Source organism: Clostridioides sp. LIBA-6622 (assembly GCF_056716095.1).
The window spans coordinates 2,382,024-2,612,709 of sequence record NZ_CP196998.1 but is presented as its reverse complement, the minus strand read 5'-3'; the positions used below and the strand labels follow the sequence as shown (position 1 = coordinate 2,612,709).

Genomic DNA, 230,686 nt, shown 5'->3' with positions numbered 1-230,686 from the left:
ACTCAAGTAAATGGAAGTTTTGCTGAGTATGTGTTGTCAAGAGAGGAAAGTATACATGTACTTCCTGAAAATGTATCTTTATTATCAGCTGCTCTTACAGAGCCACTAGCTTGTTGTGTTCATGCAGCTCTTGAAAAGACTACTATAGAAAGTAATGATACAGTTTTAATAATAGGACCAGGACCAATTGGTTTATTATTAGCTCAAGTTGTTAAATCTCAAGGTGCTACAGTTATAATGTCTGGAGTTACAAAGGATAAAGAAAGATTAGAAATAGCTAAGAATCTTGGTGTAGATAGAACAGTAAATGTAATGGAAGAAAATTTAGCAGATGTAGTAAATGAAATGACTGATGGAAACGGAGTAAGTAAAGCCTTTGATTGTTCTGGATTTATGCCAGCAGTTAATGAAGCTTTAAGATTACTTAGAAAAAAAGGTACTTTTGTTCAAGTTGGAATATTTGCTAAGAAACTAAATGAAATGGACCAAGATGCAATAGTTCAAAGAGAATTACAATATATAGGAAGTAGGTCACAAAAGCCTAGTTCTTGGATTATAGCATTAGATTTAATGAATAGTGGAAAAGTAAATACAGAAGCTTTAGTTACAAGAACTGTTAATTTAGACGAATTTAAAGAGGGTATTACAGCTTTAATGAACGGAGAAGAAATAAAAGTAGCAGTAAAATCTTAAAAAAACATTTGTATTATTTTAAAAAAAATTGTAAAATCTACTGTAGGATAAAAAATGTAAGGTCTTAAAAAATAACAGGAGGAAGAAAGTATGAGCACTCTTAGAGATCATTCTAATAACATTAGAAAAAACATAATAAAAATGGTTGCAGAAGCTAAAAGCGGACATCCAGGTGGTTCATTATCAATAGCTGACATATTGACAGTATTGTATTTTGAGAAAATGAATGTATGTGTAGAAAACCCAAAAATGGATGATAGAGATAGATTTGTTCTATCAAAAGGTCATGCAGCACCAGCTTTATATGCCACATTAGCAGAAAAAGGATTTTTCCCAAAAGAAGAACTAATAACGTTAAGAAAATTTGGTTCTAAGTTACAAGGTCACCCAGACATGAAAAAAGTAGCAGGAATAGATATGTCTACTGGTTCTCTTGGTCAAGGTCTATCTGTAGCAAATGGTATGGCACTTGCAGGAAAATTAGATAACAAAGACTATACAGTGTATACTATATTAGGTGATGGAGAAATCCAAGAAGGTCAAATATGGGAAGCTGCAATGACAGCATCACATTACAAATTAGATAATTTAATTGCATTTGTTGACTTAAATGGATTACAAATAGATGGTTCTAATGAAGAAGTAATGAATGTAAATCCAGTAGATGACAAATTCAAATCTTTTGGATGGAATGTAATGGTAATAAATGGACATTCTTTTGAAGAAATAGGAAATGCAATTGATGAAGCTAAAAAAGTTACAGGAAAACCAACTGTAATAATAGCTAAGACAGTAAAAGGTAAAGGTGTTTCATTTATGGAAAACAATGCTGCATGGCATGGAACAGCTCCAAATGCAGAACAAACAGAACAAGCATTGAAAGATTTAGAAGGAGGTCTATAGAAATGGGAATAGCAACTAGAGAAGCTTACGGACAAGTGTTAAAAGAACTTGCAGAAAATAAAGATATAGTAGTATTAGATGCAGACTTAGGAAAAGCTACAAAAAGTATAACATTTAAAGAAGTTGCCCCAGATAGATTTTTTGATATGGGGATAGCAGAAGGTGACATGATTGGTACAGCAGCAGGTCTTGCTACTTGTGGAAAAATACCTTTTGCAAGTACTTTTGCAATATTTGCAGCAGGAAGAGGCTATGAGCAAATAAGAAACTCTGTAGCATATCCAAATTTAAATGTTAAAATAGCAGCTACTCATGCAGGTGTAACAGTAGGTGAAGATGGTGGTAGCCATCAAGCTATAGAAGATATATCTCTAATGAGAGGTATACCAAATATGGTTGTATTAAATCCAGCAGATGGTTTAGAAGCAAGACAGGCTATACTTGCATCTATTGATTATAATGGACCTGTGTATATAAGATTAGGTAGAGCTGCAACTCCTGATATAAATGGTGAAAACTATAAATTTGAAATAGGAAAAGGAACTGTTTTAAGAGAAGGTTCTGATATAACAGTAATAGCTACAGGAATAATGGTAGCAAAAGCTTTAGAAGCAGCAGAAGAACTTGCTAAAGAAGGTGTAAATGTAGAAGTTATTAATATGTCTACAATAAAACCATTAGATGAAGCTTTAATAAAAGAAACTGCTAAGAAAACTGGAAAAATAATTACAGCAGAAGAACACAGCATAATAGGTGGTTTAGGTTCAGCTGTATGTGAAGCTTTAGCAGAAACTAAAGATGTAGTAATTAGAAGAATTGGTGTTAAAGACGTATTTGGTCAATCAGGTACACCAGCTGATTTATTAAAACATTATGGATTAACTACAGAAGATATAGTAAAAAATATAAAAGAATTATTATAGATATAAATATGTCTAATAATAAATTGATTTTAATATAAATCAACTAAAGCTGTCTTAAAAATAGAAAGAAATTTCTACAATGGGACAGCTTTATTTTTACGATAATTAAAAAATATTATAAATATAAGTAAAAGAATTACGAAAGAGGTGTTGTTTAATGAAAATATCTATTGGATGCGACCATGGTGGTTATGAATTAAAAGAATTTATAAAAGAAAACTTATTAAATAAAGGTATAGAAGTTGAAGATGTAGGTACAAATTCAAAGGAAAGTGTAGATTTTCCAATATATGCAAAGAAAGTAAGTCAAAATGTTCAAAGTAAAAAATCAGATTTAGGTATACTTTGTTGTGGAACAGGAATTGGTATGTCTATCGCAGCCAATAAGTTTAAGGGAATTAGAGCTGCTGTTGTTTCAGATTGCTTTTCAGCTCAAGCTACTAGAGAACATAACAATACAAATGTACTTTGCCTAGGTGAAAGAGTTATTGGAAAAGGATTGGCAATGAGAATTGTTGAAGAATGGTTAAATTCAAGTTATAATGGAGAAAGACATGCAAGAAGATTGCAAATGATTGATGACATAGAAAAAGAAAACTTATAAGTAGCTAGAATTTATAATGAGGAGGAAAGTTATGTCTATTATTTGTGCTTCAATAATGTGTGCAGACCAAATGAAGTTAAAAAAGGAATTAGAAGCTCTTGAAGAAGCAGATGTGAAATTACTTCATTGTGATGTTATGGATGGAATATTCGTTAAAAACTTAGCTATGGGGCCAGAACTATTAAAATCAATAAGTGAAAATACAACAATACCATTAGATATTCATTTAGCTACAGAAACTCCAGACAAGTATATTGATATGATGTCTTATATAAAGCCAAAATATATTTCTTTTCATGTAGAATCAAGTACAGATGTAAAAGCAGATATACAAAAGTTAAGAGATTATGGTATAGGACCAGTGTTAGCAATAAGCCCTCAAACAAGAGTGGATAAAATAGAAGAATATATAGATTTAGTTGAGGGTATCTTAGTAATGACAGTAAATCCAGGATTTGCGGGTCAAAAATTTAATCTTTCTGTATTAGATAAGTTGGATAAACTTACAGATATACTAAAAGATTATGATAATCCTCCTTTTATAGAGGTTGATGGAAATATAAATAAGGATACTATCAAGCTTATGAATGGTAAAAAAGTAGATATATATGTTGTTGGTACTTCAGCTTTATTTAATGACAAACCTCCAACTTCATATAAAGATAAGATAAAAGAGCTAAAAGAAAGTATAAAGTAACTATGTGATAAAATTATAAGATGTTTCTGTTTAACAATTAAGAGTTAATATACAAACAAGAACTTTTATAATATCTAATAAAAATTTTAGTTAAGTAAGGAGAATTTTTTATGAGTGACCTATATAAACTACAAAATGGTACTGATATTAGAGGAATAGCATATGAAAATGATTCTAAGGATGTTAATCTGACTGTAGAGGAAGTAAGAAAAATAGCTAAAGCATTTCATATTTGGCTAAAAGAAAAGACTAAGAAGGATAAAGTAACTGTTGCTATAGGAACTGATTCTAGGATAACTGGAAGCCAATTTAGAAGTACTGTTATTGAAACTTTAACTAATGACAATTGTAATGTAATTGATTGTGATATTGCTACAACTCCAGCAATGTTTATGACAACTATTATGGAAGGATATAATTCTGATGGGTCGATTATGATTACAGCTAGTCACTTACCATATTACTATAATGGTTTAAAGTTTTTTACAGAAAATGGAGGGCTAGAAAAAACTGATATAAAAGAAATGTTGGATATAGCTATTAGTAGTGTTAGTGTAGACTGTAAAGAATCAGATAAAAAAGGTGAAGTTAGAGTAAAAAATTTAATAGAAGACTATTCTAATTTATTAATAGATAAAATTAGAAAAGGTGTAAATTCAAGTAAAAATTATGAAAAGCCTTTTTCTGGACTTAAGATATTAGTTGATGCAGGAAATGGAGCTGGAGGATTCTTTGCTGAAAAAGTTTTACACATACTGGGAGCAGATACAACAGGCAGTCAGTTTTTGAACCCAGATGGTATGTTCCCAAATCATATACCTAATCCTGAAAATAAAGAAGCTATGGAAAGCATATGTAAAGCTGTAGTTGATAATAAGAGTGATTTAGGAATAATATTTGATACAGACGTAGATAGAGCTGCTATTGTAGGTAAAAATGGAAAACCAATAAATAAAAATGCTCTTATAGCTGTTATATCATCAATAATATTAGAAGAACATCCAAAAACAGCTATAGTAACTGATTCTATTACTTCTGAAGGTCTTGCTAAGTTCATAAATGAATTAGGGGGAAGACATCATAGATTTAAAAGAGGATATAAAAATGTAATAAATGAAGCTATAAGATTAAATAGTGAAGGAGAAGAATGCCATTTAGCTATAGAGACGTCTGGACATGCAGCATTAAAAGAAAATTATTTCTTAGATGATGGCGCATACTTAATAGCTAAAATTTTAATAAAAGTAGCAAAACTGTCTTTAGAAGGAAAAACTATAGAAGAATTAATAGAAAATCTTGAAGAAGCAAAAGAAGAAAAGGAAGTTAGAATAGGTATTAATAAAGAAGATTTTAGACCATATGCAGAAGATATATTAAAAGATTTAGATTCTCATGTTAGAAGTATTGATGGATGGTCTGTAGCACCAAATAATTTCGAGGGTATAAGAGTTAATTGTAATGAATCAAATGGTGAGGGCTGGTTTTTACTTAGAATATCACTACATGAACCATTATTGGCTTTGAATATTGAATCGAATAAAATTGATGGGGCAGAACAAATTTATTCTAAGCTAAAAACTTTTTTAGGAAAATACGATTTAAAAGGTCTTTAAGATTAATAAAAAGCATATATTTATATTAAAGAATGGATGTAAATTTATACCTAAGATTACAAATATTACAAAATTGTAATCTTAGGTAACAGAGATGTAACTGATTATGGAAACTCTATGTGATATTATAAATACAGAGAGATGAAATACATGATGAATTATAGAGAAATATAATTTAAAATGTATTAATATCAAACCAAAAAGGTATAATCAAAAAATATGTAAATATAAACCCCAACATTTAGAAAGAGACCTCCAAGGAGGTTTTTTTCTTTTTTAAAACAAAAATACAATGTCATGATATAATAACCTTAGTTGAATGATAAGGGGATAATAATACTATGGGTAAAAGTGAATATATTAATCGAGTTGAAGAATTTATAAATTCATATTTTGTAGAGAGAAATGTAAAAAAATGCATGTCTTTTTTTCATAAAAACATCTGTTGGGTTGGTACTGGAAAGTTTGAAATAGGTAATAGTATAGAAGAAGTAGAACATTTATTAGAGGCATATGTAAAACAGTCTCCAGAAGGTTTTAGCATAGAAAAATTATGGTTGGATATTAGAGAATATTCAAAAAATTTATACATGGTATTTGGTGAATATCTGGTTGGCAAAAAAACTAGGCAAGGCTATAACTTTCAAGTAGAAATAAGAGTGACCTATTTATGTGTTGAATGTGAAGGTGAGATACTAATAATTAGTGTTCATACTTCTGTTGCAAATGATTTACAGAAGGTAGGTGAATACTTTCCAATAAGTTTGATGGAAGCAGAAAATAATAGATTAGAAGCAATTGTTCATGAAAAAACTAAGGAAATAGAAGAACAGAAAGTTATGTTAATAGAGGCAAATAAAAAACTTCAGCAATTAGCCATCACTGACGAGTTGACAGGTTTATTAAACCAGAGAGCAATTATAGGAAATATAAGAAAAGCTATTAAAGAAAATTTAAAAAAATATGCAATAATGATAATTGATATAGATAATTTTAAAAGTGTAAATGATAATTATGGACATTTAGTAGGTAATGAAGTTATAAGAAGGATAGGTCACATGGTTCAATCATTTGAATCTCATTATTTATTTTCTGGAAGGTATGGTGGAGATGAGTTTATTATCTTAACAGAAAACATAGAGAAAGCATTGTATATAGAATCTAAAGTCCATAGCAATTTATTTGAATATAACTTCGAAAATATTGGAAATAAAATAACTGTAAGTATTGGCATCTCTGAATGGGAAAATTTTACCTCCTTTGAAATGTTCTTAAGTGAAGCAGATAAGAAATTATATAAAGCTAAAAAACTAGGAAGAAATAGGACTATATATTAAAAAGATATATATTGGAAGTGTTATTATATAAGGTTGTAATTGACAAGATAACGTGCAATTACAACCTCATACACTTTTATATTAATTAATTTTTTTGAAAGTAAGTGCCACCTTAAACAAATCAGCATCTATAATTATTTGCATGTTTGCATTTTCTAATTCGATTATATTTTGAGCTATTGATAAACCAAGACCAGAACCATCTGTTTTTCTAGCTACATCACCTCTTCTAAATCTTTCTAGTAGTTCTTCTGGTTTTAGATTTAGTTTATCATTTGAAATGTTTTTAAATGTTAATACTATATTTTCTTCTTCTGTGAGCATATCTATATAGACTCTAGTGCTTGGCATTGAATATTTTAATATATTGTTAATTAGATTTTCAAAGACTCTCCAAGTCTTTTTACCATCTATCATAGCAAATACAGACTGTTCTGGTGTTTCTATTATAAAATCTAAATCACTCTTTTGAATTTTATCTTCAAACTCTACTGTACTTTGAATTAAAAGTTCTTTTATATCAGTTTTTGTTATATTAAATTCTACATCACCACTGCTGAGTTTAGAAGCTTCAAATATATCTTCTATCAATAACTTTAATCTTTGTGCTTTTTTATCCAAAATATTTATATAATCGTTTATAGTTTCTTTATCAAATTCATTATTTTTTAACATATCTACATAGCTTAATATAGATGTAAGTGGAGTTTTTAAGTCATGAGATACATTTGTAATTAGCTCTGTTTTCATCCTTTCACTTTTTATATTAGCATCTACAGCAGCTTCAAGTCCATCTGTTATATTATTTATACTTTTGGCTAAGGTAGATATTTCATCATTTCCTATTACTTCTAGCTTGTATTTTAAATTTCCATTCTCAATGTTTTTTACATTATTTGATATATTATTTATGTAATTAAACTTAACAGATAAAAAGTTGTATATATAAAAATGAAAAACTGTGTTTATAAGTGTAAATAAAATTACTATAGCTATTGCATTAGCATAATATATATCCATAAAGAATATTAAAACCAGATACTGTATAATAGCTTGTATAACTATAGATATTAAAAATACTATAGCTAATTTTTTATTTATAGTTTTTCTATTATACATATTAAGTAAGTTTGAAAAGAATACATATGTTATAGACATATCTTTTAGATTATAGCTATTATATTTAATACTTTCATATATTATGTAGACTATAGATATAATAATAAAATCATAGATTATTAAATTAGTATTGTAGAACATTTTAGTATTTAAAAATGTATGTAACCTTAATGCTAGTAGTATCAAAATCAATATAAGTGTAAGTTCTATTTTTATTTTAGAAAAAAGAATTATGATATTTTCTAGGAATTTGATTTTAGTTTGTTTGTTTTTTTTATAGAATATAAAACATAGTATAGTCAATAAAAAACTCGATAATATAACACCTATACAGACAAACTCTAATTCTATTTTTGACAAATGTAAAGGAGTACCAAAAAAATAAAAATAAGGTATAGCAAGTTCTCTATAATAATAATCAGCATTACGAATAAAGTTATTATTTAAATCATAAACTGCTTCAAATAATATAGAAACTAATAGAAATAGTAATAATAATAAAATAAATTTTGCTTTAGAATCATTAATAATTAAGTTTTTCAATTTTGTAACCAATACCCCACACCACCTTTAAATATTTTGGTTCTTTCGGATTAATTTCAATTTTTTCTCGAATTCTTCTAATATGAACAGCAACTGTTCTTTCACAACTGTAAGCATCTTCGTTCCAGACATTTTCATAAATCTCACGAGAAGAAAAAATTTTACCTTTTCTTGATAGAAGGAGTGTAAGTATTTTATATTCAATAGGTGTCATCTTAACTTCCTCGCCATCTAAAGAAACTATTTTTGTGTCTGTATTTAACTCTAAACCACCACTTTTTAGAATATAATTAGTATTCTTTGAATTGTTTAAATTACTAAAATCTCCTAAATTTATGTATCTTCTAAGTTGAGATTTTACTCGAGCAGAAAGTTCTAGTGGATTAAATGGCTTAGTTATATAGTCATCAGCACCCATATTAAGACCTATGATTTTGTCCATATCTTCTGATTTTGCAGACAAAAGGATTATAGGTATATTCTTCTTCTCCCTTATTTTAAGTGTAGTTTTAAGACCATCTAAATTTGGCATCATTACATCCATTATTATTAATTTAATATCATTTTCAATTAATATATCTAATGCTTCCAATCCATCGTATGCTTTTAAAACATTAAAGTTATCAGGTCTAAGATAGAATTCTATAGCATCAACTATTTCCTTATCATCATCCACGACCAATATGTTTTGAGTCAATTTATTAATCCCCCTTGAAATTTTATTTTAACCAATTTTTATTTTATACTAAAAATAGGTATTAGAAAACAGTGAGTATATTCATTATGAAATAAAACTAGTATTTTTATATTGTTAATGAACATAGTAAATATTGAACTATAGATATCTATATTAATAGGAACTTAAAAATTTATGAAAATGTCTAGTATAATTTATCACGCTCCTTACCTTGTTTTAGATTCATTAGCTTCTTGGATATAAAGATATATTAACAAATATAAATAACAAATGAGTTTCATAATTATTAAAAATTTATAACAAATAATTATTTTGATTTAGTTTACTACAAAAATATATAAAATATTTAATAATAAAACTTATAGATTTTAAGGAGAATAGTTTATATCATTTAAGACGACATAACTTTAGAGTACTTATATGGTTGAACATTTTATATACTACACTATGATATGAAGAGAAAAGTATTGGGTAGATGAATAGTAGTGCACAAAATTAGTTTGAAAGCACTCTAAGGATGTTTGGGGTAGTAAATATAAATATATGATGGTAAAATAAAAACATAACAGAAACCATATAATAAATCACATGTTAATGTATAAAAGGGGAAAGGATTGAATAGCATGAAAATAGAACAATCATTACAGAAAAATTATAAATTTAATAAAGATGATTTAAGGAAATCTATTTTACCAAATGTAGATGCATCATCAGTTTTTTCTGAGAGAAAAGATAGAATCAATCCTGATGAATGCATTGCTTATCAAATAGCTTTACCAATTGCGACTATAAGAATTGATGCAAATGATCATCAATCTATTATATGGTATAATGATAAATTTTTGGAAATGCTTGATTATACTAAAGAGCAATACATAAAAGAAGAAAATGTTTACTACAATTGTATAGATTTTGATGATTTTAGCCGTGTAAGTCGATTAGCACAGAATTTCGATGAAACAGGAGATAGCGTAGCATTGGAAGTTAAAGTATATACCAGAACGAAAGAAGAAAAAATTTGGGCAGTTACGCTATACTATGTAGATGAAAAAGAAAGTATGGATGGAATTTCATCCATCTATTGTTTTGGTATGGATATGACAATAGAGAAAAAGAAAAACAATTCATTTGTTCACATGGTAGAAAGAGATCCGCTAACAAATGCTTTGAATCGTGTTGAAACTGAGAAACAGATTCAAGATTATATCCAGGAAAGACCTAATGGGCAGGGTTGTTTGTTTATGATTGATACAGATGATTTTAAAACTATCAATGACACGAAGGGACATATTGTAGGTGATATGGTTCTTTGCGAAATGGCTAAAGGAATGAAACAGATTATGCGTTCAAATGACATTGTAGGAAGGATTGGTGGAGATGAATTTATCATATTTATGAAAGATTCCGATTCTGATGGCGCTAGAAAAAAAGCTCGTGATCTTATTGAAATGTTTCAACAGTTGTTTGCAAATGAAAAAAACAATTTTACCATAAGCTGTAGCATTGGTATTTCACTTTATCCAGAAAATGGTCCTAATTTCAAAGAATTATATTCTAATGCAGATAAAGCACTTTATCAAGTGAAAAAACAAGGAAAAAACAACTACATGCTCTATGATGAAATATCTTTAGAACAAAAAATCAGCAGTTACACTTCAATTCGAACAAAAATCGAAACAGAGAAAGCAGATGGAAATATATCTATTGTAGGTTATGTTTTCACTACACTGTATGAATCTAATAATTTTGATCAGTCAATTAAAGAAGTTTTGAGTCTTATTGGGAAACAGTTTGAAGTAAGCAGAGCTTATATTTTTGAAAATGCTGAAGATAACCTTACAACATCTAACACATATGAGTGGTGTAATGAAGGAATTACTCCAGAGATAGATGGACTTCAGAATTTGGACTTCGAGGAGTATGGTAATTACGAACAATTGTTTGGAGATGATTCTATTTTTTACTGTAGAGATATTAATATATTGCCTTATGATCAAAAAAAAATATTATCTGAACAGGGAATATGTTCCACTTTACAATGTGCAATATTAGAAGATTCTGTGTTTACTGGATTTATTGGTTTTGATGAATGTACAGGATTGCGTATATGGACACAGAAAGAAATTGATCTGCTTATCATGATGTCACAGCTGATATCACTGTTTTTACAAAAGAAGAAATTAAAAGGAATCAAGAACAAGGCAAACAATTATCAAAAAATCCTTTATAACCTTGAGGAATGTATCTTTGTAATAGAAAAAGGAAATGATGCACTTTTGTATGGCAATTCCAAATTTAAATATTATTTCCCAAATTTCAAATTAGGTCAGAGATGTCATATCGCAGTTAGAAATAGTATACCTATTTTATGGGATGAGAAAGAGGCAAACCTTTATAGTATGAAGATATAAAGTGAATTTAAAATAAAACAAAAAATTGATAGATTGTAATTGACAAATTTCCGTTTGTCTATAAATTAATATTCAGTACTTAAGTGATTAATCTCTATGATTGATGTTTTTTGTTAAATATAAAGGACACCAATGAGGTGTCCAAAATTTTTTGTTATATTAAGATTCGTATATTAGTGACAAATTGTATGCTTTTTTATTCACGAATTTCTAATAGATATAATATTTAAACGATAATCAAAGTTTCTATTTTAGATTTAAGTTAAACTAAATATTATAAATTAGGGGTATGAAGTATAGCAGGAACGCTTTTATCACTAAGTAATTTATTAAACGATTTATGGTCGGATTTATAGCCAATACCTTCTCTACATTCTAACTCATCAACAAGCTTATATTGTTCACAAGCCTTTTTTACTTTTTCATAATCTTCAGAGGAATGAGCTTTATAAATTATCTTATTATTGAAAGTTATTTTATCAGCAAACTTAGGTTTTACAAAATATTTAACATCTTTTATCTGACCAGCGTTATACAAATTTTGAATAACAGAACCATTTTTTAAATGTTGCAAATGGTCATCTAACTTATAAGTATGTGCTATATGAGTTACACTTTTAAAATTTTCTTCAAAAGCAAGAGCAATTTTCTCCATATAATTGAAGTCAGTATTGCCATTTGCATTTTTTTCTGGTAATAATATTATATTTTCTCTTCTTACCCCAAGATTATTAAGTGAAGCTAAAAACTCTCTGTTTCTGTATTCTGATTTTTGTGTGTCTGTAAGGTTTTCATATTTCTTATATTTATTAAAAACAGATATACCACATCCAGTAGATACTAAAACTACAAATACATGATTTTTCCCTCTTTCTTTTATAGCATTTACAATAGCACTGCCAGCCCACAACACTTCATCATCTTGATGTTGAACATAGAAAACAACATAATCTTTAAATTTTCTATTACTATAATTTACATAACTATTAAAACCTGTTAAAACCAAACATAAAACTAAAATGATAGATAAAATGCCATACTTATTTATAGTAAATTTCTTATTCTTGAGTGTCATTTAATCATCTCCTGAAAAGCTGTCTTAATTATATTATCAAACAAAATCCTAAAAATTATTTCTTAAATCTTAAAAAATATAGAGTGGATTAATGGAATAAAATTTTTTGTTAGTTTAAAATCAAAAAAATATTTATATGTAAAACTAGTAAAAATAATAGGAAATTGATAGGAAATTTATGTATAAATATAAGAAGTGCACATTGATGCTTGTGCACTTCTTATATTTATATTTGATTATTTACTACAAAAACAGAGTCTTTTTAGACCTAAAATACTTGATGCACCAGCTATCGTAGTTCCGTAATAGTAAACTGGTTTCTTCAATGACATAAAATTTATAATTGAGCTATTACATAATGTACTTCCTGTACAAATAATTATCTCAGCCCAAGATATTACATCTTCATAATCTCTTATACCATCTTCAATTTTGACGTTGTATTTAATAGTGTCTATAAATTCAGGGTTTAAATCTAATACTCTAGTTTCAAAAAAATCTTTAATATTATCAATTATAGCTGGTTGATATCCTATAATTGCCACTTTGGGATTGTCAAATTTACTTTTTATAAATTTAGGAAAGTTCTGTGCACATATTTCTGGCTCATTGTTTTTACAATGAATGGTTCTATCTGTCATACCTAAATACCTCATAACTGCATTTAATGATGCTATAAAAAGGCTTCTATCGTGAGAACTATCATGTAAATCTAATGAGAGTATTTCTTTCAAAGAACCTTCAAATATAGCTGGAGTAGAAGTAAATGCTTGTCCCTTAGCTCCTTTAAAATCGGCTTCAAGCATTATTTCCTTACCTATTATAATTGGAAAATCTTTACGTCTAGTATTTCCAATTGCTTCTTTAGCAGATAGAGATTTAGATACAATACTTATCATATCCATATCTAAATTATATTTATCAACTTGTTCCAATAAGTAATCTTTTAAGGTATCAAATATATTCATAGAAAAAAGATTCTCCTTTCTGTCTTACTTGTTCATTTAATTCAAAAATGTGATTTATTTTTCCATCGTTCATTATTCCTATCTTATGTGCAAAAAACATTGCTTCAGAAATATCATGAGTAACATGAATTACTATTGGTTTGTACTTTAGGTAAACATCCTTTAGTATTTTGCTTATGTGTTTTTTTGTAATATAATCTAATGAACTCATAGGTTCATCTAGCAGTAATATGTTAGGTTCAGCTATTAATGCGCGAGCAAATGCAACTCTCTGCTTTTCTCCTCCACTTAAATTTTTAGGATACCTTCTTTTTATATTTTCTATCTGCATTAATTTGGATAAGTGATTAATCCTAGATATTTGTTCATCCTTAGGTATTTTTCTCAATTTAAGTGGAAACATTATATTATCTTCAACATTCATATTTGGAAATAGCTCGAAATTTTGATATACAAATCCTATATTTCTGCTTTCTGGAGGTAAATCTGATATTAAATTTTCTTTGTATGTTATATCTCCTTTAGCAGATGTGTATCTTCCTGCTAATGTTTCTAGGAATAGAGTTTTACCTGAACCACTAGAACCTAGTAAAACAAAGTACTCATGGTTATTAATTTTCAAACTATTTTTTTGTAACTTAAAATTAGGCAAATCAAGCGATAAATTTTTAATTTCTAGCATATTAGTTTTTATCAACCTCTCTGTTAAAAAATATTTCAAAAAACATCAAACATGCAAGTGATATAAATATCAAAATTACAGCTATTCCTACCGCAATATCTATATCACCAGTAGACATGTTTAAATATATCGAAGTAGGTATAATTTCAGTTTTCATACGTGTAGAGCCTGCTATCATAGCTACTGCACCGAATTCACCAAGTGCTCTTGACCAAGTCATTACAGTTGCAGATATTATTCCAATTTTTAGATTTGGAAGAATTATAAACTTAAATGCTTCCCAACGGTTACATCCAAGAGTACGTGCAACAAATACCATTTTTTCATTACCTTCATTTAATGATGTGTGGAGTATTTTAATAGTAAGTGGTAGATTTACAAATACCTGAGCCAAAACTATTCCTTGCCTTGTGAATACAAAATCAAGTTTAAGAATTTTATAAATGGAATCTCCAATACCCATTCTACCAAATAAAAGTAAAAGAGCAATTCCTGACACTAGATGAGGAAGAGACATAGGAAGATTTATTATCTGTATAATTAGTTTTTTAAATGGTAATTCAGTAATATGTAAAAAGTAAGCTGTAGGGACAGCTAATAAAATGCATAATATGGTAGAGATTAAAGATGTCTTGATGCTAAGAGCTATTGCAAACTGTACTTCCACTGAATTTAAGCATATAGGAACATAACTTAGACCCTTAATGATTAACATAAAAAGTGGAGATACAATAAATAAAAAGACTATAGCAAAGAATCCAGTAAGTAGTATAGTAAAGATTTTATTTCTCAAATTCAATCACTACTTAACTGGCTCAAAACCATATTTTTTAAATATTTGCTTAGCTTCATCAGATGCTACATAACTTATAAATTTATTGGCTAAATCTTTTTTGTCACTATAGTTTACAGTTCCTGCTGATATAATTTGGTCTATGTTTTTATCTGGAGCAATTTCTATAACTTCAACATCATTATTACCAAAAACAGAGTCTTTTGTGGCTATTGTAGCATCTGCTTTACTTGATGTTAACTGTACAATCATTTCATTTACAGTTGCAGCTGTAGAAATTACATTATCATTTATAGATTGTAAATTATTTTTTTCAAGTATTTTTTGAGTGGTTTTACCAATAGCATTAGATTCTTTATCTCCAAAAATAAGTTTAATTCCATCTTTATTTAAGTCTTCTAGCTTTTGAATATTAGCTGGATTTCCTTTAGGTACAACTATTGCAGGTGTATGATGTGCCACTGTTTTATGTTCACTTACAAGTTCTTTTTCAAATGCTTTTGAATAAATTGGCTCAGAACCAACAATAAATGCATCACCTTTATGACTTGTCTCAATTTGAGCTATTAGTTGCGCAGAACCTGCATAACTATATTCAATTTTGACATTATTTTCTTTCTCAAATTTCTGTGCTATTTCATCCATTGGTTTTTTTAAACCTGCTCCTGAATATACAAAAAGAGTTTCTTTTTCTTTTGAGTCGTTAGTTGTTGTCACTTTAGTATTAGCTTCGTTATTAACTTTCTTTTCCTTAGAATTACATGCAGTAATACTTAACGAAATAATCATAGCTAAAGCTAATACTGAAAATTTTTTTAACATAATATATTCCCCCTTAGTAAATTAATGTAAATTCTTTTTCAGTATATCATACTAAGAAAACGATGTCTAAGTTTTTGTTGTGTTTTGTTATGTTTTATAATATTTAGTTATGTTTTGTTAGATTAAAAAGGTTTACTTTATTAATTATTGTTTTTAATTTCTAGTGTTAACTTAGGTCATATGAATTTAAGTAATTAGTAAAATACTAAGTAAGAGCTATTATGTAGAATAATTATAGTATATCTAATAAACTTAAATAATGAATTTATTTTTACATAATAAAAATATTATATTGATGGGATTAGAGTTTTAGTAATATATATTAATTGATATAAAGTTTATATTTATTTCTTATAAAAAATTATGGGGAATATTTACATATTATAATATAATAAGTCACTTTTCTAGTGTATAATATATGATATGAAATAGGTGTTATAGAGTGGCAGTTACAGGAAAATGTAAGTATAGAAGTATATTTTAATTGATAATGTATTATAGGAGGAGGCCAAAATTTGAATACCATTATTTATGCCTATTTGATACCATTTATAGGATTGATTTTTTTGATATTTCTTATTAAAATGAATCATTTATTTAATAAGGAGCAGAGTAGATTGTTTATAATATCAATAGTGATTAACTTAATACTTATTATAGCTACATCTGCTGATTACATAATATCAAAACAGATAAATTCACCACTATGGATGGTTCGTAGAATTACATCTTTTTTAAATTTTGCAATAAGTCCATTGATCCCTATTTTACTTATAAAGATATTTAAGCAAAAAAAGGATGCAATTATATTTTATTTGCCATTTTTTATAAATTTTATTATTTGTTTTTTTAGTATTTTTATTAAAATTATATTTTTTATAGATGTAAATAATTATTATGAAAGAGGGTGTCTATTTTTCATGCCTTCTTTTACAGTATTATTATATATTTTAATATTTATAATCAATCCAGTTACTTCTCATGTGCAGGAAAAGAGAATGGAACGTATTATTGTTACATCTATTGCTATTACAATAATTGTAGGATTACTTTTAGAAATCTTTTATTACTATCATTTTCTAAGTTATGGATTCTCAGCATTGGGACTTATTATTTATTATGTACTACAAAATATTAATTTTTTCTCAAAAGATTCTTTGACAGGAGCATATAATCGCCAAATGTATAGTTACATGTTAGATAGAATTAATAATTCCTTAAATTGTGTTATTGCTCTTTTAGATATTAATAATTTTAAATATATCAATGATAATTATGGGCATGATGAAGGAGATAAAGTATTAATTCTATTTGTTGATATTATTAATAAGAATGTTAAAGACATAGCATCTCTTTATCGTACAGGTGGAGATGAATTCGTGTTGATATCAACTAAAGTAACTGAAGAAGTACTCTTAAATACTCTTAATAAATCTAGGATAGAGTTAGAAAAATATGACCTTAGTTTTGCCTGTGGAGTAAGTGAATATCATAAAGAAGATAATCTTGAAGAAATATTACATATGGTTGATAAAAAAATGTATTTGAATAAAAATCAAATTAAAAATCAGGTAAAAGAATAATACTAATTAAGAGATTTTTTAAAATCCTAAGAATAATTAAGTAAAAGGTATTTTTATTTATCTTTGATATTATCATAAAAATACCTCCTTAATGAGTCATAATAAATTCCAAAAGTTACATTGTCAAGAGGTAAGTGGATTGTATTTGAAAAGTATCTCATTAAATAAGAAGAATTTATTTTCACATAACTTAAGAAACCGCCTTAAGTCAAATTAAGGCGATTTTAATAAATAAATGAGTACTCTAAATTATTTTGTATTTGTTATATTTTATTAAAAAATAAAATTCCAAATGATAAGAATATATATCAATTAATTTTCAGTAAAATTTTCTTAAAAGTAGATAAAACTAAAAAGGGTTTTCTAGAAAATAAAATCTATCTAATTATGTTTACTAATAGCATAACTTGGTGTAAATAAATTTCTACTATTTTTATCCGCTCTATAGTATAAAATCATCTAACTGTGTATCTATAAAATTGTAATAATCATATGCACTACCAATATAGGTAGATAATATATGAGTGTATCTATCTATATTATTTGTAACTATACTATCATATCCCCCTAAAAAATTTTCATAAAAACAAAAAGAAAATACCTTTTTGGCAGCTGGCTAACATAACTTATAAAAACTTTATAAGCCTTAGTCCCTATAGCTTTGCGTCACTAAATTTCTCTAGTTTTGCCGATTTAGTTTTACTCTACAACTATATAATACAACAGAATGAAGTATTATTCAATAGATTTATTTGAAAATTGAAAAATTTATAAAAATGAAAAATATTATTTTATTAAGAAAGATTAGCAAATAATTAATCTCAATTTAGTATAAATATTAAAAAATACCTAAATTGATAGAATAAGTATTTATAACTATATTGAATTGTTATTATATAGAAGATATTCAAAGGAAAATTTTATGAGGTAAAATGAAAAGAAAGTACTAATTTAATAAGTTTCATATCAGAACAATTATTTTTATTAGTAGTTGTGCATAAAGTTTTAGATTTTATATAGAAAAGGTATAAACAGTTGGATAGTAATTATATTATAGTAGTAGTATTGATTTGCATATGTTTTAAATATAGGGATTATAATTAAATAAAAAAAAGACCCTTAAAAGAGTCTTTCCCGAAAAATCTATATATTATAATATAGTTATATTTTCTGCTTGAGGACCTCTAGCGCCTTTAACTATATCAAAGCTTACTTTTTGACCTTCTTCTAATGATTTAAATCCTGAAGTTTGTATAGCTGAGAAATGAGCAAATACATCATCTCCGTTTTCTACTGATATAAATCCAAATCCTTTTTCGTTGTTAAACCATTTCACTATTCCATTATTCATTAAAAATACTCCTATTAACCTATATCAAGATATACTTGATTTAATTGTGTATCAACACAAATACTATTATATCATAAATTAATAAAGATGTCTACTTAATTATAAATTTACAGTTAATATTTTTTATGTTAAAGGTTTCCAACATTTATTTTTTAGATGTAACTATTTCACCATTTGTATTATGGTATCTAAACGTACAGATAAGTGCAATAACTATTACAACTATAGCTGTAATAATACCAGCTTCACCAACAAGATATGGGCGCATTTCACCACCTATGGATTTATCTAAAAGTAATTGTACTACAAAGTTATGTACGAAATGGAACCAAATACCAGGCCATGCACTTTTTGATTTTATACTTAAATAGAACATTGGATAAGATATCAAGATGCATAACAGTGCTAAAACTGGAAGCTGATACCAAAGTGGTATGTTAGACATATATGGTGCTAGAAATACTGGGGAATGCCACAAAAACCAAATTGTACCGCAAAGAAAAGCACCTTTGTTAAACCCAAAAAGTTCATTAAGTTTTGGTGCTAAGTAACCACGCCAGCCTATTTCTTCACCCATTGCAGTGACAAAATATATTGCCAAATATATCAATAACATCTTTGGAGCTTTTATGAGATTTAGAGCCATATTATCTATGATTACTTCCTTGCCGAATATCAATAAGTAGATACTATATGATATTCCCCAATACACTAATGGGATAAATATGGCACCCAATACATATTTTAAGCTACATATTCTAAAGTTAAGTGCATTCTCGCCACGGTGGTATATCATACTTACAATAATGGCAGCAACACCAGGACACCACATCAAAACGTAAGAAAACTGTAAAATTCCACGACTAATAATTAGATAGTAGAAAATTGAACTTAATGCAAAACAAGTAATAAGAAATAACAAAATTGATTTTTTTATTTTTTTCATGAGAAGACCTCCTATAATTGTGTGTAAGAGGATTATATCATTCAATTTGATTATAATCAAATATATTTGATAAATATCGAATATAAATTTTTGAAATTATTTTATTGTTTTTTATTTTATTACTATTTATCTGATGATAAATTCTTTCAGATTTTTATAGATGTTGATAAAATGCTTTAGTGGAAGCTTTGCTAGTAGGAGTGCTTGTAGGTAAGAACGAGCAACTGGTGATATTAGTTAGAGATGGAATAAGTAATATCCAAAAATGTTTAATAAATAAAAGGAAAGTTATAAATGCAACCAAAATTTGTGAAAATGCAAATGAAAAAGCCTTTAGTGAAGTGAAAAATTTAGTAAAACAGATAAAAAAGAAGGTGACTACTAGAATTAGTTACTACCTTCTTTTTTAATGAATTTAAAGTTTATAGAATAATATATCTTTTTCTAATTAAATAATAAGAGAATATTGTTATAATAGACACTAATGTAATTTAATTAGTAGTTTATTAAATGTAGAAAAAACTGAAAAGGGTTTTCTAGAAAATAAAATCTATCTAATTGTACCTGCTTACCAATACTATAACTTGATGTAAATAGAATTCTACTACATTTTCTCCATACTATAATATAAAAACATCTAGATATGTATCTATAAAATTACAGTAATCATATGAACTGTCAATATAAGTAGTTAATATATGTGTACACATATATATTTTTTACATAAATATTTTACATCCACATAAAAAACTTTCATAAAAAACAAAAAGAAAATATATTTTTGGCAATTGGCTGACTGATATAATTTACAAGGATTTTATAAGCCCTAGACCCTATAGTTTTGCATCACTAAATTTCTCTACTTTTGCTGATTTAGTCTTATTCTACAATTAAATAATACAACAGAGTTAGTTATTATTGAATATACTTGTTTGAAAATTGAATTAATTTATATATATGAATGTTATCTTATATTAAAAAAATAGATTGAATATGTAAAGTATAAGGCTAGAATGTGTGAAGAATAAAGAATAAGGATAAAAAGTTTGTAAAAGTAGTTAGACAAGGAATAGTAATTTCTTTAAGTAGCCATTTTTAGGGAAAGGGAAACTTTTTTTGGAATATAATACTTTTATAATAAAAAAATAACGCTTTTATAAATATCAAGACATAGAATATAAAAAATTTATAATAATATATTTACCAAAATTATACAACATATCTTATATTATAACTATATAAATCATATAAATCAATACTTAGACAGGTTGATAGAGTAGTTTTAAAAAACAATAGATTTATAATACAAAACCTATCTTAAGCTCCCTTTCCCTAAAATAGGAGATTTTTATTATTATTTAATAATGATTTTTAATATTAAAGCTAATATTCAAGTATTATTTAAAAATATTTAAGCTTTAAATCTTGATTTATAATAATATTATAAAAAGTAAATTGATATATACTGTAATAATTAAAACTTTAGACTTTAATGAAAATGCTTTTTAGTGGAGTGATCTAAATATAAAACTATTAAAGATGTAATTATGATAGTAAAAATATAGTTTTAGATTATATAACTTTATATATTTATCTTTTTTACAATAAATTAAAAATCAAATGAAATACAAAATAAATTACATAAAAGTCTAAAAATATTGATTTTAGACTATGCACTTTTAAATAATTTTATCAAAGATATAGAAAATAACTTATTAGACACACAATCATATTGTGTGAATTTTAAAATTTACAGATTGAATAAAAAATGTATAAAAGAAATAAATAAAACAGATTTATAGTTATTAAACTTTTTTAACAGTAAGAAATACTATTGGAAAATATACTAAAGATATTTACCTAGTTATTTATATAAAAAATAATGATATTTAGGAGTGATTATAATGCAAACTAATGTATTGATAATTGATGGAGATAAGAATGATTGCCAGAAATTGAAACAGTTTTTAGAAGAAAAAGGTATGAATGTCTATTTAGCATACACTTGTAAAGATGCTATTGGAAAAATATTTAGTAATAAATTTGATTTAATATTTTTAGAAATAGTTTTAATTGATGGTGATGGATGGGATTTTTGTAAAAAAATTAGAAATATAACTACCTGCCCAATTATTCATATAACACACATAAATGAAGAGCAAAGTATTTTAAATGCTTTAAATTCTGGTGGAGATGACTATTTAATAAAGCCTTTAAATTTAGAAATATTATATGCGAAAATTAAAGCTATTTTAAGAAGATTGAATTTATATACAAATAATAAGGAAAATAACATAAAATTAGAAGAATATAATAGAACTAGTGGAGTGATAAAACTAGGAAATAAAATGATAAAATTAACTCCAACAGAAAATAGGTTATTAAATTACTTTATAGATAATGCTGAAAAGACTCTAACTATTAAAGAGATATATGAACATGTATGGAGGAATGAATATTTAGAGGACAATTATAGTGTTGTAGTTGCGGTAAATGGGTTAAGAAAGAAAATAGAGAAAGATTATAAAAATCCTCAGAAGATTATAACAATAAGAGAAGTTGGATATTATTTTAATAAGATATAAAATTTAATAAACAGGATGATAAGAGTGTATAAGATTTTAGTATATAATAAGAGGTTCTACCCAAACATAGATTTTATAACAGAAAGATTTGGTGCTTTATATAAAATAATTATGAATAATATGGAAAATATGTTTAATATGATTATGATTAAGGTATAAAATTTAATAAATAGAATGATAAGGGGTGGATAAGATGTTAATACATGATAAGCGTTTTTATCCAAATAATATTTATCCAGCGATAGACTTTCTTAAGATAAAAAAACAATTAAAATCAATATATAAGAATGATTTATCAGATTGTGGAAGTATATGCATAATAGAAAGAAAAGAATATTCTATAAGTATAAATAGTATAGGTGAGATAAATATATATTATGATTTAGAATATGAAAATAAGATACAGAGTATAGTTGATGAGATTGAACAGTTATTCAAGTCTCAAGTTGAAAATTTTAGTATATCGAAATTTAGAAATTGATGAAGAGAAGGTAGAAACTGGAATTAGTTGCTACCTTCTTTTATTATGATTGTTCAATTATATGTTTTCTGCAAGAATAGTTTATACTTTGGAATACTATCAAGAACATTACTCAATGTATCTTAAAATTGATTTAAAGAGATTTTTTAACAATCTAAATCATAGCAATTGTATATTGATAAAATTACAATAATCATATGAACTAACCGTATAAGCAGTCAACATATGTGTGTATCCATACATTTTATTTTTTAAAATATATATTATTATAAGCCTAAAAAGTTTTCATAAAAACAAAAAGAAAAACATCCTTTTGACAAATGGTTAATATAACTTATAAAATAATTTACAAGCCTTAGTCCCTATGGCTTTGTATCACTAAATTTCTATAGTTTTGCCAATTTAGCTTTATTCTATAGTCCTAATAATACAATAGAATCAGCTATTATTCAAGATACTTATTTGAAAATTCGATAAATTTATAAATATGAATATTATTTTATTATTAAAAAATAAACTAAAGACATAGAATAGATGGTAAAATTTACCTGTAGTTTTTGTGTTAAAAAGCTCCTATTATTAGTTTAAGTTAGACTGAATGAGGGAGCGACACAAGATGGAAGAAGAAATGTCAATAGAAAAATTATTAAGAGCAGAACTAATAATAATGGAGTATTTATGGAAAAAAGATTCTATAATGTCTAAAAAAGAAATTGTAAAAGATATAAAGCAGATATATGGATGGCATAAAAGTACAATAAAAATACTACTAAAAGGATTAGTTTACAAAGATTATTTGGATAGATATATTATAAAGTTTCAATCTCATTATAAAATAATAATAGATAAGGAAGATTATTACGCTTTTAAGAAAAGAGTACTAAAATCTAGTAAAAGTAGAAAAATAATGAATTCTCTTACTACAGTACATAAATCTATAACTAAAGAAAGGTTAGACTCAATAGAAGAGTCCTACAAGAATTTAAAAGAATGATATGGTAAAAATCGGATGGATATATTTGGGAATCTGATAAAGTACTAACTCCTAGAGATTTAGTTAATGTAATGGAAGGAAACTATGGATAGAATGAATTAACTACATTTCGAGTTTTAAAAAGATTAAACCAAAGAAAATTTTTAAACACAAAGAAAATAGGAAAACTTACACATTATAATATATTAAAGAGAAAAAATGGCAGCTAAATATACAATAAATAAAAGGAAGGTGTGAAACTACAACTTTTTTTACCTTCATTTTGTTTATTATTCTGAACATGTAAAAAAAATGAAATAAATTTGTTCTTTATTTATATAAATTTTAATAGTATATGTATAGTACATAATAGATAGGATATATAAAAATAGAATTTAAATAAGTAGCTATTATTGCAGTGAAATAAATGCTTCTAAGTCTATTTGAGAGAAAGCATGGTGGAAGAAAATTACTAAAATATGATTCTTCCACCTAGAAAATAAAAATTGCTCAATAAGAATTAATATACATTAATTCAGCTGAATCCAATCAAAATACTTAAATGAAAGTAATCTGAAAACAACATAATTCAAATCAATTAATTCAAATAAACCTTAATTTATCTTAAATCTTAAGAAATATTTAAGATTTAGGATAATATTTTCTTAAGATTTATATTCTATTATATATTTATAAGGTAAAGTTACAAAAATGTAAGCCAGTTTAATATAACAATTTAGTCATTGTTGAGAAAGGGAGTGAAAGATATTGTATAATAGAGATAAGTATTATTATACAATAGAGGAAGTGAAAACATGTACAACATATTAGTAGTAGATGATGATAAAGAAATCGTTGATTCAATAGAAATATATCTTAAATCAGAAGGATTTAAAATATATAAAGCATATGATGGAATGAAAGCTTTGGAAATAATAACAGAGAATGACATTCATCTAATATTAATGGATATAATGATGCCTAAATTGGATGGAATCAAAACAACTGTAAAAATACGAGAAGAAAGAAACATACCAATAATTTTAATTTCAGCAAAAAGTGAAGATACAGACAAAATAATGGGATTAAATATTGGAGCTGATGATTATATAACAAAGCCATTTAACTTATTAGAACTTATAGCTAGAGTTAAATCAAATTTAAGACGATATGTAACTTTAGGTAATTATGAAGATTCGAGTCAAGAAGTTTTAAAAAGTGGTACTTTGGAGCTAAATACACTAACAAAAGAAGTGAAAATTGATGGTGAAAATATAAAAATGACTCCAATTGAGTACAAAATCATTAAACTTCTTTTAGAAAATAAAGGACGAGTTTTCTCAATAGATGAGATATATGAAAAAGTATGGAATGAAGAAAGTTTTAATTCAGAAAATACAGTCGCAGTACATATTAGGCGAATAAGAGAAAAGATTGAAATAAATCCAAAAGAACCAAGATTTTTAAAGGTGGTGTGGGGAGTTGGTTATAAGATTGAAAAATTTTAGTGGAAAACTTATAAAAGAAAAAAGTTTAATATTTAATTGCATTTTGATTTTAGTCATTTTTACATTTACACAAATGTTAGGAATTCTTATATGTTTTAATTTTTTCTCCAATAGTTTAGTTTATTCTATGGGAATTATGCTCATTTTAAATTTTATACTATATAAAATACTGACAATGTAGATGAGGTGGACAAATTGGAAAAATATAGAGCATTAAAGTTAATCTCATTAATCATAATATCTATCTCATTTCCATTAACTATATTGTTAGCAACAATAGGACTTGCTGAACCTAAATACAATATACAAAAGACTTCTACAAAGAATGAGATTTTTAATATATCTGATGATTTTTATGACAGTAATATGTTTGATGATGAGACAATGTCGAATTTATTATACAATTTTAAGCTATCTATGGGTATGGGGTTAAGTAGTGAAGAAAAAACAAATTATAAATACCTTCAGAAATACCTTCAATCAGAAAGTAAGAGTATAGATTCAAGTAGTAGTCTTTCTGATTACAATAAAATCATGAACAAGATAGAATCTTCTATTCAATATTTAAATTCTCTAAAAAATATAAAAATATACATTGTAAATATAAAGACAAGAGAATCTTATACAAATACAGAATATAGTTATTTAGATGAATTTAAGCAAAATGTTAAAGGTTATTGTGATGTAGAAATAGTAAATAATGGAGAGAAAAATTCATATACTAAAAAAATAAATGGAGAAAAAGTTGAACTAAATAATGTTAGTATGGAACTAAATGGAGCAGAGGACCTTTTTGAGGTATATGTATCTTTTCCAAAAGAACCAACTATGGATGACGGAATAGTATATACTAACTTTCAAATTTTTAAACAAGCTACGGAAAAAGTAAGATTATTTTTTGTAGCTAGTTTAAGTTTAGCAATTATATGCTTATTATCTATAATCTTATATAGTAGAATAAAATGTGAGGCGTTAAAAAGAAATAACATATTTTTATTGATATACAGTAAGATACCTATGGAATTTAATGTAATATTGGTATCTATTTCAATAGTAGTTTTGATTATGTATATTTTTAATGTATCTTATGATATTTATGTCATGATGCTAGCTTTTGTATCCTTATTGATAGTATCAAATAATATATTTTTTATACATGTTCAATTGAGTTACTTAGAAAATAAAATATGTATATTTAAGTCAAGTATTATAGTAAGAGTGATTTTATGGTTAATAAAGACTGTAAAGGAGGTCATTAACGCTATAAAAAAAGTATCTTTAGCAAGAAAAATTATTATGATAGTGGTAGTATCTTTAGTTTTAATCATGGTAATTAGTATCCAAAGTATGAGCTTTGGATTACTGGTTTCTATATGGATTTTTTTAGGATTTGCAATATATATAACTAAAAGACTTTCATATCTTAGTTATGTAATAGAAGGAACCGAAAAGATAAAACAGGGAGAATTAGATTATAAGATAAAAATTACAGGAAATGATAACTTTACATCTTTAGCTGAAAATATAAATAATATTGGAGAAGGTCTTGATAAAGCAATAGAAGAACAAGTCAAAAGTGAAAGAATGAAGTCTGACCTTATAACAAATGTATCTCATGATTTGAAAACTCCACTTACTTCTATAATAAATTATGTAGATTTGATTAAAAAAGAAGAATCTATACAACCAGAATATATAAATGACTATATAAATGTACTTGAATCAAAGTCAAAAAGATTAAAATTATTAATAGAAGATTTATTTGAAGCTAGTAAAGTGAGTAGTGGCAATATAGAATTACAGATTAGTAAAATTGATTTAGTGCAACTCTTAAGACAAAGTATAGGTGAACTTGAAGAGAAGTTATCTAAAAGTAATTTAGATATAAAATTAAATGTCCCAAATGATAAGGTATATATATGGGCAGATGGAAGAAGAATGTATAGAGTATTTGAAAATCTTTTGTCTAATATAGCTAAATATTCTTTAGAGGGAACTAGAGTCTATATTGATGTATATGATTGTGATAAAAATCTAAAAGTAACTATGAAAAATATATCTTCTTATGAATTAAACTTTGACCCAAGTGAAATTATGGAAAGATTTAAAAGAGCAGACGAATCAAGAAATACTGAAGGTAGTGGATTAGGGCTTGCTATTGCAAGAGATTTAATAAACTTACAAGGCGGAAAATTCTATATAGAAATAGATGGAGATTTATTTAAAGCAAATTTAGAGTTTCAAAAATATGAGGAAGAAGTATCAAGTGTAGATTCATATAATATTTAAATATACACATACTTTTATTAAGAATAAGACGTTTTATCATAATAAATTAAAATTTTGATAGTAACGGTTGAAATGTAAAAACAGAGTGGTTTTAAACTACTCTGTTTTTTATTTAAAATGGAGATAATAATAAATTAAAATTATACACATAGTTTATAGAATAACTTATGAATTATTATCTAAAGATTATAGGATAGTTCCAAATAAATATATAGATATAACACCTGTAACAATAGAAATACCAATAGATTTAAACCTATAAGCTACAAGAAGTACAACTAGAAAAGACATAATTTTAGGATTAGTTATAGATAAATATAAATTATCATCATTAAAGAATACATCTTTAGCAGTTAAAGAAGTAAGTATTGCTACAGGTATAAATTTCATAATCTTTTTCAAGGGTTCAGGCATTTCTTTTTTTGAGAAAATCAACATAGGAAGAACTCTTGGAAGATATGTGACAATATACATTCCAATTATAATACAAAATATGTAATAATTATTATTCATAAGACTCCTCCTTTTTATGGTAAGACTCCTCTATGAAGAAACCAATTAAAGATGCTAAAATTGAAGTAACTATTATCACTAAATTATTTTTAAACAATGTATATAAGATAACTGAAATAATAATTGATGATATAAATACCACAATATAAATTTTATTTTTTATCTGAGAAACTATTAATGCTATAAACATAGATGTCAATATAAAACCAGAAATAGAACTATCTATAGATATACTTTCTCCTAAAAATGCGCCAATAAAGTTAGCTAAAACTGATGAAATTAAACAGAAAAAATTTAGATAAAGTGCGTTTTTGTCAGACCAATTTCCAGTAGTAAATTTTTCATAATTAACTGCAAAAGTTTCATCTGTTATAGTATGACAAAATGGTAATATAAATTTTGGACTTTTATTTTTCACACACATATTTAAATTAGAGCTCATTAGAAAATGTCTTAAATTAACAATGAATGTAGTCAAAACAATAGATGTTATACTTGCACCAGTAGAAATCATTGAAGCTGCGATAAATTGAGAGCTCCCTCCAAACACAAGTGTTACCATTAGTGCTATTTGAAAAGGTGAAAGACCAGATTTTTGTAATAGTATTCCTCCTACTATACCTATAGGTATATAACCTAGAAATATTGGGATTGAAGCAACAAAACTTTCTCTTAGTTCTTGAGATTTTCCCATAATAAATCACTCCTTTTGTTTTAATGTATTAAATATTAGTAAAATAGATTAGTGGTATAATTGCAATCATACTTAAAAATAAATTTGGATTAATATGTAAATTACAATATAAAATCGAGATAGTTTTAAAACACTATCAAAGTCTATATATTGATAATAATCTATATTAATCTCTATAAATTAATTATTATCTGGTGTAATTTTATTGTAACAACAAAAAAAAATACACACAATTAAAAAATTGTGTGCAATACAATTATCTTTTCTTATCCAATAATCTTTTTAATACAGTAAGACCTGCTTTAAGTTCTTCTGTACTTTCTGTGGCACATACAGCTATTCTTATTGCAGAAATAGGTTTTTCCTTTCCAACAGCAAAACGCTCAGATGCATAAACCTGTACACCTTCTTTAAGTGCTTGCATTTCAAATTTTTCTGCCATTATACCATCAGGTAGAATCAACCATCTAAAGATACATTCATCACTTCCTAAAAGATTATACTCAGATAAATATTGATTAATAATCTTGTTTCTTCTCCTTGCAGATTTGCGACGAGCATTGATTAATTTATCAGCTTCTCCTGAAGTAATCATACGATAAGCAATTTCTGTTAAAAAATAAGATTGAGATAAATTAATATTATATAAAGCACTTGATAACGCCTCTCTATACTGTTTAGGTGTAGAGATATAAGCAAGACGTAGACTAGGAGCAATAATTTTTGATAAACTTGTAATATAAATTGTCTGATTTGGTATATAAGAAGCAACTGGATTTAAATGTGCCTCATTAAGTAAACTATGAATAGCATCTTCAATAACAATTAGATTGTATTTAGAGGCAATATTTGCAATCATCTTTCGACCATTTTGTGACATTATATGTGTAGTTGGATTTTGATAATCTGGTATTATGTATAGACCTTTAATATTCTCGTTTTTACAAGCATATAGTAAACCTTCTTCACTAATTTCCATATTTTCTTGTTTAATTGGAACTAGTTGTATTCCAAGCATTTTAGCTGCTGTCTTTATTCCAGGATAAGTTAAAGGGTCCACACCTATTTTATCTCCGTGTTGAAATAGACCAGCTAAAATGGCTACAATTGCATTTTGTCCACCACTTGCAGGAAGTAAGCTATCTGCTATAGTTTCAAGTCCAGCTCTATGAATTAATTTAACAATAGCTTCTTTTTGCCATTTAGCACCATCTCTTTGACCATACTGAAATATGGTTTTAAAATCGATTTCTTTAATTATATGTTTAAACAAGGTATTCATTTCTTCTAATGTGAAGTCTGGATTCATTGTACCCATTTCAATAAATGTAATTTTATTATTACTCGACATTAAGAATAAATTTGAACGAGTATCATAAGATACAAAGGTTCCACTTCCAGTAACTCCACTTACTAATCCTTTTTTTTCACAAATTTTAAAAGCTCTAGAGATAGTACTGACATTAACATCTAAAAAATCTGCTAATTCACGCTGGGGTGGTAATTTAGTACCTGGCAACAAAAATCCATTATTGATGTCTTGTTCTAACTGTTCTGCAAGAGCTTTATATAGTATTTTTCCTTTTGAAGGGCGATTTGGTTTCCAGTTCATAGGATAATTTTCAAAAGAATTAATTGGCATAAATTTTCACCTCTCATTATTAGTTTTATTATTAAGTTTTAGATTAGGCTAGTAAAATGTAAATCATTTATAAAATATTGTATTATAAAAAACTAGTAAGTGTTTTGTATTTTCTAAATCAATATGTAATAAGTATTTATACTATTATATAAAAATAAAATTTTAAAACAGAAAGTTTTAAAAGCATACTTTATAATAATTTTTATTGTCAAGTAGATATGTATTATTATATCTGATTAAACCAGTTTTTCAATTATAAATTTATAAATATTATTATATTATAATTCAAATAAAGGATTAAATTATTTAAAGTTACAAATAGTAAATACATTTAGCAAATTATTAAATATACAAAATGTGAATTATTATTAAATAAGTAATTCAAGGCAAAGAAGATATTTTTATCCAAAGTCAGCAATTTCAGCTATATTACAAAAAAATGAAAATATTTCTATATCAGAAATCGCAAGAGAATTGATGGCAGAAGGTTTTAATATATTGGAAAAGAGTAATACTGTTTTCATACCAATGATTTCACGCAGAATAGGTCTTAATGAGGTAGGAGATTTTTTAAGTAAAATGAGCAAGAGAGAGCCTAATTTTAATAAAATCCTAGTAGAAATAAAAACATTAAATAAATATAGAATTCCAAAGTCATATAAATTTGACTTGGAATTCTATGTTTTTTATTTATGCATTGTTTTTTAACTGATTTTCTGGAGAATTTATATATTCAAAGTATTTCTTAGTTTCAGATACTATTATAGGAGATAGTGCAAGTAAAGCTATTAGGTTAGGTATTGCCATAAGTCCATTTACAATATCAGCAATTATCCAAACAACTTCTAATTTTAAGAATGCACCTAACAGTACCATAGCAACAAATACAGTTCTATATCCATTCATACCTTTTACACCAAATAGGAATTCAAAACATCTTTCGCCATAATAACTCCAACCTAAAATTGTAGTAAATGCAAATAATGTCAGACTAACTGTAAGTAATATTGGTCCAAATGTAGGAATTGCTCCATTAAAAGCTGCTTGTGTCATAACAGCTCCATTAAGGTCTGAGCACCATACTCCTGAAATAACAAGAGAGAATCCAGTAAGTGTACAGATTATAATAGTATCTATAAAAGTACCTGTCATAGATATAAGACCTTGCTCTGCTGGCCATTCAGTTTTAGCTGCAGCTGCAGCTATTGGAGCACTACCTAGACCAGATTCATTTGAAAATACACCACGAGCGATACCATTTCTAATAGCTAGTGAAATAGTTGCTCCAAGGAAACCACCAGTTGCAGCAGTAGTTGTAAAAGCACTTTTAATTATTAGCATAAAAGTTTCTGGTATCTTGTTCCAGAAAGATATTAAAATAATTCCACAGATTGCAATATATATAACAGCCATAAAAGGTACTATTTTAGTAGCTACATTAGATATACTTTTAAGACCTCCAAATACAACTAAGGCTACAAATAATGCTAATACAACACCTGTAATTCTAGGGTCTACACCAAAACTGCTATTTATTGCATCTGTTATTGAATTTACTTGGGTAAAAGTACCTATTCCTAAAAGTGCAACTAATATACCACTTATAGCGAAAAATATTGCAAGAGGTCTCCATTTTTCACCCATACCATTTACTATGTAATACATAGGTCCACCAGACACTTGACCATTTTTGTCTTTAGTTCTGTATTTTATTGCAAGAACACCTTCTGAATACTTAGTAGCCATTCCAAAGAACGCTGCTATCCACATCCAAAAAAGAGCACCAGGTCCACCCGCTTTAATAGCTGTAGCAACACCTACAATATTACCAGTACCAACTGTGGCAGCTAGTGCAGTACATAAAGCTGCAAAACTTGAAACATCACCACTACCTTTGTTTTCAGCAGAGAATATTAATTTAATAGCTCTTGGAAGTTTAGTTATTTGTATAACTCCAAGCTTAACAGTAAGTAATATACCAGTACCAACAAGTAGTACTAGTAAGGGTGGTCCCCAAATAAAAGCATCAACTTTGTTTAAAATATCAATTAGATTCATAAAAACACTCCCTCATTTTTTTTTGCTTTACATAATCAATAGAATTTTTAATGAAGTAATTGACAGGAAATAAGTATAATTTATTAATAATTTCTAGTGTAATAAAAAAAGCTAAATCTAAAAAAGATTCAGCTCTGGATATACACTAATTAGCAACCAAAATAAAAGTATTAACAATACTGAATTTGGTAGATAATCCCTGTCCTTTTGCCTGAGAGATTGAGCATAAAAGCCTTGCCCCTTCGGCGCCCATAATGGGTCTCTCCAGAGTTCCGTAAATTTTACAGTCCTACTTTTAAAAAGTACCTGAGAGTGTTACTCCTTCGGTGTGCTATACAGCAACTCTTCTATAAAATCTTAACCGGATATTGATTTGTCATAGCTTATTGTATTAATAATATTAATATAAGTTTTTATGTTTTGTCAACTAAAAAATTAAAAAACAGTAGAAAAATATAAAAATGTAAGCCTAATAACGAATTATAAACTTAAAAATATAAGCAATATACGTAAAAATAGATACCATAATTAAGTATACAAATTAAGTATAAAATAAGTTTTAGATAAAAAAATAAGAAAATCTTAAATAATTAATTAGAGATGATTAAATTATGGTAATATTATAGTTACGATATTAAGAGAAGTTCTATTTATTTAGATTTTAAGTGTAATATGAAATTGGACATAAAGAAAGGAAGTATTTTTAAATGGGAAAAATATTAGTACTAGCAGAAAAGCCTTCTGTTGGAAGAGATATAGCAAAAGTTTTGGGAGCAAAAAATGAAAAAAATGGGTATATAGAAGGGTCAAAGTATGTAGTTACTTGGGCATTAGGTCACTTAGTCACGCTTGCAGACCCTGAAAGTTATGGAGAAAGATATAAATCATGGAACTTAGAAGACTTGCCAATTCTTCCTAAGTATTTAAAGACTGTTGTAATAAAAAAGAGTGGAAAGCAGTTTAATACAGTCAAAGCTCAAATGAATAGGAATGATATAGAAGAGATAGTTATAGCAACAGATGCAGGTCGTGAAGGAGAACTTGTAGCAAGATGGATAATAGAAAAATCACAAGTAAAAAAGCCTTTAAAACGTCTTTGGATTTCTTCAAGCACAGATAAAGCAATAAAAGAGGGATTTGCAAAATTAAAAAGTGGAAAAGAATATGAAAATTTATATTATTCAGCAATAGCACGAGCAGAAGCTGATTGGATTATTGGAATAAATGCAACTAGAGCCTTGACAACAAAGTATAATGCACAACTTTCTTGTGGAAGAGTTCAAACACCTACTCTTGCCATGTTACTTAAGAGAGAGGAAGAAATAAGGAATTTTAAACCTAAAGAGTACTATGGATTGGAGCTAATTGCCACAAAGGGAAGTTCAGATATAAAATTTATTTGGAATGATAAGAATAATAACTCTTCAACATTCAGTAAAGAAAAGATAGAATCCATATTAAAAAAGGTAAAAAATTTAGATATAAAAATATCAGAAGTAAGCAAATCATATAAGAAAAAATATTCTCCTGCATTATATGATTTAACAGAATTGCAAAGAGATGCAAATAAAATGTTTGGATTTTCAGCAAAAGAGACCTTATCTATAATGCAAAAACTATATGAGCATCATAAAGTGCTTACTTATCCTAGAACTGATTCTAGATATTTAACATCGGATATTGTTGGAACATTGAAAGACAGGATAAAAGCTGTAAATGTTAGTGATTATTCAAAGATTTGTAACAAATTGTTAAAAAGTAATATTACAGCTAATAAATCTTTTGTTGATAATTCGAAGGTAACAGACCATCATGCAATAATACCAACAGAGCAGAAGGTATTTATGAGTGATTTTAGTGATAAAGAGCGAAAAATATACAATCTTGTAGTAAAAAGATTTTTAGCAGTATTGTCTCCTCCTTTTGAATATGAACAGACAACTATAAATGCTAGTGTAGAAGGAGAAATATTTAAAGCGAAGGGGAATAAAGTAATAAATTTAGGTTGGAAAGAAAGCTATAAAGATATTGACGATGAAGATGAGTATGAAAGTATACCAAATGTTTTAGAAAAGGACATCCTTAAAGTAAAGGCACTAAAGGTAACTTCAGGTAAAACAAATCCACCTCCATATTTAAATGAGGGTACATTATTAACAGCTATGGAAAAAAGTGGTCTTGGGACAGTTGCTACAAGAGCAGATATAATAGAAAAATTGTTCAATTCATTTTTAATGGAAAAGAAAAATAAAGATATCTATATAACATCAAAAGGGAGACAATTATTGGATTTAGTTCCAGTAGATTTGAAGACACCAGAACTTACAGCTTCATGGGAAAAAAAATTATTGGATATTTCAAAAGGAAAACTTAATAAAAATACATTTATAAATGATATGAAAAATTATTCAAAAGACATTGTATCAGAAGTAAAAAATAGTGATAGTAAATTCAAACATGATAATTTAACTAAAAATAGATGTCCAGAGTGTGGAAAATTCATGCTAGAGGTAAATGGTAAGAAGGGTAAAATGTTGATTTGCGAAGATAGAGAGTGTAATACTAGAAAAACTATATCGCAAGTAACCAATTCGAGATGTCCTAATTGCCATAAAAAATTAGAACTTCGTGGAGAAGGTGAAGGAAGAATCTTTACTTGTAGCTGTGGATATAGAGAAAAATTGTCATCTTTCAACAAAAGAAAACAAGAAGAAAAAAAGAAGGCATCAAAAAAAGATGTTAATCAATATTTAAAAAGTCAAAACAAAAATCAAGAAACATTTAATAATCCATTTGCAGAAGCACTAGCTAAATTGAAAAATAAATAATTTTTATGTTATTATTATACACAATTAGAAGTTTAACTGTATATTAGTTATATGTACTGATATAATATAGTGTATAATTTAGGCATGAAAGTAGGGCTGTTAAATGGATTTGAGTAGTATATTTGAATATTATTGTAAAAAATGTGAGAATACATGGAATAATTCAAGTGTTGAATTATCTGAGAATATAGAAAGATATAGTAAAGATTCACAGAAAAAGAGTGAAAAAGAATTAGATAAATGGATAGATACATTATCAACTCACTTAAAAAAATATCCAAGTGATTTTGTATTGAAAAAAATGTGGGTAAAAAAGGGTGAGATTTTCTTACAAAACACATTAGAAAAAGACAATATCTTTAAGTTAGAAAAAATGGATATTGAAGATAGAAAAAAGTTTTTAGGTATAACAAAACAGTTTATTAGAGATGCAAGAAAATTTGATAATGATTTGCCTATAGGTGATATTATGCAAGCTATGAGGAATGTATGGATTTCAAATGCGTTACAATTATCATTTGGAAAAGAGGTATATTATTCAAAAGCAAACTTTGCATATAGCATGTTATATCCATATACAGACAACTATTTAGACAATACAAGTATAAATGAAGCTGATAAGGTTTTATTTAATCGGTGGTTAGAAAAAAGGCTCTTGGGAGAACAAATTAAACCTAGTAATTATCATGAAAGTAAAGTATCTCAAATGATAGATTATATTGAAAGTGTTTATTCTAGAGCAAAATTTAAAGAAGTTTATGATTCACTATTATTGATATTTGAAAGTCAAGTAAAGAGCTTAAGGCAACAAGATAGAAAGGGTAATTTGTGTAAAGGAGAATTATTGTCTATTTCTATTGAAAAAGGTGGTTCATCTGTTTTAGTAGATGGATACTTAATAAGTGGCTTGATGACAAATGAAGAAATAGAGTTTTGCATTGGTTATGGATTTTTATTGCAAGTATCTGATGATTTGCAGGATATAAAAGAAGATTTAAAATCCAATCATAAAACTGTTATGACGGAAACTATAAAAAATGGAACTTTAGATGAAATTACAAATAAATTAATAAATTTTACTATTGAATTAATAGATGGTTTTAAAATTAACAATAAAAATGAATCTGTAATGGCTATGATAAAAAATGATTGCTTAATGTTAATTTTATTTTCTGTAGTGTATAATTCTGAATTTTTTTCTAAGGAATATATAAAAAAAATAGAGAACTTTATTCCATATACAATATCTTACTCTTTAGAGATTAAAGAAAAAATGAAGGAAAAATTTAAAGATGTAGATGTTTTAAATAATAAAGACGAATATGAAGAAATGATAGATATTATCTGTAAAGAGTAGAAAAAATAGTGAGATATATTATATATCTCACTATTTTAAGTTTAAAGAAAATGTAAAAGTTAATCTATTTAAATGCAGTGATAATACCATTATCATGTAGATTTTTTATGATTGTAGCTGCGATAGGGAATCCAAATAATCCAGCTATTCCAAATAGCTGAGCTCCAACAAACATACACATTAAAGTTATTAAAGGATATAGACCAATTTGGTGTCCCACTACTTTTGGTTCTAGTATTTGTCTAACTACAGTTATAATAATATATAGTATTAGAAGACCTATTGCTAAGTTGATATTGCCATTAATTAATGAAATAATCATCCAAGGTGTCAAAATACTTCCTGTACCTAAAACTGGTAAAATATCAACAAGTGCTATGATGACAGATATAGCAAAAGCATTTTCAACTCTTAGGATATTGAGTCCAATAAGTAGTTCTATAAATGTCACTGATAATAGTATTGCATATGCTTTTAGTAGTTTTAAAAGAGCGTTAATACTACTATTTTTTATGTTTATTATCATTAACTGACTTTTTTCTGGAAACTGTTTTAATATAAAGTCTACTATTTTTTGATAATCAAAAGTAAAGAAAAAAGAAGCAATCAAAGTGATAATAAGTTTTAGCATAAATGCAGGTGTTTTACTTGCAATACTTGCTATAGTATTAAGTGCATTTGTCGAAACAGAGGCTACTAAAGACATCATCGATTGACTTATATTATCCCAACCAAGTATCAATGCTAGGTTAACATTAGGTGTACTAGCATCTATTTTAGAAAATAAAGTATTTAGTGTTGGTTGTATATTTGATTTATATATTTCAGGAAGCCTAAAAAATATGTCACTTATACTTGTAAATATTTTTGCACCAAAGCTAATTAATAAAAATATGCATAATCCATAAAAGGCTAAAAGTACTACTACAGAAATAAATGTACGATTTAAATTCGTATTATTTGTAATAAGTCTTATAATAGGTCTTAAGATGGATGCAATGATAAAACTAATTACAAAAGGCATCAACAATGGTAATAAGAATTTTAACGCAATATATACAATACTTCCTATTAAGACAACATATGTAAATTTAATTATAAAATTCTTTTGCTTTTGAATGTCCATAATATAAAACCTCCAATGTATTTGATATTATTCTAAATATGGTCTTTTTTACATAAAATATACTACTGTATATTGATTATAAACTATAAAGCTTCTACAAAGTAAATAAATTATGTAAAATTTAGGTTAATTTTGTATAAAGATATACTTTTATATTTTACAATTGCTAACCAAATACTAAAAAATATTTTAAATAAACAATATGAAATTGTGATAAAATTAATTTATGAAATATTAAATAGAGATACAATAGATAGCTTTTAAGAGGTGGTAAGATGAAAAATTTTAGAGATTTAGGTGGTAATAAAACTGAAGATGGTAGAAGTGTAAAGTATGGGTTATTTTATAGGTCTGCAAAACTATCAAACCTAAGTAAAAATGATATAAAAATTTTAAAAGAATTAAATATTAAATATATATTTGATTATAGAAGTGACGAAGAAGCTCGTAAGTATCCATCAACAATAATATCAAATATAAAAAATATAAGAATTCCAGCTATGAGAGAGTTAGAAGAATCGCAAGGAAGCTTTGGTTCTATTGAAGATATGATTGATGGTTTGTTTGAAAAAGATGGAGCGTTTAATATGTTAAATAATAGTTACTATAATTTACCTGTAAATAATCCATCTTATAGAAAATTAGTAGAACTTATAAAGGAGTATTCTAATTTACCAATATTAAATCATTGTACAGCGGGTAAGGATAGAACTGGTGTAGGGAGTGCTATAATTCTTATGATTTTAGGTGTATCAAGAGAGAATATAATGAAAGATTATTTAAAAAGTAATGAATTTGCAGATAAAGAAATAGAAAGGTTTATAGAATATAAGCCTAAATTTAAAGGAATTCCAAAAGAAAAATTAAATTATATATTTGGCGTAAATGAAGAATATATTAAAACTGCTTTTAGAAGAATTGATGAAGAATACAGTAGTGTGGAAAAATATTTATATGGAGAATTTAATTTAGATAAGGAAGAAATAAAAAAATTGAGAAATCAATATTTAGAGTAAAAGGTGATTTTATGAGTTTAAATATAACAGCAAGACAGATAAGTATAATAAAAATTCTGTTAAATTCGGAAGATACAATTAGTGGTCTTGCCTTAAGTCAAGAAATAGGGTGCTCTTCAAAAACTATACAAAATGAAATAAAGGATATTAATAAACAACTTAAAAACAGTAAAATTCTATCAATACGAGGTGTTGGTTATAAGTTAGAAGGAAACTTTAATGAAGTGAATTTAAATAGTAATCTATACGATGATGTAGATAGAGTAGAGTATATAATCAGAAAAGTATTAACCTTGAGTAATGAAGAAAAAAATACCATAAGGATTGAAGATTTAGCAGATTCTATGTATGTGAGTGTTTCAACAGTAAAAAATGACTTAAAAGAAGTAAAAAGAATATTAGAAAGGTATTCCATTTCGATTAAGTCAAAGCATAAGCAAGGTATCTGTATTTCTGAAAGTGAAGATAGAATAGTAAATTGTATAATTGATTTGAGTAATAAGAGAGATAATCAATTGACTCTAAATGATTTTTTAAATGATTATATAAAAGAAAAAAAGTTAATAATAAAAAAAATATTATTAGATGTATTAAATGAAAATAGATTGATATTAACTGACATAGAATTTAAAAACGTGTTGAATAATATACTAGTTATGTTAAGTAGACATAACTGTAATGAAAAAGAGTTTATAGAAGATTTTGTAGAAAATTATAGTAATAAGAGAAGTTCAATTCTAGAAAATGAACAAAACAAAGAAATTATAATAAACTCAATAAAAACTTTTTGTAAAAATTTAAAATTAGCTACATCAATAGACATCAGTCATGATGAGATATTTGAAGAATTTTTATATAAGCATATTAGTAGTCTGTGTAAAAAAATAAAGCTAGGTATAAACCAATCACCTATAATAGCTCAAGATATCAAAATAAAATATCCATTTGCTTTTGAGCTAGCTAATATAGCTAAAAAAACAATAGAAAAAGATTTAAATATAGAAATCAATGAGGATGAGGTTGCAAACATAGCTCTACATATAGGAGGAGCTGTTGAAAGGGCATCTTATAATAACAAAGATAAGGTTTTCAAGACGATAATAGTTTGCACTTCAGGGATAGGGACATCAATGTTAATAAAGGCTAAATTGGAAAATATATTTAAAGAAAAACTAGAAATATTAAAAGTTATTCCTTCATATTTAGTTGAATATATAAAAGTCATAGATGTTGATTTTGTAATATCTACTGTTCCTATTGAAATAGCAGATATACCAGTAATAAATATATCTCCTATTTTAAGTGAAAAAGAAATTAAATTAATTGAAAAATATATAGAAACAGGAAATATATATTTAGATTTGGATATAAAAAATCTTCTTGATAATGAGTTGTTTTTTACTGATTTAGATTTTAAAAGAAAAGAAGATGTTATAGATTTTATGGCAAGTAAACTTGTACAAAAAGGTTACATAGACGAGGATATGAAAAATTCTTACTTTGAGAGGGAAAAAATAGCTACAACTGAAATAGGAAATAAGGTAACCATACCACATGGAGCAATTGGAAAAGTTTTTGAAAACAAAATAGCAATTGGTATATTGAAGACTCCTATTGCTTGGGAAATATCAGATGTTCGTTTAATAATAATGTTAGCACTTGATAAGGATAAAATATTAGATTATGAAGTTATATTTTCAAATATATATAAAAGAGTAGATTCTATAGCAAAAGTTATAAGCATATGTGAAAATAGCAATTTTGAAAAGTTTGTAAACTTGTTTAAATAAAGAGTATTGTATATACACTTGTAAGTTTGGATAATATAAAACTAAATAAAATAAAAACGATAAATTTCTCTTTTAATTAAGAGAAATTTTTTGACTTTCAGAGATATTAATATGAAGTTAAGATATAAACATAAAGTAAATAAATAAAAAGAGGTGGCAAAATGATTTATACAGTAACATTAAATCCATCAATAGATTATATAGTTAAGTTAGATAAATTAAAGACTGGAAATACAAATCGTGTAAATGAAGAATACGTTTATCCAGGAGGAAAAGGTATAAATGTATCTCGTATACTAAAAGAACTTGGAAATGATAATATATCTTTAGGTTTTATAAGTGGTTTTACTGGAGAATATATAATAAGAATATTAGAAGAAAAAAACTTGAAGACAGATTTTATAAAATTAAAACGTGGTTTTACAAGAATAAATGTAAAAATAAAAGAATTAGAAGAAACCGAGATTAATGGACAAGGACCAAATATAGATGATGAATATATTGACTTGTTATATAGAAAACTTGATAAATTAAATCAAGATGACATTTTAATATTGGCAGGAAGTATACCTTCTACTTTAGACGAAAAACTATATGAAAATATAATGTCTAGATTAGAAGAAAAAAATATAAAAGTTGTAGTAGATGCAACTAAAAATCTTCTTCTTAATGTTTTAAAATACAACCCTTTTCTAATTAAGCCTAATAGTGACGAATTAGAAGAACTGTTTAATGTTAAATTAAACTCAAATGAAGATATAGTAAAATATGCTAAGAAATTAAAGCAAATGGGGGCTAAAAATGTTTTAGTCTCAATGGGGAAAGATGGAGCAATGCTAGTTACAGAAGAAGATGAGGTACTTATAAGTAATGTACCTAAAGGAAAAGTTAAAAATTCTGTAGGAGCAGGAGACTCAATGGTAGCAGGATTTATATCTGGATATTTGAATACTGGTAAATATGATTATGCTCTTAAATTAGGGGCAGCATCAGGTAGTGCAACTGCTTTTTCATATGACTTAGCTAAAAAAGAATACATTAATGAATTGGTAAATGAAATATCTGTAAATAAATTTAAAAATATATAGAAAGGAAATTAGGAATTATGAAAATTATAGATTTATTAGATGAAAAATCAATTAAGTTAAATTTAAAGTCAAAAAATAAGTCAGAAGCGATAGAAGAATTAGTTGACTTAGTTGCAAATAGTGGCAACTTGAATGACAAAGAAAATTATAAAAAAGCTATTATAACTCGTGAAGAAATGAGTACAACAGGAATTGGAGAAGGGGTAGCTATCCCTCATGCTAAGAATACATCAGTTACTAAGGCTTGTATAGCAGCAGCAATATCAAAAGAAGGTATAGATTATGAATCATTTGATGGAAGTTTGTCAAATCTATTTTTTATGATAGCTGCACCAGATGGAGCTAATAATACTCACCTGGAAGTGCTATCAAGATTATCTACAATACTTATGGATGAAGATTTTAGAAATAAACTTATAAATTCAACTTCTGAGAAAGAATTTAAGGAAATAATAGATAAAAAAGAAAGAGAAAAATTTAGTGAAGAATATAAAGATGAAGTAATTGGGAAAGAAAATATAGTAAATGTTAAGAATAAAGATATTAATAAGTATCCTCAAGTTTTAGCAGTAACAGCATGTCCAACTGGAATAGCGCATACATTTATGGCAGCTGAAAGTTTAAATAAAATGGCTGAAAGTAAAGGTATATCAATAAAAGTAGAAACTAATGGTTCAGCAGGTGTTAAAAATAGACTCACAAAAGAAGAGATAGAAAATGCAACATGTATAATAGTGGCAGCAGATAAAAATGTTGAGATGGCTAGATTTAATGGTAAAAAAGTCATAAAGACTAAGGTGGCTGATGGTATACACAAAGCAGAGGAACTTATAGATAAAGCTGTAAATGGAGATGCTCCAGTTTATCATGGAGGAGAGATAAATCACAACGAACCAAATGAAGAAAGTGAAAGTGGATTTAGAAAAGTGTATAAACATTTAATGAATGGTGTATCTAATATGTTACCATTTGTTATTGGTGGAGGAATACTTATAGCCATAGCATTTTTACTTGATGATTATTCTATTGACCCTTCACATTTTGGTTCAAATACTCCAACAGCAGCATTTTTTAAGGGAATAGGAGACAAAGCTTTTGGATTTATGTTACCTGTACTTGCAGGATATATAGCATATTCTATATCTGATAGACCAGCATTTGTTGTAGGTTTTGTAGGAGGAGCTCTTGCAGGTGATGGTGGTTCCGGTTTTTTAGGTGCATTACTTGCAGGATTTATAGCAGGCTATTTAGTAGAAGGACTTAAGAAAATATTTAGTGTATTGCCAACTTCATTAGAAGGAATAAAACCAGTATTATTATATCCTTTATTTGGAACGCTTTTGATGGGGATTATAATGACGTTTTTAGTAATACCTCCAGTTACAGCAATTAATAATGCAATGGTTGGCTTTTTAAATGGTTTAGGTGGAACTTCAAAAATAGTTTTAGGGTTAGTATTAGGTGGAATGATGGCCGTAGATATGGGTGGACCTGTAAATAAAGCAGCATATGTATTTGGGGTCGCATCACTTGAATCAGGTCAATTTGAAATAATGGCAGCAGTAATGGCTGGTGGTATGGTTCCTCCACTTGCTATAGCTCTTGCAACTACATTCTTTAAAAATAGATTTACAAAAGAAGAAAGAGATTCTGGTAAAGTTAACTATGTAATGGGATTATCCTTTGTAACTGAAGGAGCTATACCTTTCGCAGCTGGAGACCCACTTCATGTTATACCAGCTTGTGTTGGAGGTTCAGCAGTGGCGGGGGCACTTAGTATGTTGTTCAATGCAGCTCTTCGTGCACCTCATGGAGGAGTATTTGTTATACCAGTAGTTACTCATCCACTTGGATATATATTAGCTATAGCTATAGGTGCTGTGGTTGGAATGATGCTTTTAGCACTACTTAAAAAACCATTAAATCAAGAAGCATAGTAAATAAAGATTATTTAATAATTAAAAATCTTTTGTTCTATAAAAATTAATATATTACTGAATTATCCTAAAGTATGAAATATAAAAAAGTGAACTTTGATATACAAAGTTCATTTTTTGTGTAAATGTATTTTAAGAGTCTTATAATTTTTAATATGTAAATTAGATTTTTTAACTAAACTGTTAACTATCAATAGAAAATAAATATAAATTTAACAAAATAGTATTAATTTCAAAAATAAATTATAAAAAAAGTATAGAAAAAAAGAATGTTGATGTCGAATTACATAGACAGAAGCAATAAAAAACCTTTTCAAATTATGATATTATGTTTTAGTACACAAAAATATAGGAAGAGGGAGTGTTATTTTTGAAATTAAAGAGTAAAAAAGTATTCTCATTATTATTGACATTAGTTTTAGGAACAATAATGTTAGTTGGCTGTTCAAGTAAAGAAGATGAAGCTACAACGCAAAATGCTTCTAAAAAAGACAAAGGGACTTTAAACGTAGGAGTATCTGTAGAATATGCACCATGGTGTTATAAAGAAAATGATGAAAATAAAGGTTTTGAAATTGATGTATGGAAAGAAATATCAAAAAGAACAGGTTATAAAATAGAGTTTAAAACAGCCAAATTTAGTGGACTTATGGGGATGTTAGATGCTGGTAAAGTTGATACAGTAGCACACCAAATGTCAACTACTCCTGAAAGAGTAGAAAAATATGATTTTTCGGATACTTATGCATATAGTAAATATAAATTTATAGTACCAGAGAATAGTACTATAAGTAAGATAGAAGACATAAAAGGTAAAAAGGTAGGTTGTGTTCTAGGTGGTAATGGAGAAAAAACTATAAGAGATTTAAATGAAAAACATAACTTAGGTCTTGATATAGTTACATATGATGGCGTACCTATGGAAAAAGATGTAGAAAATGGAAGAATTGATGTTGCATGGCTTTCAGAAGTTAAAGCTAAAACAACTATAGAACAAGGAGAGCTTAAATTAAAAGTTGCAGATATAGATACTGGTGTATATGAAGTAAACCAATATCCGTTTAGAAAAGAGGAGAAAAGTAAAGCTATAATAGAGGATGTCAATAAAGCTATAAAAGCAATGCATGAAGATGGAACATTTACAAAATTATCTGAAGCGTGGTTTGGCTTAGATACAACTAAGGAAAATTAATTGGAGGTTAAGGATGCAAGTATTTGATTTTGGATTTGCAGCAGGTATATTTCCATTAATATTAAAATATTTGACAGTAACATTTAAAATGTCTCTGTTATCTTTGGTATTGGGAATGATTGTAGCTTTACTTATAGCATTAATTGTAGATGCTAAAGTTCCGATTTTAAAAACAGTATCAAGAATATACATCTCATTTTTTAGAGGTACTCCTCTTGCTGCTCAACTTTTTTTCATATACTTTGGTCTAATACAATTAGTACCAGAACTTAAAACATTAGAAGCTTTTTCAGCAGCAGTAATAGTAATTGGTTTAAATTCTTCTGCTTATTTTGCAGAAAGTTTAAGAGGCGCTATAACATCTGTAGATAAAGGTCAAATAGAAGCAAGCTTAGCATTTGGAATGTCATATGTACAAACAATGAAAAGGATTGTCTTACCACAAGCTATAAGGGTTGCGATTCCTCCTTTTACAAATACTTTTGCAGATATTATAAAAGGAACTTCTCTTGCGTTTACTATTGGAGTTACAGAAATTATGGCAGTTGCCCAATCAGAAGCAGCAGCAAGTTATAAATATTTAGAGGCTTTTACTTGTGTAATAGTAGTATATTGGATTGTAAATCTTATATTAGGTTTTGTTCAGACTAAGCTAGAAGAAAGACTTAGTGAGGTATATTAAATTTATAGAGATATTTATAAAATTGTGTAGATATGTTTTGTTATTAAATATTACTGGAAAAGTTGATTTCCAGTAATATTTTTTTGTAACTAGAAAATGTTAATCAAAGATGCTTTAGTTTTTATTTTGTAAAACCTTTAGATTCTATACACTAAATTCTGATATGAGTTCTTAATTGTACTGACTCAATTATATAGTTACTTCTATTTATATTATAAGTCGTACAACAGATAACTCATTACAAAGACATATTTATTTTTTATACTATTTATAATAAATAAACTTGATGATGGGAAAACTATTATTATTTAATATGTAAAGGAGTATTTTAAATGAATGAGTCGTATTGGTTTTTAAATTCAAATCCAAAAGAATATAAAAAATTAGGCGAAAATATAAAAGTAGAGTGTCTTATAGTAGGTGGAGGTATAACTGGATTAACAACTGCATATTTATTAGCAAAAGAGGGTAAAAAAGTAGCGCTTGTTGAAGCTGATAAAATAGGATATGGAACTTCAGGAAGAAATACTGGTAAGGTAACTTGTCAGCATGACATATTTTATTCTAAGATAGAGAAAAAATATGGATTAGATAAAGCAAAATCATATTATAATGCAAATAATGAAGCTTTAAATTTAATTGAACAAATAATAAAAGAGAATAATATCAAATGTGATTTTAAAAAAGAACCATCTTTTGTATTTACAGAAAAAGAAGATACTATAAAGGATATAAAGGAGGAATATCGTACATGTAAAAAAATAGGAATAGATTGTGAATATCATGAAACTATAGCAGATATTCCATTAGATATAAAGGGAGCTATTAGTTTTAATAATCAAGGTCAATTTAACCCAAAGAAGTATATTGATGGATTAGCAGAAATAGCAGTAAATTTAGGTCTAGAAATATATGAAGATACACCAGTAGTCGATTTAGAAAAAGGTAAAATATGTAGTGTTAAGACAAGAGAAGATAATATAATAGAAGCTGAAAATGTTATAATTTCATCTCATAGTCCATGGTATGATGGATTGAATTTTTATTTTGCAAAAGAATATGCAGAACGTGCTTACTTAATGACAGCAGTTTTAGAAAATAAATTACTGGAGGGTATGTTTATAAGTATAGATGACCCATCCATAACTTTTAGACAATATAATGATGGAAATGAGAATTTACTAATCTTTGGAGGAGGAGACCATAAAGTTGGTCAAGGAGGAACTGAAAAAGAAATATTTAATGACTTAGAACATTATGGAAAAAAGGTATTTAAGGTAAAAGATTTTAAATGTAGATGGTCAGCTCAAGATAATATGAGTTTTGATAATGTTCCTTATATAGGTTACATTAATAAAAGAGAAAACAATATTTATGTAGCTACAGGTTTCTCTAAATGGGGAATTACTAATGGTACTGTTGCGGGAATAATAATAAAGGATTTGATAGTAAATAATAATTCTGATTATAAAGATACTTTTAATCCATCGAGATTAGGTAGTTATTTCTCAAAAGATTTTATAAAAGAAAATGTAAATGTAGCAATGAATTATGTAAGTGGAAAATTAAAAATTGGCAGTGGAGATATGCCTAAAAGTAATGGAGAAGGAAAGATTGTTAATATTGATGGGAAAAGATATGGTGTGTATAAAGATGATATGGGAGAATTTTATATTGTAGATACTACATGTACTCATTTAGGTTGTGAACTTAATTTTAATAGTGAAGAAAAAACATGGGATTGTCCATGTCATGGTTCTAGATTTGATTACAAGGGAAATATACTTGAAGGACCGGCTCTTAAGCCACTAAAGCTTTATGGTCATGGTGATAATGATGTTAATCCTAAGCTATTATAGAATTGTTTTAGAAAGGTAAAGTGTGTATGAATAAACTTTTAAAACCGATAACTATACTATTATATATAGTTTATATTTTTTCTTCTATATTTTTTGCAATTAACAAAGAGTTTGGAAATATAGGGTTAGTAGCAATAAGTTTAGTTGGTACTCTTATACTGACTTTTATAAATAAGCAAAATGAAAGATTGTTAAGCAAAGAACTATATATAGTTCTTGCTTTATTTATAATGTTTTCAGCATTGTTAGGCACTTGTTTTAATTTTTATGATATAAATTATTATGATGATTTTTTACATTTATGGTCAGGTGTAATATCTTCTATTGTGGCATTTTCTATAATCAAATATTTCCATACACAAAGAGATATAAGCAAAATGAGTAAAGTATATTTAATCATATTTGTATTTATGTTTAGTATGGGAGTAGCTAGTTTGTGGGAGATAGGTGAATTTCTAATGGATACTTTTATTGGTACTAATACACAAGCTGGTGGACTAGAAGATACTATGATTGATATGGTAGATGCTTTAATAGGTACAATTATAACTATTCCTTTTATAATAAAAAAATCAAATGCATAGTTTTAGTATTAATTACAATGGATTTAATTTTATTCATATTAGATTTTAAGAAATTATATGATAAATTAAATCCATTTTTTATGATATGTATTTGTATAAGAGATTGTATAATTTCTTATATTATGAAAATTAATTTGAAATATTTAAAAGAGTATATAATTATAAAGACAATATTTTGCGTTAAATACATATATTCTACAAAAAGCATAATATAAATTTTGTTTTTTTGTTACAAAATGCAGAACTGTATAGGTATATATATAGATGATAAATATTCTTTGACATTTAGCAGAAATTAAGCTCTTTTACTATTGTAATTTAAAAATTATATTTAATAATGTAAATTTTAATAAATTAAATGGTGTAGTAGGTAGAATATTTTTTATATAATATTAATTTTGATGATACGAAAATTAATCATTGTATACATGCATATAAATAAATATAAAAAGTTATATATAATAGGGGGAGAAGATGTTAAAAAAAATCAATTTAGAGAGCTGTTTTAAGCATGCTATAGAAAAAGGATACAACTATTTAGGTGTAGTTGTAAAAGTAGATGAAAATCATAGGGAATTAATAGTAAATACAAACAATAACTTTCAAAGTAAGCTTAAGTATTATAAGTTAGCTTATGATGAAAATTTGAATCATAATGTAGCTAATGATATGAGCATAACTGATTTTACATATGGAAATACTTTAGCAGATATTGAAAGTAAATTAAAAAAAAATTTTATATAAAATAAAAAATATATTTTTTATTTTAACAAAGTATATTTTATATAAGGTATATTACATAGTGAATAGAAAATATGTCACCTCAAAAAATCCACGCAATATCAACAAGTCTAATAATCTCAAATAAGCTTGTTAGCATTTAAATAATGCTAACAAGCTTAAGTATGCTAATCTAAGATATTTAAACAAGGAAGGTTTAAAGAATATGAGTAAAAGTATAAATGAAGAAGATGTATTGAGCTATAGACCTAATTTAAAAGTAGGTAGATTTGATGATTTTGAATATAAATCAACAAAGTGTACAAGTAAATCTATTACAGTTGAGAATTATAAAACCAACATTTTAAAATCATTTGAGAAGTATCATCCCTCAAATGTAGTATCAAAATTAAATGAACTTATATCATTATCAAAATCGTATTTAAGTTTGATAGAGAATGATGCGTACCAAGGTAAAATTATGAAAAAGTATTGTTTTTCCATTACAGAAAATGAGCAAGACACCCTAAGAGCTGAAAACTTTAATAATTTATATGGTGACTCTAAGTTTGAAAGTTACTTAGAAATTTTAAATATAAAAAATGAACTATTGAATATAAGAAAAGTTTTTGTAGAGGGAATTTATACAACCAAAAAGAATGATTATTCATTTGATGATGTGGATTATTCATTTATTGACAAACTGAATCAATATGAATATGAAAAAAGTAATCATAACATAAATTATTTTTCGCTATTTTATGATATTCAAAGTGTATTTACTTTATTAGAATACTGTAATGATATAGAAAAAATAGTTGAAAAGCTATATTTGATTGAAAATAACAAAAAAAGAGAACCAATAAATTCAGAAACTTATATTATTCTAAGTAAAAAGTTTAATCTTATAAATAAAACTATGAAGAATGATTTATTTAATGATAAAAGTATTTATGGAAATATAGAGACTTGTTTACACAATATGTTTTTAGCTAAACATGATGTAAATACATTTATAAATGGTTTTATGAGTTTAGATGTTTTGAAAGATGATTACAGTTTAGTTAATGAAATAAAGGAAGATAATTTAAATGATATAGAAATTAGAATTGATGAACTGATAAATGCTTGTATGTTATCTGTAATTTATAAAAGAGATGTTTACAATTCCTTATGGAATAAATCAAAAATAAGAGAATTTTTTACTAAATAACTTACAATAGAGAAAGATAGTTGGTATATTCAGAAAATGAAAAGTATTAATAAGGAAGGTGAATATATGGCTGTTAAACAAAAAAATATTAAAAAGAAAGATAAAGAAGAGCTTTATTCAAAAGCAGTAAGAATAAAATGTTGTTATTGTATTAAAAAAGAAGGTTGTTTATATCAAGCAAGAAAGGAGTCTAGTGAAAGTTCAGGTTATATAACTTATTGTACATTAACTCCAAACATTCCTAAAAAACAACGTAAAAAAATAAAACGTTAGCCAAAGGAGAAAATATATGAAGAACTATTTAAAAAAGAGATTAAGAAACAGGGGGTTTTGGGTTTCTCTATCAGCGATGTTAGTACTTACAATACAATCTTTTGGATATGTTGATATACTACCCAAAAATTATTCTGATACAGTAAATTGCTTTTTAGCTTTGCTCACAGCACTTGGAATATTGAATGATAATTCTACAGAAAATAAGTGGTATTTAGATGATAAGCAATAAAGTTTCTTAAATAGCTAACATATTTATATTCTAAAAAACTTTTCAAAAATATTTATAATAAAAACAAAGGAGATAGTATTATGATTTTTAATGATTTGAAGATACCAAGAGGTAGTTCTTTTGACCCAATGCAAGGAGTTAGATCTATAGACAATATAGATGGAGATGTTACAGAACTTGTCATAGTAGAAGGGGAAGTCAATGTAAATGTAATTGGTCAATATACTTTGAAGTACTCAGCCCCAGATAAATCTGGAAATATAACAACAATAAATAGAACAATAACAGTTGTAGATACAGGTTCACCTATAATAAGTGGAGCTGATAATAAGACTATAAATTTATTGGAAGAATTAGATTTAAGGGCTGGAGTTACAGCGATGGATGATATTGATGGAGATTTAACTGATTCTATAACTATAGAGGGAACAGTAGATAATACTATACCTGGAGACAATAGTATTGTTTATACTGTGGAAGATAAATCTAAAAATAAAAGTATAGTAAATAGGATAATAACAGTTGTTGATAATATAGCTCCTATATTATCTGGTGTTGAAGATTGTATTGTAGAGTATGGTTCAACATTTGATTCAAAGGATGGAGTTACTGCTAATGATAATATAGATGGAGATTTAACTTCTAAGATAGTAATAGAAGGAGAGGTTAATACTTCTATTTTAGGAGAACAAGTATTAACATACAAAGTTTCAGATGTATCAAACAATGAAGCAAGTGTTGTAAGAAAAGTTACTGTTGTTGATACTGTTAAGCCAGTGTTTACAGGTATAGATGATTTAATATTAAACCTAAATGATAAATTTGATGCTTTAGAAGGTGTAACAGCTGTAGATGAAGTTGATGGAGATTTAACAGATTTAATAACTGTTGAAGGTGGAGATTTAGTTGATACATCTGTTGTAAAAGAATATCAAGTTACTTATAAAGTATCTGATAAATCATCAAATGAAACTGTGGCAGTTAGGCTGGTATCAGTAATAGATAATATACCTCCAGTATTAACTGGTGTTGAGGATAAAACTATAGAAGTGGAACCAGTACCTAAAGAAGAAGTTTAATAAATAGTATAATAGAGGTGAAATTATGAGTAACTTTAATGTCGCTTATAGTGCTGGTGGGAACTTAGATAAAATAAAAAAGGTTGAAAATATAGAAGAAATAAAGAACATAGAAAGTATAGAAAAAATAGATAGCCTATCTAAAATAGAAAAAATAGATACTCTTAAAAATATTGAAAACTTAGAGCAAGTTAAAAGCGTGGAAAAACTTGAATCTGTTTCTAATATAGATAATCTCAATGAAGTTAATGTAGTAAATGAAATAAAGGAGATAGGAAGTATAAGAGGATTTGCATCAAAAACACAACCATATAATTATATGAGACTAATAGAAGTTCCAGCACTTAGAGGAGTATTTGAAGAAGAGATAGTTTTGTTTCCATCTGAGGTTGAGATTCTTGCTATATCTGTTACATGTAGTGGATATGGAGAAAATGACCACTATAATTTATATTTTAATGGGCAATTGTGGTTTAAAGATTGGTATTTAGGGGAAGTAAAAGAAGGTCTTTTCTTAGGCTCATCTACATATGTATATCTAGCACCTTCAGATTCAAGAGTAGTTTTAAAATTTCATAATGATAGTGGAACTTCTAAGAAATTATGGTTTGGTATAAGAATGTTAAAAGACCCAGAACCAATTTAGATATGGAAAGGAAAATTAAATATGTTAAGTAATGAAATAAAAGACTTTGTCTTCCATGAGTTTAAAACAGATGCAGATAGTTTTGTAAAAGATTTAGCAAATGTTTTAGCTTTAGGAAATTATACTAAAGAAGTAAAAGATGTATCTGGAAATTTAATGAGAAAGTCATTGCCTTCAAAGGAGGATTGTTGGAATATAGTATATCCAAATCCAAATTTTAAACTTATAAAAGATAGAGAAGTCTCTTCTTTTGATGAAATAAATTCAAGAGAATATGAGATAATAACTAAAGCTCAGATTTCTAAAATAACTGATTCTGTTGTTGTAAGAGCTGTTACAAGACCAGCTGATAGAATCACTCAACAAACAACAAAAGTTGGTTCTGAGGAAATTTCAAAATATGGACTTCTAGATGAAGCTATAGAAGAAAATACTGTTATGTATCTAGAAGTGTACTTTCCAAAATATTTATGTGATACAGAATTGGATGACCCTACTCAACAACGAGATGGAAAAACTGTACCAAAGGTTGTAAATCTAAAAACTGGTGTAAAAGATGCACAAGCTAGAAACTATCATAACTGTTATATGAGAATTTTTGATAATCCAAATAAGGATTATTCTGGGCCAGCAGAAAATGTTATAGATATGGTAACTGGAGATATAGCTGAATTTAATTCTGCTTCATCTGAATGGTGTAAATTATCTTGGTTCACAGATTTTGATGAAAAGTTTAAATCTGAGCTTGGTATAACTGGATCAGATGCTCTCTTAAGAATTCCTATTACATCTTCATTAAATAATAAGACTAAAATAAGAGTACTTGCTAATGTACATCCGAATAGAGTACTTATAAATGTTACAGGAAATCCAAATGTAGATTATGAGGATAATAGATATTTAGTTGGTCAAGCATATATAGGTTCTATTGACAGTTTTGATTTTGCTAAAAAAGACATAGCTGGAAATTTTGGTATATTTGCAACTTCTTCATCTGTGCCTTCTATACCAAAGTTTAATATTAAATATAGTGAGCCTTTTAATGGAGTTAATACACTTGGAACTGATAGTGGAAAAACATCAGGAAAGACTGTTATATCAAATGCAGGAGCTAAATCAGCATGGGTAAATATAGGTACATTCCCTTGGTTGAACAATTCACTATTTAGTACTAGACCTGCAGATACTGTAATAAAATATACATATAATAGAAGGGATATACCGAGAGATTTTGGAGCAAATATTGCAGGTGGAAAAACGACTATATATGAACCTAGTTTACAAGTTACAATAGGTGCATCTGTAAATAGTGAATTTGTATCTGAGTTTGGATTAATGAATCCAAATGTAAAATATAATAACGGATATGGAACATATTATATCACAGCTAATGCAAGAACATCCATATCAAGAGAAAAAGTTACTTTTCCGTCGGAGCTGCCAATAACTATAGATAAACCAATAGTAAAGGACATGACAGTTGAAGTTCAGGTAACTTATAATGAACAAGACTTATACAACTATATAAGAAAATATGTAGCACAAAATGATGGAAAAAGTTTTTTAAATGACTTAAGCTACTATATCTATGGTTCACAAGATGGAATGGTTGAAAAACCAATTTATTTTTATCTAGGTTTTGATGAGGTAGAAGAAAGAACTACTCAAGAAGGCGGTTCAAATAGAGATAAGTATGGAAATCTCGTGGATATAAAATACCATCAGACTTATGGTGTACATACAGCAAATGGAACGACAGATTTTGCAATGTATAAAACAGATTCTGCTGACTATTTCCAAAGTCACTATTTTATGTTCTCATCAACAGAGCAATTCATGAAAAAGCACATGTATGGTAAATCAGTTTATACAAACGAATACTTTGCAGATAGAATAAAAATTGTTCATAGTGCAGAAGGTGTTCGTGGAGCTTTATCAGGTATGATAGTGATAGATGCTGAATCACTTTTCCCATTTGATGAATTAATAGTAAACAAATCTTTTGAGAAATACGAAGACAAACCAGAAGAAACATATATATACCTTCCATTAACTACTCCTTATACTCCTTTTGCAAATTCCCCAAATGAAAGATATGGTGTTGGAATATTAAAAGAACTTAAATATAATGAAAGCAATGATGATTCTAAGTGTGAAGCTGCATTAAGAGAAATACAAGATATGTATAAAGATATTTATTCTTGTACAAACAATACAGAATCAGTTTATTTTTCTGATAAAACAAATAATGGATTAGAAATAATATGGGATTCTTCTGATACGAATATATTAAGTTTTTCTAAAGGAGCAGATGTTGAAGAACCTACAATAGAATTAAAAATATCTCCTGAAAACCCGACTTTAACAGTTGGAGCAAAAAAATCTCTTTCCTTACTTGAAGGAGAAGAAATAATCGCGAATGATAAAGTAATTTGGATTTCATCAAGTGAAAGTATAGTTACTGTTTCTCAAAATGGAGAATTGACAGGGGTAAAAATAGGTGGAGCTGTTATAACTGCTAGATATAAAAGCAGAAAAGTCCAAACCGAAGTAAATGTAAATGCTACAGATGAGTTGAATGAATCAGATTTACCAGAAGAACCTGTTATATAAAATATGATTAGAAATGGAAAGGATGAATATTAATGTTAGGTATAATTAATAGACCAGATTTCTATGAAGGGGATAAGGAAATATACTTATCTGCCAATGTAAAGTCTGGAGAAGTCTCTAAAACTAAAAAATTTAAGGTGCTTGTAAAAGCATCAAAGCGAACTGATTTACAAAGTGTCCTAGAGGATATAGGAAACATATCTATACCAAGTATAGTTACAGAAAATCTAACATTTATACAAAAAGGTAGTTGTGGTTCGACTATAGCATGGTCATCTTCTAGTCCAAATATAATAGGGCAATCAGGAAGAGTAACAAGACCTGTCTTTGGGGAAGCAGATGCAAAAGTTACTATAAATGTTATTGTATCAAAGGGAAGTGTAAGTAGAAGTAAAGAATTTAAGGTTACAGTACCAGCATGGACTCAAGAAGGTGAAGTTGAATCTGCAGCTAATGCAATAACTTGGGAACTTATTAGAAATAAAAATTCTGATATAAATAAGGTTACAACTGATTTAATACTTCCAACTACAATAGGAAATGAAATAGCAATAACATGGACTACAAGTAATTCTACTTGTCTAAGTGATAAAGGGGTAGTCACTAGACCTGCATATAAAGATGGTGATAGTATTGTATCTGTTACAGCAACTCTTACTAAGGGTGAACTTACATCTATGAAGACTATAACTAATATTAGAATACTTAAACAAGACCCTACTAATCAAGAAAAAGTCGATGATTTTGTAAAAACTTTTGACTTTGCTTCATATATTGCACCAAATAAATCATTAACAGAACTTAGCAATAATTTTACATTACCTGCTAAAGTTGAAAATATGTCATTAGCTTTTTCAGCACTTGATAATGAAAGTGAAGATTTAACATCAGCAAATATAAAATTAGAACTTGATAGTCAGGCTCTTTCTTATAAAGCTACAATAGTAAGACCTAGTTCTAGTCTTGGTGATTTTAGTTTTAATCTAAAAATCGAAGCAAAAATCACTGTCTCATTAGAAGGAGAAACATCAGAAGAAATTAAGGCTTCTAAGATATATTCAGCTAAGATATTAGCTATGATTGAAGAATAGATGATTGCAACTTTTAAGTTTAGCACTGGCGTTTTCGTCAGTGCTAATTTTAAATATAATCTTTCTGGAGATGAAAACTCTATAAATATATTTTATAAGTTAGAATGTGAACGTACAGAAAGTAATATAGAAAATACTTTGTTGAGGTTAAAGAATGACAGAAGGTCAGTGAATATTAGTAAAAAACAGAAATTTTTTATAAAAAGTAAGAAGTCTTTACAACCAATATCAGTTAAAAATATCTATCTAAATAAAATATCTAAAAAGCTATATGATAGAAATAGTGATGAATGTATAAATTGTTACAAAAATTTTAAGGAATTTAGAAATTTTAATGATGTATTGAAGTATTTAAGTAGAGAAGATCAGTATTTAGATAAATCAATTATAGAGCATATATTATTTGTAGAATATAAAGATATTAGAAATAAAATTCAAATAAATAATGATTATAATACATTTCAGACTAATCAAAATACGTTGTCTTTCCAAAATAATATAACAGAAGTAAGTAATATTGATAAATATCTAAAAAATTATGATTATGAAGATATGATAGACATACCAAGTAAACAAATTTTTGGAGACAATATAGATATAAATATAAGTAAAACAGAAAATGATACATACATATTTAATTTTGAAAAAAATATTAGAGATTGGGATAAAAAAATAAATATAAATGATTATATAAATCTTGAGAGTTCAATAAACAACAAAATATTTATAGAAAAACTAAAGTTGGTTGAAGGCTATATTAAAAACTTATTCATAGATTCACAAAAACTTATAAAAGATGGAGACTTGAGAAAGATTCTTGTTGAAGAAAATAAAACATCTACATCAAATTCTTCATCTGATGTATATATTAATTTGCCTTATTTTATTGATATACCAAACATATCAGAGATTTTAATAAATGACAATATAAAGCTGAAAAATAATTTTAACAAACAAATACTTATAGAAGATAAAAAGTATTTATCAAAGGGATATTCAAGTAAGATACAAACATTTTTAGAATCTAAATACACATTATATAAAGGTGAAGATTATATAGAGTTATATAACTTACTAGACAATATTGAAAAAAACATATATGGTAGTCTTCATGTTATAGATAATATTAAAAATTTTACACATGCAGGTTCAAATATTCAAATATATGAGATACTTGATAGTTATGATTTTGTAAAAGGTAAACCTACATTTAACTTATATAATATAGATGTAACTACAAGAAAGGCTGACAATCAAAAAATTTATATTTCTAGTATAGATTTATTTTCCAAATACTATAATCCAAAGTTTGATTTTAAAAATGATGAATATAACTTATTAATATCAAAATCTAATAATAAGGAAACATCAATAAAGGAATATGAGTTATTTGGAAAATATCAAGAAGGTAATTTGTATTATACTGACCTAATTGTATATCCAGATTACCTTTCAAAATCTTCATTATATGTATTTGAAAACTATATATATAAGATGTTAGTAAGTAGCAAATACAATCTTCTAATAAATAAAGAATTTGAAAAAGGAACAATACAAAAAAATGACTTTAAAACATTTTATGATTCTAATCTGATAAATTTTTATAAAGAAAGTAGTTTATTAAGTATTTCAAGCCATATAGATGAGTTATATAAATGCAATGCCAATCTTTATAATATGTATCAAATTCAATTTGGAATAATAAAAAAAATCAAAGGTGTATTATCTAACAAATCACCAATTGAATTAAAACTTTCAAAGTCACCTACATATAAAAATGATGATGGATGCTTTGGAGTTGGGACAGAATATTTTCCTGAGTTTGTGGTTATTGATGGAAGTCAAGATGAACTAATTCTTCCCAAAAACGGTTTTGATTATAATATATATAAAGATAAGATATTTGGTGACAACTTTATAATAGCAGATAAGGACAAGTATGTAAAAAAATATACACAAGCAGGAAATCAAGTAATTGAATTGCCTATAGAAAATCCAGTAGATTATTTTGCGAGTATAGCAATAGATGTTATAAATATAGATGTTTCTGTTATGAAATATGTTCTTGATACACTATACAATCAATGGAGGCATAATATTTATAGATATGCTGGTATAGAGCCTGAAAAAGCTATAAAAGATTTAATAGATTCAACTATGAAATATATAGGTGAAAAATATTATTGGGATAGATGTAAAATACCACATCTTGAAAGAACATTGAAACTTTTCTTATGGTATGCAGAAATGAGTATATTATGTAATTCAGAGTATGAAGTTGTATATATAAGAGAAGACTGTGAGATTGATTACTCTAAAAGAACACTGGGAAATTTAGAAAAAAACATATTATATATTGATAACTTAGAATTGACCAACGATTTTGTTTTATCAAGTAAACAAAAAGGTATAAACTCTGGATTAAAATTTAAAGTTAATCAAGAATTTGATTTACAATTAAAATTTAAAGCTTATATGGAAAATAGTGGCGTGCTAGAAATACATATAGGAGAAGAAATTTATACATTCTTAGGAGATGAAAAGCCATCTTATAATATAGATTTGACAATTCCAAAAGAAGTTAAAGAAGTAGAAATTTTGTTTTTTTATGATAATGATGAATCTTTCATAGATATAGCAGTTTTCAAAATAAAAGATATGTTCAATAAAGCTGTTAATATAAAGTATCTTGGAAAGCTTGGAAAAACGAATAAAACTGTTGAATATTTGATAGATATGTTAACTATTGCAGGTGAATCTATAGAGGATACACAAGTTAAATTGGGAATTCAAAACTCAGTACAAGTTGCATATGCACTTGATACATTTAAAGATTACATGTTTAAACATCATGATAATAAAGAAAAAGGTAGACGAAGAGTAATCAGGAAATAACAAGTATAAATTACTAAGTAATTATCAAAAATGTTAGAAGGGAAGAGATATTATGGTAAATTATCAAATTCAATACAAAGAGAAAGTAAATCAAAATGTATTATCTGGACCACCAAATGAAGCAAATGAATTTTGGAGAGTAGTATGTGACATGCCAACTTTACAATCAGCAATAGCAACTACTAAATCACTAGTGAAAAAATATGGGTATGAAAATTTTCAGATATGTAAAGTAACTAGTATAAGGGTTGAAGTTCATGCAGAGTAAAAAAAATTTGAATAAAATATCTACAGGACATATATTTAGTGAGGAATTTAATGGTGCAATGAATCCTCTATGGGATATATCTCCAAGTGATAATAATAGAATCACCTTTACAGGTGATTCTATTAAAATACTTGAAAATGCTGACAAAACAGAATTATTGATACCATGTCCAAAAGAGTCTGGATATGTATTTCAAACACATATAAGATATGAACCAAAAGAATCTAATAATGGTGGTTGTATAGTAAAGTCTATTACAGAAAATTACATAGAATGCGAACTATCAGCAGAAATGGAATTAATATATTATTCATATTTAAAAGTAATATATTCTGAGAACTTTGTATTAAATCTTAGAGCATCAAAAGATGGATTAAATTGGGAAGATTTTGGAAGTACAAAATTACTTGATTCTAATTCTATAGGATATTATCTAAATGACAATAAAAATTCATTAGAAATATTTAATTGTGAAATGTATAAGAGTAATTTTATAACACTTATAGGAATTGATAAAACACAAAATATTAAAATATATGATGAAAATAATGAAGAAATAGTTACAAAGATAGATATGAAATATACTAAAGATTCTGTTGTAGTTGATTTATCATCAAAACTTTTTCCAATAAACAATGTAAGGATAGAAGTCGAAAGTGAAGGTAGATTATTTGACAGTGTGACTATAGACAAGTTGTATGGTGGAGATGTGTATTCATTTGAACCAGAAATTAAATTTATTGTGGATGAAGCTAATATAAATAATGGTGATTTTGATTTAGGATTAGTACAAGGTAAAGATAGAGTTTATGAGTTAAAAGTAGCAAATGAAGGAAATCTTACTAAAACTGGAATTTTAAAAATAGTAGGAGTTTCTAGTTATGATAAAGGCAATAGCATGGCTTATTTGATGCCATATGGGGATTCAAGTGGAAATTCTGATTTATTTAAAGAATTAGAGGTTAGTTTGTTGCCTGGAACTACAACTAAGTTTTTGATTAAAATAATAAAGGACTCTAGTTGCATAACAATTGATGATAAATATAGTTTTAATATTATATTCATGTAAGGTGGTAGGTGAGATGGGTGTAAAAATAAAAAGATATGGAAAAACAGAATATTTAAATGACCATAATCAATTAAAAAATACGGATATAGAAGATCAACATCCAATAAAAGCTATTACTGGATTGAATAAAAAACTAGATGATATAGACAACAATATAAATATTAATGTAAATAATATAAGAAGTAACAGAGAAGATATAGATATTATTAATAGAATGATAGAAAATGGAGAGATTGGTGGAGGTTCTGGTGGTGTAGCTGATATAACTCCCCTTATTGAAAGAGTAAAAGTGTTAGAACAAAATGTAGTTATACTAAATGGTAATAATTTGGAACTAAAAGAGTTCGTGGCTAATATATTATGTGAAGTAAATCGTTTAGAGGGTGAGCTTGTGAAAACAAAGCTTATTGTAGATGAGTATCATAAAAATACTAATTTAAATAAAAATAGTTTTACTGACACTTTGATAAATGATGACTATATACAAAATCTAATTGATTGTAAGATTGATATAAATAATGATAATGTGACATAAAGTGAGGTGATAACATGCAAGGAATAGATAAACACACTTTAGTATACTTAAAAGCAGAAGATTTCATTGACAGCAGTTTTAATAATATAGAGATAACTTCTGGCGGTGCTCAAATTATAGATGATGGTTGTTTTGGAAAATGTTTTAATTTTACAAATGTAAATCAACGATTAAGAGTTCCAGATGGTTCATATAAATTAAATGATGAATGGACTATAGATTTTAGATTATATATGAATTCACTAAGCACTCCTACAACTTTTGATATTTTAGGTAAAGGATACTATCAAGGTGGAGTTAATAATGGATTTGTTATTAGAATAGAAGATAATGGATTAATTCGTATTATGTTAACCACTGGTTCAACAGTAAGAAACCAATTATTCACTTCAACTAAAGTTATAAAGGCTAATATATGGCAACATGTATGTTTTATGTACAAAAATTATAATTTAAGCATTTATATTGATGGGAAATTCGCATGTTCTTTTGTTGATTACAATGTAGATATAAATGGTACAGGTAGAGATTTAATCTTAGGTGGAGGATGGGAAAATGATTCTACTAGAACCTCAAATCATAGAATAGATGAATTTAGAATTTCTAATATAGCAAGATGGACAGACGATTTTGAAGTGCCAACAGAATCGTACTATTATTCTCCTAATATTGAGATAGTGGAACAAACAGAACATCATATAAGTTTTAATGTATTATCAAATACAACTACTGTAAATAAAGTTAAAGTCTATATAAATAATGAAGTAGAAAAAGAGTATATTGATACCTTTGAAAACTTAATATTTGATATTATATATGATGATAAATATATAATTGGAGAAAATGAAATAAAATTTGTTATTGAATACAATGAAGCTAAGAATGTAGAAGAAAAGATATATCATTATAGACAAAGAATTGATGAGAATACAGTGTTCTTTCTAAATGGAACAGATATAATAGATAGCAGTTATAATCCCAAAGTTATAAACAATAATGGAGTAACAATGTCTGATGGTGGTAAATTTGATAAATTCTATAATATGAAATCTGGATATCTACAAATACAAAATTTTAATCCTCACTTTAGAAATTTTTCAATAGAATTTTATTTGAAGTTTAATGATAATAGTACACAAGATATATTATTTGATACTAGAGTTTCTTCTTATAACAAAGGATATTTAATTTATACAGAATCTAAAAAATTAACATTCTATCTTAGTGATTATTCATATTCTTCTATAGATTATTCAAACTTCGATAAAAGTGTTTACCATCATTTCGCTTTTGAAATTAAAGACTACAAATATATAAAGATTTATCATAATGGTATACTTAAAAAAACAGATACTTTATCTGAAATACCACAAGAACATGCAAGCAACAACATATATATGTCAAAAAGATGTGATGGAGGTAATTATCGTTTTACTAATGAATTAAGCATGTTTAGAATTTCTAATGTAAATATATACAATGAAAATTTTACACCAACAAATATTCTATATTGTTACGAACCTATATTGAAGGCAAACCAAGCATCTGAAAATCAATTAATATTATCAATAAATGATAAATCGAATGTAATGAATAAGCTTGAAATTTTCATAAATGGGATATTAAAAGAAACTATAGTAGATGATTTTAATAATATCAATTTTAATTTATTATTAGATGCTTACAGTGAAGGATTTAATAAATTTGAATTGCTAATGACATTCAACAATATTAAGCGTATTATAAAAAGGTTTAAAATTTATAAAAATAAAGAAAAATTAATACTTACAAGTAAATCTTTTGAAATTAAAAAAGTTCTATTTGATAAATCATATACTCATTTTAAACCTTTCTTTTTGGGTCGTGGAAGTGTTAATGTTTTATACTCAACAGATGATAATGGATTTACTTACTGCGATATTAACACTTTTACACAAATAAATTCAAATAATATAAAATTAATGTTTTTGATGGATTCAGATACTATAATTGATGCCTATAAAATTTATGTGAAAGATTGTATTGATATAAGTATCATTAACTTTGATGAAGTTTTACCTCCACCAAACAATATAGACAAATTCCCAATAGCTGGTGGTGGAGGACTTAGTGAAGAATTATTTGATGCAATAAAAAGTAATTTTGATATTTTAAACAATAAAATAATAGAAGAACAAAAATATATAAAAGATATAAACGATAGAATTATCTCAGTAGAAGATAAAGTATATGATATTGAATTTGATGTAGATGAATATCATAAGAATTCTGGTTTAAAATATAATAGACTAACTGATACTTTTGTTGATTATAGATATATAAAACAATTAATAGATTGTGAATTAGATATTACTAATGACAGTGTTACATAGAAAGAAGGTGAATAAATGGCTACAGTTGGAGATATACTTCCTCAACCAGAAATGGGTTGGAGAAGATATGATGATAATTATGTAAATATATTATACTCTAATCTATATCACAGATTTGATTTAAGTTCATGTTATGGTGGAGCATGTACATGTATTTCAAATGTATCACATGATAAAACTAATATCAATTTTAAATTTATTGGTACAAAAATAAGATTAATATGTGTTACCTGTGTTGATAGGTCTAATATTGTTGATATTAGTATTGATGGAGTCATTGAGCAGTTCAGCACTAGAGAAAATGTAAATAATATTTCTAAAATAGTATATGAAAAATTAAACTTGTATAATAAAGTACATAATGTTGAAATTTCAGTAAATAAAAATAGCGTAGTTCACTTTTTCTTAGATTGCATAGATATAGATGAAAATGGATATATGATGGATTTAATTGAAACTAAATTAAATAAAAAATCTACATTAGAATCTATGGAAATAGGAGATATAATTCCTTGTAAATATATAGCCCCTATTTCTGGGAAAGTAGGATATTTTTCAGAACTTGGAATTTGTAATTGTGATGGAATAGATGTAGACACTTCATCAGATACACCAGATGGAAAGTTTTATTTTATAAAAGTTGATGATAATAAATTTATTGCTGATAGAAATGTTCAATCATCTATTTCATGGAATGAATTAAATAAAAGTAAATTAACTTGTAAAATGTTTTCTCCAAATTCTTTAGTATTTGATGGTAAATCATCATATGTAAGTGTACCTATAGAAAAAATCAGAACCACTAAAGAGATAACAATAAAAATAAGAGTATATTTAGAAGACTGGACAGTTGGGGCAGAACATAGATTTTTTAGCTGTACACAAGTTGGCGGTTATGCTTGTTGTTATGTACCAGAAGATAGATATTTTAGATTTGAAATTTCTACAAATTCTACAAGTTCATATTTTATTACTGGATTTAATGTTGACACCTCTACTAATGGATGGAAAACTTTTTATATATCGTATAATGGAGAATCATTTAAAATATATGATGGATTAACTTTAAAATCAAATGAAAAACAAAAGGCTTCTGTTATATATGGAAATACAAGCCACCTTGTATTAGGAGGAGAACCTGGATTTGGATTTGACGTATCCGGAGATACTAGATTAACTGGAAAAATATCAGAGTTTGCAATATGGGATAAAGCAATAGACCCAGCAACTATAGAATATAATCTGACTGGTAATGAAGAAAATCTAATTTGTCTACTAAAATCTACTAATGCAATTGGAGATAGGCTTTATGATTTATCGCCAACTAAAAATACTGCAACTATTAGTAATTGTGTAAAAGAATATGATTATATTAATGATTATTATTATACTATTCCAAATGGAGGTATAGCCTATAATGATGATACAATTGTATCTTTTCCAAAGAAAGTTTTAACATCAAATGAAAGTGATGACTACATTTTAGAACAAAGTTCAACATACAGTGCAGGATATCTTGCGTATTTGGCTTTCAACAAAACAAATATAGATTCTAATGACTGTTGGCATAGTAATTCTGAAGCTAATCCATATATAAAAATATCATCAAAAAAAGAAAAAATACTAACTTGTGGGTTTATGTTAACCAACAGAAATTGTCCTGGCTCCATCCAACCTCCATCCTCTTGTACTGTATATGGAAGTAATGATAATACAATTTTCGAAAAGATATATGAAACATCAAATTTGCCTTCAGGAAATAAAGCAACTTCTTGTCATTATTTTAATTCGCAAGTAGAATATTTACATTATAAGTTTAATTTTCAACGTGTGGATTCATATGTAGCTATAGGTGAATTAGAATTATTTAAAGAAGATGAATATAAAAATACATCTCCAAGTTTAATTAATAAAAATAAAGGTGGCTGGCCAACAGAAAACGATTGGGATAAATACATAAGAAATAGTGATTTAAAAGGAAATATAACATCAGGAGATAATGATATATGGAATTATAACGATATAGCTTCCTTATGTAAAGAGAAAGTTGTTACAGGATTAAAAGATATTAACAATGAAAATATAGAACCAACAAGTGGAAATATATTAATACCAATTCGTGGGAAAACTGAAGATGTTGACGATTTGTCAGCAAAAAGATTTAATATATATTTATCTTCATCTGTTGCTAAAAATACAGGGTTTAGACCTATGTTAATTACAGAGGCAGGTGGAAAAAATGGCTAATATAGGAAGTGGTTTGCCACAACCAGAGCAAGGATGGAAACGATATGATAATGCAGATAGCAGAATAAAATATATAAATAAATGGACTATATATAATAATAATACATCTGCTTATAACAATACATCTTGCATATCCAATTATAAGCATAATGAGAATGGTGCATTAGAATTTAGATTTACTGGTACAAAACTACGATTAATGGATGCTGCTTCTGATGCTTCTCATACTAATAAATGTACTATAGAAATAGATGGAGAGAAATTTATAGCTAGCCAATGTACACCAAGTCTTGTACATCCTAATTACATTTATCAAATGTTATTTTTTGAAAAACTTGATTTAATTGATAGTATTCATACAGTTAAATTATATATAGAACCAGGAACTTCACCACCTACGAGTGCTCCTTATGGAGATCACTACTTAAGTCTAGATTCAATTGATATTGATACAAGAGGACAATTACTACATTATAAACTAGAACCAAATAAAATAATTAATGATATTCAAGTTGGAGAATATATATCTTGTGATTATACTTATGATAATGGATTTTCAAATTTTGGTGATGGAAAAACATTAAACTTTATCTGTGTTAAAAATAATTTTAATCAACATATCTTAATTTCCGATACAGTAATTCCAAACTTAAGCTTTGATGAAATAAACAATAAAGGTTTTATTTATGGAAAAGAATTGGATAATAACCCATATAAAGGTTACTCATGTATTATAAAATCAATTACAGACAGTCCATATAATGACAGTTACTTACATTCAGAATATAATAAATATATTTTAAATTCTACTTTAAATGACTTAATTATTTCTGGAAATAAAGATATATGGCATCACAATTTAGTATCTATAACTGACACTTTTTCTGATTCAGATAATACTAAAGTGATAATTAGAGGTGGTACAAGTTCAAATTTATATAATGTGGTAAATACATCTACTAAAAACGACACAATCGGGTTTAGACCAGTTTTAATTATAAATAATATATATTTATATCCAGAATTTAATATTGATTATACTTTTGGAGAATGTGATGGGATTATAAGCTTAACAAATATATTATTAGACAAAACAATAGAAGTATCAAAAATAAAAGTTAAAATAACAGATAAAAATAACATAGAGATATTATATACAGATTTATTAAGTGTAAATGAAGATAATTTAAATTTAGATATAAGTAATATTGAATTGTCAAATGGAGTAAATCTCCTAGAAATCATTATAGAAGATGAAAATGGCTATATTTCAAATTCTAAGTTTATAAAAGTATTTAAACATAATAAAGGTATTATTCAATATTCTAAAATAATCTTGACTGAAAATATATCATTTGATAGAGAGTATAAAAATATGAAAGTTAAATTAAAATCTACTGGTGCAATTATTGGAATTTACACTATAGATAATATTAATTACAATGTTTTTGACATAAATTCTATTTTTAACATAAATTCAAATAACGTTAATCTACTATTATTAATGGATAAAGATACTGTTTTAAATGCATATAAATTAATTTGTGATGATATTGAACCAATTAATTTTGATAATATTGAATTAAATCCACTTCCTCCATATAGCGAAGGAGGCTCAGAGTCTGTAAACAAAGAAGAGATAGTAAAAATAGTAAATGAAATTGTAAATCCGAAAATTGATTTAATAAATAAAAATCTAAATATATCTGATTTAAAAATTCAATTAAAATATGATAAAGAATTAAATCTTTCAGCTAATTATACATCTAACTATTATATAGACACTAAACTCGATACATTAGAAAGAGAAGGTGAATAACATGACCAGTACTGGAAATATACCTGTTCAAACAAAAACTGGTTGGAAAAGATATGACGATAATCATATAAATATATTGTATTCTAAAAATTACAAGAGAACATCATTAAGCACATGTTATGGTGGTTCATGTTCATATGTTATTGATGCACCTCATGATGAAACTAATATTAATTTTACATTTATTGGAACAAAGATAAGATTGTTTTGTGTTAAGTTTAGTGATAGGTCTGATGTAGTTGATATCGATATTGATGGTGTAATTGAACAATTCAGTACAAAAGACAATAGTGGCAATATTTCTACAGTGGTATATGAAAAGTTAGGATTAGAAAATAAAATACATAATGTTAAAATTTCTGTAAATAAAAAAAGTCAATATGTTCACTTCTTATTTGATTGTGTAGATATAGACGAAGATGGGTATATCTTATCCCCAATAGAGGGTAGATTAACACAACTAACTTCAATAGAAGATATGGAGATAGGAGATATAATATCTTGTAGATATACAGCTTCTACTGCTGGAAAAATAGGAGATTTTTCAGAATTGGGAAATTGTAACTGTGAGGAAATTACAAGGGATGTATCAAATTCAACTCCAGATGGAAAATTCTTTTTTGTTAAAGTAGATGATAATAAATTAATAGCAGATAGAAATATACAAAATAATATATCTTGGAATGAGATTAATGGTAATTTAGACATATTTTATAAAGAAAAAATATTTCCTCTAAATGTTTGTGAAAGTGATGAAACAGATGAATATGTTTTAAAAGCCAGTAGTGTGTACAATGAGAGATATGCATACAAAGCTTTTGGAAGTAAACTAGGATGGCATAGTAAAGGTTTTGGCTACCCACACACTTTGCAAGTTACTTTCAAAACTCAACCTCAAAGAATAAATTTTTATAAATTTCATTTTGGAAATAGTGAACAATACCCACAATCTGCAACAGAATGGACTATAGAAGCTAGTAACGATGAATTAAATTGGGTTATTTTACATACAGTTAAAGAAAATCCTGCTCCAAAACATGACCAAATAAAAAACTATATGTTTAAAAATGAAAATTTTTATAAACATTATCGAATAAAAATAACAAATTCAAATTCAGTTGATAAAAGTGTAGCCATAAAATGTTTAGATTTCTTTTATAAAGAATTTTCTATGTGTTTACCAGATGGAGGAGTAGCATATAATAACGATATAACAGTATCTTTCCCTAAAAAAGCTTTAAATTCAATTGAAACTGATGAATACATATTAAGTGCAAGTAGCGTTCTTGGTGACTCTGGTGACAGGCTTCTTTTATATAAAGCATTTAATAAATCAAACATAAATGACAATGATTGTTGGCATAGTGCTAATGAATCAAATCCATATATGAAAATATCATCAAAAAAAGAAAAGATAATTTCAAATGGATTTATGGTCACTAATAGAAATAGTGATTCATTCCCTCAAGCTCCTAGTTCGTGCGTTGTATATGGTAGTAATGACAACGAAAATTTCGAAAAAATATATGAATCATCAAGCTTTCCTCAAAATGCTAGAGCGGTATCTTATCATTATTTTAATTCACAAGTAGAGTATTTATATTATAAGTTTAAATTTAGAGGTTCAACAGGCTATGTAGCTATAGGTGAATTAGAAATGCTTAAAGAGTATGAGTACAAAGATTCTTCTTCAAGTTTAGTTAACAAAAATCAAGGAGGTTGGCCAATTATTAATGATTGGGATACATATATATGGAAAAGTAATTTGGATGGAAATATAGAGGCTGGTGACAATAATATATGGAATTATAAATATCTTGCATCTTTAGCAGATAACATTGCGATTTTATCAGTTGTAGGCACGAATGGACTAAGACCTTCTGGAACTGGGATTGTGGCTAGAGGGTATAAAGATGAATATATAGATGATTATAGCGCTAAAAGATTCGACATAGTTCCACATAGCCACACCTCTTCTATTTTAGGATTTAGACCTATGTTAGTAATAGGTGGTGATATATAATGACTATTACAGGGGAACAATTACTTCAACCAGAAACAGGTTGGAAAAGATATGATGAATCAAAAATACGATCTATAAATAAAAACTGTAGTTCAGAGTCTAATAGTACTTATTATGGAGGCTCAAGCACTTTACTTAAAAGTACTGATAGCAGTTATAAATTCAAATTTTATGGAAATAAGTTAAGACTTATATCAGATAAAAATTCAAATAGACCAAAAGACAATACCAAGATAACTATTGATGGAATTGAATATATAGCTAATTCATATAACAGTCAACCTATTTCACAGGTACTTGCAATTAGTTTAGAAAATCTAGAAAATTCTATACATGAAGTTGTAATATCACCTGTTAAAGAAGGATTTGTGGTTGTTGATTGTATAGATATAAATGAAGATGGATATATTGCTGATTTACCTTTAGAAAAAAATAGAATTATTAATGTAATAAAAGTTGGAGAATACATTTCATGTAATTACACTTACAATAATGGTTTCACAGATTTTTATAGTGGGACAGACATGAATTTTATTTGTGTAAATCATACAGATAGAGAATCAATATTGATATCTGATAAAGTTTTTCATAACTTATCATTTGATGAACTAAATCAAAAAGGATTTATTTATGGGAATGAATTGGATAATCAATCTTATCCTCACAATGTATTAATAGTGCGTTCATTAACTGGTGGTTCTAACAATAATGGTTTATCTGAATATGATAAGTATATTGTAAATTCAGATTTAGATGGACTAATAACTCCAGGAGATAAAACTATTTGGAACTGGGACATTTGTAGTATTACAAGTTCTATATCGGCAGCTGATAATTCTAAAATAATAACTAGAGGGTATTCTAGTCTAACAAACTATTCAACAAACAATACTTTTAATAATAAAGGACCAACATTTGGGTTTAGACCAGTATTAATTATTAAACATTCATATATATTTCCAATATTTGATATAAATTATTTTGGAGATATTAATAATTGTTTTAATGTAACTAATATAATTTTAGATGTCTCAATAAAAAAACCTAAAGCAATTATAGAAATAGTAAATCTAAATAATTCTCACACTTTAGTTTCTACTGATTTAATAGATATTGTAAATGGTTCCTTAAGTGTAGACTATGTGTTTAATAAAAATGATTTTGTGTTAAATGAGAAAAACGAACTAAAGATTACTTTAATTGATGAAAATAATTTTAGTTCATTTATAAAAATAAATACATTTCCTACTGAAGATAAACTTTTTATATTTAATTATTCAATAACTTCCACTGTAATTGAAAATAAATATAAAAAAGATAGAATGATTATTTGTGCAAGTATAAAAGACAATTACAATATTTTATATTTAAATAATGATAAATACATATCAGTAAATCTTGAAGAATTTATCAATGTAAGCCAAAGTATCAAGTTGAAATTCTTATTAGATAAAAGCTCTAGTTTAATGTCTTATGGAGTAGCATTTATATAAGAAGCAATTAACATTATAATAAATGAAATTTTAAATAAGAAAATAATTATTATGGGGAGTAAATAAAATTTAATCTAAAACTTACAAAATAGATATAAGTAATAGTATATTAAATAATGTCAAGATACATAGTGTATTTAACTAATCTTAAAGAATTATAACAAATAAAGATGCTTAAAAGGAATTTAATAAACATGAACACATCAAAAAAACTATTTAATGAACATGAGTTTTATGGTAAAAATATTTATCTATTAGGAACTTCAGAATTTGGCCCAGTAAACACTCCAATAAAAATAAACTCAATTTCTCATATGAATTCAACCTTTGGTAGAAAAGGCTCTTTAGTTAAAGCATATAAAATTATAAAAGAATCTAAATTAGATTGTAAAGTTTATCTATGCAAAGTTACAGGAGTGCATGCAGAAGTTTATTTAGATGCAAAATATGCCAATGGTGAAATAATAAAAAACTGTATACATATTAAATCAAAGTATGCGAATGAAATATATAATAATATAGAAATAATAGTAAATCAGGATGATCTGCAGGTAATCTATCCCAAAAATTTAGGGGATTATGTATTAAAATATCCATATAAAAATTATCCTACACTATATGACTTATCAGAAGCTATAAATAAAGATTCTCAAAAACTAAAAGGGATGATAATTTGTAGTATTTATTGCGATTCTTATATAGAAACAAAGGAGTCTATAAGTGAAGTAAATCAAAGTATATACAAGCTTAGTGGAGGATATAGTGGATTAGATTGCAATAAAAACACAATGTACAATAATTTAGATAACACATACACTATTTTGGAAGGGCTTGATATAGATATTATTATGCCTTTAGGAGTATACTATGATGATACATTTACAGATGATATAGAAAAAATAGATAAACATTATGACCTAACTAGAGAATATCTAACTCTGAAAGATGGAGAAAGATACTTAAATTTTTATGAACACTTACTTAATTTCTGTACAATCCAAATGAAAGCAGGTATTATAACTCATGGTGTAATTGGACTTAATCCAACTAATGAGATTTGGATAGATGAGAAAGAATATATTGGTAGATTAGAATATTTTAAAAAGTTAAATAAAGTATCAAAATTTGATAAAAATTACGAACAATTGATAAGTGTAGTAGCTGGTGATATGTATACTACATATGGTACTAATGTTGTAAATGCAAGTATTGTATATGCTCCTCTTATAGCCAGTTTAAATATAATAGAAAATACTACAAATAAAGAAATTCCAGAATCATTTTCATTATTTAATACATTCGATATTTCAACAATAGAAAAAATGACTGAACTTGGATATGTATCATTTAGATTTAGTCAGCTACTTAGAAGAGTAGTCGTATCAAATGGAATTACAATGAGTGAGCATACAGAATATAAGTATTTATGCAATGTAAGAATGATTCAATTGACTATGTGTTATATAAAAAAATTGCTATATTCGCACATAGGTGAAAATATAGATGCTTTGCTATCATCTGGATATTTAAAAGAAAATTTAATACAATTGTTAGATGAATTAATAGATAAAGAAATTATAAGTGAATATATAATAAATGAATTGTCTAAACATAAGTCAGAAGAATTATTTTTAGATTTAAGTTTAAAAACAGTGTATATGTTAGAGTATGTTAAAACCTATAGTGGATTGAGTATAAGTAGGTGAAAAAATGGATATAGAATTTATGCAAAATAATAAAAATATACTTACAACTGAAGAACATATTGATAATTTTGAAAAAATGGAAGAAATATTAGGAGAGATTTTAAAAGTAGAATTAGAGGATAATTGGGGAGCAATTTCCTTTGAGACAATAAAAAAAGATGAAACAAATAAAGTTATACTTCCACAAATAAATTATATTGTAAAATTAAGAGAAACATCTAAAGGAAAAAGTCATAAACCAATGTTGACTGATGTAATAGATGAATTAAATGAAAATAAAGAAAAAACAGGTAAGGTCATTAGAGTATATAGACAAAGTTTTGATTGTATACTAGAATTTAGATTTCTAGCTAAAACACAAAGAGAATGTAGAAAACTTATGGAATATTTCGAAGATATAATAGTGTCTTATACAGGATTTCTAAAGAAAAAAGGTCTTGGGGAGATTTTCTTTTTAAAAGAGGTATCTACTGAAGATAACATAGGTTTTGATAAAAATATTTCAGTCAAAATATCTGAATATTTTATACGATTAGAGAAAGTAAAGACTTTAAATGTTAATAAACTAAAAAGTATAGAAATGAAATTTTCTATACAGGATAGAATTTAACCAAGAATAATGTAAATTTTGCTTGGTATAAAATCTGTAAAATCTACAAGATTTAAAGGAGGAAAACCTTTATGGCAAACTTAGGAAATTTGTATCCTAATCTTCCAGGAATGTTAGTTGAATTTAAAGATGGTGGTTCTGCACTTAGATTTAGCTCAGATGAATACAATACTGATAGTATGTTGTTACTTGGTACAGCAGTTGATGGACCAGTAATGGAGCCAGTAGCTATAGATGACTCTTCTATAGAATTACTATTTGGCTCAGATGTTAATTTAAATGGAATTCCCAATGGTTCAACATTAGTTCACTCATATAAGCAAGCTAGAGATGCTGGATGTAAAGATATAAGAGTGATGAGAATATCTGGTACATGTGCAACATCAAATATAAGTGCACCATCGCAAGTTGTTGAAAGAAATAAAAAAATAGATGAGGATTTATCTATTATTCAAGGCTGTGAAAAAACTGATATAAAACTAAGTGGGAAAGGAATTATTCCAAACTCAATTAGAGTATATGCAAAAGGAACTGAACTATTATCTGGATTCACATATAATGAATTTATAAAAAGTATATCAATAGAAAAAAATGCTTGTGATGCAGGGGTGCCTGTTTCAGTATCTTATAGTTATAGATATTGGGTTGAGCAGAAACCAGAATATTTGACTTTAAATAAAGATAAAAAGATTTTTCTATCTAATATACCAAATGGAGCTGTTATAGTAGCTACTTATGATGGTAAAGCTATAGAGGATGACATTGAAATGAATGATAATGTTATAACAATGCCATTTTTAAGTGAAGGAGAAAAAGTGGCTGTTGGTTATAGGTTAGAAGTTGTTGGAGAAGATATAGAAACTCAACTAGATGGAAATATTTTTATGACTTCTACAACAACTCAAAAACTACTTTTAAGTAATACTCCAATAGATGGAACACTTGTATTATATGTTGGTGGAAGTAAAGTATTAGATTTGAACTCTTTTTCAATAGATAAGAAATCAAAAACTATAACTCTTAAAAAAGAATGTTTTGAAATGGGGCAAGTAGTATCAGTAAGTTATTATATGCCATTTAAAGAGAATATAGAAAGAAAAATAAGATTAAAATCTAGATTTGCTGGAGATATATATAATTTAGGTCAAGTGAAAATAGAAGATTTGAGAGATACTTTTGGTAATTATATAGGAAAATATGTAAAAATAATTAAGCCAGAATCTAAAATGAGTATTGGTGAAGAACCATTGATATTATCAACTCTTGACTACATAACCTTTGGAGAGTTAGTAGATGCAATAAATAATTTACAAACAACATATTTTGCAGAAACAGAAACACCAGAAGTACTAACAAAAGATTTGATAAAATCAGCTACATATTTTATAGGTGGTTCTAATGGTTTAAGCATGAATAAGGAAGAGATATTTAAGGCATTATCAGGAGAAAGAGATAGAAACGGATATATAGTAAAACAAGGTGCTTATCAATTGCTTGAAAATTACAATGTAGATTGGATAGTACCTTTGGACGTTTATGCTGATGATAAACTATTTGACAGACATCAAAATTTTGCATATGAACTTGCTTTATTTTGTGCAGTCTTATCTTATAGAAATAAATCTACATATGGCGTGATATCAATGAATCTATTAAAAGACACTTCTTTGTCAGGTGTTCAATTACACTCTAAATATTTAACACAATATAATAATGAGTTTTTAATGAAAGATGATAAAGGCTCTATAATTACTGATGGACAGGGAAATTGTATAGACCTTGGAAAGTTTATATCAGTGGTTGCAGGGCCTACACCTATAGTTGAACATAAGGTAAGTTCACTTATAGAAGGAAATGCGGCAGTGCTTTATGCTGCTTTAAATACGAATATCTTACCATATTCATCTCCAACAAATAAGATATTAAGTGGTGTAAAATCATTAAAGTACTCTTTTTCAAATGCACAATTAAATGATATAACAGGGAATAAATTTGTTTCATTCAATTCTAAAAAATTAAATAGCAGAACTTGTTTAAATAAGGTTTTTGTAGTGGATGCTCCAACATCCGCAAAGAAAGATAGTGTATACTCAAAATTATCTACATTAAAGGTTATGAGAGCAGTAACTGATAATATAAGAGAAGTAGCAGACCCTTTTATAGGAGAATCAAATACAATAGAGCAGAGAAATGCATTAAGTGCAACAATTGCAAAGAGATTAGATACATTACTATTACAAGGAGCTATACTAGATTATAGTTTTAACCTAATAGCAACACAACAAGATTTAATATTAGGACAGGCTAAGCTAGAAGTTGGTATAGTAGCACCACAAGAACTTAGAAAAATAACCACTATAGTAGGTTTAAAAAAATAAAATGGAAGAAAATATCCATTTAGATTTAATGGTTAGGAGATATCACTATGGCAAGCACGAATATAAACACACTAACAGCATTTTCTGGAGCTGATTTAATTGTAAGCTTTGCAAATCAAGTTATTGGAGAATTACAAAAAATATCATGGAGTATAGAACGTGAAAAAAAGCCAGTATATACATTAGGGAGTCCAGATGCACGAAGTTTTTCAAGTGGAAAAAGAGAGATTAAAGGGTCATTAGTATTTGCTATGTTTGACCAAGATTCTCTAATTAAATCTATGAAAAGCATTTTAAAATCATCAGAATCTACAGTATTTACAACTTCAGGAACTTTAGCTATAACTGAAGAGGAAAATTTTATAAATGCAGTAGAAATGTTGAAGTGGAATGTTACAGCACAAGATGCTATGAATATGAATAGTAAGTCTAAGTATAATGAAAATAATTCTAGAGTAAGTGATGAAAACTTTAAAGTACCTAATGGATTTAGTCCGATAAGAGATAATAGAATAGTTTATTTAGATTCTTTGCCACCATTTGATATAACAATGACATTTGGAAATGAACAAGGTCAATGTGCATTTCAAAAAATATATGATGTTGATATAGTAGATGAATCTAGTGAGGTATCTATTGATACAATCGTCTTAGAGAAAAAGCTAAATTATAGAGCTAGAAAAATATCACCACTTATACAAGGTGTGTACTCAAAAGATGAAAAATAAAAATAAATCATAAAATTAAAAAACTCATGTAGTTAAATCTTTGTAAGTATATTTTGTGTATTTAAAAACTACATGGGTTTTTTCTAAATATAAATAAAAAGAGAGGTAAATAAAATGGATTTAGATAATACTTTTTACAAAGCATTCTCAAGTACAGATTCTCTCGCATTTATTTTATTTCCAGAATCTAAGCCAATTCTTTTAGGTAGCTTGACAAGTATATCCTACTCAATTCAAAGAAATAAAAAGCCAGTAGCATCGATAGGAAGTACACATGTATCTGGATATACTCGAGGACCTAAGATGATTTCTGGGAAAATGGATTTTACTTTAATAAATCAGAATCTAATAAGTGATTTGACAAATAAAGTTTCAATTTTATCTAATAAAAAAAAGATTAGTTCAGATGAATTGCCCTTATTTGATGTGATGATAGTGTCTTTAAATGAATACAAATATGCCACACAAATGATGATATATGGCATAGATATTACCAATGATAGTCAAATTATTTCTATTGAAGATGTTTTTATAAAAAATACAATTCACTTTGTAGCAATAGATTTGAATGATTTTGCAGATTTATCAACTCATAAAACAGTATCAAATAATATAAGTAATTCAAATATATACTCAAATTCAGTATTCTATTATGATTTTACGATTGAAGGATATGAATATTCAAAAAAAAGCAATTTGAAAGGCATTAAATATGACAAATTTAAACTTTGATGATGTAAATAAAAAAAGGAGAGATTATAGTACATATAAAGAAGAGTTTTATGGTAGTTCGGATGTATTGATTTATATAAATGGAAAACATAATAAACAAATATCTGCAATAAAATTTTATGTCAAAGAACAAAGTAAACCTATTTATGGATATACATCTAATACATTTGATAATATAGCTATTGGAAATAGGATAGTATTAGGTTATATAAAAATCCCTGTCAGCAATGCTTTAAAAAATTTCTCTAATTCTTTAGAACAAAATAATACTTGTGATGAGTCTATTTCAAATAAAAAAGAAAAAATATCTATACCAGATTGGATATATGGATATGATTTAAGAAATCTAAATGATAAATGTATATATGGAGAATATGACAATGTCTTATATAAAAATCAATGTAATGTATATGACAATGATGTCTCATTTCTTTATGATAAATCTCTGTTCTATGTTAATTTTGGTAGCAAATATGATATTAGAGTACATTCTGTTCAAACAGCTTTAGTATATATGGGATATATGTATGAGGAACGAAGCTTTAGTGAATTAAAATATGGTTATTATTGTGTGTGTACATATGATATGATTAAGATTTTTCAAAAAGAACATAAGATAATACCAACTGGAAGATTGTGTAAGAAGACCTGGAGTTTGATATTTAGAAAATTATATTCCAATTATAATATAATTATTTTGAAGAATAGTGAAAAAGAAATCTGTATTAAAGATAAACAAGAAGAGAATCAATATAAATCGCCTTGTAATCTAAAAGCTATAAATTCTTTTATTTATGATGAATTAGAATGTGATTATAATTTGATAGATAGTTTAACAGAGGATTACTATTATGGAGAGAATAAGAAAAAATTTGACTTAGGAGATTCAGACTATCAACTTTCTTTTAATCCTAATAATATAAGTACACTTAGGAAGAGTAACTTTTCTATAAGTCTTATATATGGAGACAAAAAAGAAAAATATCGAAAAATTATTGGAGTATCACCTATATCAGTAAGTCAAGAAATAGACACAACAGGAAATCCTGTGTACGATATTTATGAATTTATAGCAAAAGATGTAATTGAAATTAACAATTAAATAGTGTTTGGAGGGGCTTAAATGAATTATGATGAAAAAGACATAGAATTATTGGCAAAACAGGCTAAGTTAGATTTAGAATCCCAATATGGAAACAATATAGATGAAATTGATTTATATGCAGATGTTTTTAATGATGAAAGTAAAAATGAAAAACTGAAAGATTTAGGATTAGAAGATATTCCATTATTTGAAGATGGTCCAGGAACAATTCAATTACAAAAATGGAAAAAGAAATGGTCTGATTATGATATATATATGATTGATATTTTAAAAAAGAAGTTTATATTTAGAACTATTAATAGATTTGAATATAAGCAATTATTGTCTCTTCAAAATATTGATACTTTAGAGCGTGAAGAAATTATATGTCAAACTGTTACGTTATGGCCAGAAAACTATGATTGGAAAGATAATTCTAAAGCAGGATTACCAACTTCATATTCTGAAGTGATTATGGAGAAATCAGGTTTTACAAAAGACTTTGTAATAGAGGTAATATAGAATGCTTTCAATACAAGATATTATAAATATAAAAGAAAAAATGGGTTATAAAAAATTAATTCATATCAAATTTGGTATACATGAATATATATTTAAATTGATTAATCTAAATATATATATGAAGGCTAGTATTATTTCTAATACATACGAAGAGTTTAATGATTTTATATGTCAATCTGCATTAATATATCCTGAAGAATTCATTTTCTCAAAAAGTTCAATAGCAGGATTAACAGATGAAATTTCTAAAAGAATAGTTTATGAATCACACATTTTAAATGAAAATTCATTGGTAAATTGTTTTGAGGAAAGTAGAGAAAAACTTAATGTTTTTTTAGAACAAAGTAAATTATTTGTAAAAGCAGCATTTCCAGATATTTCTCTTAAAGAGATATGTGATTGGGATTATGAGAAGCTCATGGATATGACAGCTAAGTCTGAATATATTCTCAAATTAAGAGGTGTAGATGTAAATCTTGAATATGACAAAGATTATTTAAATAATAAATCTAATAAAGAATATATGAATAGTCAGAATAAGATAAAAAGTTTAAATAAGCAAAACATCAAAATTAATGATATAAAACCTAAAGACTATCATCTAAATTCTAATAAATTTATAAATACAAAATGGGATACTCCAGATAAACTAAAAGTATTAGAGAATAAAAGTATACAAAAACTAAATATGGAAACTAAATATATAAGCTCAGATGTTTTGAACATAGAAAATAAAAATGATAAAAACAAAAACTTTAAAAAAAACGAAGATGATTTTACAAATAGTAATTATAGAATAAATTCTAAAATAAATGATTTTTACACTGACGAAAGTTTGAAAGACTATAACAATAACATATCAAAGATTCATTTAGAAATAAGAGATATTTTAAACAGAGCAGGCTATAAAAATATTGATATAAATTATATTTTAGGTGGAAAAGATTCAAATATAGATTTAAATTTTTATGAAAATAGACTTGAAAAATTTAAAATAAAGATGTTAAAAATGATTGGAGATATTATAGATGAATAGTATAAGTAATATTGAAGAAAAATTTTATGAAGAATATGAAAACTTTTTATTAGGGAGACGAATGAAAGCTAAGGTCGTTTTTAATAATATTAAATCTAAATTAAATGATGAATATTGTAATTTAGAAAGTAAAGACAAGATAATAGAAGATGATATTTTGATAGAGAATGATGAGGCATTAAATATGAAAATATCTGCTCAATCACCTTTAGGTATTAATATAGATTATGGTGAAAAGATTATAAAAAATTTATTTAGAAATATAAAAAATTTAAATATAAGAACTACAATACAAGATGATAGGAAAGATATAACAAATGATGAAATTGAAAAAATAATATCTAAAATTATTTTATGAGTTTATAAAAGTACTTATGAGCTAAAGAGGGTGAATTTATGGATAATGAGTCTAATAAAAGTTCAAGTCAATCATATTATGGAGCCATTGCTCAGGAAATAACAGATAGAGATAGTCAAGAAATAGTCAATATGCTATATAAAGAATCAACACTTAGACAACAAAGTGGTAAACCATTAAGTTATTACGAATATATTCAGTATGAGCATAGACTCAAATATAAAAACAATATTGATAATATTTTTAGAATAGGAGATTGCTGTTTTGAAATACCTCCAGAATATATAGGTATAACTTCTACCAATGATAGTGAAAGTCTTAATGAGGATATGTTTGTAAATATAGAGCAATCTAAAAAACATAATATAAGAAGAGAAATATTTGTAAACTTAATGACAAATGGTATAAATCAAGTTAATGGATATAAGGTGGAATCACCATTTGATTTCAAATATTATGTAGACGGATTAAGAAATTTAATTTGTCAATTTAAATATACTCCATTTGTTCCAATTGAGTGTAAAGTTGTAAATGATGCAAATAGTATAAACAATGTAGCCTTAAAAAGTATGTCAGTTGAAACGGTAGAAGGTTTTTCTGAGAGTCTAAGAATTAAAATAATTATGGAAGAATTTAATGCAAATCCTTATTTTAATAAAGATGATGTTTTATTAGATAATTATATAGATTGGGATTTGTATAGATTTTATACTCAAAGGAATCTTGAAAATTCTAATTTATCAATCATTAACAGGACAGAGTCAGTAAACTTCACTGGTAAATTTGCATTTAAAAGATTTCATTTACAAAATATCGATTCCAATAAAATAAAGAGCAAAACCACTATAATAAATGAAATCTATTTTGATGAAATATTGAGTGATAAAGAAAATGTGTATCTTACATATATCAATTTTAATTTAAATAATATATTTTCTAACATAAAACTAAATAATGGTGAAATTCCAACAAAACAATACATAGGATTTAATGAAATTGACTTTGTCTTTTTATTTAAAACTAATGACAAGAGTATAATAAAAAAATTCAACAAATTAAATAATAAAGATAGAAATCTTGAAAATATAGATATTATAAAAGTGGAAAATGAACTTGTTAATCTAACTGGAACAGAATATATGACTATAAAAGATGTTCAAGTGGATACTGTGTTAGGGTTTTCTGGACTATATGATATAACTATTAAATGTAGAAGTTATGATATAGATAAAATCCAAAAGATGAAACCAATAGGGTTTAGGCCATTTGATGAAGTTAAAGAAGCAGAGGGATATGAGTATAATGAAATTCCTGAAGGTAGACTAGGTACAGAAGATGATTTTATAGACTATACATCTAGAGGTATAGATAAGAAAACTATGCAAGATATCTGTGCTAACAAGAAAATTATGCGTTTAGAAATGTATCCAACTCTCAATTTACCAAAGTATGATGAAATAGACAATGCTATACAAAGGGTAAGAGATTTTAGATTTAAAAATGGAGTTAAACAAACATATCTTATAAAATATCCTAGAACAAGTATTGCTATGAATAATATAGAGGAAAATGAAAAATATAATGGTTTTGTTGAACCAGATTTTTATATTATATACTCTGATAGACCTGAATGTAATAAAGTTAATACACAACTAGAAAATATTAAATCAGATATAGTTGTAGAACCAAAATATAAATATGGATACGAAACTCAAAATATAAATAAATCAGATAATGAATTTGGAGAAGAGACAGCTTCTGATGAAAATTTAATATTTAAGAATGAAAACTTTAATAAAATACATGGCAACGAAATTGGACAATTTAATATTGAACAAGTAAAACCCAAACAAGACTTTAAAGAACTTCCTAAAAATAACCCAAATACAGTTGTAGAAAATATGTTAGTGGATGAATTTTTATATTCACAAAAAGGTACTCTTACTAGAGCATTTCCAAACTTTATACTTATGTTATGTGATGAAGATAGAGATTCTTCAGATGGACAAAAAAGTTGGACAAACTACTATATATATAAGTCTGTCAAGGAGATAGAAATATCACAAGATGTTGATTCTCCTATATCAAATGCAAAAGTAATCATTTCTAAGAATTTTAATAATAAGAAAAATTTAGATGATAATGATTATATAAAAAATGACACTTTAAATATATTTAATGAAAATCAACTTGTACCATTTAAATTTTTAGAGGGATATAAAAAAGAGTCAAAATATGAAACTAATTTAAAGCTATTAGAAAAAAGAAATAAATTAGATAGCCGAAAAGTTTTAAAAGAGGGTACTAGAGTACATATTCGTATGGGATATGGTTCAAACCCTTCAAAATATCCAATTGTATTTAATGGTACTATAGTTGAAATAAATATTTTAAAAGATAATATATCAATAGAAGCAAAATCAGATGGGATAGAGCTTACAGATAAATATCTTGATGAAAAAATGAATTTTCTAGATGATAATATAGATTTTAAAAAAGATGCAAGTAATATAATATTAGACTTAATAAGTAAGAGAAATTTAAAAACAGAACTCCAAAATGTTGAATGTAAAGAAGAAAGTCTTAAGAGTAAATATGGTGTAGAGCATTTTGGCGTGTATGATTTTAATTATATAGAAACTTACAAAGCAATTCAAAATGACATATCTAAAAATATATATTTAAGTAATTATAAAGGAGTATACTTTAATGATATTCAGAGTGTTGATTATATAAGTGAATCAATTTATGAGTTTTTACCAATAGGTAAAAAGATATGGGATATATGTAAAATGAGTGAAAAATCTATGCCTGAATTTGTAGTGTATCCAAAACCATTTTTATTTGAACATAGATTATTTTTTGGTTTACCTATTTGGATGTATAAATTTAATATAAACGATATAAAAAATGATATATATGAGTACTCTAAGGCTTTTTCACAAATGCATATAGTTGATTTTTATGACTCTATTATAGAAAATAATATGATTATAGATAATAATAATTTAATAACAAATGTAAGAGGAATTTATAATGTATTAGGAAATTTAGAATCTACACCTTTTATAATAAGTGATTGCAATATAAAATGGTCAAGTCAAAGGTTTAAGGTATTGGATAATTCAAGAATACAAAACTTTAATATGTTTTCTAGATTAGATGATGAAAGTTTAAAATATAGAGAATTATATGCAAATAATAAACATATGTCCATAAGAAATTGCATATCAGAAATTCAAAATTCATGGAAAGAAGCTTATAATGGAGATTTGATTATTACAGGAAAACCGCAAGTAAATGTACATGATTTAATAGCAATTAATGATTTGTTTGAAGGGATAGTGGGTGTATGTTTAGCAAGGAAAGTAACACACTCTCTAAATATGAAAACTGGATTTACAACATCAATTACACCTGGTTTACTGACTACAAATTCATTAAAATATAGTGGTATGAGTAATATACTAAAATCCTGTAATAAAATATTGTTTTCTGTATCAAACATATTAAATAATGAAAGATTAGTAAATTTAAACAATACAGTTGATAATTTTAAAAAAACAAGATTAGATAATTATTATAATATAAACAGTATGCTTACTGCACAATATGAAATGTTTAATTATAAAAACACTATAATTACATATCCATTATATAAAATCTAATTCATATAAGAAGTTTAATCTAAAGTAGGGGTGATTATGTGAAGCTCAAAGATAAATTAATAGATAACATTATAGATCCATATTCAAACACAATATTTACAACTTCTATAGGAAAAGTTATAGATTTTAATGTACACAAAAATACAGCAGATATATATGTGGAGAATGTAAAAGGTAATAGTACAGTTTTTTCAAATGTACCTGTACAAAATATAGGAGAAGGAGTTCATTTATCACCATTGGAAAAAGGTGACAAAGTCTATATACAATTTAATAATGGTTCTGTGTTTCAGCCTAAGATAACAGGACTAGCGAATGAATTACACAAATATCTATCAAGAAAAAGGCAAGCTCACATTAGAAAAGGATGTTTGTTATCAAATATAAAGCAAGACTCAAGAGAAATAACTAAAAAGGTGAGTGAGACTTGGCTAGATTATGATAATAAAAATAAATTAAAATATAAAGATTTTATGGATAAAAATCCTATTGATAGTGTTTTAGAAAAAAAAGAAAAAAAAGGGATTTTCTCAGGAAGAGAAGTTGGTATATATCATCCTAAGAAATCTTCTATTGTAAAATTGAGAGATGATAGCAGTATAGATATATTTACATCAAATAATGTTGGATTAAGGATAAACGCTGAAAATAAAACTATAGAAGTTTTTGGCGATTTTTCTACTAAATCAGAAAACTGGTCAGTAATCTCAAATAATATAAATATATGTGCCAAAGATAAAATTTTTTTATCTGGGAATGAAATAGTTATTGATACAAAAAAGATAGAGATAAATGGAGTAGATAAAAATGTTTGATTTCTGCATAACAGATAGTGGAGAACTTATATATGATAATGATTCCAATAATTTGCTATATTTAAATTCAGATAATTTGCTTAGACAAAAATGTATTTGCAGAATAAAATCTGTAACAAAAGATTGGTTTAATGTGGACTATATAGGTTCAGATATAGAAAAATTTTTAGGAAAATTAAATAATAAAGATACACTAGATTTAATTATAACATCTATTGAAAATGCATTATTTTGTGATAGGTTAGTTGGAAAAAATAGTTTGTTTTTTATACCTAAAATATGCAGAGATAAGATAGAATTATTAATTTTCATAAAAGAAAGAAATAACAATCCTATTGTTATTAACATGGAGGTTGATATAGTTAGTGGGGTGAAAATCAAGTATGATATTAATACATAATAAAAATTTTGAATCTCTGGTTAAAGAAACAGAAGCTGAGTTAAATAAAATTGGATTTGACACAAGTCCTGGTTCTATAGCTAAACTTTTTTCTGACATAATAAATAAAAATATATCAGAATTTTATGATGTACTTACAATGAGTCATCTTCAAGCTTTTGTAACGACAGCTACAGGCAAATTTCTAAACGCTATAGGTTTATTAGTGGGATGCGAAAGATTATTTGAAGAATCAGATGAAGATTATCGAAAAAGAATTACTCATCAAACATTAACTTTGGCTAAGGCAAATGAAACTTCAATAAGATTAGCTATTTTAAGCATAGAAGGTGTAAAAGATGTAATATTAAAAAGATACTCTCATGGTCCAGGTAGTATGACTATTGTGCCAATAGCTGAAAATATAGATGATGAAGATTTGCTTTCAAGTGTAAAAGAAGCATTATTAAATATAACATCATTTGGAGAAAAGGTTGTAGTAAAGTTACCTAATTTTAAATATTTAAAGCTAAATATAGATTTAGTTTTTTCTTCGTACATAGATGAAATAGAGAAACAGTCTATAAGAGTATCTGTAAGAGAAAAAATTATAAGCTATATAAATTCAATAAACATAGGAGAATCACTATTTATAAATGAGCTGACTCAAAGAATAATGCAAGTTAGTGATTCTATACTAACTTATTCTTGTAACAGTATTAAGATAAACAATAAAAATTGTTTGTTAATTAATCATGATTGCAGATGGGATGAGAAATTTATTGTTTCTCCAGACGAGGATTCTGTAGTAATTATATAGGGGACATAATGACTGAAAATGTATATTTGGAATTAATAAAGAGTTTTGTAGCAATTATAACTGCAATTATAACTGTAGTTGGAGCTTACTTAGGCAGAAAAAAATATAAGATAAAGAATAAAGAACAGTATAGAGCCACAAATAATCAGTTAATGCTGTATTCGCATCCAATATTTAAAAAAATAGAACTAAATAAAAATATTATAAAAATACATTTTACACTTGAAAATAAGGGAAAAGAGGCTGTTTTTAGAGAAATATTAATTAATCATATGAATATATTTAAAATTCATGCTTTAAAGCTATGTAAAAAGGTGGATTCTGGAAAGATAGTAGATACAGATGAATTATATACAGAGAGTGTTTATACATTAAATAATATTATTGCTGATTTGAAAAGTTTTTATAAAGATAATACTTGTTATTCACAAGAAGAAGTAAATGTACTTGATATAGTAATGGATAAGTATAATCATTGGAATTTAGATAGGCAGCATGAAATAGTTGATAGGATTCAAGAAATTTGTGTATCTGCTTTTTATCCAGATATATACAATAAGTCTATAACAGTATTTGATACACTTCTATTTGTAATGAATGATATTATGTTTGATGCAAATAAAACATTAAATAAATTAAATGGAGATTTAGTAGGGCTTAAGTTTAGAGGAGTGATTATCTAAATGAAAGAAAGTGATTTTGCAAGATATACAGAAAAAATAAGGTCAATGCTTCCCTTTTGGTTTGAAATGAAGAAAAAACCTAACGAATCTATTGGGATTGAATTTTTAAATATTTTTGGCATGGAGTTAGAAGAAATAGAAGAAATATTGTTTTATGCTTCAAAGCAAATCTATATTGAGTCAGCAGATGAAGATTTTGTTGATTTGGTATATAAAGTTTTATTACCAAGTAACTTTAATATAAATAATATTTCTATGGTGTATACAAGTCAACTTATACTTGAAAGAAGTTGGGATTTGTATACTTTTTTTGGAATAAAGAAAAATGAAAAAAATTTAGAAAATAATATAAGTCAGCCAGATTATTATTTTATTGATGAAAAGAAAAAAGTAATTTATGTTAGAGAATCATATGATAAAGAAGAAGATTTGCCTTTTGGAAAAATAAAAATAAAGTATAATAATAAAGAATTTTTATTTGAGTTAAATTCATATCATGTATGGAACTTTTTTGATGAGTTTGGTTCTTTAGTGGGTTGTTCTAGGCTTAATGGAGAAAAGAATCATGACTATAAGCTTAGAATTCTTGATGTTTTTAAAAATCCGGCTAATTCTACAAAACGAGGTCTTGCCAATGGAATTTCAAGAGAACTTGGAATTAGAGAAGTAAAAGAATGGAAAGACATGAGTAAAGATTTTATTATATCTGAAAAGATGATTTTGGTAAATACTATATCAATAGATAATAATTTAATAGATTTAGATGATGTTTACATTACTTCTAGAGGGGAAATTTTTTTAAAGGGAAATCCTGATAAAAAAAATCAATCATCAATTGTTTCTTTTATAAAGAGTCTTGAAATGTATGAATTAGTAGATACAAATAATAAAAAATTAAGTATAGAATTATATAATTCAGATGCAACCCCAACTAAGCTATTAATTGATTATGTAACAAAAATAAAAGAAGATACTTCGATTTTTTGGAATGATTTTAAATATGATGAAGATATATGGGTAAGAGAAGATGAAGATTATGATAATACTTTTTCGTTTTTACCAACATTTCTTGATTCAAGTATAAAAGGTTTTTCAAAATATGGATATTATAAAAAGTAGACTGGAGGTGAAAAGATGGAAGAAGAAAAAAGTGTAATTATGAAAGAAAATGAAATACCAAATCATACTAAATTTGAATTGCCAAAAAGAGTGGAAATGGTTCCACATATAAATACTAATATAGCAAGTAGAATGAAAGCTTTTCAATCTGGAATAGGAGATTATAATGATTGTAAGTTATATAAATCAGAAGATACTACATATAAAAAGACATTTAAACTGTTAAATAAAATATATGGAATAAGAGCAAGTAACAAAGTGAAATACAACACTATAAAATTTTATTATAGATATAAAATGGAAGCAAAAACTAATTATATAACTTATGATTCTAAAGTAAGTGTTAAAGTAAGTGCAAGAGAAGTATCTTCAATTAGGGAAAAAATTGAAGGAGAGCCATTTGGACCAACTTACACATCTGAATTAACTTTAAATTATATATTTGATGAGTATACTCAAGTAGCAGATATTTATTTATATAGTTTGATACCAGAATTAAAAAATAAGGATTATTCAAAGAGATATAAATTTGATATAGAAGTCTATGATATAAAAGGACCTGTAAGAATATATTCATATACACATGGATATAGAGACTTTTTAGAAGATAATGAAACTGATAATAAGGTTGAATTTAGTGAATATGGTTATTTTGACCATAAGGTGTGTATAAAAGCTATAGAAGTTACAAGGGAAAAAGAATATATTGAGATATTTCCACCATTAGAATATGATTCGCTTGTTGGAGCTATAAATGGAGACCTTCAGGTATCAGAAAATGGCAAAAAAGATATGGTAGATACAGCTCCAGCTTTTGGAGCTTCTATTGATGTTTATGATAGAAAATATTATTGTGTTATAGAAAAATTTAGTCCAAAAGAAGCATACGTTTTATATGAATTTGAAAATCAAGTAGACGAAGAGAATTATACTCTAATTAATGGGGATAAAATAAAATTTTATTCAGATTCTATAATTGCAGATTCAACTGAATATAAAGAGTTTTTAGGTCAAGTTGATAGAGGGGAATTCATAATTGATGATAATAGAAAACACACTTATATCTATGGTCTTACAGAATTTAATTTAAATTTAACTGAGTATAAGAGGTTTGAGCTTGTAGTGGAAGCTAGTATAAGTGATGTGATGATTTTAGATTATCCCAAAGTGCTTACTATAAGATATGGGCATATTGATGATATTATAATTGTGTCCTTAAGAACATTGCAAAATGCTTTAGCACGTTGGTGTCCAAGTATACATAATGGATACTACTATTATAATCAAGAGGAGTATTATTTATATAACAAATGTAATATGAATGGTCAAGAAAAAGTATTACAGGATGTTTTTAATAAATTTAGAGTATTAATAAAAGTTACATTGAATGTATCAGAGCCAGAAGGAAAATTTGAAAGATATAATATTAGAAAAACTAATAAAAAAGACTTATTACTTGACAGTTCAAAATTTTTCTATAAAGATAATATGTTGTGGCCAAAACCAATAAAATGTTATAACGATTATTATTATGATTTTCTTGATGAATATATTTATGAGACAACACCCTTTGTATTTAGCAAAAAACCTACATCCATTCAGGAAATATCATGGATACAAAAATCTAGTCTATTCAGTACTGTAAATGTATATTATGTAGGTCATAACGATATTTATGGAGAATGGATGCAACCAGTTAAATTGATTTATGGAAAACCCATTCCTCAAAATTTAATACTATGTAAAGTATTTAAATTAAGATTTGTACTCAAACCGTCTAAAATACCTAAACTACAACATCGAGAATTAATTTATGAATGTGAATCCGATTGGAGAAATTTTATTGACTCTTTCTTGAGTTTCAATTTTTATTATAGAGAAGAAGTATTGATGCCATTATCAGATAATTCTATTTCAGTATCTATAACTAACATAATTGATTTAGGAGATACAGCAGAAGAATCAGCGGATTTAAGATATGTAATACCAGCAATGAAGTTTGATGGAAAAGTAGAGTTTTATATACAGGATGATAATGTATTGACTAATCTAGAAGGAAAACTAAATTCAGGTAAATGGATTCAAGTGGAAAATAATACCAAGATTGAAGTTAAGAGATTTGTAAGATTTAAAATTGTTTTAAAAGAGAGAGCAAAGTTATACAGTTTAAACCTAAAAGTTGGGAGATATGAGTATACAGGAATGAATTTAGAGACTTTTATACCTGCAATAGGAAATATACAAGTTAAAGCCACTTACAATCCTACAGAATACTCATCTAAATATGAAAATATAACATCATATAATCTACCATATGATACCCAACCATATACAATTATAAAAAATATTGAAGAATATGCAGATGCAGTTGCAAAAGCAAATGATTTTAAAGTAGAAAATATTCAAAGTATAAAATTCGCCAAAGTAGATGTATATTCTGAAGAATATAATATTTTATATGATGGTGAAGGTAAAATAACTAAAAAACCATTAAATGCACAATCATTATATTTATCTCAAAATGATTTTATCTCAGAATTAGATCAAGATGGAATAATATTTAAGGTTCCATATACTAAAACTATAAGAATGTCTCCTATACCACAACAATATTCGCCTATTATTATATATGAAATTGGAATAGAGGAACCCTATACGCAAGTATTTTTTATAAGTAAAACAGGGAAATATTCACTTGAAAATGAAGAAAAATTTGAATCTCTAGGATTTAAAACTTTATACTTACAAAACATAGGTATAGATGAGACAAGTGTAGAGATTACAATAAATGATATATCAATGAAAAACTATAATATTGAAAATAATGTTATAGTTTTTGAAAAAGAAGTCCCTAAGGGAAGTATAATAAATGTTAGGTACAAAATTAAGAACTCTTTTATAGCTTTATATGACTATGAAAAAGATGAAGTTGAAATAAAATTACATAAATTTGAAGAAAAATACCCAAATAAGGTGAAGGTCTATTTTGAAACTCATAAAACCTCTTCACTAAAAGAATTAAAGCATATATCATTAAATCCAATCTACAATACCCTATATAATGGATATATATACATATCAGACTATACCTTAGAACCTTACTTTTTAAAGATATACTCAGAAAACAACTTTATATTTGCAAATGGAAAAGATGATATAAATATCTTAATATCAGTAACAGATAAATATAATAATCCAATTGAAGGTGCTTCTGTAAACATAGAGTCTGCTCTTGGGACAATAGAAAAATTAAATGATAGAACTGATATCAATGGAATAATTGCATGTATTTATACAAGTTGGACAGGCAATTGCATAGATGTTATAAAAGCAATTGCCAATGAAAATGCCAAAGATGAAATCAATATAGTAAATAGAAAAATATAGATAAGTCACAAAAGGGGAATGTTTTATGGATATTAATAAACTGAAAACATTAAATTATAAGATTACCAATGGGTCTAACCTTCAAGGAGCTATTCTGATAAAAGAGAGTCAAATAAATTTTTTAGGAGATGCATATAAAAAGGGGTCTATTGAAGAAGAGACTTTTTTAAAATTAGCTGGGGACGTTACTTTTAGTATTTCAAATAATATAATTTATTTTAACTATTATGCAAATGATTTATACATAGGGGAAGACGCTTTTGATTTTATTGTAAAATTAGAAAATGGTATGACATATATTCAAACAATAGATATTTTAATTGAGCCTAAAATAGTACCTATAAATACAAAAGAAAGATTTATAGAAATATATTTTGATGATGAAAAAGATGATAGAGTAAATGTAAATATATCAAGCAATGTTGACCAATCTATAGAATTGCCAACTACAGTAGTTTATAGTTCAACAGATAAAGAATTTAATATTGATAAGTGTGTTGAAACTAATGATGCTATAAATAATTTTACTGAAATACCATATCCTTTATATGATTGTAAAGTTGAGATGGTGACTAAAGTTAAGAATGATACAGTAAATAATGGAGCAAGTATAAAAGTAATTGATAATGCAAATATATCATTTGTAAAGAATAAGAAGTTTTTAGGGGATGAATATGGAAAAATTATATTTAAAAACTTTGTAAATAAAGAATATAATATCGATTCACCTACAAGAGAAATTATTTATATAGTTTGGCATGCAAGAACAATTGCAATTGAATATAATCCCAAAGATGATATTATAGTAAATCAAAGACCTGATGTAAGTACACCTGATTTCAAATTACCTATTATAGATTATCCACAAGAACCAAAATATGAACCTATTTCGGAAAAAGAAGAATATATATATGGAGATTTATTCTCCAATACAAAAGTGCATAAGGAATTTGATAATAAAGGCAATAAATCCATTAAACTTGGAAGAAATGTTCCAAATGGAGCAGTAAATTTAGCCTATTATTATAATACAACAGCATCACTAGATGATACGGTTTCTGTAATAGAAACCAATACAAATAATGTTACATTGCATTTTGTTGAGGATTGGATTCACAAAAGAAATTTAGATACAAAAAATGACGAGTATTTTCCAGAAACTATTGAATTCGATGGTGAAAAAGGCACAGAATTAGAAGGATATTGGGGAATTTTATATAGAGATTTTGTTATGTGGGATGAATCTACTATCACTGATTTAAAGCCAGAGCATAAAGTTCAACATGAGGAACTTAAAGGGTTATTGGCAAAAAGAGTGCCTATAGATAAGATATACAATGATGGTGACAAATATGGTGTTTTAAATTTGACAAATTCTATATTCGAAGCTGTAAATTTTGTGGAAACTGATAATGAATTGATTGATTATAATCCTAAAACTTATAATGCATATACACGATATGAAGGTTTAGTTAGGAAACTAAAAGTATTATATAATGGGTCAGCTAAGTATAGTGGTGTTGTAAATAAAAAAGATGAGATATCAAATCTATATCCAGAGCAGGCAAGAGAAATAATAATGTACCCAGATGAAAGTGGTCTTTTACATAGAATTAATGGAGAATATTTAGTAGACGATGATTTATTTTATATAACAAATAAATTTAAGGACAATGTTCCTTTGTATTACAAGTATAAGTTAAAGTACAGAATTTATGATAGTGTTGGATTAGATATAAACGGTATGTATAATTCAGAAAATATAAGCCTTGTTTCAGGAAATAATTATCCAATAGATGAAAATAAATTTAAGTATAAGGCTTTTATAGAAAAAACTAAATATGAAAATATATATGATGTGTATATATATACATCATTTATTCCAACTATAGAAAATCCCATATATGTTATGTATGATGGATTGACAGAAGAAGCCTATAGAAAAGATAGTGCAAATCCTTTAGAAATTAAGGCAGGTATACTCGAAAAAATAAGCCCAGTTCAATGTTGTGATTTAGAGTCGTATAAAGTAAATAGACTTCAAGGTATAACAAATAAGTCTTCTATAGAAGTGTTTGAGTATGAAATACTAGAGGATAAAAGGGTCAAAATACAAATTGAATATATTATAATGGCTGACGATTTAGAAATAGCACCTATTACAAAGGAAATAATAAATAAAAAATATGTATTATATTCAGAACTTGATAGTTTTAAGAATGAAGATATGATTATATCTGAAAAGGATGCAAATGGATATATGACAGCAAGAGATATATTCATGAAGTATTCATCTGATGAAGATAGAGACAAAATAAATGAAAATTCAACCTTTAGAGTTAAATACAATATTCAAAATTTAAATACCATGTATTCAAAGGATAAAACTTTGATATATACAGCATCAGATGGAAATGGATTTATATATGGGAGAACATATGAAGATACTGGATTTCCAGAACAAGATTCAAGTATCATTGGTAATAATAAAAATACTAGAACCTTAGATAAAGATTCTATATATAAGTCAGCTAATGGAAAAGTTTATAGGGGGTATTCAGTGATATGTAGAAATATAAATCAAATTATTGTAGGAACACCTCTAGAAAAAGAACCTTTAAAAGGATGGTTCCCAACCATTAAATATGCTTATTTCAGTAAAAAGTATGAAAGAATTGATAAAACAATAGAACTTATATATTCTATACCAGAATACGACTTACAAATATTTGGAAAATATGGGAAGCCATACATTGATATATCTGAAGAAAAGGGAAGTTTTGTTGGAAATAATACTATTAAAGTAAAGAATACTCCAATGTATATAAAAGTAGATGATAGCTGGAAACCAACTAATTTAAGAGTTTATAAGATATTGAGTGATAAAAATAAAAAAGAACTTGAAATAAAAGGATTTAATTTTAAGTATGGATTTATAGAAATTAATGATTCAATAAGTGACAATGATAAAATACTAGTAGATTATAGCTATGAAGAAAAAAGTCTTCATTATAGAGGATATTATAAAAATCAAGATAAAAATAGTAAAATTATAGATTTAAATTTAAATCCAAATATGTATAGTTTTTATACAGACACTTCAAATGAGATAAATGAAATGAGAAACTCATATGATTTATTTAATCGAACAATCCATTTCTTTTTAAAGCCAATGAGAATAATAGATAGAGGAACAGGTGATATTCTAAAAGACAACTATTTTTGTGTATATCATAAATTTGATAATCAAGAAGCTTTAGAACCATTCGATTTACATATAGGTAGAATTTTTGTAAGACATCATACTTCACTAAAGTCTACAAATCTAATAGATACTAGATTAAGAGGTGGAGGTATTATCAAAGAAATGGAAGATAGACTTCGTCGAGATTTAGAGCCTGAAAGCGATTATTATTTAGATATTGGTACACTTGATGGTAAACCATATCAAGAAAACTCTGTAATTATAATAAGAATAGATAGTAAGTTACTTCATAAAAATGGAGGAAGATTTTCTGAAGTAGATATTAAAAATGTTGTTCAAAAATGGGCTGCATATGGTAGTTATCCTATTATTGAATTTGTAGATGTAATAGGAGATGAGTATTTGCCTCAAACTAGCATAGAAGTCCGTAAAAATATAGATAATCAAAAACATATCAGACCAAGTATATGGATAGAAAATGTGAACTATAATGTATAACATATTTTAAGATTCATAAAAAATATATTTAAATGAAACTCGTTAAAAAACAAATAAATTAGAATATCAGTAAATATAACTTTAAAAATATACTACTAGATTAAATGAGGTGATTTTATTGGGTGTTTTACCTTCAGCAACACTACTTACAAATGAATTGAAGTTGCATGATTTCAAAGGTGTTAAGTTATCAGTTACATTTGGAGATGCTGACTTAAATGATGGATATTCGTATGCAAAAATGAATTTTAGAGCAAATGATATTAAATTTGATTGGTGGATAGATAAACCAAGATTAAATATTATAACAAGTGAATTAACTTTAAATGATAAAAAAGTCTGGAGCGAGTTAAATCAAGGACCTAATAGTGGATTAAATGCAGATTGTCTAGATGGATATCATGCTATTGATTTTAAAGATAGATTAGGATACAACCATTTTAAACATGCTGTAATGGTGTCTAATAAAAGATATATCAAAATAGCTACATTTACTCCGAGAAGAGTTGGAAATGCTCCTGATTTTTCTACAGATGGTAAACTTCCATATCAAGGTATATTTGCAAATAGCATGGTAGCTAAAATGAAAAATGAAGATTATATTGATGAATTTGTTAAATCTACATCTGATTACATAGACTACACAAAGCCTAATATAGGGAAGTTTGACCATACTGATATGATGACAGAAGGAATTTACAACTCACTATTTAGAGGTTCCATAACTCTTCTTAAAGGAAATAATCCAACTACTATGGATATTCATATTGGTTTGTTTGAAGACCCTACAAACAAAAATAAGGATGGATGGACTTGTACAAATAAGTTTTTTTATGTGTCATTACATGATGAAAAATTACCATTTATAAACGAAGATTTATCTTCTAAAGAAACTTTAATAAAAGAAGATAGAATAACAACACACAAAAATAATGATGTAAAGAATCATTTAAATAACAATATAGAAGATAAAGAAAAAGCAACTATAGAAAAGTTAAATATAGAGGAAAGTGTTTCAACGTATTCAAGTATGACACCACCAAGTGAAAATCATGCACATGAAAGACCTCTTGATTTAAGTGGTTATAAGACTCCTCCAGATCCTAGTAAAAATGACTATAAAGCGGAAAAATTTCCACCATATAAACATGAAGGAGATAGTTATCAAAAAGATATAGATGTATTAAGACTGTATCATGTGAAGTCAGACTCTACAACAGTTGATGGTGTAGAAATAATTACTCATAAGTTTGAATTATATTTAGCTATAGATGAAAAAACAGAAGTACATATACAACCATATATGTCTAATTCTTGTATAGTTCATCAATATCAAAGTCCACTTACAATATCTGGACTTCCTGAGACAAATCATTTTATAAAACCAAAATCGATTTATGATAATAGATATTCTCATATTAGACATAGACATTATGATTATGAGTCTAGATTAGATAAGATTGATAATGAGGTAGAAGAAATTTGGGATACTTTTGATTATTATGTTGTAATAGCTCAAGGAAATGATAATGCTAAAAAAATTCTTATGACAGATGATAATGGAAATGTTTTTTGTTCAAATGATAATATGGAAAGGCATACGGATTATAGAAGAAATGGCTCAAGAGTTTTAGTTAGTGATACAAATAAGTGTATTAGTGAAAGTTCAGTTACAACTAGAGAACTTGCTCAACTTAAAGAGGTAAGAGCCAATGTTCAAGAACAGTTAGATGAACTAAGGGATGATATTGATGATGTTGAGAGAAGAGTAACTTATATAGAGAATGAAATCGATTCTATTAAACGTAGATATGTAAAGAAAAGTGGAGATACCATGACTGGTAATCTTATTATGGAAGATTCTTATATAGTTATATCTGATGAATATGAAAGAAGAAAAGTGGCATTACGTGGGGATACAGGAAATGGAAGTAATATAGAAGGAGATGAAAATATAGAACATTTTTGTCTGTATGATAAGAACAAAAATAGAAAAATATTTTCATACAGACCAGAAGATGGAGGAGGAGGGTGTATTTGGTTTTATAACAATGGAATTAGATTTGGTGATGGCGATGGAAAACCAGGACCAAAGCTAAATATTTGCTATTTTCCACCTACAACTAGTGAACCATTTAAACCACCTAAAATAGGAGATATATGGATTAAAAATGAGCCTCAAAAAAACGCAGATGCACTTAATAAAAAATATCCTTTAGGAGTTTATACATGTACTAAAAGTGATGGGATATTAGAAGAACGACCTAATAATGCAGATGAAAATTATAAACGCAAATATATAACTGAATGGACTTTACTTCCAAAGTATTTATAGTGCTTAGTCATATATTTATTTAAAATAATATCTTATTCATAATTTTTGAAGTTATGAATGAGGTATTTTCTTTATTTATATGAAAATTACTAATATAATGAAAAATATTGAACAAATTCAGATATAAGTAAGGTATATTAAGAATGAAAGTGATTTTACAAAAATAAAATGGAAAAGAGGTGAGCTTATTTGGAACATCCCAAGATAAATATATGTAAATCTACAGAAGGAAATTTAGTACACTATATTTACAGATTTAAAAATATTTTATCAGAAACAGAAATAGAAGAATACCTAAATAATCAAGACCCAATTATAGAAATATTAGAAGAAAATGCTGATATAGAATCGACTAACATCAAAGATTTTTTACTTAGTAGAAATGATTTTCCAAAAGGATATAATGGATATACTGAATTTACGTTACCATTTGAAATAGTAATTCCGTTTAAAAAATTAATTGTAAATTTAAAAAATGATTTATCCTCAGTACCTCAAGAAAAAATAGAAATACAATTAAGTTCATACCAAACTATATCAAGAATTTTATTTAAGAAAAAAACTGATTATAATGAATATGAGACATATAGAACTATAACAGAACAATATGAAATTGACGATATAATAAAGATTAGAAATAATAATGGATTTCTAATAAAAAAATCCAATGTTGAATACAATAAAGTTACCTTAGATTTTTCTATAGATATAGTTACATATATAGATATACATGCACATGGAGTATTTGACCCAGTAGTATCTACAATAGAAGGTAAAAACTACACCTTATTTTACCAGAAAAAAGAAGAACAAAAGAATAAATATGAGTACAGAGTAATAAGTAAACTTCAAGATGGATTTATTTCAGAACTATCAAACGTAGGAGTTTGTGAATTACATGAAAGTCCAGATGAAATAATTCAAGTATTAGAAGTAAAAGAGGATGACACTAAAATAACCAAATGGCAAGAGATAAAGAGAGAAAAAGTATCAAAAGATATAAATATCAATAATGATGACTTATATAGTAAAGTAATAAATACTATAACTAGTCAAGAGATACATTCAGATGATTCCACTTTAATAACTGATGGAATAAGATATGTGAAATTACCAAATATATGGCATAAAGATAAAAGAGAATTATTTTATAGAAAATCTAGAACTTTTAGGATGAAAAACATATACAAAAACATATCAACAGACTATTGTAAACCAATAATATTTCAAGGTAAATTTGAAATGTTAATTGATAAAATGCTCATTTACAGAAAAGATGTAACAACTTTAAGTGTAGATGAGCAGAAAAAACCAGTTGATATGAAAGATAAAAATGCCACAATATTTAAAAACTACATAAGACAAGGCGGTAAATACTATAATGACTATATAAATAATATAGAAGATAATGATACAATTGAGATGGTTGTATTAAATTCTAGATATCCACTTCTATCAATAAAGGATTACTGCTTTTATTCAAATAAGTATAACTACACCATATATTTATATGATGAGAAAGGAAATATATCAGACCCAGTAGTGGCTGTATTATAGGTGTACATATGTATGACAATATCAATAATCTTGCAAAAATATATACAGAAAATACAATAACTTTTTCAAGGATAAAAAGTTTAAAATGTTTAAGTTATAAATTATATGTAAAGGAAAAAATAGGAGAGAAGTGGAAAAATTATTTATTGGCAGAAATACCAAATCCAAAGGTTGAAGTTCCATTAAATGAAAGTAAAGTGCTAGAGTATAATTCAAATCAAAAGTGGTATGTGTCCAAGGAGATAAGTGGAGTAGGAAGTAAATATATACGAGTTAGTGTAAATAATATAGAATTAGATAGAAATAGTTATACATTTAATTCTAAGTTTAAAATTTTATATATTCATATAGAACTTTCTCCTACAGACTTTGTTGAAATACAATATCAAGTTGATAAGATAAAATACGTGCATAAAACTTTAAATAAGTGTGAGTATAGTGTAATACCTGTTTTTAATAAACAATATTTGACAGGGCAACACTCTATATTATAGGTGAACTATGAGTGAAAATTTTGCTAAGATTTCAAGAAAAAATATAATAGATAAACTATATACCGATAAAGATATAGTTAAAAATTCATCTAAAAATGACATATCTTACTATTCAGATAATTTATTTTTTGATAGAATTTTATTTAATTTCGATAATAATAGATATGCAAATTCCTTATTTATAAATGAATTTAAAAATAAGGAATTTTCTGATGTCCTAAATAGTGCAAATATAAAATTTAATTTTGATAAAACTTGTATATCTTTAAGTGAAGATAGTAGTTTTGGAGAATATAATTCAGTTGATATTTATACTCATGAACATAAAAGTTCATCATTAAATAATTTTTTTCTGCTTGTGGATCAGTATATACCAAATGGGTCAGAAGTTATATATTATCTAATAACTGATAAAAAAGAAGTATTTCAGATAAGAGCAAATAATACTGTACCATATACTATACAAAAAGAGGAAGATATACCTAAAACTATAAAAATAAGAGCTAAGATATGGTCAAATTTGGCAGGAGAATCACCTGAAATTAATGCAATAGCCCTTCTCTATAATGATGATTTTACAGAAGCACAAATGGGTTTAATTAATCCTGACTTAGGAAGACTTCCAAATACTGAATATCCAGATTTAAATGATGTAACAACTATATTAAGAGACCCCAAAAGTGATGACAAGCTAATAAAAGTAAGTAATGCTACTGAAGATGTATTACTTAATTATAGTGAAGAAGGAACTTTAGATACTATAAATATTTATGAGACTGTATCAGGAGATAAAAAAGAAGATATTTATCTTATATATGATGATTATGAAAATAGTGATAAAGAAGTCGAAAAAGTCTTGATGCAAGTTATAAGTAAGAAAAAATAGTGATACATATAAACAATATGGTGAGTTGGTGAGATATGAGAATACAACAGAAAAAAGATAACATTTATGTAAAAGGGTTAGATAAAGTTGATGCATATCTAATAAATATAATTCAAAGATATTTTGAATATGATGGTAAAAAAGTTCTAGGTTCTAAAGAGCAAATTATAGATGAGGTCATTCAAAGAGTTAAAGAAGAATTAATATTACCTCAAATTCAAGATTTATTGGAAGCATTTTTACTAAAAAGAGGAATATCATTTGAGGAAAATAAAGTGATAATAACTAATAAAGATTTAATAGTTATAAATGGACAAATAAAAGAAGATAAAAATACTGAATGAACATAAAACCACAAAATATGTAGAGGAGGAAACTTTGTGCAAGATTTTGAAGAAGACAGATATATCATTTCAAAAGAAAGTTTGGAAGGATATATTATGGAAAGTGGTGTTATCATAGGGAAAAAGTTAACTAGAGAACTAGAATTAATGGATGAAAATATGTATGAAGTTCATAAATTATCTTTGTGGATTAAGTTGATAAAGGAAGGTATTAGACCACTTAAATGGAAAAAATCAGAATGGGATGGTACCAGAATAGAATTTGAAATAATGAAAACTAAAGAAGATGTACAAACGGCTATAAATGAATTAATTGATATACTTGATAAATGTTGCGAAAAGTATAAATTAAAGGCTGGAATATAATATGATAGATACTAAATTGAATATAAATAAAATAAAAGATGAGATTATAGAAGAAATTGTAAGTCAAATAGCATCAAATTGTTCAACAGATGAAGAAAGAGAAATTTTAGAAAATGAATTCAAGACAAAAATTAAAAACAATATGCTAATATCAAGTCTAAATGAGCATGAAATAAATATTAAATCTCAATCAATTAACAAGACTATGAATGAATTATACATAGATTTACTAACCAGTTTTGGCATAGTTAATTCAATGAGTGAGTTACTATCAAAGTATGATAGTATCAGTACATCATACATAAATAGTATAACAACTAAGATAAATCAAATAAAAGATAAATTAGAGAGTTGTAGGTATTCTACTTCATTCAAACATATGTCTAAATTTATAATAGAGAGGTTTAGAAATTCAAATAATTTTGATAAAAGTAGAGAAATTCAAAAAGATAGAGACGGGCAATGGATACTAGAAAAGTGTTATGTTAGCTTTGATGAAAAGGAAAATACACTGACATTGCCATTTTTAAAACGAGATAACATGTTGAGGTATGATAATAAAGTATCTACAGCATGTTTAAATTATGGATTTCAGCTGGGTGAAGGGTTCATACAATCTTGTAATAATGAAACATCTCTTGAAAATGCTATAGATGGAAATCCAACCTCATTTTGGAGTGACACAATACTGTCAGATGCTCCATTAAATGTTTCGTTTGAAAATAGTAAACCACAAGCTATATATGTAAGAGATAATTATTTTTATGGGATAGACTCTGGTGCAGTTTGTGATCTTGAACTTAATTTTGAATCTATCAATAAAATAAATGAGATAAATCTTACACCATTTACAAAATATCCTATTGATATAGTAGCTATAAGATACAAAGTGACAGATGATGAAGATGAAGCATTAATGGAACTAGTAACACCAGATAATAAAGATAAAACATTAAAAAGTGTTTTTACAAGAGATAAAATTACATTTAGGTTCCCAGATGTAATATGTAAGAGAATATACATATTATTTACACAGAAACATTATATAAGAGAGACATATATATATAATCCAACTGAAATAAATAAAAGTTTACTTTGGTTTAATAATAAAAATGATAGAAAGGAAGAAGTGAGTAAAGCTGTATTTAAACCAGTATATTATGACAGGGAAATGACTAATTCTTTATGGCAAAAAATGAATGATGGAATATTGTCATCTTTTTATGATGAGTTACTGCCTGAAATAGTCGGAAATGACAAGTTAAATCATAAGATATTAAAGTATGAATACAACTATGGTTTATATGATATAGGATGTTATAATAATCATTTTGACAGGACAGGTGTTTATATAAGTAAATCTATAAATTTAAATTCTAATATAAAAAGTGTACATATAATAACTGACGAATTACATCCTAGAAATTCATTTGGAAAAACTGTTACTGATATAGAATATTATATTACTACCTCTGATAATCCAGAAACTAAAGACTGGATTCCTATATTACCAATGAATAAGGATGTTATAGAATCTGAACTTTTATTTATAACAGGGAGTACTAGAGCTTATTTTAGATTTGAGGCAGAAACTATTTATAAAGTAATGAAAGATGGAGAAGAGATACCTTTAAACAGTGAAGAATTCTATATACATAAAAATCAAAAAACTGGATTTTTTTACTGCATTCAGATATTTAACTATGATTATAATGCAGTATATAGTATAAGCTATAAGCCTGTTTTTGGCAGCGATTCTGTAGATTTATCATCAAAATTAGAAACAACTATAGAATCTTTTAAGGGAAAAAATAAATCGAATTTTGAACTTAAATATAGGCCATTCACAGAATCTGATACTGATTATTGTGATGTGAAAATTGTAGATACATTAACTAGTAATATTAGCTGTGAAATAGAAACCATAAATGTAACAGATATATCAGATAATGGTAGTAGTTATAAGAACTTTAATAATTTAGATGACAAATTTCAATTTTATGTATTTGAGAATTTAATCTATTTTAATAAAGAGATAGAAAGTAAGTATATGATAGATATATCATATAAGCATTTAGTATCAAAAATAAAACTAAAAGCATTATTTAGAAGAAATACAGTTAAAGATGGATGGTTAACACCTGTTTTAAAAGAAATAAAATATATGATAGATACATTTTAAAGGTGATAATATGAATAATTATAAATATAGAAAGCCGAGTATATTGTTTGAAGAAAGAATTAAAATTTTAATAGAGGATTTAAATAGAGATTTTGATTCTGGGAAAATCAAAACGAAAACAGAGTATTTTTATGAATTTAAAAATATGATTATCGATTTTTACAATAAACTTGGAAAACCATTATTTGAATTCCATGAGGCAATAGATATACCATCATTTTCAAGTTATAGTGATATGTTAAAAAAAGCCAAATATGATATGAATATTTTAATATGTAGTTATAGGGAAATTGGAGATAACTTACAAGTATATTTTAAAGATGTTGAAGAAGAGGCTGACCTATTAATTGACAAATTAAATCGTATAGTAATAGATACAAATGAACTAGAAAAAAAAGTAGACTCCTTGAAAACTGTCAGTAATATGATTTATTCGGATGATTTTACGAAAATTATTAACAGAAATAGCTTAAACAATGTTTCTTGCAGTGTATTAAATGGGGCACTAACATTAGCAACCATATCGAGTAAATGTGCAAATGATAATATAACTATACAAATTTCAGATGTATCAAATGGCTTTCCTGGAAATACACATGAAATATATCCATCTTATAATAAAATAAAATATATTGGAGAAGATGATCCCCATATATATTTATCGGATATGTTAGATGGAAATGCTGATACTTGGTTTGAGTTTGAAATGTATAATTTAGAAGATGATGTAAAAATAAAAACTGCAATGGTTGGATTTAAGTATAAAGAAGGCATAAGTTGGATAAATGATGATAAGATTTTAAAATTACATTTTAAGATTATTTTAGATATTCCTGTTAATATAAATTGGTTTAAAATTTCTGGAATATCAAAACAAAATGTCAATCTACACAATCCTATAATAAAAAGAATAATTGTAAGAGATGAATATGAGAATGTTCAAATATTACAACTAAATCAATATTTAGATGAAGAAAATGTAATAACCTTTAAATCAAGTATAGTTAAAGAAATTTTAGTTGAATTAGAACAAGAAGACAGTAATTTTACTAAAGTATGTAGAGAGTATTTTTTAAATATAGACCCAACTAAAATTCCATATTTTTTTTATGATAATAATAAAGATTATATACAATTTGATAAACCTCAAAAAAGTATAGAGATTATAGGTCTTAAGTATAACCATGATAATAAAAATATAATTTATCCATCTACAAAATCAATAAATAATTTTTCAACAAGAGAGTATGTGAAATCTCAATTATTTTATAAAAACATAAGTGAAGATAATTATAAATTTCAGTATGAAGGAGTAAGTGCAAAGAGATATGTCATAGGTATAAAAAATATTGAACTTAAGTATAAGGTTTATGATAAGCAAGGAGTATATCTATCAAAGAAATTTTTATCAACTGAAAATATAAGGTCAATTACTTTGGATTCTAAAGATTACATACCTAGGAGCTTTATGGAATATTTAGATAAAAACAAAAAAATTGATGATTATATCAAATACTATATAAGTTTTGATGATGGTTCAGTGTGGACTAGAATAAGACCAAGGAATAGGGTTGAATATGGTTCTTGTACAATAGTTATAAATAGCAATATATCAACTATAAATAGAAATAAAAATATTACATATGTTGACATGCTTAATGATGTGAGCGAATTTAGGTTAAAAATAGAGTTAGATAGACCAAATGAAATAATTGATGAGTCGCCTATAGTATATAATTATAGGATAGATGTAGGTCCGGAGGAAATTATATGATGAACATTCAAGAGTATCAATTAAAAATTAAAGAAGAAGAAATAATAAAAAAACTTTTGAATAATGGTGAGTTAGTAACTTTTTACGAAGTGAATAAGTTTATAAGTGAGTTTTTTGAAAAAAAAATAATTGGATTACCATATTTTAAGCCATTTATATTATTCCCATATCAAAATTCAGATAAAAAGCAATTTAATACTATGTTTAAAAATATAGAATATGATTTGAACTCGATTTATGAAGTACATAACCATCAAGTAGAATCTTCTATAGAGACTATAAACAAATATAACCTAGAAATGATAAATATATATAATGAAGCCAATAAGGTTATTGCTTATTCAGAAATAGCAAATGAATTTTCTAGCAAAAAAAAATCATATTATCCTTATGTTATAACTTTTAATACACTTGAAGATACGAATACTATTAACTTAGTAAAAAATAATATACCTAAGTCAACTTGTGAAATAGATTACAATACTTCTACACTTAGAAACGAACTTCATTCAACCCCGAATGACAAAATAGATTTGAGTAAATCAAATTTGAAAGTATTGCTAAATGGACAAGCGATAGGTTCAAATACAAATATAAATTTGATACTAAATGAGGCTCTTAATAAAAATATATCATTAGACATAACACCAATAAAAAATGAAACTCAAATAATCACAATAGACTTGGAGTTAGATGATGTTAAAACCGCATCTAGAATTGAACTTAGTGGCTATTCACTACAGGATACCACTATAACATTATTAATTTCTTCTGATAACAAAAACTTTAAAGAAAAGCTTAAATATAAAGGAGAGAAAAATAATATATGGAGGTTTAACAAAGAAGATATCTTAGCAATTAAATTTATAATAGAAAAATGTGAAATTGGTCAAGAAGGGTTAGATAACTTAGGTTCATTATTTGTATTAAATAATATTTCAATTTATAATGATAAATACTCTAAAACTAGTGTGTACACAAGTAATAGAATTAATATTGATGAACCTATATCAAAAATAACTTTAAATCCTCAAAATAAAGTGCCACCAATGACAAATATATCATATTTCTTAGGTATAGAAGACAAGGATAATAGTGTAGAGTGGAAGAGTATAAAACCAAATATTGCTTTAGACTTAAACCTCTTATATAAAGAAGAAAAATTACTTAATTACTATACATCTGATTTATTTGGAAGACGTGATTTTGATATACAATTAAAAAACTTTTTATTTTATGTACAACAACTTCCAGAGTATGTAAATTTAAATTCTATTGAAATGAGAACAGGACATTCTCAATGGCTTATTGAGAGGTTAGATGTAAGCGATAAATATAATCAAGAATATCCAAGTTCATTGAGGGTATCTATAAATGACTATGCAAAGCATAGAGTCACTGGAATAGCCCCGATGGATGCAAATACAATGGAGATAATGTGTAAAAATACATGGAATTATATAGTGATGAGTCAGTATATTAATTGTCTTGAAGAAACTATAATAGAAAATAAATACTTTAGTTTTAAGAAAGACAAAGAAGTGTTTGATGTAGTTGTACTTGTGAATGGAAGACAAGTGTTTAAAAAAGATAATAAATATGCATTTAAGTTGAAAAAAGGAGAAAATAAACTTCAGATAATGTTTTTACTTGGTGAATTAGATTTATCAAAATCAGTAAAAACCATTAAGCATAATTTTAATTTAATGCCTCATAGTGATTCTATATTTGCGGGTTCAAAGATGGAAAGAATAACATATAATTCTTTAGTGAAAAATATAAGTAATCATTCTCTTAAGTATTATGCAATAAAATCTATGGATAATATGGATAGTGTAGTTATAAAATTTGACCCCAATTATACACTTAGTCCAGATGACCCTGTTAATATTGAATTAAAAGAAAAAAAGACTCCACAATATCAAAGACCAGATATAAAAATTAATACAGCTGAGTACTTTAGAATATTTGTAAAATATAAACATATGTTATCAACAACAATTGAAAAGTTAAAATCTAGGGATGATAATAGTTTAATAAGGTGTAGAGTAATGGCAAAATTATCTACATCAGATATATCTGTCACTCCTGTAATCAATAATATAAAGGTGGTGGCTGAATAATGTCTATAACATTATATACGAAGTCTTCTGATAGAGAAAATAAAGTTAGTTTAAAATGGGAGAATACATCAAGTTCACCACATTTGTACAGAGTATTTAGAAAAAAAATAGGAGATGATTTTGGTAATTCTGTTGATGAAGTATTTCAACCTATTTCTGTATGTGAACTAGAAAGATTAGAAAGTGACATAAAGGTATTAAATATACATCCAAATATAGGAGAAGAGATTAGTTTTAAATGTTATAGAGGTATTACATGGACTATTAAAAAGTCTGCTTCTTTAAAAAAATGGATGGAAGAGCCTTGTAAGGAAGATGCAAGAGGATATGGTCTAGCTAAGATAAATGTAACTCCTATATCAAATAGAGAATTTTGCGAAAACCCAAATAGTTTTTTAAAAGATAGTAGGGGGATGTATATTTATGATGTAATAGTTATCGGATTTTCTAGTGGAGAAGATGACATTGATGAAAATAAATTAAACAAAATAGGACTAGATGCTATATTTGAATTTATGAAAACAAATAGAAGTGTTATTGCGAGTCATGATTTAATTTCATCTATATTTAGAGAAGATGAAAGTTTGAATAAATTAAGAGAGCTTTTTAATATAAAAGTTGGAAAATGGAAGAATGATAGTATATTTTTTGATGAAGACCACGGATTCACAAGTTCTGTATGGGGGAATGAAGCAGTTATAAATAAATCAGATTCTGTTACATTATATCCCTGGAATATGGGGAATAATGAAGAAAAAATAAAAATATCATATACTCATACTACGTCGAATTTTGCTTATGGAGATGTATGGTTTAATATAATACCACAAAAAACAGAGGGAAATTCAAATTGGTCTACTTTACAAGAAAAAGCATCTTCATATTATCTTACAACGTGGAATAATACTGCTATGATTCAAATCGGACACAATATAAATGATATTGAAGATATAGAGGAATATGAAAAAAGAATATTGGCAAATACTATTTTTAGAATGAAACAACTGACTGAAAATATGTCTGTTGAAGATAAGCCTGGAGATACATCTACTCCAATCAAACCAAGTATAACAAATCAGTATACTACTGAAGATAGAAAAGTCATTTTTGAGTATACTTCTACAGATACAGGAAGTATATATCAATATTATGTAGAAGGAGTAGATTTAAGTTCAAAGGTAGTAACAGAATCAAATGTAGCCACAACAATAGTTACTACAGGCATTAAAGAGTACAATTGGTGTTTACATCCTGTAGAAAGTGATATCAATCCAATCATCTTAGATAATTCACCTATTATATATAATAAGACTAAAAGAGAAACAATTATGACACAACCTCTTCAAAAAGGATATTATATGTTTAGAGTTTACACAATTGATTATTCAGGTAATAAATCTAATGTAGAAAGTAAGATTTTTCATGTAGATGGTAAAGCAGATGACGCTTCAAATAGAGTATTGGATGAGGTTCCAAATGCTGTAAGGTTTAATAATAGGTATAGAGGAGCACAAGAAAGTTATAAGATAAGTTCAATGTATCATCAAGCAAAACATAATATAAGAAAATTAAGTGATAAGATAGATAGATTAGAGGCAATGAAAGAAGAAGCATTCATAGATTCAAATTATAGCTATGGAAGTTTTATAGACATAATTTGTAATATACAAGAAGAAATAGACACATTTTATGATGTAAGGGGGGATTAGATGAATAAAGTAGTTATTAATAATTTACCAGTATCAAATAGAAAAGATTTTGGATATAAAGCTATAAATACAAGTTCAATGCATAATGATAACCAGAATAACATGCTAAATGATATACTAGATTTATTTAATAAAACTAATGAGATAGAACGTATGTTGAATAATAATATAAGTTTAATAAAACTCGAAAATGCTCAACTTGAAGCGGTTAACTCAAATTTAATACAAAAGTATAATCAGTTATTAAATAAGTATATTGATGTAGAAAAATATAATAAATTCAGAAGAAAAATAATATTACCTCAAGATTGTAAGTCTGATGAGAGTACATTTGGAGCGATAATAAACAATATAACATCAGATATAACTATAAGACCTTCAAAAAAGATTTCAAAATTAGCCGTTTTCGATGATGTATCAAATTCCATTTTTATTCCCAAAAGTCTTTCAGTTAAAACAAAAATTACTAGTTTTGGTGTTATATCAGAACAGGACAATGATGTATATGCTCCTTTTTCTAAAGATAACAATCTATATTGGATAAAGAGAGTTGTTACAGGGAATTCTGTTGATTTCTTGGACACAGAGTATGAGATTACTCTTCCAGAAGATATTATGACTACACTAGAAATGAATGAAATATACATACATCCGTTTTTATGTAGTGTAAAAAATATATATACAAGATTTGGAGATTCTAGTTATTGGGAAGAAGTGGAAGGAATTGAATATCATTCAGCAATAACGCAAAATAATTTAACAAATGAATTTTCAAATTCAGTTAGAGCATTTAGAATAAACTTTCCTAACAAAAAGGTTAATCAAATAAAAATAGTTTTAAGAAGTTATAGTTATGAGGAATGTGAAACAAATTTAAGAACTTTTATTTATGGTATAAAGTCATTAGGAGCATATATAAATTATTATAATAATTATGAATCATCTACTTTTAGCTTTAAATGTAACATTGATGAAAAGAGAGATGTGATGATTACAGGGATAACACCACACTTTAATAATAGTAATGATGGTGGAAAGTATTCTAAAGATTTTATATTTGATATATATTATGAAGATAAAGGTGAATATTATCATAAAATAGTAGATGATTTTCCATTTAAACCTCCTAGTCAAAAACTAATGTTTAAATGTAGGATAGGAGAAACTTATAGTGAAATAAACATAAAGAGTATTGACATAAATTATACTTATTATGGAGGGGATTCAAAGCATTTTTAAGTGTGAATGACTGTATTTAATATTTTGCATATGATATAATTAGTAGTACAAATTTGGAGGTGGTACTTTTGATTGTGTTTATGTAAGATTTATAATAAAGTGTTTTAAAATTTTGTCTTTATAGAAGACTTTTTTTTTGTTTATGAATTGTCGATTGTGACAAGTGACCTATATACTCTTATACTTAGATTTATTATTAAAACAGTAGGCAGAGTGATATTGAAAATTAGGAGGTGAAAACTATGCATTTATTATATAAAAATAAAAGTGACATAAAAACAGTAACTAAAATAGTTAATCTTATTTTTAAAATCATTGATGAGTTAAAGTTATTTATTAATAATATATTGATATGTAATATAAATAAAGAAGATTTAAGATATTATTTCTTGCAGTTTGATTTACAAAATAAAAACTTGTTATTTAATGTAAAACTTTACAATTCAATTACAAAGACAGTTGTTATAAAAAGTTATGTATTAACAGATTTAATAAGAGACTGTGAAAGTAAAAAAATAGAATTGAAATTAAACCATGATATTAAAAATATGATATTAAAATCAAAAGAGAATGTACATAAAGATATTACAGAAGTTTATATATGATTTTATTAAACTTATGGAGGAGAAACATGAATTTTACTATTGATAAAAATATAGAAAATTGTATCACAAAAGGAAGTGGAGTTCCAAAACCACCAAGAAAGGGAGAGCTAATGATATGTCAAATATGTAACAAGCCAATAATGCCAGAACAATTTTCTATAGATGAATATAAAAAAAAGAGAGAATTTAAGTGGCATATACATCCAGAATGCTTTGAATACATAGATAAATTGGCAGACAAATCAGTTCCTGGTTTACTCAATGAAAGAAAATGTTTATTTGATTAAATATTTTTTAATATAAATGTATAGTTTTATAATCTTAATAGATAAGAAGTAATAATATAATGCTAAGAAGGTATATAATATGAAAAAAAAAATAAATTATAAAAATAATTTGCAAAAATATGGAATGAATGAGTATCAAAAAATACATGAATTGGTATATGAATTACAAGCTGGTTCAAAAGATGCAGCACAGGAATTAATTAATTCGTTTAGAACAATGCTAAATAAATATATTTCTTTAATAATATATGGACAATATTCTATAGAAGATTACTCAATAAGAAGTTTTATTAAATTATTTGTAGAAGAAGAACATGAACGATTGAAAATAAATTCGTATTTTGTTAATGGTCATGGTCAAATGATTGCAGATAAGACAGTTGCAAAAATAGTTGGGATATTTTCAAATAATGATAAAGAAGACATACAGCAAGAGATATGTGCTATTTTTTTATCGATGTGCCATAAATATAAAGATACAAAACCGTCTTTTCACAATTATGTAAAGCGAAATTTTCATTATTATGTTTTTAGAAATTTAGAAAAATTATCTAAAGACCCTGTAGCAAGAGGTCTATATTATCAGAAAAAGATATTCAAGATATATGATTCTGACCAACAGTTACCAATAGAAGAAACTATTTGTGATAAAAATGCACAAAAAGAAATAGATGAAGTGCTCGATTATGTCGAGCTTTTTTATAATCTACAATTGTCAATTGCGATAATTGAAAAAGACATGACTATAAATATATATGATGAAGAATTTTTAAATAATAATTGGATTAATGGAATTACATGTTCTAATATATTTAAAGATCTTACAACATTTGAAAGACGAATACTAGTGATGTGGTATATGAAGGATAATACTGATTCAGAAATAGCAGAGATGTTTGGGCTTTGCAGAGGGACAATAAATAAAAAAAGAGCTTGTGCAAAATCTAAATTGAAAAAGGCTGTTAGGTTAATTAATTACTTAAGTGAATGAGAATTATTACTTATATGAAATTTAGACCACTCTAACTTAAAGAGTGGTCTTCTTTTGGATTATTCTAATTCATTTGCAATAGTATTATAAAAGTTTGCCGACTCTATTAGCATCTGTTTAAACTCAGCAGACCTTTCATTGTAGTAGATTCTTCCTTTTTCAGTTATCTTATAGAGTTTTTTACGTTCTTTTTTTGTTGCAACTTCAATAAGACCTTTTGTGAGCATTTTTTCTATTATTGGATACATGGTTCCATTACTAGGTTTCCAAGATAAATTAAAACTACCTATGTAATCTGTAACTTCCTTCCCATAAACACAATCGTCTTTTTTTATCATTAAATTTAACGTGTATAGCTCTAAAAATATACCACTAGAAAATTTATTGTCATTTTCTTTTGTATTTACTGCTTTCATACCCATTGTTGAATATTTCATATATTTTCTCCTTTTAAATATTATTTTTATAAATTCTGATAGAGTATTAATAGACAATTTACATGATAAATAATTTACATTATGTATTTGAATAATATAATTGAATCTACACTATGAATTTTAATTTATATATTTTATATAACTTTTATATGTGCTTGATTATTATTATATAACATCAAACAGTCGCAAACAACAATTAATAAGTTATAAAATGCTTGGCTTTATGCTATAAGTAAAATTTAAAATGAAGGAATGGTGAATAAATATGTGTAATAAAGATATACAAGAAGAAACTATTTTAGAACAAATAAAAAAAATAAATGAAGAAGACAACAAGATAGTTACTAATATAGTAGATAATATTATAAATAAGATTTATGATGAAATCAATAATAATGAAAGCTTTAGTCTAAAACATGGTTTTTTAACTGTAGGAAGGTTACTAGTTATTTTAGCACAATCATTATGCGATAATGAAGAGCATTTTTCAAAAGAGTGTGATTTAGCAAAAGATATGGTTTTGGATAAGATTATGGAAGCTATTATGCCAAAAGGTGATTATGAAAAAATCATAGATGAGGATTTTGATATAGAGAATTTATCAATAAGAAGAATAATGCTTGCGCTTGGAATAGCTGTAGATTATATTATATGGAAAACTGACTTAGCAAAAAATTATCAAGAAAATAGTAATAAGTAGCTATATACTAAATAAGAGTTTTGACAAAGTAATATTTTATATGGCAATATAAAGGTATAGAAAGTATTAGGAGGAACCTTGAGTGTTAAAAAAGTTGTTTGGTATTATGAAAAAAAGACAAAAATTTGATGAAGCAAAAGAAGAAGGTGAAATAGTATTAAAAAATGAAGAAGAATTATATAAAGAAGAGTTAATCGAAAAAGAACAAGTATTAATTGATAAAAAAGAAGTTGAAGTTTTAGAACAAGAAATATTTTCATCTGATGAAGATGATAAAATTTTAGGCAAGGAAGATATAGTATGTAGTTCTAAAAGTGAAGTATCATATATAAAAGAAACAAATGTTAATAATGATAATAAAATATTGGATAAAGTGGAAACAGTAATTATTGATAAATATATAAATGATGAATACATAAGTGATGAAGACAAGGAAAAGTTAATTGAAAATAAAAAAGATGATTCAAAAAAAGTTGAAGAACTTGAGCAAGGAGAAAGTTGTGTTTTATTAAAATATGATATTGAAGAAAAACAAATAAGTGAAACAAGTGAATCTTTGACAGAAGAAGATTTAGATTATATAAAAGAAATAAAAATAAAAAGGGGAAAAAGTATAAAAGCAATAAACTTGTATACTAGAGAAGAAAATATTTTCGATACACATATACAATGTAGCAAAGACCTTAAAGTCCCCCTAGGATATATAAGAGAAAACTTGAAATATGGATATATGGATTATTTTGGCGATGCCATAAAATATCTAAGTAAAGTATTAAATATAGAAGAGTATTGTAAAAATGAATGGAGCTATTTGGAAAATAGTAAATCTCCATCTGAGATATTTAATATTCTAAATGATAAGATATTTAGTACAAGACTTTCTGATAAAAAAAGGAATGAAATTTTAACCAATGACAAAATTGAGGCATTAAAAATGAATTATAAATTTGAATGTATCGATGAGGAGTATGATGAATATTTTAAAAAATATAAGTCTATAATCAAAAGAGGTGGAAAGAAAAAGATTGAATTAGTAAATAAAAAAGGTGAAGTACTAGAGATATTTAAGTCTTTAGAAGAATGTTCTATTTATTTGCAAAAAGAAAAAAATGAAGTTATACAGATGTTAAAGTATGGAGATACAAAAGTAGGAAGAAATTTTATAAGATATAGTTTGAGGAATATTTAATTTCATTTTAAATTCATGAGAGTTTCATTTCTGATTCACACATTTACTATTATTTTAATGTAAAATAATAAAAGTGAAGTATTGTACAAACAAAATTAAGGAGGATATTAATGTCTGAAGAAAAAAATCCAAAAGAAAATACATTAGATGAAATTAAAAAGTCACATAATGTAAGTTCTAAAAAAGATGATGTGTCAGGTGAAAAGAATACTGATAACAAAGTCAAAAAAAGAGAAATAAAACTAAGTAACAAAACACTTAAAGCAGTTGTAGCAATTGTTGCAGTAGGAGTTATATGTTTAGGTGGAGGTTATGTCTTTGGCAAAGAAGCTGGGAGAAAGTTGCCAGCCACTTCAAAGCACTATAATAGCAATGAAGTAGTGGCTACTATTGGGGATAAAAAAATAACAGGTGAGATGTTAAGAAAAAGAATGGAGCCATTATTTTTCTTAAATGCAAAAACTACTATGAGTGATGATGAAATACGTTCATATGAATCAAATATGATTGAAACTATGATTACATCTGATATATTATCTACTGAAGCAGCAAAAGAAAAAGTAAGTATAACTAATGATGAACTAGATGCTCAATATAACAATTTAATGACTAATATAGAATCTGCAATGGGCATGACTAAAGAAGAATTTTTAAAACAGTTTGGTTTGACTGAAAAGTATATAAAAGAGGATATGAAAAAAGAACTAGTAGCATCAAAATACTTAAGTGAAAAAGCAAAAGTGACTGATAAAGAAGCTGAGAATTATTATGATAAAAACAAGAGCAATTATTTACAAGTTAGAGCTTCACATATTTTAATAAAAACTGTTGATAATAAAGGTAAAAAAGTGAGTGATAGTAAAAAAGCTGAACTTAAAAAAGAAGCTGAAGAAATACTTAAAAAGGCGCAAGCTGGAGAAGACTTCGCTACTCTAGCTAAAAAGTATTCTGAAGATAGTAGTGCAGAGTCAGGTGGAGATTTAGGATTCTTTGGAAAAGGTCAGATGGTGGAGTCTTTTGAAAAAGCTGCATTTGCATTGAAAAAAGATGAAATATCTAGTAAACTTGTAGAAAGTGATTATGGATATCATATAATTAAGAAAACAGATGAAAAATATCAACCATTTGAAGAAATAAAATCAGATTTAGTAAGTAGTTTAACATCAGAAAAACAAAATTTACTTATAAACAATTTAAAAGAAAAATATAAAGTTGAAATTACAGATAAATATCAAATGAAAGCTAAACAATAAATTAAGTCAATTTACTAAAAAAAGAAAATTTTGATATATAGATAAAAGCTATTTTTGTTCTCATATAGAGAATTTAAAATAGCTTTTGTTATTTTAAAATAAAAACAATTTATATATATGAATTGACAAAACAATAACTTGCAGAAAAATATTAATAAAAAATATTTTAGAGTTGAATTATTTAAATGAAAATAAATAAAAATCAAAAATATAAATATTAAATGAATTAAATATTAAAGATATTATTTAAATATATATATATTACTGTTTTTGATTGAAAATGCTGGAAAAATAATATTTTTCATAATTTTAAAAATAATAATAAAAAAATGAAAATACTGATGATAATCTATTGAGTAAACATAGAAAAGATGATATTATAAGTATGTACTAAAATGATTAAAGTAATCTTAGTACTAAATTTAACTATAAAAACAATGAGGGGGCGTTTTTTTATGTCAAATACAGAAAGCGTATCTAAAAAAGGTGGTCATCCGAAGAGTTTTTGGCTTATTTGCATGACAATTTTATGGGAGAGATTTAGTTATTATGGTTTAACAGCTTTATTGGTATTATTTTTTACAGCAAGTATTGCTCAAGGTGGTTTAGGCCTTTCTACACAAGAAGCAACATCTATGTTTGGACTGTTTACAGGTCTTATATATCTTACACCATTAGTCGGTGGCTGGTTAGCAGATAAAGTTTTAGGTCAACAAAAATGTATTTCTATAGGTGCACTTTTAATAGCAATAGGAGATTTTGTACTATTTGCTTCATCAACATCTATTGCAATGGTTTGGGTAGGCCTATCAATAATCATTTTAGGAAATGGTTTTTTCAAATCAAGTTGTTCAAATATAGTTGGGGATATATATCCTAAGACTGATGTATCGAGAAAGGATGCAGCATACAGTTTATTCTATATGGCAGTAAATGTAGGAGCATTTATAGCTCCAATAATATGTGGGCTGCTTTCTGATAATGTCTTTGCAGTAAGAGGAGCAAGTGGAGATATAGTATCTTATGGATATAAGATGGCATTTTTAATTTGTGGTATAGGTATGATGTTAGGTATGATTATATTTACACTTCTTGCACCAAAATTACTAAATGAAATTGGAAAACATCCTGTTACTAAAGGAAATAAAGGCGAAAAAATTGAGTATGGACCACTTACTAAGTTGGAGAAAAATAGGATAATAGCAATGGTTGTTTTGTTTTTATTTGTGGTCTTATTCTGGACAGCATACTATCAAACACAAAGTTCATTTATGATTTATGTAAGGGACAATGTAAATAGAACTCTATTTGGATTTGAAATGCCAGTAGCATGGCTTACATCATTAAATGCTATATTATGTGTAGCTTTGTGCCCAGTATTAGCTACTTTATGGGTTAAATTATCTAATACCAAAAGAGGTGATTTTTCTATTCCAGTTAAAATGGGATTAGGAATGATAATAATGGGTATTGGTTTTATAGTGATGGTATTTGCTACATTAGCTAATGGTCCAAATGGAATGGTAAAGGCTAGCATGTTGTTTATAGTGGTGACTTATATATTTACAACAGTAGGTGAACTATTTTTGTCTCCTATAGGACTTGCGATGTTTAATAAATTAGCTCCAGCTAAATATGCTACATTATCTATGGGAGCATGGTATCTAACAAGTTTCTTTGCGAGTTTATTATCAGGAAAGATTGCTGGTTTTACAGCTACACTTGGTTTTCTACAGATATTTGGAGGAATAGCCTCAGTATTAATAATCTTTGGTTTAATATTGTTAGGAATAAGAAATATATTAACAAAATTGATGGCTATGGATTTACTAACAAAAGAAGAATAATTCATACAGAATTAGTGAAAATAAAGGAAATTACATTTAAATATAAAATAAAAATGTAATTTCCTCTTTAATTATGAAAAAAAGCTTTACACAGATACATAATATAATTAAAATTATAATTGTGATAATTAGAGTGTATAAGATTTATATAAATTATAAGAAAAATATTTATGTAATAAACTTTACATACTTATATATTTAGTTATTCAAACTATTATTTTGAGGAGGTCTTGTTGTGAATATAAAAGACAGATTAAGTGAATTAAGAAGACTTATGGAAGAAAAAAATATAGATGCCTATATGATTCCATCTTCTGATAATCATCAAAGCGAATATGTAGGAGATTACTTTAAATCAAGAGAATTTATATCAGGATTTAATGGTTCAGCTGGTACAGTTATTGTTACTAAAGATGAAGCCGGATTATGGACAGATGGAAGATATTTCATACAGGCAGAGTCTCAATTAGAAGGAAGTACAATAAAATTATTTAAAATGGGACAAGAAGGTTGCCCAACTACAGATGAATATTTATATACAAATATTCCTGAGGGTGGAACTTTAGGGTTTGATGGTAGAGTTATAAGTGCTAGAGAAGGAGCTACATTAGCTGAAAAATTATCTAAAAAAGGAATAAAGGTAGAATACCAATATGATTTAATAGACAGTGTATGGAAAGATAGACCTGCTTTATCAGACAGTAAAGCATTCTTATTGGATGTTAAATATTGTGGAGAAAGTTTTAGCTCAAAACTAAGTAGGTTAAGAGAAAAAATGAGTGAAAAAGGGACTTCTACTCATGTAATAACTACTCTTGATGATATAGCATGGCTATTTAATATAAGAGGTGGAGATGTTAAATACAATCCAGTTGTACTTTCTTATGCATTAATAACTTTAAAAGAAGTTTACCTATTTGTTGATGAAAGCAAATTAAATGAAGAAATATTAACTGAACTAGCCAAAGAGAATGTTCAAATAAAGCCATATAATGATGTATATGAATTTGTAAAATCTATAGACAAAGCTGAAAAAGTTTTAGTAGATGGAACTAAACTTAATTATGCGATTTACAATAATATACCTTGTGAAGTTGAGAAGGTTGATGAGTTTAATCCAGTAATGTTCTTTAAAGCACAAAAAAATGAGACAGAATTAGAAAATATAAGAAACTCACACATTAAAGATGGTGTAGCTTTCACTAAATTTATGTACTGGTTAAAGCAAAATGTAGGTAAAATGGATATAACTGAAATAAGTGCTACTGAAAAATTAGAAAACTTAAGAAGAGAACAAGAAGGTTTCTTTGAGCCAAGTTTTAATACAATTGCTGCATATAAAGAGCATGCAGCTATGATGCATTATAGTGCTACTCCAGAATCAAATTATAAATTAGAAGCTGAAGGATTATTCTTAGTAGATTCAGGTGGACAATATTATGATGGAACTACTGATATAACTAGAACTACAGTATTAGGACCTATAAGTGATGAATTAAAACTACACTTTACTTCTGTAGCAAGAGGTATGATAAATCTTTCTAAAGTTAAGTTTTTACATGGTTGTAGAGGATATAACTTAGATATATTATCTAGAAGTTGTATGTGGAATATGGGAATAGATTATCAATGTGGAACTGGACATGGTATAGGATTTGTGTTAAATGTTCATGAAGCACCAAATGGATTTAGATGGAGAGTAGTACCTGAAAGATTTGATAGTGCAGTTCTTGAAGAAGGAATGGTAACTACTAATGAACCAGGTATATATATAGAAGGATCTCATGGTATAAGAACAGAGAATGAAATAGTAGTTAGAAAAGCTGAAAAGAATTTCTATGGTCAATTTATGGAATTTGAAGTTGTTACATTAGCTCCTATTGATTTAGATGGTATAGTTCCAGAATTAATGAATCAAGATGAAAAAGATTATTTAAACTGGTATCATAAGTTAGTTTATGATAAAATATCTTCTTTCTTAACTGATGAAGAAAGAGAATGGTTAAAAGTGTACACTAGAGCGATATAGTTTATAATTAAATATAATAAAAAATCGAGGTATTATGTATCTCGATTTTTTATTATATTTTTTATTCAATTTAGAAAAAGTTTTTAATTTGATAATTCTACTAATTTTTTGTTCATTATAAATAATATAATTCCAAACAGTAATAAAAATGATGGTATTACTATGAATACTTGTAGCATACCAAGTTGGTCTATAATAGCTTGTGTATAGCCAGATAATTTATTTGCTGCAAATTTACCTAAAAACCAAACTCCCATTAGAAATGAAATATATTTTTCAGGTGAAAGTTTATTTACCATACCATATCCAACTGGAGAAAAGCAAATTTCTCCTATACTTTGGAATGTTAAAAATCCAACTACCCAAAATACACTTGCTTTATGAATAGAATTAGGGTCTGTTCCTGTTTGCATAACTGCTACTATCATGAATAAAAATGCTATAGCTAATAGTATAAATCCTAGACTCATCTTCCTAGGTACACTTAAATCACCTTTTTTAGTTTGAGATAGTTTTACCCATACTAGAGCAGATATAGGCCCAAGAATGACACAAAGAAGACCATTGTATGAGTCTATCCATGAAGTTGGAATTTGAAAATTTCCAACAGCAAGGTTTATGTGCTCTTTTGTATATAAAGCAATAGACATAGAGGCTTGATTGTATGCTATCCAAAAAAATACTGTAAAGAAAGCTAAGACTAATATTACTGCTATTCTTTTTTTCTCAATCAAAGTTAATGGTTTTGAAGCTAACATCTTCTTATATTCAAGTGATTTTTTTATAGATTCTCTTCCATTATTGAATTCATTATTTAAAGATTTATAAAATTTTTTATTACCAACTATAAAGAATAATAAACCTATTAAAACAGTAATTGATGAAAATAAGAACACATATCTATAGCCATACATACTTATAGAAGCACCAGTTTTCATAGCAAACCATTCATTAGCAACTAAACCACATACTAAAGGTCCAAATAATGTTCCTAAATTAGTGGCCATATATGTAATAGAGAAAGCACCATCTTTTCTTGGATCATCATTAGTATATAGATTCCCAACTAAAGTGTGTAGGTTTCCTTTATAAAAGCCTATTCCTAATCCAGATAAGAATATCATGCTGTTTATATCCATTTTACTATCCGCTAAATATCCTAAAAAATAACCAATTGAGACCATTATCATTCCAAGTATAATACAGTTCTTGGGTCCTAAAAATCTATCGCTGACCCATCCACCAATAACTGGAGAAAAATAAGTCCATGCCAAAAAAGATGCAAGCATTGATGCTGATTCTGCTGGTGTTAATCCTAGACCACCTTTGGATACTTGTTCAGCTAAAAATAATAATAATACCAACTTCATACCATAGTATGCAAGTCCCACAAAGGTAAATATTGAACAACAGAAATATAAATCCTTAGGTTGTTTAAGTTTTTCTTGAGTTTTTGAAACTGACATATGTACAGAACCTCCAGATAAAAAATTTAACAAAAATTTCCCATACTATATGAGTATATGTTTTTTTGTTAGAGACGTCAACTTATGAGACAATTTAATTAAATTGCAATATATGTAAAAATAGTATCATTTTTGTATATTCAGTAATATTTTTTTATGAGAATATATGTTATTATTATATTAAAATACAACATATTATGGAAAGGATATGCCAATTTAGTAGTTAGATTGATTGTTTGGCAGGTGGGATGAGCTATGATAAGAAAGAAATCTGAATTACAAGTAGAAGTAAAAGAAAATTTGAATGGTGGTATTGGAAAAGTTAGGCTTGAAAATATAATACAAAATGAAGAGCTTAAAGGAAAAGGAAGACTATTTAAAAGAATAGCTTTACCAGCAGGAAGTTCAATTGGTGTGCATGACCATACAACGGATTTTGAAGTATACTATATATTAAAAGGAAAAGGGAAAGTATTTGATAATGGGGAGTTTATAGAAGTTAATGAGGGTGATGTAGTGTATACAGCTGATGGCGCAAAACATTCTATAGAAAATATAGGAGAAGAAGAACTTGAATTTGTAGCACTAGTTTTATATATGTAAATTATGGAGGAGAAGTCATGACAAGCAAGATAGAAGAAATTAAAGACAAGATAAATAGATTTTGCAACTCCAATTTGAATCAAGAATATAAAGATATAAGTTTTAAAATTTTGCAAAACCTTTTAGATAATAGCAAAGATACAATTCATTCTTCTAGAGCTGACATATGGTCTTCAGCTATACTAAATATAGTTTTGGAGCAAAATCTTTTATATAATAAGAAGCATCCATTACATATAACAAAAAAAGAATTTTCAAAACAAATAGGTGTTTCTTTAAACACTATAAATAATAAATCAGCTTTGATAAAGGAAGTTTGTAGTATTGACTTTTTAAATCAAGATACTATAGCTATTTCTAATGTAGAATTTTGGGTGAAAGAGACGAATTCTAAATCCAAGTCTATAGATTTAGATTTAGAAAAGAAGAAAATATTGTATAAAAGATATATTAAGCTATCACAAGATGCTAATAGTAATATTGAATCAATTAGATATATGGAAGAAGCTGTAAATATAGGGAAAAGCATGATTACTAAAGAAGATAAAGAGCTTGGATTTTGGAAAGGCCTATCTACTAGAGCCTATATGATAGCACTTGAATCTATTGCTAGGAAGCTAGAAAGTATTGATAACTTAAATGAGTCAAAAAAAGTACTAGAGTATTTAATATCAATTAATCCTAATGATGAGCAAGGAATAAGATATAAGCTGTTAAATATATTGATTAGATTAAATGATAGAACTTCAATAAATAAATTATTTGAACTTTATAAAGAAGAAAAGTCTGCTACATGGATGTACAGTAAAGCTCTTTATTACTTTAAAAATAAAAGTATGTTTTTAGCAAATGACTCTATTAAGGTTGCTAAAAGTAAAAATAAATATATCGGATTATATTTGTTAGATTGGCGAAATGCTTTTGGTAGAGAATTTGTTACAGAAGAAGAAAAGGCTGAAGCTGTATATTACTATGATGAAAATATAGTTCTTTGGAATGATGTTAAAGGTTCAATAGATTGGTTATTAAAAAAGATGTTGGAATTTTCATAAAAAAAACTACTCCTTACTTTTATAAAAGTAAAAGGAGTAGTTTTTAATTTATACATCTAGTTTTAAATCTCCTGGTTTTATTAATCCTTTTTTTCTCATAAATTCTGAAATTAATAGAGTTACAATAGCAGGAAGTATAAAGTTAAGTAAAAGTATACCAACCCACATAGTTATACCTCCTTTTCCAACACTTTGCATAGCAGTTACTGTTCCAAATTGGCCAACCAATCCACAAGTACCCATACCAGAACCAATAGGAATATTCTCCATTTTAAATATTGTTGTAGATAATGGTCCAAGTAATATTGAAGCAACAGTAGGTGGTATCCAAATTTTCCAATTTTTTATTATGTTGGGAACTTGAAGCATGGATGTACCAAGCCCTTGTGCAACCAGACCACCTACACCGTTTTCTCTAAAGCTCATAACAGCGAAACCTATCATTTGGCAACAACAACCAACAGTTGCTGCTCCACCAGCAAGACCACCTAAACTAAGCATCATACAAATAGCTGCACTACTTATAGGTAATGTAAGAGCTATACCAACAAGTGCAGAGACTAGAGCTCCCATTATTATAGGTTGCATAGTTGTAGCTTGCATTATTATGTTTCCAAATGAAGTCATAAATGCAGAAACAGCAGGACCAATAAGTTGAGCTACAAGTACTCCAATTAATATTGTTACAGCAGGTGTAACCAATATATCTACTTTTGTTTCTTTTGAAACTAATTTTCCAATCTCTACAGCAAAAAGTGTAGCAACAAATGCTCCAACAGGACCGCCTAATTCGTTACCACAAGCGCCAACAAGTGCACAAGAAAACAGTACAAGTGGAGGTGCTTGAAGCCCATATGCAATAGCCACTGCTATGGCTGGACCCGTAACCTGTTTAGCAAGAGGGCTTATAACTTCAGTAAAAAGAGAAATATTGAAGTTGTCTCCTAATGTGTTAAAAATTGTTCCAATTAAAAGGGAAGAAAAAAGACCGAGTGCCATGTAACTTAACGCATCAATAAGATACCTTTGAACAGAAATTTCAATGTTTTTTCTTTTAGCAAATGATTTGAAATCTTTTTTTTTGTAATTGATTTCCAATTTAAAGTCCTCCTCATATAATACAAGTATAAATTTCTTTTGAATTAATTATATAACTTTTTAGCTGACAAGACAAATGTTATTTCACTAAAATTAGACTATTGTAATAGTAAGAAATTAACACTAATTTTAGTTTTAAATTTTAAATTTATGGTTTATAATTAGTATAGGGATATTCTGAAATATAATAATTTTCCAGTTTATCCCAATATTTAACTTAGGTAGATTGCTTACAAAACAAATGATTATATATTAGGCTAAAGGAAGTGGATAGATGAGATTTGTAGAAAATAAGAAATACAGAAAAATTGCCATAATTATATCTATTCCTATATTGCTTGTTGCGCAGTACTACCTTTTTAAATTTGGAATACTTAGACCAATGGTAAAGGGAGTAGAAATCGAAATTGTAGATGGGGAATATGTTAAAGATTTAGATAAGTATGTAGTAAAATTAAATGAAACAGTTACTTTGTCTACTGGCGAATATATCAAGGTTCCTTCATATGCTAAAGACCCAAATATTTGGTTTAATGTGTTGGATAATTCAGGGACTTTAAAAATAGATGGAAATAAGATGACAGCATTAAAGGTTGGGTATTCTTCTGTGGGTATTATGAAAAATTCAAGAGTGTTAAAAAAGGCTACTATAAAAGTAGTAGACCCAGAAGTAGAGTCACTAGATATGGAGATTAATGGGGATTTAAAACATGTTGGTGATAGTGCTACTATAGAAAGTACAATAGAGGTTGATTATGATAAATTTAAAAAATCATATAAGCCTATTTATAAGAGTAGTAATGAAGATGTCTTAGAAATTAAAGGAAATACAGTAAGTGCAGTTGGAGTTGGAAAAGCTACAATATATGCTAAGTGTGGAAATAAAGAGGTAGAGAGAACATTTAGAATTCAAGCCAGAGTTGCTGAAATAAATATGAATGATGTAAAAATAGAAGTTGACCAAAATGAAAAATTAAAACCAGATATAATAACTTCTCCACTTGGTTTAGAGCCACCAAAAATATATTATGAGTTAGCAGATTCAAAATTACCTGTAGAAAGAGCGATAAGTCTAAGTGGTGATGGTAATATTGTAGGACTTAGAGAAGGTAAGGAAAGAGTAAGGATAACTTGTGGAGATAAATCTAAAATAATAACTGTAACAGTAGTTAAAGAAACTATAACGAATGACTATATACAAAATTTAGTGGGTTCACATAAAATAGTAAATAATAAAGTTATTATTAAGCTTGAGTGGGATTATATGAAAGATGTCTTTGATTATGATATATATCTTAAAGATAAATTATCAGGAGAATCATTTAAGAAAATCAAATCTATAACTATAAATGAAAGTGATTTAGGAAAATCACAAAAAGTATATGCTACAATAGAAGTGGATATAAAAGACAATCAAAATTTAGATTTTGATATTTATGTTGTAGGTAAGAAAGATTCGGATACAACTAAGCCAAGTAATGTAATAAATATTACTAATGGAAATGGAAATTCAAATAATGATAATAATATTCAAGATATGAAAGTAGAAAACATATCAGCTAATGTTGATAGAGAGAATAATGTTATTAGAGTGAACTGGAGTAGTGTATCTCATAAGGGTTGTACCTATAGTATATATGTAAAAAATAATACTAATGGAGAGGGAGACTTTACACTGTATCAAAGTGATATACAAGGTAATGAGCATACTATAAATATACCAGAAGGAGATTTAAATATGGATATTTATGTTGTTGCAAATTACGATGGAAAAAGTTCTCAAAATAGTGATGTTATAAATGTAAGATAGATTTGTATACAAATTAAGAGTATAAAGTTTGTGATTTATTGAAAAATTACATTAAAAAAAGAGGATGGTATGATGATAATCATACTATCCTTTTTTTATATATAGGAATTTCAAGTTTTTAGTGTAAGAAATATTTTTTATTAATTGATATAATCTTAAATTGACTTTAATGCAGCTTCTATTGCATGTATTAGTGTTGTATCAAATAGTGGAATAGAAGTATCATTTTGTTTGATTAGAAGACCTATTTCTGTACATCCTAATATAATGCCATCTACACCTTGCTTACCAAATTTATCTATAATAGATAAGAAAGCTTTCTTTGAAGACTCAGATACAATTCCTACACAAAGTTCATTAAATATTGTGTTGTTTACTATTATACGGTCTTCTTCATTTGGAACCAAGACTTCAATTCCATTATTAATAATTATGTCTTTATAAAAATCTTGTTCCATTGTATATTTAGTACCCAATAAAGCTACTTTTTTTATTTCTTTTTCCTTCAATACTTCAGCGGTTACATTTGCTATATTTATTAATGGGATATGTATCTTTTCTTGTATTTTATCTGCTACTTTGTGCATAGTATTAGTACATATAACAATAAAATCTGCACCTGCATTTTGCAATTTAATTGCAGCATCAGATAGAATTTTGGCACTTTTTTCCCAATTTCCACTAGACTGGCATTCTTCAATTTCTTGAAAATCTACACTGTAAAGTATACACTTAGAAGAATGTAGTCCACCTAATCTTTCTTTTATTACTGTATTAATAACTTGGTAATATGTAATGGTACTTTCCCAACTCATTCCACCAATTAAGCCTATAGTCTTCATATTTATACCTCTCTTATTATGTTTATTTTGAAATAGCTATTTACAAATACAAGTATAGCATCTAAAATATAAGCATACAATAATAAAATTGTATGGAGGACAATTATACTAAAAGGAGCAATTATATGCCGATAAATTCATTTGAAAACTATCCTATGACATGGAAGCCAAAATTAAATAATCGAAAACCACCAATATATAAAACTTTGGCAATGTTATTAGAAGAAGATATTAAAACAGGAAATTTAAATCCTGGAGATAAGTTACCTCCACAACGAGAGTTAGCAGATTTTCTTGATTTAAATTTGAGTACAATAACACGAGCATTTAAACTTTGTGAAGAAAAGGGACTGATATGTGCAAAAGTGGGAAAAGGAACTTTTATTTCTTCGGATGTAAATGTAAGTAATACATTATTATATCAGACACAATCAAAAGATATAATTGAACTAGGTACAGTACATCCTCCTTATGAGCAAAATACATATATTATCGATTTTATTAAAAATGTATTAAAACAGCCAGAGATGGATAGGTTTTTGCAATACATGTCTCCATCTGGTACATATATGCAAAAAAAATCAATTGCAAAATGGCTAGAAAGAAATAATGTATACACTAGTGAAGAAAACATACTACTATCTACAGGTGGTCAGAATGCTATATGTGCAACTTTATTAGGACTATTTAAAGCTGGTGATAGAATTGCTACAGATTCTTTGAGTTTTTCTGGAATTAAATCGATAGCTAAAATGATAGGAATTCATTTGATTCCAATTCCTCAGGAAAATAATGAAATGTCAATAGAATCTCTTGAAAGTTATTGTAAAAATGAAAATATAAAAGGCATATATCTTATACCAGACTATCATAATCCGACAACGCATTCTATGTCTAATCTGTCTCGTAAAAAAATAGCAGAGATAGTAAAAAAGTATAATATAATAATTATTGAAGATGCAATAAATAGTATTCTTAGACCTAATATACAAACTCCCATATTTTCTTTAGCTAGTGATAATACCGTATATATTTTTAGTACATCTAAATTTTTATGTGCTGGTCTTAGAGTAGCATTTGTAGTTGCTCCAAAAGGCTATATGGAAAATCTAGAAAATGCACTATATAATATGAACCTAATGGTTTCTCCATTTACAGCGGAAATAGTACACCGTCTACTTTATTCTCCTATTATAGATAAAATTATAGAAGAGAAAAAAGAAGAGATTGTAAAAAGAAATGAAGTTGCTGATAAAATTTTATCAGATTATAACTTAATTGGTGATAAAAATTGTAGTTTTCGTTGGTTACTTCTTCCTGATGAATTAGATGGAAAATCATTTGAAATATGTGCAAAAAATCTGGGAGTTCAAGTATATTGTGCTGAACGTTTTTCTGTTGGTAATTCTACAGTGCCAAAAGCAATTCGTATTTGCGTAACAGCTCCAAAAGATATAGAAGAATTGGAAAAAGGCCTGAATATAATAAAATCACTTCTTAAGAGTCAGAGCTATTTTACTATGAATTTAATTAAATAAACAAAAAAGCGGAGAAATTTATTATAATAAACCTCCGCTTTTATTATTTAATGAAATACTTTACTTTCTATTAAAATTTTAACTTCAATAATCTTGAAAATATAATCGTTTTATGGTAAAATAATTCTTAAAAATAGAAAAAAATAATCATTTGTTAAAAAAAATGCATAATATATTGTAATTTATTGACGAAAGTGGAAAAATATTCATAAATGCACAAAATAACAGAAAAAATGCAAAAATAAGTTCAATTTCATTTGTTATAAAATCTATATGGCAAAGTTAAATCTGCCTATCAGAATGATATAAACACATCAGAAAGGAGGATGCTATCAAATAATATGAGTAGTTAACTTTGATAGCGAAGAATTATGAATGAACAAACTAGAATATCCTTAGAGAGAGCTGCTGAACTAAAATCAAAAATTGATGATTATATTCAGGCTAGAAAAACGATTAACAGAGGGCTTGAAAAAGAAGAAGAGATAAATAAACGAAAACAGAAAATATTAAATTTATTAAATGGAACAGAAGAGGATTGGAACAACTACAAATGGCAATTATCAAATAGAATAACAGATGTAGATACTTTATCAAAGGTTATAACTTTAACTAAAAAAGAAAAAGAATATATAAGAGAAGTTGGTACACAGTTTAGATGGGCTATATCCCCGTATTATTTGAGTCTGATAGATCCAGAAGATATCTGCGACCCAATAAAATTACTGTCTATACCAACACATATAGAATTGGAAGATGAACAAGAAGATTTAGACCCAATGGGAGAAGAGTACACAAATCCAGCAGGATGTATAACAAGAAGATATCCAGATAGACTAATAATAAATGTAACAAACGAGTGTGCTATGTATTGTAGACACTGTCAAAGAAGAAGAAATATTGGTCAACAAGATTCTCATAAGTCAAAAGCTATTATACAAGAATCTATAGACTATATTAGAGAAAATGAAGAAATAAGAGATGTGTTGGTGACTGGAGGAGATGCTCTCACATTAAAAGATGATTATTTAGAATGGATTCTTAGTCAACTTAAAGAAATACCACATGTTGATTATGTTAGATTAGGAACTAGAACTCTTGTTACAATGCCACAAAGAATTACAGATGAATTTTGTAATATGCTAAAAAAATATCATCCTATATATATAAATACACATTTTAATCATCCAATGGAAATAACAAAAGAGTCTAAAGAAGCTTGTGAAAAACTAGCAAATGCAGGAGTTCCATTAGGAAATCAAGCAGTGTTATTGAATGGTATAAATAATGATAAATTTGTAATGAGATGTTTAAATCAAGAATTGTTGAAAATAAGAGTAAAGCCATATTATATATTCCAAAGCAAACATGTAAAGGGAACAAAACATTTTAACACATCAGTAGATGATGGTCTTGAAATAATGGAATATCTGAGAGGATACACATCAGGAATGGCTATACCAACATATATAGTTAATGCTCCAAAAGGAGGAGGAAAAACTCCTTTACTGCCACAATACCTTGTATCAAAAGGAACGGATTATGTTATGCTTAGAACATGGGAAGGTAAAGTTGTAAAAATGGAAGATGAACCTGCTGTAGATATAAAGAAACTTATAAAAGAGCAAGCTCAGGATTAATAAATATTTGAATTGCAAAAAAAAGAAACAACTTTAAAATAAAAATAAAATGGATGCTAAATTTATACTAATTTGCATCCATTTTTTATTAGTTATTTATTATTTTGTTGTTGATTAACTAATTCAAGGTATCCACTTGGGTGGAAGTAATATATCTCAGAAGTATTTTCATTTACAAAGTAACCAATGTCACCATCTGCATCTGGTAAAAATACATAACCATTAAGATTTTTAGCTTTTAATGCTTCGAAATCACTAGCATTTCCTTGATATATGTAATCAACTTCATTGTTGTATTTTACTAAAAGTTCTTTAGCTTGTTCTTGAGTCAACTTAGTATTTTGGCTTACAGGAACATTCTTTTGAGAATCAGCATAAGAAGATTCATTCACTGGTGCAGTTAATAACAAACAAGATAAAACTAATAAAGATATAAGTGCTTTTTTCATACTAAAACCCTCTTTCATGTTTAATTATATAAGATTCATTACTTAATAATATTGTATGTTTCCTATAATTAAATATTACCATTAAAGAGAATAATATTACAGTTACACAGCTGTAACCTTTGATTACAAAATCGTAATTAAATTGTATTTTTATTCCATTTGTATTTTATCATGTCTACGATTTACAAATTCACAGAAATATATCTTTATAACACCCATTACAGGGGCTGATAGAATCATACCAGGTATACCAAAGAATCCTCCTCCAACAGTAACTGCTAGTATTGTGAAAAATGGACTAAGACCTAGTTGTCCACCCACGATTTTTGGTTCTATAAATGTAACTTCAACTTGTTGAATTATTATTAAATAAATTAAGGAAGTTAATGCAGTTGTTGGATTAGAAAATAAATTAATTATTACAACTGGTGCCATACCTATTACTGGACCGAAATATGGAACCATATTCATAACACCCATAAGTGTACCAAATAACAGTGCATATTCAGATTTTAAAAAGTAAAGACCAATTCCAGAAAGTACTCCAACTATGAAAGAATCTAGAATCTTGCCTGTAAAGTATTTACCAATATTCAAGTTCAAGCTCTGGCATAGTTCTATTATAAAATCTCCATACTTTTTACCCAAAGAAATATAAACTATCTTCTTTGTAAATAATAAGAATTTTTCTTTTTCTAATAATATATAGAAACAAATTATAAAACCTAAAAGAAATTGTACTATAAATTTTCCGACAGAGAATGTAGTACTAAATATTCCTCCAAGTGAGCCAATAAGTAAGTTACTAAACTTAGGCATTACGCTCATAATTTTGTCGCCATATTCTTTTAATGTATTAGGGTCTACTGATTGTAAACTTTTGCCTAAATCAAATAGGAACTGTTCTGTTTTATTTATATATGTAGGAACCTGAGATACCAAATCTGCTAAACTATTTACTATGGATGGAACTGTAAATAATATAAAGGCAATTAGTATAACTATGAGTACACCATAAGTAAGAAATAATGAATATATTCTCTTAAAATTTAGTTTACTTTCCAAAAACTTTACTAATGGATTGAATATATATGCTAACACAAATGCTATTATAAATGGTGTTAGTAGTGACATTAATAGACTTACCATTCCAAAGAAGTATTTATAGTTATCAATAACTTTAATTAAGATATATGAAACAACTACTGTAAGTACAATGTTTAAATAAATTTTTTTATCTTGCAAAACAACACAACCTTTCTTATATTTGTTAAATTTAAATATATCTAAATTTAAGCTCAAGTTAATATTTATAGCTTATTATACAATAAAAAGCAGTATTAATATAGTATGATTAATATGAAATTATAAATACATTAAAATTCTATATTTATGATTAAAAATGACTAAAATTAATTAAGTTATATTTAAATATAACTTAATTCTAAAAAAAATGATATTTTGATTAAAGTAAGTTTATTAAATTAGAATTTTGTGTAAGACGTTATCTTTTCATGTTTTTTTAAATATATATTTCATTTAATTATGACAAATAAAGATAAAATTTAAATATTTTAGAGGTAATTTTACTTGGATATAGAATTTTAGAATAATACTATACAAATGTACTGTGTTATTATTTTTTAACAAAAAATAGTAATATAGTCTATGTACATTTAGAAAATTATTGTTTAAAAGGAGTAGAACTTATGATAAAAAAAGAAATAGGCAATTTTAAAGGTACTAGTGATTATGTGGTATCACCAGAATTAATGGCATCAGTTAATGTTGCTATTGCTCTTGAAAAACCACTTTTGATTAAAGGAGAGCCTGGAACAGGTAAGACCATGCTTGCACAAGCGATTTCAAATGAACTAAAAAAAGATTTAGTAATTTGGAATATAAAGTCAACTACAAAAGCTCAAGATGGTCTTTATGTATATGATACTGTTCAAAGACTCTATGACAGTCAGTTTGGGGGAGAAGGAGTAGATGATATTAGTAAGTACATAAAATATGGAAAATTAGGAGAGGTATTTAGTTCAAATCAACAAGTAATTCTTTTAATAGACGAAATAGATAAAGCAGACTTAGAATTTCCAAATGACCTACTTTGGGAATTAGATAAAATGGAGTTTTACATAAATGAAACAAAAGAAACCGTAAAAGCTAAACAAAGACCTATAGTTATTATAACTTCAAATGCAGAAAAAGAACTTCCAGATGCATTTTTGAGAAGATGTATATTCCACTATATAGAATTTCCTGATAAAGAGATGATGGAAGAAATAGTAAAAGTACATTTCGATAAGGTAGAAGAACATCTATTAGAACAAGTAATGACCACTTTTTATTGGATTAGAAGTCTAAAAGAGATACAAAAGAAGCCTAGTACATCAGAATTAATAGACTGGATACAAGCATTAACTTTGAGTGGAATTCCTATTGAAAAAATAGAGAAAGAAGTTCCTTTTGCAGGAATACTACTTAAAAATAATGAGGATATTGAATCTATGCAAAGACGTTTATAGTTAATAGGAGCTGGATAATTATGTTTATTAAATTTTTTTATTTATTGAGGGCAAGAGGATTAGATATATCTTTAAATGAGTGGATGACTTTAATCGAAGCATTAGATAAAGGTCTTTGTTATTCAAACTTTTCAAATTTCTACTATCTTTGTAGGATGATTTTAATAAAAAGTGAAAGTGATTTTGATAAGTTTGATGCAGTGTTTTTAGAGTATTTTAAAGGAATAGAGCACCAAGAAGAAATTCCAGAAGAAATTATGAATTGGCTTAATAAAACAGATATAAATTTAGAAGAATTTGAAAGACTAGAACAAAATCCAAATATAAATCTTGACGAACTAAGAGCTAAGTTAGAAGAACGTATAAAAGAACAAGATTCTCCACATAATGGAGGTAATTATTGGATAGGAACAGGAGGTACTTCTGAATTAGGTCATTCAGGAAAGGGACAAACTGGTATACGTATAGGGGGGAATTCAACCTATGGTAGAGCTGTTTTGGAAGTTGCAGGAGAAAGAAAGTATAGAGACTTTAGAGATGATGAAGTTTTAAATATGCGTCAGTTTCAAGTTGCATTAAAAAGGCTTCGTCAATTTTCTACTAGAATAGATGCTCCAAAAACAGAACTTGACTTGGATAAGACTATTGAAGAGACTTGTAATAACGCAGGATATTTAAAGTTGTTTTTTGAGAAGCCAAGAAAAAATACAGTGAAGCTTTTATTACTTATGGATTCAGGTGGATCGATGAGAGGATATAGTACTTTATGTAATACACTGTTTCAGTCTGTAAGTAAATCAAATCATTTTAAAGATGTAAAAGTATATTATTTTCATAACTGTCTTTATGATAGATTATTTACAACACCTGAATGTTGGTTAAGCAAGTCTATTGAGACTGAATGGATATTAAAAAATATAGATAAAAACTATAAAGTTATAATTGTAGGAGATGCTTCCATGTCACCTACTGAGTTACTTAATATTGGTGGTAATTACCGTGGACCATACAATTACACTCCTGGAATAGAGTGGCTAAAAATATTTAAAAGAAAGTATAGTAAAATTGTATGGTTAAATCCAGAATTGAGAGATGGATGGGATTCAATTAGTTATTGGTATCAGACTCAAAGATTAATACAAAGTGAATTTAACATGTTTCCATTAACTGTAAAGGGTTTGGAGAAAGCATTAAAAAATTTAATGGTGTCAAGGTAAAACAAATAATGATGGTACAATTTACTAAAAATTGTACCATCATTATTTATTTTCAATTAATTACTAAAAAAGTTAAGGTTTTATAAAGAGTATATGACATTGAGAAGAGTTGTTTGTATAATTGAGACTCAAAAATTATATACTCTAATACATTTTAGACCTACAGAAAACATATACATTAATAATAATTTTAGAAATCGAGGTGATTATAATAAATTATGAATTAATTGTAAAATACAATGGAGATATATTGAGATTAGAACAAGAATTAGGGGTCTCAGTAGAAATACTTAATTCATCATATGCAATAATAACATCAAGTAATGAAGAAGATGTAAATACACTTTTAACTTATCCAGAAATTGAGTTTATAGAAAAACCTTTCATATTACAAACTCAAGACGTTCAAAGTTTTTCAAGTACAGGAATAACAGGATTTAAGAATAGAACTGGTTTAACTGGTAAAGGAACTATAATTGGTATAATCGATTCGGGAATAGATTATACTCTACCTGTATTTAGAGATAGTGATGGAAGGTCTAAAATATTATATTATTGGGACCAGTCTATTCAAGGTAATCCCCCAGAAGGTTTTAGAGAGGGGACATTATATACTAATGAAGATATAAATAATGCAATAGCTGGAAATATGTATATACCTATTTCAACAACTAGCTTACATGGGACACATGTTGGAGGGATATGTGCAACTATTGCAAGCGATGCTAGGATAATAGTAGTGAGAGTAGGAAATATACAAACAGATGTTTTTTCAAGAAGTACAGAGTTCATGAGGGCGATTAAATTTATTTTAGATAGAGCATTAGAATTAAGAATGCCAGTTACATTAAATATAAGTTATGGAAGTAATGAAGGGTCACATAGAGGAACTTCCTTATTCGAACAATATATAGATGATATGTGTTTATTTTGGAAAAATAATATAGTTGTAGCAGCTGGAAATAATGCAGATAAAGGTGGTCACAAAAGGATTAGACTCCAAAATAATACTACAGAAGAAGTTGAGTTTATAGTTGGAGAAGGGGAACGTATATTAAATATAAATATATGGCCAGATTTTGTTGATGATTTTAGTGTACATTTGGTGAGCCCATCAAATACCCAAACACAATCAATTTCTTTAACTTCAGGTGAAATAAGAAATACTTTGGGAGAAACTAGGGTAACTGGTTATTTTTATCCTATAGCTCCATATTCTCTTACAAGGAGAGTTACTCTACAATTAAGTTCAAATACACAAATAAATCCAGGTCTATGGAGAATTGTATTTGAGCCGATAGACATTGTAACTGGGAATGTAAATATATATTTACCTACTTCTGAAGGATTAAATAGAAATACGAGATTTCTAATTCCTACTCAAGAGCTTACTGTAACAGTTCCTGGGACAGCAAGTAGAGTTATAACAGTAGGTAGTTTCAATTCAAGAACAGATATAGTATCCATATTTTCTGGAGAAGGAGATACACAATCGGGAGTATTTAAGCCAGATTTATTGGCTCCAGGAGAAGATATAATATCTTTTTTACCTGGAGGTACAAGTGGGGCATTAAGTGGAACTAGTATGGCTACTCCTCATGTTACAGGTGTCTGTTCATTATTTATGGAATGGGGAATTGTAAATGGAAATGATTTATTTTTATATTCTCAAAAACTAAGAGCATTACTTTTAAGAGGAGCAAGAAGGCTAACTAATCAATCTTATCCAAACAATTCATCAGGATTTGGATTCTTAAATTTAGCAGATATAGATTTATATACTTTATCGAATATAAATCAAGATTTGGAGACTGATGGTATTGTATATAGAAGTGTTAACAAATCGTTTAAAGATGAAGAGAACAATTATAAACTTATAGAGGGTTATAATAATATAAAAAAGGATATTAGCTTAGAGAGTTTTTGTAATGAGGATATGAATAGACAAACTGGAGTTTTGGCAGGAATAAATATAATTCATACTCCTGAATTTGAAAGTGAATTAAATGCTTTAGGTATGGATTCTGAGTTTATTAAATTAAGTGACTCATTAGGTATATTACCCATAGATACTTCTGATTATAATAGTATACAAAGGGTATTGGAGCTTCCATCAATTATAAGGTCAGAATCAACTATAAAGATGTCACTACTTGGGACTATCAATCAAGGGACTTTTGGTGGTATAGTTGCAACAGAAGAGATAGGTGTAAATTTCTTTAAAAACAATCCTAATATTACAATAACAGGAAGAGGCACACTAATAGCAATTGCAGATACAGGAATAGACTATCTACACAAAGATTTCATTTATCCAGATGGAACTTCAAAGATAGTATATCTATGGGACCAAACAAAAGAAGGAAGTCCACCTGAAGGTTTTTATATTGGAACAGAATATACACGAGAAGATATAAATCGAGCTATTGCAGATAATGACCCTAGTTTATCTCAGGATGAGGTCGGTCAAGGAACTATGCTCAGTGGCATATGTGCAGGGTTGGGAAATGTGAATAATGAATATGCAGGGATAGCAGAAGATGCTGAATTGATAATAATAAAACTTGGAAAGATAGATGGTTTTTATAATAGTGCAATGTTATTTGCTGCATCTCAGTATGCGTATAAAAAGGCTTTTGAACTCGGAAGACCATTAGTTATAAATGTATCTTTGGGTAGTAGTAGTTTAGCTGGTTTAACTAATAGAAGTAATAGTGAAAAAGCTTTCTTTACTAGAGGTCTATGCATAACAGCGGGGGCAGGAAATGAGGGCAATACACAAACACATACCTCTGGAAGGATACTACATGCAGGTGGCTCTGTTGAGATTGAGCTGGAGCTAAGTGAAGAGGAAGAAGAATTGTCACTAGAACTTTGGTTAAATAAACCAGATAAGGCAGATGTAATAATAGTATCACCTTCAGGTGAAGAAAGTAAAAGTGTTGGGGTATCTAGTTACAATAGAGTTACTGGTCTATTTGATTTAGAAGGAACTGATTATTCTATAACATATGTATATCCGACTACTTTTTCAGGGCAACAGTTTACTAATATTACTTTGAAAAATGCTAAAAGAGGAGTATGGAAAATCAGATTAGTTGGAGTTTATATTCTAAATGGTATATACAACTTGTATTTGCCAAATAGAGTTCTTTTAAAAAGTGGAACTAGATTTAGACAAGTTGACCCTTTTTATACTATAAATTATCCTGCTATTCAAGATGATTTAATAACTGTAGGAGCATATAACACTATCAATAATAGTTTATGGCAAAGTTCATCGAGAGGACCAACTATTGAAAATAGATTGAAGCCAGATTTAGTGGCACCAGGAGTTAGTATAATAGCAGCTTATCCTGGCAATACATATGCAACTATAACTGGCACAGCAGCAGCAAGCGCACATGTTGCAGGGGCTGCTTCAATGTATTTTCAATATACTTTTGCTGATGGTAGATATCCAAACCAAGCATATGTTCAAAAAGTAAAAACATTTATGCAAGCTGGAGCTAGAAAAAATTTAAATACAGTATATCCAAACACAAGTGCTGGATATGGTTCTTTAGATGTTAGAGGTATGTTTGATGTGTTAAGGTAGGAGGGAGTTATGGAAAAATCTTATTGTATAATTTATCAAGGTGATATAGAGACTGCACTCCAAGAAAATGGTATAAACAGGTATATGGTTTTAAATAGCCAGCTTGCAGTAATATATGTCCCTATGGATTTTAATGAAACTATTTTAAATAATATTTTGCAAGTAGCGTGGTGGGAAGAGTCTGCTCCTATGAGTAGTTTGATTGATATAACTAACAATGTAAACAATGGAGAAACTGTTACTACAGCTGCTGAAACTGAATATATATATGAAAATCCATACAATGATATAACAGGAAGAGGAATTTTATTGGCAGTTATAGATTCAGGCATAGATTACTTGCATCCTGATTTTATAAATGCTGATGGAAGTAGTAAAGTTTTAAAATTATGGGACCAAGAAGCAAATACAAATCCACCTCCAGAAGGTTTTATTTTTGGAAGTGAATTTACAAGAAGTGAGTTAAATATAGCCATAAGTAGAAATGATGGGAGTTTAAGTCAAGATAATATAGGTACTGGAACTTTGGCTTCTGGTATATTGGTTGGAAATGGAAGAGTAAATTCACAGTATAGAGGTATTACTACAGAATCAGACTTAATAGTAGTTAAATTAAAATCATATACTGATACTTATTACGCTGGAAGGATAAATTACAGTGTTTCAGACTTTCTAGCAGCTATAACATATGTTACTAATATAGCAAGGACAGAAAATAGACCTATAATAATAAATTTAACTATTGGAGTTAAATCAGGTGCTGTAGCGACTACTTCGATATTAGATACTTTTAATCTATTGAGTAGTGCTGGTGTGGTAGTAGTTAGTGGTGCAGGTAATCAAGGGAATACAGATATTCATTATTCTGGTAGATTTAGCAGTGTAGGTGAAGTACAAGATGTAATAATACAAGATGGGGATGACTATGCACTTGATATAACACTAAATACAAATGGACCAGATAAAATAGGAGCACAGATAATATCTCCTTCAGGTGAAGTTAGTCATGATATAAGGTATTCTCCAGATTTTTATGTATATAGAGGAAAATTTAACTTAGAAAATACTACTTATGCAATGAGATTTATTTATCCATATATAACTTCTGGAAAAGAAAATCTGGAGATAAAATTGACAGATATAAAACCTGGAGTATGGACTTTAAGATTGACTTCAGAACTTATAATAGGAGGGGAATATGATATATATTTACCAAATAAAAACTTGATAGCCCCAGATACAAGATTTTTAGACCCTGATTCAATTGCTACAATAACCATGTATGCTGCTAGTGATGATGTAATAACAGTTGGTACATTCAATAATAAAACTGATAGTATGTGGATTGGTTCTTCAAAAGGTCCAATTAGAGGAAGAGGAATTAAACCAGATATAGTAGCTCCAGGTGTAGATATAATATCTACATACAAAAACGGAACATATAATACTGGAACTGGAACAGGCATTAGTAGTTCTATAGTTACTGGTGTATTAGCTTTATTAATGGAATATCTAGAAAAACAAGATAATATACCAAGGTTAGCATTATTTACACAAGTTTTAAAAACGTATTTAATATTGGGAGCTACAAAACTTGATATATATACATATCCCAATGTATCACAAGGGTATGGAATTTTAGATTTGAAAAATACAATTCAACAGATAGCAAATACTTTGTAAATGAAAAACTATTAAAAAAATTATTGATTTAAAAGTCATTATAATTTCGACTTATGAATTTAATTTGAAAAATTGCTAAAACTATTACTAAATAAATAATAGAGGTGATAGTTTTGGAAAATAAAAAAGCAAGAGCATTAAAAGGCAAAGATAATAAAAGACTTAGAAGTCCACTTTTAGTTGGAAATGAGTCAACAGCAGCATGGGCTGATGTTGAAAAATTAAAACCTCATAGTAAAGTTTCAATACCTTCACTTAATAGTGTTGAAGAAGCAAAAGATTGGGTTGACAATGGAAGTAAGTTATAAAAATTGTAAGATTCAATAATGAAAATGAGTATTTATTGTAATTTTGTAGAGTAGTCTTGGTTTGAGAACCTGTATCTAGTTTGATGAACAAGGTATTACTCTACTTTTTTTATAAATAACAATCAGTATCAATTATATAAATTTATTGACTAAAAATTTATAAATTGGTATAATTTTGTTAATTAGCGGAAATAATAAAAGATAAATACTGTGAAGAGAAGAGTAAATATAAAATGTAGTTTTAGCGAGTTGAGGATGGTGAGAGCTCAATACGAGGTTTATATTGAAGAACATCTTGGAGTTTCTAATCGAAAGCTTATTTAGCAAGTAGATTTAGACGGAAGGCACCGTTACAGGCTTTAAGCATTGCTTAACTAAGAGGTCATTTATGACAATTAGGGTGGTACCGCGAAAGTAATAGTCTTTCGTCCCTTTATATAGGGATGAAGGGCTTTTTTTATTGAAATTATATTTATAAGAAACATTAATAACAATTATATTAGGAGGATTTAAAATGCAAAAAGAATTTATAACAGTAAAAGAATTGTACAGAGACAAAGAGCAGTACATAGGGAAAACTGTAAAAGTAGCTGGATGGATAAGAACATCTAGAGTATCTAAAAACTTTGGATTTATAGAGTTAAATGATGGAAGCTTCTTCAAGAACATGCAAATAGTATTTGATGAGAAAGTAGAAAATTTTAAAGAAATAGGGAAATTAGCAATAAGTTCATCTATACTTGTAGAAGGTGAATTGGTGTCGACAGAAGGGGCTAAACAACCTGTAGAAATACATGCAAAAAGTATAGTTGTAGAAGGTGAATCAGATAGTTCATATCCACTACAAAAGAAAAGACATACTCTTGAATATTTAAGAACAATAGCACATTTAAGACCAAGAAGTAATACTTTTTCAGCTGTATTTAGAGTAAGATCAATAGCTGCATATGCAATACACAAGTTTTTCCAAGAAAGAAACTTTGTATATGCACATTCTCCAATCATAACAGGTAGTGACTGTGAGGGTGCAGGAGAAATGTTTAGAATAACAACTATGGATTTAAATGATATTCCAAAAACAGAAGATGGAAAAATAGACTATACTCAAGATTTCTTTGGAAAAGAATCAAATTTAACAGTTAGTGGACAATTAAATGCTGAAATAATGGCACTTTCTTTTAGAAATGTTTATACTTTTGGACCTACATTTAGAGCGGAAAACTCTTACACAGGAAGACATGCTTCAGAATTTTGGATGATAGAGCCTGAAATAGTTTTTGCAGACCTTGAAGATAACATGGAACTTGCAGAAGATATGATAAAATATGTTATAAGTTATGTTTTAGAGAATGCTCCTGAAGAAATGGAATTCTTCAATAGCTTTATAGATAAAGGATTATTAGAAAGATTAAATAAGATAGTAAACTCTGAATTTGTTAGAATAACATATACTAAAGCAGTAGAGTTATTGATTGAGTCAGGTCATGAATTTGAGTATCCAGTTGAATGGGGATGTGACCTTCAAACTGAGCATGAAAGATATATAACAGAGCAAATATACAATTGTCCAGTATTTGTAACTGATTATCCAAAAGATATAAAAGCTTTCTACATGAGAATGAATGAAGATGGTAAAACTGTTAGAGCAATGGATTTATTAGTTCCTGGTGTTGGAGAAATAGTGGGAGGCTCTCAGAGAGAAGAAAGAGAAGATGTGTTATTAGATAGAATTCATGAAATGGGATTAAGAGAAGAAGATTACTGGTGGTATTTAGAGCTTAGAAAATTTGGTACTGCTACTCACTCTGGATTTGGTCTTGGATTTGAGAGAATAATTATGTATATGACAGGCATGTCTAATATAAGAGACGTTATACCTTTCCCAAGAACTCCTAAAAATGCTGAATTCTAATAATTATAAATTCTAATACAATCATATAATTTTAGGAATAAAAATATTAAATAACTTGTATATTATCTAGCTTGGATATATACAAGTTATTTTTATTGTATTTGTAAATATATGATTTAATTAATTTTATTTTGTAATACAATATAACTATAAAATATCAAAGTTGGGAGGGAATATAATGTGTGAATTTTGTTTTATTGAATTTAATGTGGATAAGATTGAAGTATTTAATAGGATTAAGAATTTATTTTCATATATAGCAAGTATAAAAAATGATTGTATACAAGTTAATGATTTGGAATACTATATTTTAGAAAGAGTAGAAGATTTTTATTATAGAGAAGAGTTGGATTATTTTTGGTGGCCAACAGAAGAAGAAAATAAACAATTTTGGGAGAAATATAAACTATTGGATGAAGAAAAACGAAAAGAATATCTGAAGTCTGTTCCATGGGATTTTGAAACTGTATTTTCTGAAATTGGGATAGGTGATTATACAATAGAAGGTTGCAAAATGATTGGAGAAAAAACTTCAAGACTTTATTTTAATCCCATGGGATATCCTTATGGAGGAAATGAAGTGATTCAAGAAGCATTAAAAGCTTTTGGAGTAGTTATAGTTAATATGCTAGGATAACGTTTGTTGTGATATACTATAAATGATAAAGTGATTTTGGATAATTATAGAAAAAATATAAATGAAATTTATAGACTAGCTTTACATTACAAATATATAAGGGTATAGTATGAAAATATGTAAAATGTTAAATTTAAAAAATATTTATTTCGTTATCTATTATACAATAAGCTTTATTATTATCATGAGGGGGAGTAAGAATGTCTAATAAATGGTTATTTATGGCTTTAAGTTTGGTACTTATATGCACAGGTTGTACAAAAAATAATTCTAAAAATAGTCAGGATAAAGGAGATAATTCTCTTATACTATTAAAAAGAGATGAGGATAATTCTGATGGTATGACAGATGTATATATAAAGACACAAAGTAAGGATGAAGAAAAAATAGCATCAGATATACCTATAGATACAAAGAGGGATTATATAAGTGGAGAGCAATCAATATTAATTCAGGATAAAGAGAACAACTTGTATAAATATAATTTAAAAAAAGAAAAGGAAAAATTAGCATCAGACTTACTTTCTGGTGAACTTAATTCGTATGAATTTATTCCTTCTTCAAAGACTATGGCATATATATCATCAGAAAATTCTTTGTATGTAAAGTATGATGGGAAAGACAAAGAAAAAATAGCCAATGATGTTGTATTATATAAGATATCTCAAGATGGAAAGTATATATATTATGTTAATACAGATGAAGAATTGTATCTATATAAAGAAAATGAAGATAAAGAAAATGAAGATAAAGAAAAGATATCAACTGATATAAAAAGTTTTGATATTATAAATAATAAAGGTGATGTAATATTCATAAATAATGATGATAATTTATATTTAAAAAGCTTAGATAAAAATGATAAAGTTAAGATTAGTTCAGATGTATCAAATTTATGGGGAGTAAAATCTGATGATGAAGAGATTATGTATATAAGTGAGTATAATTATAAAGACTTAAAAGGAGAGCTATATTTATATAAAAATGGAACAAGTGAAAAAATAGCATCGGATGTTAGGTCTTATAGATATAGAAATAATAAATTTTACTTTATAAATAGTGATGATGAATTATATGAAAAAGAAGTAGGAAAAGATGAATCCAAGAAAATAAAATCAGATATTGATTATATAAGTCTAATTAATGATGGCATTGTATTTATAAATTCTGATGGCGACATATATATCAAGAAAAATAATAAAGAAGAAGAAAAAATAGGAAATGATATGAAAGAAAATTCTAATTTATCTATTATTAATGACGATAAATTACTTTATATTAAATCAAGTGGTGAGTTATTTTTAGATAAAGAGAAGATAGCAAGTGATGTGATTGATTATTCATTTAATTCAGAGAACATAGTGTATTCTACCAAAAACAAGGAAGTACATTTTTATAACATGAAGACTAAGAAAGACAAAGTTGAAATGAGTAATATACAAAAATACTCAGAGATTTATTTAGAAAACGAATTGATTTATTCTAAAAATCTAGAGCCAAAAGATTTAAGTGGTTTTTGGAAAGCTGATGAGTATAATATATTTGAGTTTGAAGAGCCTAACAAAATAAAACTTTATAGTAAAAACCAAGAAGAAGGTAATTATACAATTAAATATGAAGTAGAGAGTTCAGATAGTAATAGTATGGTGTTAAAAAGTAAGGATAGCTCATCAAATAAAAAACTGTCTATAACTAGATATAATAATAATGAAATTTCATTAGAAGCAGACGAAGTAAGTGGAACACTTAACAAAATTTCAAAAGAAGAAGCAGACAAATTTATCAAAAGCATAAATAATAAAGCAAGTGATGAGAGTGATAAAGAGAAAAATAATACAAAGAATAGTAAAAGTAATTCAAATTCAGGTTCTAACTCAAAAAGTAAAGAAGTAAGTTATGATGACGATTATATTATATATGATAGTGACTCAAGAGTTTTGACTAGAGAAGAACTAGAGGGTTATAGTAAAGGAGAGTTAGCTTATATAAGAAATGAAATATTTGCAAGATATGGGTATGTGTTTAAAGAAGAGCCATATAAGAGTTATTTTAATAATAAATCATGGTATCAACCAGATTATGATATAGGAGCTGATACAGATGTGTTAAACTCTATAGAAAAGCAAAATGTTTCATTGATTAAAGAAATGGAGAATTAGCTAATAATAGATTTAAAAATATAATTTAGATTTAATGGGATAACTTATAAAAATTTAAAATTCAAGAAATAATAAACCTATAAATAAGACTTAAGTTTAAAAGTCTAATTTATAGGTTTATTTAATAGTATTTAATTGTTGTAAATATAAAAAATATTTTTCCTGAAAAATTTAAATGTGAATGATTAATATTTATATATATTTTTTTAATAAAATGCTACACAATTACGTCCTTCTTCTTTTGCAGTATATAGAGCCTTATCACAGTAACTTATAAATTCTTTCAATGTCATTTTTTCTTCAATTTTTTTTGTATAAACTCCAATACTAACAGTTACACATTTTGAAGGAACATCATCACGTTCGAAATTGCAGTTTTCTATCATTTTTCGTAAACATTCTGATTTAAGCTTAGCATCTTCTCCATCACAGTTAAAAATACATATAAAAAATTCCTCCCCACCATATCGTATGGCATGTGCATTTTCCGAACTTGTAAAATCTAAAATTACTTTAGCAATATTTTGTAAGCAATAATCCCCTTTTTGATGTCCATAGGTATCATTAAATTGTTTGAAGTAATCAATGTCTAGCATCATTCCAGTTATGGGTACTTGATTTGCATAGCTGATTAATTTTTTTTGTAGAATATCTTCAAGATATCTATGATTATTCATTTTAGTTAGCTCATCTATCATAACTTTATGATTAAGCAAATTATTTATATGATATATTTCTTCATATTGTTGACGAATTAGAAGTTTGTCATAATAAGTAAATACACGACTTCTATATAGCATTGTAGAGACAAAAATAGCAAGTGATGTTATAAAAAATGTATTAACAATATTACTAAATTCATTACCTGGTATAGTTTGGATTCCAGGTAAGAAAAAGTTAAGGAATAAAAAGCATCCACCAAAAACTATTATTGATTCTCCAAATTTTAATACTGAAAAAGCTGCAGCTGCTAACATAATGTAACTAAACACACTTAAATCATTTCCACCTAATTGGTCAAGCAGAGTAATTACACATCCCCATAGGCAGAAAAAAGTCACATAAATTACCCATAAGTTTATATAAAAAGTGCAACAATCCTTTTTTTTATTCCAAAGATAAGAAAACACAAACATAAAGATTGAAGATACAGAAAACAGCGTTATGTACATATAAAAATACCATTGACGTCTTGGAGTGGCAAAAGGGCCACCTTCTCTAGCTGATATTGATATCATCATAATTATTTGAGATACTATTATTATTATACAAATGATTTTTCCCGTATTATAAAGATAATTGCAAAGTTCTTTTTCAACGTTTTCTTTATGTTCTTTGTCTAGAGGAAATCCAAAAAATTTTTTTAATTTTTCTAAGTTCATATAAGCCTCCATTAAAAATAAAACATAAAAATAAGTATTCCTTTTCTTTTCTTAGATACTTGGAATACTTTATTAATAACTTAATTATATCAAAATATATTATGTGTAACAATCTAAAATTGTGTTAGATTGTATTTGTTAATTAATATTAAATGAATTTTTCGATTAGTATTTTATTATAATTAAGTTTTATAGGAAGTTTATTTTGTGATGTTAGAAATTGGTGTGGTGTTGAAGAGTTATAATGAAACACTAATATACAGTTAATAGATTAAATAAAACTTAAGGTATAATTAAGTTTTATATGATATAGTTATATTTGATAATTTACAACAGTAAAACTTGGAGGGAAAAAATGGATGAAAAAAAAATAAATAATATGAATTATTCACATAATAACTATTCCAAAACGACAGGCGAACCAACTAGAAAAATAAAAAATAACAACTTCACACTCAAAAATAAAGAAGAAAAAGTTTGTCCTAGTTGTAGCAAAGAAAATAATTCTAAAGATAATTACTGTAAATTTTGTGGAAATGAGCTTTATGAAATAGCATCATTAAAACCATTTGAAACAAAACTAGACTTAAAATCTAAAATAAAAGAGCTTTCATATCATGCAAATACAAGGGGAATATTTTTAACAACCTTTACAACTGTATTTATATTATTTATTATTGCATTGATATTTAAAGCTGTAATAACTATTCAATTTAATGACATTAGTTATTTGATAAATCCAGCACATATAATTCTAGCTCTTAACTTAGGTCAGATTAGTGTAGCTATGTCTACTATGATGGGCTCTGGATTTATAAATGCTAATATAGGTTTATTAATATTACTTATAATCCCTATTTTAGGATTAATAATATCAAATTTAATTTTTATGAGAAAAAGATGTAAAGATTCGAAAACTACATTAGCAAATTCCTTAGGGGTTGGAATTGTTTATGGATTAATTTTAGCTATTTTATCTGTTTTTACTAATGTAAAGACTGGTTCACATAGTATGTTAGAATATGGCTATGCGCTAGAGTATAGTTATCAGTTTTTTAGTGTTCTTTTAAATGGATTTGTATTAGGATTTATATGTACATATATAACTAATTACAAAAAGAGTTATGAAAAAGAAAATATGTATATGTCTCTTTTTTCAAATTCTATAAAGATATTTATATTAGGATATGTTTTAGTATTAGCAATACTATTTGTACTAACTATATCTGATAGTAGCTACTTAAATGAATTAGATATGAGCAGTTACTCAAATGGAACAAATTTATTTGCGATACTGCCACAAATAGCTAGTTATATGTGGGCCTTTGCAAATGGAATTTCAGTGACTATAATAAATTCAACAGTATCAATATTTAGTTTGGGTTCATCATCTCTATTTGGAGATACTAAATTGATGTTTTATGCAATGGGGGCTTTGTCTGCATTAATACTATTATTAAATGGCTACAAATTGAGATTTAAGTATAACACAGATAATATCAAGCCTGTAATAGTGTTTAGTGTGTATTATGCATTTTTAATGGGCATGTTGGCTTTATTTAGCACATTTATACTTGATAGTAATATTAATTTCTTTAATACAACTAGTTATGGAGCAACCTTAATAATGCAATTTAAAGTATTCCAAACTATTATAATTTCATTTATATATAGTTTTGTGGTATCTTTAGTAGGGTATAAGCTAAACTCAGCTGATTAAATATGATTGGAGGAATTTTCTATGGAAGAAAATACTAAGAATACAGTAGATGATAAATTTTCTAAAGTTAAGAAAAAGTTTGGTAATGGAAAATTTAAAGTTGAATTATATAAAGAGAAATCAAAACTAAATAGAGAGATTGAGGATATTCAAGAAAAGAAAGCAAAAATATTTTTGGAAATGGGAATATTAACATATCAAAAAATTAGAGAAGATTCTATTGATGATGAGAGTTTTGATAAGTTTTGTGATGAGTTACTAGAACTCGATAAGATAATCTATGAAAAAAATATGGAAATTAACGAAATGGAAATTGCAGAAAGTAATATAACTTGTGAATGTGGTTATGTTGGAAGTGTAAATGATAAATATTGTGCGGAATGTGGTAAAAAATTTGAGTTAGAAAATGAAGCTGATGATTTTATAGTTTGTGGTTACTGTGAAAGTGAAATAGATTCAGAGTCTGAATTTTGTCCATGCTGTGGTAGAAAAATTATAATGGATTTGGAATAATATTGGGAAACCTATGTATAGTGTACATGGGTTTTTTTATTGAAATAATTTAAAAGGAATATCTATGAGAGTATTCATAAAAAAATGAAAATAAATACCAAAAATATGGAATAAAGTTTCATTTAACTATAATAAATAAGCTAATATATAGAAAAAAGTAGTAAAAATATAGAAACAAGAAAAAAATATGAAAAAATATTGCAAAGAAAAAGTTTTCATGTTATTATTAATACATAAATCAAGAAAATAAATTTCAGAAATGAGGTAATTGAAAAAATGCTAGATAAGGTAAAGGGTAAATTAATAGTATCATGCCAAGCTTTAGAAAATGAACCTCTTCATAGCCCTTTTATAATGGGTAGAATGGCTAAGGCTGCTATGGAAGGTGGAGCTGTTGGAATTAGGGCTCAAGGGGTTGATGATATTATTGAAATAAAAAAAGTTACTGGACTTCCTGTTATAGGTATTATAAAGAGAAATTATGAAGATTCAGATATATATATAACACCAACTAAAAAGGAAGTTGATGAGCTTCTAACAACAGGATGTGAGATGATAGCTTTAGATGCTACTAATAGAGTTAGGCCAAATAATGAAGATTTAAAAGAAATTATAAAGTATATAAAAGAAAATGGAGTTTTAGTAATGGCAGATATTTCAAACTATGATGAAGCTATCACAGCTCAAGAGTATGGTGTGGATTGTGTTTCAACTACATTATCTGGGTATACTCCATATACAAAAGTTTTAGAAGGGCCAGACTTTGTATTAATGGAAAGACTAGTTAAAGATTTAGAAATTCCTGTTATAGCAGAAGGAAAAGTAAATACACCTCAAGATTTAAAAAAGGTTTTTGAGCTAGGAGTTCATTCATCAGTAGTAGGTTCAGCAATAACAAGACCACAATTAATAACAGAAAAGTTTGTTAAAGCAATAGAAATTAATTAAAAATTAATTTATAAATTAAAAAATTATTATATTTAACTATATTTAAAAATTAAAATTGGAGGTAAAGATATGAGAACAACAGATATGAAGGGAATTTATTCAGCATTATTAGTTTCATTTGATAAGGAAGGTAACATAAATGAAAAAGGGTTAAGACAAATAATTAGACATAACATAGATGTTTGTAAAATAGATGGACTTTATGTAGGGGGAAGTACAGGAGAAAATTTCATGCTTTCAACTGATGAGAAGAAAAAGATATTTGAAATAGCTAAAGATGAAGTGAAAGAAGAAATAAAATTAATAGCTCAAGTTGGTTCAGTTAATTTAAAAGAAGCTGTAGAACTTGCTAAATTTACAACTGATTTAGGATATGATGCTATAAGTGCTGTTACCCCTTTTTATTATAAGTTTGATTTTGAAGAAATAAAACACTATTACAATACAATAATAAATTCTGTAGATAATAGACTAATAATATATTCTATACCATTTTTAACTGGTGTTGATATGAGTTTAGACCAATTTGGAGAATTATTTGAAAACGAAAAAATAATAGGTGTTAAATTTACAGCAGCAGATTTCTACTTATTAGAAAGAATGAGAAAAACTTTCCCAAATAAATTAATATTTGCAGGGTTCGATGAAATGATGTTGCCAGCTACAGTTTTAGGAGTAGATGGAGCAATTGGTTCTACATTTAATGTAAACGGTATCAGAGCTAGACAAATATTTGAATTAACTAAAAACGAAAAAATATCAGAAGCACTTGAAGTACAACATGTGACTAATGATTTAATAACAGATATATTAGGAAATGGTCTATATCAAACAATTAAATTACTACTTGAAGAGCAAGGTGTCGAAGCTGGGTATTGTAGACAACCTATGAAAGAAGCAACTGATGAAATGAAATCAAGAGCAAAAGAAATATACAGAAAGTATTTTTAATAAAATACTTTTAGTATGGGAGGATTAGTAAAATGGTAGGATTTACTTGGATAGATTTTGCAATATTGGTAGTTTACTTATTAGCAGTTTTATTTGCAGGATTGTTATTTTCAAAGAAGGAAATGAAGGGAAAAGAGTTCTTTAAAGGTGATGGAACTATTCCATGGTGGGTTACATCAGTATCAATATTTGCCACGTTATTAAGTCCAATATCGTTTTTATCATTAGCCGGAAATTCTTATGGTGGAACTTGGATTTTATGGTTTGCACAATTAGGTATGTTTATAGCAATACCTTTAACAATAAAATTTTTCTTACCCTTGTACAGTAGGTTAGAAATAGATACAGCATATGAGTACTTAGAAATGAGATACGAAAGTAAAGGTCTTAGAGTAATTGGTGCTTTAATGTTTATAATATATCAAATAGGACGTATGTCTATCATAATGTATCTTCCATCAGTGGTTCTAGCTGGTCTTACAGGAATACCTGTAAATGTATTGATAGTAGTTATGGGTGTAATAGCAATAATTTATTCATACACAGGTGGATTAAAAGCTGTTTTATGGACCGATTTTATACAAGGAATGGTACTAATAGTAGGTGTTACAGGTACATTGTTCTATTTAATAGCAAGTATAAATGGTGGTTTTGGAACAGTTATGGATACACTTACAAATGGACATAAATTCTTAGCAACTAATGAAGTTATGTTTGATAAAAATATACTATCTACAAGTGCTTTTATAATATTTGTTGGAGCTGGTCTTAATACTTTTTCATCATATGTATCAAGTCAAGATATAGTTCAAAGGTTTACTACAACAACTGATATAAAACAGCTTAACAAAATGACATATGGAAATGGTGTTTTATCAATGGGACTTGCAACTGTGTTTTATCTAATTGGAACTTGTTTATTTATATACTATACTCAAAATCCAGATTTAGCTCAAACAGTTCAGCAAGACCAAGTATTTGCATCGTATATAGCTTATGAATTACCAGTAGGTATAACAGGAATACTACTTGCAGCAATATATGCAGCATCTCAATCAACTTTATCAACAGGACTTAATTCAGTTGCTACAAGTTGGACTTTAGATATACAAACTATAATAACAAAAGATATAAGTATGGAAAGACAAACTAAGATAGCACAATATATATCATTAGGTGTAGGTATACTTTCTATAGTCGTTGCAATAATCTTAGCAAATGGAGAAATAAAGTCAGCATATGAATGGTTCAATAGCTTTATGGGGCTGGTTTTAGGAGTTCTAGCAGGAGTATTTGTACTTGGAGCATTTTGTAAAAAGGCAACTAAAATGGGTGCTTATGTTGGATTCATAGTATCAGCAATTTTGGTTGTTTATCTAAAATATCGTATGCCAGAAGTAACTTCTTGGGCATATTCTTTAATAACAATAACTACTTCTGTTGTAGTAGGTACAATAGTTAGTGCAATAGAAGCTAAGGTTAAAGCAAAAGTATCTTTACCAAGAGCTGAAACTACTGTTTACTATGAAAAATAATATGATGTTTAAATGATAAATTGTCTTATAGAGTGATTAGATAAATAATTTAGTTACTCTATAGGACTGTAGAATACAATTTATATGTAAAAGTATAAAAAAATGTATTTAAAATTATATAGGGAGACAATGCTTATGATATTTGGAAATATAAATCATAGTAAGACATATTCAACATTACATGAAGATTTACTTAGATGTTTCGAATATGCTAAAGAGAATTCATTAATAGATTATGAAAAAGGTACTTATACAATAGATAGTGATAATATTTTTGTGAATATTGTAGAGTATAAAACTTGTGAAAAAGAAGAAAGATTCTGGGAAGCTCATAAGAAGTATATAGATGTACATTTAATGCTTGATGGATGTGAAAGAATAGATTTAAATTTTATAGAGAATTTAGAACAAAAACCATATGAAGAAGAAGGCGATTTTTTACCTCTTGATGGTAAGAAGAATGGATATGTAGAGCTTAGAAAAAATGATTTCTTAGTGTGTTATCCAGAAGATGCTCATATGACAGCAATAAAAGTTTTAGAAAAAGAAAATATCAAAAAAGCTATTTTTAAGGTTTTGGTTAGATAATGATAATTTATACAACCGCTAAGGCTGAAAATAGTGATTTAACTTTCAGCGATTAGTGATATTTCGTAAATTTTAGTTAGATTACTATTTTCAGCCTTAGTTTTTTATATTGAAAATTGGATAGAATGAAAAGGTAAAAATTTACGAAGGAGATAAATAATGGAAAATATAGATGTATTTTTATTAATAGGACAAAGTAATGCACGAGGATTAGGAAATAAAAAAGAGAGTGTCATTCCAAATGAAAATTGTTTTGAATATTTAAGTACTGATGAAATTATAAATATGAGATGTGAGCTAGAGACTTCAGAAGGTGATGGCACTATAGCACCTGCATTTTCAAATGAATGGAATAAGTTTACTGGGAATAAAGTTTGTTTTATTCATAATGCAAAAGATGGGTCAAGAATAAAAAATTGGAATCATGATAATAACTGGTTTCTAAATGAGACTATAGAAAAATTTAATACAGGATGTAGCACTTTAAGTAAACATTATAATATAAAAAGTAAGTATGTTATTTGGATTCAAGGTGAAAGTGATGCAAAATATGGTAGTGATACCTTATACTATAAAGAAAGTTTAAAAAAGATTGCATATAGGCTTAAAGGAGAATGTATGATTGATAAAATGTTTGTAAGCTTAACTGGTTATTGGCTTGGAGAAGCTGAATATTTTATTAGAACTAGACGAATTGCAGCAGCTCAAGAATCTGCTTGTAATGAATGTGATATACTGAGTGTAGGAAGTAAAATTGCTATGCAATTTCATGATAAGGGTTTAACTATTGACGATGTTCATTATACTCAAGAAGGTCTCAATATGTTAGGAGAAGACTTATGTAAAAATATTTATAAGTATCATACAACTAAGGAAGAAATTGTATTAAGTGATACAATAGATTTATCAGAAGCAAGAAAATATATTTGCGAGTTGGAAAAGATAAATAAAAAATTTGCATAATATAAGAGTTTAAATAGGGTTGTTAATTTATAAAAATAATTTGTATGGAGATATGTTATGAAAAATTACGTTTGTATAGATGTTGGAGGTACTTCAATAAAATATGGGTTTATTAGGGAAGATGGATTTATAATTGATAAATCCAGTATGGATACTGAAGCAAAGGAAAAAGGAGGAGAAGGAATATTATCTAAAATAAAACAAATAGTAAAAAAATATATAGAAGAAAATGACATAAGTGGTATATGTATATCAACTGCAGGTATGGTTGACCCAATTGAGGGGAAGATATTATTTGCATTGGAAGAGCTAATTCCAAACTATAAAGGTATGGAATTAAAAAAAGAGATAGAAAAAGAATTTAATATAAAATGTGAAGTTGAAAATGATGTTAATTGTGCTGGACTAGGTGAGATGTGGATTGGAGCGGGAAAGGATGCAACATCTTCTATATGCTTGACAATAGGTACTGGAATTGGTGGTTGCGTTATAATAAACAATAAACTAATAAATGGATTTAGTAATAGTGCTGGTGAAGTAGGATATATGAATATAAATGGAAGTTCTTTTCAAGAATTAGCATCTACAAGCAGTCTAATTAAAAAAGTAGCAAAAGTAAAGCATTTAAATGAAAATGACTTAAATGGAAAAATAATTTTTGATTTAGCAAAGAATAATGACGAAGATTGTTTAAAAGAACTCAATAATATGATAAAATCATTAGCAGTTGGAATCGCAAATATATGTTATGTAATAAATCCAGAAGTAGTAATTTTAGGTGGTGGAATTATGGCACAAGAAGAATTTCTAAAGCCTAAAATAGACAAAGCATTAAAGGAGGTTCTTATAGAGAGAGTTTACAAAAACACTAATGTAGAATTTGCAAAGAGACAAAATGATGCAGGAATGCTTGGGGCATTATATAATTTTTTAAATAAAATATAAAGAATAGAAGGTTTTTTAATGAGTATTTTAGAACAATTGGAATCACCAGCTTTTAAAGTCACAAAATCAGATAAATTATTGATAGCTTATATAAAAGAGAATATAGAGGACGTATTTTATAAGCCAATATCACAAATAGCAAAAGAGAGTAATATTGGTGAGGCAACTATAACTAGATTTGTAAAAAAGATGAATTTTAATGGGTTACAGGATTTCAAGGTAACTTTAGCACAAGAGATATCAACTATGAACAAAAAAAACATTATAAATAAAAATATACAAAATGATGAACCAGCTTTGGACACAGCAAAGAAACTTTTAAGTTCAAATATAACTACTTTAGAGAACACTGTAGAGATAATTAATAGTACTGATGTACACAATTGTGCAAGGCTTATAATAAATGCAAAGAAAGTTTATTTTATAGGTATTGGATATTCTGGTATAATAGCTCAGGATTCAAACTATAAATTTATGAGAATAGGACTTAATTGTGTGAGCTTTGATAGTAGCCACACAATGATAATGATGTCTTCCATAATGGAAGAAGGAGATTTAATAGTAGCAATTTCACATTCTGGTGAGACTGAGGAAATTATAAAAACTGTAAAGCTTGCAAGGGATAATAATGCTAAAATTATATCAATTACTGAAAATAAAAACTCTGAATTAAAAGATATTTCAGATGTGCACTTATCTTATGTATCAGGAGAAACTGTATTGGAAACTGGTTCAATATCTTCTAAATTAGCGCAATTTTTCATTATTGATTTAGTATATACACAGGTAGTAAAAGAACTTTCTAATGAAGCTATTGAAAGAAAAATTAAAACTACAAATGCTATAAAATTGTTTAAAAATGAATAAAATAAGAAATTTGTAATGTTTTATAGAGCTTTCTTATAAATTTAGGAATGGAGAGAGATTACATGTCTAAATTAAAAGATTATAATATTGATAAAGTAGTAATTTTTAATAATTTATGTACTGAAACAAAGAATCAACTTAAGGAAAAAGCTAAACTAAAAAGATTACAAAAAAAAGAAATTTTATTTTATGAAAAAGATAGCTTGGACAGTGTTTATGTACTTTTAGATGGAAAGGTATCTATTTTTAAGATAAGTGAAAATGGTGAGAGAAAGGTAATTTTTATATTGAATAGTGGTGAAATCATAAATGATATTACATTTGACTCTAGTAAAAATTCTACTGTTGGATGCGAGGCATTTGAGAACTCGATTGTAGCTTATTACAGTATAGAAGAATTCTTAGAAATTATGCAAAGAGATTTTCAACTTACAAAAGATATTATTTCTTATATGGAAAGAAGAATCAGACGTCTATACAGACAGTTAAAAAATTCTATATCTATAAAAATAGATAAAAAGCTTGCAGCAAAACTGTATAGATTAAGTAAAGAATTTGGAATCTGTTGTGGTGAATGGACTTTACTAAATGTAAATATTACAGTTACATATTTAGCTGATATGCTTGGATGTAAAAGAGAGACTGTTTCCAGAATGATAAAAGTATTGCAAAAAGAAGAACTTATAAAGATTGATAATAAAGGTTTTTATGTTAAAGAAATTGAACTATCAAAATATTTTAAAAACAATTAATTGTAACTAAATAAAGATATTATTAAGAGAATCTATTTATAGATTCTTTTTTATTGTGTAATTTGCCAATATTTGTATTAAGTTTATTGAAACAGCTGAACTCTGATAGTATAATTAGTTTAACAATAAAAAGTGAGTATACAGATGTTAACGCAGTTTCTATATGTAGAAAAGGATGTATTAAAATGAAAAATAAAAAATTCATAGGCTATGCTTTTGGCTTTATTTTTATATGTACGTTTGTGATGATTTCGCTTTGGGATTTCACCTGTAATGTTAATTCATTGGTGGAAAAAAATAAAAAAATGCATTTAGAAGAGTTATCATTGCAAAGTTCAAATGCTATAAATATCAAACTTAATTCATTAATTCGATTTATAAATAGCATTTCTAAAACTATTTCAGACTCAGATAGTATGAGGAGAGAAGATTTAATAAAAGTATTAAATGATGTATCAAAAGAATCTAATTTTGAAAAAATTTATATTGCATATCCAGATGGCACAGTTTATAAAGATAATAAAAAAATAGACAATATATCACAACAGAGTTATTTTAAGAAAGCAATGAAAGGTGAGAGTAATATTTCTGAAATTATAAACTCCCCTGTAAATAACGAAAATAGTTTTATGGTAGCATCTCCAATATATAAGAATGATGAAATAATAGGAGTATTGTATGGTTCTTATTATACAAGTAGATTAAGTGAATTTATAGATGGAAATAGTTTTAATGGAGAAGGACATACATATGTTTTTGAAAAGTCAGGAAAACTTATCTTAAAATCTGCTCAAAGAAAAGCTAATGATGACATAGATAATATTAGTGATTTTTTCAATTCAATTTCTCTTGGAGAAGATTATAATTATAAGAAATTTAGTGAAGATATATCAGAGAAGAAAAGTGGATTCATCGAATATAAGTTTAATGGAAAAGATAAATATGCTACATACGCTCAAGTTGGTACAAATAATTGGTATATGTTATCTTTTATTCCAAAATCTTTAGTAGTTAAAGATATTTCAGAAATAAACAAACTTGCAATTATATTAACACTTAAAAATTTTATAGCACTTTTAGTTTTGATTTTGATTGCATTTTATAAGGAAAAAAAATCAAAAGATAGAATTGTGAAGGCTAATTTAGAAATATCTTCACTTACTAATAATATACCTGGAGGAGTCTTTAAATGTACAATAGGGGCAAAATATGAATTTGTATTTTTAAGTGATGGTTTTATAGACCTTTTTGAGTATAATAGAGAAGAGATAAAATCCATATTTGACAATAATTTTTATGATGTAATTTATAAAGGTGATATAGATAGAGTAAAGAAAGAGTTTGAGTTTCAACTGCTGAAGTCAAAAGTAGTTGAAGTAGAATATAGAATGATTACTAAGAATGGAAATTTTGTGTGGGTTGTAAATAAGTGTGAACTTATAAAGGATTCTGATGGAAAAGAGTATTTTTATTGTGTATTAGTTGATATAACTGATTTAAAAAGAACAGAAGAAGAATTAAAAATTAATGAAGAAAGGCTGAGGATTGCTTTATTTAAGACTTCTAATATAGTGTTTGATTATGATGTTAAAACAAAGTCTATACATAATTTTAGTGATGTTTCTTCAATATATGGATTAACGAATAATGTTAAAAATTCAATAGAATATTTTGTGAATTCAGAGATAATACATAATGACTTTATTGATATATTTATAGAATCTTTTAATAAAATCGAAAAAGGTGAAGAAAGTGTAGTATCTGTGATAAAAATAAAACAAGTTAGTGGCGAATACATATGGAATAGAATGACTTTAACTAATATATTTAGTGAAACAAATATGTCAATTAAAGCAATAGGATTATTGGAAGATATAAATGAGCAGAAAAGAGTTGAAATGCAGTATAATCAAGAAGAGCAGTACCGAAAAGCTATGTTATCTGAAGCAATTGCAATATATGAAGTTAATTTTTCTCAAAATAAAATTATATCAAGTAATATAAATTCTAATAATAATCTAAATTTAAAGATTGATGGTAATTATTCTGATGTAATGAAGAGCATTGCTGATGATATGATATTTATTGCAGATAAGGAAAATTTTAAAAATATATTTTACTCTGAAAATGTTCTGGATTCATATGGTAAAGGAGTAAATGAATTAAAATTGGAATATCGCAGGCATGACGATAATGGGAAGGTTTTGTGGGAGCTTTGTACAATGCATTTATTTGAAGAACCTCAATCTAATCAACTTAAGGGGTTTGCATATATTAAAGATATAGACAAACAGAAAAAAGATGAGATAGAGCTTAAATTTAAAGCTGAACGTGATATATTAACAGGCATTTATAATAAAGGTACGACAGAAATTTTAATAAAGAGATTTATTAACTTAGAAAGTACAAAAGGAAGTAGCTATGCATTTTTTATTATTGATTTAGATGATTTTAAATCCATTAATGACAGTCTAGGGCATGTTTTTGGTGATAAAGTTTTGGTTGAAGTTTCAACAAAATTAAATTCTATTTTTAGGGAAGATGATATAATTGGGCGTATTGGTGGAGACGAGTTTGTAGTTTTTATGAAAAATATAAAAGATATAAAGCATATTGAAAATAAAGCAATTGAGCTATGTAATGCATTTAGAAATTATTATACTGGAGAAAATAAGTCTTATAAAGTTTCTTGTAGTATAGGAATATCTGTTATGCCAAATCATGGAATAACCTTTATTGAGTTATATAAAAAAGCAGATAAAGCTCTTTATTATTCAAAAAATCAAGGAAAGGACAGATTTATTATATTTAATGATTCTATTTAAATTCTCAAATATAAAATGATTGTTTGTAAACTTTAATTAAACATTGTATAAAATTAAATAAAAATAAATTAATTGTCTTCATATGATTTAGTCATAAAAGGAGTGGTACTATGAAGAAAAAATATAGATTTGTTATTATTTTAGTTATTTTTTTACTTTTTTTAAATACATCATTGATTTTGGCTGATTCTAATAAAGAAAAAGTGAGAGTTGGATATTGGCCTAGTTATGGGATTTCTGTTACAAAGGATGGTGATTTGTATGGTTATACCTATGATTATCTTAATGCAATAGCTAAAATAAATAACTGGGATTTAGAATATATATCTTGTGGATGGAGCCAAGGGCTAAAAATGCTCAAAGAGGGAAAAATTGATATCTTTGGAGCATTGCAAAAAAGTGAAGAGCGTGAAGAATATTATGATTATACGGATTTAAACTTTGGATATGAATATGGAGCATTATATGTAAATGAGAAAAACGATAGCATATCATATAATAATTTAAAAGAAATTGATGGAAAAGTGGTAGGAACTGTATCAGATAATCATTTTAAGAGTGTATTTGATGAATACTGTAAAAAAAATAAAATATCTGTAAAATATAAATACATTGAAAGCTCAAAAGAGCTTCAAAAAGAACTTGAAAAAGGAACTATTGATATGTTACTTACAGGTAGTATTAGAGATATGCCAAATACAAAGGTAGCTCTACGATTTTCATCAGAACCTATATACTATGCAACGACTAAAGGGAATAAGAAAATACTAAATGGTCTAAATCAAGCATTAAAAGAGATAAAGCGAGAAGATATATATTATGATGGTAATTTGTTTAATAAACATTATAAAGATACATCAATAGCATCAGAAGGATTTTCTTTAGAAGAGAAAGAGTATATAAAGAAACATCATACAGTAAAAGTTGTGTCTGGTACAGATACATCACCATTATCTTTTTATGATAAAAATACGAATTCTTATAAAGGAATATCAATAGATATATTAAAATCAATTTCTAAGAACTCAGGTTTAAAATTTGAATATATAGAAGTAGAAAATTTTTCAGAAGGTCTAAAAATGGTTGAAAATGGTGAGATAGATATATGTGCAAATATGTTTATGTCACGGAGCACTGAGTTAGAACACAATATTATGTTTACTGATGGATATCTTGAAACTACTATGTTAGGTATAGCAAAAAGAACTATTAGAATGGATGAAAAAACTAAGGTAGCAATGATAAAATGGACAGGGATAGAGTCATTTGTAAAAGAATACTATCCAAATCAAGAGGTTATTTTTTATCCAAATGCTAACAAATGTATAGAAGCAATAAAAAAAGGAGAATGTGATATATTTATTGGAAGTAATTATATATTAAATAATATAATTAATACTGAAGAATTTGATGGTCTCATGTTTATGCCTATTGAAAATCAAGTTGTTGATATTGGTATAGGTGTTTCTGGAAAAACAAACTCCACATTATTGTCAATACTTAATAAGTCGATTAGTAGAGTCACAGAAGAGGAAGTCGCAATTGCAGTTACAGGTAGTACAAAATATCTAGAACATGAAGTTACAATGTTAGATTTTATACAACATAATATGATAGTATTTATTTTAATGATAGCATTTATTGTATTCATAATTTCCGCAATATTTATTTTTAATTATAAGAGACAGGTAGAAAGATTAGAAAATGTAGCTTATATCGATGAAGTGACAGGCATAAGAAGTTTATTGAAGTTTAAAATCGATGCTAATAAGCTTTTTGAAAAATATGGAGTAGATAAATTTGTTATATATTATATTAATATAGACAAATTTAAGTATATAAATGACATGTTTGGTTTTGAATTTGGGGATAATATTTTAAATTACATAGCAAGACAAATAGGAAAGAGTCTTTCTAAAGATGAGATATATGCAAGGCTATCAGACGATAGATTTATTGTAATGACAAAAACAAATACTATAGAAAATCTAAGAAAAAGAGCAATGGATTTTTTTGAAACGTTCAATAATGATAAAGAAAATACATTCAAAATAGATATAATACTTAAGTGCGGTGCATATATAATTGATAAAGATGATGTAAATATTGACGTAATGATTGACCGAGCTAAGATAGCTTGTCAAACAATAGAAACTAATTATAAAAGTAAGGTAGCATTTTATGATGATAAAATAAGGCTTTCTATATTGCATGAGAAAGAAATTGAAAATAATATGGATAATGCACTTTTGAATGAGGAGTTTGTAATTTACTTACAACCTAAATTTAATCTAGCAACAGGTAAAATTATAGGTGCAGAAGCTCTTGTTCGTTGGATGCATCCTACTAAAGGAATTATTCCTCCTAGTGATTTTATTCCTTTATTTGAAAAAAATGGTTTTATAGAAAAACTTGACTTATATGTTTGGGACAAGGTATTTAATGTAATATCAAGATGGTTAGAAAATGGATTAGAAGTACTACCAATTTCTATAAATGTATCAAGAATACATCTAAGTAATAGAAATATAGTAGCTAGTTTAACTTCTTTAATAAAGAAGTATAATGTACCAACATATCTTATTGAACTTGAGTTGACTGAAAGTTTATTTTTATCAAATATAAGTGTTCTCTTAGATATACTAAATGATTTGCATGATATTGGATTTATTGTATCTATGGATGATTTTGGAAGTGGATACTCTTCTCTTAGTCTTTTAAAAAAATTATCAATTGACGTATTAAAGATTGATAGAGAATTTTTAAATGAGACTATTACATCTACACGTGGAGAAAAAATTATAAAGAATACAATTAAGTTAGGGAAAGATTTAGATATGATAATTGTAGCTGAAGGAATAGAAACTGAAAGTCAACTAAACTTATTAAAAGATGCAGATTGTGATATTGGACAAGGATATTACTTTGCAAAGCCTATGGATATAGAATCTTTTGAAAAACTTGTATTTAAGTGATGAGATTTTTAATTGAATAATATAGATATTATAAAAATATTAATAGAGTTTAATAAACTCTATTAATATTTTTTTTATTATTTTTAAAACTGTGATAATTATCACAGAAGTATAGAAAATAAAGTGTTAAGATTTAAACAAGATAACAAGTAAGTAAATTTAAAATATAAGAAAGGTGATAAAAATGAAATTAAAATTAGATTCATCTAAATTCAATGAAGGTCTTAAGCATCTAAAAAAAGATTACAAGATATTTGCACCAGTTTTAATACCATTTAAAGGTACTTTTTCAGATACTGATACAATAAGATACAAAGAGGTAAACGATTTCGAAGAAATGGAGTTTGCTCAAAAGGCAAATTTTTCACCAAAAGAAGTAGTGCTCCCTATAAATCAAGTTTTATTTTATTTTACTGAAAAAGAGTTTAAGGAAAGCGATTTAGACGATAAGAAAATTTTAATTTTCTTAAGAGCTTGTGACATAAATGGGATAAAGAGACTTGATGAAATATATTTAAATAATGGAGAAGAGAAAGATTATTTTTATAAAAACATTAGAGAAAAAGTAAAGTTTGCACTTGTAGGATGTAAAGAAAGCTTTAGAAATTGTTTTTGTGTAAGTATGGATTCTAATAAAACTGATAATTATTCAATTGGACTAAATATAGAAGGAGACACTCTATATTTAGATGTAAAAGATAGTGAATTTGAAGTATTTAATGGAGAACCTGTTGAATTTAATGTTAATTATGTAACTGAAAATCTAATTTCTGTAGATGTACCAGAGAATATTGATTCAAGTGAAATGATAGGAAATTCAATATGGGATGAATATGATACAAGATGTATTGGATGTGGTAGATGTAATTTTGTATGTCCAACATGTTCATGTTTCACAATGCAGGATATTTTTTATAAGGAAAATGAGAATGTAGGTGAAAGAAGACGAGTTTGGGCTTCATGCCAAGTGGATGGATATACAGATATAGCAGGTGGAAATTCTTTTAGAAAAAAACAAGGTGAAAGAATGAGATTTAAAGCTATGCATAAAGTTAATGATTTCAAAAAAAGATTTGGATATCATATGTGTGTTGGGTGTGGAAGATGTGATGATGCCTGTCCACAATACATATCATTTTCAAAATGTATAGAAAAAATAAATGATTTAGTAACTAGTAAGGAGGAGATATAAATGAATTCATATATACCAGTAAGTGCAAAAATACTAGATATAATTAAACACACTGATAAAGAATGGACTTTTAGAGTAAATTGTGATACAAAAGGTGTCTTGCCTGGAAAATTCTATGAGATATCTATACCTAAATATGGTGAAAGTCCAATATCAGTATCAGGGTATGGAGAAGATTATATTGATTTCACAATAAGAAATGTAGGGAAAGTTACTAGTGAGTTATTTAATTATAAAGAAGGGGATTCTTTTTTTATAAGAGGGCCTTATGGAAATGGATTTGATGTATCTCTTTATGAAGGAAGGGAAATTGTAGTAGTAGCAGGAGGAAGTGCCTTAGCTCCTGTAAGAGGAATAGTTGAACATTTTTATAACAATAAAGAAAAATGTGAAAAATTTAAGTTAATAGTAGGATTTAAATCACCAAAAGATGTTTTATTTGCAGAAGATTTAAAAAGATGGAGTGAAAAACTTGATATCTTAGTTACTGTAGATGGAGCAGATGAAGAGTATAGTGGAAACGTAGGATTAGTAACAAAATACATACCAGAATTGGATATAAAAGATATAAATAATACTTCTGCAATTGTAGTTGGACCTCCAATGATGATGAAATTTACAGTAGGAGAATTCCTGAAAAGAGATTTAGATGAAAAAAATATTTGGGTTTCTTATGAAAGAAAAATGTGTTGTGGAATAGGTAAATGTGGACACTGTAAGATGGATGATACTTATATATGCTTAGATGGACCAGTATTTGATTATTCATATGCTAAAAATCTTATTGATTAGGGGGGCGGAATTTGTGATAAGAGATTTAAATACTAAAAAGGTAATGAAAAATGCTTATAGAATTACAAAAACAAAATATAAAACTTCTTTAAGAGTTAGAGTACCAGGTGGTCTTATTGACCCTGAGAGTTTAACTATAGTTTCTAAAATTGCAAGTGAATATGGTAATGGTCAGATACACATAACTACAAGACAGGGATTTGAAATATTAGGTATAGATATGGAAGATATGGAAGCGATAAATAAAATTATACAACCTGTAATTGAAAAAATGAATATAAATCAAAATGAGAAAAATGCAGGGTATCCAGCAGCAGGCACAAGAAATATAGCAGCATGTATAGGAAATAAGGTCTGTCCAAAAGCACAGTATAATACAACTGAATTTGCTAAAAGAATAGAAAAAGCAATATTTCCAAATGATTTACATTTTAAAGTAGCTTTAACTGGATGTCCAAATGATTGTATAAAAGCTAGAATGAATGATTTTGGAATTATTGGCATGGCTTTACCAGTATATGAAAAAGATAGATGTGTAAATTGTGGAGCTTGTGTAAAAAAATGTTCTAAAATATCTGTTGGAGCATTAAAAACAGAGAATAATAAAGTTGTAAGAGATGGAGATAAATGTATAGGATGTGGAGAATGTGTGCTTAATTGTCCAACAAATGCATGGACTAGAGATGAAAAAAAATACTATCGATTAGCCATAATGGGTAGAACAGGAAAGAGAAATCCTAGACTAGCAGAAGATTTTCTTTTGTGGGCAGATGAAGATAGCATAATAAAGATAATACTTAATACTTATAAATATGTAGAAAAGTATATAGACAAAGATGCACCAGGAGGAAAAGAGCATATAGGATATATAATTGATAGAACCGGATTTATGGAGTTTAAAAAATGGGCACTTGAAGGTGTTCAACTTCCAGAAATAACTAAAATATATGAAAATATATACTGGAGTGGAGTTAAATATTTATAAGTAAAGTATATATTTGAATAAATTAAAAAATTCGATAGAAGGAAGAGGGAAATATGCATAAGGAGACTTTAGATAAATTAACTAATGCAGCTATAAATAAAATAAATTTATTAAATAAGAGTAAAGTAAAATATTTGGTATCTTCTGCGTTTGCAGGCCTTTATGTAGGGATAGGTATACTTTTGATATTTACTATTGGGGGACTTTTAACTGATGCAGGTTCACCTATGACTAAGATAGTAATGGGATTATCATTTGCAATAGCACTTAGCTTGGTCGTAATGACAGGAACAGAACTATTTACTGGTAATAATATGGTTATGTCTGCTGGCATGTTAAATAAAGGTGTAAGTATAAAAGATACTTTGAAGATATGGATATACAGTTGGGTGGGAAATTTAATTGGAGCTTTGATTTTAGGTCTTATATTTGTAGGAACTGGTTTAGTAGACAAAGGGCCTGTGGCTGAATTTTTTGCAAATACAGCAGCAAGTAAAGCTTCGATGCCATTTATGGCTCTTTTCTTTAGAGGGATTTTATGTAATATCCTAGTATGTGTATCAGTGTTATGTTCATTTAGAACTAATAGTGATAGTGCGAAAATAATTATGATATTCTTATGTTTATTTGCTTTTATAACATCAGGTTTTGAGCATAGTGTAGCAAATATGACAGTTTATAGTGTTTCATTATTTTCATCAGCAATAAACACAGTTAGTATTGGAGGAGCTATTTATAATTTAGTTGCTGTGACACTTGGAAATATTGTTGGAGGAGCTTTCTTTATGGGGCTGGGTACTTATATATTAGGGAAAGAAAAACTTAAATAAATTTATTGTATAAACAAAATAACTCTCTTAATAAATATAATTTTAGTATTATTAAGGGAGTTATTTTTATTTTTTAAAAAAATATTTGAAAGAAAAAATATATGGGAGCATATGAACTTGTATAGCACATATACATAATAAAGTATGTAATAATATGAATTATATATATTGTTTGAATTGTAAAAGTTAGAATCCTCCCGTAAAAAAGACGATTTTGAATAAGGCAACAAATGTGATAAAATAGGTCTTGTTGAAATTTTTAGGGGGGATATAATGACAAAAAAACTGGTAATATCAAAAACAAAAATGTTTATTTTTATAATAGCATTTATTTCTATATTTATATATTTATTTGGAAGTAAGAATACACTAATAGGTGTAGGTATAGTAACTGCTATGTTGACACTATTAGAAAGAGATTTAACTATTTCTCCAATTAAAAATTTACTGAAATATTTAGCAATAAATATAATTTTAGGAGTATTATCATTTTTCGCAGTACAAAATATGTATTTAGGAATTTTATTAAATTTTATAGCATTATTTATAATAGGATATATATTTAGTTATGACCTAAAAAGAGCAGTATATGTACCTTTTGGTCTAATGTACATATTTATGGTAAGTATACCTGTAGGAATAAATGAATTTCCTATGAGATTATCGGCTTTAGCTATTGGTGCAGTTACAATAATGATTGCCCAGTTTGTTATGAACAGAAATAGGATGAAAAATGTGGGTGATAAAGAACTAATATCTATATGTGATGAATTGTTAGAAAAAATTGGTCTTTTAAAAAATATTATTAATGATGATAATTCTATAAATAAACCTAATATTAGAAAAATAGATAGTTGTAATTATAGAATAAACTCTATATCCAAAAGCCTTAAAATGGTTATTTTTGATAATAGAAAAGATGACTTTTATATCAGTATTAAAGGAATAGACATAATAAATATTTTATTTTCATTAGAAAGAATAAATTTAATACTGGACAGATATAAAAAAGACAGTAAAGAGTTTGAGGATGAAGATATAAAAAATATTGTAGAGGAAAGTAGCATTAATAGTAAAGCTGATGTATTAGCTGTAGGGTTTAAAGAAGTAAACTATATCAAGATGTGCTTAGAAAATAAAGATAAGATAACTGATAAAGAGATATTAGGATTTAGAGATTATGTTATTGCTCAAGATACTAAAAATATAAATTTAAAAGAAATTTATAGTGTGTTAGAAAATTTATATGAATTTTTAGTGGATTATAAAAAGGTGAAAACAAGAGATGAAAAAAAGGCTGAAAGAAAATCAAAGATACCTAAAGAATTTAAACGACTATCGATATATAAGAAAAACTTTAATTTAAATTCTATAAGATTTTCTTATGCAGTAAAGATTGCTTTAGCTACAGCTATAGCTGGATTTATTATGGATTATTTCCACTTGAGAGATGGAAGATGGATAATGTTAACTGTATTCTCATTAACACAACCATATGCAGAAAATTGTATTCAAAGGTCTAGAAAAAGAATAGAAGGTACACTTGTGGGAGCTATAATATTTATTGTGTCATTTTCAATAATAAAAGATAGTACTTTAAGGTCATTAATAGTTCTCTTAGCAGGATATATAAACTCTTATGTAGTTGATTACAGAAAATTAATGATGTGTGTAACTGTCTCAGCTCTTGGTTCAGCAGTAGTTATGGGAGACCCAAATGTTTTAACTATAAGCAGAATTTCATATGTGGCGTTAGGAGCCATTATTGCATTAATAGTAAATAAGTTTATATTACCATATGATGCTAAAACAGGTTATCAACATGTTATAGATATGTATAAAGGCATAGTTAAAAATATAATTGATGAAGTCAATAATTCTATAGAAAATGTGACTGATGCTTACTATATAAAGAATTTATTATTGGTACCATCACTTATTGAAGATAGACTTATGTTGATAAATGCTATATATAAAGATAAACATCAAGAAGATTTTTTGGAAAATCAGAAATTACTAATAAGTAATATGTATAATTTATATATAAATATTAACAAAAATAAAATTAAAGATGAAGATATAGAAAAAATATTGAGAGATACTAATTATATTTCAAATTACAATGCAGACAAATACGATGAAGGTAGAATGATAATTTTAGAAAGTATCAAAAATTCCAAGAATATAGGTGACAAGATAATTTGTCTAAATTTGTTACAGACTTTAAATGGTGTCAAAGAAATGTATAGAATAAGTGATATCACTAGAGTTTCAATAGAAGAGGTAGCATAGATATTTGATTTAATTAGACCAAAGAATAGTCATATATTTGTAATAAATTATATGACTATTTCTTTTATAGAGGATTAAAAAAAGGGTCTATAGAAAACGAAAAACATATATTTATGAATTTTGTATGAAAATAGTTAAAATATTGATTTTTTTCATTGGTTGAAAAAACAATTTACTTAGGATAAACTATAATAGTATTCAAATATTATGGGGGTTAGATTTATGAGTAAAGATGTAAAGGTAAAGCGTGATAAGAAATATGATACATTTAGTATAACTATGGAACTTGAGAGACCTTTACTTTATGATGAGGTTGAAAACAAAGATGATAAAAATAATAAGAAGAATAAAAAATTTAATATAAAGAATAAAATATTTAAGGGAATAGGTATACTATTTGTATTGATTTTACTTGGTTTTTTCATATGGATAAATAAAACATATGAACCTCAAAAACTAGCAAAAGAAGCTTTGGTTAGTAATAGCAAAGTAGAGGTAACTGTAAATGGAAACATTTCATTTACACCAAAAGGAAGAAAAGTTTCTAAGGGTTTTATTTTATATCCAGGAGCTAAGGTAGAAATAGAATCCTATGCGCCACTTGCTAGAAAAATAGCAGAAAGTGGATATGAGGTAGTAATTGTAAAGATGCCACTTAACATAGCATTACTTGGAACCAACAAAGCTCAGAAAGTTATGGATTCTTACAACAATATAGAGCATTGGGTAATAGGAGGCCATTCGTTAGGAGGAGTTGCAGCAGCAAATTTTGCACGTGATAATAAATTAATCGATGGAGTTGTATTTCTATCTTCTTATCCAATGGGTGATGAGCTGAAACAGCTAGGCAAAAAAGTTATATCTATATGGGGAAGTAAAGATGGTGTAGTCAATTTTAAAAGTCTTGTAGAATCAAAACAAAAACTTCCTGATGATACAACTTATGTTGAAATTGAAGGTGGAAATCATGCACAATTTGGAGATTATGGAAAACAAAAAGGAGATAACGATGCTATTATAAGTCAAGAAAAGCAACTTAATATTACTGCTAATAGTATTATTAAATTTTTAAAGAATATATCTTAAATTAAAATTTAAAGTCTATAATTATATAAAGTATTATTTTAATTAAATATTAATAATATAATAGAATGAAGATTCGATTACAAGGGGGATTTTAATATGGAATATGATATGCCGCTATATAGACCACCAAGTGAGGCTTATAGTCTTATAATACAAGTCACACTAGGATGTTCTCACAACAAATGTACATTTTGTAGTATGTACAAATCAAAAAAATTTAAAATAAAGCCATTAGAAGTAATAAAAAATGAAGTTGATATATTTAGAAGACATTATAGACATGTAGAAAGAATATTTTTAGCAGATGGAGATGCATTGATAATACCAATGGAAAAATTAAGAGATATTATATTATATATAAAAGAAGTTTTTCCAGAATGTGAAAGAATTACTTTATATGGTTCTCCTAAGTCTATAGAGAAAAAATCTGATGATGAACTTAAAGAGTTAAGAGGTCTTGGTGTTAAGATGATTTATTTAGGGCTTGAAAGTGGAAATGATGATGTATTAGAAGATATTAAAAAAGGATTCAATAGTGAACAATTGATAAAAGTTGGTAGAAAAGTTAAAAAAAGTGGTATCAAATTATCATCTACAGTAATAGCAGGTATTGGAGGAACTAAAAAAACACATCAGCATGCAGTGGATACTGGAAAAATGTTAGGAGCAATTTCTCCAGACTACGTTGGTGTACTTAGTTTAATGGTAGAACCTAATACTGAACTTTATGATTCACTTCAGGCAGGGGAGTTTACAATCTTAGAAGATAAAGCTGTATTACAAGAAATTAAAGAGATGATAAAAAATATAGATGCCAGTGAAAAAATTGTATTTAGAAGTAATCACGCATCAAATTATGTTAACTTAAAGGGTATATTACCTGATGATAAGCAACGTTTAATTGATGAGATTGACTACTCTCTAAGTAACCAAAACCTAAAAAGAGAAGAATATAGAAGATTGTAGTTTTTACTTAGCAATACATATTGATTGATAAGTAAAATGCTAAATTTATTTAGAATAAAAAAATCATGCTACATTAATAGTCATTTGCTATTAATGTAGCATGATTTTTTTGTGAAAAGATAGAATTACAATTCATAGAAAAAATCTATTAATAATGACTAAAATATGCACTAGTTTAATAGATTGCCTCGCATTATAATAAATACATAAATTTAATTTATAAAAATTACAAATATAAAATGTATGGAGGAATAGGAATGAAAAAATATCAAAATATATTTGAGTCATTAACTATAAAAAGGATGAATGTAAAAAATAGAATAGTTATGCCACCAATGGGAACAAACTTTGGTGGTGAAAGTGGAGAATTTAAAGATGAACATATAAAATATTATGAACAACGAGCAAAAGGAGGAACAGGGCTTATAATAGTAGAAAATGCTTGTGTAGATTTTCCTTTAGGTTCTAATGGAACAACACAGATAAGAATAGACCATGATAGATATATACCTGCTTTATACAAGTTAACAGAGACCTTACATAAGTATGATACATGTGTAGCAATACAAATTAATCATTCAGGAGCTTCTGCTATTCCAGATAGGATAGATGGTTTAGTTCCAGTATCTTCTTCAAATGTACCTTCAAAAAAAGGGGGAACAATTCCTAGAGAACTAGATGTAGAAGAAATCTTAAATATTGCAAAAAAATATGGAGAGGCAGCTAAGAGAGCTCAAATAGCAGGATTTGATGCAGTTGAGATACATGCAGGTCATTCATACTTAATAAGTCAATTTTTATCTCCAATTTATAATAAGCGAACTGATGAATTTGGTGGAAATATTGAAAATAGGAGTAGATTTGCAAAACTAGTAATTGATAGAGTCAGAGAAGAGGTAGGTCCATTATTTCCAATATCTCTAAGGATAAGTGCTGATGAATTTATAGAAGAAGGAAATACTTTGGATGATACTCTAAAACTTCTAGAATATTTAGATGAAGAAGTGGATATGTACAATGTATCAGTAGCATTAAATGACTCTATACAGTTTCAAATAGATAAGATGACGCTAGAAGATGGATGGCGTTCGTACATATCTAAAGCAGTTAAAGAAAAGTTTGGTAGACCAACCATAGTAACAGGAAATATAAGAAATCCAGAAATAGCATCAAAAATACTTGAAAATGCTGAAGCAGATTTTATAGGTATTGGTAGAGGTCTCATAGCTGATTCTAATTGGGTTGAAAAAGTACAAAATGGTAAAGAGGATTCAATAAGAAAATGTATTTCATGTAATATAGGATGTGCAGGAAATAGGATTGGCTCAAATAGACCTATTAGATGTACAGTAAATCCAGATTTAATAAATGGAGAAGAATATAAGCAAAGGAAGGTAAACAAAAAAACAAATGTAGTTGTTATAGGAGGCGGAACTGCTGGTCTTGAAGCGGCAGCCACAGCGGCCGAAGTAGGATGTAATGTATTTCTATTAGAAGAAAAAGAAGAGATAGGTGGGCTTGCTAAAGAAATATCCACTTTTCCAGATAAAAAGAGAATATATGACTTTCCAAAGTACTTGATACAAAGAGTTAATAAATTAAAAAATTTAATTATATTTAGAAATACAAAAGCTGATATTAGATTTTTGGAAAATTTAAAACCAGACATAATAGTAAATGCTACGGGCTCAAGAGCATTGATTCCTCCAATAACTGGCTTATTAGATAAAATAGACAGAGAAGGAGAAAATGTAAGTTCAATATTCAAACTATTTGATGATATAGAATCTTTTAAAATGAAAGATTTGAAAGATAAGAAAGTAGTTGTTGTTGGAGGAGGTGCTGTTGGGTTAGATGTTGTAGAATTCTTTTCAGAAAATAAGGCCAAAACTTGTATAGTTGAGATGTTGCCAGTAGTAGGTAGAGATTTGGACCCTATAACGAAGGTGACAATGAATAAAATGTTAAAAGATTATAATGTTGATGTATATACAAATACACGATTATTAGAAGTTGGGAAAGATACTTTCAAAGTAAAGAAAGATGAAGAAGAATTTTTACTAGATTTTGATTATGGATTTATATGCTTGGGGATGAGTCCTAATAAACCAATTTTAAATGATTTAAAGGAATATTTTGAACCAAGAAATGTGGAAATTCTAAACATAGGAGATAGTAAAATTGCTAGAAGAATAATAGATGGAGTTAGAGAAGGAAGAAATATAATAACAATCTTGGAAAAATTAAATCTTTTATAGGTAATAAAAAGTAAAGTAACTTTGTATAAAGTTACTTTACTTTTTAATTATGACTTTAATACTATTTTAATTTCACATATATTAAAGACAATATAATAGTTCTAAATAATTCTTTATGAAGAGAATCATTAAAATTAAGTTTAATATAAATAGTAAACAAATATTAAACTAATTTATCAATATCTCCTGATTGAATATATTGAATGTTTGATTGAATTTTTTTGTATGGCCAATTCCACCATTTAATTTCTAATAACTTTGAAATTGTATTATCACTAAATCTTTTTTTTATGACTTTTGCAGGTATGCCTCCAACAATAGAATATGGTGGAACATCATTAGTAACTACAGCTCTTGTTCCAATAATAGCACCATCACCAATATGTACTCCTGACATAATTATGGAATCATATCCTATCCATACATCATTTCCAATTACAATATCGCCTTTATTATCCCATGCATCTGTTATATGGCTGATATCTAATCCCCATTCTTCATAAAAGATAGGAAATGTATAAGTGGACTGTGATTTCATTGTATGATTTCCACTAGTCATTAAAAATCTTGAATTACATGCTATTGAGCAAAACTTACCAATTATTAATTTATCGTTATTTATAGGGTAATGATATAATACATTGTTTTTCTCAAAATCTCTTGGGTCATTATAAAAGTCATTATATATTGTATAATCTCCAACTTCTATATTTTCTTTTGTGATTACATTTTTAAGGTACACAGTTTGATAATCATTACTTCTTGGGTATATTTTATTTGAATTTGGAATAGTCATGTCTAAATCTCTCCTTTATAATATGTTATGTTTTGACTATTCCATTACTACAATACATCTCTTCACAGAATCACTCCTTAAATAGCACTTATATTTAGATTTAAATCCATATATTTTATATTTAAAAACAGACTTTTGACTATGTAACATTTTATAACAATTGTATATTTAGTTGATTATATATCAAGACAATAAAACTTGCAACCACTTAGTATAGATTAAATAAAAAATAATTTTTGATTTTAAAGGTATGAGTATTTACATGAGTATCTGATACATACTTAATTTTTAATAGTGATTTGACTATAATATCTTGTGTATGGTAGAATTAAGATTATATAAATATTAACTTAGTATTTGTATAATCTTATTATCTATGTTAAGTAAATAGATAGTATTTATATGTACTTATTTTTAGGAGGTTTTATTATGAGTCGACTAGAGAGACTCGAAATGAAGAATGTAGAAACTAAGCATTTACAAGAATTCAATCAATTGTTACGTTATGTATTTCAAGTGACAAACCATGATTTACAACAAGTAGGTTGGGAAGAAAGAGAAATAACTCTTGCTAAACTACCTGTATTAAGACAAGCTGATGTACTTGGTTGGTTTGATGAGGATAAACTAGTATCTCAAATAGCTGTTTATCCATTTAAAATCAATATATTTGGTAAAGAATATGATATGGGTGGTCTTACTGGTGTTGGAACATATCCAGAATATTCTAATCTAGGTCTTATGGATAAACTAATGAGACAAGCATTAGCAGATATGAGAGAAAGAAAACAATCTATATCTTACTTATTCCCATATTCAATTCCATACTACCGTCGTAAGGGATGGGAAATAATATCTGATAAAATATCTTTTGAAATTAAAGATACTCAGTTACCAAAAACAAAAGTTGTTTCAGGAGAAGTTAAACGTGCAAACATAGAGCATAAAGATATACGAAGTGTCTATGAACGTTTTTCTAAAATGAATCATGCTTGCATGATTAGAAGTGAATTAGCTTGGGAAGAATATTGGCGTTGGGATTTAGAAGAACTGACTTGCGCTATTTATTATGATAAAAATCATAACGCACAAGGTTATGTATTGTATTGGATTTCTGAAGAAATATTCTATATTAAAGAGATGGTATTTGTAGAAGAAGAAGCACGTACAGGATTATGGAATTTTATAAGTGCTCATTTTTCAATGATAAATAAAGTAGTTGGCAATACATATACAGATGAGCCATTGGCATTTTTACTTGAAGATGGGGATATTGAAGAAAATGTAAAACCTTATTTTATGGGAAGAATTGTTGATATAGAGCAATTTATAAGTCAGTACCCATTTAAAAGACAAGAAAGTGATGTAAAATTAGTTTTTCAGTTGAAAGACCCTTTACTAGATTGGAATACAGGAGTATTTACATTAAATGTTTCTAAAGATGGGAAAGGTACCTTGACTGTTGGTGGTGATAAGGCTGATTTAGAGGTTGATATACAAACACTTACAACTATGTTACTTAGCTATAAAAGACCAACATATCTTCATAAAATAAAGCGAATTATTTGTGATAAAGATACAGTAGTTTTATTAGAAAATCTTATTGAACGTGAAAATCCGTACTTCTCAGATTATTTTTAATAAATTTTAAAATTTACCTGGGATTGTGTCATAGTATATGATACAATCCCTTTTCTAATTCGTTTTTTAGTTTATATCTACTAAATTATTGGTTTTGCTATAATTAATAACAAAATTCTTAAATCCACTAACAGCAGGAGTTAAATATTTATTTTTCATTGTAGCTAAATATATATATCTTTCGTGTATTGGATTTGTTATGGATAAAATTTTTACATTAAAGTATTTAAGTGCAAAGATATTTGGAACAACAGCTATTCCATAGTTAATGGAGACTAGTCCTGCAACAGCAGTATCTTCTTCTGTCTCACAGATAATTTGAGGTTTTACATTGACTTTTTCAAAAAGATTATCAATGATTGGTCTAATACCACTATCTTCACTGAAGAATATAAAAGGATAATCTTTTGTATCCTTTAAATCTATACTATCATTTGATGCTAAAGGATGACTGTATGGTACTATTACAACCAATTCTTCTTGAAGTATAGCTGTAAAATCTATATTGGGTTCATTTGGAACGAAAGAACAAAATGCTAAATCAAACTTCTCATCCTTTAGACCTTGTATAATCTTCTTTGTAGTACCTTGACCAAATGAAAATGAGATACTTTTATTTGACTCTTTTTCTAAAAAACTACCAATTATATTTGGAATGAAGTGAGCTCCTAATGTGTAAATAAATCCTAGGTCTACAACACCTTTTGATATACTAGTATATTCTCTAAGTTTTTTTTCTCCTCTTTCTAATTCACCTAATGCTTTATCAACATAGGTTAGAAAAAATTTGCCATATTTAGTAAGGCGAACATTTCTGCCTTGCTTTTCAAATAAAAAAGTACCCAATTCTTTTTCAAGAGCCGATATAGCATGACTTAAGCTTGGTTGAGTTATAGATAATTGAGTAGCTGCTTTTGTATAGTGCTCAACTTTAGCTAAAACTCTGAAGTAATGCAAATGATTTAGGTTCATTGATATTCAATCCCTTCATAAGTAGTGAAATTCGAGTTATTTCTACATGATTATACCATAATTTGTAGATTAATTCTATCAACATCGAGAATAATATATATTCTATTAAATGCAATTTAAAGAGTATTATGGAAACTATAAGGTATCATAGTAAATTCAACTATAAATACATTTAATATATAAGATTTATTATATATAATGTATATCATTTTACTGTATAATAAAATTGTGGAGAAAAGAGAATTTAAAATTTTATAGGATTTTTATGTATGGAGGAGAGTATGAAAAAGAAAATTCAAGTAAAAAATGTTAATATAGGAGAGGGCATTCCTAAGATTTGTGTACCAATTATAGGCAAAAATAAAGAAGATATTATAAAGGAGGTTAAATCATTAAAAGAAACTTGTTTGGATATTATAGAGTGGCGTGTTGATTTTTTTGAGAGTGTGGAAGACATTCAAGAAGTTAAGGAGACTCTTCATGAATTAAGAAGTTACATATCTGATATACCTTTGCTATTTACATTTAGAAATGTAGTAGAGGGAGGAGAAAAATCAATATCGAAAGATTATTATATTACATTGAATAAAGAGATTTCTAATACAGGTCTAGTAGATTTGATAGATGTGGAGTTATTTATAGGTGATGAAATTATAGATGAAATAGTTGGTTTTGCTCACAAAAAAGAAGTGAAAGTAATCATTTCTAATCATGATTTTTATAAAACACCAAAAAAAGAAGAAATTATATCTCGTTTATGTAGAATGCAGGAGTTAGGAGCAGATTTACCTAAAATAGCTGTTATGCCACAAAGTGAAAATGATGTATTAGTGTTACTTGAAGCTACGAATGAAATGGCTAGAGTTTATGCAGATAGACCAATAATAACAATGTCCATGTCAGGAATGGGAGTTATAAGTCGATTGTGTGGGGAAATATTTGGCTCTGCATTGACTTTTGGAGCTTCTAAGAATAGTTCAGCACCAGGACAAATATCATTTAAAGAATTAAATTCAGTACTTAGTTTATTACATAAGAGTATTAAATGATTTAAAAAACATGAAAAGTAATATCTTATAAATCAACTATGGCATATTTGAAATATGCCATTAAAACACTATAAATTATATATATAATATAAGAGTATTACTCTGTTTTTTGAGTATTGTACATTACAGCATTTGTATCTATCATCATCCATTACACTAGAATGTACAGGATACTTATTTTCATTTAACCAATATTTTTGCATATTTTTAGTCCAAGATTTTGGGAATTTAAATACTTTTTTGTTTATTGTAATATCTTCATCTTCAAAAATATTAACTTCTTTTTCAATTTTTATTTTTCTATTATATATCTTATTGATAGATTCTTTATCTAGTTTTACATCCCTATACATATCAGGACAATAACAACAAACATAACTCCTGTTTTTTCGACGTTTAAATTTTACAATTTTTTCTATACTAATTTCTAACTTTTCTATATCGTTTTTTATAAATTTAATATCTTCTATATTGTCACTTGAAAAAAGTTCTGTCAGTCTTAGAGTATCTACAGTTTCTCTAATTATCTGTTTCTTATAAGAGCAGAGCTCGTTTCCCAAAATAAGGTTTAATTTATTAAGTATGTAGTCATTTTTATATTTAAACATCTTGATTTTTTCTAATTCAGTGTTATCTCTAAATTTCAACTTTTCATACCTAAGAGTTATCTTGCTAAAAAGAGTATATTCTACATCAATATATTCTTTTGCAAGCTTAAATTTATCGCTACCTTCAATCACAATCATAGCCTATCCCCAATCGTTTTATATTAAAATAAGGCCATAGAACATGGTCTAATAGTACTAATTAGCACTATAAGACAATGTTAACACAAAAAGACAAAAAAAGGTTATTTATTTCAAATAACCTTTTTGTTTATATAAAATATAAAGAATCATATTCTATTCTTTTTTATTATATCTATAATCTGCAATATCAGATTTAGCTCTCTCGAATTTAAGTCTTTTAACACTTCATTTATATCATTTTCTAAATATGTCTTTCCAATGGGAGTAATATCTTTTATAAGAGTATCTGCAGAGATATTTAATACACTTACAAACTTTATGAATGTTTTAAGACTTGGATTCTTCTTACCACTTTCTATTTGATTTATATACCAAGGTGATACTCCAACCATATTTGCAAACTCTTTTGAAGTTAAATTAGCTTTTTTACGTTCTTCTTTAAGTCTTTTACCTATACAATTCATTACTGTCATTACTTTCCTCACTTATATTTCTTTGTATTTAATAATGCATTTTATTAACTCTAACATTGTGGCTTGTTCTTTTTCAGTTAGTTTATTAATCATTTCATAACATTCCAAAGGTATAGAGTTATCAATGCCTTCTGCTGTAATAATATTTGCAAATAACAATTCAAGTGGTATATTCAAAGCAGTAGCGATTTTCATTATAATATTGATGGATGTATTTGTTTCAGCTCTTTCAATCTGACCAATATATGTTGTATGTAAACCTGCTTTTTCTGCTAGAAATTCTTGACTATATCCCAGTTTTGTTCTATAGACTTTTATTCTATCTCCTATTATTTTTCCTATATTTGCCAATTATTATCCCTCCACCTTAGATTATATTCATAGTTTAAGTTGTTTTATATAGACTATTTATACTTTTTTAGTCTGAATATAGACTATATATGTTTTTAAACTGAAATATATGCTATTTATTTTGCATAGTCTGTATCTACAATAAATAAATATGGATAAATCATATTCTTAATTAGACAAATATTTTTTATAATTTCATACCCGTACTACAATAATAAAACGAATTAATAATATGTTAATTATAGCATTTTTTATTGTAATTACATATTATATATGTAGAATATATTTTGAAAATTTAAATAATTTTGGATTTGACAATATCAGATGATTAGAATATGTAGAAAATTTTTTGATAAGTATTTAAAACATGGCTAGTGTATTAGTAGAGTTGATATTTTTAAATATAATAAATAGATGTAAAATAGAAAAGCAATTATAATAGAAGATAGTTTATACAATAACATTTCATAAAAATATATAATTAAATAAATAATAAAATTGTATGATATTAGTTTCGATAATAAAAAAATAAATATGCAAATCTTTATAAACATAAGTTATATTTAATATTATGGCAGAGTGATAATTTCATAAAAATATTTAATAACTATAAATTACGTTATATATATATATATTGTAGTTCAATAGTGATATAATAATAAAAAAATTTTTAAAGAGAGTGAGAGTACCTATGAGAAAACTTGAAGAGATATTAGAGTATAATAAATCATTTGTAGAGAACAAAGAATACGAAAAGTATGCAACATCAAAACATCCAAATAAAAAAATAGTAGTTTTATCTTGTATGGACACAAGATTAACTGAACTTTTGCCTAAAGCTATGAATTTAAAAAATGGAGATGTTAAGCTAATAAAAAATGCAGGAGCTACTATAATGCATCCTTTTGGCAGTATTATGAGAAGTATTCTTGTTGCAATTTATGAGTTTGATGTAGATGAGGTTATAGTTGTAGGGCATCATGGATGTGGGATGTGTAATGTTGATACAGATAAATTACTTAGTAAAATTTTAGATAGAGGAATATCTAATGATGTAATACTTACACTTCGTAGTGCTGGAATTGATACAAAGCAATGGTTACATGGATTTGATTCTGCAGAAGAATCTGTAAAAGATAGTATTAATTTAATAAAAGGGCATCCTTTGATTCCTGAAGGAATTATTGTACACGGTCTAATAATATCACCAGAAACTGGAAAATTAGACATCGTTGTGAATGGATATGAAGATAAATAGAATATTATATAAGCAATAATATAGTGCTGGATAAAAGTTGTTTCAAATTTACCTTGGAACAACTTTTTTATTTGAAAATATATGAAAAGGTTTATTTTAAGCTTTTCAATAAAAAATATAAGTAGTCGACTAATTAAAAAACTTACTATTATTTATTAAAATTATAACTAAACAGTGGAAAAATATTTAATAAATGAAATTTATATGAATTTTTTATAAATATATTGAAAAAAAGTATATGATATAGTAGAATAACAGTTAGCCGACTAAGTAATATAAAAATAAGGAGGGGAAGTATGAATAGTAATTCTGAAGAAAAATTGAATGATGTTTTCTTGCAATTAATGCGAATATATTTTATAAGAACGCATTTTTATTTTGATAAATTAGGCTTATATCATGGTCAGCCACAAATACTTTTTTCACTAAAGATGAAGAATGGGCAAAGTCAAAAAGAATTAGCAGATAAAAGAAAAGTAAAAGCATCAACTACTACAGTTATGATAAAGAGAATGGAAAAAGCTGGACTCGTAGAAAGAAAACAAGATGAAAAAGATCAAAGAGTATCTAGGATTTTTTTGACAGATAAAGGTCTAGAAACATGTAATAAAGTTGAAGAATTTAATCAGGAATTAGAAAGAGAATTCTTTTTAGGATTTAGTGAAGAAGAAAAAATAGTACTTAGAAGACTCCTAATGCAAGTAAGAGATAATTTAAAAGCAGGATGTCATAAACCTGAGGATGAAAAATATTTTTAAATTTTAAAATGATATTTTTCAATTTAATGTCATTAGACTAATTAATATTACAGAAGGGAAGAAATGTATGTTTAAATTAATTAAATATTTAAAGAAGTCAGCATTATCAATAGTGGTAATAGTATGTCTATTGGTAGTTCAAGCAGTGTGTGACCTTTCTTTACCAGAATACACATCCAATATAGTAAATATAGGTATACAACAAGGTGGAGTAGAAAACTCTGTTCCATCTGTGATTAGAAAGGGAGAATTAGATAAAATTACTTTATTCATGGATAAAAGTAGTAAGGATAAAGTATTAGATAATTATACGTTATTAAATAAAGAAGATTATAGTAAATATAAAGATAATTATCCAGGTCTAAAAGATGAATCTCTTTATAAGTTAAACACTAAAGATAAAGATACTATAGATGATTTAAATTCTATCTTTGGTAAAGCTATTTTAATAGTATCAGGACTTGAAGGTGATAGTAAAGAAGTAAAAGCAATGAAATCTCAACTAATGAGCCAACTTCCACCACAAGCTACTCAAGGTGGAGATATTGATATATTTAAGTTGTTATCAGCGATGCCAAAAGAGCAATTAGACACATTAACTAAAGAGATGAGTAAAGGTTTTGAAGGTATGCCAGAAAGTATGATAACACAAAGTTCAGTATCATATGTGAAGGCAGAGTATGAGAAAATAGGTATTGATACAGAAAAAACTCAAAATAATTATATATTACTTACTGGAGCTAAAATGCTTGGTATAGCTATGATTAGTATGGTAGCTACAATAACAGTAGGATTCTTAGCAGCAAGAGTAGCAGCAAGTGTAGGTAGAAATCTAAGAAGTGGAGTTTTTAAAAAGGTTATGTCATTTTCAAATACTGAGATGAATGAGTTTTCTACAGCCTCATTAATTACTCGTAGTACAAATGATATTCAACAAATACAAATGTTAATGGTTATGTTACTTAGAATAGTATTCTATGCACCTATAATGGCTATAGGTGGAGTAATAAAAGTTTTAAATACAAATACTTCGATGGCTTGGATTATAGCAGTAGCAGTAGTTGCTATTTTATCATTAATAGTAGTGTTATTCTCAGTGGTTATGCCTAAGTTCAAACTAGTTCAAAAACTTGTTGATAAGTTAAACTTAGTAAGTCGCGAAATAATAACTGGTATCCCAGTTATTAGAGCTTTTAGTACTGAGAAACATGAAGAAGAAAGATTTGATGAAGCAAATAAGAATTTAACTAAAACAAATCTTTTTGTAAATAGAGTTATGACATGTATGATGCCTGCTATGATGCTTATAATGAACCTTATCACAGTTCTTATAGTTTGGAGAGGTGCATATAGTGTTGATTCTGGGGCAATGCAAGTTGGAGATATGATGGCATTTATACAATATACAATGCAGATAATAATGTCATTTTTAATGATATCAATGGTATCTATTATGCTTCCAAGAGCATCTGTTTCAGCTACACGTATAGATGAAGTATTAGTATCAGATATAAGTATTAAAGACCCTCAAAAAACAGAAGTGCAAGGATTTGAAGAAGATAAAAAAGGTCTTGTTGAATTTAAAAATGTTTCATTTATGTATCCAGATGCAGAGGAACCTATATTGACAGATATATCTTTTACAGCAAAACCAGGAGAAACAACTGCATTTATAGGAAGCACTGGTAGTGGTAAATCAACTCTTATAAATTTAATTCCTCGTTTCTTTGATGTTACAGAGGGAGAAATATTACTTGATGGAGTTAATATAAAAAATGTTTCTCAACATGATTTAAGAGAAAAAATTGGATATGTACCTCAAAAAGGAGTATTATTCTCTGGTACTATAGAATCCAACTTAAAATATGGTAGAAAAGACGCAACAGATGAAGAAATGAGAACTGCAGCTGAAATAGCTCAAGCTACAGAATTTATTGATTCTAAGCCAGAAGCTTTTAAAACTGAAATTTCTCAAGGTGGAACAAATGTATCTGGAGGTCAAAAACAAAGACTTTCTATTGCAAGAGCAATAGCAAAAAATCCAGAAGTGTATATATTTGATGATAGTTTCTCAGCTCTTGACTTAAAAACTGATGCAGCTCTTCGTAAGGCTTTAAAATCACAAACTGCTGAAAGTACAGTACTAATAGTTGCACAAAGAATTAGCACAATCTTGCATGCAGAACAAATAATCGTTTTAAATGAAGGAAAAATAGTTGGAATAGGAACGCATAAAGAGCTTCTAAAAAATTGCGAAGTTTATGAGCAAATAGCTTTATCACAACTTTCAAAGGAGGAGCTAGGTAATGAGTAGAATGGGAAAAGGTCCTATGGGAAAATCTATGGGAGCAGGGCAAAAAGCAAATGATTTTAAAGGAACTATGCGAAAACTAATTGCATATTTATCTAAATTTAAAGTATCAATAATTTTGGTAATTGTATTTGCTATTGGAAGTGCATCATTTTCTATAGTAGGTCCAAAAATCTTAGGTAAGGCAACTACAAAGATATTTGAAGGATTAGTGAGCAAAGTTTCTGGAGGTAATGTAGGTATAGATTTTAATGCAATTGGAAAAATCTTAATATTTTTACTTTGTCTTTACTTGATAAGTGCATTATTCTCTTTTATACAAGGGTTCATAATGAGTGGGATTTCTCAAAAAGTATCCTATAACTTAAGAAAAGAGATTTCAGTAAAATTGGATAGATTGCCAATGAAATATTTTGATACTAAGACACATGGTGAGATATTATCAAGAATTACAAATGATATAGATACTTTAAACCAAAGTTTAAATCAAAGTATGACACAACTTATAACATCAGTGACAACTATGATAGGTGTTTTGATAATGATGTTATCTATAAGTGGTATTATGACATTGGTAGCAATTTTAATATTACCAATATCAATGTTTGTAATTTCGAGAATAGTAAAAAAATCACAAAAATACTTTAGGTCTCAACAAGAATATTTAGGAAATGTAAATGGTCAAGTTGAGGAAACTTACAGTGGTCAGACAATAGTAAAAGCATTTAACCGTGAAGAAGAAGTAATTGAAGAGTTTGATAAATTAAATAATAACTTGTATAATTCAGCATGGAAATCTCAATTTTTATCAGGGATAATGCAACCACTTATGATGTTTATTGGAAACCTAGGATATGTAATGGTATCAATCTTAGGAGGTTGGCTTGCAATTAAGAAAACAATTGAGGTTGGAGACATACAATCATTTATACAATATGTAAGAAACTTTACACAACCTATGACTCAGATTGCACAGGTTGCTAACTTACTACAATCAACAGCAGCAGCTTCTGAAAGAGTATTTGAGTTTTTAGAAGAAGAAGAAGAAGATCAAATTGTTGAAAATGCAGTTTCAATAGATGGTTTAGAAGGAAAAATTGATTTTGAAAATGTCAACTTTGGATATAATTCAAATAAGACTATAATAAATAACTTTTCAGTAAATGTTAAACCAGGTCAAAAAGTTGCCATTGTTGGACCTACAGGAGCAGGTAAAACTACAATAGTTAAACTTTTAATGAGATTCTATGATGTTAATAGTGGTGCAATATTGATTGATGGGCATAATATTAGAGATTTCAATCGTAGTGAACTTAGAGAAATGTTTGGTATGGTTCTTCAAGATACATGGTTATTTAGTGGTTCTATTATGGAAAATATAAGATATGGTAAGCTAAATGCTACAGATGAAGAAGTTATAGAGGCTGCTAAATCTGCACATGTTCATAGATTTATTAAGACATTACCAGATGGATATAAGATGAAACTAAATGAAGAAGCAAGTAACGTTTCTCAAGGTCAAAAACAATTATTGACTATAGCTCGTGCTATTTTAGCAGACCCTAAAATACTAATATTAGATGAAGCTACAAGTTCTGTTGATACTAGAACAGAAGTATTGATTCAAAAGGCTATGGATAATCTTATGGAAGGCAGAACAAGTTTTGTTATAGCTCATAGGTTATCAACTATACGTGATGCTGATATGATTCTTGTTATGAATGAAGGAGATATAGTTGAGCAAGGAAATCATGAGGAGCTTCTAAAGAAAGGCGGGTTCTATGCCAATCTTTATAATTCTCAATTTGAAGAAGATGAAGCAATGTAACAAAAAATTTCTTTAGAATAGATGTGTAATTTATTAAGATAAACTAAATAGATAAGATTATATTTTATAAGTATAGTCTTATCTATTATTTTATGTCTTTACAAAGTATGTATTTTATTATACTATGTAATAAGGAAAATGTTGGAGGTGGTTATCAAAATGTATATTTAATCGTATTCTTTAAATTTTATTATAAGTAAAATTTAATTTTAATAGTTGTTGATTGTATAAAGGTGTATATTTCTATTACTTTTATTAATCATGTAAAAAACTACTTAAATTTAAGAATTGGGTTAAATATAATATGATAATTACATGTTAGTCAATTAAATTGGCATATTTTTAATATATATTTAGAATTTTAATCCTTCTTATGATATAAGTAGCTTGTTTTTATTACTTAGATTTGTAAGGAGTTTTTTTATTGAAAAAACTACATAATATAATTGAGAGGGGGTGTATGAAAGTGATTTTTTCTATAAGATTGAGAAAATAATGCACGATTATGGTTATTATAATGTTAAATTAGAAGTGTCATTTAAGGATAAAATAAAGGTATAATTCTTAATGAATTTAATTATAGAGCCATAATCTCGTGCTATATATCAAATAAAAATAGCAGATAAGGAGAATATGGATATGGCAAAAAAGGGAATAATAGTAGGACTAAATATAAATAATAAATCTGAGGATTTTAATGAACTGATGATTGAACTTGAAAACTTATGTTCAGCATGTGATATTGATGTTGTGGGAAGTATAATTCAAAATGCAAAGCAAGTCAATAGAGCATATTACATTGGGACAGGCAAAGTCGATGAATTATTAAACCTAATAAAGAAAGAAAATGCAGATATAGTTGTATTTTATAATGAACTTTCTACATCACAACTCAAAAACCTTGAAGAAAAGCTTAATTGTGAAATTATAGATAGGACAGCATTAATACTTGATATATTTGCACAGAGAGCAAAAACTAGGGAAGCTAAACTTCAAGTAGAAGTTGCTAGTTTAAAATATATGTTACCAAGGCTTACAGGTTCAAATGAAAATTTAGGACGTCAAAGTGGTGGAGTTGGTACTAAAAATAGAGGTTCTGGTGAGAAAAAATTAGAACTTGACCGTAGAAGAATAGAAGAAAAGATAACTTCTCTAAATAAAGAACTTGATGATTTAAAATTTCAAAGAGAAACCCAAAGAAGTATGAGGAGAAAATCAAATCTTCCAAATGTTGCTTTAGTTGGGTATACAAATGCTGGTAAATCTTCAATTATGAATAAATTAGTGGACACATTTAAAAATTCTGAAGAAAAAAAAGTCTTTGAGAAAGATATGCTATTTGCTACGTTAGAGACTTCTGTTAGGAATATAGTCCTTTCAAATAACAAAGAGTTTTTATTATCTGATACGGTTGGGTTTGTAAGTAATCTTCCACATGACTTAGTAAAGGCATTTAGGTCAACTTTAGAAGAAGCATGTGAAGCAGATATATTATTACATGTTGTTGATATTTCAAATCCAAGCTACAAAAATCATATTAAAGTGACTGAAGATACTTTGAAACAAATAGGTGCAGACTGTATACCTATGATAAATGTTTATAATAAAGTTGATTTAATAGGCGAAGCAGTTTTAAATAATATTGTGGACGATATAGATGGAATATTTGTTTCAGTAAAAAAAGATATAAATATGGACAAAATGATAAAATGTATTTGTAATAGTATATTTAAGGATTATATAAGATGTAAGATTTTAATCCCATACAGTGAGGGTTATATAGCATCTTATTTTAATGATAATGCAAGCATAATAAGTACAGAATACACCGAAGAAGGAACTGTTTTAGATGTTGAATGTAGTGATATAGAGTATAATAAGTACAGAAAATATGTTTTAGAGTAGATTTTAAAAAAAGGATATAAATTAAAATGTATTTAATGCAAATAGTTTGAAATTGAGTTAAATTATACTCATAAAATATAAATATATAAAAAGGGTTCTTAAGAACCCTTTTTATATATGATAATTGTTCTGTGAAAAATTAAAACTCACATTATAATTATAGAAAATACAGTTGTATTCTACTATTCATATATAACATACATCTGTTGATATAACCCAATATCAGATGTTTTATCAGTGACATCTACTTTAATAATAACATTATTTTTTTGCAGTATTTCGATAATGCTGCTTCAGAAAGTTTCTTTCCATTAAAATCTGGAGAAAATGGCTTATCATATTTAAAGGTATAGGTAACAGGATTATAATCTGGAGCTAATGTAAAAATACCATATTTTGTTTCAATAAATCCTATTACAGAAATCTCGAGATTTGCTGAGTTTAAATTTGAAGTTTTGCCTTTGTATTTAAATGTATTTGTTGATGAGTTAATTACATTACATGAAACACCAGAACGCATTTTAGTTTTTGTATTGATATTATTTCCAAACTGTGCATTGAGTTTAGCTCCTGGATGTTCTACTGGAAGGATATGTGTTCCATTTGGTACTGGTTTATCAAGATTCCTCCAACCGCTGGGTATATTGACATATCAAATTTTAATGGATGAGTAAGGCTCTTATATATGACATCCTTTCCCGCTGATTTATTAGCATCAATATCTACATGATACAAATACCCATAGCATCACACAAGGCTTTAAAGCTTCTACTCATTCCAGAACATGCACCCTTTTTTGTAACCAATGAATAGGCAGTATTGGCTCCTTCTACTGCATTCCAGTAAACATATGTTGTGTTATTTTTAACATAATCATAGGCAATTTTAATCTTGGTATCTGTGGGAATGTATCTTATGATTTCTCTGCTCACAAAGTCAGATGTTGCTTGTGCTACTGCATTTAGTTGGTTTTGTGACAGTTTTGGAACATAGATGCTATTAGTTCCAGCGATATAGCTTTTTGGTGTCTTTTCTGTTACTTCTTTGGTCGTCATAGCATAAACTGTTGCACTCATACCTGATGTTAAAACCATTGTTGTAATCAATAGTTTGGTGGCTAATTTCTTAAATTTATTCATATTAGTATCTTCATTTATAAGATATTTTTACTTACTGTTGCCTACCATTAATTAAACACATTTAAGATTTAAAAGGTAGATTGTCAACATAAAGAGATACCCATTTATACAGTCATGGATGTTTAGTTTTTATGGAAAATCTGTTCGGATTTTACCATATAATTCGTATACAATATAACTATCAAATTAGTATGTTTGTCATCAACATGAAAAAGTGATAGTTATTAATATATCTGAAACTATTGAACTGTATGCTGAGTGGCAATTATACAATCATTGTCAATTGTGAAGGTAAGGGGAATTTTAATAATATAGTTAAAATAAATAATGTATACACTTTATACAGTCCTCTCAAAAAACATTATGCATATTATAATATATATATTCAATACATTTTTTAGAAATTATAGTTTTGATGTACTGTGAAAAACATGAAAGAAAAGGATGCAATAACATATCAGTTGATGATATAACAAAAATAAAATTATTGACATAATAGTAACTAATTACTATAATAAAGGTAACTAGTTACTATTTACAAATAATATGGAAAGTTTAAGGGTTAGCATATAGAGAGGGATAAAAATGGATATAGAAACTTTAATGGAAAAAATTGTGGTGGATGATGAGAGTAGGAGACAAGCTATATTTACAAATCTATTTGTAATGCAAAATAAACTTCAAACTGCATGTGACAAGTTAGACCAAGAACTCACAATGAAACAATGGTTACTTTTAGCAATTGCAGAATCTATAGATGAGACTGTGACATTGACTAAGCTTGGAGAGCTTATGGGATGCTCACGACAAAATGTAAAAAAATTAGCTATTGCTTTAGAAAAAAAAGGGTTTGTGCAAATTGAGAAAAATGAAAAAGATTCAAGAGCGACTTGCCTTTTAACAAAGGATAAAGTAGAAGAGTATTCAGAAAGAGTAAGAGATATGCAAATTAAAGTATTAGAGCTTTTATTTAAAGATTTTACAGAAAAAGAAGTAGAACAATTGTTTTTTGGAATTATGAAATTAAGTAGAGGAATTGAGCATGTAAGAGAATATGTAGAAGATAATAATTTATAAAATAGAGAAGTGAAAAATCAACTTTGTATGACATCAAAAGGAGATAATTTATGAAAAATATAGTGGTGATTTACAAAAGTAAATATGGAGCAACAAAAAAATATGCTAAATGGCTTTCAGAATTATTGATTTGTGACAGTTTTGAGATTAAAGATATAAATCTAGAAAAAGTTATAAAATATGATACTATTATTTTAGGAGGAGGTCTTTATGCTTGTAATATAGCTGGAATTTCTTTTCTAAAAAAGCATTATAAAGAATTAAAAGGAAAAAATCTAATAGTTTTTGGTGTAGGAGCATCTCCATATAGTGATGAAGTACTAAAAAAATTAAGAGAAGTTAATTTTAAGGAAGAATTAGAAGGAGTTCCTTGTTTTTACTGTCGTGGAGAATGGGATGAAACAAAAATGTCATGGTTAGATAGTGTACTTTGTGGTTTTTTAAAAAAAGCTATAGCTAAACAAGAGCGTAAAGGACTTAAACCAGCAGAAGCACCATTATTGTCAGGAGAAAATTTTGAATGGTGTGATAAAGAATACTTAAAGCCAATACTTGAATATGTAAATAACATAAAAAGTATAAATTTATAAGTATCCTTAAATTTGATATGTTACAAAAATACATTAGAGTATATTTGCAAAACAATTTTATGAATAGTAACCTATAATTTGACCATTTCATATAGTGTTATAATTTACAAATCATTTAAACTTAAAATACGATTACTAGCCTACTTATTTAATGAAAGGGGCTTTTTTTATTGATAAAGTTATGTTATATTTATGTGAATTTCTTAAAATATAAATTGGTAAAATAAAAGTATATAGAAATTTTATCAATAATATAAAATAAAAAAATTCTTCAAGGGGGGATTTTAAATAATGGATGTAAATGAGTTAGTTATGATGCAAAGACAATATTATAATGAAGGTAAAACAAGAGATATATCATTTCGTATAGAAAAATTAAAAATATTGAAGTCAGTTGTATTAGAAAATGAAGAAAAAATACTTTTAGCACTAAAGAAAGATTTAAATAAGTCAGATTTTGAAGGTTTTATGACAGAGGTGGGTATGTTTTATAGTGAATTAGATTTTGCTATAAAAAACATAAAAAAATGGAGTAAGACAAAAAGAGTTAAATCAAGTATGGTTAACTTTCCATCTGTATCTAAGATTATTCCACAACCTTATGGTGTTACACTCATAATGTCACCTTGGAATTATCCCTTCCAATTGGCACTTATACCATTAGTATGGTCAGTAGCAGCAGGCAATTGTGTTATATTGAAGACTTCTGAATACTCTGTGTCAACATCTCATATAGTTAAAGATATAATTGAAAATACTTTTTCAAAAGAATATGTTGCAGTTGTTCAAGGGAGTCAAGAAGAAAGTGAAAAGTTATTATCAGAAAGGTTTGATTATATATTTTTTACAGGAAGTACTAATGTTGGTAAAATAGTAATGAAATCGGCATCAGAGTATTTGACTCCTACAACCTTAGAGCTTGGAGGAAAAAGTCCATGTATTATTTTAAAAGATGCAGATATAGACCTTACTGCAAAAAGGCTTACATGGGGAAAACTAATAAATGCAGGGCAAACTTGTGTAGCACCAGATTACGTATTAGTACATGATGATAGAAAAGATGAGTTAATAGAAAAAATAAAATATTATATTATTAAGTATTTTGGAGATAATCCATGTAACAATGAACAATTTCCTAAAATTATAAATAAAAAACATTTTAATCGTATAGTATCTCTTATTGATATAGATAAAGTAGTATATGGTGGGGATTATAATAATGAAACATTAAAAATAGAACCAACTATAGTAGATAATGTTAATTGGGATGACAATATAATGAAGGAAGAAATATTTGGACCTATATTTCCTATTTTAACTTATAAAAATTTAGATGAAGTTGTGCAAAAAATTATACAAAGACCAAATCCATTGGCACTTTATATTTTTACAAAAAGTAAGGATATAGAAAATAAAATTTTAGAAACGGTTCCAGCAGGTGGGTGTTGTATTAATGATACAATTACACATATAGCTACAAATTACTTGCCATTTGGTGGGGTCGGAGAGAGTGGTATGGGTTCATATCATGGAAAAGCTGGGTTTGATACATTTACTCACTATAAGAGTGTATTAAAGAAATTAAAATTAGATATTCCTATGAGATATGCACCATATGATGATAAATTAATTAAGATTCTAAAAAAAATAATGTAGATTATATTGTAGAAAAATGAATATAAATAAAATTGAGAACTTGTATTCTAATTATACTTTATAAAATTTTAAATTTTAATTTAGTATATTTGTTATAAAAGTAGTGATTTTGTGATAAAATTTAGTTATATAGAAATAAGGAGGAAAAAATGAAAATTAATTGGAATACAAAGTACACAACAATAGCAATTTATACATTTATAATAGCTGCTTGTAGTATCATATTTTATCTAGTATCATCACAAATCGATGTATTTTCTAATAATTTAGATGCTATATTTACTACTTTACAGCCTTTTATAATAGGGTTTGCTATTGCATATCTTCTTAATTTTATTTTGAAATTTTATGAAGATAGAGTTTTTATAAAAAGTGAGAAATTAAAAAACCTAAAACAAAAATCAAAAAGAGGATTGGGTCTTTTATTAACATATGCAACAGCCGCATTGATACTTTACTTATTTATGTATTTCGTATTACCTCAAGTAATTGAGAGTATTGTTGGACTAGCAAATGATATACCTATGTATGTAAATAATGCAACTAAGCTTATTGATAAATTAATGACTGATTTAAATCTTGATGAACAATATTTTAATTTGGCAGTAGATAAATGGAATGAATTTGTTGCCTATATTATAAAATTTGCAACTGATTTAATACCAATATTAGGAAATATGTTAAAGAATGTAGCTTCTAGTATATGGAATATAGTGCTAGGATTAATTGTTTCAGTGTATTTACTAATTGATAAAGAGAAATTCTATGGGCTAAGTAAAAAAATAACTTATGCAGTATTTACAGAAACACAAGCTGCTAGAATTTTAGAATTGACTCATAGAAGTAATTATACATTTGGAAGATTTTTAGGTGGTAAGATATTAGATTCATTTATTATAGGTATTCTAACATTTGTAATACTTACAGTAGTTAAAATGCCATATACATTATTAATATCAGTTATAATTGGTATTACAAATATCATACCTTTCTTTGGACCTTTATTTGGAGCAATACCATCAACACTAATAGTATTGTTTGTATCTCCTATAAAAGCTTTATGGTTATTGTTAATTATATTAATAATACAACAAATAGATGGAAATATTATAGGACCTAAAATACTTGGAGATTCAATTGGGATATCTGCATTTTGGATTTTATTCTCATTGTTGGTTGCAGGAAAACTATTAGGTTTTGTTGGAATGGTTATAGGAGTTCCAATGTTTGCTGTAATTTATTCTATAATTAAAGATGTTGTTGAAGGTAAATTGGATAAAAAGGGATTACCAACAGATACTTCTGATTATATGTAGCTAAAGTAGATATTATCTGTAATTAAAAATATATAAATTAAGAAATATTTAAAGCACTGAGAAAATTAAACTCTTAGTGCTTTTTAGATATAAAATCATTGTAGAAGAGGTGTTTTTTGTGGCATTTATAGAATGTAAATTTAAATCTAAATATACGGGAGGAGAAACTGATGTAATTGTAGTTCTACCTGTAGCAAATGGAAAAGAACTTTTTAGTGGTAAAGAGATATATGATTTTGAAGGTAAATTTAAAACCTTATACTTATTTCATGGTCTAGAAGATGACCAAAGTTCATGGATTAGATATACTAATGTAGAACATTATGCCAAAAATAAAAATATAGCTCTTGTAATACCAAGAGTAGAAACTAGTTTTTATACAGATATGGTGTATGGTCATAAATATTTTACTTTTGTAAGTGAGGAATTACCTAAGTTTGTTAGAGCTATATTTCCTTTATCAGATAAAAGAGAAGATAATTTTGTAGCTGGAATGTCTATGGGTGGATATGGTGCTTTAAAATTAGCACTTTTAAAACCAAAAGAATTTTCAGCAGTTGCAAGTTTTTCTGGTTCACCTGACATGATTCATGAGTTAGAAAATCAACAAATAGAAACTAATGCAGATATTCTATTTCATGATTTTGGAAGACCAGAAGATGCTAGAAATAGTGATAACGATTTACTTTACATACTTAAAAATCTTAAAGAAAGAAATGAAGATATTCCTAAAATTTATCAATTCTGTGGTGATAGAGATTTTTTATATGAAAATAATCAGACATTCAAGAAATATGCAGAGTCTTTAAATATAGATGTTACATATGAAGAGTGTGTTGGAGGTCATGAGTGGCGTCTTTGGAATTTATGGATAAAGAAATTTATAGATATGATTGTGTAGGATATTTATGATGTTAACAAAAAGTATTATAAAATATATTTGAATATAATAAAGACTGAAATGCTAAAATCTAATTACGATTTTAAAATTTCAGTCTCTAATAGTTAAATAAAATTTTATTAAGTTCTTATGCGAGTTATTATTGGTGTGAAGTTATCAACTATATCTATATAGTATTTACTCAATTCTTCTAAAATATCTTCACACAAATCAGTGCTATGGCCAAGATTAATAAGAAATTGTTTTGTAAAATATCTTATTACAGCTTGAGAAGATATATCGTACTTGTTTGAAATATAAACCCTAATTATCTCAGGTTTCATTGCAAGTATACCAATACAAGAAAGTATTAACTCATCGTGTTCTATAGATTCCTTATCATTAACATATCTTTTCATTACCATTTCAGTTACATTTCGTTGATAGCTTAAAATAGCTTCTTCATAAGCTATATCTAAATAAAAATTCCTATACGCTTCATTTTTTAGAAGAAAACAAAGGTCAGCATTCATAGCAAGAAAGAACATCATCATAGTACCTTCTTCATGATAGTTATAGATTAAAGACTGCATTTCGTCTCTTATATCTTCATATATTATAGCACCTATTTCGCTTTTACTTGAGAAGTAATAACTTATTAGACCTAAATTTATATTAGCTCTTTCTGCAATTTGCCTAGTTGTCGTTTTATGATAACCTTGTTCAAAAAATAATTCTCTAGCAGCACTTACAATACTAGCTTTTGTTTCTTTTCCTTTTTCTGATTTTGACATATTTACTGTATATACCTCTCTTTTCAATCTTTTTTTGAAAATTTGCTAACTATAAATATCGTAATAGAACCACCTATTATAGGAATTAAAATTCTGTCAAAGACAGTAAGAATGCCAACCATATTTAAGAATGCCAATATCATACTTACTATAACAGCATAGATAGCACCTTTTTTTGTAGCACCTTTCCAGGAAAGGCCAATTACAAATGGTGCAAATATTACGCCTGTACATAATGGTGCTGGCCAAAATAATAATTCTAATAAACTATCAAACTTAAGTGCTATAATTGCACCTGCTACAGCTGTTAAAGCTGAGGCGATTTGAGAATATTTCAGGGTATTTTTTAAATCATTAAATTCTATATCAGGATGTAATAATTTGTTATAAATATCCCTTGATATGATAGCACTCATTGAGGTCATTAATGAATCTGCAGTAGACATTATGGCAGCTAATATAGCAGCTAAGAATAATACAGAAATTAAAGGTGGTAAAGTTGTTGATATCATTTGAGGTAAAACCTGGACAGATGATATGTTTGGAAATAAACTACCACCAATAGCTCCAATTATTCCTATAGGAAAAGCAAGAAATAATAGTATAAATCCTGCAATTATACTACTTTTAACTGCATTTTTAGCATTATCAGCACATTGATATCTTAAAAAGCTTTCATAAGAAAATATTGAGCCTAAAACTAATGGTAAAACTGTATACATAAAATCACTAATCGATTTATTTCCTGGAAAGAATGGTTCTTTTACCATTGATTGTAACATAAGTAAAGGGTTGTCGCCAACTAATTTTAAGCTTATATAAGCCACTATTGGTAAAAATACTACACAAATAGTAAGTTGAATAAACGCTGATACTGCAACTCCCCACATTCCTGATGTATAAGTATATATAATGATTACTATGACTCCTATAATTACTGCTACATCATAAGGAATACCAAATGCAGTAGATACAGAACCAAAAGATATTAATTGACTGCCCATAATGGCTAATATTGATATTGGTGTTACAAGACTTTGATAAGCTCTTAAAAATACACTATGACCATATCTAGTTTCAATATAATCTGCAGGTGTTATATCACAAGATAAACTCCTTAATTTACCTGCAAAAAATGCGTTTATAAAACAAGCCAAAGCCGCACCTATAGTAGAGTACATACCAACCCATAACCCTCTTTCAGCTCCCCACTGAACTCCACCTACTAAGCATCCTCCTCCAAAAGATGTAGCAGCGATAGTTGCGGCAAGTATGGGTAAAGGAAGATTTCTACCTGCAATTAGGAAATCAGATGCAGTTTTAACTTTTTTAGAAAAATAAAAACCAATCCATATGTACACTGCACATGTAGCAATTAAAAGTAACATAGTTTCTTCTCCTTTATAAAATATTTTTAATAAAATTTATAAAATATATTTTAAATATATTTTATATAAAAGTAGCACAATATTTATTTTTATTAGTGTTGGATTAGTGTAGCTATAATAACTTATAGTACTATGTAGAATTACATAAAAAGAAAAAATTGAAAATTCTGAAATTAATATTTATGATGATGTTCATCTGATAGATTCTTTTTGTAATTGTAACATGCTTTTATTTTAAAATCAATAGTACATGTATAAAAATAAAAGAAATTTAAAGAAGAAAAAAACATTTTAAATATCTAGGTGTAGTATAAAAATATCTTGAATAAATTATTCTTGAATAAATTTATTGAAATTCAAAATTATTAAAAATTTGATAAAATAATTTGAAATATATGTTGTGATGACATTTTAAAGCAGTAAAACAATAAAAAACAAATCTAAATTAAGTTAAAATAGCTTTTTGGTTAATTTCAAAGGCAAAAAATAAAAGCAAAAAAATGTTTGACAATTATGAATTTTGAGAATATAATTAAATTAAAATTATACACATATAAAAAATTATGCTGAATTAAAAAAAGAAAAAGTTAAATTCAGAATATAAAAAATTATACGTGAATAATAAAAAAGTAATTAAATTTTATAAAGGAGGGGTAGATGTGAGTAGTCAAGAAAGCAAACCAAAAGGAAACCTTATATCAAATTTTAGAGATGATATGAGAGACCCTAAGAAAAGAGCAATATACACATATTCAAGCTCTATAAACCTAGCATACAATTTTATAGGTTATTTTGTATCAACAGTAACAAATATCTTTTTAACTGATGTAGCAAAACTTGGTGTAATTATGGCAGGTGGTATGCAAATTGTACAATCTTTCATAAAAATTGCTGTAGCTCCTATAACAGGTACAGTATTTGACAAACAACCATTCAAAAAAGGAAAATATTATCCATGGCTTAGATACACACCTGCAGCATTAGCATTGACATATGGGATATTTTTCATAGTTCCATTGATGAAAATAAGTCCAGCATTACTTTTACCTTTAATGACCGCTTTATTATTAATAGCATCTTGTGCTCAACAAGTAGTTTTTACAATAATTTATGCTATTTACCCTGTAGTCGCTAAAACACCTAAAGACAGAGTCATAGGTTCGACTACTACAAACATATTCAAAGAAGTTGGTAAATTTTTAGTAGGTTTTTCATATCCGTTATTATTAGTTTTATTTGCAGATGTATTAGGTGGGGAAGGAATGGGTTATCTAGGTACCTATTTATTCTTTGCAGCAGGATGTCTTTTAGTATTTTGGTTTTCTTCAACAGAGATAATAAAATCTGGTGCAGAAGACGAGGTTCTTCAAAAAGAAGAAAAACCAAAAATCAAAGCAAGTGAAATGGCAAAAGCTCTATTTACTAATGTTCCACTTATGATGGCATTTTGTCTAGAATTTCTTATATGTATAAGATCTATAGGTCTAGGACCTTTGGCTCCATATTATTTTAAATATGTAATAGAAGACGAACGTGGATTAGCAGTATTTTTATCAATAATGCCTTTAGTAAGTGTAGCATTCATGTTCTTCGCACCAATATTTATAAAAATATGTAGAGAGCAAAAACTAGCTTCAATAATTTCTTTTTCTATATGTGCAATATGTCACTTATTAGTTGCATGGACTCCTTGGGGAAAAACTACTTTAGGTGTAACTATGTTACTGGCAATTGGTGGTGGTTTTGCAAATGTAGTATCAATAATAAACCTTAACTTCTTTGCTGGTTCTTGTGACTATGGATACTGGAAATCAGGAAAAGATTTACCTGGTCTGAGTATGTCATTATATCCAGTTGCAATACAAGTAGGTGTATTACTTGCAACTACTATAAGAACAGTTTTAATGAATTCAATGGGATATCAAGCTGATATGGTAGTTACAGAAGCAGTTAAAAGTGGGTTTATAAATATGATTTCTTATTCTATGGCAATACCTTTAATAATAGCGGTTGTTATAGCAATCTTATATCCAGTAAGTGATAAGAAATTAAATCAAATAAGAGAAGAATTAAATCAAAGAAATGCCTAGTTAAAAAAGATTTAAATAGATGATTAATCTCAAGATATTCAAGTAAGTAGACGCAATAGCGTTTATATAAATGAAAATACATATACAAAGGGGGCTTTTAAAAATGATAGAAAAATTATTGAGAAATACAGTAAAAGAATTACATCAATACGTTCCAGGGGAACCAATAGAAAAAGTTAAAGAAAAATATGGTGTAAAAGAAATAATAAAACTAGCTTCAAATGAAAATCCTCTAGGTCCATCACCAAAAGCAATGGAAGCTATGGTTGAAATGTTAAAACAAGGTCAACTTTATCCAGAACCAGAAGCTAATGAACTTAGAAGAAAATTAGCTGAAAAGTTAGATTTAAAACCAGAAAACTTTATTGTTGCTAATGGTGCAGATAACGTTATCACATTAATAGGTGAAGCTTTTATAAATAGAGGGGATGAGGTTATATACTGTGACCCAACATTCCCATCATACAGAACTGCAACTGTAAAAAATGAAGGAATACCAGTAGAAGTACCTTTAACAAAAGATTATAAGTATGATTTACAAGGTATATTAGATAAGATTACAGATAAAACAAAATTAATATGTGTATGTAATCCTAATAATCCAACAGGAACAATTGTGGATGATAAAGAGTTGGAAGCATTTTTAAAGAAAGTTCCTGAAAACATTATAACTATATTAGATGAAGCATATATAGAATTTTTAACAGTACCTAATTATGTAGATGGACTTAAGTATGTAAGAGAAAATTACAATGTTATAGTAACAAGAACTTTCTCTAAAATATATGGTCTTGCAGGTCTTAGAGTAGGATATGGTATTGCTAAAGATGAGATAATAAGAACTTTATTTACAGTAAAAGAGCCTTTCTCTGCAAATCGTGTTGCCATAAGTGGAGCAACAGCAGCACTTGATGATGATGAATTTATAAAAGAAACATATGACTTGAATAGAGCAGGAATGGCTTATTTTAAAGAGGAGTTTACAAAAATGGGATTTGATGTTGTGGATTCACAATCAAACTTCCTTTATGTAGACATGAAAACTGATGTACCAAAGCTATTTGAAGATTTGAAAAAAAGAGGATTTGTAATAAGACCAAGTGCTACACATGCACGTGTAAGTATTGGAACTATGGAAGAAAACCAAAAATTTGTAGCAGTTTTAAAGGAAGTATTAAATCTTAAAGAAGAACCAAGCATTGGATAATAGATAGAAATATTACGAAATGGGGTGTAGATATGAGCTTAAAAATAAACGCAGAGAGATGTAAAAGTTGTGAATACTGCGTTATATCTTGTAAAAAAGGAGCATTAAAAATATCAAATAACATAAATAAAGAAGGTTATGCTCATGTAGAAGTCGATGAAGGTAAATGCATACTTTGTGGAATTTGCTATCAAGTGTGTCCAGATAATGTTTTTGAAATAATTAAAGAAGAAGCATGTCAAGAGGCTTAGAAGGAGTTGGGATAATATGAAGAAGATGTGGAAGGGGAATCACGCCATTGCAGAAGCAGCTCTAAGAGGTGGTTGTGAGTTTTATGCAGGATATCCAATTACACCACAAACAGAGGTAATGGAATTTTTATCACATAGAATGTCTGAACTTGGAAGAACTTTTATACAATCTGAAAATGAAATGGCTGCTATATATATGGTGTATGGAGCATATGCAAGTGGAATGAGGTCTATGACAAGCTCTTCAGGACCAGGAATATCTTTAAAACAAGAAGGAATTTCATATTTGTGTGCAAATCACTATCCTTGTGTAATCGTAAATGTACAAAGATGGGGACCTGGACTTGGTTCACTGGACTCAGCACAGACAGATTACTTAAGAGATACTAGAGGGGGAGGAAATGGAGACTATCATTTAATCGTTTATGCACCAAACAGTATCCAAGAAACTGTGGATTTGATGTATAATTCATTTGATGTAGCAGAGAAATACAGAGTACCTGTTGAAATTTTGACAGAAGCGGCTTTAGGTCAAATGATGGAACCAGTAGAATTTCCAGAGTTTAAGAAGAGAGAAGAAGATTTAGGTTGGACTTATGATGGAAGCAATAGAGACCATGCAAAAGTCGCAGACAACCAAAAACCAGCTTTTTGTATGGAAAAGCGTATGAGAATAACTGCAAATGAACAGCAATGGGAAGATTATCAAGTCGAAGACGCAGAATATGTGTTTGTAGCGTTCGGGATACCATCAAGAACAACTATGAATGCTGTTAGAAGACTTAGAGAACAAGGTGAAAAAGTTGGAATAATAAGACCAATAACAGTGTGGCCTTTCCCATATAAGGCATTTAAAAAGGTAAATAAGGATGTAAAAGGATTTATATCCGTAGAGTCAACAGATACAGGTCAGTTAGTAGAAGACGTTGCTTTAGCTTCAAAGAAAGTATGTAAAGAAAATGTACCTGTTTATGGATTATTCAGTGGAAATCATATACCAAAAACACTACAAGTAATGGACACTTACAGCAAAATAAAATCTGGCGAAATTAAGGAGGTGTTCTAATATGGCTACAGAAAAATTAACACCTAGCGTTGTTTCAATACCAAACAAATTTTGCCCAGGTTGTGGTCATGGAATAGTAAACCGTATAATAGCAGAAGTAATAGAAGAACATGGATATGAAAAAAATCATGTATTAACTTTAGGAGTTGGTTGTGTTTGTAATATGAATTTTAGCTGGAACGGTGATAAGATGCAAACTGCACATGGTAGAGCTTCATCAACAGCTATAGGAATTAAAGTAGCACTTCCAGAAACATTAGTAATGACTTATCAAGGTGATGGAGATGCTTACGTTATAGGTCTTTCTGAAACTTTAAATACTGCATATAGAAATCATAATGTGACTGTATTTGTAATAAATAACAATAACTTTGCGATGACTGGTGGGCAAATGTCATGGACTACTATGCCAGGTCAAGTTACAACGACAAGTGTAAATGGAAGAGATATAAATACTACTGGGAGTCCATTAAAAGTTCCTGAAATGATGGCAGATTTCTTTGATGTGGCATATGTAGCAAGAGGTTCAGTTCATAGTCCAAAGGAAATAATTAATCTAAAAAAATATATAAAAAACGCAATAGAAGCTCAATTGAATGGAGAAGGGTATTCATTAGTTGAAATATTAGCACCTTGCCCAACTAACTGGGGGGTATCATTAGAGAAATCTATCAAGTGGATGGAAGAAGAAATAGTGCCATATTATACTCTTGGCGAATTTAAGCAAAGGGATGGTGAATAATTATGGAAAAAGAGTTAGTATTTGCAGGATTTGGTGGTCAAGGGGTTTTAACTCTTGGTTTAATTGTAGCTGAGTCAGCACTTGAATTAGGAAAACAAGTAACTTGGATGCCTGCATATGGTCCAACTATGAGAGGTGGAAAAGCATATAGTGTAGTAAAGTTTTCTGATGAGAGTATAGGTGGACCTGATATGGAAGAAATAGATGTTTTAGTAGCAATGAATAAGCCATCTTTGGATTATATAAACTTAGTAAAGGAAGGTGGAACAGTAGTTATTAATACATCTGTAATAGATGATGATATAACATTAAGAGAAGATATAAATGTAGTTAAAATAAATTGTCAAGAATTAGCTCAAAAAGTAAACAATCCCAAGGCAGCAAATGTAGTAGTACTTGGAGCATTAATTGCAAAAACTGGATTATTTGAAAAAGAATTAGCTTTAAAAACTATGTGTGATTTCTTTGAAGAGAAAGGAAAAGGCAAATTCAATATTCAAAATGAAGCAGCATTCATGGAAGGCTATAATAACGCCATTTAATAAATTACCCTTATCTTAAATGATTTATCTCAAGATTTAATAATCTTTAGTGCCAAGAGAAGTTTCATCTTGAGATAAAATTCATTTAAAATCACAACTATGAAAATATAGGAGAGTGAATTTATGAGCTTGGAAAAACTTATTAGACCAAAGAGCATTGCTATAGTAGGAGTTACTGATAAGCTTGGTTTTGGTAGAAGTGCAGCACTCAGTATAGTAAAAAGTAAAGATACACATAGAGTATATTATGTGAATCCAAAAAGAGATGAATTGTTTGGAAGAAAATGCTATGAAACGATACAAGAAGTTCCAGAAGTAGTAGATTGTGTAGTAGTATGTACTCCTAGAAATATAGTGCCATCTGTATTAAAAGATTCTGGAGTATTGGGAATAAAAGCAGCTGTAGTATATGCTAGTGGATTTGCAGAAGAAGGAACAGAAGAAGGAATAGATTTAGAAAATCAACTTATAGAAATATCAAATACATATGATATGAAAATATTGGGTCCAAATTGTATGGGATTATTAAATTGTATAGATAAAGTTAATTTATGGGCAGGTGGCTCTAAATGGGATTTAGATACCAAAAAACCTGGTATAGGAATTGTAGGTCAAAGTGGATTTATAACTGCGGAGATTGTTTCAAGTGATTATTTTAATATATCTTATGGTTTTTCAACAGGAAATGGAAATATAGTTACACTAGAAGATGCTATTGATTTCCTTGTAGATGATAATTACGCATCAGTAATAGCCATCTACCTTGAAGGTTTAAAAAATCCTCAAAAATTTATAGATGCTCTAAAAAGAGCTGCACAAAAAAGGAAGCCAGTAATAATATTGAAATCAGGAAGGTCAGAAAAAGGAGCTATTTCTGCTGCTTCTCATACAGGAAACTTAGCTGGTTCGAGTAAAGCTTTTGAAAGTATTTTTGAGAAATATGGAGTGATTTCTGTGGAGAATTTGGAACAATTTATGTGTTTAGCACAGGCTTTTAGTGTTCTAGATGGTAACTTGCCTACAAATTCTAATTTTGCAGCAATAAACTTCTCAGGGGGAGAAAATACTATTTGTGCAGATTTAGCAGAAGAAAATGGTGTAGACCTTGCAGAAATATCTTCTGAAACTAAAGAAGAAATGAAAAATTATCTTCCAGGATTTGCTACACCTAAAAATCCACTAGATGCTACAACTGCATTATTCCATGAAAAGGATATGATAGTGGGTCTATTGCATACATTTGAAAAAGATGATAGTGTTGGATTTACTATGGTAGGAGCAAATATAAGAGATGAAGAAAATGAAATGCATGAGACACTTTGTCAAGCTGTAAGTGAAGCTAGAGAGCAAGGCTTAAGGAAGCCTGTGTTTGCAGTTCCTACACTTGAAGGAAATAGATGTCTGAATTATAGAACTAGATTAGAGGATAATCAAGTACCTATAATGTCATCAGTTGGGACTACATTTACTTGTTTTAACAAAATGGCTAAATTTGTAGATTATGATTATTCAAAAAGAACTCTGGAGTTTGAGGCTGTTAAGAAAAGAGAATCGAATAATGTAGTAGCTTTATCAGAGTTAGATAGTAAGATTGAGATGAAGAAATATGGAGTACCAGTACCAGGTCAAGGTAATGCAAAAAGTATTGATGAATTAGATGAAATTTTGAAACACATTAACTATCCTGTTGTTTTAAAAATAAACTCTTCCGAAATATTGCATAAATCTGATGTTGGAGGAGTTAAAATAGGAATTAAAAATAGAGATGAGGCAATAAATGCATATAATGAGATTTTAGCTAATGTAAAAAAAGAAAAACCAAATGCTAAAATTGATGGTATATTAGTTCAAGAAATGGTAGAAAGTGGTATAGAAATTATTATTGGTATAACTAATGATGACCAATTTGGTCCAATGTTGTTAGTAGGCTTAGGAGGAGTATTTGTAGAAGTATTTAAAGATACTACTTTATATCCATTGCCTATAAATCATGATGAAGCTATTATGATGCTTAGAAAATTGAAATCATTTAAGCTTTTAAATGGTTATAGAGGAAGCGAGCCTTGTGATGTTGAAGCCCTTGCAGATATGATGGTCAAGTTAGGAAAATATGCTTATGAAAATAAAGATGAGGTTAAGGAAATAGACTTAAATCCAGTGTTTGTATATCCTAAAGGAAAAGGTGTATGTGCAGTAGATGCTTTAATAGTTAAATATAAATAGTTAATAAGTTTTTGTATTCAACCATAATCAAAGTACTGGCTGGAAATCACATTTATAAATTAAATAGTGTGATTTTCAGTCACCCCAAATTTTAAATTTAAGTATCTTAAAGTGAAAATAAATTCTTAAAAATTATAAAATAGAACTGTATAAACAATAAAATACTATATATAAAACGAATAATAAAAGGTGTTTTAATGTAAACAATCAATATTGATTTTCATTAAAACACCTACTTTATTATATCAAAAAGTTTTAAATACTATATTGTCACAGGTGGATTTGTTGGGGCTGCATATGTACGATTAGCAAATTCCTGGTCAACAAAGAATAGACCACCCTCTCCTGCAAGTTTAACACGCTTTATGTTGTCTTCACAATTTGTTTCTTCCTCTGCCTGTTCAGATATAAACCAAAGTAAGAACTGAGAAGTTCTAAAGTCTGCCTCAGAGTTTGCTACAGCTGCTAAATTGTTTATTAAAGATGTAACCTTTTTTTCGTGAGCTAATGTGCGCTCAAGAATATCCATTGCAGAAGTAAAGTCTGAATCTGGCATTGGGATAGCATCAAGCTGAACTTTTCCTCCTACATTATGTAAATATTTGTAGAAAAACATAGCATGGTCTGTCTCTTCTTTATATTGAACATAAAACCAATTAGAAAATCCTTTAAGTCCTTCTGCTTCAAGGTAAGAAGACATAGAAAGATAAAGATATGCAGAATATAATTCATGGTTAATCTGCTCATTAAGTAATTTTTCCATTTTAGCTGAAATCATTTTCATACCTCCAAATTTTAAACGCTCTTATAAAATATAATAATATTAAATGGAAAAATATTCAATAAAAGTGTTGAAATATTTTACATATTTAATAAAAATTTATACTACCATTGAAAAATTTGTAACTGACGATAGCTATAGAGCCAATTAATGGTGCATTTGCTCCAAAATTTGAATGTTTTACATTTATTTTTTTATACTTAGAAAAACTTGCCGAAGCAGTTAATTTTTTTAATAATGTATTTTCTATGAATGTACCAGGTATATTAAAGTCGTAGCCTATTATTATAGAGCTACAGTCAATTAATGTAAGTGTATTTACCATTGCATATGATACATATGTACAAAATTCATCAAGTAAAAACATAGCAAGAGTATCTTTATTATTTGCCTCATCTATCAACTTTACTAAAGAAAAATCTTTACAGTTAATTAATGGAGAGTTGGGATAAATATGGCTCAATGATTCAATTCTTTTAATTAAATTACTAACACTTGTATAATAATCTAAGCATCCATTATTACCACAACTGCATAATGGTCCACTAAAATTAATAGATGTATGACCTATTTCTCCACTCTGACCCAGATTACCAGTATGAAGCCTATTTTCTAGTACTAGACCAGCCCCAATACCATTCATTATATGCAAGTATATGTAATTTGATATATCTTTACCCAAACCATACATTTTTTCAGCTAAAGCACCTGAATTAGCATCGTTTATTAAAAATATTGGCAAATCAGACATTTCTTCTATAAAATTCACGATATTTAGATTTGATACATTTCCAAAGTCTGGAGGGTTTAATATAATACCATTTATATTATCTACTGGACCTATTGAAGAAATACCAATTCCAATTATATCTCTCTTATTATTCTTCATTATTTTAGTAAACATTCTTTTTATTATATCTTTTAAGACCTCGTTTGATAAATACTTAGGATAAGTTTCAGAAAGTTGTTTTACAATATTACCTTTCAAGTCTGCAATAATTACTTTACATATATTTCTTCTTATCAGAATTCCACAAATACAAGGCGATATATTAGAAATATCTAATAAAATAGGTTTACGACCTGATGAATGTGCATTTAAAGTTGATGACTCTATTTCTCTAATCATATTTTCATTAATAAGTTCTGTAACTAGATTTGATAAAGTCATTTTGGTAAGTCCTGTAGACTTTGCTAAATCAACCCTAGACATAGGGGTATTTGTAGAAAGTAGTTTCAATATTATTAACTTATTTTTAATTTTTACATCTTTTATGTTAGAACCTTGTTTGTTGCTCATCGTAAATCTCCTTAAATAAAGTTAAGTGTTTTATTTATTTTCAAGTATAAAGTTACTTTATTATAAAGTAACTTTATACTTAAAAATACCATTAATTAGAATATATCACATTATATATAATAAGACACATAAAAATATACTAGAAGGTGTATTTTTAACAATACTGATAAAGGATTTACTTAATAATAAATAGATTATGTAAAAATACAATCTATATTGTTGTATACAATAAATTTTCATTTTGTAAAAAAATATGATAAGTATGAGATATAAATGTCGATTTTTATTACAAATTGTTACCAAATATACGTATATATGAACTGAAATATTAGAAATTGTAACTAAAATGTAAATTTTTCCTCTAATCCATCTAATATTATGGAAACTTTTTGTAATTTATGTTATAATAACAACTATATAATTATTAAATTACAATAAATGACTATAGCGTAGATGTATTACTATGCTATAGTCATTTTTGAATTAAACTTGATATGTCAAGGGGGAAGAATATGAGAACAATTAAGAGAGTTTTAGCATTAGGACTAACATTAGCTATATTTTTAATAAATGTACCTAATGTAAATGCATTAACATCAGATACGATTAAAGGTAACAATATATATGAGACAGCTGGATTAATAGCAGACAAAAAGAGTTATGATACAGCAATTATGGTAAATATGGATAGTTCGATAGCAGATGGTCTTTCAGCAAGTGGTCTTGCTGGTGCTGTTGATGCTCCAATTTTGCTTGCACAAAAAAATAACATACCAACTGAAACAAAACAAAGATTAAAAAATGTTAAAAAAATATACATAATAGGTAAAGAATTATCAATAAGCAAGTCAGTAGAAACTGAACTGAAAAATACTGGAGCACAAGTAACTAGACTAGGTGGAGATGATAGAATAAAAACTAGTTACAGTGTTGCTAAAGAGGTAAGTAGCATTAAAAAAGTTGATGAAGTGATATTAACTAATGCATATAAAGGAGAAGCTGATACTATAAGTGCAGCGCCTGTGTCAGTAAGAGATGTAGCGCCTATAGTACTTACAGATGGAAAGAGTGTTCCTTTTTCAACGAGTGATGTAAAATCATATGCAGTAGGTGGAAGTATCTCTATGAGTACTAGCTTAGTTAATAAGACAAACTCTAAAAGACTTGGTGGGTCAGATAGATATGACACAAATAAGAAAGTTATAAAAGAATTTTATCCAGATGCATCAGAATTTTATTTAAGTGATGGATATGATTTAGTAAATGCACTTACAGGTTCTACAATTGCTAAGGAAAATCCAATTGTATTGGTGTCAGAAAGTAGTGATAAATCTATATTAGCAGGAGCAGATAAAATTACTAGATTAGGTGCAATAAGTGATAGTGTATATAATAAATGTGTTTCTGCTGCACAGAATAATGGTGACTCATCTACAAAGGGTGATTCTCCTATGAAAGATGAGACAAGCATATTAGGTGAACCAACAGCTAGTTTGGAGGCTTGTTTAAAATGGGCTAAATCTAAAAAAGCTAATGATTTATTTATAGAATTAATACCAATATTATATGATACTGCTGTTCAAGAAGGTGTAAATCCTGTATTAGCAGTAGCTCAATCTGCAAAAGAAACTGGTTTTTGCAATTTCGGTGGAGTACTAGATGCATCATTCAAAAATCCTTGTGGGCTTAAGACTTCTTCAGGAGGTTCTGATACTGATAAAAATGCCCATTCAAGATTTGACACATGGGAAGAAGGAATATTAGCTCAAGTTCAACATTTATGCCTATATGCAGGACAAGAAGGTTACCCACTTTCAAATCCAGTAGACCCTAGACATGAAAAATCTCTATTTGGGAAAGCTAAAACAGTTGAAAGTCTTTCTAACAATTGGGCTGGAGGTCAATATGGACAAGATTTAGTTAGAATGATGGGAGAAATTGAGGCTACAAAGTAATTAAAGCATTAATTTAAGATATGCTTATTAAAGCTTATCAAATAGCTGACAAATAAGGAATGATTATTGTGAAAAAGAGTAATATTTTTAGTATCATATTTCCTACAATTATAATGATATTAATGTTTTTAACCTTTGCTACAGATATATTTAATATCCCAAATGTTCAAGCTAAAGGAATTTTCGTAATAGGAATGGTCTTGATTTTTCCAGTTGCCTTTTTAATACAGGGGATGATTTGTGTATTAAATGAAACTAATTGGATTTTATCACTAGTAGTGTCTTTAGTAACATATATAATATTAATGTATATATTTTTAAATGATTCAGCATATGTATATGTTTTACTTTATGCAGCTTTCTATATGATTGGGCATATAACTGCTAAACTCTATTACAAAATTAAGACTTTTAAAAGTTAAATAAAAAAGTATATGAAAGAGAAGTGTCTTTAATGATTTTGTAAAATCAAAGATAGACGCTTCTTTTTTATGTAAAAGTATGTAAATAAAATTTAACTCTTATAATATTCTTTTAACACTTGTATACAATGAACTCGTAGTATAATAGAGATAGATAAAATAAAGGGAGGGATAATATGAATTTAATAGATAATCATATTCATACTAATTTTTCAGGTGATGGAAAGGATTCAATGGAAGATACAATAAGAAAAGCTATAAGTATTGGTGTTAGATATTTGACTTTTACAGACCATTTAGAACATGATGAAGATAGAGGTTTTTGCATAAATTATAACGACTATGTTCCAGTGTTCAATAAGTTCAAAGAAAAATATAAAAAGGACATAGAGTTATTATTAGGAGTTGAAGTTGGTTATAGAAAACATCTAAAAAGTGAAATAGAAGAAATAATAAACTCTAATCCTTTTGATTTTATATTGTGTTCAACTCATACAATTGATAATATACCTGTTCCATCAAAGGAGTATTTTAAAGGACTTAGCAAAGAAGATGCATATTATAAATATTTTAATAGTATACTTGAAACTAATCGTGAATTTAGAGACTATAATATATATGGGCATTTAGACTATATATCTAGATATGGAATATATTCAGATAATAGGGTTATATACAATGATTTTAAAGATGTTATTGATGAAGTTTTGAAGTCAATAATCAATAATGGAAGCGGTATAGAGCTAAATACTTCTGGTTATAGATATGGATTAAATGCTATACATCCCAATGAAGATATATTAAAAAGATATAAAGAGCTTGGAGGATTTATAGTTACTGTAGGTTCTGATTCTCACAGAGTGGAAGACATATGTAGAGATTTTGATGTGGCTTATGATATGCTTAAGTATCTTGATTTTAAATATGTATCTTTATTTAAAGAAAGAGAAACTTATTTTATAAATATAGAAAAAGTTAAATCCAATAATATAGCTTAGAGTATGTTTTGAAATAATTAACAGATAGTAAAAAAGTTAATAGTATAATATTGTATCCTCTAGAAAAATACTAGAGGTTTTTATTTTGCAAAAATAACTAGATAAAATTAAATTTAATAAGATAATTTATTTTAACTTGACTAGTATATTGTTAATATATTTTACTATTATATATTTTTATTGTGATATAATAGTAAAATATATTAACCTATCTTTAAATTATGTAAATTATTATAAAGGAGGGAGAAATTTAAATTGTCTAATAAAAATAAAGAGAATATAAATTTAAGCAATCAAATCAAAAAAACTACTCAAAAAAGTTTAACAAAAGAAGCCATATTACATATACCAATGAGTAACTATGCCTATGGTTATGATAGAGAAACATTACATATAAGACTTAGGACTAAAAAAAATGAAGCAAAAAAAGTGATTTTGAGAATAGGAGACCAATATGTATGGGATAAAGGTGGTGCAGGAGGCGGAAATTTAAATGCATCTGGAATTGGTTGGTCTGGTGGGTCAAATATAATAATGGATAAAGAAGTAGAAACTGAATTATTTGATTATTGGATAGCTAAGTGCAAACCATTAAATAAACGCTCAAGATATGGGTTTATAATAGAAGGTAAAGAGGAAAAAATTCTATATACAGAAAAAAGGATAATAGAGTTAGGAAATGAAAATGATGAGAAAGAATTGTGCGAAATAAGTAATTTTTTTGGATACCCATATTTAAATTATGTAGATATACCTAAGGTGCCAAGTTGGGTGAAAGAAACTATTTGGTATCAGATATTTCCAGATAGGTTTGCAAATGGCGACCCGTCTATAAATCCAGAAAGAGTGGATGAATGGGGAGCTATTCCAACAAGAGATAATTTTACAGGTGGAGATTTGCAAGGTGTGATAGAACACTTAGATTATTTGAGTGATTTAGGGATAAATGGAATTTATTTTTGTCCTATTACAGTTGGAAATACAAATCATAGATACGATACAATAGATTATATGAAGATAGACCCTACATTAGGAGATAAAGAGACTTTAAAGAAGCTAATAAAAGAAGCCCATAAAAGAAATATAAAAATAATGTTGGATGCTGTTTTTAATCATATAGGATATTATTCTAAACAGTGGCAAGATGTAATTAAAAATAAGGAAAATTCTAGATACAAAGAGTGGTTCTATATAAAGGATATGAGCAAAGTAGATACTCCAATAGAACAAATAGATGAAAAGAATATACCTTATGAAACTTTTGGATGTGAAAAGTATATGCCTAAACTCAACACAGAAAATTCAGAAGTAATAGAATATTTATTGACTGTAGGAAAGTATTGGATACAGGAATTCGATATAGATGCATGGAGATTGGATGTCTCAAATGAAGTAGACCACGTTTTTTGGAGAAAGTTTAGAGAAGAGATTAAAAAGATAAAACCAGAGATATATATACTGGGAGAAATTTGGCATGGTAGTTTACCATGGTTGATGGGCGACCAATTTGACTCAGTTATGAACTATTTGATGTCAGAAGCTATGAAAAAATTCTTTTGTACAGATGAGATAAATGCTGAAGAGTTTAAATATATGATAAATGATATAATGGTAAGCTATCCAATGCAAGTTAGTGAAGTTGCTTTTAATTTACTTGGAAGTCATGATACTACAAGGATACTGAATTATGCTAGTGGAAATGTTGATAGAGTTAAACTTGCATATTTATTTATGTTTATACAATCAGGCAGTCCTTGTATATACTATGGTGACGAAATTGGAATGGAAGGAGAACTAAGTTCAATATCTGAAGGACAAAGAAAATGTATGGAATGGAATGAAGAAAGATGGAATAAGGATATATTTAATTTTATGAAGAAGATTATTAGACTTCGTAAAGAAAATGAAGAACTTAGGTCTATATCAAATGAATGGATATTAGCAGATGATAAAAAAGGAACAATTATATTAAAAAAAGAGTCTATTTATATAATAATAAATAATTCATCTAAAGATATAACTTTAAAATTACCAGATTATTTGGCAAATAGAAAAGTGAAAGATTTGTATGAAGAAAAAATAGTAGATTTAAAAGAAAAAATGATATTAGAAAAATATAAGTTTATCATTTTAAAATAATACAAAATTATTTTCAGTAAAATAAATTCAAGATGGTTTTTATTTGAATGAAAACAAATATTAATACTTCTAATCATTCTGTAATTCAGTAAAACAAGTAATTACTGAATTAGTAGGGGGAAGAGACGATATGAATGACTATAAAGAGAATATAGTTGTAGTAAAATCAGGAACTGTAAATCTAATTTTGGGTGTTATATTTTTATTAATTGGAATTGTTATAAATGTATTTCTGTTATATATTAAACAGTATTGTATGGCAATAATCACTTTTATGCTTACAATGTATGGATTAGTTTCAATTTTCAATTATACAAGAAAGTATATTATTTTTGACTTACATAATATTAAAGTTCGTAAATGTATAGGTAGTGAAAAAGAGTATCCGTATCATGATATTACCAGGGTTTCAATAAATAACAAGAAACAAGGATGTCCAGTTAAAATATATGTGGATAAAAGTAAGATTGTAACTTTTTTTATATCTGATAAAAATTACATGTCTGCTATAGCTGAAATGAAGCGAAGAGAGTTACCTTTTGATAATAAGTGCATAGACTATTTATCAGATACTCCATTATGGGTTCCAATTCAATATAATGAAATTAAAGGATTCTGTAACGAAGCATCAATAAAACTTGAAAATCAGATTAAAGAAAATCTGCATAAAATAGAAAATGAATTGGGAACAGATATAACTTTTTCTTTTGGTATAGATGTTGAAGAAAGTCCATTTGTATGTGTATTTTTAGTGTGTGTTATGAAGAATGAAAACTATACAAAATTCGTAAAAAAATACAGAGGGAAAGAAGCATGGGCTATATTTCCAGTATATATAGTTGGGCCACAATTATATAATAAAGAAATTGAAGAAGGGAAATTTATTTGCAACATAAACTATTTAAATGCTTTTTCTGGAAGAATGTGGTCAAATTTTTGTAGAACAATAAAAAAACAAGGTGTACAAGAAAGTGAAATGGAAGTAGATTTTGAGTTAAAGACTGAATTAGAATAGAGAATTCTATAAATAATGTCTTAAATATAAGATATAAAATAAATTGATTATTAGTCTAAAAATTTCTTGTAGAAAGAGGAAGTAAAAATGATTGAAGCATTTATATTTGATTTGGATGGTGTAATTACAGATACTGCATATTATCACTATATGGCTTGGAAAAAACTAGCTCATAAGTTTGGCATAGATATAGATACAAAATTTAATGAATCTTTAAAAGGCATAAGTAGAATGAAGTCGTTGGATAGGATATTAGAATTTGGAAATAAGAAATATTTATTTTCAGAAGAAGAAAAAGTGAGAATGGCTGAAGAAAAAAATAATTATTATGTATCATTGATAGATGAGATAACTTCAAATGATATTTTGCCTGGAATAGAAGATTTATTAAGTAATATAAAATCTAATAACATAAAAATAGGTCTATCCTCTGCAAGTAAGAATGCAACAGCTGTATTAAATCATTTGGGCATAAGTGATAAATTTGATTTTATAGCTGATGCAGGGAAATGTAAAAATAGTAAACCTCATCCAGACATATTTCTTATGTCAGCAAAAGGACTTAATGTGAATCCTAAAAACTGTATAGGAATAGAAGATGCAAGTGCAGGTATAGATGCTATAAATTCTTCTAATATGTTTTCTGTTGGAGTTGGAAACTATGAGAATTTAAAAAAAGCAAATTTAGTTGTAGATTCAACCAGTCAATTAAATTTTGAATATATACAAGAAAAGTATAATGAGTATATGGTTAGGAGAATTATATGAAATGTTTATTTAATAATATAGATGAATGGAAGATTATACAAGATAAGATTGAAATCGAAGAAAATAGATTGGCAGAATCTATAATGAGTATAGGTAATGGATATATGGGTATAAGAGGAAACTATGAGGAAAACTATAGTGGAGATACTCATAAGGGAGCTTATATAGCTGGAGTATGGTTTCCAGATAAAACTCGTGTAGGATGGTGGAAAAATGGATATCCTGAATACTTTGGTAAAATTCCTAATTCAGTTAACTATATAGGAATAAGAATTTTTATAGATGATATAGAATTAGACCTAGCAAAATGTAAAGTTGAAGATTTTTATAGAGAATTGGATATGGAAAATGGTATTTTAAATCGTAGGTTTACTGTACACATAAATGATAAAAAATTTGAAGCTAACATTACTAGATTTTTAAGTATATCAATTAAGGAGTTAGCAGTAATTAAATACAGTATAAAAGCATTAAATTCTGATGCTAAAATAAAATTCATACCATATTTAGATTCAAATATAAAAAATGAAGATTCAAATTATGAGGAAGAGTTTTGGAATGGAGTTTCTTCAAGTTCTTTAGAATATCAAGGAAGCATACTTTCTCGAACAAAGGAAAATGCATTTAATACACCAGTATTTACTGTGGGTGCAATGATGCATATTAAAGCAAATGGTAAGGTAGAAGCTATATCTCATACAAATGACTATAATTACTGTGAGAATTCAATAACAATGGATATTCTAAAAAATGATGTTGCTAGTATAGAAAAATATGTATCTATAACTTCAACCAGAGATTATAAGGAAGATGAGCTATTAAGAAAGTGTGAGGATATTTTAAATAGAGAAATAACTAAAGATTATGATGATATATTAAATGAACACACAGAATTATGGAATAAAAGATGGAAAAGTGCAGATGTAAAAATAAATGGAGATAAAAGCAGTCAACAAGGCATACGATATAATTTATTTCAACTATTTTCAACATATTATGGAGAAGATTCAAGATTGAATATAGGTCCAAAAGGATTTACTGGAGAAAAGTATGGAGGTGCTACTTATTGGGATACAGAAGCATTTTGTGTTCCAGTATATCTAGGTGTGGCAGACAATAAGGTAACTAGAAACCTTTTGGAATATAGATATAATCAACTAGAACAGGCAAAGGATAATGCAAAAAAACTAGGACTTAAAGGTGCTTTATATCCAATGGTTACGTTTGATGGAGTGGAATGCCATAATGAGTGGGAGATAACGTTTGAAGAAATCCACCGAAATGGAAGTATAGTATATGCAATATATAATTATACAAATTATACAGGTGATTTTGAATACATAAAAGAAAAAGGAATTGATGTAATAATAGAAATAGCTAGATTTTGGGCTAGTAGGGTCCATTTATCTATAAAAAAAGATTTGTATATGATACATGGGGTAACAGGTCCAAATGAATATGAGAACAATATCAATAATAATTGGTATACTAATTATATAGCTAAATGGTGCTTAGAGTATGCTGTAGAAAATGTATTAAAATTAGAAAGAGAATATAGTGAATGTATTGAAAGAAATAATGTAACTAAAGAAGAAGTTGAGCTATGGCAAATAATATCAAAAAAAATCTATCTGCCATATGATAATGAGTTAAAAATAATAGTTCAAAATGATAATTTTTTAGATAAAGAATTTATAGAGGTGAAGAACTTACCAAAAGAAAATCTTCCTCTTAATCAAAATTGGTCTTGGGATAGGATTCTTAGGTCTTGTTTTATAAAACAAGCTGATGTATTGCAGGGAATTTACTATTTTGGAAATAGATTTACTAAAGAAGAGAAGAAGAGAAACTTTGATTTCTATGAAAAATATACTGTACATGAATCTTCTTTATCTTCTAGTATTTATTCCATTGTTGCTTCTGAAATAGATGACTTGGATAAAGCCTATGAATTATACTCAAGAACTGCTAGGCTTGACTTAGACAATTATAATAATGATACTAATGATGGACTTCATATAACTTCGATGTCTGGTTCATGGCTTTCAATTGTACATGGATTTGCAGGTATGAGGACATGGGATGAAGCATTATCTTTTGAACCTAAATTACCTAAAGAATGGATAAGTTATTCTTTCAATATAAACTATAGAGATAATATTATTAATGTAGACGTATGTAGTGATTTAATTAAAATAGAAAATTTAAGAGGTAAACCAATAAAAATTATTGTATATGGTAAAAAATATATATTAGAAAAATATATAAAAATTGATAGAAATAAATTTAAATAATATTTTTATTATATAAATAGTTAAAATAAGTTTATCTAATTATGAATTTATTTTAACTATTTTTGTTTAATAGAGAACTATATATTATAACAATAATCGTGCTTTTAGTTAAATATATTTCATAAATCTTCATAAAATCTTCATAATTTCGTAAAGAAGATGTAACAAAAATAAGATATATTGTATTCAGCAGATAATATAAGGGAGGACAATAATTATGAAGAATAAAAAATTCATTGTTATAATACTGATAATATCAGTTTTAATAGGTGTAGGAGTAAAAGAGTATTTCACTAGAGAGATAAACAAAGAGGATATAGAGGTCAGTAAGTATATAAAATATGCTGATTTGGCAAGTGAAAATAATGTACAAGTTAACTGGAAGTATGTAGCTTCAATTGTTGCTGTATTGAATAAAAATAACTTAAAAGAAGTTAAAGACTCACAAATAAAAGAAGTATCAGATTTGTTTGTTAAAAATTTTTCTGAAAATAATAAAATAAATAAATTAAGTAATGTTTTGGATGAATTAGAATTTAGTAATAAACAAAAAAGATTGGTTGATAATTATATTGACGAACTTAAGGATTATGGCATAAAGCCAGAAAGATTGAAGTCTGATACACAGTATATGAAGTTCATAAACGAAATTAAAGCAGAAGCTATACAAAATTACGAAGATTATAAAATACTTCCATCTATAACTATTGCGCAAGCTATAATCGAATCTAGCTGGGGCAAATCAACTTTAGCAAAACAACATAATAATCTATTTGGTATAAAGGCAGATGCTTCTTGGAAAGGGAAATCAGTGACTTTAGAAACAAAAGAACATTTAGACACAATTATAGATGATAAATTTAGAATATATGATGATAAAAATGAGTCTATAAAAGACCATGCGAAATTTTTGGCTACAAATAAAAGATACAAAGCTAATGGTGTATTTGATGCAAAAACGTATATATATCAAGCTAAAGCATTAGAAAAAGCAGGTTATAGTACTGCAAAAGATGAAAATGGAAAGAGTATCTATGCAGACCGTTTAATAGAACTAATTAAACAATACAATCTTCAATTAATAGATAGTGAAATTCAAAGTAAAATGTAACTTTGACGTAACATAAGGATGTTATATTTATCGAGGAGGTGGCTTTTATGAAAAAAATAGTCTCGATATTTATAAGTTGCATGGTTGTTGTAACTACTATTACTGGATGTAGTAGTGGTGAGGTAGCTAATAGCAAATCATCCATGTACAGTGTTAAAAATTTGGATTTTAGTTTTGAAGTGAAACCTGAAACCTTTGAGGTATCAGTTGAATCTGATGGTTCAAAAGAAAATATATCTGAACCATTAAAAGAAAGAAAGGTATCAAATTTCAAAAAGACAAGAACAGAATCATCATGGACATATCCTGATGAAAACATAGACATAAATATAAAAAAAGAGGACAATTATTTAGATGTAAACATTAAATCTAACTCAGAAAAAGAAGCTAGTTTTAATTGGCCTAAAGTTGAAGGCGAAAGTTATGTACTACCACTTTATGAAGGTAAGTTTATACCAAGCAATGATAAGTACTGGAAAGAACATTTAAACGAGTCGACTTATGATGTTATAGAATCTTTTTCAATGCAATTCTTTGCAGTAAATAAAGCAAAATATTCTGTGCTTTATGTTATTGAAAATGAATTCAACAATGAAATTGAATTTAGTTCTAAAGATAAGATTAATTTTACATTTAAACATGAATATCCAAGTATCAATACAAACAAAGAGTATGGTTTTAAAGTGTATTTGACTAATAAAAATATTACAGATGTAGCAAAAACTTATAAAAATTATATAGTTGATAAAGGTGAGTTTAAAACACTAGAAGAAAAATCTAAGAAAAATAAAAATATTGAAAAACTCTATGGAGCACCACAGATTTATTTTGGAGATAAATCTATAATCACAATAAATGATATTAAATGGAATAAGTTAAAAGAAAATTTATCAGATGACTTGATTAATTGGATGAAAGAACTTTTAAGTATGAAGTCTTATGATAGTGAATTTATAGAAGTGACTAATCAAATAAAAACTCAAGATTATATAGATAAATATCAAAAGAATCAAATAGTTCAAGCATTTAATGAGGTTATGCAGATGAATACTTTTTATAATGACAAAGTCTTTAATAGTAATGATGAAGATATAAGAAAAGTATTGGACAAAGGTATATCTAAATTAAATAGAGTAGAACTTGTAGAATTTAACAAGAGATTACTAAAATCAAAACTAGGCGATAGTGTGAATAATGTTGCTACATGGGCAAAGTATAATACCGTTGATGTGATTAATGACATCAATAAATCTGGTATTAAAAATGCTTGGATAGGTTTTGATGATATGAAAGAAGGTTATGTATCTCCAAAAATGGTTAAGAGAGCTAACGATTTAGGGTATCTAGTGGGGCCATATGATTCATATCATTCTATACACAAGCCAGGTGAAGAAAAATGGAGTACGGCATCATTTAAGGATAAATCTCTATATGAAAATGCTACTATAGAAAATAAAAAAGGCGAAAAAGAAACTGGATTTCAAGGAGAAGGAAGAAAATTAAATCCTACATTGTCTTTACCAAGTGTGAAAGAGAGAGTACAAAGTATATTAGATGAAGGATATAAATTTAATTCTTGGTTTATAGATTGTGATGCTACAGGTGAAATTTATGATGATTATTCTCCAAATCACATAACAACTCAAGCACAAGACTTAAAGGCTAGACTTGAAAGGATGTCATATATAAGAGATAATGCAAATATGGTCATAGGTTCAGAAGGTGGAAATGATTTTTCAAGCACTACTATAGCATTGGCACATGGTCTTGAAACACCAGCATTTGCTTGGGTCGATAAAGACATGAGTAAGAATAAAGACAGTGAGTATTATGTTGGTAGATACTATTCTCCAACAGGAGGAGTCCCAGAAGTATTTTCAAAGCAGATACCTGTAAAAGAAAAATATAAAAAAATATTTATAGACCCAACTTACTCTCTACCATTATTTAGATTAGTTTATAATGATTCTGTTATATCTTCTCATCAGTGGTTATGGGGAACCTTCAAAATCAAAGATGAAGTTGGAAGTAGAATGATGAGAGAAGTCTTGTATAATACGCCACCTATGTATTATATAGATAGAACTGAATGGGAAAAACATAAAGATGAAATAATCTCACATAATAAAGTATGGTCAGAATTTAATAAGAAGGCTATAAAAAGAGAAATGACAGATTTTAAATTTATTTCTGAGGATAGATTAGTTCAAATGACTGAGTATGGAGAAAATTTAAAAGTAATAGCTAATTTTTCTCAAAAGGATGTTAAGTATGATGATGAAGTTATAAAAGCAAATTCTTTGGTAATATATGATGATGATAATAAAGTTGTATATAAACCAGAACAATAGATTTAATGAAAATAAATAAGCATTATGTCAAATGGCTAGACTGAAATAAGAATCAGTCTGGCCATTTGACCTTAAAAAATATATTTGAGAGAATATAAAAATAGATATTTTTGCCTGTATTATGATAGTTCATTCCTATATAGATACTTAGCCAAAATTGAAATTAATAGCATAATAATAAACATACATATTATAGGTATATAAACTTTAAGGCTAAAAACTTCAAATAATTTACCATGCATAATTTGACCTACTGGAGCAACACATTGTGATACAGCTGTAATAGTGGCCATTACCTTTCCCAATAATTCATTAGGTGTTTGTTTTTGAACAATAGTTAGGACAAATACAGTAATAATTGTCATGGACATAGCTATAGGTATGATGCAAATAAATAATAATATAAAAGAAGGATAATATCCTAGCTTGAGCATTGAAGGTGAAATTGAAATAGCCATTGGAATCATTAGAATGCTAATTAACATTAACCAGCGATATAATGTATTCATCTTCATTTTTTTTGCAAATAAACCTATTGAAAGTGCACCTAAAACACTACTAAATTCGATAATTCCTATTCCTATGCCATACATATTATTACTACTGTGCATTGTTACACGTAAAATATATTGTATTCCTACAAGTAAAAATGGAGTTAAAAATAAATTTAAAGAAGCTGCCAGAATCATAGCTTTACTAATATAAGATTTCTTTATAACATAAGAGAATCCTTTTTTCATGTCACTAACTATGGTCATTATTATATCTCCATTAAATTCTCTTTTATTAAAAGGGATATAAATAAACATCTCCATTACTGCTGATAGGAAAAATGCAATGCAACTTATAATAAGAAGCATCTTGATTCCAATAAGACCATATAAAAGTCCTCCAAGTACAGGGGCAAACATACCTGAAAGTGCACCTATTCCATTTACAATTCCATTTGCTTGTTCTAAATCTTTTTCATTTACTATTAAAGGTATGCTCGCCTGTACAGTAGGTTGATACATACAGCTAATAATGGATAGGAGTATCATAACAATTCCAATTAATACAATAGAATCATTTAAAGTAGAAAAAATGAAGATAAAAATGAAGATAATTATAGAACTCATAAAATCAAATATAACCATTAGATTTCTACGATTAAATCTATCAGCTATTGCACCACCAATTGGGGATAATAGAAGTGGAATATTTGATATTGCATATAAAGTTGCAAATATATCTGCACGACCTGTTATATCTAAAATGTAAGTGGAAAGACCAAATCTTAATAATGATGAACCCAGTATAGATATAATTTGACCAAGTACCATAAGGTTAAAGTTTTTGTTAAAAGAATTATTTATTTTATCTAAATTTTGCATTTATAGAACACCTCTCTTTTTTATGACTGACCGTCGGTCTATTTATAATTATAATAGACTATATTTAAAAAGTCAATAGTATATATCCAATGAAAAGTTTTAAGACAGATTCTTGTTGCTAATATAGAAATAAGATATGTGAAAGATTATTATGTCTTAAAAAGGATAAGAGCTAGATGGTGAAAATCAAAAATGGGTAATTTGGAAGAGTTTTTATGAATAGTATTAATATATAGATATAGGGAGATTGATGTGATTATGTATGAAAATAATAAGGTAATATATAATTTTGAAAGATGTGAAAGACTAGAAAATGCTTTTTATTTATCTCAATTTAATACATATAAAAATTTTAAGCTAGCTTCTAAAAAATCCATAGTAGATTCATTGAAGACATCTGTTTGTAATATGAATATTCATAATATCAGTCTTGTTGATACGATGGAGTGTGTATCATTAGAAAATGAGCAAATGACAGGCAAAAAATTAATTTTAGTTGGTGATATGGATACTGATGTGATACTAGATTATGTAGGTAACAAGAGAAATAGAAGCTCTAATAAGAGAAATATACTTAAATTGAAATTACCCTTTAGCACATTTATACAAATTCCTAGAAGAATAGAAAATAAAGAGCAAATTAATTTAAAGTATCTTATACAAGATATGACATCATCTATTTTAGATGATAATAATTTATTCATTAGTGTGACTGCAATTATAAGTTATGAAAATAGTTCTAAAATAGAGTAATCTTTAAATTATAGAAAGGTGGATGCAATGAGAGTAACTAAAACTACTTTTAATGATGTTTTTTCAAATGATATAAGTGGAAGTATTTTAAAAGTAGAAAAATATGTTGATAAAAAATGTGCATCTGTATTTGATATTTTGACCTATACAGTTATTGTTACAAATAGGAGTAGATATAAAACAGGAAATATATTTTTTAAAGATTATATTTCTAAATATATAGAATTTATAAAGAACACTGTAAAAGTTAATGGTATTATAAAATTTGGATTAGACCCACAACAAGGTTTTTACATAGGAAAAATAGATGGCAATTGTAAAAAAATAATATCTTTTAAAAGTGTAGTTTTACCAAATTCAGCATATAGAGTTATAAAGAATAACGCTAATATATACTATTATTATAAGTGTAATTTAGATAAATTTCCAACAAGAATATCAGTAGAAAGTAATAGTGTTTATACCAATATAGATAAAACTGTATTTAAGCAGTTGAATATAAGTAATACTCTAAAGATGCCTAAAAACCTAAAAGATATATTAGAAGTAAACATAAATAGTAAGATACTTGATGTTAAACCTATGAAAAATCCCACAAACAAAGGAAAAGATTTAAAACTATGCAATTTAATAGTTTTTGGTAGTATAGAATTTGAAATGGATTATAGTTGTAGAAATAGGCGTAAGTTTAAAATAGTAAACAAGTTTGATAATATTCAGAAAGAAAAATGTTTTGATAATGATTTACAAAATAATAATGAAAATATAAGTGATTGTAAGAAACAAACGAATTTTAATGAGAATAAAGTAAAAAAGATAATAAAAACTTTTGGGTTTTCTTGTTTTATTTGTTCACCAGTTGGAATTGTTTATGAGGATATGAAAAATATAAATATAAAAATTGAACATACATCTATAAACGAGTTAAACACAGATGAATTATTTATGAATACATCACTTTTATTGTACTATTAACTCTTCAAAGCTAAAATTTAAATTTATTAAACTGGCATTTTATTAAAAAAACATAGATATTGATATATATATTGTGTATACAAATAATTAATATAAATTCCTAATTTTAAGTGATTCTAAATAATAAATATACTTATAATATTTTAAAAGTGTAGATTTATGATAAAATAAGACAAATATGTTAAAAAAATGATAATCGTGGAGAACTTTTGCCTTCTTCAATTAATATATTATTATTAGTAATAACTTTAAAATTATATTACTATTATATAAAAATTGGCTTAAAAGAAGGTGAAAAAAGTAAATGAAAATATGCATAACAGTAGGTCATAGTATACTAAAGGGTAGTAAAAGTACAGGTGTAAGTGGCATAGTTGATGAATACAATTATAACAAAAAATTAGCTCCTATGTTAGCTGAGATGCTTATAAGTCAAGGTAATACAGTAGATGTAATAGTTTGTCCAGAAAGGCATTTCATGTCAGAAAGAGAAGAATTTTTCTATAGAGTACCAAAGGTAAATAGTGGCAAATACGATTTGTTAGTAGAACTACATTTAAATAAAAGCGATGGAACAAAATTTGGTACAGAAGTGCTTTATTATGGTAATGAAGGATTAGAATACGCTAAAAGAGTATCTAATAAACTTGGAGAATTATTTGAAAATAGAGGAGCTAAAAAAAGAGAAAATTTATATATATTAAGAAACACGAATCCAGTTGCAATACAGATTGAAAGTTTTTTCTGTGATAATGCGAATGATTGTAATAAAGCCAATGAAGCAGGTTATGATTATATAGCACGATTAATTACAGAAGGTATATTAAATAAAGATATAAGTATGTGAGATTATGGAGATTTAGGTGTTGATTAATACCTTTTAATTTTAGATGCAAACTCAAACATAATATATTAGTATAATTTAAACTTGCAAAAGATACATTAGTTCAGTTATCGACAAGAGATACCCCTTGAAAGTATTGATTTATCAATATATTCAAGGGGTATTTAAATATAAAGTTATAATTTATTTAGAACTAAATTATAACTTTATATAACATCTATTTTATTTAATTATAATAAATAATATAAAAATGTTACAACCTTGTATTATAATAATATAATGTAGAAAAATATAAGAGATAAGATAAATATAACAAGGTGGTAATATATGAAATATACATTTGAAAAATTTAAGTTAAATGAAAAGATATTTAAGTCATTGAAAAATTTAGAATATCATATACCTTCTAGAGTACAAATAGAGGTTATTCCAAAATTATTAAATGGTCAAAACATAGCAGTGCAATCAAAAACAGGAAGTGGAAAAACAGCAAGTTTTGCAATACCTGTATGTGAGAATATAGATGTAGAGTATAATAATATTCAAGCACTTATAGTGGTTCCAACAAGAGAATTAGCTTTACAGGTGAAAGAAGAGATATCAGGAATAGGGAGATTAAAGAAAGTAAGATGTAGTGCTATATTTGGTAAACAACCTATAAAAGAACAAATATCAGAATTAAAGCAAAGGGTTCATATTGTTGTAGCTACTCCAGGTAGAATAATTGACCATATAAATAAAGGTACTATTAAGTTGGAAAATATAAAGTATTTAGTAATAGATGAAGCTGATAAAATGTTTAATAAAGGTTTTGTTGAGCAAATGGAAAAAATATTATCAAGTTTGCCCAAAGAGAAAACAATAGGACTCTTTTCAGCTACAATGAACGAAGAGATAAAGTATATATGTGAAAAATATATGTCAAACTATGACATTATAAATATAGATGAAAATGAATATACAAACAATGAGAAAGTAAAACAAATAGAGGATATAATAATAAAAGTAAATGAAACGGATAAATATATAATTTTAAAAGAGTTAATATACAGTGAAAATCCAAAGAGTGTAATAATTTTTTGTAATACTAGAGAAAAAGTATCTAGATTATATAATAAAATGAGTAAAGATGGTTTTTTGGTAAGGCAGTTACATGCTGATTTATCACAAGAAAAAAGAATCTTTGTAATTAAAGATTTTAAAGATTTAAAGTTCAATGTGTTAGTTAGCAGTGATGTAGCATCTAGAGGAATACATATCGATGATATTTCTTTAGTTGTAAACTATGATGTACCTTATGATAAGGAAAACTACATACATAGAATTGGTAGAACTGGAAGAAAAGGAAGTAGTGGAAAGGCTATTACTATAGTAGATACAAGGGATGAAAGGTATATAGAGGGTATAGAAGAATATATAGGGTATAAAATATATGAAATGCCTACAATAGAAAAAAGTAAAATTATATTAGGTAAAAGATTGTTTGATGAATATTCAAAAGACCTTTTAAAAGAAGCATTAAAAAGAAAGAAAGTTAGTAAAAGTTATCAAAAATGCAAAGAGACAAAGATAAATTTAGAAGATGAAGTAGTAAGATTATATTTAAATGCTGGGAAAAAGAAAAAAATAAGAGTTTTAGACATAGTTGGGGCATTTAGTAACCTAAAAGAAATCGCTAATGATGATATAGGTGTAATAGAAGTTCAAGATTTGTGTTCATATGTAGATATATTAAATTATAAAGGCGATTTAATATCAAAAAAATATAAGGAAATATCTATAAAGAAAAAGATGGTTAAGGTAAAGAGAGATATGAGATAAATAAGGTTAAAATTGTGAATTAAATTTAATAAAATAAAATAATTTTATATTTTTAAAAAACTATTAAGTTACAAAACTTTAGAATGTAAGCTATAATAATTTTAAGTGTTTATAACAATAGTCACTGTGAATATAAGTTATAAATGTACAGGAGGAGGAAATGTATGGCATACTTTACTTATAATGACAAGAAATGCTACTATAATGAAATAGGAGATGGTATACCATTGCTTTTTTTACATGGTAATACTGCATCTTCTAAGATGTTTAATGAAGTAGTTGATTTTTACAAAGATGAATATAAGGTAATATTAATAGATTTTGTAGGTCATGGTCAATCTCAAATGGTAGATAAATTATCTGTAGATTTATGGTTTGATGAGGCTATGCAGGTTATATGTTTTTTAGAAAAAATGAATTATAAAAAGGTAAATATAATTGGTAGTAGTGGAGGCGCTCTCGTAGCGTTAAATGTTGCCCTTGAAAGACCTGACTTAGTTAATAAAGTAATATCAGATAGCTTTGAAGGAGAAGTCCCTTTGGAATCATTTGTAAAAAATGTGAAGATAGAGCGTGAAGAATCAAAACAAGATGCTGGTGCAAAAGCTTTTTATATTTATAATCAAGGTGAAAACTGGGAGAAAGTTGTAGATAACGATACAGAAGCTATTTTTGAACACTATAAAACTATAGGTAAATTTTTTCATAAACCTCTAGAAACTATGCAACCAGATGTACTTTTAACAGGTAGCAGAGAAGATGAGTTTGTATCTTTAGTATCTCCTGATTTTTTTGAAAATACTTTTTCATCAATTCTTGAAAAAATTAAAAATGGTAAAATGTACTTGTTTGATAAAGGTGGGCATCCTGCTATATTATCAAATGGATTAAACTTTGCAGATGTAGCAAAAAAATTTTTAAAAGAATAATTTAGTAATACGATTATTTAAAGTTTTAGGATTTACATAAAATGTAGCTTATCTATATAAATTTATTCTAAAATTTATATAGATAAGCTATAAGGTTAAATACTTTAATTAAATAAATCTATTATTTCATCATCAGACAAACTTTTCAATACACCTTCATTGGCTAATTCTCCATTTATAAATTGGTTTATAAGTTCTTTTTTACTTTCCTGTAATTTTATTATTTTTTCTTCTATTGTCCCTTTAGCAATTAACTTTATAACTTGTACTGAGTTTTTCTGACCAAATCTATGGGCTCTATCACTAGCTTGATTTTCTACTGATGGATTCCACCATGGGTCAAAGTGAATTACCATATCAGCAGATGTAAGGTTTAAACCAGTTCCGCCTGCTTTTAGAGATATTAAAAAAACTTTTTTATCCATACTTGTATTAAATGTATCTACAAGTTCAAGTCTTTCTTTAGCATTAGTCTTACCATCTATATAATGATATTCAATTTTGTACTTATCAAGTTCTTTACTTATGTTTTTAAGTACAGAGGTAAATTGTGAAAATAGTAATATTTTATGATTTTCATTTATACTGTCTCTAAGTATTTCTAAACATGTTTCAATTTTTGAACTTTTTTTGTTGTAATCTTTTACCACTATACTTGGGTCTAAACAAAGTTGTCTTAGCTTTGTTAAGTAAGAAAAGATAACTATTTTATCTTTTTTTAGATTTTTATCTTTTATTTTATCTTGTATATCTTTTGCATATACACTATATATCTTTTTCTGTTCTTTATTCAACTCGACAAAAAAGTTTTTCTCGATTTTATCTGGAAGCTCTTTCATGACTTGTTTTTTACTTCTTCTTAGAATAAAAGGTTTTATAAGTTTTTTTAAATTTTTAACATTATCTTCTTTATTTATAAATAACTCTTGAAATTTTGTTTTACTATATAAATAACCAGGCATTATAAAATCAAATATAGACCATAATTCTAGCAAATTATTTTCCATAGGAGTTCCAGTAAGTGCAAATTTATTTTCTGCATTTATACTTTTTACAGATTCTGTTACTAGAGCTACTGGATTTTTAATATTTTGAGCTTCATCTATGATACAATAATCAAACTTTATTTCACTATATTTTTCTAAATCATTTCTAAGAGTTCCATATGTTGTAAGTATTACATCAAAATTTTCTAACTCCATAAAGCACTTTTCTCTATCTCTTTTACTTCCATGTATCAATAAAACTTTTATGTCTGGAGAAAATTTTTCAAATTCATTTTTCCAATTATAAATAAGAGATGTGGGTGTAACAATAAGACTCTTTTTATTGGATAATGATAATAAAAATGTAATAGTCTGTATTGTTTTACCAAGACCCATTTCATCAGCTAATATACCACCAAATTTATAATAATCTAAAACTTTAAACCAGTTAAAACCATTTACTTGATAGTCACGAAGCTCTGCTTTTAAATTGTTTGGAATATCTAAATTTATACTATCAAAATTTCTGAATTTTTCACAAATATTATCTAATTCCTTTTTGCCATCTATAAATTTTAAATTTTTACCTTTTATCATATCATTTATATATAGAGCTTTATTATTATGAATTTTATTATTTTTTGATTTATCTATTATATCTAGATTTTCAACTAATTCAAAAAAGTCTTGTGTTTCTCTTTCTGATAAATCTATAAAGTTCCCATCTTTAAGCTTATAAAAAGTACGTTTTTCTTGAAAAGCTTTCAGAATAGATTTGTACTCTTTTGGATTTATATCAGATATATTAAAATTAAATTCTAAGTAATTTTGATTAGTTTGATTAATTGAAGCCTGAATTGATGAAGAATTATATATCTTTTTCAATTTAAACTTCTCAGAATAGTATATATCTCCAAATTCTTTTAAAGATTCTAATTGTGAATCTAAAAATGTAAATAGGTCATAATCACTTCCTTTGAATACATAACTGTTATTTTCTTTTACAAATTGCGAAGAAGTTATTTTATTTTCAATTTTAACTTCTTTTTGTGTATTGGGAAGTATAAATTTTTTTTCTTCATTGTCATATATATACTTTATGTCACAACATATGTTTCCATCAATCATATCAAAGTAGAATTCAGCTTTAAAATCATTTGTTATGTTATTTGTTATATTATCATCTAAATAAACTTCTTGAGATATAGATTTTAATCTAGGTACTAATAGACCTAAAACATCTTTAGAATCCTCTTTGTCAAACTTTAATTCTTTAGATTTTGATAATACTTGATAGATTTTTGAATAATCATGAGCTTTTTTATGTGATAGCAAGTAGATATTATCATCATATAAAAGTACATCATTTTTTTTGGTAAGTGGAACAGGTAATGAATCTTGAGAAGATAAGATTATTTTATCTTCTATATTTTTAAAATTAAATGTTACTGGCAAGGTATCATTTAATATCTTTGGATGGTATTCTTTTTTAGAAAAAATAAGTGTAAAATCTTTGTATTTAATAGCATTTAAAAACTGTTTTAAAGAACTTGCATTTATCTCCATAAACTTCTTTGAATATGATGAAGAAAAATTGTATGAAAGATTTGTACCATATTCTTCTATAATATCTACCAATTTTTCATCTTCATCAGCAAAATAATGAATGCTGGGATTATAAATAAATTTTTTTCCAAAATCTAATTCATATCCATTAAGTTTTGAATATGCAAATTCAGTAATATTTTTTAGAATATACATTTTATCAATTCCAATTTTAAATTCGGCAATTGCTTTATTTGAATCAACATTTATTAATACATCTAAGTTAACTCTTTCTCTTTTAGTGTTATCTAAAAAAGAAAGCAGTTGTTTACTTAAGTCTAAGTCAATTTTAGAATTAGTGTTAGACGTTTTATCATTATTATCACCCAGTATATCTATTAAAATAGGAGGAACATCTTTTTTATTTTTTATTTGTTTTAAGCTTTTTATAACAATAGCAACTATATGTTTACATATGAAAATTCTCTGATTTACACCCTTTGATTGACAATCAGCACAGCTACAATCATTTTCAATTATTTTAAAGTGTCTTATATCTATAGTTATTGAACTAAAATAAAAGCTATAATTATCTTCAGAATTGACTCCACCACGAAATGTCAGTAGATTATTTTGTAGGTCATCAATATCTATATCTATATAATCAACCAAATGATTAGTGTAATATTTTACACCTCTTGACCACCTTGATGGCTCTGTATTTCTTTTTATTAATTTATATATCATATCTATTTTCATTTTATTCACCTTACCTCACTGTATATATTATAATCTAAATGCATTTAATTTACACTCTAAATCTGCAGCTTAAATCAAAGTATATATAAATAGCTTTTATCTATCACAAGATATATGTAAATAACAATTTACTATTAGATTTTTATCTTATTATCTTATACACTATGAATGAAAAATAATTATTTAAATAAATATTAAAAATATAAGGCTTTATTATTAAAGTATTCTTGATATTATAATATATAAGATTTAAAATATGATATTTGAATAAAAAGGATGTATAATAAGTTTAATAATTATATTTATTAGGAAAGGAGAGAGTAGATATGAATAATTGTAATTTGCTTAAAGCTAAGATACCATGTGAAGAAACTGGCATAGAAATAAAGAGAACTTTGTGCGATATTTGTTCTCCAGGGATACATTGTGGAATTGATGCATATGTTAAAGATGGTAAAATAATAAAAATAGAAGGTACAAAAGGACATCCAATGAACAAAGGATTGCTATGTACAAAAGGTCTTTGTAATAGAGAGTATATCTATAGAGAAGATAGAATAAAGACACCACTAAAGAGAATTGGTAAAAGAGGTGAAGGTAAGTTTAAGCCAATATCATGGGAAGAGGCTTATAGTGAAATAGGAGAGAGATTAAATAAAATAAAAAGTGAATATGGGGCAAAACATGTAGCCTTTTTTACAGGTTATGGGAAGTGGTATAGACCGTTTTTACAAAGGTTTTCATCTTCATTTGGTTCTCCTAATTATGGTACAGAATCTAGCTCATGCTCAACATCAGCACAGATGGCGGGAAATGTTGCGACTGGGAGAAACTTTACAATGCAAGATATGGAAAATGCAAAAACTTACTTAGGGTGGGGATTTAATCCATACTATTCTAAATTTTTAAATAGTGTAAATCTTACAAAATTAAAAGAAAAAGGTCTAAAATTTATAATTGTAGACCCTAGAATAACACCAACAACTCAAAAAGTAGCAGACCTACATTTAAGAGTTAAACCTGGAACTGATGGAGCTTTAGCTCTTGGTATGGCAAATCTATTTATACAAAGAGATTTAATAGATAAAGAATACATAGAAAAACATGTATATGGATTTAATGAATATAAAGAATATGTAAAATCATTTGATTTGGATACTGTAAGTAAGATTACAGGTGTTTCTAAGAATAACATAATAAAAGCTGTAGATATGTTGTCTCAAGGTCCATTTTGCATAAATGAAAGTGCAGCTCCAATCGTTCATCATCAAAATGGATTTCAAAATTACAGAGCAATGATGTCTTTATCTGCTATAACAGGTAATTATGACAGGACAGGTGGCAATATACCAAAACAAGACTACTTTGCTGGTAAGTTAGGTGGATTTCAAGCACTAGAAAAAGAGTTTGTAAAAGAAGTTTTACCCAAAAATATAAATGAAAGAATTGGTGGAGAAAGGTTTCCTCTATGGAATGAAATGGTGACTCAATTTCAGGCTATGGATTTAACTAGACAAATAGAAGAAAAAACACCTTACGAAATAAGAGCTTTGTTTTGTCATGGAATAAATGCTAGAATGTTTCCTAATTCTGGTAGACTGTTCAAAGCATTAGATACTGTAGATTTTTTTGTGAATATAGATTTATTTATGACAGATGCATCAAAATATGCAGATATACTTTTACCTGCATGTACATCTTTTGAAAGAGAAGAATGTAAGAGTTATCCAGGTGGATATATTACATATACTAAAAAGGTTATTGACACACTATATGATTCGAAATCAGATGTAGAAATACTTTCAGATTTAGCAAATGTTATGGATATAGAGGATGACTTATTAAAGGCAGGTTATGAAGCAAGTATAAGACACATGTTCAAAGATACGTGTGTAGATGTAGATAAGCTTAAAGAAAGTGATTTACCATTAAAATGTAAAGACTTTAAACCATATATAGTAGGTTCATATACAAGAGATGGATATGATACTAGTACATCTAAGTTTGAATTAAAATCTGTAATTATTGAAAAATATAAAGATTCTGGGTTAGATGCACTACCAACATATAGAGGATTTAATGATGATATAGATAATGATTATACTCATCTATTGACATCAGGAGCAAGAATTCCAAATGCACTACATTCAAGACTTCATGACATAAAACTTTCAAGACTATTAAAAAATAAAGCTAGCTGTGATATTTCTAGTCTAGATGCAAAAGAATTGGATGTTATTAATGGAGATTATATAAAAATAACTACTAAGATAGGAAGTTTAAATGTAAAAGTTAATGTTACAGATAGAGTCTTATACAGAAATATACATATGTATCATGGATACAGAGAAGCTGATGTAAATAGCATTATTTGTGATAATTTTGACCCTTATAGTGGATTCCCTGCATATAGAAGTTGTAAGTGTAAGATTGAAAAGGTGAATAGATAGATGGAGGGATATAATGAAAAGTTTATTTAAATTTAATAAAGAATTATGTACAGCATGTGGAGCCTGTTTGCTTGCTTGTGTAGACCAAAATGATAATAATATAGATAATGGCGAACTTTTTAGACGTGTATTTACAATGGAAGATGGTGTAAACATAGAATATTTTTCATTAGCATGTATTCATTGTGATGAGCCAAAATGTTTGGATATATGCCCTAAAGACTGCTTTAAAAAAGAAGATGGGTTCGTTGTATTAGATAACCAAAGTTGTATAGGATGTAAACTTTGTGAAAAAGCTTGTGAATATGGAGCTTTGAATTATGGCAAGGATGGCAAGGCAAATAAATGTAATGGGTGTGTTGAAAGACACGAATGTGGTATGGATTCACCTTGTGTAATGGTATGTCCTACAGGAGCATTAAAATTTAATAAATAAATTAAAAATTATACTTAAATATAAGATGTTTTTTATGAAAAGCTACATTGAGTTTGTATTATAACAAACTTAATGTAGTTTTTTTATGGATATAGTTGGATACTATAATATGCTTATTGGAGATAGTTTTTTGCTATTGGACAAAGAATGGAAAACATATTAAACTTATGTTGTTCAAAGTCGAAGTATAATATAATAAATAGAAAATTGTATTATATTTGTAGTATATAAATAAGGGGTATTGAAATGGAAAATACAAATACATTAATTTTAAAAAATATTATTCATTATTATCAATCCAAAAATGGAGAACGTATACATGCTATTAATGATATAGACCTTTCTGTAAAAAAAGGAGAATTTTTAGCTATTGTTGGTTCTAGTGGATGTGGAAAAAGTACACTTTTAAACATAATGTGTGGCATGTTAAAACCTACAAAAGGAGAAGTCTTAATTGATGGAAAACCATTGCATTTTGGAAGACATAAAATAGGATACATATCACAGATGGATACTTTACTTCCTTGGAGAAAGATAGTTGATAATATTGCTCTTGGTCTTGAGATAAGGGGAGAAGATAAGAAACATAGGATAGAATTGGCAAAAGAGCTTATGCAAACTAGTGGTTTAGCTGGTTTTGAGGAAAAATATCCATATGAGCTTTCTGGAGGGATGAGAAAAAGGGCTATCATAATGCGTGCTTTAGCACAGGACCCAGATGTTATTTTTATGGATGAACCTTTTGGTCCATTGGATGTATTTACGAGAGAATTGCTACAGGATGAAATTTTAAATATTTGGGAAAAAAGAAAAAATACTATTGTGTATATTACTCATGATATATCAGAAGCAATAACATTAGCAGATAGAATTATACTTATGAGTTATAGACCTTCATCTATTAAATCAGAATATATTGTAGATTTACCTAGACCACGCAATAATATTGAAAGCAAATCAAGCCCTCAATTTATAGAGTTAGAAAAGCAAATTTGGGATGATATAAAGTCAGAAGTAATAAAAGGAAGAAAAGAGGAGATGGGTGAGTATGGAGCTTAAAAAAATACTAAAAAAATGTTATTGTTTAATTTTTATA

Annotated in this window: 180 protein-coding genes, 1 pseudogene, 4 riboswitches and 1 other annotated feature (2 of these 186 only partly in view); of the genes and pseudogenes, 148 read left to right on the top strand and 33 right to left on the bottom strand. The window is 27.0% G+C overall.

Annotated features, from left to right (window positions below; translation table 11 throughout):
* The 7 genes from ACTG47_RS12380 to ACTG47_RS12350 all read left to right on the top strand — a co-directional run.
* Positions 1-693, top strand: the 3' portion of a protein-coding gene (locus ACTG47_RS12380) for a zinc-binding dehydrogenase (RefSeq protein WP_169467725.1). Its footprint begins 339 nt before the window's first position; only the last 693 of its 1,032 coding nucleotides appear in the window; its start codon lies off the left edge, out of view; its stop codon occupies positions 691-693.
* A gap of 90 nt (positions 694-783) precedes the next feature.
* Positions 784-1,596, top strand: a complete 813-nt coding sequence (locus ACTG47_RS12375; protein ID WP_479924786.1) for a transketolase — start codon at positions 784-786, stop codon at positions 1,594-1,596.
* Between the two features lie 2 nt (positions 1,597-1,598).
* Positions 1,599-2,519, top strand: a complete 921-nt coding sequence (locus tag ACTG47_RS12370; protein ID WP_479924785.1) for a transketolase family protein — start codon at positions 1,599-1,601, stop codon at positions 2,517-2,519.
* Positions 2,520-2,676: 157 nt separating this feature from the next.
* Positions 2,677-3,123, top strand: a complete 447-nt coding sequence (gene rpiB / locus ACTG47_RS12365) for a ribose 5-phosphate isomerase B (RefSeq protein WP_169467731.1) — start codon at positions 2,677-2,679, stop codon at positions 3,121-3,123.
* 31 nt (positions 3,124-3,154) lie between these two features.
* Positions 3,155-3,820, top strand: a complete 666-nt coding sequence (locus tag ACTG47_RS12360) for a ribulose-phosphate 3-epimerase (protein ID WP_479924784.1) — start codon at positions 3,155-3,157, stop codon at positions 3,818-3,820.
* 110 nt (positions 3,821-3,930) lie between these two features.
* A complete protein-coding gene (locus ACTG47_RS12355; RefSeq protein ID WP_479924783.1) occupies positions 3,931-5,433 on the top strand; it encodes a phosphohexomutase domain-containing protein in 1,503 nt (500 codons plus the stop codon).
* 341 nt (positions 5,434-5,774) lie between these two features.
* Positions 5,775-6,770: a GGDEF domain-containing protein gene (locus ACTG47_RS12350; protein WP_479924782.1), complete on the top strand. Its 996-nt coding sequence runs from the start codon at positions 5,775-5,777 to the stop codon at positions 6,768-6,770.
* 81 nt (positions 6,771-6,851) lie between these two features.
* Here ACTG47_RS12350 and ACTG47_RS12345 read toward each other — a convergent pair whose 3' ends face one another.
* Both ACTG47_RS12345 and ACTG47_RS12340 read right to left on the bottom strand, forming a co-directional pair.
* On the bottom strand, positions 6,852-8,444 hold the full coding sequence (locus tag ACTG47_RS12345; protein ID WP_479924781.1) for a HAMP domain-containing sensor histidine kinase: 1,593 nt from the start codon (positions 8,442-8,444) through the stop codon (positions 6,852-6,854).
* Positions 8,413-9,129 carry a response regulator transcription factor gene (locus tag ACTG47_RS12340; RefSeq protein ID WP_479924780.1) on the bottom strand — a complete coding sequence of 239 codons (717 nt, stop codon included), beginning with the start codon at positions 9,127-9,129 and terminating at the stop codon, positions 8,413-8,415. The genes ACTG47_RS12345 and ACTG47_RS12340 overlap by 32 nt, the downstream gene beginning before the upstream one ends.
* 623 nt (positions 9,130-9,752) lie before the next feature.
* On the opposite strand from ACTG47_RS12340, the gene ACTG47_RS12335 reads away from it, so the two are divergent.
* A complete protein-coding gene (locus ACTG47_RS12335) occupies positions 9,753-11,540 on the top strand; it encodes a GGDEF domain-containing protein (RefSeq protein ID WP_479924779.1) in 1,788 nt (595 codons plus the stop codon).
* 274 nt (positions 11,541-11,814) lie between these two features.
* Here ACTG47_RS12335 and ACTG47_RS12330 read toward each other — a convergent pair whose 3' ends face one another.
* The 5 genes from ACTG47_RS12330 to modA form a co-directional block, all read right to left on the bottom strand.
* On the bottom strand, positions 11,815-12,615 hold the full coding sequence (locus tag ACTG47_RS12330; protein ID WP_479924778.1) for a PIG-L family deacetylase: 801 nt from the start codon (positions 12,613-12,615) through the stop codon (positions 11,815-11,817).
* Positions 12,616-12,851: 236 nt separating this feature from the next.
* Positions 12,852-13,583, bottom strand: a complete 732-nt coding sequence (locus ACTG47_RS12325; RefSeq protein ID WP_479924777.1) for a Rossmann-like domain-containing protein — start codon at positions 13,581-13,583, stop codon at positions 12,852-12,854.
* Positions 13,570-14,265: an ABC transporter ATP-binding protein gene (locus tag ACTG47_RS12320; protein ID WP_479924776.1), complete on the bottom strand. Its 696-nt coding sequence runs from the start codon at positions 14,263-14,265 to the stop codon at positions 13,570-13,572. Before ACTG47_RS12320 ends, ACTG47_RS12325 begins: the two co-directional genes overlap by 14 nt.
* A gap of 1 nt (position 14,266) precedes the next feature.
* Positions 14,267-15,058, bottom strand: coding sequence for an ABC transporter permease (locus tag ACTG47_RS12315; protein WP_479924775.1), 792 nt, complete (start codon positions 15,056-15,058; stop codon positions 14,267-14,269).
* 9 nt (positions 15,059-15,067) lie between these two features.
* Positions 15,068-15,880 carry a molybdate ABC transporter substrate-binding protein gene (gene modA, locus ACTG47_RS12310; protein ID WP_479924774.1) on the bottom strand — a complete coding sequence of 271 codons (813 nt, stop codon included), beginning with the start codon at positions 15,878-15,880 and terminating at the stop codon, positions 15,068-15,070.
* Between the two features lie 515 nt (positions 15,881-16,395).
* Between modA and ACTG47_RS12305 the strand changes: the two genes are divergently transcribed.
* Complete coding sequence (locus tag ACTG47_RS12305) at positions 16,396-17,463, top strand: GGDEF domain-containing protein (protein WP_479924773.1); 1,068 nt, start codon at positions 16,396-16,398, stop codon at positions 17,461-17,463.
* A 604-nt stretch (positions 17,464-18,067) separates the two neighbouring features.
* Positions 18,068-18,163: riboswitch (cyclic di-GMP riboswitch) on the bottom strand.
* A gap of 450 nt (positions 18,164-18,613) precedes the next feature.
* On the opposite strand, the gene ACTG47_RS12300 is transcribed toward ACTG47_RS12305, so the two are convergent.
* Entirely contained in the window at positions 18,614-18,814 is a 201-nt protein-coding gene (locus ACTG47_RS12300; protein WP_021385087.1) for a cold-shock protein, read from the bottom strand.
* A gap of 145 nt (positions 18,815-18,959) precedes the next feature.
* Positions 18,960-19,646 carry a CPBP family glutamic-type intramembrane protease gene (locus ACTG47_RS12295; protein WP_479924772.1) on the bottom strand — a complete coding sequence of 229 codons (687 nt, stop codon included), beginning with the start codon at positions 19,644-19,646 and terminating at the stop codon, positions 18,960-18,962.
* Positions 19,647-19,939: 293 nt separating this feature from the next.
* Here ACTG47_RS12295 and ACTG47_RS12290 point away from each other — a divergent pair, with 293 nt between their 5' ends.
* From ACTG47_RS12290 to ACTG47_RS12265, 6 genes are all read left to right on the top strand, one after another.
* The gene (locus tag ACTG47_RS12290; RefSeq protein ID WP_479924771.1) at positions 19,940-20,170 is read left to right on the top strand and encodes a hypothetical protein; all 231 of its coding nucleotides are present in this window, start codon (positions 19,940-19,942) and stop codon (positions 20,168-20,170) included.
* A 370-nt stretch (positions 20,171-20,540) separates the two neighbouring features.
* A riboswitch (cyclic di-GMP riboswitch) is annotated at positions 20,541-20,640 on the bottom strand.
* 1,024 nt (positions 20,641-21,664) lie between these two features.
* Positions 21,665-22,345: a response regulator transcription factor gene (locus ACTG47_RS12285; protein WP_479924770.1), complete on the top strand. Its 681-nt coding sequence runs from the start codon at positions 21,665-21,667 to the stop codon at positions 22,343-22,345.
* 193 nt (positions 22,346-22,538) lie between these two features.
* Positions 22,539-22,826: a hypothetical protein gene (locus tag ACTG47_RS12280; protein ID WP_479924769.1), complete on the top strand. Its 288-nt coding sequence runs from the start codon at positions 22,539-22,541 to the stop codon at positions 22,824-22,826.
* 312 nt (positions 22,827-23,138) lie between these two features.
* Positions 23,139-23,235: riboswitch (cyclic di-GMP riboswitch) on the bottom strand.
* A 207-nt stretch (positions 23,236-23,442) separates the two neighbouring features.
* The gene (locus tag ACTG47_RS12275; RefSeq protein ID WP_479924768.1) at positions 23,443-23,820 is read left to right on the top strand and encodes a BlaI/MecI/CopY family transcriptional regulator; all 378 of its coding nucleotides are present in this window, start codon (positions 23,443-23,445) and stop codon (positions 23,818-23,820) included.
* Between the two features lie 794 nt (positions 23,821-24,614).
* Entirely contained in the window at positions 24,615-25,307 is a 693-nt protein-coding gene (locus tag ACTG47_RS12270) for a response regulator transcription factor (protein WP_479924767.1), read from the top strand.
* Positions 25,308-25,502: 195 nt separating this feature from the next.
* Positions 25,503-27,596, top strand: coding sequence for a HAMP domain-containing sensor histidine kinase (locus ACTG47_RS12265; RefSeq protein WP_479924766.1), 2,094 nt, complete (start codon positions 25,503-25,505; stop codon positions 27,594-27,596).
* Positions 27,597-27,782: 186 nt separating this feature from the next.
* Here ACTG47_RS12265 and ACTG47_RS12260 read toward each other — a convergent pair whose 3' ends face one another.
* From ACTG47_RS12260 to ACTG47_RS12245, 4 genes are all read right to left on the bottom strand, one after another.
* Positions 27,783-28,109: an AzlD domain-containing protein gene (locus tag ACTG47_RS12260; protein ID WP_479924765.1), complete on the bottom strand. Its 327-nt coding sequence runs from the start codon at positions 28,107-28,109 to the stop codon at positions 27,783-27,785.
* Positions 28,102-28,803, bottom strand: coding sequence for an AzlC family ABC transporter permease (locus ACTG47_RS12255; RefSeq protein ID WP_479924764.1), 702 nt, complete (start codon positions 28,801-28,803; stop codon positions 28,102-28,104). The genes ACTG47_RS12260 and ACTG47_RS12255 overlap by 8 nt, the downstream gene beginning before the upstream one ends.
* Positions 28,804-29,059: 256 nt before the next feature.
* Positions 29,060-30,445: an aminotransferase-like domain-containing protein gene (locus ACTG47_RS12250; protein ID WP_479924763.1), complete on the bottom strand. Its 1,386-nt coding sequence runs from the start codon at positions 30,443-30,445 to the stop codon at positions 29,060-29,062.
* Between the two features lie 690 nt (positions 30,446-31,135).
* Positions 31,136-32,503, bottom strand: a complete 1,368-nt coding sequence (locus ACTG47_RS12245; protein ID WP_169467774.1) for an alanine/glycine:cation symporter family protein — start codon at positions 32,501-32,503, stop codon at positions 31,136-31,138.
* A gap of 189 nt (positions 32,504-32,692) precedes the next feature.
* Positions 32,693-32,781, bottom strand: a riboswitch (glycine riboswitch).
* 429 nt (positions 32,782-33,210) lie between these two features.
* Here ACTG47_RS12245 and ACTG47_RS12240 point away from each other — a divergent pair.
* Complete coding sequence (locus ACTG47_RS12240) at positions 33,211-35,331, top strand: DNA topoisomerase III (RefSeq protein ID WP_479924762.1); 2,121 nt, start codon at positions 33,211-33,213, stop codon at positions 35,329-35,331.
* Positions 35,332-35,434: 103 nt separating this feature from the next.
* A complete protein-coding gene (locus ACTG47_RS12235; protein ID WP_479924761.1) occupies positions 35,435-36,688 on the top strand; it encodes a flagellar protein FliS in 1,254 nt (417 codons plus the stop codon).
* 64 nt (positions 36,689-36,752) lie between these two features.
* Here ACTG47_RS12235 and ytvI read toward each other — a convergent pair whose 3' ends face one another.
* Positions 36,753-37,814 (bottom strand): sporulation integral membrane protein YtvI, encoded by a 1,062-nt coding sequence (ytvI, locus tag ACTG47_RS12230; protein ID WP_479924760.1) that lies wholly within the window; start codon positions 37,812-37,814, stop codon positions 36,753-36,755.
* A gap of 275 nt (positions 37,815-38,089) precedes the next feature.
* On the opposite strand from ytvI, the gene ACTG47_RS12225 reads away from it, so the two are divergent.
* From ACTG47_RS12225 to ACTG47_RS11950, 56 genes are all read left to right on the top strand, one after another.
* The gene (locus tag ACTG47_RS12225; protein ID WP_479924759.1) at positions 38,090-38,830 is read left to right on the top strand and encodes a tyrosine-protein phosphatase; all 741 of its coding nucleotides are present in this window, start codon (positions 38,090-38,092) and stop codon (positions 38,828-38,830) included.
* An 11-nt stretch (positions 38,831-38,841) separates the two neighbouring features.
* A complete protein-coding gene (locus ACTG47_RS12220) occupies positions 38,842-40,620 on the top strand; it encodes a BglG family transcription antiterminator (protein WP_479924758.1) in 1,779 nt (592 codons plus the stop codon).
* 161 nt (positions 40,621-40,781) lie between these two features.
* On the top strand, positions 40,782-41,708 hold the full coding sequence (pfkB, locus tag ACTG47_RS12215) for a 1-phosphofructokinase (protein ID WP_479924757.1): 927 nt from the start codon (positions 40,782-40,784) through the stop codon (positions 41,706-41,708).
* A gap of 17 nt (positions 41,709-41,725) precedes the next feature.
* Positions 41,726-43,645: a PTS fructose transporter subunit IIABC gene (locus ACTG47_RS12210; protein WP_479924756.1), complete on the top strand. Its 1,920-nt coding sequence runs from the start codon at positions 41,726-41,728 to the stop codon at positions 43,643-43,645.
* Positions 43,646-44,015: 370 nt separating this feature from the next.
* Positions 44,016-44,837, top strand: coding sequence for a transporter substrate-binding domain-containing protein (locus ACTG47_RS12205; RefSeq protein WP_479924755.1), 822 nt, complete (start codon positions 44,016-44,018; stop codon positions 44,835-44,837).
* Between the two features lie 13 nt (positions 44,838-44,850).
* Positions 44,851-45,519: an amino acid ABC transporter permease gene (locus tag ACTG47_RS12200; protein WP_479924754.1), complete on the top strand. Its 669-nt coding sequence runs from the start codon at positions 44,851-44,853 to the stop codon at positions 45,517-45,519.
* Between the two features lie 332 nt (positions 45,520-45,851).
* The gene (locus tag ACTG47_RS12195) at positions 45,852-47,378 is read left to right on the top strand and encodes an FAD-dependent oxidoreductase (protein WP_479924753.1); all 1,527 of its coding nucleotides are present in this window, start codon (positions 45,852-45,854) and stop codon (positions 47,376-47,378) included.
* Between the two features lie 26 nt (positions 47,379-47,404).
* Positions 47,405-47,962 (top strand): DUF2238 domain-containing protein, encoded by a 558-nt coding sequence (locus ACTG47_RS12190; RefSeq protein ID WP_479924752.1) that lies wholly within the window; start codon positions 47,405-47,407, stop codon positions 47,960-47,962.
* Between the two features lie 474 nt (positions 47,963-48,436).
* Positions 48,437-48,706, top strand: coding sequence for a hypothetical protein (locus tag ACTG47_RS12185; RefSeq protein ID WP_169467799.1), 270 nt, complete (start codon positions 48,437-48,439; stop codon positions 48,704-48,706).
* Positions 48,707-48,908: 202 nt separating this feature from the next.
* Positions 48,909-49,895, top strand: coding sequence for a hypothetical protein (locus ACTG47_RS12180; protein ID WP_479924751.1), 987 nt, complete (start codon positions 48,909-48,911; stop codon positions 49,893-49,895).
* A gap of 36 nt (positions 49,896-49,931) precedes the next feature.
* Complete coding sequence (locus tag ACTG47_RS12175) at positions 49,932-50,168, top strand: hypothetical protein (protein WP_479924750.1); 237 nt, start codon at positions 49,932-49,934, stop codon at positions 50,166-50,168.
* 16 nt (positions 50,169-50,184) lie between these two features.
* On the top strand, positions 50,185-50,400 hold the full coding sequence (locus ACTG47_RS12170; protein ID WP_479924749.1) for a phage holin: 216 nt from the start codon (positions 50,185-50,187) through the stop codon (positions 50,398-50,400).
* Between the two features lie 80 nt (positions 50,401-50,480).
* Positions 50,481-51,479 carry an immunoglobulin-like domain-containing protein gene (locus tag ACTG47_RS12165; protein ID WP_479924748.1) on the top strand — a complete coding sequence of 333 codons (999 nt, stop codon included), beginning with the start codon at positions 50,481-50,483 and terminating at the stop codon, positions 51,477-51,479.
* A 25-nt stretch (positions 51,480-51,504) separates the two neighbouring features.
* Positions 51,505-52,125 carry a hypothetical protein gene (locus tag ACTG47_RS12160; RefSeq protein WP_479924747.1) on the top strand — a complete coding sequence of 207 codons (621 nt, stop codon included), beginning with the start codon at positions 51,505-51,507 and terminating at the stop codon, positions 52,123-52,125.
* Between the two features lie 21 nt (positions 52,126-52,146).
* Positions 52,147-54,738, top strand: a complete 2,592-nt coding sequence (locus tag ACTG47_RS12155; RefSeq protein ID WP_479924746.1) for an Ig-like domain-containing protein — start codon at positions 52,147-52,149, stop codon at positions 54,736-54,738.
* Positions 54,739-54,770: 32 nt separating this feature from the next.
* Complete coding sequence (locus ACTG47_RS12150; RefSeq protein WP_479924745.1) at positions 54,771-55,829, top strand: immunoglobulin-like domain-containing protein; 1,059 nt, start codon at positions 54,771-54,773, stop codon at positions 55,827-55,829.
* Positions 55,830-58,724 carry a hypothetical protein gene (locus ACTG47_RS12145; protein ID WP_479924744.1) on the top strand — a complete coding sequence of 965 codons (2,895 nt, stop codon included), beginning with the start codon at positions 55,830-55,832 and terminating at the stop codon, positions 58,722-58,724.
* Positions 58,725-58,776: 52 nt separating this feature from the next.
* Complete coding sequence (locus ACTG47_RS12140) at positions 58,777-58,992, top strand: hypothetical protein (protein ID WP_054270811.1); 216 nt, start codon at positions 58,777-58,779, stop codon at positions 58,990-58,992.
* Complete coding sequence (locus ACTG47_RS12135) at positions 58,982-60,061, top strand: hypothetical protein (RefSeq protein WP_479924743.1); 1,080 nt, start codon at positions 58,982-58,984, stop codon at positions 60,059-60,061. The genes ACTG47_RS12140 and ACTG47_RS12135 overlap by 11 nt, the downstream gene beginning before the upstream one ends.
* A gap of 13 nt (positions 60,062-60,074) precedes the next feature.
* Positions 60,075-60,596, top strand: coding sequence for a hypothetical protein (locus tag ACTG47_RS12130; RefSeq protein ID WP_479924742.1), 522 nt, complete (start codon positions 60,075-60,077; stop codon positions 60,594-60,596).
* A 14-nt stretch (positions 60,597-60,610) separates the two neighbouring features.
* On the top strand, positions 60,611-62,968 hold the full coding sequence (locus ACTG47_RS12125) for a LamG domain-containing protein (RefSeq protein WP_479924741.1): 2,358 nt from the start codon (positions 60,611-60,613) through the stop codon (positions 62,966-62,968).
* Between the two features lie 15 nt (positions 62,969-62,983).
* The gene (locus ACTG47_RS12120; protein ID WP_479924740.1) at positions 62,984-65,215 is read left to right on the top strand and encodes a LamG-like jellyroll fold domain-containing protein; all 2,232 of its coding nucleotides are present in this window, start codon (positions 62,984-62,986) and stop codon (positions 65,213-65,215) included.
* A complete protein-coding gene (locus ACTG47_RS12115) occupies positions 65,208-67,034 on the top strand; it encodes a hypothetical protein (RefSeq protein WP_479924739.1) in 1,827 nt (608 codons plus the stop codon). Before ACTG47_RS12120 ends, ACTG47_RS12115 begins: the two co-directional genes overlap by 8 nt.
* A gap of 1 nt (position 67,035) precedes the next feature.
* On the top strand, positions 67,036-69,057 hold the full coding sequence (locus tag ACTG47_RS12110; RefSeq protein WP_479924738.1) for a discoidin domain-containing protein: 2,022 nt from the start codon (positions 67,036-67,038) through the stop codon (positions 69,055-69,057).
* Positions 69,057-70,550 (top strand): hypothetical protein, encoded by a 1,494-nt coding sequence (locus tag ACTG47_RS12105; RefSeq protein ID WP_479924737.1) that lies wholly within the window; start codon positions 69,057-69,059, stop codon positions 70,548-70,550. Before ACTG47_RS12110 ends, ACTG47_RS12105 begins: the two co-directional genes overlap by 1 nt.
* Before the next feature lie 194 nt (positions 70,551-70,744).
* Positions 70,745-72,256: a hypothetical protein gene (locus ACTG47_RS12100; RefSeq protein WP_479924736.1), complete on the top strand. Its 1,512-nt coding sequence runs from the start codon at positions 70,745-70,747 to the stop codon at positions 72,254-72,256.
* Positions 72,257-72,260: 4 nt separating this feature from the next.
* Positions 72,261-72,866, top strand: coding sequence for a hypothetical protein (locus ACTG47_RS12095; protein ID WP_169469958.1), 606 nt, complete (start codon positions 72,261-72,263; stop codon positions 72,864-72,866).
* 71 nt (positions 72,867-72,937) lie between these two features.
* Complete coding sequence (locus ACTG47_RS12090; RefSeq protein ID WP_479924735.1) at positions 72,938-75,244, top strand: hypothetical protein; 2,307 nt, start codon at positions 72,938-72,940, stop codon at positions 75,242-75,244.
* Positions 75,245-75,291: 47 nt separating this feature from the next.
* Complete coding sequence (locus ACTG47_RS12085; RefSeq protein WP_054270800.1) at positions 75,292-75,972, top strand: hypothetical protein; 681 nt, start codon at positions 75,292-75,294, stop codon at positions 75,970-75,972.
* A 114-nt stretch (positions 75,973-76,086) separates the two neighbouring features.
* Positions 76,087-76,704 carry a hypothetical protein gene (locus ACTG47_RS12080; RefSeq protein ID WP_479924734.1) on the top strand — a complete coding sequence of 206 codons (618 nt, stop codon included), beginning with the start codon at positions 76,087-76,089 and terminating at the stop codon, positions 76,702-76,704.
* Positions 76,685-77,806 (top strand): hypothetical protein, encoded by a 1,122-nt coding sequence (locus ACTG47_RS12075; RefSeq protein WP_479924733.1) that lies wholly within the window; start codon positions 76,685-76,687, stop codon positions 77,804-77,806. The genes ACTG47_RS12080 and ACTG47_RS12075 overlap by 20 nt, the downstream gene beginning before the upstream one ends.
* A gap of 21 nt (positions 77,807-77,827) precedes the next feature.
* A complete protein-coding gene (locus ACTG47_RS12070) occupies positions 77,828-78,310 on the top strand; it encodes a hypothetical protein (protein ID WP_479924732.1) in 483 nt (160 codons plus the stop codon).
* A 1-nt stretch (position 78,311) separates the two neighbouring features.
* On the top strand, positions 78,312-79,346 hold the full coding sequence (locus ACTG47_RS12065) for a hypothetical protein (protein ID WP_479924731.1): 1,035 nt from the start codon (positions 78,312-78,314) through the stop codon (positions 79,344-79,346).
* Complete coding sequence (locus ACTG47_RS12060; RefSeq protein ID WP_479924730.1) at positions 79,339-79,704, top strand: hypothetical protein; 366 nt, start codon at positions 79,339-79,341, stop codon at positions 79,702-79,704. Before ACTG47_RS12065 ends, ACTG47_RS12060 begins: the two co-directional genes overlap by 8 nt.
* A gap of 38 nt (positions 79,705-79,742) precedes the next feature.
* Complete coding sequence (locus ACTG47_RS12055) at positions 79,743-83,372, top strand: hypothetical protein (protein WP_479924729.1); 3,630 nt, start codon at positions 79,743-79,745, stop codon at positions 83,370-83,372.
* Between the two features lie 38 nt (positions 83,373-83,410).
* A complete protein-coding gene (locus ACTG47_RS12050; protein WP_479924728.1) occupies positions 83,411-84,187 on the top strand; it encodes a hypothetical protein in 777 nt (258 codons plus the stop codon).
* Complete coding sequence (locus ACTG47_RS12045; protein ID WP_479924727.1) at positions 84,180-84,587, top strand: hypothetical protein; 408 nt, start codon at positions 84,180-84,182, stop codon at positions 84,585-84,587. The genes ACTG47_RS12050 and ACTG47_RS12045 overlap by 8 nt, the downstream gene beginning before the upstream one ends.
* Positions 84,571-85,386, top strand: a complete 816-nt coding sequence (locus tag ACTG47_RS12040; protein WP_479924726.1) for a hypothetical protein — start codon at positions 84,571-84,573, stop codon at positions 85,384-85,386. The genes ACTG47_RS12045 and ACTG47_RS12040 overlap by 17 nt, the downstream gene beginning before the upstream one ends.
* 8 nt (positions 85,387-85,394) lie before the next feature.
* On the top strand, positions 85,395-86,069 hold the full coding sequence (locus tag ACTG47_RS12035) for a hypothetical protein (protein ID WP_479924725.1): 675 nt from the start codon (positions 85,395-85,397) through the stop codon (positions 86,067-86,069).
* Positions 86,070-87,188, top strand: a complete 1,119-nt coding sequence (locus ACTG47_RS12030; RefSeq protein ID WP_479924724.1) for a hypothetical protein — start codon at positions 86,070-86,072, stop codon at positions 87,186-87,188. It begins immediately after the preceding gene.
* A gap of 15 nt (positions 87,189-87,203) precedes the next feature.
* A complete protein-coding gene (locus ACTG47_RS12025) occupies positions 87,204-90,575 on the top strand; it encodes an Ig-like domain-containing protein (RefSeq protein ID WP_479924723.1) in 3,372 nt (1,123 codons plus the stop codon).
* A gap of 25 nt (positions 90,576-90,600) precedes the next feature.
* Positions 90,601-94,278 carry a hypothetical protein gene (locus ACTG47_RS12020; RefSeq protein ID WP_479924722.1) on the top strand — a complete coding sequence of 1,226 codons (3,678 nt, stop codon included), beginning with the start codon at positions 90,601-90,603 and terminating at the stop codon, positions 94,276-94,278.
* A gap of 118 nt (positions 94,279-94,396) precedes the next feature.
* Entirely contained in the window at positions 94,397-96,613 is a 2,217-nt protein-coding gene (locus ACTG47_RS12015; protein ID WP_479924721.1) for a hypothetical protein, read from the top strand.
* A 189-nt stretch (positions 96,614-96,802) separates the two neighbouring features.
* The gene (locus tag ACTG47_RS12010) at positions 96,803-98,170 is read left to right on the top strand and encodes a hypothetical protein (protein ID WP_479924720.1); all 1,368 of its coding nucleotides are present in this window, start codon (positions 96,803-96,805) and stop codon (positions 98,168-98,170) included.
* 8 nt (positions 98,171-98,178) lie between these two features.
* A complete protein-coding gene (locus ACTG47_RS12005; protein WP_479924719.1) occupies positions 98,179-98,664 on the top strand; it encodes a hypothetical protein in 486 nt (161 codons plus the stop codon).
* 7 nt (positions 98,665-98,671) lie between these two features.
* Positions 98,672-99,550, top strand: a complete 879-nt coding sequence (locus ACTG47_RS12000) for a hypothetical protein (RefSeq protein WP_479924718.1) — start codon at positions 98,672-98,674, stop codon at positions 99,548-99,550.
* Between the two features lie 35 nt (positions 99,551-99,585).
* Positions 99,586-99,894, top strand: coding sequence for a hypothetical protein (locus ACTG47_RS11995; RefSeq protein WP_479924717.1), 309 nt, complete (start codon positions 99,586-99,588; stop codon positions 99,892-99,894).
* 36 nt (positions 99,895-99,930) lie between these two features.
* Positions 99,931-100,260, top strand: coding sequence for a hypothetical protein (locus ACTG47_RS11990; protein WP_479924716.1), 330 nt, complete (start codon positions 99,931-99,933; stop codon positions 100,258-100,260).
* A 1-nt stretch (position 100,261) separates the two neighbouring features.
* Positions 100,262-102,442 carry a hypothetical protein gene (locus tag ACTG47_RS11985; protein ID WP_479924715.1) on the top strand — a complete coding sequence of 727 codons (2,181 nt, stop codon included), beginning with the start codon at positions 100,262-100,264 and terminating at the stop codon, positions 102,440-102,442.
* A gap of 10 nt (positions 102,443-102,452) precedes the next feature.
* Positions 102,453-104,216 carry a hypothetical protein gene (locus ACTG47_RS11980; RefSeq protein WP_479924714.1) on the top strand — a complete coding sequence of 588 codons (1,764 nt, stop codon included), beginning with the start codon at positions 102,453-102,455 and terminating at the stop codon, positions 104,214-104,216.
* Positions 104,213-106,339 (top strand): hypothetical protein, encoded by a 2,127-nt coding sequence (locus ACTG47_RS11975; RefSeq protein WP_479924713.1) that lies wholly within the window; start codon positions 104,213-104,215, stop codon positions 106,337-106,339. The genes ACTG47_RS11980 and ACTG47_RS11975 overlap by 4 nt, the downstream gene beginning before the upstream one ends.
* Complete coding sequence (locus ACTG47_RS11970; protein ID WP_479924712.1) at positions 106,339-108,048, top strand: hypothetical protein; 1,710 nt, start codon at positions 106,339-106,341, stop codon at positions 108,046-108,048. Before ACTG47_RS11975 ends, ACTG47_RS11970 begins: the two co-directional genes overlap by 1 nt.
* Positions 108,049-109,287 carry a hypothetical protein gene (locus ACTG47_RS11965; protein WP_479924711.1) on the top strand — a complete coding sequence of 413 codons (1,239 nt, stop codon included), beginning with the start codon at positions 108,049-108,051 and terminating at the stop codon, positions 109,285-109,287. It begins immediately after the preceding gene.
* 242 nt (positions 109,288-109,529) lie between these two features.
* Positions 109,530-109,892, top strand: a complete 363-nt coding sequence (locus ACTG47_RS11960) for a hypothetical protein (RefSeq protein ID WP_479924710.1) — start codon at positions 109,530-109,532, stop codon at positions 109,890-109,892.
* 26 nt (positions 109,893-109,918) lie between these two features.
* Positions 109,919-110,179 (top strand): hypothetical protein, encoded by a 261-nt coding sequence (locus ACTG47_RS11955; RefSeq protein ID WP_479924709.1) that lies wholly within the window; start codon positions 109,919-109,921, stop codon positions 110,177-110,179.
* A 79-nt stretch (positions 110,180-110,258) separates the two neighbouring features.
* Positions 110,259-111,170, top strand: a complete 912-nt coding sequence (locus ACTG47_RS11950; protein ID WP_169469982.1) for an RNA polymerase subunit sigma-24 — start codon at positions 110,259-110,261, stop codon at positions 111,168-111,170.
* A 59-nt stretch (positions 111,171-111,229) separates the two neighbouring features.
* On the opposite strand, the gene ACTG47_RS11945 is transcribed toward ACTG47_RS11950, so the two are convergent.
* The gene (locus ACTG47_RS11945) at positions 111,230-111,607 is read right to left on the bottom strand and encodes a PadR family transcriptional regulator (RefSeq protein ID WP_169469983.1); all 378 of its coding nucleotides are present in this window, start codon (positions 111,605-111,607) and stop codon (positions 111,230-111,232) included.
* A gap of 265 nt (positions 111,608-111,872) precedes the next feature.
* On the opposite strand from ACTG47_RS11945, the gene ACTG47_RS11940 reads away from it, so the two are divergent.
* The 5 genes from ACTG47_RS11940 to ACTG47_RS11920 all read left to right on the top strand — a co-directional run bounded on the left by ACTG47_RS11940 (position 111,873) and on the right by ACTG47_RS11920 (position 118,625).
* Entirely contained in the window at positions 111,873-112,307 is a 435-nt protein-coding gene (locus ACTG47_RS11940; RefSeq protein WP_479924708.1) for a hypothetical protein, read from the top strand.
* Positions 112,308-112,389: 82 nt separating this feature from the next.
* The gene (locus tag ACTG47_RS11935; RefSeq protein ID WP_479924707.1) at positions 112,390-113,496 is read left to right on the top strand and encodes a hypothetical protein; all 1,107 of its coding nucleotides are present in this window, start codon (positions 112,390-112,392) and stop codon (positions 113,494-113,496) included.
* A gap of 110 nt (positions 113,497-113,606) precedes the next feature.
* A complete protein-coding gene (locus ACTG47_RS11930) occupies positions 113,607-114,749 on the top strand; it encodes a peptidylprolyl isomerase (protein ID WP_479924706.1) in 1,143 nt (380 codons plus the stop codon).
* Between the two features lie 455 nt (positions 114,750-115,204).
* On the top strand, positions 115,205-116,596 hold the full coding sequence (locus ACTG47_RS11925; protein WP_169465760.1) for a peptide MFS transporter: 1,392 nt from the start codon (positions 115,205-115,207) through the stop codon (positions 116,594-116,596).
* Positions 116,597-116,831: 235 nt separating this feature from the next.
* Complete coding sequence (locus ACTG47_RS11920) at positions 116,832-118,625, top strand: aminopeptidase P family protein (RefSeq protein WP_479924705.1); 1,794 nt, start codon at positions 116,832-116,834, stop codon at positions 118,623-118,625.
* A gap of 83 nt (positions 118,626-118,708) precedes the next feature.
* Here ACTG47_RS11920 and ACTG47_RS11915 read toward each other — a convergent pair whose 3' ends face one another.
* On the bottom strand, positions 118,709-120,091 hold the full coding sequence (locus tag ACTG47_RS11915) for a peptide MFS transporter (protein ID WP_479924704.1): 1,383 nt from the start codon (positions 120,089-120,091) through the stop codon (positions 118,709-118,711).
* A 255-nt stretch (positions 120,092-120,346) separates the two neighbouring features.
* On the opposite strand from ACTG47_RS11915, the gene ACTG47_RS11910 reads away from it, so the two are divergent.
* Both ACTG47_RS11910 and ACTG47_RS11905 read left to right on the top strand, forming a co-directional pair.
* The gene (locus ACTG47_RS11910; protein WP_021385151.1) at positions 120,347-120,694 is read left to right on the top strand and encodes a cupin domain-containing protein; all 348 of its coding nucleotides are present in this window, start codon (positions 120,347-120,349) and stop codon (positions 120,692-120,694) included.
* A gap of 17 nt (positions 120,695-120,711) precedes the next feature.
* Positions 120,712-121,746, top strand: coding sequence for a DUF6398 domain-containing protein (locus tag ACTG47_RS11905; RefSeq protein ID WP_479924703.1), 1,035 nt, complete (start codon positions 120,712-120,714; stop codon positions 121,744-121,746).
* 48 nt (positions 121,747-121,794) lie between these two features.
* Here ACTG47_RS11905 and ACTG47_RS11900 read toward each other — a convergent pair whose 3' ends face one another.
* The gene (locus ACTG47_RS11900) at positions 121,795-122,844 is read right to left on the bottom strand and encodes a PTS sugar transporter subunit IIC (protein WP_479924702.1); all 1,050 of its coding nucleotides are present in this window, start codon (positions 122,842-122,844) and stop codon (positions 121,795-121,797) included.
* A 274-nt stretch (positions 122,845-123,118) separates the two neighbouring features.
* Here ACTG47_RS11900 and ACTG47_RS11895 point away from each other — a divergent pair, with 274 nt between their 5' ends.
* Entirely contained in the window at positions 123,119-124,654 is a 1,536-nt protein-coding gene (locus tag ACTG47_RS11895; protein ID WP_479924701.1) for a hypothetical protein, read from the top strand.
* 155 nt (positions 124,655-124,809) lie between these two features.
* On the opposite strand, the gene ACTG47_RS11890 is transcribed toward ACTG47_RS11895, so the two are convergent.
* Entirely contained in the window at positions 124,810-125,496 is a 687-nt protein-coding gene (locus tag ACTG47_RS11890) for an aspartate/glutamate racemase family protein (protein ID WP_169465772.1), read from the bottom strand.
* A gap of 125 nt (positions 125,497-125,621) precedes the next feature.
* Here ACTG47_RS11890 and ACTG47_RS11885 point away from each other — a divergent pair, with 125 nt between their 5' ends.
* Both ACTG47_RS11885 and eam read left to right on the top strand, forming a co-directional pair.
* A complete protein-coding gene (locus ACTG47_RS11885) occupies positions 125,622-127,034 on the top strand; it encodes an aminotransferase-like domain-containing protein (protein WP_479924700.1) in 1,413 nt (470 codons plus the stop codon).
* 371 nt (positions 127,035-127,405) lie between these two features.
* Positions 127,406-128,674, top strand: a complete 1,269-nt coding sequence (gene eam / locus ACTG47_RS11880) for a glutamate 2,3-aminomutase (protein ID WP_479924699.1) — start codon at positions 127,406-127,408, stop codon at positions 128,672-128,674.
* Between the two features lie 92 nt (positions 128,675-128,766).
* Here eam and ACTG47_RS11875 read toward each other — a convergent pair whose 3' ends face one another.
* Entirely contained in the window at positions 128,767-129,123 is a 357-nt protein-coding gene (locus ACTG47_RS11875) for a hypothetical protein (protein ID WP_009890447.1), read from the bottom strand.
* A 150-nt stretch (positions 129,124-129,273) separates the two neighbouring features.
* The gene (locus tag ACTG47_RS11870; protein ID WP_479924698.1) at positions 129,274-130,368 is read right to left on the bottom strand and encodes an AI-2E family transporter; all 1,095 of its coding nucleotides are present in this window, start codon (positions 130,366-130,368) and stop codon (positions 129,274-129,276) included.
* A 464-nt stretch (positions 130,369-130,832) separates the two neighbouring features.
* On the opposite strand from ACTG47_RS11870, the gene ACTG47_RS11865 reads away from it, so the two are divergent.
* The 8 genes from ACTG47_RS11865 (at position 130,833) to ACTG47_RS11830 (ending at position 143,168) form a co-directional block, all read left to right on the top strand.
* Positions 130,833-131,654, top strand: coding sequence for an AAA family ATPase (locus ACTG47_RS11865; protein WP_479924697.1), 822 nt, complete (start codon positions 130,833-130,835; stop codon positions 131,652-131,654).
* Between the two features lie 20 nt (positions 131,655-131,674).
* Positions 131,675-132,871: a VWA domain-containing protein gene (locus ACTG47_RS11860; RefSeq protein WP_169465782.1), complete on the top strand. Its 1,197-nt coding sequence runs from the start codon at positions 131,675-131,677 to the stop codon at positions 132,869-132,871.
* A 202-nt stretch (positions 132,872-133,073) separates the two neighbouring features.
* Positions 133,074-136,469: a bifunctional germination protease/germinant receptor pseudoprotease CspBA gene (gene cspBA / locus ACTG47_RS11855; RefSeq protein WP_479924696.1), complete on the top strand. Its 3,396-nt coding sequence runs from the start codon at positions 133,074-133,076 to the stop codon at positions 136,467-136,469.
* Positions 136,470-136,478: 9 nt separating this feature from the next.
* A complete protein-coding gene (cspC, locus tag ACTG47_RS11850) occupies positions 136,479-138,152 on the top strand; it encodes a bile acid germinant receptor pseudoprotease CspC (RefSeq protein ID WP_479924695.1) in 1,674 nt (557 codons plus the stop codon).
* Between the two features lie 113 nt (positions 138,153-138,265).
* A complete protein-coding gene (locus tag ACTG47_RS11845; protein ID WP_021385202.1) occupies positions 138,266-138,460 on the top strand; it encodes a CDIF630_02480 family spore surface protein in 195 nt (64 codons plus the stop codon).
* Between the two features lie 201 nt (positions 138,461-138,661).
* Positions 138,662-138,896 (top strand) — a binding site (T-box leader).
* A gap of 78 nt (positions 138,897-138,974) precedes the next feature.
* Complete coding sequence (asnS, locus tag ACTG47_RS11840) at positions 138,975-140,372, top strand: asparagine--tRNA ligase (protein ID WP_169465788.1); 1,398 nt, start codon at positions 138,975-138,977, stop codon at positions 140,370-140,372.
* Between the two features lie 178 nt (positions 140,373-140,550).
* Positions 140,551-141,009: a hypothetical protein gene (locus ACTG47_RS11835; protein WP_479924694.1), complete on the top strand. Its 459-nt coding sequence runs from the start codon at positions 140,551-140,553 to the stop codon at positions 141,007-141,009.
* A gap of 200 nt (positions 141,010-141,209) precedes the next feature.
* Positions 141,210-143,168 carry a YARHG domain-containing protein gene (locus ACTG47_RS11830; RefSeq protein ID WP_479924693.1) on the top strand — a complete coding sequence of 653 codons (1,959 nt, stop codon included), beginning with the start codon at positions 141,210-141,212 and terminating at the stop codon, positions 143,166-143,168.
* A gap of 206 nt (positions 143,169-143,374) precedes the next feature.
* Here the strand turns inward: ACTG47_RS11830 and ACTG47_RS11825 are convergent, their stop codons facing one another.
* Positions 143,375-144,550: a GGDEF domain-containing protein gene (locus tag ACTG47_RS11825; protein WP_479924692.1), complete on the bottom strand. Its 1,176-nt coding sequence runs from the start codon at positions 144,548-144,550 to the stop codon at positions 143,375-143,377.
* Positions 144,551-144,905: 355 nt separating this feature from the next.
* Here ACTG47_RS11825 and ACTG47_RS11820 point away from each other — a divergent pair, with 355 nt between their 5' ends.
* From ACTG47_RS11820 to ACTG47_RS11725, 20 genes are all read left to right on the top strand, one after another.
* Entirely contained in the window at positions 144,906-146,270 is a 1,365-nt protein-coding gene (locus ACTG47_RS11820) for a hypothetical protein (protein WP_479924691.1), read from the top strand.
* A 21-nt stretch (positions 146,271-146,291) separates the two neighbouring features.
* A complete protein-coding gene (locus ACTG47_RS11815; protein ID WP_169465802.1) occupies positions 146,292-146,783 on the top strand; it encodes a zinc ribbon domain-containing protein in 492 nt (163 codons plus the stop codon).
* A gap of 276 nt (positions 146,784-147,059) precedes the next feature.
* A complete protein-coding gene (locus ACTG47_RS11810) occupies positions 147,060-147,731 on the top strand; it encodes an N-acetylmannosamine-6-phosphate 2-epimerase (protein ID WP_169465804.1) in 672 nt (223 codons plus the stop codon).
* 69 nt (positions 147,732-147,800) lie between these two features.
* Positions 147,801-148,682: an N-acetylneuraminate lyase gene (locus tag ACTG47_RS11805; protein WP_479916965.1), complete on the top strand. Its 882-nt coding sequence runs from the start codon at positions 147,801-147,803 to the stop codon at positions 148,680-148,682.
* Positions 148,683-148,714: 32 nt separating this feature from the next.
* Positions 148,715-150,217 carry a sodium:solute symporter family protein gene (locus tag ACTG47_RS11800; RefSeq protein WP_479924690.1) on the top strand — a complete coding sequence of 501 codons (1,503 nt, stop codon included), beginning with the start codon at positions 148,715-148,717 and terminating at the stop codon, positions 150,215-150,217.
* A 135-nt stretch (positions 150,218-150,352) separates the two neighbouring features.
* Complete coding sequence (locus ACTG47_RS11795; protein WP_169465808.1) at positions 150,353-150,805, top strand: NanQ anomerase/TabA/YiaL family protein; 453 nt, start codon at positions 150,353-150,355, stop codon at positions 150,803-150,805.
* Between the two features lie 159 nt (positions 150,806-150,964).
* Positions 150,965-151,768 (top strand): sialate O-acetylesterase, encoded by an 804-nt coding sequence (locus ACTG47_RS11790; protein ID WP_479924689.1) that lies wholly within the window; start codon positions 150,965-150,967, stop codon positions 151,766-151,768.
* Between the two features lie 57 nt (positions 151,769-151,825).
* The gene (locus ACTG47_RS11785) at positions 151,826-152,713 is read left to right on the top strand and encodes an ROK family protein (RefSeq protein ID WP_479924688.1); all 888 of its coding nucleotides are present in this window, start codon (positions 151,826-151,828) and stop codon (positions 152,711-152,713) included.
* 18 nt (positions 152,714-152,731) lie between these two features.
* Positions 152,732-153,580: a MurR/RpiR family transcriptional regulator gene (locus ACTG47_RS11780; protein WP_169465814.1), complete on the top strand. Its 849-nt coding sequence runs from the start codon at positions 152,732-152,734 to the stop codon at positions 153,578-153,580.
* A gap of 62 nt (positions 153,581-153,642) precedes the next feature.
* Positions 153,643-154,332, top strand: coding sequence for a Crp/Fnr family transcriptional regulator (locus ACTG47_RS11775; protein ID WP_479924687.1), 690 nt, complete (start codon positions 153,643-153,645; stop codon positions 154,330-154,332).
* 185 nt (positions 154,333-154,517) lie between these two features.
* Positions 154,518-157,157: a sensor domain-containing diguanylate cyclase gene (locus ACTG47_RS11770; RefSeq protein WP_479924686.1), complete on the top strand. Its 2,640-nt coding sequence runs from the start codon at positions 154,518-154,520 to the stop codon at positions 157,155-157,157.
* Between the two features lie 110 nt (positions 157,158-157,267).
* Entirely contained in the window at positions 157,268-160,132 is a 2,865-nt protein-coding gene (locus ACTG47_RS11765; RefSeq protein ID WP_479924685.1) for an EAL domain-containing protein, read from the top strand.
* Between the two features lie 184 nt (positions 160,133-160,316).
* On the top strand, positions 160,317-161,324 hold the full coding sequence (gene asrA, locus ACTG47_RS11760) for an anaerobic sulfite reductase subunit AsrA (RefSeq protein ID WP_479924684.1): 1,008 nt from the start codon (positions 160,317-160,319) through the stop codon (positions 161,322-161,324).
* Entirely contained in the window at positions 161,325-162,116 is a 792-nt protein-coding gene (gene asrB / locus ACTG47_RS11755) for an anaerobic sulfite reductase subunit AsrB (protein WP_479924683.1), read from the top strand.
* A 13-nt stretch (positions 162,117-162,129) separates the two neighbouring features.
* Positions 162,130-163,101 carry a sulfite reductase subunit C gene (asrC, locus tag ACTG47_RS11750; RefSeq protein WP_479924682.1) on the top strand — a complete coding sequence of 324 codons (972 nt, stop codon included), beginning with the start codon at positions 162,130-162,132 and terminating at the stop codon, positions 163,099-163,101.
* Positions 163,102-163,154: 53 nt separating this feature from the next.
* A complete protein-coding gene (locus ACTG47_RS11745; RefSeq protein WP_479924681.1) occupies positions 163,155-163,931 on the top strand; it encodes a formate/nitrite transporter family protein in 777 nt (258 codons plus the stop codon).
* Positions 163,932-164,204: 273 nt separating this feature from the next.
* Positions 164,205-166,223: an FUSC family protein gene (locus ACTG47_RS11740; protein WP_479924680.1), complete on the top strand. Its 2,019-nt coding sequence runs from the start codon at positions 164,205-164,207 to the stop codon at positions 166,221-166,223.
* Between the two features lie 222 nt (positions 166,224-166,445).
* Positions 166,446-167,309 (top strand): alpha/beta hydrolase, encoded by an 864-nt coding sequence (locus ACTG47_RS11735; RefSeq protein ID WP_169465831.1) that lies wholly within the window; start codon positions 166,446-166,448, stop codon positions 167,307-167,309.
* 96 nt (positions 167,310-167,405) lie between these two features.
* Entirely contained in the window at positions 167,406-168,275 is an 870-nt protein-coding gene (locus ACTG47_RS11730; protein WP_169465833.1) for a radical SAM protein, read from the top strand.
* 257 nt (positions 168,276-168,532) lie between these two features.
* Positions 168,533-170,533: an oxidoreductase gene (locus tag ACTG47_RS11725; protein WP_479924679.1), complete on the top strand. Its 2,001-nt coding sequence runs from the start codon at positions 168,533-168,535 to the stop codon at positions 170,531-170,533.
* A gap of 163 nt (positions 170,534-170,696) precedes the next feature.
* Here ACTG47_RS11725 and ACTG47_RS11720 read toward each other — a convergent pair whose 3' ends face one another.
* Positions 170,697-171,329 carry a CatB-related O-acetyltransferase gene (locus ACTG47_RS11720; protein ID WP_479924678.1) on the bottom strand — a complete coding sequence of 211 codons (633 nt, stop codon included), beginning with the start codon at positions 171,327-171,329 and terminating at the stop codon, positions 170,697-170,699.
* A 429-nt stretch (positions 171,330-171,758) separates the two neighbouring features.
* On the opposite strand from ACTG47_RS11720, the gene ACTG47_RS11715 reads away from it, so the two are divergent.
* Entirely contained in the window at positions 171,759-172,970 is a 1,212-nt protein-coding gene (locus tag ACTG47_RS11715) for a GNAT family N-acetyltransferase (protein ID WP_169465838.1), read from the top strand.
* 66 nt (positions 172,971-173,036) lie between these two features.
* Here ACTG47_RS11715 and ACTG47_RS11710 read toward each other — a convergent pair whose 3' ends face one another.
* Positions 173,037-173,942 (bottom strand): LysR family transcriptional regulator, encoded by a 906-nt coding sequence (locus ACTG47_RS11710; RefSeq protein WP_479924677.1) that lies wholly within the window; start codon positions 173,940-173,942, stop codon positions 173,037-173,039.
* 281 nt (positions 173,943-174,223) lie between these two features.
* On the opposite strand from ACTG47_RS11710, the gene aroD reads away from it, so the two are divergent.
* Positions 174,224-174,991 (top strand): type I 3-dehydroquinate dehydratase, encoded by a 768-nt coding sequence (aroD, locus tag ACTG47_RS11705; RefSeq protein ID WP_479924676.1) that lies wholly within the window; start codon positions 174,224-174,226, stop codon positions 174,989-174,991.
* Positions 174,992-175,059: 68 nt separating this feature from the next.
* On the opposite strand, the gene ACTG47_RS11700 is transcribed toward aroD, so the two are convergent.
* From ACTG47_RS11700 to ACTG47_RS11690, 3 genes are all read right to left on the bottom strand, one after another.
* Positions 175,060-175,737 carry a hypothetical protein gene (locus ACTG47_RS11700; protein WP_479924675.1) on the bottom strand — a complete coding sequence of 226 codons (678 nt, stop codon included), beginning with the start codon at positions 175,735-175,737 and terminating at the stop codon, positions 175,060-175,062.
* A gap of 149 nt (positions 175,738-175,886) precedes the next feature.
* Positions 175,887-176,213 carry a helix-turn-helix domain-containing protein gene (locus tag ACTG47_RS11695; protein ID WP_254176313.1) on the bottom strand — a complete coding sequence of 109 codons (327 nt, stop codon included), beginning with the start codon at positions 176,211-176,213 and terminating at the stop codon, positions 175,887-175,889.
* A 12-nt stretch (positions 176,214-176,225) separates the two neighbouring features.
* Complete coding sequence (locus ACTG47_RS11690) at positions 176,226-176,564, bottom strand: helix-turn-helix domain-containing protein (RefSeq protein ID WP_169465845.1); 339 nt, start codon at positions 176,562-176,564, stop codon at positions 176,226-176,228.
* A 691-nt stretch (positions 176,565-177,255) separates the two neighbouring features.
* On the opposite strand from ACTG47_RS11690, the gene ACTG47_RS11685 reads away from it, so the two are divergent.
* The 5 genes from ACTG47_RS11685 (at position 177,256) to hflX (ending at position 184,624) form a co-directional block, all read left to right on the top strand.
* On the top strand, positions 177,256-177,822 hold the full coding sequence (locus ACTG47_RS11685; protein WP_169465847.1) for a beta-class carbonic anhydrase: 567 nt from the start codon (positions 177,256-177,258) through the stop codon (positions 177,820-177,822).
* Positions 177,823-178,118: 296 nt separating this feature from the next.
* Positions 178,119-178,580 (top strand): MarR family transcriptional regulator, encoded by a 462-nt coding sequence (locus ACTG47_RS11680; protein ID WP_169465849.1) that lies wholly within the window; start codon positions 178,119-178,121, stop codon positions 178,578-178,580.
* 67 nt (positions 178,581-178,647) lie between these two features.
* Entirely contained in the window at positions 178,648-180,894 is a 2,247-nt protein-coding gene (locus ACTG47_RS11675) for an ABC transporter ATP-binding protein (protein WP_479924674.1), read from the top strand.
* Positions 180,887-182,719, top strand: coding sequence for an ABC transporter ATP-binding protein (locus ACTG47_RS11670; RefSeq protein WP_479924673.1), 1,833 nt, complete (start codon positions 180,887-180,889; stop codon positions 182,717-182,719). The genes ACTG47_RS11675 and ACTG47_RS11670 overlap by 8 nt, the downstream gene beginning before the upstream one ends.
* Positions 182,720-183,358: 639 nt before the next feature.
* Positions 183,359-184,624 carry a GTPase HflX gene (gene hflX / locus ACTG47_RS11665; protein ID WP_479924672.1) on the top strand — a complete coding sequence of 422 codons (1,266 nt, stop codon included), beginning with the start codon at positions 183,359-183,361 and terminating at the stop codon, positions 184,622-184,624.
* Between the two features lie 182 nt (positions 184,625-184,806).
* Here the strand turns inward: hflX and ACTG47_RS11660 are convergent.
* Positions 184,807-185,763 (bottom strand): annotated as a pseudogene (locus tag ACTG47_RS11660) (transglutaminase-like domain-containing protein).
* A gap of 585 nt (positions 185,764-186,348) precedes the next feature.
* Between ACTG47_RS11660 and ACTG47_RS11655 the strand changes: the two are divergent.
* From ACTG47_RS11655 to ACTG47_RS11635, 5 genes are all read left to right on the top strand, one after another.
* Positions 186,349-186,840, top strand: coding sequence for a MarR family winged helix-turn-helix transcriptional regulator (locus tag ACTG47_RS11655; RefSeq protein WP_479924671.1), 492 nt, complete (start codon positions 186,349-186,351; stop codon positions 186,838-186,840).
* 50 nt (positions 186,841-186,890) lie between these two features.
* On the top strand, positions 186,891-187,430 hold the full coding sequence (locus ACTG47_RS11650) for a flavodoxin domain-containing protein (RefSeq protein ID WP_479924670.1): 540 nt from the start codon (positions 186,891-186,893) through the stop codon (positions 187,428-187,430).
* Between the two features lie 291 nt (positions 187,431-187,721).
* Entirely contained in the window at positions 187,722-189,086 is a 1,365-nt protein-coding gene (locus tag ACTG47_RS11645; RefSeq protein ID WP_479924669.1) for an aldehyde dehydrogenase, read from the top strand.
* A 149-nt stretch (positions 189,087-189,235) separates the two neighbouring features.
* Positions 189,236-190,402: an AI-2E family transporter gene (locus ACTG47_RS11640; RefSeq protein WP_479924668.1), complete on the top strand. Its 1,167-nt coding sequence runs from the start codon at positions 189,236-189,238 to the stop codon at positions 190,400-190,402.
* 118 nt (positions 190,403-190,520) lie between these two features.
* Positions 190,521-191,303 (top strand): alpha/beta hydrolase, encoded by a 783-nt coding sequence (locus tag ACTG47_RS11635; RefSeq protein WP_479924667.1) that lies wholly within the window; start codon positions 190,521-190,523, stop codon positions 191,301-191,303.
* 119 nt (positions 191,304-191,422) lie between these two features.
* Here ACTG47_RS11635 and ACTG47_RS11630 read toward each other — a convergent pair whose 3' ends face one another.
* Positions 191,423-192,076 (bottom strand): TetR/AcrR family transcriptional regulator, encoded by a 654-nt coding sequence (locus ACTG47_RS11630; protein WP_479924666.1) that lies wholly within the window; start codon positions 192,074-192,076, stop codon positions 191,423-191,425.
* A gap of 23 nt (positions 192,077-192,099) precedes the next feature.
* Positions 192,100-193,464, bottom strand: coding sequence for a sodium:solute symporter family protein (locus ACTG47_RS11625; RefSeq protein WP_479924665.1), 1,365 nt, complete (start codon positions 193,462-193,464; stop codon positions 192,100-192,102).
* 659 nt (positions 193,465-194,123) lie between these two features.
* Here ACTG47_RS11625 and ACTG47_RS11620 point away from each other — a divergent pair.
* The 7 genes from ACTG47_RS11620 (at position 194,124) to ACTG47_RS11590 (ending at position 201,585) form a co-directional block, all read left to right on the top strand.
* Positions 194,124-195,554: an MFS transporter gene (locus ACTG47_RS11620; RefSeq protein ID WP_054276962.1), complete on the top strand. Its 1,431-nt coding sequence runs from the start codon at positions 194,124-194,126 to the stop codon at positions 195,552-195,554.
* Between the two features lie 103 nt (positions 195,555-195,657).
* A complete protein-coding gene (gene hisC, locus ACTG47_RS11615) occupies positions 195,658-196,761 on the top strand; it encodes a histidinol-phosphate transaminase (RefSeq protein ID WP_479924664.1) in 1,104 nt (367 codons plus the stop codon).
* A 32-nt stretch (positions 196,762-196,793) separates the two neighbouring features.
* Complete coding sequence (locus ACTG47_RS11610) at positions 196,794-197,012, top strand: 4Fe-4S binding protein (RefSeq protein ID WP_479924663.1); 219 nt, start codon at positions 196,794-196,796, stop codon at positions 197,010-197,012.
* A gap of 16 nt (positions 197,013-197,028) precedes the next feature.
* The gene (gene vorB, locus ACTG47_RS11605; RefSeq protein WP_479924662.1) at positions 197,029-198,078 is read left to right on the top strand and encodes a 3-methyl-2-oxobutanoate dehydrogenase subunit VorB; all 1,050 of its coding nucleotides are present in this window, start codon (positions 197,029-197,031) and stop codon (positions 198,076-198,078) included.
* A 1-nt stretch (position 198,079) separates the two neighbouring features.
* Entirely contained in the window at positions 198,080-198,820 is a 741-nt protein-coding gene (locus tag ACTG47_RS11600) for a thiamine pyrophosphate-dependent enzyme (RefSeq protein WP_054270667.1), read from the top strand.
* Positions 198,821-198,822: 2 nt separating this feature from the next.
* A complete protein-coding gene (locus ACTG47_RS11595) occupies positions 198,823-199,362 on the top strand; it encodes a 2-oxoacid:acceptor oxidoreductase family protein (RefSeq protein ID WP_169465874.1) in 540 nt (179 codons plus the stop codon).
* Between the two features lie 123 nt (positions 199,363-199,485).
* Complete coding sequence (locus ACTG47_RS11590) at positions 199,486-201,585, top strand: acetate--CoA ligase family protein (RefSeq protein ID WP_479924661.1); 2,100 nt, start codon at positions 199,486-199,488, stop codon at positions 201,583-201,585.
* Between the two features lie 262 nt (positions 201,586-201,847).
* Here the strand turns inward: ACTG47_RS11590 and ACTG47_RS11585 are convergent, their stop codons facing one another.
* On the bottom strand, positions 201,848-202,363 hold the full coding sequence (locus ACTG47_RS11585) for a ferritin (protein ID WP_021385062.1): 516 nt from the start codon (positions 202,361-202,363) through the stop codon (positions 201,848-201,850).
* 91 nt (positions 202,364-202,454) lie between these two features.
* Entirely contained in the window at positions 202,455-203,666 is a 1,212-nt protein-coding gene (locus ACTG47_RS11580; RefSeq protein WP_479924660.1) for an ROK family protein, read from the bottom strand.
* A 512-nt stretch (positions 203,667-204,178) separates the two neighbouring features.
* Here ACTG47_RS11580 and ACTG47_RS11575 point away from each other — a divergent pair.
* The 9 genes from ACTG47_RS11575 to ACTG47_RS11535 all read left to right on the top strand — a co-directional run bounded on the left by ACTG47_RS11575 (position 204,179) and on the right by ACTG47_RS11535 (position 216,719).
* A complete protein-coding gene (locus ACTG47_RS11575) occupies positions 204,179-205,621 on the top strand; it encodes a cell wall-binding repeat-containing protein (protein WP_479924659.1) in 1,443 nt (480 codons plus the stop codon).
* Between the two features lie 68 nt (positions 205,622-205,689).
* The gene (locus tag ACTG47_RS11570; protein WP_479924658.1) at positions 205,690-206,043 is read left to right on the top strand and encodes a hypothetical protein; all 354 of its coding nucleotides are present in this window, start codon (positions 205,690-205,692) and stop codon (positions 206,041-206,043) included.
* Between the two features lie 176 nt (positions 206,044-206,219).
* A complete protein-coding gene (locus ACTG47_RS11565; protein ID WP_479924657.1) occupies positions 206,220-207,041 on the top strand; it encodes a histidinol-phosphatase HisJ family protein in 822 nt (273 codons plus the stop codon).
* Positions 207,042-207,296: 255 nt separating this feature from the next.
* Positions 207,297-209,180 carry a glycoside hydrolase family 13 protein gene (locus tag ACTG47_RS11560; RefSeq protein WP_479924656.1) on the top strand — a complete coding sequence of 628 codons (1,884 nt, stop codon included), beginning with the start codon at positions 207,297-207,299 and terminating at the stop codon, positions 209,178-209,180.
* Between the two features lie 130 nt (positions 209,181-209,310).
* Positions 209,311-210,195 carry a hypothetical protein gene (locus ACTG47_RS11555; RefSeq protein ID WP_479924655.1) on the top strand — a complete coding sequence of 295 codons (885 nt, stop codon included), beginning with the start codon at positions 209,311-209,313 and terminating at the stop codon, positions 210,193-210,195.
* Positions 210,196-210,282: 87 nt separating this feature from the next.
* The gene (gene pgmB / locus ACTG47_RS11550) at positions 210,283-210,963 is read left to right on the top strand and encodes a beta-phosphoglucomutase (protein ID WP_479924654.1); all 681 of its coding nucleotides are present in this window, start codon (positions 210,283-210,285) and stop codon (positions 210,961-210,963) included.
* Positions 210,960-213,257, top strand: coding sequence for a glycoside hydrolase family 65 protein (locus tag ACTG47_RS11545; RefSeq protein ID WP_479924653.1), 2,298 nt, complete (start codon positions 210,960-210,962; stop codon positions 213,255-213,257). The genes pgmB and ACTG47_RS11545 overlap by 4 nt, the downstream gene beginning before the upstream one ends.
* 217 nt (positions 213,258-213,474) lie before the next feature.
* A complete protein-coding gene (locus ACTG47_RS11540; RefSeq protein WP_479924652.1) occupies positions 213,475-214,368 on the top strand; it encodes a glycoside hydrolase family 73 protein in 894 nt (297 codons plus the stop codon).
* A gap of 47 nt (positions 214,369-214,415) precedes the next feature.
* Positions 214,416-216,719 carry a glycoside hydrolase gene (locus ACTG47_RS11535; protein ID WP_479924651.1) on the top strand — a complete coding sequence of 768 codons (2,304 nt, stop codon included), beginning with the start codon at positions 214,416-214,418 and terminating at the stop codon, positions 216,717-216,719.
* A 119-nt stretch (positions 216,720-216,838) separates the two neighbouring features.
* Here the strand turns inward: ACTG47_RS11535 and ACTG47_RS11530 are convergent, their stop codons facing one another.
* Complete coding sequence (locus ACTG47_RS11530; protein WP_479924650.1) at positions 216,839-218,092, bottom strand: MFS transporter; 1,254 nt, start codon at positions 218,090-218,092, stop codon at positions 216,839-216,841.
* Between the two features lie 258 nt (positions 218,093-218,350).
* Here ACTG47_RS11530 and ACTG47_RS11525 point away from each other — a divergent pair, with 258 nt between their 5' ends.
* The 5 genes from ACTG47_RS11525 to ACTG47_RS11505 all read left to right on the top strand — a co-directional run bounded on the left by ACTG47_RS11525 (position 218,351) and on the right by ACTG47_RS11505 (position 223,414).
* Positions 218,351-218,845, top strand: a complete 495-nt coding sequence (locus ACTG47_RS11525) for a hypothetical protein (protein WP_479924649.1) — start codon at positions 218,351-218,353, stop codon at positions 218,843-218,845.
* A 27-nt stretch (positions 218,846-218,872) separates the two neighbouring features.
* Positions 218,873-219,820, top strand: coding sequence for a hypothetical protein (locus ACTG47_RS11520; RefSeq protein WP_479924648.1), 948 nt, complete (start codon positions 218,873-218,875; stop codon positions 219,818-219,820).
* A 304-nt stretch (positions 219,821-220,124) separates the two neighbouring features.
* Complete coding sequence (locus ACTG47_RS11515; protein WP_479924647.1) at positions 220,125-220,667, top strand: N-acetylmuramoyl-L-alanine amidase; 543 nt, start codon at positions 220,125-220,127, stop codon at positions 220,665-220,667.
* Between the two features lie 324 nt (positions 220,668-220,991).
* Complete coding sequence (locus ACTG47_RS11510) at positions 220,992-222,485, top strand: DEAD/DEAH box helicase (protein ID WP_479924646.1); 1,494 nt, start codon at positions 220,992-220,994, stop codon at positions 222,483-222,485.
* Between the two features lie 164 nt (positions 222,486-222,649).
* Entirely contained in the window at positions 222,650-223,414 is a 765-nt protein-coding gene (locus ACTG47_RS11505; protein ID WP_479924645.1) for an alpha/beta fold hydrolase, read from the top strand.
* A 104-nt stretch (positions 223,415-223,518) separates the two neighbouring features.
* Here the strand turns inward: ACTG47_RS11505 and ACTG47_RS11500 are convergent, their stop codons facing one another.
* A complete protein-coding gene (locus ACTG47_RS11500; RefSeq protein ID WP_479924644.1) occupies positions 223,519-226,704 on the bottom strand; it encodes a DEAD/DEAH box helicase in 3,186 nt (1,061 codons plus the stop codon).
* A gap of 326 nt (positions 226,705-227,030) precedes the next feature.
* On the opposite strand from ACTG47_RS11500, the gene ACTG47_RS11495 reads away from it, so the two are divergent.
* From ACTG47_RS11495 to ACTG47_RS11480, 4 genes are all read left to right on the top strand, one after another.
* On the top strand, positions 227,031-229,154 hold the full coding sequence (locus ACTG47_RS11495) for a molybdopterin-containing oxidoreductase family protein (protein ID WP_479924643.1): 2,124 nt from the start codon (positions 227,031-227,033) through the stop codon (positions 229,152-229,154).
* Positions 229,155-229,167: 13 nt separating this feature from the next.
* Complete coding sequence (locus ACTG47_RS11490) at positions 229,168-229,590, top strand: 4Fe-4S dicluster domain-containing protein (RefSeq protein ID WP_479924642.1); 423 nt, start codon at positions 229,168-229,170, stop codon at positions 229,588-229,590.
* A gap of 246 nt (positions 229,591-229,836) precedes the next feature.
* On the top strand, positions 229,837-230,649 hold the full coding sequence (locus tag ACTG47_RS11485; protein WP_479924641.1) for an ABC transporter ATP-binding protein: 813 nt from the start codon (positions 229,837-229,839) through the stop codon (positions 230,647-230,649).
* Positions 230,639-230,686: the start of an ABC transporter permease gene (locus tag ACTG47_RS11480; protein WP_479924640.1), read on the top strand. The gene runs 720 nt beyond the window's last position; the window shows 48 of its 768 coding nt (coding positions 1-48); its start codon is at positions 230,639-230,641; its stop codon lies off the right edge, out of view. The genes ACTG47_RS11485 and ACTG47_RS11480 overlap by 11 nt, the downstream gene beginning before the upstream one ends.

Excerpts from the sequence above, each read along its gene's own strand:
- ACTG47_RS11890 (WP_169465772.1), bottom strand. The coding sequence starts at position 125,496 with ATGAAGACTATAGGCTTAATTGGTGGAATGAGTTGGGAAAGTACCATT.
- ACTG47_RS12295 (WP_479924772.1), bottom strand. The coding sequence starts at position 19,646 with ATGTGGTGTCCTGGTGTTGCTGCCATTATTGTAAGTATGATATACCAC.
- ACTG47_RS11735 (WP_169465831.1), top strand. The coding sequence starts at position 166,446 with ATGAGTAAAGATGTAAAGGTAAAGCGTGATAAGAAATATGATACATTT.
- ACTG47_RS12210 (WP_479924756.1), top strand. The coding sequence starts at position 41,726 with ATGAAAATTATAGATTTATTAGATGAAAAATCAATTAAGTTAAATTTA.
- ACTG47_RS11955 (WP_479924709.1), top strand. The coding sequence starts at position 109,919 with ATGAATTTTACTATTGATAAAAATATAGAAAATTGTATCACAAAAGGA.
- ACTG47_RS11865 (WP_479924697.1), top strand. The coding sequence starts at position 130,833 with ATGATAAAAAAAGAAATAGGCAATTTTAAAGGTACTAGTGATTATGTG.
- asrB (WP_479924683.1), top strand. The coding sequence starts at position 161,325 with ATGAATTCATATATACCAGTAAGTGCAAAAATACTAGATATAATTAAA.
- ACTG47_RS12160 (WP_479924747.1), top strand. The coding sequence starts at position 51,505 with ATGAGTAACTTTAATGTCGCTTATAGTGCTGGTGGGAACTTAGATAAA.
- ACTG47_RS11540 (WP_479924652.1), top strand. The coding sequence starts at position 213,475 with ATGAAGAATAAAAAATTCATTGTTATAATACTGATAATATCAGTTTTA.
- ACTG47_RS12025 (WP_479924723.1), top strand. The coding sequence starts at position 87,204 with ATGGAAGAAGAAAAAAGTGTAATTATGAAAGAAAATGAAATACCAAAT.
- ACTG47_RS11965 (WP_479924711.1), top strand. The coding sequence starts at position 108,049 with ATGAATAAAGTAGTTATTAATAATTTACCAGTATCAAATAGAAAAGAT.
- ACTG47_RS11645 (WP_479924669.1), top strand. The coding sequence starts at position 187,722 with ATGGATGTAAATGAGTTAGTTATGATGCAAAGACAATATTATAATGAA.
- ACTG47_RS11800 (WP_479924690.1), top strand. The coding sequence starts at position 148,715 with ATGGTAGGATTTACTTGGATAGATTTTGCAATATTGGTAGTTTACTTA.
- ACTG47_RS11765 (WP_479924685.1), top strand. The coding sequence starts at position 157,268 with ATGAAGAAAAAATATAGATTTGTTATTATTTTAGTTATTTTTTTACTT.
- ACTG47_RS11895 (WP_479924701.1), top strand. The coding sequence starts at position 123,119 with ATGAGATTTGTAGAAAATAAGAAATACAGAAAAATTGCCATAATTATA.
- ACTG47_RS11650 (WP_479924670.1), top strand. The coding sequence starts at position 186,891 with ATGAAAAATATAGTGGTGATTTACAAAAGTAAATATGGAGCAACAAAA.
- modA (WP_479924774.1), bottom strand. The coding sequence starts at position 15,880 with ATGTTAAAAAAATTTTCAGTATTAGCTTTAGCTATGATTATTTCGTTA.
- ACTG47_RS12055 (WP_479924729.1), top strand. The coding sequence starts at position 79,743 with ATGGATAATGAGTCTAATAAAAGTTCAAGTCAATCATATTATGGAGCC.
- ACTG47_RS11495 (WP_479924643.1), top strand. The coding sequence starts at position 227,031 with ATGAATAATTGTAATTTGCTTAAAGCTAAGATACCATGTGAAGAAACT.
- ACTG47_RS11795 (WP_169465808.1), top strand. The coding sequence starts at position 150,353 with ATGATATTTGGAAATATAAATCATAGTAAGACATATTCAACATTACAT.
- ACTG47_RS12375 (WP_479924786.1), top strand. The coding sequence starts at position 784 with ATGAGCACTCTTAGAGATCATTCTAATAACATTAGAAAAAACATAATA.
- asrA (WP_479924684.1), top strand. The coding sequence starts at position 160,317 with ATGAAATTAAAATTAGATTCATCTAAATTCAATGAAGGTCTTAAGCAT.
- ACTG47_RS11785 (WP_479924688.1), top strand. The coding sequence starts at position 151,826 with ATGAAAAATTACGTTTGTATAGATGTTGGAGGTACTTCAATAAAATAT.
- ACTG47_RS11885 (WP_479924700.1), top strand. The coding sequence starts at position 125,622 with ATGCCGATAAATTCATTTGAAAACTATCCTATGACATGGAAGCCAAAA.
- ACTG47_RS12335 (WP_479924779.1), top strand. The coding sequence starts at position 9,753 with ATGAAAATAGAACAATCATTACAGAAAAATTATAAATTTAATAAAGAT.
- ACTG47_RS12080 (WP_479924734.1), top strand. The coding sequence starts at position 76,087 with ATGGATTTAGATAATACTTTTTACAAAGCATTCTCAAGTACAGATTCT.
- ACTG47_RS11980 (WP_479924714.1), top strand. The coding sequence starts at position 102,453 with ATGAATAATTATAAATATAGAAAGCCGAGTATATTGTTTGAAGAAAGA.
- ACTG47_RS12225 (WP_479924759.1), top strand. The coding sequence starts at position 38,090 with ATGAAAAATTTTAGAGATTTAGGTGGTAATAAAACTGAAGATGGTAGA.
- ACTG47_RS12145 (WP_479924744.1), top strand. The coding sequence starts at position 55,830 with ATGATTGCAACTTTTAAGTTTAGCACTGGCGTTTTCGTCAGTGCTAAT.
- pgmB (WP_479924654.1), top strand. The coding sequence starts at position 210,283 with ATGATTGAAGCATTTATATTTGATTTGGATGGTGTAATTACAGATACT.
- ACTG47_RS12065 (WP_479924731.1), top strand. The coding sequence starts at position 78,312 with ATGCTTTCAATACAAGATATTATAAATATAAAAGAAAAAATGGGTTAT.
- ACTG47_RS12355 (WP_479924783.1), top strand. The coding sequence starts at position 3,931 with ATGAGTGACCTATATAAACTACAAAATGGTACTGATATTAGAGGAATA.
- eam (WP_479924699.1), top strand. The coding sequence starts at position 127,406 with ATGAATGAACAAACTAGAATATCCTTAGAGAGAGCTGCTGAACTAAAA.
- ACTG47_RS12270 (WP_479924767.1), top strand. The coding sequence starts at position 24,615 with ATGTACAACATATTAGTAGTAGATGATGATAAAGAAATCGTTGATTCA.
- ACTG47_RS11670 (WP_479924673.1), top strand. The coding sequence starts at position 180,887 with ATGAGTAGAATGGGAAAAGGTCCTATGGGAAAATCTATGGGAGCAGGG.
- ACTG47_RS12250 (WP_479924763.1), bottom strand. The coding sequence starts at position 30,445 with ATGCCAATTAATTCTTTTGAAAATTATCCTATGAACTGGAAACCAAAT.
- ACTG47_RS12110 (WP_479924738.1), top strand. The coding sequence starts at position 67,036 with ATGACCAGTACTGGAAATATACCTGTTCAAACAAAAACTGGTTGGAAA.
- ACTG47_RS12060 (WP_479924730.1), top strand. The coding sequence starts at position 79,339 with ATGAATAGTATAAGTAATATTGAAGAAAAATTTTATGAAGAATATGAA.
- ytvI (WP_479924760.1), bottom strand. The coding sequence starts at position 37,814 with ATGGACATTCAAAAGCAAAAGAATTTTATAATTAAATTTACATATGTT.
- ACTG47_RS12070 (WP_479924732.1), top strand. The coding sequence starts at position 77,828 with ATGAATTATGATGAAAAAGACATAGAATTATTGGCAAAACAGGCTAAG.
- ACTG47_RS11745 (WP_479924681.1), top strand. The coding sequence starts at position 163,155 with ATGCATAAGGAGACTTTAGATAAATTAACTAATGCAGCTATAAATAAA.
- ACTG47_RS12165 (WP_479924748.1), top strand. The coding sequence starts at position 50,481 with ATGATTTTTAATGATTTGAAGATACCAAGAGGTAGTTCTTTTGACCCA.
- ACTG47_RS12325 (WP_479924777.1), bottom strand. The coding sequence starts at position 13,583 with ATGAATATATTTGATACCTTAAAAGATTACTTATTGGAACAAGTTGAT.
- ACTG47_RS12020 (WP_479924722.1), top strand. The coding sequence starts at position 90,601 with ATGGATATTAATAAACTGAAAACATTAAATTATAAGATTACCAATGGG.
- hisC (WP_479924664.1), top strand. The coding sequence starts at position 195,658 with ATGATAGAAAAATTATTGAGAAATACAGTAAAAGAATTACATCAATAC.
- ACTG47_RS11985 (WP_479924715.1), top strand. The coding sequence starts at position 100,262 with ATGATAGATACTAAATTGAATATAAATAAAATAAAAGATGAGATTATA.
- ACTG47_RS12035 (WP_479924725.1), top strand. The coding sequence starts at position 85,395 with ATGACTGAAAATGTATATTTGGAATTAATAAAGAGTTTTGTAGCAATT.
- ACTG47_RS11555 (WP_479924655.1), top strand. The coding sequence starts at position 209,311 with ATGAATGACTATAAAGAGAATATAGTTGTAGTAAAATCAGGAACTGTA.
- ACTG47_RS11830 (WP_479924693.1), top strand. The coding sequence starts at position 141,210 with ATGTCTAATAAATGGTTATTTATGGCTTTAAGTTTGGTACTTATATGC.
- ACTG47_RS11930 (WP_479924706.1), top strand. The coding sequence starts at position 113,607 with ATGTCTGAAGAAAAAAATCCAAAAGAAAATACATTAGATGAAATTAAA.
- ACTG47_RS11580 (WP_479924660.1), bottom strand. The coding sequence starts at position 203,666 with ATGAGCAACAAACAAGGTTCTAACATAAAAGATGTAAAAATTAAAAAT.
- ACTG47_RS12195 (WP_479924753.1), top strand. The coding sequence starts at position 45,852 with ATGAATGAGTCGTATTGGTTTTTAAATTCAAATCCAAAAGAATATAAA.
- ACTG47_RS11910 (WP_021385151.1), top strand. The coding sequence starts at position 120,347 with ATGATAAGAAAGAAATCTGAATTACAAGTAGAAGTAAAAGAAAATTTG.
- ACTG47_RS11655 (WP_479924671.1), top strand. The coding sequence starts at position 186,349 with ATGGATATAGAAACTTTAATGGAAAAAATTGTGGTGGATGATGAGAGT.
- ACTG47_RS12115 (WP_479924739.1), top strand. The coding sequence starts at position 65,208 with ATGGCTAATATAGGAAGTGGTTTGCCACAACCAGAGCAAGGATGGAAA.
- ACTG47_RS12285 (WP_479924770.1), top strand. The coding sequence starts at position 21,665 with ATGCAAACTAATGTATTGATAATTGATGGAGATAAGAATGATTGCCAG.
- ACTG47_RS11725 (WP_479924679.1), top strand. The coding sequence starts at position 168,533 with ATGAAAAAATATCAAAATATATTTGAGTCATTAACTATAAAAAGGATG.
- ACTG47_RS12105 (WP_479924737.1), top strand. The coding sequence starts at position 69,057 with ATGACTATTACAGGGGAACAATTACTTCAACCAGAAACAGGTTGGAAA.
- ACTG47_RS12370 (WP_479924785.1), top strand. The coding sequence starts at position 1,599 with ATGGGAATAGCAACTAGAGAAGCTTACGGACAAGTGTTAAAAGAACTT.
- ACTG47_RS11940 (WP_479924708.1), top strand. The coding sequence starts at position 111,873 with ATGTGTAATAAAGATATACAAGAAGAAACTATTTTAGAACAAATAAAA.
- ACTG47_RS11515 (WP_479924647.1), top strand. The coding sequence starts at position 220,125 with ATGAAAATATGCATAACAGTAGGTCATAGTATACTAAAGGGTAGTAAA.
- ACTG47_RS12240 (WP_479924762.1), top strand. The coding sequence starts at position 33,211 with ATGGGAAAAATATTAGTACTAGCAGAAAAGCCTTCTGTTGGAAGAGAT.
- cspC (WP_479924695.1), top strand. The coding sequence starts at position 136,479 with ATGGAAAAATCTTATTGTATAATTTATCAAGGTGATATAGAGACTGCA.
- ACTG47_RS12140 (WP_054270811.1), top strand. The coding sequence starts at position 58,777 with ATGGTAAATTATCAAATTCAATACAAAGAGAAAGTAAATCAAAATGTA.
- ACTG47_RS11490 (WP_479924642.1), top strand. The coding sequence starts at position 229,168 with ATGAAAAGTTTATTTAAATTTAATAAAGAATTATGTACAGCATGTGGA.
- ACTG47_RS12150 (WP_479924745.1), top strand. The coding sequence starts at position 54,771 with ATGTTAGGTATAATTAATAGACCAGATTTCTATGAAGGGGATAAGGAA.
- ACTG47_RS12000 (WP_479924718.1), top strand. The coding sequence starts at position 98,672 with ATGAGTGAAAATTTTGCTAAGATTTCAAGAAAAAATATAATAGATAAA.
- ACTG47_RS11575 (WP_479924659.1), top strand. The coding sequence starts at position 204,179 with ATGAGAACAATTAAGAGAGTTTTAGCATTAGGACTAACATTAGCTATA.
- ACTG47_RS11695 (WP_254176313.1), bottom strand. The coding sequence starts at position 176,213 with ATGACAGTAATGAATTGTATAGGTAAAAGACTTAAAGAAGAACGTAAA.
- ACTG47_RS11925 (WP_169465760.1), top strand. The coding sequence starts at position 115,205 with ATGTCAAATACAGAAAGCGTATCTAAAAAAGGTGGTCATCCGAAGAGT.
- rpiB (WP_169467731.1), top strand. The coding sequence starts at position 2,677 with ATGAAAATATCTATTGGATGCGACCATGGTGGTTATGAATTAAAAGAA.
- ACTG47_RS11485 (WP_479924641.1), top strand. The coding sequence starts at position 229,837 with ATGGAAAATACAAATACATTAATTTTAAAAAATATTATTCATTATTAT.
- ACTG47_RS12190 (WP_479924752.1), top strand. The coding sequence starts at position 47,405 with ATGAATAAACTTTTAAAACCGATAACTATACTATTATATATAGTTTAT.
- ACTG47_RS12085 (WP_054270800.1), top strand. The coding sequence starts at position 75,292 with ATGGCAAGCACGAATATAAACACACTAACAGCATTTTCTGGAGCTGAT.
- ACTG47_RS12350 (WP_479924782.1), top strand. The coding sequence starts at position 5,775 with ATGGGTAAAAGTGAATATATTAATCGAGTTGAAGAATTTATAAATTCA.
- ACTG47_RS12255 (WP_479924764.1), bottom strand. The coding sequence starts at position 28,803 with ATGGGAAAATCTCAAGAACTAAGAGAAAGTTTTGTTGCTTCAATCCCA.
- ACTG47_RS12090 (WP_479924735.1), top strand. The coding sequence starts at position 72,938 with ATGGCAAACTTAGGAAATTTGTATCCTAATCTTCCAGGAATGTTAGTT.
- ACTG47_RS11975 (WP_479924713.1), top strand. The coding sequence starts at position 104,213 with ATGATGAACATTCAAGAGTATCAATTAAAAATTAAAGAAGAAGAAATA.
- ACTG47_RS11950 (WP_169469982.1), top strand. The coding sequence starts at position 110,259 with ATGAAAAAAAAAATAAATTATAAAAATAATTTGCAAAAATATGGAATG.
- ACTG47_RS11905 (WP_479924703.1), top strand. The coding sequence starts at position 120,712 with ATGACAAGCAAGATAGAAGAAATTAAAGACAAGATAAATAGATTTTGC.
- ACTG47_RS11770 (WP_479924686.1), top strand. The coding sequence starts at position 154,518 with ATGAAAAATAAAAAATTCATAGGCTATGCTTTTGGCTTTATTTTTATA.
- ACTG47_RS12005 (WP_479924719.1), top strand. The coding sequence starts at position 98,179 with ATGTATGACAATATCAATAATCTTGCAAAAATATATACAGAAAATACA.
- ACTG47_RS11875 (WP_009890447.1), bottom strand. The coding sequence starts at position 129,123 with ATGAAAAAAGCACTTATATCTTTATTAGTTTTATCTTGTTTGTTATTA.
- ACTG47_RS11610 (WP_479924663.1), top strand. The coding sequence starts at position 196,794 with ATGAGCTTAAAAATAAACGCAGAGAGATGTAAAAGTTGTGAATACTGC.
- ACTG47_RS12075 (WP_479924733.1), top strand. The coding sequence starts at position 76,685 with ATGACAAATTTAAACTTTGATGATGTAAATAAAAAAAGGAGAGATTAT.
- pfkB (WP_479924757.1), top strand. The coding sequence starts at position 40,782 with ATGATTTATACAGTAACATTAAATCCATCAATAGATTATATAGTTAAG.
- ACTG47_RS12170 (WP_479924749.1), top strand. The coding sequence starts at position 50,185 with ATGAAGAACTATTTAAAAAAGAGATTAAGAAACAGGGGGTTTTGGGTT.
- hflX (WP_479924672.1), top strand. The coding sequence starts at position 183,359 with ATGGCAAAAAAGGGAATAATAGTAGGACTAAATATAAATAATAAATCT.
- ACTG47_RS11585 (WP_021385062.1), bottom strand. The coding sequence starts at position 202,363 with ATGATTTCAGCTAAAATGGAAAAATTACTTAATGAGCAGATTAACCAT.
- ACTG47_RS12275 (WP_479924768.1), top strand. The coding sequence starts at position 23,443 with ATGGAAGAAGAAATGTCAATAGAAAAATTATTAAGAGCAGAACTAATA.
- ACTG47_RS12300 (WP_021385087.1), bottom strand. The coding sequence starts at position 18,814 with ATGAATAATGGAATAGTGAAATGGTTTAACAACGAAAAAGGATTTGGA.
- ACTG47_RS11500 (WP_479924644.1), bottom strand. The coding sequence starts at position 226,704 with ATGAAAATAGATATGATATATAAATTAATAAAAAGAAATACAGAGCCA.
- vorB (WP_479924662.1), top strand. The coding sequence starts at position 197,029 with ATGAAGAAGATGTGGAAGGGGAATCACGCCATTGCAGAAGCAGCTCTA.
- ACTG47_RS12155 (WP_479924746.1), top strand. The coding sequence starts at position 52,147 with ATGTTAAGTAATGAAATAAAAGACTTTGTCTTCCATGAGTTTAAAACA.
- ACTG47_RS12030 (WP_479924724.1), top strand. The coding sequence starts at position 86,070 with ATGAAAGAAAGTGATTTTGCAAGATATACAGAAAAAATAAGGTCAATG.
- ACTG47_RS12260 (WP_479924765.1), bottom strand. The coding sequence starts at position 28,109 with ATGAATAATAATTATTACATATTTTGTATTATAATTGGAATGTATATT.
- ACTG47_RS11860 (WP_169465782.1), top strand. The coding sequence starts at position 131,675 with ATGTTTATTAAATTTTTTTATTTATTGAGGGCAAGAGGATTAGATATA.
- ACTG47_RS11775 (WP_479924687.1), top strand. The coding sequence starts at position 153,643 with ATGTCTAAATTAAAAGATTATAATATTGATAAAGTAGTAATTTTTAAT.
- ACTG47_RS11565 (WP_479924657.1), top strand. The coding sequence starts at position 206,220 with ATGAATTTAATAGATAATCATATTCATACTAATTTTTCAGGTGATGGA.
- ACTG47_RS12185 (WP_169467799.1), top strand. The coding sequence starts at position 48,437 with ATGTTAAAAAAAATCAATTTAGAGAGCTGTTTTAAGCATGCTATAGAA.
- ACTG47_RS11715 (WP_169465838.1), top strand. The coding sequence starts at position 171,759 with ATGAGTCGACTAGAGAGACTCGAAATGAAGAATGTAGAAACTAAGCAT.
- ACTG47_RS12200 (WP_479924754.1), top strand. The coding sequence starts at position 44,851 with ATGCAAGTATTTGATTTTGGATTTGCAGCAGGTATATTTCCATTAATA.
- ACTG47_RS11820 (WP_479924691.1), top strand. The coding sequence starts at position 144,906 with ATGGATGAAAAAAAAATAAATAATATGAATTATTCACATAATAACTAT.
- ACTG47_RS12100 (WP_479924736.1), top strand. The coding sequence starts at position 70,745 with ATGAACACATCAAAAAAACTATTTAATGAACATGAGTTTTATGGTAAA.
- ACTG47_RS12220 (WP_479924758.1), top strand. The coding sequence starts at position 38,842 with ATGAGTTTAAATATAACAGCAAGACAGATAAGTATAATAAAAATTCTG.
- ACTG47_RS11710 (WP_479924677.1), bottom strand. The coding sequence starts at position 173,942 with ATGAACCTAAATCATTTGCATTACTTCAGAGTTTTAGCTAAAGTTGAG.
- ACTG47_RS11595 (WP_169465874.1), top strand. The coding sequence starts at position 198,823 with ATGGAAAAAGAGTTAGTATTTGCAGGATTTGGTGGTCAAGGGGTTTTA.
- ACTG47_RS12320 (WP_479924776.1), bottom strand. The coding sequence starts at position 14,265 with ATGCTAGAAATTAAAAATTTATCGCTTGATTTGCCTAATTTTAAGTTA.
- ACTG47_RS11675 (WP_479924674.1), top strand. The coding sequence starts at position 178,648 with ATGTTTAAATTAATTAAATATTTAAAGAAGTCAGCATTATCAATAGTG.
- ACTG47_RS12135 (WP_479924743.1), top strand. The coding sequence starts at position 58,982 with ATGCAGAGTAAAAAAAATTTGAATAAAATATCTACAGGACATATATTT.
- ACTG47_RS11915 (WP_479924704.1), bottom strand. The coding sequence starts at position 120,091 with ATGTCAGTTTCAAAAACTCAAGAAAAACTTAAACAACCTAAGGATTTA.
- ACTG47_RS12095 (WP_169469958.1), top strand. The coding sequence starts at position 72,261 with ATGGATATAGAATTTATGCAAAATAATAAAAATATACTTACAACTGAA.
- ACTG47_RS11680 (WP_169465849.1), top strand. The coding sequence starts at position 178,119 with ATGAATAGTAATTCTGAAGAAAAATTGAATGATGTTTTCTTGCAATTA.
- ACTG47_RS12235 (WP_479924761.1), top strand. The coding sequence starts at position 35,435 with ATGGATTTGAGTAGTATATTTGAATATTATTGTAAAAAATGTGAGAAT.
- ACTG47_RS12175 (WP_479924750.1), top strand. The coding sequence starts at position 49,932 with ATGAAAAGTATTAATAAGGAAGGTGAATATATGGCTGTTAAACAAAAA.
- ACTG47_RS12040 (WP_479924726.1), top strand. The coding sequence starts at position 84,571 with ATGATATTAATACATAATAAAAATTTTGAATCTCTGGTTAAAGAAACA.
- ACTG47_RS11600 (WP_054270667.1), top strand. The coding sequence starts at position 198,080 with ATGGCTACAGAAAAATTAACACCTAGCGTTGTTTCAATACCAAACAAA.
- ACTG47_RS11790 (WP_479924689.1), top strand. The coding sequence starts at position 150,965 with ATGGAAAATATAGATGTATTTTTATTAATAGGACAAAGTAATGCACGA.
- ACTG47_RS11510 (WP_479924646.1), top strand. The coding sequence starts at position 220,992 with ATGAAATATACATTTGAAAAATTTAAGTTAAATGAAAAGATATTTAAG.
- ACTG47_RS12330 (WP_479924778.1), bottom strand. The coding sequence starts at position 12,615 with ATGACACTCAAGAATAAGAAATTTACTATAAATAAGTATGGCATTTTA.
- ACTG47_RS11590 (WP_479924661.1), top strand. The coding sequence starts at position 199,486 with ATGAGCTTGGAAAAACTTATTAGACCAAAGAGCATTGCTATAGTAGGA.
- ACTG47_RS11545 (WP_479924653.1), top strand. The coding sequence starts at position 210,960 with ATGAAATGTTTATTTAATAATATAGATGAATGGAAGATTATACAAGAT.
- ACTG47_RS12045 (WP_479924727.1), top strand. The coding sequence starts at position 84,180 with ATGTTTGATTTCTGCATAACAGATAGTGGAGAACTTATATATGATAAT.
- ACTG47_RS12125 (WP_479924741.1), top strand. The coding sequence starts at position 60,611 with ATGCAAGGAATAGATAAACACACTTTAGTATACTTAAAAGCAGAAGAT.
- ACTG47_RS11530 (WP_479924650.1), bottom strand. The coding sequence starts at position 218,092 with ATGCAAAATTTAGATAAAATAAATAATTCTTTTAACAAAAACTTTAAC.
- ACTG47_RS11970 (WP_479924712.1), top strand. The coding sequence starts at position 106,339 with ATGTCTATAACATTATATACGAAGTCTTCTGATAGAGAAAATAAAGTT.
- ACTG47_RS11810 (WP_169465804.1), top strand. The coding sequence starts at position 147,060 with ATGCTAGATAAGGTAAAGGGTAAATTAATAGTATCATGCCAAGCTTTA.
- ACTG47_RS12180 (WP_479924751.1), top strand. The coding sequence starts at position 48,909 with ATGAGTAAAAGTATAAATGAAGAAGATGTATTGAGCTATAGACCTAAT.
- ACTG47_RS11780 (WP_169465814.1), top strand. The coding sequence starts at position 152,732 with ATGAGTATTTTAGAACAATTGGAATCACCAGCTTTTAAAGTCACAAAA.
- ACTG47_RS11625 (WP_479924665.1), bottom strand. The coding sequence starts at position 193,464 with ATGTTACTTTTAATTGCTACATGTGCAGTGTACATATGGATTGGTTTT.
- ACTG47_RS11945 (WP_169469983.1), bottom strand. The coding sequence starts at position 111,607 with ATGAAATATTCAACAATGGGTATGAAAGCAGTAAATACAAAAGAAAAT.
- ACTG47_RS11520 (WP_479924648.1), top strand. The coding sequence starts at position 218,873 with ATGAGAGTAACTAAAACTACTTTTAATGATGTTTTTTCAAATGATATA.
- ACTG47_RS11805 (WP_479916965.1), top strand. The coding sequence starts at position 147,801 with ATGAGAACAACAGATATGAAGGGAATTTATTCAGCATTATTAGTTTCA.
- ACTG47_RS11835 (WP_479924694.1), top strand. The coding sequence starts at position 140,551 with ATGTGTGAATTTTGTTTTATTGAATTTAATGTGGATAAGATTGAAGTA.
- asnS (WP_169465788.1), top strand. The coding sequence starts at position 138,975 with ATGCAAAAAGAATTTATAACAGTAAAAGAATTGTACAGAGACAAAGAG.
- ACTG47_RS11740 (WP_479924680.1), top strand. The coding sequence starts at position 164,205 with ATGACAAAAAAACTGGTAATATCAAAAACAAAAATGTTTATTTTTATA.
- ACTG47_RS11525 (WP_479924649.1), top strand. The coding sequence starts at position 218,351 with ATGTATGAAAATAATAAGGTAATATATAATTTTGAAAGATGTGAAAGA.
- ACTG47_RS11825 (WP_479924692.1), bottom strand. The coding sequence starts at position 144,550 with ATGAACTTAGAAAAATTAAAAAAATTTTTTGGATTTCCTCTAGACAAA.
- aroD (WP_479924676.1), top strand. The coding sequence starts at position 174,224 with ATGAAAAAGAAAATTCAAGTAAAAAATGTTAATATAGGAGAGGGCATT.
- ACTG47_RS11960 (WP_479924710.1), top strand. The coding sequence starts at position 109,530 with ATGCATTTATTATATAAAAATAAAAGTGACATAAAAACAGTAACTAAA.
- ACTG47_RS11505 (WP_479924645.1), top strand. The coding sequence starts at position 222,650 with ATGGCATACTTTACTTATAATGACAAGAAATGCTACTATAATGAAATA.
- ACTG47_RS11730 (WP_169465833.1), top strand. The coding sequence starts at position 167,406 with ATGGAATATGATATGCCGCTATATAGACCACCAAGTGAGGCTTATAGT.
- ACTG47_RS11700 (WP_479924675.1), bottom strand. The coding sequence starts at position 175,737 with ATGATTGTGATTGAAGGTAGCGATAAATTTAAGCTTGCAAAAGAATAT.
- ACTG47_RS12130 (WP_479924742.1), top strand. The coding sequence starts at position 60,075 with ATGGGTGTAAAAATAAAAAGATATGGAAAAACAGAATATTTAAATGAC.
- ACTG47_RS11685 (WP_169465847.1), top strand. The coding sequence starts at position 177,256 with ATGAGAAAACTTGAAGAGATATTAGAGTATAATAAATCATTTGTAGAG.
- ACTG47_RS11640 (WP_479924668.1), top strand. The coding sequence starts at position 189,236 with ATGAAAATTAATTGGAATACAAAGTACACAACAATAGCAATTTATACA.
- ACTG47_RS11630 (WP_479924666.1), bottom strand. The coding sequence starts at position 192,076 with ATGTCAAAATCAGAAAAAGGAAAAGAAACAAAAGCTAGTATTGTAAGT.
- ACTG47_RS11535 (WP_479924651.1), top strand. The coding sequence starts at position 214,416 with ATGAAAAAAATAGTCTCGATATTTATAAGTTGCATGGTTGTTGTAACT.
- ACTG47_RS11720 (WP_479924678.1), bottom strand. The coding sequence starts at position 171,329 with ATGACTATTCCAAATTCAAATAAAATATACCCAAGAAGTAATGATTAT.
- ACTG47_RS12120 (WP_479924740.1), top strand. The coding sequence starts at position 62,984 with ATGGCTACAGTTGGAGATATACTTCCTCAACCAGAAATGGGTTGGAGA.
- ACTG47_RS12360 (WP_479924784.1), top strand. The coding sequence starts at position 3,155 with ATGTCTATTATTTGTGCTTCAATAATGTGTGCAGACCAAATGAAGTTA.
- ACTG47_RS11815 (WP_169465802.1), top strand. The coding sequence starts at position 146,292 with ATGGAAGAAAATACTAAGAATACAGTAGATGATAAATTTTCTAAAGTT.
- ACTG47_RS12280 (WP_479924769.1), top strand. The coding sequence starts at position 22,539 with ATGTTAATACATGATAAGCGTTTTTATCCAAATAATATTTATCCAGCG.
- ACTG47_RS12245 (WP_169467774.1), bottom strand. The coding sequence starts at position 32,503 with ATGAATCTAATTGATATTTTAAACAAAGTTGATGCTTTTATTTGGGGA.
- ACTG47_RS11995 (WP_479924717.1), top strand. The coding sequence starts at position 99,586 with ATGAGAATACAACAGAAAAAAGATAACATTTATGTAAAAGGGTTAGAT.